Origin of the sequence: Paraburkholderia sp. WS6, from assembly GCF_030464835.1 — a bacterium.
Lineage (GTDB): Bacteria > Pseudomonadota > Gammaproteobacteria > Burkholderiales > Burkholderiaceae > Paraburkholderia > Paraburkholderia madseniana.
This window is the reverse complement of sequence record NZ_JALQCK010000006.1, coordinates 1-230,686: the sequence shown is the minus strand read 5'-3', so window position 1 is coordinate 230,686 and position 230,686 is coordinate 1. Positions and strand designations below refer to the sequence as shown.

At 62.5% G+C, this 230,686-nt stretch carries 199 protein-coding genes, 2 tRNA genes and 1 pseudogene (1 of these 202 cut by a window edge); 91 read left to right on the top strand and 111 right to left on the bottom strand.

What is annotated here, in order from left to right:
• The 9 genes from M0D64_RS10185 to M0D64_RS10145 all read right to left on the bottom strand — a co-directional run.
• Window positions 1-1,880, bottom strand: partial view of a DUF4118 domain-containing protein gene (locus M0D64_RS10185; RefSeq protein WP_266257518.1) — the 5' portion only. It extends 955 nt beyond the left edge of the window; only the first 1,880 of its 2,835 coding nucleotides appear in the window; the start codon lies at window positions 1,878-1,880; its stop codon lies off the left edge, out of view.
• Between the two features lie 137 nt (window positions 1,881-2,017).
• Window positions 2,018-2,596 (bottom strand): potassium-transporting ATPase subunit KdpC, encoded by a 579-nt coding sequence (gene kdpC, locus M0D64_RS10180; RefSeq protein WP_266257516.1) that lies wholly within the window; start codon window positions 2,594-2,596, stop codon window positions 2,018-2,020.
• Between the two features lie 30 nt (window positions 2,597-2,626).
• Complete coding sequence (gene kdpB / locus M0D64_RS10175; protein ID WP_266257515.1) at window positions 2,627-4,711, bottom strand: potassium-transporting ATPase subunit KdpB; 2,085 nt, start codon at window positions 4,709-4,711, stop codon at window positions 2,627-2,629.
• A 68-nt stretch (window positions 4,712-4,779) separates the two neighbouring features.
• Entirely contained in the window at window positions 4,780-6,585 is a 1,806-nt protein-coding gene (kdpA, locus tag M0D64_RS10170) for a potassium-transporting ATPase subunit KdpA (RefSeq protein WP_266257513.1), read from the bottom strand.
• Window positions 6,582-6,674, bottom strand: coding sequence for a K(+)-transporting ATPase subunit F (gene kdpF / locus M0D64_RS10165; RefSeq protein ID WP_154562243.1), 93 nt, complete (start codon window positions 6,672-6,674; stop codon window positions 6,582-6,584). The genes kdpA and kdpF overlap by 4 nt, the downstream gene beginning before the upstream one ends.
• A complete protein-coding gene (locus M0D64_RS10160) occupies window positions 6,671-6,784 on the bottom strand; it encodes a hypothetical protein (RefSeq protein WP_054035137.1) in 114 nt (37 codons plus the stop codon). Before M0D64_RS10160 ends, kdpF begins: the two co-directional genes overlap by 4 nt.
• 171 nt (window positions 6,785-6,955) lie before the next feature.
• Complete coding sequence (locus tag M0D64_RS10155; RefSeq protein ID WP_266257575.1) at window positions 6,956-7,930, bottom strand: quinone oxidoreductase; 975 nt, start codon at window positions 7,928-7,930, stop codon at window positions 6,956-6,958.
• A 53-nt stretch (window positions 7,931-7,983) separates the two neighbouring features.
• Entirely contained in the window at window positions 7,984-8,373 is a 390-nt protein-coding gene (locus M0D64_RS10150) for a methylglyoxal synthase (RefSeq protein WP_154562241.1), read from the bottom strand.
• A 76-nt stretch (window positions 8,374-8,449) separates the two neighbouring features.
• Window positions 8,450-9,232, bottom strand: a complete 783-nt coding sequence (locus tag M0D64_RS10145) for an SDR family oxidoreductase (protein ID WP_266257511.1) — start codon at window positions 9,230-9,232, stop codon at window positions 8,450-8,452.
• Window positions 9,233-9,468: 236 nt separating this feature from the next.
• On the opposite strand from M0D64_RS10145, the gene upp reads away from it, so the two are divergent.
• Complete coding sequence (gene upp, locus M0D64_RS10140) at window positions 9,469-10,119, top strand: uracil phosphoribosyltransferase (RefSeq protein WP_266257510.1); 651 nt, start codon at window positions 9,469-9,471, stop codon at window positions 10,117-10,119.
• Window positions 10,120-10,182: 63 nt separating this feature from the next.
• On the opposite strand, the gene M0D64_RS10135 is transcribed toward upp, so the two are convergent.
• Both M0D64_RS10135 and M0D64_RS10130 read right to left on the bottom strand, forming a co-directional pair.
• Window positions 10,183-10,605 carry a type II toxin-antitoxin system HicB family antitoxin gene (locus tag M0D64_RS10135; RefSeq protein ID WP_154562237.1) on the bottom strand — a complete coding sequence of 141 codons (423 nt, stop codon included), beginning with the start codon at window positions 10,603-10,605 and terminating at the stop codon, window positions 10,183-10,185.
• Window positions 10,606-10,674: 69 nt separating this feature from the next.
• On the bottom strand, window positions 10,675-10,851 hold the full coding sequence (locus M0D64_RS10130) for a type II toxin-antitoxin system HicA family toxin (RefSeq protein WP_168435775.1): 177 nt from the start codon (window positions 10,849-10,851) through the stop codon (window positions 10,675-10,677).
• A 502-nt stretch (window positions 10,852-11,353) separates the two neighbouring features.
• On the opposite strand from M0D64_RS10130, the gene M0D64_RS10125 reads away from it, so the two are divergent.
• The 8 genes from M0D64_RS10125 to rng all read left to right on the top strand — a co-directional run bounded on the left by M0D64_RS10125 (window position 11,354) and on the right by rng (window position 18,930).
• Window positions 11,354-12,082 carry a YebC/PmpR family DNA-binding transcriptional regulator gene (locus tag M0D64_RS10125; RefSeq protein WP_054035139.1) on the top strand — a complete coding sequence of 243 codons (729 nt, stop codon included), beginning with the start codon at window positions 11,354-11,356 and terminating at the stop codon, window positions 12,080-12,082.
• Window positions 12,083-12,358: 276 nt separating this feature from the next.
• Window positions 12,359-13,657, top strand: coding sequence for a phosphoribosylamine--glycine ligase (purD, locus tag M0D64_RS10120; protein ID WP_093639543.1), 1,299 nt, complete (start codon window positions 12,359-12,361; stop codon window positions 13,655-13,657).
• 229 nt (window positions 13,658-13,886) lie between these two features.
• On the top strand, window positions 13,887-14,810 hold the full coding sequence (gene hemF, locus M0D64_RS10115; protein ID WP_266257509.1) for an oxygen-dependent coproporphyrinogen oxidase: 924 nt from the start codon (window positions 13,887-13,889) through the stop codon (window positions 14,808-14,810).
• Between the two features lie 26 nt (window positions 14,811-14,836).
• Window positions 14,837-15,589 (top strand): nicotinate-nucleotide adenylyltransferase, encoded by a 753-nt coding sequence (locus tag M0D64_RS10110; RefSeq protein ID WP_266257508.1) that lies wholly within the window; start codon window positions 14,837-14,839, stop codon window positions 15,587-15,589.
• A gap of 4 nt (window positions 15,590-15,593) precedes the next feature.
• Complete coding sequence (gene rsfS / locus M0D64_RS10105) at window positions 15,594-16,049, top strand: ribosome silencing factor (RefSeq protein ID WP_154562229.1); 456 nt, start codon at window positions 15,594-15,596, stop codon at window positions 16,047-16,049.
• 90 nt (window positions 16,050-16,139) lie between these two features.
• Window positions 16,140-16,610, top strand: coding sequence for a 23S rRNA (pseudouridine(1915)-N(3))-methyltransferase RlmH (gene rlmH / locus M0D64_RS10100; RefSeq protein ID WP_093639533.1), 471 nt, complete (start codon window positions 16,140-16,142; stop codon window positions 16,608-16,610).
• A 211-nt stretch (window positions 16,611-16,821) separates the two neighbouring features.
• Window positions 16,822-17,451 (top strand): nucleoside triphosphate pyrophosphatase, encoded by a 630-nt coding sequence (locus M0D64_RS10095; protein ID WP_266257506.1) that lies wholly within the window; start codon window positions 16,822-16,824, stop codon window positions 17,449-17,451.
• 9 nt (window positions 17,452-17,460) lie between these two features.
• Window positions 17,461-18,930, top strand: a complete 1,470-nt coding sequence (rng, locus tag M0D64_RS10090; RefSeq protein WP_093639528.1) for a ribonuclease G — start codon at window positions 17,461-17,463, stop codon at window positions 18,928-18,930.
• Window positions 18,931-19,526: 596 nt separating this feature from the next.
• Here rng and M0D64_RS10085 read toward each other — a convergent pair.
• A complete protein-coding gene (locus tag M0D64_RS10085) occupies window positions 19,527-19,673 on the bottom strand; it encodes a hypothetical protein (RefSeq protein ID WP_154562223.1) in 147 nt (48 codons plus the stop codon).
• Window positions 19,674-20,062: 389 nt separating this feature from the next.
• Between M0D64_RS10085 and M0D64_RS10080 the strand changes: the two genes are divergently transcribed.
• The 3 genes from M0D64_RS10080 (at window position 20,063) to M0D64_RS10070 (ending at window position 22,393) form a co-directional block, all read left to right on the top strand.
• Window positions 20,063-20,488, top strand: a complete 426-nt coding sequence (locus tag M0D64_RS10080; RefSeq protein ID WP_266257505.1) for a CopG family transcriptional regulator — start codon at window positions 20,063-20,065, stop codon at window positions 20,486-20,488.
• A 106-nt stretch (window positions 20,489-20,594) separates the two neighbouring features.
• On the top strand, window positions 20,595-21,704 hold the full coding sequence (locus M0D64_RS10075; RefSeq protein ID WP_266257503.1) for a PHB depolymerase family esterase: 1,110 nt from the start codon (window positions 20,595-20,597) through the stop codon (window positions 21,702-21,704).
• 179 nt (window positions 21,705-21,883) lie between these two features.
• Window positions 21,884-22,393: a phasin family protein gene (locus M0D64_RS10070; protein WP_266257502.1), complete on the top strand. Its 510-nt coding sequence runs from the start codon at window positions 21,884-21,886 to the stop codon at window positions 22,391-22,393.
• A gap of 163 nt (window positions 22,394-22,556) precedes the next feature.
• Here M0D64_RS10070 and M0D64_RS10065 read toward each other — a convergent pair whose 3' ends face one another.
• Window positions 22,557-24,266 (bottom strand): bifunctional diguanylate cyclase/phosphodiesterase, encoded by a 1,710-nt coding sequence (locus M0D64_RS10065; protein WP_266239407.1) that lies wholly within the window; start codon window positions 24,264-24,266, stop codon window positions 22,557-22,559.
• A 432-nt stretch (window positions 24,267-24,698) separates the two neighbouring features.
• Here M0D64_RS10065 and M0D64_RS10060 point away from each other — a divergent pair, with 432 nt between their 5' ends.
• Window positions 24,699-25,619 carry a LysR family transcriptional regulator gene (locus M0D64_RS10060; RefSeq protein WP_266257501.1) on the top strand — a complete coding sequence of 307 codons (921 nt, stop codon included), beginning with the start codon at window positions 24,699-24,701 and terminating at the stop codon, window positions 25,617-25,619.
• A gap of 159 nt (window positions 25,620-25,778) precedes the next feature.
• Here M0D64_RS10060 and M0D64_RS10055 read toward each other — a convergent pair whose 3' ends face one another.
• From M0D64_RS10055 to M0D64_RS10035, 5 genes are all read right to left on the bottom strand, one after another.
• Entirely contained in the window at window positions 25,779-26,969 is a 1,191-nt protein-coding gene (locus M0D64_RS10055) for an NAD(P)/FAD-dependent oxidoreductase (RefSeq protein ID WP_266257499.1), read from the bottom strand.
• Window positions 26,966-27,133, bottom strand: coding sequence for a rubredoxin (locus tag M0D64_RS10050; RefSeq protein WP_093639504.1), 168 nt, complete (start codon window positions 27,131-27,133; stop codon window positions 26,966-26,968). The genes M0D64_RS10055 and M0D64_RS10050 overlap by 4 nt, the downstream gene beginning before the upstream one ends.
• 49 nt (window positions 27,134-27,182) lie before the next feature.
• Window positions 27,183-28,259: an aromatic ring-hydroxylating dioxygenase subunit alpha gene (locus M0D64_RS10045; RefSeq protein WP_266257498.1), complete on the bottom strand. Its 1,077-nt coding sequence runs from the start codon at window positions 28,257-28,259 to the stop codon at window positions 27,183-27,185.
• 172 nt (window positions 28,260-28,431) lie between these two features.
• Window positions 28,432-28,932 (bottom strand): GAF domain-containing protein, encoded by a 501-nt coding sequence (locus tag M0D64_RS10040; protein WP_266257497.1) that lies wholly within the window; start codon window positions 28,930-28,932, stop codon window positions 28,432-28,434.
• A 177-nt stretch (window positions 28,933-29,109) separates the two neighbouring features.
• Entirely contained in the window at window positions 29,110-29,532 is a 423-nt protein-coding gene (locus M0D64_RS10035) for a molybdopterin-binding protein (RefSeq protein WP_266257496.1), read from the bottom strand.
• A gap of 249 nt (window positions 29,533-29,781) precedes the next feature.
• Here M0D64_RS10035 and M0D64_RS10030 point away from each other — a divergent pair, with 249 nt between their 5' ends.
• From M0D64_RS10030 to M0D64_RS10020, 3 genes are all read left to right on the top strand, one after another.
• Window positions 29,782-31,443: an SH3 domain-containing C40 family peptidase gene (locus M0D64_RS10030; RefSeq protein WP_266257495.1), complete on the top strand. Its 1,662-nt coding sequence runs from the start codon at window positions 29,782-29,784 to the stop codon at window positions 31,441-31,443.
• Between the two features lie 149 nt (window positions 31,444-31,592).
• Window positions 31,593-32,069, top strand: a complete 477-nt coding sequence (locus tag M0D64_RS10025) for a VOC family protein (protein WP_266257493.1) — start codon at window positions 31,593-31,595, stop codon at window positions 32,067-32,069.
• Window positions 32,070-32,130: 61 nt separating this feature from the next.
• Window positions 32,131-33,339 (top strand): MFS transporter, encoded by a 1,209-nt coding sequence (locus M0D64_RS10020; RefSeq protein ID WP_266257492.1) that lies wholly within the window; start codon window positions 32,131-32,133, stop codon window positions 33,337-33,339.
• An 86-nt stretch (window positions 33,340-33,425) separates the two neighbouring features.
• Here M0D64_RS10020 and M0D64_RS10015 read toward each other — a convergent pair whose 3' ends face one another.
• Both M0D64_RS10015 and M0D64_RS10010 read right to left on the bottom strand, forming a co-directional pair.
• On the bottom strand, window positions 33,426-34,229 hold the full coding sequence (locus M0D64_RS10015) for a transglutaminase family protein (RefSeq protein WP_154562199.1): 804 nt from the start codon (window positions 34,227-34,229) through the stop codon (window positions 33,426-33,428).
• 114 nt (window positions 34,230-34,343) lie between these two features.
• On the bottom strand, window positions 34,344-35,252 hold the full coding sequence (locus M0D64_RS10010) for a transglutaminase family protein (RefSeq protein ID WP_266257490.1): 909 nt from the start codon (window positions 35,250-35,252) through the stop codon (window positions 34,344-34,346).
• A 486-nt stretch (window positions 35,253-35,738) separates the two neighbouring features.
• On the opposite strand from M0D64_RS10010, the gene M0D64_RS10005 reads away from it, so the two are divergent.
• A complete protein-coding gene (locus M0D64_RS10005; RefSeq protein ID WP_266257489.1) occupies window positions 35,739-36,458 on the top strand; it encodes a glycosyltransferase in 720 nt (239 codons plus the stop codon).
• 184 nt (window positions 36,459-36,642) lie between these two features.
• Here the strand turns inward: M0D64_RS10005 and M0D64_RS10000 are convergent, their stop codons facing one another.
• The 7 genes from M0D64_RS10000 to M0D64_RS09970 all read right to left on the bottom strand — a co-directional run bounded on the left by M0D64_RS10000 (window position 36,643) and on the right by M0D64_RS09970 (window position 44,350).
• Window positions 36,643-36,915 carry a hypothetical protein gene (locus M0D64_RS10000; protein ID WP_266257488.1) on the bottom strand — a complete coding sequence of 91 codons (273 nt, stop codon included), beginning with the start codon at window positions 36,913-36,915 and terminating at the stop codon, window positions 36,643-36,645.
• 266 nt (window positions 36,916-37,181) lie between these two features.
• On the bottom strand, window positions 37,182-37,457 hold the full coding sequence (locus M0D64_RS09995) for a hypothetical protein (RefSeq protein WP_266257487.1): 276 nt from the start codon (window positions 37,455-37,457) through the stop codon (window positions 37,182-37,184).
• 477 nt (window positions 37,458-37,934) lie between these two features.
• The gene (locus tag M0D64_RS09990) at window positions 37,935-38,210 is read right to left on the bottom strand and encodes a hypothetical protein (RefSeq protein ID WP_266257485.1); all 276 of its coding nucleotides are present in this window, start codon (window positions 38,208-38,210) and stop codon (window positions 37,935-37,937) included.
• Window positions 38,210-40,603 carry a DUF6531 domain-containing protein gene (locus tag M0D64_RS09985; RefSeq protein WP_266257484.1) on the bottom strand — a complete coding sequence of 798 codons (2,394 nt, stop codon included), beginning with the start codon at window positions 40,601-40,603 and terminating at the stop codon, window positions 38,210-38,212. Before M0D64_RS09985 ends, M0D64_RS09990 begins: the two co-directional genes overlap by 1 nt.
• 427 nt (window positions 40,604-41,030) lie before the next feature.
• Complete coding sequence (locus tag M0D64_RS09980) at window positions 41,031-42,665, bottom strand: HdeD family acid-resistance protein (protein ID WP_266257483.1); 1,635 nt, start codon at window positions 42,663-42,665, stop codon at window positions 41,031-41,033.
• Window positions 42,666-42,834: 169 nt separating this feature from the next.
• Window positions 42,835-43,188: a hypothetical protein gene (locus M0D64_RS09975; RefSeq protein ID WP_266257481.1), complete on the bottom strand. Its 354-nt coding sequence runs from the start codon at window positions 43,186-43,188 to the stop codon at window positions 42,835-42,837.
• A 238-nt stretch (window positions 43,189-43,426) separates the two neighbouring features.
• Entirely contained in the window at window positions 43,427-44,350 is a 924-nt protein-coding gene (locus M0D64_RS09970; RefSeq protein ID WP_266257479.1) for a recombination-associated protein RdgC, read from the bottom strand.
• 216 nt (window positions 44,351-44,566) lie between these two features.
• On the opposite strand from M0D64_RS09970, the gene M0D64_RS09965 reads away from it, so the two are divergent.
• Together M0D64_RS09965 and M0D64_RS09960 are read left to right on the top strand one after the other, a co-directional pair.
• Window positions 44,567-45,115 carry an ester cyclase gene (locus M0D64_RS09965; protein WP_266257478.1) on the top strand — a complete coding sequence of 183 codons (549 nt, stop codon included), beginning with the start codon at window positions 44,567-44,569 and terminating at the stop codon, window positions 45,113-45,115.
• 87 nt (window positions 45,116-45,202) lie between these two features.
• A complete protein-coding gene (locus M0D64_RS09960; protein WP_266257477.1) occupies window positions 45,203-45,523 on the top strand; it encodes a hypothetical protein in 321 nt (106 codons plus the stop codon).
• Between the two features lie 14 nt (window positions 45,524-45,537).
• On the opposite strand, the gene M0D64_RS09955 is transcribed toward M0D64_RS09960, so the two are convergent.
• From M0D64_RS09955 to msbA, 5 genes are all read right to left on the bottom strand, one after another.
• Window positions 45,538-46,788: a glycosyltransferase gene (locus tag M0D64_RS09955; protein WP_266257476.1), complete on the bottom strand. Its 1,251-nt coding sequence runs from the start codon at window positions 46,786-46,788 to the stop codon at window positions 45,538-45,540.
• Window positions 46,789-46,793: 5 nt separating this feature from the next.
• Window positions 46,794-48,140 carry an O-antigen ligase gene (locus M0D64_RS09950; protein WP_266257475.1) on the bottom strand — a complete coding sequence of 449 codons (1,347 nt, stop codon included), beginning with the start codon at window positions 48,138-48,140 and terminating at the stop codon, window positions 46,794-46,796.
• Window positions 48,140-49,267, bottom strand: coding sequence for a glycosyltransferase family 9 protein (locus tag M0D64_RS09945; protein ID WP_266257473.1), 1,128 nt, complete (start codon window positions 49,265-49,267; stop codon window positions 48,140-48,142). Before M0D64_RS09945 ends, M0D64_RS09950 begins: the two co-directional genes overlap by 1 nt.
• Before the next feature lie 349 nt (window positions 49,268-49,616).
• A complete protein-coding gene (locus tag M0D64_RS09940; protein ID WP_266257472.1) occupies window positions 49,617-50,693 on the bottom strand; it encodes a glycosyltransferase family 4 protein in 1,077 nt (358 codons plus the stop codon).
• Between the two features lie 118 nt (window positions 50,694-50,811).
• Window positions 50,812-52,605, bottom strand: a complete 1,794-nt coding sequence (gene msbA / locus M0D64_RS09935; RefSeq protein WP_266257470.1) for a lipid A export permease/ATP-binding protein MsbA — start codon at window positions 52,603-52,605, stop codon at window positions 50,812-50,814.
• A 240-nt stretch (window positions 52,606-52,845) separates the two neighbouring features.
• On the opposite strand from msbA, the gene M0D64_RS09930 reads away from it, so the two are divergent.
• The gene (locus M0D64_RS09930; protein ID WP_266257469.1) at window positions 52,846-53,607 is read left to right on the top strand and encodes a glycosyltransferase family 2 protein; all 762 of its coding nucleotides are present in this window, start codon (window positions 52,846-52,848) and stop codon (window positions 53,605-53,607) included.
• A 59-nt stretch (window positions 53,608-53,666) separates the two neighbouring features.
• Here M0D64_RS09930 and dnaE read toward each other — a convergent pair whose 3' ends face one another.
• The gene (gene dnaE, locus M0D64_RS09925) at window positions 53,667-57,248 is read right to left on the bottom strand and encodes a DNA polymerase III subunit alpha (protein ID WP_266257468.1); all 3,582 of its coding nucleotides are present in this window, start codon (window positions 57,246-57,248) and stop codon (window positions 53,667-53,669) included.
• Window positions 57,249-57,520: 272 nt separating this feature from the next.
• Here dnaE and M0D64_RS09920 point away from each other — a divergent pair, with 272 nt between their 5' ends.
• Both M0D64_RS09920 and gluQRS read left to right on the top strand, forming a co-directional pair.
• The gene (locus M0D64_RS09920; RefSeq protein WP_266257467.1) at window positions 57,521-58,384 is read left to right on the top strand and encodes a sulfurtransferase; all 864 of its coding nucleotides are present in this window, start codon (window positions 57,521-57,523) and stop codon (window positions 58,382-58,384) included.
• 127 nt (window positions 58,385-58,511) lie between these two features.
• Window positions 58,512-59,396, top strand: coding sequence for a tRNA glutamyl-Q(34) synthetase GluQRS (gene gluQRS / locus M0D64_RS09915; protein WP_266257465.1), 885 nt, complete (start codon window positions 58,512-58,514; stop codon window positions 59,394-59,396).
• A gap of 116 nt (window positions 59,397-59,512) precedes the next feature.
• On the opposite strand, the gene M0D64_RS09910 is transcribed toward gluQRS, so the two are convergent.
• From M0D64_RS09910 to purT, 6 genes are all read right to left on the bottom strand, one after another.
• On the bottom strand, window positions 59,513-61,000 hold the full coding sequence (locus M0D64_RS09910; RefSeq protein WP_097393560.1) for a DEAD/DEAH box helicase: 1,488 nt from the start codon (window positions 60,998-61,000) through the stop codon (window positions 59,513-59,515).
• A gap of 490 nt (window positions 61,001-61,490) precedes the next feature.
• Entirely contained in the window at window positions 61,491-62,927 is a 1,437-nt protein-coding gene (locus M0D64_RS09905) for an aldehyde dehydrogenase family protein (protein WP_266257464.1), read from the bottom strand.
• A gap of 84 nt (window positions 62,928-63,011) precedes the next feature.
• Entirely contained in the window at window positions 63,012-64,664 is a 1,653-nt protein-coding gene (locus M0D64_RS09900) for an acetolactate synthase large subunit (protein ID WP_054035013.1), read from the bottom strand.
• Between the two features lie 283 nt (window positions 64,665-64,947).
• Complete coding sequence (locus M0D64_RS09895; RefSeq protein ID WP_154562163.1) at window positions 64,948-65,316, bottom strand: MliC family protein; 369 nt, start codon at window positions 65,314-65,316, stop codon at window positions 64,948-64,950.
• Window positions 65,317-65,427: 111 nt separating this feature from the next.
• The gene (locus M0D64_RS09890) at window positions 65,428-65,640 is read right to left on the bottom strand and encodes a DUF6726 family protein (protein ID WP_266257463.1); all 213 of its coding nucleotides are present in this window, start codon (window positions 65,638-65,640) and stop codon (window positions 65,428-65,430) included.
• Window positions 65,641-65,771: 131 nt separating this feature from the next.
• Window positions 65,772-66,986, bottom strand: a complete 1,215-nt coding sequence (gene purT, locus M0D64_RS09885; RefSeq protein ID WP_266257462.1) for a formate-dependent phosphoribosylglycinamide formyltransferase — start codon at window positions 66,984-66,986, stop codon at window positions 65,772-65,774.
• Window positions 66,987-67,218: 232 nt separating this feature from the next.
• On the opposite strand from purT, the gene M0D64_RS09880 reads away from it, so the two are divergent.
• Both M0D64_RS09880 and M0D64_RS09875 read left to right on the top strand, forming a co-directional pair.
• Window positions 67,219-67,758 carry an META domain-containing protein gene (locus tag M0D64_RS09880; RefSeq protein ID WP_266257461.1) on the top strand — a complete coding sequence of 180 codons (540 nt, stop codon included), beginning with the start codon at window positions 67,219-67,221 and terminating at the stop codon, window positions 67,756-67,758.
• Between the two features lie 122 nt (window positions 67,759-67,880).
• A complete protein-coding gene (locus M0D64_RS09875) occupies window positions 67,881-71,609 on the top strand; it encodes a DNA translocase FtsK (RefSeq protein ID WP_266257460.1) in 3,729 nt (1,242 codons plus the stop codon).
• Between the two features lie 106 nt (window positions 71,610-71,715).
• Here the strand turns inward: M0D64_RS09875 and M0D64_RS09870 are convergent, their stop codons facing one another.
• Complete coding sequence (locus M0D64_RS09870; protein WP_266257459.1) at window positions 71,716-73,011, bottom strand: lactonase family protein; 1,296 nt, start codon at window positions 73,009-73,011, stop codon at window positions 71,716-71,718.
• A gap of 243 nt (window positions 73,012-73,254) precedes the next feature.
• Here M0D64_RS09870 and M0D64_RS09865 point away from each other — a divergent pair, with 243 nt between their 5' ends.
• The gene (locus M0D64_RS09865) at window positions 73,255-73,407 is read left to right on the top strand and encodes a DUF3096 domain-containing protein (protein ID WP_154559008.1); all 153 of its coding nucleotides are present in this window, start codon (window positions 73,255-73,257) and stop codon (window positions 73,405-73,407) included.
• A 265-nt stretch (window positions 73,408-73,672) separates the two neighbouring features.
• Here the strand turns inward: M0D64_RS09865 and M0D64_RS09860 are convergent, their stop codons facing one another.
• Window positions 73,673-73,918 carry a hypothetical protein gene (locus M0D64_RS09860; protein WP_054035019.1) on the bottom strand — a complete coding sequence of 82 codons (246 nt, stop codon included), beginning with the start codon at window positions 73,916-73,918 and terminating at the stop codon, window positions 73,673-73,675.
• Between the two features lie 229 nt (window positions 73,919-74,147).
• Between M0D64_RS09860 and M0D64_RS09855 the strand changes: the two genes are divergently transcribed.
• A complete protein-coding gene (locus M0D64_RS09855; RefSeq protein WP_266257458.1) occupies window positions 74,148-76,028 on the top strand; it encodes a glycoside hydrolase family 15 protein in 1,881 nt (626 codons plus the stop codon).
• A 179-nt stretch (window positions 76,029-76,207) separates the two neighbouring features.
• Window positions 76,208-77,485: a polyhydroxyalkanoate depolymerase gene (locus M0D64_RS09850; RefSeq protein ID WP_154559006.1), complete on the top strand. Its 1,278-nt coding sequence runs from the start codon at window positions 76,208-76,210 to the stop codon at window positions 77,483-77,485.
• A gap of 96 nt (window positions 77,486-77,581) precedes the next feature.
• On the opposite strand, the gene M0D64_RS09845 is transcribed toward M0D64_RS09850, so the two are convergent.
• On the bottom strand, window positions 77,582-78,214 hold the full coding sequence (locus tag M0D64_RS09845; protein ID WP_154559005.1) for a TetR/AcrR family transcriptional regulator: 633 nt from the start codon (window positions 78,212-78,214) through the stop codon (window positions 77,582-77,584).
• Between the two features lie 385 nt (window positions 78,215-78,599).
• On the opposite strand from M0D64_RS09845, the gene rsxB reads away from it, so the two are divergent.
• The 3 genes from rsxB to M0D64_RS09830 all read left to right on the top strand — a co-directional run bounded on the left by rsxB (window position 78,600) and on the right by M0D64_RS09830 (window position 80,724).
• Window positions 78,600-79,424, top strand: coding sequence for an electron transport complex subunit RsxB (gene rsxB / locus M0D64_RS09840; RefSeq protein ID WP_266257457.1), 825 nt, complete (start codon window positions 78,600-78,602; stop codon window positions 79,422-79,424).
• A 20-nt stretch (window positions 79,425-79,444) separates the two neighbouring features.
• Complete coding sequence (gene nth / locus M0D64_RS09835) at window positions 79,445-80,089, top strand: endonuclease III (RefSeq protein WP_074285000.1); 645 nt, start codon at window positions 79,445-79,447, stop codon at window positions 80,087-80,089.
• Window positions 80,090-80,289: 200 nt separating this feature from the next.
• Complete coding sequence (locus tag M0D64_RS09830) at window positions 80,290-80,724, top strand: DUF1841 family protein (protein ID WP_154559003.1); 435 nt, start codon at window positions 80,290-80,292, stop codon at window positions 80,722-80,724.
• Window positions 80,725-80,871: 147 nt separating this feature from the next.
• Here the strand turns inward: M0D64_RS09830 and M0D64_RS09825 are convergent, their stop codons facing one another.
• Complete coding sequence (locus tag M0D64_RS09825; RefSeq protein ID WP_154559002.1) at window positions 80,872-81,255, bottom strand: c-type cytochrome; 384 nt, start codon at window positions 81,253-81,255, stop codon at window positions 80,872-80,874.
• 59 nt (window positions 81,256-81,314) lie between these two features.
• On the bottom strand, window positions 81,315-81,683 hold the full coding sequence (locus M0D64_RS09820) for a c-type cytochrome (RefSeq protein WP_154559001.1): 369 nt from the start codon (window positions 81,681-81,683) through the stop codon (window positions 81,315-81,317).
• Between the two features lie 425 nt (window positions 81,684-82,108).
• Here M0D64_RS09820 and M0D64_RS09815 point away from each other — a divergent pair, with 425 nt between their 5' ends.
• The 5 genes from M0D64_RS09815 to M0D64_RS09795 all read left to right on the top strand — a co-directional run bounded on the left by M0D64_RS09815 (window position 82,109) and on the right by M0D64_RS09795 (window position 87,300).
• The gene (locus M0D64_RS09815; protein ID WP_093639389.1) at window positions 82,109-82,951 is read left to right on the top strand and encodes a MoxR family ATPase; all 843 of its coding nucleotides are present in this window, start codon (window positions 82,109-82,111) and stop codon (window positions 82,949-82,951) included.
• A gap of 75 nt (window positions 82,952-83,026) precedes the next feature.
• Window positions 83,027-84,202, top strand: coding sequence for a VWA domain-containing protein (locus M0D64_RS09810; protein WP_266257455.1), 1,176 nt, complete (start codon window positions 83,027-83,029; stop codon window positions 84,200-84,202).
• 44 nt (window positions 84,203-84,246) lie between these two features.
• Entirely contained in the window at window positions 84,247-85,467 is a 1,221-nt protein-coding gene (locus M0D64_RS09805) for a benzoate/H(+) symporter BenE family transporter (RefSeq protein WP_266257454.1), read from the top strand.
• A 172-nt stretch (window positions 85,468-85,639) separates the two neighbouring features.
• On the top strand, window positions 85,640-86,593 hold the full coding sequence (gene tal, locus M0D64_RS09800) for a transaldolase (protein WP_154558998.1): 954 nt from the start codon (window positions 85,640-85,642) through the stop codon (window positions 86,591-86,593).
• A gap of 287 nt (window positions 86,594-86,880) precedes the next feature.
• On the top strand, window positions 86,881-87,300 hold the full coding sequence (locus M0D64_RS09795; protein WP_266239390.1) for a VOC family protein: 420 nt from the start codon (window positions 86,881-86,883) through the stop codon (window positions 87,298-87,300).
• A 135-nt stretch (window positions 87,301-87,435) separates the two neighbouring features.
• Here M0D64_RS09795 and M0D64_RS09790 read toward each other — a convergent pair whose 3' ends face one another.
• From M0D64_RS09790 to M0D64_RS09765, 6 genes are all read right to left on the bottom strand, one after another.
• On the bottom strand, window positions 87,436-88,560 hold the full coding sequence (locus M0D64_RS09790; protein WP_266257453.1) for an FUSC family protein: 1,125 nt from the start codon (window positions 88,558-88,560) through the stop codon (window positions 87,436-87,438).
• A 124-nt stretch (window positions 88,561-88,684) separates the two neighbouring features.
• Window positions 88,685-90,235 (bottom strand): monocarboxylate uptake permease MctP, encoded by a 1,551-nt coding sequence (gene mctP, locus M0D64_RS09785; RefSeq protein ID WP_266257452.1) that lies wholly within the window; start codon window positions 90,233-90,235, stop codon window positions 88,685-88,687.
• Window positions 90,235-90,474: a DUF3311 domain-containing protein gene (locus M0D64_RS09780; RefSeq protein ID WP_175052778.1), complete on the bottom strand. Its 240-nt coding sequence runs from the start codon at window positions 90,472-90,474 to the stop codon at window positions 90,235-90,237. Before M0D64_RS09780 ends, mctP begins: the two co-directional genes overlap by 1 nt.
• Window positions 90,475-90,859: 385 nt before the next feature.
• Window positions 90,860-91,783, bottom strand: a complete 924-nt coding sequence (locus tag M0D64_RS09775; protein WP_266257451.1) for a spermidine synthase — start codon at window positions 91,781-91,783, stop codon at window positions 90,860-90,862.
• The gene (locus tag M0D64_RS09770) at window positions 91,780-92,253 is read right to left on the bottom strand and encodes a DNA-deoxyinosine glycosylase (protein WP_266239387.1); all 474 of its coding nucleotides are present in this window, start codon (window positions 92,251-92,253) and stop codon (window positions 91,780-91,782) included. The genes M0D64_RS09775 and M0D64_RS09770 overlap by 4 nt, the downstream gene beginning before the upstream one ends.
• On the bottom strand, window positions 92,253-93,011 hold the full coding sequence (locus M0D64_RS09765) for a chorismate lyase (RefSeq protein WP_266257450.1): 759 nt from the start codon (window positions 93,009-93,011) through the stop codon (window positions 92,253-92,255). Before M0D64_RS09765 ends, M0D64_RS09770 begins: the two co-directional genes overlap by 1 nt.
• Before the next feature lie 242 nt (window positions 93,012-93,253).
• Between M0D64_RS09765 and M0D64_RS09760 the strand changes: the two genes are divergently transcribed.
• Window positions 93,254-93,760: an OmpA family protein gene (locus M0D64_RS09760; protein ID WP_154558991.1), complete on the top strand. Its 507-nt coding sequence runs from the start codon at window positions 93,254-93,256 to the stop codon at window positions 93,758-93,760.
• Window positions 93,761-93,879: 119 nt separating this feature from the next.
• Here M0D64_RS09760 and M0D64_RS09755 read toward each other — a convergent pair whose 3' ends face one another.
• The 3 genes from M0D64_RS09755 to M0D64_RS09745 all read right to left on the bottom strand — a co-directional run bounded on the left by M0D64_RS09755 (window position 93,880) and on the right by M0D64_RS09745 (window position 99,485).
• Window positions 93,880-95,688 (bottom strand): hypothetical protein, encoded by a 1,809-nt coding sequence (locus M0D64_RS09755; RefSeq protein ID WP_266257448.1) that lies wholly within the window; start codon window positions 95,686-95,688, stop codon window positions 93,880-93,882.
• A 286-nt stretch (window positions 95,689-95,974) separates the two neighbouring features.
• Window positions 95,975-97,873 (bottom strand): molecular chaperone HtpG, encoded by a 1,899-nt coding sequence (htpG, locus tag M0D64_RS09750; RefSeq protein ID WP_266257446.1) that lies wholly within the window; start codon window positions 97,871-97,873, stop codon window positions 95,975-95,977.
• A gap of 157 nt (window positions 97,874-98,030) precedes the next feature.
• Entirely contained in the window at window positions 98,031-99,485 is a 1,455-nt protein-coding gene (locus M0D64_RS09745) for a PLP-dependent aminotransferase family protein (protein ID WP_266257445.1), read from the bottom strand.
• A gap of 279 nt (window positions 99,486-99,764) precedes the next feature.
• Between M0D64_RS09745 and M0D64_RS09740 the strand changes: the two genes are divergently transcribed.
• The 6 genes and pseudogenes from M0D64_RS09740 (at window position 99,765) to M0D64_RS09715 (ending at window position 106,920) form a co-directional block, all read left to right on the top strand.
• A complete protein-coding gene (locus tag M0D64_RS09740; RefSeq protein ID WP_154558987.1) occupies window positions 99,765-100,454 on the top strand; it encodes a VOC family protein in 690 nt (229 codons plus the stop codon).
• 75 nt (window positions 100,455-100,529) lie between these two features.
• Window positions 100,530-101,726 carry a PLP-dependent aminotransferase family protein gene (locus tag M0D64_RS09735; RefSeq protein ID WP_169486647.1) on the top strand — a complete coding sequence of 399 codons (1,197 nt, stop codon included), beginning with the start codon at window positions 100,530-100,532 and terminating at the stop codon, window positions 101,724-101,726.
• A gap of 53 nt (window positions 101,727-101,779) precedes the next feature.
• Window positions 101,780-102,244 carry a RidA family protein gene (locus M0D64_RS09730; protein WP_154558985.1) on the top strand — a complete coding sequence of 155 codons (465 nt, stop codon included), beginning with the start codon at window positions 101,780-101,782 and terminating at the stop codon, window positions 102,242-102,244.
• 262 nt (window positions 102,245-102,506) lie between these two features.
• Window positions 102,507-102,653 (top strand): annotated as a pseudogene (locus tag M0D64_RS09725) (PhzF family phenazine biosynthesis protein); the annotation flags it as partial.
• 469 nt (window positions 102,654-103,122) lie between these two features.
• Window positions 103,123-105,489, top strand: a complete 2,367-nt coding sequence (locus M0D64_RS09720) for an EAL domain-containing protein (RefSeq protein WP_266257444.1) — start codon at window positions 103,123-103,125, stop codon at window positions 105,487-105,489.
• Window positions 105,490-105,711: 222 nt separating this feature from the next.
• Window positions 105,712-106,920, top strand: coding sequence for a chromate transporter (locus M0D64_RS09715; RefSeq protein WP_266257443.1), 1,209 nt, complete (start codon window positions 105,712-105,714; stop codon window positions 106,918-106,920).
• Window positions 106,921-106,932: 12 nt separating this feature from the next.
• Here M0D64_RS09715 and M0D64_RS09710 read toward each other — a convergent pair whose 3' ends face one another.
• The 5 genes from M0D64_RS09710 to M0D64_RS09690 form a co-directional block, all read right to left on the bottom strand.
• A complete protein-coding gene (locus M0D64_RS09710) occupies window positions 106,933-107,391 on the bottom strand; it encodes a CopD family protein (protein ID WP_028196844.1) in 459 nt (152 codons plus the stop codon).
• Window positions 107,392-107,690: 299 nt separating this feature from the next.
• Complete coding sequence (parC, locus tag M0D64_RS09705; protein WP_266257442.1) at window positions 107,691-110,015, bottom strand: DNA topoisomerase IV subunit A; 2,325 nt, start codon at window positions 110,013-110,015, stop codon at window positions 107,691-107,693.
• Between the two features lie 67 nt (window positions 110,016-110,082).
• Window positions 110,083-112,068: a DNA topoisomerase IV subunit B gene (locus M0D64_RS09700; RefSeq protein WP_154558981.1), complete on the bottom strand. Its 1,986-nt coding sequence runs from the start codon at window positions 112,066-112,068 to the stop codon at window positions 110,083-110,085.
• Window positions 112,069-112,517: 449 nt separating this feature from the next.
• Window positions 112,518-114,449 carry an ATP-binding cassette domain-containing protein gene (locus tag M0D64_RS09695; protein WP_266257441.1) on the bottom strand — a complete coding sequence of 644 codons (1,932 nt, stop codon included), beginning with the start codon at window positions 114,447-114,449 and terminating at the stop codon, window positions 112,518-112,520.
• A gap of 238 nt (window positions 114,450-114,687) precedes the next feature.
• The gene (locus M0D64_RS09690) at window positions 114,688-115,089 is read right to left on the bottom strand and encodes a DUF4399 domain-containing protein (protein WP_266257440.1); all 402 of its coding nucleotides are present in this window, start codon (window positions 115,087-115,089) and stop codon (window positions 114,688-114,690) included.
• 325 nt (window positions 115,090-115,414) lie between these two features.
• On the opposite strand from M0D64_RS09690, the gene M0D64_RS09685 reads away from it, so the two are divergent.
• Complete coding sequence (locus M0D64_RS09685) at window positions 115,415-115,606, top strand: rubredoxin (protein WP_097391768.1); 192 nt, start codon at window positions 115,415-115,417, stop codon at window positions 115,604-115,606.
• Window positions 115,607-116,549: 943 nt separating this feature from the next.
• A complete protein-coding gene (locus tag M0D64_RS09680) occupies window positions 116,550-116,750 on the top strand; it encodes a hypothetical protein (RefSeq protein WP_266257439.1) in 201 nt (66 codons plus the stop codon).
• Window positions 116,751-116,796: 46 nt separating this feature from the next.
• On the opposite strand, the gene M0D64_RS09675 is transcribed toward M0D64_RS09680, so the two are convergent.
• The 3 genes from M0D64_RS09675 to M0D64_RS09665 are packed head-to-tail and all read right to left on the bottom strand — an operon-like array spanning window position 116,797 to window position 119,481.
• The gene (locus M0D64_RS09675) at window positions 116,797-118,179 is read right to left on the bottom strand and encodes an MATE family efflux transporter (RefSeq protein WP_266257438.1); all 1,383 of its coding nucleotides are present in this window, start codon (window positions 118,177-118,179) and stop codon (window positions 116,797-116,799) included.
• Window positions 118,180-118,193: 14 nt separating this feature from the next.
• On the bottom strand, window positions 118,194-118,550 hold the full coding sequence (locus M0D64_RS09670; protein WP_266257437.1) for a YciI family protein: 357 nt from the start codon (window positions 118,548-118,550) through the stop codon (window positions 118,194-118,196).
• A 25-nt stretch (window positions 118,551-118,575) separates the two neighbouring features.
• Window positions 118,576-119,481, bottom strand: a complete 906-nt coding sequence (locus M0D64_RS09665) for an NAD(P)H-binding protein (RefSeq protein ID WP_266257436.1) — start codon at window positions 119,479-119,481, stop codon at window positions 118,576-118,578.
• On the opposite strand from M0D64_RS09665, the gene M0D64_RS09660 reads away from it, so the two are divergent.
• Complete coding sequence (locus M0D64_RS09660) at window positions 119,395-120,156, top strand: PadR family transcriptional regulator (RefSeq protein WP_266257435.1); 762 nt, start codon at window positions 119,395-119,397, stop codon at window positions 120,154-120,156. The genes M0D64_RS09665 and M0D64_RS09660 overlap by 87 nt on opposite strands.
• A gap of 469 nt (window positions 120,157-120,625) precedes the next feature.
• On the opposite strand, the gene M0D64_RS09655 is transcribed toward M0D64_RS09660, so the two are convergent.
• Both M0D64_RS09655 and M0D64_RS44880 read right to left on the bottom strand, forming a co-directional pair.
• Window positions 120,626-120,799, bottom strand: a complete 174-nt coding sequence (locus M0D64_RS09655; RefSeq protein WP_171925007.1) for a hypothetical protein — start codon at window positions 120,797-120,799, stop codon at window positions 120,626-120,628.
• 92 nt (window positions 120,800-120,891) lie between these two features.
• A complete protein-coding gene (locus tag M0D64_RS44880) occupies window positions 120,892-121,176 on the bottom strand; it encodes a hypothetical protein (RefSeq protein ID WP_308102072.1) in 285 nt (94 codons plus the stop codon).
• 425 nt (window positions 121,177-121,601) lie between these two features.
• Here M0D64_RS44880 and M0D64_RS09645 point away from each other — a divergent pair.
• Window positions 121,602-121,676 (top strand) — tRNA-Arg (locus M0D64_RS09645).
• Between the two features lie 292 nt (window positions 121,677-121,968).
• Here the strand turns inward: M0D64_RS09645 and M0D64_RS09640 are convergent.
• Window positions 121,969-122,838, bottom strand: a complete 870-nt coding sequence (locus M0D64_RS09640; protein ID WP_266257434.1) for a LysR family transcriptional regulator — start codon at window positions 122,836-122,838, stop codon at window positions 121,969-121,971.
• Between the two features lie 93 nt (window positions 122,839-122,931).
• Here M0D64_RS09640 and M0D64_RS09635 point away from each other — a divergent pair, with 93 nt between their 5' ends.
• The 3 genes from M0D64_RS09635 to M0D64_RS09625 all read left to right on the top strand — a co-directional run bounded on the left by M0D64_RS09635 (window position 122,932) and on the right by M0D64_RS09625 (window position 124,757).
• Window positions 122,932-123,717 carry an SDR family NAD(P)-dependent oxidoreductase gene (locus tag M0D64_RS09635; RefSeq protein WP_266257433.1) on the top strand — a complete coding sequence of 262 codons (786 nt, stop codon included), beginning with the start codon at window positions 122,932-122,934 and terminating at the stop codon, window positions 123,715-123,717.
• A 196-nt stretch (window positions 123,718-123,913) separates the two neighbouring features.
• Entirely contained in the window at window positions 123,914-124,297 is a 384-nt protein-coding gene (locus M0D64_RS09630; protein WP_266257432.1) for a VOC family protein, read from the top strand.
• Window positions 124,298-124,547: 250 nt separating this feature from the next.
• Window positions 124,548-124,757 (top strand): hypothetical protein, encoded by a 210-nt coding sequence (locus M0D64_RS09625; RefSeq protein WP_154558969.1) that lies wholly within the window; start codon window positions 124,548-124,550, stop codon window positions 124,755-124,757.
• A gap of 49 nt (window positions 124,758-124,806) precedes the next feature.
• Here M0D64_RS09625 and M0D64_RS09620 read toward each other — a convergent pair whose 3' ends face one another.
• The 3 genes from M0D64_RS09620 to M0D64_RS09610 all read right to left on the bottom strand — a co-directional run bounded on the left by M0D64_RS09620 (window position 124,807) and on the right by M0D64_RS09610 (window position 126,384).
• Window positions 124,807-125,514 (bottom strand): glutathione binding-like protein, encoded by a 708-nt coding sequence (locus tag M0D64_RS09620; protein ID WP_266239372.1) that lies wholly within the window; start codon window positions 125,512-125,514, stop codon window positions 124,807-124,809.
• Window positions 125,515-125,744: 230 nt separating this feature from the next.
• Window positions 125,745-125,966 carry a hypothetical protein gene (locus tag M0D64_RS09615; RefSeq protein WP_266239371.1) on the bottom strand — a complete coding sequence of 74 codons (222 nt, stop codon included), beginning with the start codon at window positions 125,964-125,966 and terminating at the stop codon, window positions 125,745-125,747.
• Between the two features lie 226 nt (window positions 125,967-126,192).
• Entirely contained in the window at window positions 126,193-126,384 is a 192-nt protein-coding gene (locus tag M0D64_RS09610) for a CsbD family protein (RefSeq protein ID WP_154558966.1), read from the bottom strand.
• A 177-nt stretch (window positions 126,385-126,561) separates the two neighbouring features.
• Between M0D64_RS09610 and M0D64_RS09605 the strand changes: the two genes are divergently transcribed.
• The 5 genes from M0D64_RS09605 to M0D64_RS09585 all read left to right on the top strand — a co-directional run bounded on the left by M0D64_RS09605 (window position 126,562) and on the right by M0D64_RS09585 (window position 131,201).
• A complete protein-coding gene (locus M0D64_RS09605; RefSeq protein ID WP_266257431.1) occupies window positions 126,562-126,885 on the top strand; it encodes a hypothetical protein in 324 nt (107 codons plus the stop codon).
• 276 nt (window positions 126,886-127,161) lie between these two features.
• Window positions 127,162-128,445, top strand: coding sequence for a DNA (cytosine-5-)-methyltransferase (dcm, locus tag M0D64_RS09600; RefSeq protein ID WP_266257430.1), 1,284 nt, complete (start codon window positions 127,162-127,164; stop codon window positions 128,443-128,445).
• A 30-nt stretch (window positions 128,446-128,475) separates the two neighbouring features.
• Window positions 128,476-128,922, top strand: coding sequence for a very short patch repair endonuclease (locus M0D64_RS09595; protein ID WP_171925005.1), 447 nt, complete (start codon window positions 128,476-128,478; stop codon window positions 128,920-128,922).
• 194 nt (window positions 128,923-129,116) lie between these two features.
• On the top strand, window positions 129,117-129,620 hold the full coding sequence (locus tag M0D64_RS09590) for a YbhB/YbcL family Raf kinase inhibitor-like protein (protein WP_266257428.1): 504 nt from the start codon (window positions 129,117-129,119) through the stop codon (window positions 129,618-129,620).
• 138 nt (window positions 129,621-129,758) lie between these two features.
• Window positions 129,759-131,201, top strand: a complete 1,443-nt coding sequence (locus M0D64_RS09585; protein WP_154558963.1) for an MFS transporter — start codon at window positions 129,759-129,761, stop codon at window positions 131,199-131,201.
• 46 nt (window positions 131,202-131,247) lie between these two features.
• On the opposite strand, the gene otsA is transcribed toward M0D64_RS09585, so the two are convergent.
• The 5 genes from otsA to M0D64_RS09560 form a co-directional block, all read right to left on the bottom strand.
• A complete protein-coding gene (otsA, locus tag M0D64_RS09580) occupies window positions 131,248-132,678 on the bottom strand; it encodes an alpha,alpha-trehalose-phosphate synthase (UDP-forming) (RefSeq protein ID WP_154558962.1) in 1,431 nt (476 codons plus the stop codon).
• A 211-nt stretch (window positions 132,679-132,889) separates the two neighbouring features.
• Complete coding sequence (locus M0D64_RS09575) at window positions 132,890-133,099, bottom strand: hypothetical protein (RefSeq protein WP_154558961.1); 210 nt, start codon at window positions 133,097-133,099, stop codon at window positions 132,890-132,892.
• Window positions 133,100-133,252: 153 nt separating this feature from the next.
• Window positions 133,253-133,477, bottom strand: a complete 225-nt coding sequence (locus M0D64_RS09570) for a hypothetical protein (protein ID WP_166618154.1) — start codon at window positions 133,475-133,477, stop codon at window positions 133,253-133,255.
• A gap of 374 nt (window positions 133,478-133,851) precedes the next feature.
• Window positions 133,852-135,252: a sigma-54 dependent transcriptional regulator gene (locus M0D64_RS09565; RefSeq protein WP_154558960.1), complete on the bottom strand. Its 1,401-nt coding sequence runs from the start codon at window positions 135,250-135,252 to the stop codon at window positions 133,852-133,854.
• A gap of 314 nt (window positions 135,253-135,566) precedes the next feature.
• The gene (locus tag M0D64_RS09560) at window positions 135,567-135,845 is read right to left on the bottom strand and encodes a hypothetical protein (RefSeq protein WP_266241312.1); all 279 of its coding nucleotides are present in this window, start codon (window positions 135,843-135,845) and stop codon (window positions 135,567-135,569) included.
• A 468-nt stretch (window positions 135,846-136,313) separates the two neighbouring features.
• Between M0D64_RS09560 and M0D64_RS09555 the strand changes: the two genes are divergently transcribed.
• The 3 genes from M0D64_RS09555 to M0D64_RS09545 all read left to right on the top strand — a co-directional run bounded on the left by M0D64_RS09555 (window position 136,314) and on the right by M0D64_RS09545 (window position 138,980).
• The gene (locus M0D64_RS09555; RefSeq protein WP_266257427.1) at window positions 136,314-137,375 is read left to right on the top strand and encodes a sigma-54-dependent Fis family transcriptional regulator; all 1,062 of its coding nucleotides are present in this window, start codon (window positions 136,314-136,316) and stop codon (window positions 137,373-137,375) included.
• 391 nt (window positions 137,376-137,766) lie between these two features.
• Window positions 137,767-138,363, top strand: coding sequence for a hypothetical protein (locus M0D64_RS09550; protein ID WP_171925004.1), 597 nt, complete (start codon window positions 137,767-137,769; stop codon window positions 138,361-138,363).
• Between the two features lie 8 nt (window positions 138,364-138,371).
• Window positions 138,372-138,980 (top strand): hypothetical protein, encoded by a 609-nt coding sequence (locus M0D64_RS09545; protein WP_233464762.1) that lies wholly within the window; start codon window positions 138,372-138,374, stop codon window positions 138,978-138,980.
• 61 nt (window positions 138,981-139,041) lie between these two features.
• Here M0D64_RS09545 and M0D64_RS09540 read toward each other — a convergent pair whose 3' ends face one another.
• Window positions 139,042-140,388 (bottom strand): AAA-associated domain-containing protein, encoded by a 1,347-nt coding sequence (locus M0D64_RS09540; RefSeq protein WP_093643836.1) that lies wholly within the window; start codon window positions 140,386-140,388, stop codon window positions 139,042-139,044.
• A gap of 19 nt (window positions 140,389-140,407) precedes the next feature.
• Window positions 140,408-142,159, bottom strand: coding sequence for an ABC transporter permease subunit (locus M0D64_RS09535; RefSeq protein ID WP_154558957.1), 1,752 nt, complete (start codon window positions 142,157-142,159; stop codon window positions 140,408-140,410).
• A gap of 724 nt (window positions 142,160-142,883) precedes the next feature.
• On the opposite strand from M0D64_RS09535, the gene M0D64_RS09530 reads away from it, so the two are divergent.
• Both M0D64_RS09530 and M0D64_RS09525 read left to right on the top strand, forming a co-directional pair.
• Window positions 142,884-144,575, top strand: a complete 1,692-nt coding sequence (locus tag M0D64_RS09530) for a sensor domain-containing diguanylate cyclase (RefSeq protein WP_266257425.1) — start codon at window positions 142,884-142,886, stop codon at window positions 144,573-144,575.
• Between the two features lie 185 nt (window positions 144,576-144,760).
• Window positions 144,761-145,027 carry a hypothetical protein gene (locus M0D64_RS09525; RefSeq protein ID WP_054035057.1) on the top strand — a complete coding sequence of 89 codons (267 nt, stop codon included), beginning with the start codon at window positions 144,761-144,763 and terminating at the stop codon, window positions 145,025-145,027.
• Window positions 145,028-145,163: 136 nt separating this feature from the next.
• Here M0D64_RS09525 and M0D64_RS09520 read toward each other — a convergent pair whose 3' ends face one another.
• Together M0D64_RS09520 and M0D64_RS09515 are read right to left on the bottom strand one after the other, a co-directional pair.
• On the bottom strand, window positions 145,164-146,483 hold the full coding sequence (locus M0D64_RS09520; RefSeq protein WP_266257424.1) for an ATP-binding protein: 1,320 nt from the start codon (window positions 146,481-146,483) through the stop codon (window positions 145,164-145,166).
• Window positions 146,467-147,192, bottom strand: a complete 726-nt coding sequence (locus tag M0D64_RS09515) for a response regulator (RefSeq protein WP_054035058.1) — start codon at window positions 147,190-147,192, stop codon at window positions 146,467-146,469. The genes M0D64_RS09520 and M0D64_RS09515 overlap by 17 nt, the downstream gene beginning before the upstream one ends.
• A 219-nt stretch (window positions 147,193-147,411) precedes the next feature.
• Between M0D64_RS09515 and M0D64_RS09510 the strand changes: the two genes are divergently transcribed.
• Complete coding sequence (locus M0D64_RS09510) at window positions 147,412-147,939, top strand: periplasmic heavy metal sensor (RefSeq protein WP_266257423.1); 528 nt, start codon at window positions 147,412-147,414, stop codon at window positions 147,937-147,939.
• Window positions 147,940-148,151: 212 nt separating this feature from the next.
• Here M0D64_RS09510 and M0D64_RS09505 read toward each other — a convergent pair whose 3' ends face one another.
• Window positions 148,152-148,862, bottom strand: a complete 711-nt coding sequence (locus M0D64_RS09505; protein WP_266257422.1) for a pirin family protein — start codon at window positions 148,860-148,862, stop codon at window positions 148,152-148,154.
• Window positions 148,863-149,230: 368 nt separating this feature from the next.
• Between M0D64_RS09505 and M0D64_RS09500 the strand changes: the two genes are divergently transcribed.
• The 5 genes from M0D64_RS09500 (at window position 149,231) to M0D64_RS09480 (ending at window position 154,260) form a co-directional block, all read left to right on the top strand.
• Complete coding sequence (locus M0D64_RS09500; protein WP_266257421.1) at window positions 149,231-150,007, top strand: ABC transporter substrate-binding protein; 777 nt, start codon at window positions 149,231-149,233, stop codon at window positions 150,005-150,007.
• 280 nt (window positions 150,008-150,287) lie between these two features.
• A complete protein-coding gene (locus M0D64_RS09495) occupies window positions 150,288-150,977 on the top strand; it encodes an ABC transporter permease (RefSeq protein WP_154558951.1) in 690 nt (229 codons plus the stop codon).
• Complete coding sequence (locus tag M0D64_RS09490) at window positions 150,974-151,687, top strand: ABC transporter permease (protein ID WP_097391735.1); 714 nt, start codon at window positions 150,974-150,976, stop codon at window positions 151,685-151,687. The genes M0D64_RS09495 and M0D64_RS09490 overlap by 4 nt, the downstream gene beginning before the upstream one ends.
• A gap of 49 nt (window positions 151,688-151,736) precedes the next feature.
• Window positions 151,737-152,516, top strand: coding sequence for an ABC transporter ATP-binding protein (locus M0D64_RS09485; RefSeq protein ID WP_266257420.1), 780 nt, complete (start codon window positions 151,737-151,739; stop codon window positions 152,514-152,516).
• A gap of 592 nt (window positions 152,517-153,108) precedes the next feature.
• On the top strand, window positions 153,109-154,260 hold the full coding sequence (locus tag M0D64_RS09480; RefSeq protein WP_266257419.1) for a porin: 1,152 nt from the start codon (window positions 153,109-153,111) through the stop codon (window positions 154,258-154,260).
• A 239-nt stretch (window positions 154,261-154,499) separates the two neighbouring features.
• Here M0D64_RS09480 and glnK read toward each other — a convergent pair whose 3' ends face one another.
• Both glnK and M0D64_RS09470 read right to left on the bottom strand, forming a co-directional pair.
• Window positions 154,500-154,838 (bottom strand): P-II family nitrogen regulator, encoded by a 339-nt coding sequence (glnK, locus tag M0D64_RS09475; protein ID WP_006048444.1) that lies wholly within the window; start codon window positions 154,836-154,838, stop codon window positions 154,500-154,502.
• Between the two features lie 138 nt (window positions 154,839-154,976).
• Window positions 154,977-156,677 carry an NAD+ synthase gene (locus M0D64_RS09470; RefSeq protein WP_266257418.1) on the bottom strand — a complete coding sequence of 567 codons (1,701 nt, stop codon included), beginning with the start codon at window positions 156,675-156,677 and terminating at the stop codon, window positions 154,977-154,979.
• Between the two features lie 133 nt (window positions 156,678-156,810).
• Here M0D64_RS09470 and M0D64_RS09465 point away from each other — a divergent pair, with 133 nt between their 5' ends.
• Both M0D64_RS09465 and M0D64_RS09460 read left to right on the top strand, forming a co-directional pair.
• Window positions 156,811-157,980, top strand: coding sequence for a GNAT family N-acetyltransferase (locus M0D64_RS09465; protein ID WP_266257417.1), 1,170 nt, complete (start codon window positions 156,811-156,813; stop codon window positions 157,978-157,980).
• Window positions 157,981-157,989: 9 nt separating this feature from the next.
• Window positions 157,990-158,316: a GIY-YIG nuclease family protein gene (locus M0D64_RS09460; protein WP_266257416.1), complete on the top strand. Its 327-nt coding sequence runs from the start codon at window positions 157,990-157,992 to the stop codon at window positions 158,314-158,316.
• An 84-nt stretch (window positions 158,317-158,400) separates the two neighbouring features.
• On the opposite strand, the gene M0D64_RS09455 is transcribed toward M0D64_RS09460, so the two are convergent.
• Together M0D64_RS09455 and ppa are read right to left on the bottom strand one after the other, a co-directional pair.
• A complete protein-coding gene (locus M0D64_RS09455) occupies window positions 158,401-160,506 on the bottom strand; it encodes an FUSC family protein (protein ID WP_266257415.1) in 2,106 nt (701 codons plus the stop codon).
• 299 nt (window positions 160,507-160,805) lie between these two features.
• Window positions 160,806-161,333 (bottom strand): inorganic diphosphatase, encoded by a 528-nt coding sequence (gene ppa / locus M0D64_RS09450; protein ID WP_154558944.1) that lies wholly within the window; start codon window positions 161,331-161,333, stop codon window positions 160,806-160,808.
• Window positions 161,334-161,606: 273 nt separating this feature from the next.
• Here ppa and M0D64_RS09445 point away from each other — a divergent pair, with 273 nt between their 5' ends.
• The 3 genes from M0D64_RS09445 (at window position 161,607) to M0D64_RS09435 (ending at window position 165,288) form a co-directional block, all read left to right on the top strand.
• Window positions 161,607-163,046, top strand: coding sequence for an aldehyde dehydrogenase family protein (locus tag M0D64_RS09445; RefSeq protein ID WP_266257414.1), 1,440 nt, complete (start codon window positions 161,607-161,609; stop codon window positions 163,044-163,046).
• 79 nt (window positions 163,047-163,125) lie between these two features.
• Complete coding sequence (locus M0D64_RS09440) at window positions 163,126-163,884, top strand: SDR family oxidoreductase (protein ID WP_154558942.1); 759 nt, start codon at window positions 163,126-163,128, stop codon at window positions 163,882-163,884.
• Window positions 163,885-163,968: 84 nt separating this feature from the next.
• Window positions 163,969-165,288 carry an MFS transporter gene (locus tag M0D64_RS09435; protein WP_154558941.1) on the top strand — a complete coding sequence of 440 codons (1,320 nt, stop codon included), beginning with the start codon at window positions 163,969-163,971 and terminating at the stop codon, window positions 165,286-165,288.
• Window positions 165,289-165,475: 187 nt separating this feature from the next.
• Here M0D64_RS09435 and M0D64_RS09430 read toward each other — a convergent pair whose 3' ends face one another.
• Genes M0D64_RS09430 through hemC form a run of 3 tightly spaced genes read right to left on the bottom strand, consistent with a single transcriptional unit; the run spans window position 165,476 to window position 169,694 of the window.
• Entirely contained in the window at window positions 165,476-166,666 is a 1,191-nt protein-coding gene (locus tag M0D64_RS09430; RefSeq protein WP_266257413.1) for a heme biosynthesis protein HemY, read from the bottom strand.
• A 2-nt stretch (window positions 166,667-166,668) separates the two neighbouring features.
• Window positions 166,669-168,690 carry a fused uroporphyrinogen-III synthase HemD/membrane protein HemX gene (hemDX, locus tag M0D64_RS09425; RefSeq protein ID WP_266257412.1) on the bottom strand — a complete coding sequence of 674 codons (2,022 nt, stop codon included), beginning with the start codon at window positions 168,688-168,690 and terminating at the stop codon, window positions 166,669-166,671.
• Window positions 168,690-169,694 carry a hydroxymethylbilane synthase gene (gene hemC / locus M0D64_RS09420; protein WP_266257411.1) on the bottom strand — a complete coding sequence of 335 codons (1,005 nt, stop codon included), beginning with the start codon at window positions 169,692-169,694 and terminating at the stop codon, window positions 168,690-168,692. The genes hemDX and hemC overlap by 1 nt, the downstream gene beginning before the upstream one ends.
• A gap of 408 nt (window positions 169,695-170,102) precedes the next feature.
• On the opposite strand from hemC, the gene ppc reads away from it, so the two are divergent.
• Entirely contained in the window at window positions 170,103-173,297 is a 3,195-nt protein-coding gene (gene ppc / locus M0D64_RS09415; protein ID WP_266257410.1) for a phosphoenolpyruvate carboxylase, read from the top strand.
• Between the two features lie 59 nt (window positions 173,298-173,356).
• Here the strand turns inward: ppc and M0D64_RS09410 are convergent, their stop codons facing one another.
• Window positions 173,357-173,686, bottom strand: a complete 330-nt coding sequence (locus tag M0D64_RS09410) for a hypothetical protein (RefSeq protein ID WP_266257409.1) — start codon at window positions 173,684-173,686, stop codon at window positions 173,357-173,359.
• A gap of 129 nt (window positions 173,687-173,815) precedes the next feature.
• Window positions 173,816-174,568 carry a class I SAM-dependent methyltransferase gene (locus M0D64_RS09405; protein ID WP_266257408.1) on the bottom strand — a complete coding sequence of 251 codons (753 nt, stop codon included), beginning with the start codon at window positions 174,566-174,568 and terminating at the stop codon, window positions 173,816-173,818.
• A 169-nt stretch (window positions 174,569-174,737) separates the two neighbouring features.
• Here M0D64_RS09405 and M0D64_RS09400 point away from each other — a divergent pair, with 169 nt between their 5' ends.
• Together M0D64_RS09400 and argH are read left to right on the top strand one after the other, a co-directional pair.
• Window positions 174,738-175,550, top strand: a complete 813-nt coding sequence (locus M0D64_RS09400) for a helix-turn-helix transcriptional regulator (protein WP_266257407.1) — start codon at window positions 174,738-174,740, stop codon at window positions 175,548-175,550.
• 99 nt (window positions 175,551-175,649) lie between these two features.
• On the top strand, window positions 175,650-177,056 hold the full coding sequence (argH, locus tag M0D64_RS09395) for an argininosuccinate lyase (RefSeq protein WP_175052721.1): 1,407 nt from the start codon (window positions 175,650-175,652) through the stop codon (window positions 177,054-177,056).
• A gap of 216 nt (window positions 177,057-177,272) precedes the next feature.
• Here argH and M0D64_RS09390 read toward each other — a convergent pair whose 3' ends face one another.
• Window positions 177,273-184,706: a non-ribosomal peptide synthetase gene (locus M0D64_RS09390; RefSeq protein WP_266257406.1), complete on the bottom strand. Its 7,434-nt coding sequence runs from the start codon at window positions 184,704-184,706 to the stop codon at window positions 177,273-177,275.
• 391 nt (window positions 184,707-185,097) lie between these two features.
• Between M0D64_RS09390 and M0D64_RS09385 the strand changes: the two genes are divergently transcribed.
• From M0D64_RS09385 to M0D64_RS09375, 3 genes are all read left to right on the top strand, one after another.
• Complete coding sequence (locus tag M0D64_RS09385) at window positions 185,098-185,652, top strand: energy transducer TonB (RefSeq protein WP_154558931.1); 555 nt, start codon at window positions 185,098-185,100, stop codon at window positions 185,650-185,652.
• Between the two features lie 245 nt (window positions 185,653-185,897).
• Window positions 185,898-187,205 (top strand): MFS transporter, encoded by a 1,308-nt coding sequence (locus tag M0D64_RS09380; protein WP_266257405.1) that lies wholly within the window; start codon window positions 185,898-185,900, stop codon window positions 187,203-187,205.
• 98 nt (window positions 187,206-187,303) lie between these two features.
• Window positions 187,304-187,483: a hypothetical protein gene (locus M0D64_RS09375; RefSeq protein WP_093643889.1), complete on the top strand. Its 180-nt coding sequence runs from the start codon at window positions 187,304-187,306 to the stop codon at window positions 187,481-187,483.
• A gap of 154 nt (window positions 187,484-187,637) precedes the next feature.
• Here M0D64_RS09375 and M0D64_RS09370 read toward each other — a convergent pair whose 3' ends face one another.
• Both M0D64_RS09370 and waaC read right to left on the bottom strand, forming a co-directional pair.
• Window positions 187,638-187,769 carry a hypothetical protein gene (locus tag M0D64_RS09370; protein ID WP_266241240.1) on the bottom strand — a complete coding sequence of 44 codons (132 nt, stop codon included), beginning with the start codon at window positions 187,767-187,769 and terminating at the stop codon, window positions 187,638-187,640.
• 720 nt (window positions 187,770-188,489) lie between these two features.
• Window positions 188,490-189,497: a lipopolysaccharide heptosyltransferase I gene (gene waaC / locus M0D64_RS09365; RefSeq protein ID WP_266257404.1), complete on the bottom strand. Its 1,008-nt coding sequence runs from the start codon at window positions 189,495-189,497 to the stop codon at window positions 188,490-188,492.
• A 212-nt stretch (window positions 189,498-189,709) separates the two neighbouring features.
• Between waaC and M0D64_RS09360 the strand changes: the two genes are divergently transcribed.
• Window positions 189,710-191,125: a chloride channel protein gene (locus tag M0D64_RS09360; protein WP_266257403.1), complete on the top strand. Its 1,416-nt coding sequence runs from the start codon at window positions 189,710-189,712 to the stop codon at window positions 191,123-191,125.
• Between the two features lie 233 nt (window positions 191,126-191,358).
• On the opposite strand, the gene M0D64_RS09355 is transcribed toward M0D64_RS09360, so the two are convergent.
• The 11 genes from M0D64_RS09355 to M0D64_RS09305 form a co-directional block, all read right to left on the bottom strand.
• Window positions 191,359-191,670 (bottom strand): YXWGXW repeat-containing protein, encoded by a 312-nt coding sequence (locus M0D64_RS09355; protein WP_154558928.1) that lies wholly within the window; start codon window positions 191,668-191,670, stop codon window positions 191,359-191,361.
• Between the two features lie 307 nt (window positions 191,671-191,977).
• On the bottom strand, window positions 191,978-192,241 hold the full coding sequence (gene minE / locus M0D64_RS09350) for a cell division topological specificity factor MinE (RefSeq protein WP_028196771.1): 264 nt from the start codon (window positions 192,239-192,241) through the stop codon (window positions 191,978-191,980).
• A gap of 14 nt (window positions 192,242-192,255) precedes the next feature.
• Window positions 192,256-193,071, bottom strand: a complete 816-nt coding sequence (minD, locus tag M0D64_RS09345; protein ID WP_054035077.1) for a septum site-determining protein MinD — start codon at window positions 193,069-193,071, stop codon at window positions 192,256-192,258.
• A gap of 104 nt (window positions 193,072-193,175) precedes the next feature.
• Window positions 193,176-194,009 (bottom strand): septum site-determining protein MinC, encoded by an 834-nt coding sequence (gene minC, locus M0D64_RS09340; protein WP_266257402.1) that lies wholly within the window; start codon window positions 194,007-194,009, stop codon window positions 193,176-193,178.
• A 208-nt stretch (window positions 194,010-194,217) separates the two neighbouring features.
• Window positions 194,218-194,751: a GNAT family N-acetyltransferase gene (locus M0D64_RS09335; RefSeq protein WP_154558926.1), complete on the bottom strand. Its 534-nt coding sequence runs from the start codon at window positions 194,749-194,751 to the stop codon at window positions 194,218-194,220.
• 185 nt (window positions 194,752-194,936) lie between these two features.
• Window positions 194,937-195,722 carry a type I methionyl aminopeptidase gene (map, locus tag M0D64_RS09330; protein ID WP_266257401.1) on the bottom strand — a complete coding sequence of 262 codons (786 nt, stop codon included), beginning with the start codon at window positions 195,720-195,722 and terminating at the stop codon, window positions 194,937-194,939.
• A 111-nt stretch (window positions 195,723-195,833) separates the two neighbouring features.
• The gene (locus M0D64_RS09325; protein WP_266257400.1) at window positions 195,834-197,045 is read right to left on the bottom strand and encodes a cyclopropane-fatty-acyl-phospholipid synthase family protein; all 1,212 of its coding nucleotides are present in this window, start codon (window positions 197,043-197,045) and stop codon (window positions 195,834-195,836) included.
• 12 nt (window positions 197,046-197,057) lie between these two features.
• Window positions 197,058-197,909, bottom strand: coding sequence for a DUF1365 domain-containing protein (locus M0D64_RS09320; RefSeq protein WP_266257399.1), 852 nt, complete (start codon window positions 197,907-197,909; stop codon window positions 197,058-197,060).
• Complete coding sequence (locus M0D64_RS09315) at window positions 197,906-199,210, bottom strand: NAD(P)/FAD-dependent oxidoreductase (RefSeq protein ID WP_266257398.1); 1,305 nt, start codon at window positions 199,208-199,210, stop codon at window positions 197,906-197,908. Before M0D64_RS09315 ends, M0D64_RS09320 begins: the two co-directional genes overlap by 4 nt.
• A gap of 244 nt (window positions 199,211-199,454) precedes the next feature.
• Entirely contained in the window at window positions 199,455-200,624 is a 1,170-nt protein-coding gene (locus M0D64_RS09310; RefSeq protein ID WP_266257397.1) for a transporter substrate-binding domain-containing protein, read from the bottom strand.
• Window positions 200,625-200,666: 42 nt separating this feature from the next.
• Entirely contained in the window at window positions 200,667-201,425 is a 759-nt protein-coding gene (locus M0D64_RS09305; protein WP_154558920.1) for a hypothetical protein, read from the bottom strand.
• A gap of 757 nt (window positions 201,426-202,182) precedes the next feature.
• Here M0D64_RS09305 and M0D64_RS09300 point away from each other — a divergent pair.
• The 4 genes from M0D64_RS09300 (at window position 202,183) to M0D64_RS09285 (ending at window position 204,307) form a co-directional block, all read left to right on the top strand.
• The gene (locus tag M0D64_RS09300; protein WP_266257396.1) at window positions 202,183-202,701 is read left to right on the top strand and encodes a hypothetical protein; all 519 of its coding nucleotides are present in this window, start codon (window positions 202,183-202,185) and stop codon (window positions 202,699-202,701) included.
• Between the two features lie 348 nt (window positions 202,702-203,049).
• The gene (locus M0D64_RS09295) at window positions 203,050-203,400 is read left to right on the top strand and encodes a hypothetical protein (RefSeq protein ID WP_266257395.1); all 351 of its coding nucleotides are present in this window, start codon (window positions 203,050-203,052) and stop codon (window positions 203,398-203,400) included.
• 101 nt (window positions 203,401-203,501) lie between these two features.
• Window positions 203,502-203,894: a hypothetical protein gene (locus tag M0D64_RS09290; protein ID WP_266257394.1), complete on the top strand. Its 393-nt coding sequence runs from the start codon at window positions 203,502-203,504 to the stop codon at window positions 203,892-203,894.
• On the top strand, window positions 203,852-204,307 hold the full coding sequence (locus M0D64_RS09285) for a hypothetical protein (protein WP_266257393.1): 456 nt from the start codon (window positions 203,852-203,854) through the stop codon (window positions 204,305-204,307). Before M0D64_RS09290 ends, M0D64_RS09285 begins: the two co-directional genes overlap by 43 nt.
• Window positions 204,308-204,465: 158 nt before the next feature.
• On the opposite strand, the gene M0D64_RS09280 is transcribed toward M0D64_RS09285, so the two are convergent.
• From M0D64_RS09280 to M0D64_RS09270, 3 genes are all read right to left on the bottom strand, one after another.
• A tRNA-Ser gene (locus tag M0D64_RS09280) sits at window positions 204,466-204,555 on the bottom strand.
• Between the two features lie 157 nt (window positions 204,556-204,712).
• Window positions 204,713-206,008, bottom strand: coding sequence for a serine--tRNA ligase (gene serS / locus M0D64_RS09275; protein WP_266257392.1), 1,296 nt, complete (start codon window positions 206,006-206,008; stop codon window positions 204,713-204,715).
• 136 nt (window positions 206,009-206,144) lie between these two features.
• Window positions 206,145-207,458: a replication-associated recombination protein A gene (locus tag M0D64_RS09270; protein WP_054035088.1), complete on the bottom strand. Its 1,314-nt coding sequence runs from the start codon at window positions 207,456-207,458 to the stop codon at window positions 206,145-206,147.
• Window positions 207,459-207,872: 414 nt separating this feature from the next.
• Here M0D64_RS09270 and cytX point away from each other — a divergent pair, with 414 nt between their 5' ends.
• Entirely contained in the window at window positions 207,873-209,189 is a 1,317-nt protein-coding gene (gene cytX, locus M0D64_RS09265) for a putative hydroxymethylpyrimidine transporter CytX (RefSeq protein WP_266257391.1), read from the top strand.
• 81 nt (window positions 209,190-209,270) lie between these two features.
• On the opposite strand, the gene speB is transcribed toward cytX, so the two are convergent.
• Window positions 209,271-210,260, bottom strand: a complete 990-nt coding sequence (gene speB, locus M0D64_RS09260) for an agmatinase (protein WP_054035089.1) — start codon at window positions 210,258-210,260, stop codon at window positions 209,271-209,273.
• 171 nt (window positions 210,261-210,431) lie between these two features.
• Between speB and M0D64_RS09255 the strand changes: the two genes are divergently transcribed.
• The gene (locus M0D64_RS09255; protein WP_266257390.1) at window positions 210,432-211,352 is read left to right on the top strand and encodes a LysR family transcriptional regulator; all 921 of its coding nucleotides are present in this window, start codon (window positions 210,432-210,434) and stop codon (window positions 211,350-211,352) included.
• Window positions 211,353-211,436: 84 nt separating this feature from the next.
• On the opposite strand, the gene lolA is transcribed toward M0D64_RS09255, so the two are convergent.
• Window positions 211,437-212,174: an outer membrane lipoprotein chaperone LolA gene (lolA, locus tag M0D64_RS09250; RefSeq protein WP_266257389.1), complete on the bottom strand. Its 738-nt coding sequence runs from the start codon at window positions 212,172-212,174 to the stop codon at window positions 211,437-211,439.
• Window positions 212,175-212,390: 216 nt separating this feature from the next.
• Window positions 212,391-214,706, bottom strand: coding sequence for a DNA translocase FtsK (locus M0D64_RS09245; RefSeq protein ID WP_266257388.1), 2,316 nt, complete (start codon window positions 214,704-214,706; stop codon window positions 212,391-212,393).
• Between the two features lie 336 nt (window positions 214,707-215,042).
• Here M0D64_RS09245 and trxB point away from each other — a divergent pair, with 336 nt between their 5' ends.
• The 3 genes from trxB to M0D64_RS09230 all read left to right on the top strand — a co-directional run bounded on the left by trxB (window position 215,043) and on the right by M0D64_RS09230 (window position 217,586).
• Window positions 215,043-216,041, top strand: coding sequence for a thioredoxin-disulfide reductase (trxB, locus tag M0D64_RS09240; RefSeq protein WP_154562052.1), 999 nt, complete (start codon window positions 215,043-215,045; stop codon window positions 216,039-216,041).
• A 152-nt stretch (window positions 216,042-216,193) separates the two neighbouring features.
• A complete protein-coding gene (locus M0D64_RS09235; protein WP_266257387.1) occupies window positions 216,194-216,952 on the top strand; it encodes a Smr/MutS family protein in 759 nt (252 codons plus the stop codon).
• Window positions 216,953-216,965: 13 nt separating this feature from the next.
• Entirely contained in the window at window positions 216,966-217,586 is a 621-nt protein-coding gene (locus M0D64_RS09230) for a trimeric intracellular cation channel family protein (RefSeq protein WP_168435769.1), read from the top strand.
• Between the two features lie 72 nt (window positions 217,587-217,658).
• Here M0D64_RS09230 and fliD read toward each other — a convergent pair whose 3' ends face one another.
• Window positions 217,659-219,170: a flagellar filament capping protein FliD gene (gene fliD, locus M0D64_RS09225; protein WP_266257386.1), complete on the bottom strand. Its 1,512-nt coding sequence runs from the start codon at window positions 219,168-219,170 to the stop codon at window positions 217,659-217,661.
• Window positions 219,171-219,526: 356 nt separating this feature from the next.
• On the opposite strand from fliD, the gene M0D64_RS09220 reads away from it, so the two are divergent.
• Together M0D64_RS09220 and M0D64_RS09215 are read left to right on the top strand one after the other, a co-directional pair.
• Complete coding sequence (locus tag M0D64_RS09220) at window positions 219,527-220,186, top strand: glutathione S-transferase family protein (protein ID WP_266257385.1); 660 nt, start codon at window positions 219,527-219,529, stop codon at window positions 220,184-220,186.
• A gap of 112 nt (window positions 220,187-220,298) precedes the next feature.
• A complete protein-coding gene (locus M0D64_RS09215) occupies window positions 220,299-221,216 on the top strand; it encodes a LysR family transcriptional regulator (RefSeq protein ID WP_266257384.1) in 918 nt (305 codons plus the stop codon).
• Window positions 221,217-221,354: 138 nt separating this feature from the next.
• Here M0D64_RS09215 and M0D64_RS09210 read toward each other — a convergent pair whose 3' ends face one another.
• From M0D64_RS09210 to M0D64_RS09195, 4 genes are all read right to left on the bottom strand, one after another.
• Window positions 221,355-222,470 (bottom strand): ABC transporter ATP-binding protein, encoded by a 1,116-nt coding sequence (locus M0D64_RS09210; protein WP_154562062.1) that lies wholly within the window; start codon window positions 222,468-222,470, stop codon window positions 221,355-221,357.
• A gap of 93 nt (window positions 222,471-222,563) precedes the next feature.
• Complete coding sequence (locus tag M0D64_RS09205; protein ID WP_093643967.1) at window positions 222,564-223,421, bottom strand: carbohydrate ABC transporter permease; 858 nt, start codon at window positions 223,419-223,421, stop codon at window positions 222,564-222,566.
• Window positions 223,411-224,349, bottom strand: a complete 939-nt coding sequence (locus M0D64_RS09200; RefSeq protein ID WP_097391669.1) for a carbohydrate ABC transporter permease — start codon at window positions 224,347-224,349, stop codon at window positions 223,411-223,413. Before M0D64_RS09200 ends, M0D64_RS09205 begins: the two co-directional genes overlap by 11 nt.
• A 197-nt stretch (window positions 224,350-224,546) precedes the next feature.
• Window positions 224,547-225,794 carry an ABC transporter substrate-binding protein gene (locus M0D64_RS09195; protein WP_171924994.1) on the bottom strand — a complete coding sequence of 416 codons (1,248 nt, stop codon included), beginning with the start codon at window positions 225,792-225,794 and terminating at the stop codon, window positions 224,547-224,549.
• 534 nt (window positions 225,795-226,328) lie between these two features.
• Here M0D64_RS09195 and zwf point away from each other — a divergent pair.
• From zwf to M0D64_RS09180, 3 genes are all read left to right on the top strand, one after another.
• Window positions 226,329-227,792, top strand: coding sequence for a glucose-6-phosphate dehydrogenase (gene zwf / locus M0D64_RS09190; protein WP_154562066.1), 1,464 nt, complete (start codon window positions 226,329-226,331; stop codon window positions 227,790-227,792).
• A gap of 196 nt (window positions 227,793-227,988) precedes the next feature.
• The gene (gene pgl / locus M0D64_RS09185; RefSeq protein ID WP_266257574.1) at window positions 227,989-228,696 is read left to right on the top strand and encodes a 6-phosphogluconolactonase; all 708 of its coding nucleotides are present in this window, start codon (window positions 227,989-227,991) and stop codon (window positions 228,694-228,696) included.
• Window positions 228,674-230,590, top strand: a complete 1,917-nt coding sequence (locus M0D64_RS09180; RefSeq protein WP_266257383.1) for a bifunctional transcriptional regulator/glucokinase — start codon at window positions 228,674-228,676, stop codon at window positions 230,588-230,590. The genes pgl and M0D64_RS09180 overlap by 23 nt, the downstream gene beginning before the upstream one ends.
• Window positions 230,591-230,686: the final 96 nt, after the last annotated feature.

The window sequence follows — 230,686 nt, the reverse complement described above, 5'->3', positions numbered from 1 at the left end:
CCCCGTGTGCGCATCGGCGCCTTCAGCGGCAGATACAGCGCGGCGGCGGCCGGCAGCGTATCGGTGCCTTGCCCGGCAGGCTTCTGCTGGTCGTAGACCCATTGGCCGACGTCGATATCGAGCATCTCGCCTTCGAGCGTGATCGTCGCGTCGGGGTCCTCGATCTTCTGTTTCACCTGATCGGCGCTGTCCGGCAACAGAATCGCGACGCGCGCGCCGAACACTTCGCTCACATGCCGGCTGCCGATGCCCACGATCTGCTCCATGGTGAGCGCCGCCGCCAGCTCACGCGCCATCGCATACATTGCGCCGGTGCGTTGCTCCCGACGCCGCGCAACACTCGCCTCGCGGCGCAAGCTCGACGTGAGATGGCTGATGACGAGCGACGTCAGCAGCATGCCGAAGAAGGTCAGCAGGTACTGCGTATCGGACACCGACAGCGACATGCGCGGCGGCACGAAGAAGAAATCGAATGCCGCCACGCTCATGAACGACAGCACGACGCCCGGCCCGCGTCCCAGCTTCACGGCGGTGAAGATCACGCCGAGCAGGTACAGCATGACGAGGTTGGTCAGATCGATATGATCGATCAACTGGCTCGACAGCAGCGTAATGGCCGCGCAAATCGCCAGCGCGAAACCATAAGCGCGCGGCGGCGAACGGCGTTCGCGCGCCGTGCTCAGCGCCTCGCGCCACGCGTTGGCGGTGGTGTTCAGTAAGTGGCGATGTTCAGCGCCATCACGTTCCGACGACGCGCGAATCAGCGTGAGATCGAGATCGCCCGCGCGTTCGGCGATGCGCTCACCGAGCGGCCGGCGCAGCCAGCGCTTGAGACCGGTGCGCGCCGATGCGCCGGCCACCAGCTTCGAGACGTTGCGAGCCTGTGCGTAGCCGATCAGTGCGGCGACCGCATCGGTGCCGGCGAGCGTCGCGGTTTCAGCGCCGAGTTCGGCGGCGAGCTTCAAGGCGTTCAACGTGCGTTCGCGACGCGCGTCAGGCAAGCGCTGCAGCGCGGGCGTTTCCACATAAACGGCGATCCAGTCGGCTTTCAGGCTGGCGGCGAGGCGCGCCGCCGCGCGCACCAGCATCGGTGCTTCCGGGCCGGGGCCGACGCACACCAGCAAGCGCTCGCGCGCCTGCCAGATCCGCTGGATCGAACGATCGGCGCGATATTCCCGCATCTGCGCATCGACGCGATCGGCGGTACGGCGCAATGCCAGCTCGCGCAACGCGATCAGGTTGCCCTTGCGAAAGAAGTTGCGCACCGCGCGCTCGGCCTGCTGCGGCAAATACACCTTGCCGTCGCGCATCCGGTCGAGCAGTTCCTCGGCGGGCAGGTCGACCAGCGTGACTTCGTCAGCGCGATCGAACACACGGTCGGGCACCGTCTCCCAGACGCGGATGCCGGTGATCTGGCCGACCACGTCGTTCAGGCTTTCGAGGTGCTGGACGTTGACCGTGGTGTAGACGTCGATGCCCGCATCGAGCAGTTCGTAGACGTCCTGCCAGCGCTTCAGATGCCGCGCGCCCTGCACATTCGAATGCGCGAGTTCGTCGACGAGAATCAGTTGCGGCTTGCGGGCGAGCGCGGCGTCGAGATCGAACTCGCCGAGCTTGCGGCCGCGATACTCGATATGCGCAAGCGGCAGCACGTCGAGGCCTTCGAGCAGCGCAGCGGTTTCGCTGCGGCCATGCGTTTCGGCAATGCCGACCACCACATCCGCGCCTTCATCGGCACGGCGCCGCGCGGCCTGCAACATCGCATAGGTCTTGCCGACGCCGGCCGACGCGCCGAAGAAAATCTTCAGTCTGCCCCGCTGACGCTTTTCTTCGTCGCGTTGCAGTTTGTCGAGCAGTTCGTCAGGATCGGGGCGGTTCATGCTCAATGGTTTTCATAGTAAGGCGAGCGATAGTGCATGCATGGTGGCACGGCAGCGGCCGCGCCGCAAATGGCGAAGGCGGGCCCGCATGGACGCCGCCTCTTCGAACCATAGCCATCAACAGCGCTTGCTAGCGCTCAACCTTGTTTCATCTCATCGAGCGCCAGATTCAGTTGCAGCACGTTCACGCGCGGTTCACCGAAAATGCCGAACTGGCGGCCGCTCGTATAACGATCGACCAGTGCCTGCACATCGTTGGCGGCGAGCTTACGCGCTTTGGCGACGCGTTCGATCTGATACGCGGCGGCCGCCGGGCTGATCTCAGGATCGAGACCACTGCCCGAGGACGTCACCAGGTCGACCGGCACCGGCTGCGACATATCCGTGCCGGCAGCCTTCAACGCGTCGATGCGCCCTTTGACTTCATCGAGCAACGCCGGGTTGGTCGGGCCGAGGTTCGAACCGCCCGAAGCCTGCGGGTTGTACGGCATCGGGCTGGTGGCCGACAGACGGCCCCAGAAGTACTGCGGTGCATCGAACTGCTGGCCGATCAGCTTCGAGCCGACCACCTTGCCGTTCTGCTCGAGCATGCTGCCGTTGGCCTGATTGCTGAAAGCCGCCTGACCGACCGCGGTCATCACGGCGGGATAAGCGAGGCCGGTGACGGCGGTCAGCACCGCGAAGATCACGATTAACGGACGGAACAGATTTTTCATGATGAGTAATTCCTCTTAAACAGCCGCTGCTCAGACCCAGCCGAACGCGGCCAGCACCATATCGATCAGCTTGATGCCGATGAACGGCACGATGATCCCGCCCAAACCATAGATCAGCAGATTGCGGCGCAACAGGATCGCCGCGCCCAGCGCGCGATAACGCACGCCTTTGAGCGCCAGCGGAATCAGCAGCACAATGATCAACGCATTGAAGATCACCGCCGACATGATCGCCGAGGCCGGCGTGGCCAGATGCATCACGTTCAGCGCGTTCAGTGCCGGATACGTGGTCGCGAACGCAGCCGGGATGATCGCGAAGTACTTCGCCACGTCGTTCGCAATCGAGAACGTGGTGAGCGAGCCGCGCGTCATCAGCATCTGCTTGCCGATCTCGACGATCTCGATCAGCTTGGTCGGATTCGAATCGAGGTCGACCATGTTGCCGGCTTCCTTCGCTGCCTGCGTGCCGGTGTTCATCGCCACCGCGACGTCAGCCTGTGCGAGTGCCGGGGCGTCGTTGGTACCGTCGCCGGTCATCGCCACCAGACGGCCTTCGGCCTGGTGCGAGCGGATCGTGGCGAGCTTGGCTTCCGGCGTGGCTTCGGCGAGGAAATCGTCGACGCCTGCTTCTGCAGCGATCGCTGCTGCCGTCAGCCGGTTGTCGCCGGTCACCATGATGGTCTTGATACCCATCTTGCGCAGTTCGGCGAAGCGCTCCTTGATGCCGCCCTTCACCACGTCCTTCAGCTCGATCACGCCAAGCACGCGTGCGCCCTGCTCGCCTTTCTCGGCGACCACCAGCGGCGTGCTGCCGCGACGTGCGACTTCGGCGACTGCCGTGCTGACTTCGTTCGGGAAACGGCCGCCATTTGCTTCGACGTAGTTCTTCACTGCGTCGGCCGCGCCCTTGCGGATTTCACGGCCCGGCAGATCGACACCGCTCATCCGCGTTTGCGCGGTGAAGGCGAGGAATTCAGCGTGAAGCGAGGCCATATCGCGCTGACGGATATTGAAGCGTTGCTTGGCCAGCACGACGATGCTGCGGCCTTCCGGCGTTTCGTCGGCGAGCGACGAAAGCTGGGCAGCATCTGCCAGCGCTTCTTCGGTCAAGCCCGGCGCCGGCACGAACTGCGATGCCTGACGGTTACCGAGCGTGATCGTGCCGGTCTTGTCGAGCAGCAACACGTCGACGTCACCTGCGGCTTCAACAGCACGGCCCGAGGTCGCGATCACGTTTGCCTGCATCATCCGGCTCATACCCGCCACACCGATCGCCGACAACAGCCCGCCGATGGTGGTCGGAATCAGACACACCAGCAGCGCGACCAGCGCGGTAATCGTGACCACGTGACCCGCTTTCGCGGCTTCGACGGAGAACATCGAGAACGGCAGCAGCGTGGCGGTCGCCAGCAACATCACGATGGTCAGCGCGACCAACAGAATCGTCAGCGCGATTTCGTTCGGCGTTTTCTGACGCTTGGCGCCTTCGACCATCGCGATCATGCGGTCGAGGAAGGCTTCGCCCGGATTCGCCGTGACCCGCACGACGATCCAGTCCGACAGCACGCGCGTGCCGCCCGTCACCGACGAAAAGTCGCCGCCCGACTCGCGGATCACCGGTGCGGATTCACCCGTGATCGCCGATTCGTCAACCGACGCAACACCGTCGATCACTTCGCCGTCAGCCGGAATCACGTCGCCGGTTTCGACCAGCACGACGTCGCCTTTACGCAGATCGGACGCCGTCAGAATGCGGATCGGCGACTTCGGATGCGGCTCGTTGAGCTTCTTGGCCATCACGTCTTTCTTCGCGCTGCGCAGCGACGCTGCCTGGGCCTTGGAACGGCCTTCGGCGAGTGCTTCCGCGAAGTTCGCGAACAGCACCGTGAACCACAGCCACAAGGTGACCGCGAGAATGAAGCCCACGGGCGCCTCGGCCTGACCGCCGAGCGCGGCGATCCACAAAATGGTCGTCAGAATACTGCCGACGTACACGCAGAACATCACCGGGTTACGGAACTGCGTGCGCGGCGTGAGCTTCTTGAAGGAGTCCACGATCGCCGGGCGCAGCAGCGCCGGGTCGAACATGGACCTGGTTGCATTATGTTCAGTCATTGAATCCTCGAATTTCCCGTTTGCGCCTGTTCACTCGTTGGTCGCTGGTGTCATGTCAACGGGCCGCCTCAATGGGCGCCCATCATCATCAGATGTTCGACACCAGGTCCGAGCGCAAGCGCAGGCACATAAGTCAGCGCACCGACCAGCAGCACCGTGCCCAGCAGCAGCACGACGAACAGCGGGCCATGAGTCGGCAGCGTGCCGCCGGTCACACCGATGCGCTTCTTCGAAGCCAGCGAACCGGCAATCGCCAGCACCGGAATGATCGTGCCGAAGCGGCCGAACCACATCGCGATGGCCGTGAGCCAGTTGTAGAACGGCGTGCTCACCGTCAGGCCTGCGAAGGCGCTACCGTTGTTATTCGCGGCCGAGCTGAACGCGTAGAGGATTTCGGAAAAGCCGTGCGCACCGGGGTTAGCGATGCCCGCTTTACCCGCATCAGTCAGTACCGCGATCGACGTGCCCACCAGCACCAGCAGCGGCGTGAGCAGCACCACGATCGACACCATCTTCATCTCGTACGCTTCGATCTTCTTGCCGACGTATTCAGGCGTACGACCGATCATCAGGCCTGCCACGAACACGGCCAGCAGTGCGAACACGAGCATGCCGTACATACCGGAACCCACGCCGCCGAAGATCACTTCGCCGAGTTGCATCAGCAGCATCGGGTAGAGGCCGCCGATCGGCGTCAGCGAGTCGTGCGTGTTGGCTACAGCGCCGCACGAAGCCGCCGTGGTCGCCACCGTGAAGATGCCCGACTGCGCGATACCGAAGCGCGTTTCCTTGCCTTCCGCGTTACCGCCCGACTGCATCGCATTCGCCGATTGATCGACGTGCAACGCAGTCAACGCCGGATTACCCGATTGCTCGGCGCCGATTTCACCGAACACGCATACGCCGAAAGCGATCGTCATCGCCGCGAGCACGGCCACGCCCTGCTTGCGGTCCATGATCATCCGGCCAAATACGAGTGCCAATGCCGCAGGAATGATCAGGATCGCGAAGATCTGCAGGAAGTTCGAGAACGGCGTCGGGTTTTCGTACGGATGCGCCGAGTTGCCGTTAAAGAAGCCGCCACCGTTGGTGCCGAGCATCTTGATCGCTTCCTGTGATGCGACCGGGCCCATCGCGATGGTCTGCGTCTTCACCGGCGTGTCGACCGTCACCGGATTGCCCTTGGCGTCCTTCACCGGATTGCCTTGTGCATCGAGCTTCGGGGCGGCGTACGTTGTGGTTTGCAACGTCGGCACGTCCTGATACGACTTGAAGTTCTGGATCACACCCTGGCTCATCAGCAACGCAGCGATGATCGCCGACATCGGCAGCAACACGTAAAGCGTCACACGCGTCAGGTCGACCCAGAAGTTGCCGATGGTTTGCGCGGTGTGACGCGCGAAGCCGCGAATCAGCGCGATCACCACCACAATGCCGGTGGCGGCCGAGAAGAAGTTCTGGACGGTGAAGCCGAGCATCTGCGCCAGATAGCCAACGGTCTGCTCAGGCGTGTAATCCTGCCAGTTCGTGTTGGTCACGAAGCTGACCGCTGTATTGAACGCGCCGTCGACCGTCATCGGGCCGAACTGCTGCGGGTTGCCCGGCAACCAGCCTTGTACGCGCAGCAACACGTAAAGAAACAGCGTGCCGAGCGCGTTGAACGCGATCGTGGCGATGGCGTAATGCTTCCAGCCCATTTCCGCCGACGGATCGACGCCCGCGATGCGATACAGCAGGCGTTCGATAGGACCGCCGAAACGGACCACGCGCGAGCTGCCGTCCATCACATTGCTCAGATAACGGGACATCGGCACTGCGGCAGCCAGCAGCACGACGATGAAGAGGCCCGCTTGCAGGACATTGTTCGAGTTCATTCAATGTCCTCCGCGCGCAACAGCGCATAGACCAGGTACATAAACAGCAGCGCGGTAGCCGCACCGGACAGCCAGAGAATCCAGGTCATGAGCGAGCTCCCTGGCCACGCCGGAACTGCATTAACTTCTCGCAGCCGGCAATCAACGCAAAGGTCAGCGCGAAAAACAGCACCATCCCCCCGACATACAGCACATCCATTTTTATTCCCCATTCACGGACTTTGGATAGGTGCAACGTTATGCCGATCCGCGTAAAGGGCTGGTCAAAGATCTGAGATGGGATGTAAAAATTGCGTAAACGGAAAAGGCCGTTCCATCGTGGGATGGAACGGCCTTGACCCGCTGGGTATGGGTTTGCGGTCTTTCGCGTTTAGGGCAACAGAACTGTCGAACCCGTGGTGCGGCGCCCTTCAAGATCCGCATGCGCCTTCCCGACATCAGCCAGCTCGAAGCGCTGATTGATGCTCGCCTTCACCTTGCCCGACACCAGTACGTCGAACAGCTCCGAGGACATCGCCTCGTAGTCACTGCGTTTGGCGATATAGGTGAAGAGTGTGGGGCGCGTAAAGAACAGCGAACCGCGTCCTGCAAATTCCGACGAATCGATCGGCGGCAACGGTCCCGAGGCATTGCCGAAGCTCACGAACAGGCCAAGCGGCGCGAGGCAGTCGAGCGAGCCCGTAAACGTGTCTTTACCGATCGAGTCGTACACCACCGGCACACCCGCACCGTTGGTGATCTCGCGCACACGCTTGGTGAAGTTTTCGCGCGTGTAGACGATGGGGTGGTCGCAGCCGTGCGCTTTGGCGATCTCGGCTTTCTCGTCGGAGCCGACCGTGCCGATCACCGTTGCGCCGAGCGCCTTCGCCCACTGGCAAACCAGCAGACCGACGCCGCCGGCCGCGGCCTGGATCAGGATTGTGTCACCGGCCTTCACCGGATACGTGCGGCGCAGCAGATATTGCGCGGTCAGCCCTTGCAGCATGACGGAGGCCGCCTGCTCGTCGCTCAACGCGTCCGGCACCTTGACGACTTGGGCCGCCGGCAGCACGCGCGCCTGGGTATAGGCGCCAGGCGGACGCGCCACGTACGCCACGCGATCGCCCGCTTTGAGACCGGTCACACCGGCGCCGACCGCCGTCACTTCACCGGCCGCTTCCATGCCGAGGCCACCGGGCAACGGCAACGGATACAAACCCGTGCGGAAATACACGTCGATATAGTTCAGGCCGACCGCAGTCTGCTCGATGCGAATCTCGCCCGCACCCGGCTCGCCCACTTCGACGTCGACCCATTTCATTACCTCGGGGCCGCCGGTTTTGTCGAATCGGATTGCTTTGACCATCATGTCTCCCTGGTTTGTGGTTTCGTTTGATCTTGAAACACCACCGCGTTCGCCTAGACCCGCTGCGTGAAGCGCAACGTCAGCACGTCGAGAATCATTCGCGCGGTCGAAATATTGGTGGCGCATGGAATGTTGTGAACGTCGCAGGCACGCACCAGCGCGTTGATATCCGGTTCGTGCGGCTGCGGCGTCATCGGGTCGCGCAGGAAGATCACCATGTCCACCCGCCCTTCCGCAAGCTGCGCGCCGATCTGCAGGTCGCCGCCGTGCGGACCGGACAACATGCGCTCGACCGTGAGGCCATGCGCGTCGCCGATGCGCGTGCCGGTCGTGCCGGTCGCGACGATCTCGCAGCGCCTGAGCGTATCGACGTATTCGCCCGCCAGTTTGACAATGTCGTCTTTCTTATGATCGTGCGCGATCAGCGCAATGCGGGTGCTCATGACGTAAGACTCCTGAAACCGTTGTGATTGTCGTTGTTGTAGTGAAGGTGATGCTGGTGCGTCAGAACGTACACGCTCAGAACGTACCGGGGTAAGCGCCGCCGTCGATCAGCCAGTTCTGCCCGGTGATGTAGCCGGCATGCACGCTGCACAGGAACGCACAGGCGCGGCCAAACTCATCGCGCGTGCCGAAACGGCCGGCGGGGATCGTTTTCATGCGCTGCTTGCGCGCATCGTCGACGGAAATGTGTTGCGCGTTGGCTTGCGCCGTGAAGGTGGTGGCAATGCGGTCGGTGTCGAACAGGCCCGGCAGCAGGCTGTTGATCGTCACGCCCGAGGCGGCTACCTTGCTGCGCGCCAGTCCCGCAATGAAACCGGTCAGCCCGGAGCGAGCGCCGTTGGACAGGCCGAGCACGTCGATCGGCGCCTTGACCGCCGAACTCGTGATGTTGACGATGCGCCCAAAGCCGCGCTCGCTCATCCCGTCGATGGTCGCTCGGATCAGCTCGATCGGCGTGAGCATGTTGCTCTCCAGCGCGCGAATCCAGTCTTCGTGCGTGAAGTTGCGGAAGTCGCCCGGCGGCGGGCCGCCCGCGTTGTTGACCAGAATGTCCGGCTGCGGACAGGCGGCGAGCGCCGCGGCGCGCCCTTCGGGCGTGGTGATGTCGCACGCCACCGTTTTCACGTCCACGCCGCTCTGCTTGCGAATCTCGGCGGCGGTCGCCTCCAGCGTCTCAGCCGTGCGCGCGACGATCGTCAGGTTGACGCCTTCGGCTGCCAGCGCTTCCGCGCAGCCGCGCCCGAGACCCTTGCTGGCCGCGCAAACCAGCGCGGTGCGTCCTGCGATTCCCATGTCCATGTGTCTATCCTCATGACGTAGTCGTGGCGCGGGGATGGTCCCGCGGGTGCCCGATCGTGGCAAAGTTTCCCCCGATTCTAGAAGAATCGGTGCCGGACTGCGCCGGGCCACTGCAATCTCCGGTATCTTCCGGCGCCACTCTTTCGGTAAACTTGCGCCGTGGCGCGCCCGCCTGCCGGTTTCAGGCCGTGCGGAGCGCCAAACCGATCCCTCTAGCCGCCGCTTGCGCCCCCGCCATGACCCAGGACAGCCGTTTTCCCAATCTTTTCATCCTCGATCACCCGCTGATCCAGCACAAGCTGTCGCATATGCGCGACCGGGAGACCTCGACCCGCACATTCCGCGAACTGCTGCGCGAGATCACGCTGCTGATGGGCTACGAAATCACCCGCAACCTGCCGATGACCACGCGCCGCCTCACCACGCCGCTGGTCGAGATCGACGCGCCGGTGATCGCCGGCAAGAAACTGGCGATCGTGCCGGTGCTGCGTGCGGGCATCGGCATGTCGGACGGCCTGCTGGAGCTGGTGCCGTCGGCGCGCGTGGGGCACATCGGCGTGTATCGCGCCGAAGACCATCGCCCGGTCGAGTATCTGGTGCGCCTGCCGGATCTGGAAGACCGCGTGTTCATTCTGTGCGATCCGATGGTCGCGACCGGTTATTCGGCCGTGCACGCGGTGGACGTGCTCAAGCGCCGCAACGTGGCCGGCGAGAACATCCTGTTCCTCGCGCTGGTGGCCGCGCCGGAAGGCGTGCAGGTGTTCCAGGACGCGCATCCGGACGTCAAGCTGTACGTGGCGTCGCTCGATTCGCACCTGAACGAACACGCGTACATCGTGCCGGGTCTCGGCGACGCAGGCGACCGCCTGTTCGGCACGAAAAACTGACAGCGGGCTGAAGAAAGCAGCGGGGCGGCGCGCGTAACACGCCGCCACCACTCGATTTGCACGCTACGCCGGCACAATCGACAGTTCGAGACGCTTGCCAAGCGCGGCCAGCGCCGACGCGATGGTGTCGATCTTCGTGACGTGCCCAAGGTCAATGACGCGCTGGATATCCTGTGCACGCGTATGAAGACGCCTCGCCAATTCGGAAGGCGACACCTTTTGCGCGAGCATTTCGTTGAGCAGCAGCACTTTCGCGGCCAGGCTCGCTGGCAGCTCGACCAGTTCTTCGCCCCGCCGCGCTTTTGACGGCAACGGAACTTGCCGCTTGTCTTCGAAGTAAAAGTCCATCGCCGTCGCCAGCGCGTCGGCCGCCATTTCGCGTGCCTCTTCGAGCGTTGCGCCCGAGGTCAACGCCTCCGGAATATCGCGGAAGGAAACGGTAAAGCCAGCTTCGTCTGCTTCGATGCGGGCGGGATAGCGAAACATAGGTAACTCTCCGTGGTCCCTTGACGGGAAAAGCCTGGGCGGTGATGAAGCCCCTTGCGGGGCTTGCCTCTATTTGCATTTCAGTTGCTTAAGAATTGCTTTGCGAAGCGGCTCCGAAATCTCGTGAGCGGGATGCCTCGGCAGTGTGGTCTGCCGACCGTTCAGATACACCTTCAAATGTTTGCTGCCCTGTTCGAAAGTCGCCCCTTGGTCAGCGAGCCAACGTCTGAACTCGCTTTGCTTCACCGGCCCTCCTGTGTTCGTGAACACAGGGCAAAATATAAACAAAAATGTTTATATTCGCAACCACAACGACGACTGCAAAAGATGCGCGACCTACCTGGCGCGACTGAAAGAGGCGCCTGACGCCTACTTTCGCCTCGCCCCCTCTCTGCCGCACCCCTGCGCCGTGATAAAATTCGAATCCGCTCAAAGAGCGGCTCGACTTGCACTGCCACGCGGTGCATCACGCCTTAACGCCGGGTCTGCCGGGACCGGCGCACCTGGGGCGCCGCTGAGCCGCCCGCTGACCGTCCTGCCCCGCCCCAACCGCGCTGCCGACCTTCGGTCCCGCTCGCCGGGTCCGGCCGGGCGCGATCAAGCTGAGGAAAGCCTGACACCGGGCGGTCCGGCGCCGAGCGGTTTGACATCGAGGCGCAAGGCCGCAATCAGCAGCGCCGCGCGCCCGACATCGCAACGACAATTGCACTATGCGTGCGCCCCACTGGCGCGCGCGACGGAGAAAAGTATGGCGGGTCATTCGAAATGGGCCAACATCAAGCATAAAAAAGCAGCGGCAGACGCCAAGCGCGGCAAGGTCTGGACGCGGCTCATCAAGGAAATTCAGGTGGCGGCCCGCATGGGTGGCGGCGACATCGACTCGAATCCGCGTCTGCGGCTCGCCGTCGAAAAGGCGTACGACGCCAACATGCCGAAAGATAACGTCAACCGTGCTATCCAACGCGGTGTGGGCGGTGTCGATGGCGCAAACTACGAAGAAATCCGCTACGAAGGCTACGGCATCGGCGGCGCGGCGGTGATCGTGGACACCATGACCGACAACCGCACCCGTACGGTAGCGGACGTACGTCACGCGTTCTCGAAGAACGGCGGCAACATGGGCACGGACGGCTCGGTGTCGTTCATGTTCGATCACGTCGGCCAGTTCCTGTTCGCGCCCGGCACGCCGGAAGACAAGCTGATGGAAGCCGCGCTCGAAGCCGGCGCTGAAGACGTCGTCACGAACGAAGACGGCAGTATCGAAGTGCTGTGCCCGCCGAACGATTTCCCGAAGGTGAAGACCGCGCTTGAAGCCGCGGGCTTCAAGGCCGAATTGGCCGAGGTGACGATGAAACCTCAGACGGAAGTCGAATTCACGGGCGACGACGCGGTGAAAATGCAGAAGCTGCTCGACGCGCTGGAGAGTCTGGACGACGTGCAGGAAGTCTATACAAACGCCGCGATCGCCGACGAATGAGCGTGCCCCGGCGGCGCCTCGCGCGTGGATCGGCATCGAGCCACACGCCCACGCCGCCGGTTGGCCCTTGTGGTTGGTCCTGCGTTTGGTCATTGCGTTGCTGCTGAACGGGCGTTGTTCGGGCGTCGATTTGATCCCGTCCACACCGCCACCACCCGGGTTCGCTATGTGCCCTGCGCCGCTACCTGGCTGCGGGCCCATTGCAAACCTCGCTGTTATTCCACGGCTGAGCGTGATGCTTCAGCCGTTTATGGTTTTTAAGTCTCGGGGATTCACATGAAGTTACTCGTCGTCGGTTCCGGCGGTCGCGAACATGCGCTGGCATGGAAGCTCGCGCAATCGCCGCGGGTTCAGCTCGTCTACGTTGCGCCCGGCAATGGCGGCACCGCCCAGGACGAGCGTCTGCGCAACATCGACATCACCGATCCGGCCGAACTCGCCGATTTCGTCGAGAAAGAACAGATCGCGTTCACGCTGGTCGGACCGGAAGGGCCGCTCGCCGCGGGCATCGTCAATCTGTTCCGCTCGCGCGGTCTGAAGATTTTCGGGCCGAGCAAGGAAGCCGCGCAGCTCGAAAGCTCGAAAGATTTTGCCAAGGCGTTCATGAAGCGTCACGCGATCCCGACCGCCGAGTACGAAACCTTCGCCGACGTCGCGGCCGCGCACGCGTATCTGGACGCCAAGGGCGCGCCGATCGTGATCAAGGCAGACGGCCTCGCCGCCGGCAAGGGCGTCGTGGTTGCGCAAACGCTGGAAGAAGCGCACGCCGCAGTCGACATGATGCTGTCGGACAACAAGCTGGGCGATGCCGGCGCGCGGGTCGTGATCGAGGAATTCCTCGCCGGCGAAGAAGCCAGCTTCATCGTGATGGTGGACGGCAAGCATGTGCTGGCGCTCGCTTCGAGCCAGGATCACAAGCGCCTGCTCGACGCCGACCAGGGTCCGAACACCGGCGGCATGGGCGCGTATTCGCCCGCGCCGATCGTCACGCCGCAACTGCATGCGCGCGTGATGCGCGAAATCATCCAGCCGACCGTGCGCGGCATGGAGAAAGAAGGCATCCGTTTCACGGGCTTCCTGTACGCCGGCCTGATGATCGACGCGCAAGGCAACCCGAAGACGCTCGAATTCAACTGCCGGATGGGCGACCCGGAAACGCAGCCGATCATGGCGCGCCTGAAAGGCGACTTTTCGAAGGTGGTCGAACAGGCCATCGCCGGCACGCTCGATACGATCGAACTCGAATGGGACCGCCGTACCGCGCTCGGCGTGGTACTCGCCGCGTACAACTATCCGGACACGCCGCGCAAGGGTGACCGGATCAGCGATATCCCGGCGGAAACCGGCGATTCGGTCACTTTCCACGCCGGCACCACGCTGGCGGACGGCAAGCTGACCACTTCGGGCGGCCGCGTGCTGTGTGTGGTCGGCCTGGCGGATTCGGTGCGCAGCGCGCAATCGGTCGCGTACGAGACGATCAACCAGATTTCGTTCGACGGCATGCAATATCGCCGCGACATCGGCTACCGCGCATTGAACCGCAAGCACGACGCCAAGACCGAAGGCAAGCACTAAGCCCGCCCCACTCGCCCGCGTGCGGCGCCAACGGCGCTACACTGCGGGTTTTCGCGGCCATCGCGGCGCCCACCGCTCCATGTGGGCTCACCCCGGTTGATCGGCATTTCACCCGGCGCGAACGACCGTAGCACCGCGCCTTCGCGGGAATGTCCTGACGAAGGCCGGCGCCCGCCCTTCACGAAGAACCCGCGGCACGACAGGTGTGCCGCCCTCAGCATCTGCATTCATGACCGATTCGAGCTATGACGCACAGGCCGTGCGCAGCTGGCTGCAAGGCCTGCAAACGCATATCGCGGACACGCTCAGCGCGTTCGACGGTAAGCCGTTCGCGACCGACGCATGGCAACGCGCCCCCGGCGAAAAGCTGCGCGGCGGCGGCTACACACGGATTCTGGAAGGCGGCAACTTCTTCGAGAGGGCCGGCATTGGCTTTTCGGACGTAGCAGGCGACGCGTTGCCCGCTTCGGCGAGCGCCGCGCGTCCGCAACTGGCCGGCCGTGGTTTCGAAGCCATGGGCGTTTCGCTCGTGCTGCACCCGCACAATCCGCACTGCCCGACCGTGCATATGAACGTGCGTCTGCTGATCGCGACCAAGGCCGGCGAAGAGCCGGTGTTCTGGTTCGGCGGCGGCATGGATCTGACGCCGTACTACGGCTACGAGGAAGACGCGCAGCATTTCCACCGGGTGTGCCGCGACGCGCTGCAGCCTTATGGCGCCGACCTCTACCCGAGTTTCAAGCGCTGGTGCGACGAGTACTTCTTCCTCAAGCACCGCAATGAACCGCGTGGCATCGGCGGGATTTTTTTCGACGATTTCTCGGCGCCGGGCTTCGATCAATCGTTCGCGATGCTGAAAAGCGTCGGAGAGGGATTCCTCAAAGCGTACATGCCGATCATCGAAAAGCGCCGCAACATTCCGTACGGTGAAGCCGAGCGGGACTTCCAGGCATACCGGCGCGGCCGCTACGTCGAGTTCAATCTGGTCTTCGACCGTGGCACACTGTTTGGGCTGCAGAGCGGCGGACGCACCGAATCGATACTGATGTCGATGCCGCCTGTGGCGAACTGGCGCTACAACTGGCAGCCCGAACCGGGCACGCCGGAAGCGCGCCTTTACAGCGATTTTCTCGTGCCGCGCGAGTGGGTGTGAGGCTTTAAGCCCGCACCGCACACCACGTGACCACGACAAAGGATCTTCACCTGAAGCCGAACGCTCATCCTGTCGCCCTGCCTCGCCGGATTGGACTGCTCGGCGGCACTTTCGATCCGATCCACGACGGCCACCTCGCGCTCGCGCGGCGTTTCGCCGACGTGCTGAAGCTGACCGAGCTGGTGTTGCTGCCGGCCGGCCAGCCGTGGCAGAAAACGGACGTGTCAGCGGCTGTTCACAGGCTGGCCATGACCCGTGCCGCCGCCACTGCGTTGGTGCTGCCGGGCGTGACCGTGCGGGTGGCGACCGACGAGATCGAACACGATGGTCCGACATACACGATCAACACGCTGCAGTTATGGCGTGAACGCGAAGGTCCGGATGCGTCGATTGCGCTTCTGATCGGCGCGGATCAACTGGTGCATCTCGACACATGGCGCGACTGGCGGCGCCTGTTCGAGTTTGCTCACATCTGCGCGGCCACGCGCCCCGGTTTCGACCTCGCATCGATTCCGCCCGTGGTCGCTAAAGAAATCGACGCGCGCCGTGCCCGCGCCGACGTTCTGCAAGCCACCCCCTGCGGCCACTTGCTGATCGATACGACGCTTGCGTTCAACGTCTCGGCCACCGACATTCGCGCGCATCTGCGCGAGCAGGTGACCCAGCGGCTTGCCCTCGCGGGCGGCGAACCGCAAGACAGGAGCCAGGCCCGGGCCGCAAGCCATGTCCCCACTGCGGTGTGGGACTATATTCTTCAACATCATCTGTACCACCGGTAACCCCATGGATATTCGCAAACTGCAACGCGTGATCGTCGACGCTCTCGAAGACGTCAAAGCGCAAGACATCAAGGTGTTCAACACCAGCCACCTGACCGCGCTGTTCGATCGCGTGATCGTCGCCTCCGGCACCTCGAACCGCCAGACCAAGGCGCTCGCTTCGAGCGTGCGCGAGAGCGTCAAGGAAAACGGCGGCGACGTCATCAGCACCGAAGGTGACGACGTCGGCGAATGGGTGCTGGTCGATTGCGGCGACGCGATCGTGCACATCCTGCAACCGGCGCTGCGCCAGTACTACAACCTCGAAGAAATTTGGGGCGACAAGCCGGTGCGCATCAAGCTGTCCACGCCGGATCCGTTCGGCGGCGCGCGCTCGAGCGAACCCGACGACGAGGACGAAGAAGACGAAGCGCCGGCTGTCAAAAAGCCTGCACGCAAGGCGGCGGTACGCCGCAAGTAAGTACGTGGCTGGCAAACCGCTGAAGTCCGCGACGCAAAGTCAGAGCATGCGTGCGCGATTGCAGCGATTGCGTCCTCGATTCCACCCGTCATGAAACTGCACATTCTCGCCGTCGGCCACAAGATGCCGGACTGGATCGCCACCGGCTTCGACGAATACGCGAAGCGCATGCCGCCCGAGCTGCGCATCGAGCTGCGCGAAATCAAGCCCGAGCAGCGTTCGTCAGGGCGTCCGGCCGAAAGCGTGATGGCGGCCGAGCGGCAGAAAATTGAAGCCGCGTTGCCGAAGAACGCGCGCATCGTCGCGCTCGATGAACGCGGCAAGGATTGGACCACGATGCAACTCGCCGGCGCCCTGCCCGGCTGGCAGCAGGACGGCCGCGACGTGGCGTTTCTGATCGGCGGCGCCGATGGGCTCGATCCCGATCTGAAAGCACGCGCCGATATGCTGCTGCGTGTCTCCAGCCTGACGCTGCCGCACGCCATGGTCCGCGTGCTGCTCGCCGAACAGCTTTACCGCGCGTGGACCATCACGCAAAATCACCCCTATCACCGCGTGTGAGCGAACGAGGCGGCTGACGGATCGCGCGTTTGCTGGTCCTGTTGGCTGCGCTGATTGACGCGCCTTGTGGACGCATTTGCAGGCGCGTTTATCGATACGATGATCGACGTGCTTTTCATCGTGTCCTTCGGCTCGTTCATCGTCGCTTGACTGACAAGCTCATCGCGCGCGCTTCGCGCATTGACGCAATCCGCCTCATCGAGACCTGTTCATGCCAATGTCCGCCGCTTCGCTGCATCCGTTCGTTTACCTCGCTTCCCAAAGTCCACGCCGTCAGGAGTTGTTGCAACAACTCGGCGTGCGTTTCGAATTGCTCCTGCCACGTCCCGATGAAGATGCCGAAGCGCTCGAAGTCGAGCTACCCGGCGAGCGGGCGCGCGACTACGTGCAGCGCGTGTGCATCGCGAAAGCGCACGCAGCGCGCGCGCGTCTCGTGGCAGGCGGCCATGCGGCACGGCCGATCCTGGTTGCCGACACAACCGTCACGATCGACGACGCGATCCTAGGCAAGCCCGTCGACGCCGACGATGCCGTCGCGATGCTCACGCGTCTCGCGGGCCGCGATCACGAAGTGCTGACGGCCATCGCGGTGGTCGACGCGGAAGGCACGTTGCTGCCTGCCGCACTATCGGTATCGAAGGTGCGTTTTGCTGCACTGCAAGCGGACGCCGTGCGCCGCTATGCCGCAAGCGGCGAGCCGCTCGGCAAGGCAGGCGCGTATGGCGTACAGGGACGCGCCGCGGAGTTTATCGAGCATATCGACGGGTCCTATTCAGGTATCATGGGTTTGCCGCTTTTTGAAACCGCTGCCCTCCTGCGTGCAGCGCGCATCGACTTCTAAAATAACACCATGAATGAAGAAATCCTGATCAATGTCACGCCGCAGGAAACGCGCGTCGCGCTCGTCCAGCAAGGCGCCGTCCAGGAACTTCACGTCGAACGAACGCTGTCGCGAGGACGCGTCGGCAATGTCTATCTCGGCAAAGTCGTCCGCGTGTTGCCGGGCATGCAATCCGCCTTCATCGACATCGGCCTGGAACGCGCCGCGTTTCTCCACGTAGCGGATATCTGGCATCCGCGCATTGCGGGCGAACCGCAGCATCAAACGCCGCATCAGCCCATCGAGAAAATCGTCTTCGAAGGTCAAACGTTGATGGTGCAGGTCGTGAAGGATCCGATCGGCACCAAGGGCGCGAGGCTGTCCACGCAAGTGAGTATCGCCGGGCGCACGCTCGTCTATCTGCCGCAGGAACCGCACATCGGCATCTCGCAGAAGATCGAGAGCGAAGCCGAACGCGAGGCCGTGCGCGCGCGTCTGACCGCCGTGCTGCCTGCCGATGAAAAAGGCGGCTACATCGTCCGCACCATCGCCGAAGATGCAACCAGCGAAGAATTGGCCGGCGACGTCGCGTATCTGCGCAAGACGTGGGCGACCATCATCTCGCAAGGTCAGCGCATGCCGCCGACCAGCCTGCTGTATCAGGATCTGAATCTCGCACAACGTGTGCTGCGCGATTTCGTCAACGACGAGACCTCGCGCATTCAGGTCGACTCACGCGAGACCTATCAGATGCTCGCCGACTTCGCGGCGGAGTTCACGCCGGCGGTGTCGTCGAAGCTGCATCACTACACCGGCGAGCGGCCGCTCTTCGATCTGTACAACATCGAGGCGGAAATCCAGCGCGCATTGTCACGCCGGGTCGATCTGAAGTCGGGGGGCTATCTGGTGATCGACCAGACCGAAGCGATGACCACCATCGACGTGAACACCGGCGGCTACGTCGGCGCGCGCAACTTCGACGATACGATCTTCAAGACCAACCTCGAAGCCGCACACACCATCGCGCGGCAATTGCGGCTGCGTAATCTGGGCGGCGTGATCATCATCGACTTCATCGATATGGAGAACATCGAGCATCGCGATCAGGTGCTTGGTGAGTTGAAGAAGGCGCTCTCGCGCGATCGCACGCGCGTGACCGTGAATGGTTTCTCGCAGCTCGGACTCGTGGAGATGACGCGCAAGCGCACGCGTGAATCGTTGGCGCATGTGCTGTGCGAGCCCTGCCCGGTTTGTCAGGGCAAGGGACAGGTCAAGACGTCGCGCACGGTGTGCTACGACGTGCTGCGCGAGATTCTGCGCGAGTCGCGGCAGTTCAATCCGCGCGAGTTTCGCGTGGTGGCGTCGCAGCAGGTGATCGATCTTTTCCTTGAGGAAGAATCGCAGCATCTGGCGATGCTGATCGATTTCATCGGCAAGCCGGTGTCGTTGCAGGTGGAGTCGAATTTGAGCCAGGAGCAGTACGATATAGTCTTGATGTAAATCATCAAATTCTCTGCATCAGTGACCGGTTGACCGAGTTCGAAACCCTGAAATTTGCGATATAGCGGCGCAAGAGGCGCGGCACGCCAAGGCGCACGCTTGACGGCGCCGTGCGCCAAATCGATCGCTTTGAGATTTGAGCCCCGCTCCGGCGGGGTTTTGCCGTTCTGCCGTCGCTGCATCAATGCTTATGGTGAATCAAGTCACTAAGATGATGCTCTTTGAACCACTGGGTTAGCCGCTCCTGGTTGCTGGATGCGGCCCATATCCCGGCGCCACATATAGCAGCGATAATCCCAATCAAAATAGCCAACGTTAAATCAGACATGGCGGCCTCCCTATCAGGTTGCGACCATGCTTATATGTTAGGCGATGATCCCTCAATTCTCCTACATTGCAGGAACAGCCAACAGCGGAGACGGTCCGATTGTCACGAACAGCCGCGGCGGCCAGACATGACTCCGAGACTTCTGCCGTGACTTCTACCAACTATTGAATTCCCCGGTATCAATGCCGGTCACTCGCGTAAATGGCGAGTGCACCGTCAAGGCAAACGTTGCTGCAGTGGCAGTGTCGAGCCATTCGACGAATCCGGTTCACCCCTGTCCGTCACCGTCCTTGAACGCGAATGACGCAGCAATCAGAATGAGCCCACTCCAAAGAAACACCTGGCCGAATATTCCGCTTGTTCCAAAACCGCCGCCGACCATCGCGGCGCTCACGTAGTAAAAGAGCGTGCTCATCTTGATTCCCTGGGGGAACCCCCGACACGTTTCGTTTCACCCACTATACCGCGCGGCGGCCAGATCAATGCCTCCAATCCGCCTCCAGGCGCTAGGCTCGTCGTCGTATAGCCCATCATGTGCGTCCATGACCGGCCTCGCGCCTCAGTGTCGAACCGGCTCAAGGCGCAGCTTCTTAGGCCAACGCAATCGATAGAACGCAGTTGCGCAAACGGTAATCGTCGCCGGGAGAGCCATAGGCATTGTCGTCAGCAATGTCATCGCTCCGCGAGCGTCTCCCGGCCCTCAATTTCCTCATTGACGCCGTTCGGACCAGGCGCGTATAACCATCCCATTGGATGTTATTTGGATGGCATATGGATGCCGAGCGAACGCCGAACGGAATAGAAATGGCCAACCTCAAACTCATCGACACCTCCCGCCCCAAAGGCGGCGAGACCGAAAAGATCACCATCAATCTCGGCCCAATCGACCTGGGCCAGATCGACCTGCTCGTCGAAGAAGGCTTTTACTCGAACCGCACCGACCTGATCCGTACGGCGATTCGCAACCAGCTAGGCGTACACGCGCAGGTCGTCACGGAAACGGTGACCCGGCGCGCGCTGGTGCTCGGCCTGCAACACTTCTCGAAGCAGGACCTCGAAGCCGCTCAAGCCGCAAACGAGCGACTGGACATTCACGTGCTAGGCCTCGCCAGCATCGCAGCCGATGTGCCGCCGGAACTTGCGGCGGCCACGATCGCATCGGTGGTGGTGCTCGGCGCATTTCACGCGTCGCCAGCGGTCAAGGCGGCGCTCGCCGGACGCATCAGGTAGGCGCGCCCGGCATGGCTGATTTTTGTTTGAAGCCATGCTGAAGGCCGTGAAACTCATCGCCTGACCCCGTCACGCGCAATGCAAGTCAACGCAGTAACTCACACTCATGAAAATGAACGAAGATTTCCTGAAGTCGATGAAAGAAGCCTTCGACCTGCTACGCACCAAGGGGCCGAAGGAAGCGACCGCTGCAGTCCAGCGCGCACTCGCAGGCAGCAAGGCCAAAGCAGGCAATGCGCAAACGCCGCCCATGCCGCAGAGTGCCAACGAATGGGCACAAGCGTGGACACAGGCGCAATCTCACGCCAACACCACGCCGCACGCCCCTGCCGAGCGCACTTTCGACGCTGACACCCCCGGCACCTTCAGCACCCACACCTTCAGCAATAGCGCGGGCCAACGCCAATACAAGCTCTACGTACCCGCCGTCTACAAGAGCAAACCGTTGCCGCTAATCGTGATGCTGCACGGCTGCACGCAAAACGCCGACGACTTCGCGGCCGGCACGCGCATGAACGAAATGGCCGAGCGTCATGGCTTCATCGTCGTGTATCCGAATCAATCGCAAGCAGCCAATCCTTCGACTTGCTGGAACTGGTTCAAGCCTGCCGACCAGCAGCGCGATCAGGGCGAACCATCGTTGATCGCCGGTATCACGCGTGAGGTGATGGCGCGTTATCGCGTCGATCCGGCGCGGGTGTATGTGGCGGGTCTGTCGGCAGGTGGCGCCATGGCGGACGTCATGCTGAAAACCTCGCCCGACCTGTACGCCGCGGCCTGCGTGCATTCCGGCCTCGCCTACGGAAGCGCGAAAGGTCTGCCTTCGGCGCTCGCCGCGATGAAAGGCGGCAAAGCGCATCGCAGCCACTCGCACGTCGAACCGCAACGTCCGCTCATCGTGTTTCATGGCGATGCGGACACGACGGTGCATCCTTCGAACGCTACTGCGCTCGTAGCGCGCTTCGACGCCGGCGTCACGACACTCAGCCCGCTGTCGCACACCGCAGGCACAGCGAGCGGTCAGCGCGGCTGCACGGTGCAACGACTCGTCGCGGCAAATGGTGTCGAAGCGGAGTACTGGTCGATCCGAGGCGCGGGCCACGCATGGGCAGGCGGCAGTCAGCGCGGCACGTACACGGACCCATCCGGCCCCGATGCGACGGCCGAAATGCTGCGCTTCTTCCTCGCCCATCCGCGCGCGTCAGGCGCGCACTGAGCGCCTTTCGACTGACGAATCATTTTGACGAAAACGCTGTACATCCTGCCGCAAAGGTATAAAGTGGCTCATGTTGCAGCGCAGCAAAACCACTGTGCCGCGTCGACCTGCCGTCTCGCGTGAGACCTGGCCTCCGAAATCCTTTGGGCGCCTGCCCCGGGTCACTTTGGAGATCACTTATGCACAGCCCCGCGATCGAACATAGCGCCGCCTTCGGCCAACGCACTTTCAACATCTTCACCGACCTGCAGCTCGATGGGCTGGCGTGTCTGCAAAAGCTCGGCGAGCTCAATCTCGCGGCACTGAAGGCAACCGTCACCGAAAGCAAGAGCGCATTGTCGGCCGGCCAGTTCAACACCGCGCCGTTCGCCGGCGTGTCCGATTTGCAGCAGCAACTGGTTCAACGCACCTTGTCGTACGCGCAGCACGTCAAGGAAATTGACGCGCAATTCACCGCGGCGTTGACCAAGGCAGGTGAATCACTGCGCGAAGAGTTCGGCGCCAACGTGGCGCAACTCGGTTCGGGCTTCGGCCAAACCACGCCGTTCAGCTCGGATAGCGCATTCGGGGCAATGCAATCCGTGATGGCTTCGATGATTCATTCGAGCAATGTGGTGCAGGACAGCATCAAGCGTGCGTCCGGTATGGCCGGCACAGCGATCACCACCGCAGACGAAGCAGCAAAATAAGTCTCGCGTCGTAACGCGAGCAGACGAAAAGGGGCCAATCGGCCCCTTTCTCTTGTCCGGGTAGCTTTGGCGACACGCGTCTTGCGCGAAGTACGACGCGCTGCGGCGCCTGCAGGATGGCGACTTCAAGTTGGCAGCGGGATTGCCGACGTCAACCGGATCGTCAACCGGTGCCCAACGGCTTCAGCAAATTGCCCAACGCCGCGATGGTGATGGGTCGCGAGAACCAGAATCCTTGTGCCTCGTCACAGCCGAGCGCTTCCAGTTGCGCGGCCTGTTCGGCCGTCTCCACACCTTCGGCCGTCACCCGCAGCTTCAACGCATGGGCCATGGCGATAATGGCGCCGACGAGCGCCGCGCACTGCGGATCGGTACTCATGCGCATCACAAACGAGCGATCGATTTTCAGGCGATTCAGCGGAAAGCGCGTGAGATAAGCGAGACTCGAATAGCCGGTGCCGAAGTCATCCACCGCGACTTCTACGCCCAATTCGCGCAACGCATGCAGCGTCTGCAATGCCTGTTCGGTGTCGCCCAGCAGCACGCCCTCGGTGATTTCCAATTCAAGGTACGAAGGGTCGAGCGCGGCATCTTCGAGCGCCTCGCGGATCGTCTCGAACAGATTGTGCCGCTGGAACTGCTGAGGGGACACGTTCACCGCAACCCGTGGCAAGGTGCCGGTGAGCCGCAGCAATTTGCCGGCGTCGCGGCACGCGGTACGGATCACCCACTCGCCGATCTGCTCGATCAGGCCCGACTCTTCAGCGATCGGCACGAACTCGACCGGACTGATCAACCCACGCTGCGGATGATTCCAGCGCAGCAGCGTCTCCACTTGCGCGATGCGGCCATTGGAAAGCGTCACCTGTGGCTGATACACGAGATGCAGTTGCTGACGCTCGAGCGCTTCGCGCAGCATCGTCTCCAGTTCGAAGCGGCGCGCCGCCTGGCCTTCGAGCGCGGTGGAAAAACGCCGCACCGCATTGCCGTTGACAGCCGATGCCGCCGACAACGCCACGCCCGCGCGACGCATCAGTGTCGGTGCATCGGCGCCGTCCGCAGGATAGGCGACGACGCCGATACTCGCCGTGATGTTCAGCGCGGTGCCCGCGTAGTCGATCGATTCGGCGATGCGGCCCAGTGCCTCAGCCGCGAAAGCATCGGCCGCCGCACCGGTTTCATTGATCAGCAGCGCGAATTGCGTGCCACCGATCGAGGCGATCGTACCGTCGTGGGGGAACAGACCGCGCAGCCGTTCGCCGACGATCTGCAACACCAGTTCGGCCGCATGCAAACCGAGCGCATCGCGCAGCTTGCGCAAATGATCGAGTTCGGCGATCAACACGGTAAAGCCACTGCCGCTGCGCTGACAGCGCGCGATCGTCAACTCGAGGCGTTCGGTGAAAAGCGTCTGATTAGGCAGGCGGGTCACGCCGTCGTGATGCGAGACGTACCACAGGCGTGCCTCGGACTGCGCGTAGCGCGTCATGTCGATGGCAATGCCGACATAGCGGGCGGGCCCCGTGGTTACACCGCCAGGATGTGCCGGCTCGGCGGCGAGCGGCGCCAGCGCGAACACCACGCGAATTGGGGTGCCGTTGCGCCGCACGTAGGTCCATTCACCTTCATAGCGCGAGCCTAGCGCCGACAGCGGCGGCAATTCGGCGCGCCGCCTCGCGAGTTCGGCCGGGTCGTGCAAGGACTCAAAGGTGCGCCGGCCGATCAATTCTTCGGCGGTAAAGCCGGTCAGCTTCTCGAGAGCTGCGTTGACGGAGTCGAACGTGCCGTCGGCCGTGCAGATGAACATGCCGTAGGGCGCCGCCGCAAGCGCGGCGTCGCGTGTGCGCGCTTCGGCGTAGGGGTGAGCTTGCATCGCGCCGGCCTTTGATTTTCCTGGGTATTAAAAGCGAATGAGGAAAGCGGGTGAGCGTTCTTCCTGACGCGCACGGCGCAACCGGCAAGCCCGGCAGTTTCGGTCCGATCCGCCGGGTAACGTTCGTATGATAGCGGCTTTCCTGGCCCGGTCCACCGCACCGGCCGCACGTTCCTCGCCGCAATCGTTTCCCTCGGTGTATTCCCCGATTCCGGCAGCGGCATGCCCGTCATCGCGTACATCATAAAGCGCTCGCTATAACCGGGATACCCCGCGTCCCATGACTCAACGTGCACCGGCCTTCGACGCCTTCGCACAGGGCTTCGCCGGATTGACGATCGTTATATCCGTCGATATATTTCGCTCGCGATCCTTAGATAGAAAACCGCTGCCCCACTGCATGGATCCGCACGAAACAGGGTCCCGTTTTTCATGTCCAAGGAAATCATCGATTCGCACCTTCTCAAGGTGCTGCACACGCTTCTGACCGAATCGAGCGTGTCGCGCACGGCAACGTTGCTCGGACAATCGCAGCCGACCGTCAGCGTGGCGCTGCGCAAACTGCGCGACATGACCGGCGATCCGCTGCTGGTGCGCAGCGGCAGTCGGATGGTTCTCACCGCGCACGCGCTCACGCTGATCGAACCCACGGCGCAGGCGCTGAACAATATCGCGGCCATTCTGCATCCCGCCACGTCGTTCAATCCGGCCACCACCAGCCAGACCTTTCGGATCGGCTCGCCGGATTATCTCGATGCGTTCTTCGTCCCCGCCGTGGTCGACGCGTTTCATCGCGAAGCGCCCGGTGCGAAGCTCGAGTTCAGGCATCTGATGATGGTGGACGGCGGCTACGAACACGGCCTGGAAAGCGGCTTTCTCGATCTGGTGATCGGCAACTGGCGCACGCCACCAGAGCATCTGCATTTGCAGCCGCTGTGCAAGGACGAACTGGTGTGCCTGATGCGCAACGGTCACCCCGTCAAGCCGGGGCGGCTTAGCAAGCCCGTCTACGAAGAAGCGGAACATCTGGCCGTGATGACGTACAACACGACGTCGTGGGGCACGGTCGACGTCGAACTCGCGCGCAATGGCCTGTCGCGCACCGTCACTACGACGCTGCCCTACTTCGGCATGGCGCCCTACGTTTTAGCGCGTTCCAATCTGCTGTTCACCACCACGCGTGCGCTCGCCACGCACTACACCAAGATGCTGCCGCTGCGTATCGAGCCGATTCCCGGCGAGCCGCAGGCGCTCACCTACTATCAACTCTGGCACGACCGCACGCATCGCAGCGTCGCCGCGATCTGGCTGCGCAGGCTGATCGCCAACGTCGCGAAAGATCTGGTTTCCTAAGCGTTTGCCGCCGGCACGCACTTCTTTCAAGCAGATAAAAAAACGCCGCAAGCAGAGCTTGCGGCGCGAATGCGATCATCGGATGTGTTGCAGGTGACAGGCCCTTAAAACACCGAGCGATCACAAAGTAAGGTCGGTCAGACGGAAGATTGTTATGGGTTAGCTAGTCGCTACTGGCCCCTCTGTCATGGCCTTGATCAGGGCGGCCTTGCCCTCGATCGCCGCGCCGAGCAAGGCGAAGCCCAACGGACGCTCGCTGGTTGCATGCCGGCACACGGCGCGCGCTGCGTGTTTCGCAGCGTCGCCGGCGGTTTCGATCGACCACGCGCCCTCGCCCTCGGGCGCCACGACGACGGCGGGACTCGCGGGCGTCTTCACGGTAATCGGCATCACCGGGAAGGCGACGCGGGTCGGCTGCCCGGCCAGGGTGCGAGCGAGCGCTCGTGCGGCGTGCATGATCGGCAGGACATACGGCTGCACCTTGCCTTCGATCGCGGCACAGTCGCCGAGTGCGTAGATATCCGGCGCACTGGTGCGGCACCACGCATCGGTTCGAATGCCCTGAGCGATCTCAAGACCCGCAGCAGCAGCCAACGCCGTACGCGGCACGAGGCCGACTGCCGACACGACCAGATCCGCGACGATCGGCTCGCCTTCGGCGAACGTCAGCCGGTAACCGTCCGACAAGCGGTCGATACGATCCACACTGCGGCCAGGATGAAAACGGATGCCGCCATCGTCAAGCGCGCGGGCGAAAATCTCGCCCACGTCTTGCGGGAGCAAGCGCGCCAGCGGCGTCGAAGCCGGATCGATCAGACTGACCGCATAACCGGCGGCTGCCAGATCGTTGGCAAACTCGCAGCCGATCAGACCCGCGCCCAGAATCGCCACCGAGCGGCAACGCGTGAGCGCCAACCTGAAGCGCGCGTAATCGCCGAGGTCGTTGATCGACATCACGTCGGCCGCGCCATCACCCGCCACTTTCAGGCGCCGTGGGTCCGCGCCCGTGGCCAGCACCAGCTTGCTGTAGCCGAGCAACGCATTGTCGACCACCAGCGTGTGCTCGGCCGGCAAAATGCGCTCCACACGCTGATTGACACGAATCCACGCGCCCAACTGCGCCGCCATCGCCATGGCGTCGAAACTCGCCAACGCCTGCGGCTCTTTCTTCATCGCCAGTGCATTCGACAACATCGGCTTCGAATAGAAGCTGCCGTCGTCGCGGCTGATCATCACGATCGGCACCGTGCTATCGAGCTTGCGCAATTCACGCGCAACCGTATAGCCCGCCATGCCCGTGCCGACGATCACCACCGGCTGTCCTTTGTCCTCATGCTGAGCGGCCGTCATGCGATCACCTGCATTTCAAAGTCGTGCTTGCCGGTCGCGCAGTCCGGGCACAACCAGTCGTCCGGTACATCTTCCCAACGCGTGCCCGGCGCAATGCCCGCTTCCGGCAGACCCAGTGCTTCGTCATAGCGAAAGCCGCAGATCACGCATTCCCATACTTTCATGGCTTCTCTCCCGAATCACCAATCACCCATCACGAACCTGCACCGCGAACTAACGCACATAGGCCTGGCCAAGGCCGATCTCGGCCAACGCCCGACGGTAGGCACCCGACGAACGGTCGGCGAGAATCGGCGCTTCCGCTGCGCGGTCGATCGGCAGATCTTCCGGGCGCTGCTGTTCGACGATCGCACGATCTTCTTCGAACACCTGACGGTTGAACGCGTAGACGTCCTCGAGCGGCAAATCCTTATCGAAGTTGCGCACGATCGGCACGAACAGACGCGTCTTGCGCGCGGACACCGGGCTCGCGGCATTCAGGATCGACAGGCGGCCGTTTTCGGGAAAGTGCACGGTCAGGCGCGCAAAGAACGGCACGTCCACGTCGAAGAAGCGGTGCCACAGATAACCCTCAGGCGCGCGATGCTGCATCGATTTCGGGAAGTTGCTGACCGTGCTCACGTACTCCGCGTGCATGCCGCGTTCGCGCCGCTCGACCGAATACTGCGGCACCACCGGGTTGTGCCGGTCGGCAAAACTGTCGTGGTGAATCCACGCGAAATGCGCGACGTCGATGAAGCCTTCGGTCTGACGTCCCGCCGAAGCGTTGATGTCGATCGAGGGCGGCAGGATCTGCTGGAAGTCGGGATCGTCCCAGTTGGGAAATGTAGGCAATGCTTCGGTGCCGCCACCCAGCGAGACCCACACGAGGCCGTAAGCTTCCTGCGTCGCATACGTGACGAGATGCAAGCGCTCGGGAATCGGGCCATCCGTTTGCGACGGAATGTGCTTGCACTTGCCGTCGTTGCCGTACGCGAGGCCGTGATACGGGCACACGATATTGCCGTTATCAACCCACCCCTGGCTGAGCGGCGCGCCGCGATGCGGACAGATATCGCGCGCGCTCACCAGTTGGCCATTCGAGCGGAATACGACCAGAGGCTCGTCGAGCAGCGTCACGCTGATGGGTTTGTCGGTCACGTCGGCGGCGAACGCCACCGGATGCCAGTAGCGGCTGAGAATCTCCCAGTCGTGGCTATCGAAGGTGCAATGGCGGGGTAAAGCGGGGGAACGTTGGAATGTCAGCGGCCTGGTGGTGGCGGCGGTGGCAGTAGCGGTGGCGGAACTCATGCATGTCTCCAAAACCTGGTGGGGGTTCGTCGCGCTCATGTGTTTTCTTGAGCGCGTGGAGAGAACGATAGCGGGATGAGGTCCGCCGACCCATCCCCTGAAATGCATCTAGTCTATGTATGAAAAAGCATAGGGTGCCACCGCACCGCTGGATCAGCTCTGCCTGAAACGCCTAGGCTGCGCGCGGCAGCGCGGCTTCGATAAACACCGCGCACAGTGCTTCCATGCCCTTCGCGTCTTCTTCATCGAAGCGCGCGACGACCGGGCTGTCGACATCCCACACGCCGATCAACGTGCCGTCCGGCGCGACGAGCGGCACGACGATTTCCGATTGCGACGCCGAATCGCAGGCGATATGACCGGGGAATTCATGCACGTCGCGCACCACTTGCGTCTGACGGGTTTGGGCCGCCGTGCCGCACACGCCCTTGCCGAGCGCAATGCGCACGCAAGCGGGCTTGCCCTGGAAGGGCCCGACCACCAGTTCGCGGCCGTCGTAAAAGTAGAAACCGGCCCAGTTCAGATCGCTCAGGGAATGGAACACGAACGCGGAGAAATTCGCCGCATTGGCGATCCAGTCGGTTTCGTCGGCGAGCAGCGCGCGCGCCTGGGCGACCAGTTCTTCGTATTGCGCGGCCTTGGGGAGATGCGAGGCGGAGGAGACTTCGAACATGACGGCGTCCGTAATGAAAGCGGAAAGAGGAACAGCGAGGCGTGCAGTTTAAATCAAGCCGCCGTTTCCTTCACGGCACGCCGCGCTGCGCATGCTGCCCTCTTTCCGTTCGATCTACGTGCGACCTGACAGCGTTGTCCAGACGCCAAGCCTGCGAACAACGCCATGCATCGATCGTTATTCGACGCCGATGATCACGCTCGATGCCTTGAAGATCGCCGTCGCCGCTTTACCGCTCGCGAGGCCGAGGCGGTCGACGCTTTCATTGGTGATGATCGCGGCGATCTGCGCGCCGCCCGCGCTGATGGTCACTTCCGAATTCACCGCGCCCTTGGTGACCGCCGACACCGTACCGGCGATGCAATTGCGTGCCGACACCTGGCTCTTCGCCACGTCGACCATCACGATCACCGACGACGCCTTGACCAGCGCAAAGGCCTTCTTGCCGGCAGCGAGGCCGAGCGACGTCGCGCTGCCGTGCGTGATGATCGCGATGATCTCAAGACCGTCCTGGGTGCGCAACGTGACTTCGTCGTTCACGGCACCGTGTTTGACTTCGGCGACTTCGCCGGCGAATTGATTGCGTGCGCTGGTTTGCATGTTGTTCTCCTGGTTGTGGAGCCTCGTGAAAGACGCTTCGAGGCGATGTGTCGAGTATAAAGAAACGCCCGGCCTGGGCGGCCGCTTGCGCGTGAAGTGCGGTATGGCACAGGCGCTATTGACGATTCGAACCTCAATGAAACCACATAAACGTTGTGTAAATACACTCATGGCGCCGCAAGCGCACAATGCCCCGCCCGTCGCGCGACACCGTATCATCGTGCCCTTGGACCATCACCGTCGAACTCCATGCCTGTCGCCGTCCTGCCCCGCTTTGCCGCACGCTTGGTCACTCGCGTGGCCGCCCAATTGCCGCACGCCCGCCGTGCCGCCACGCTATGCGCCGCGCTCGCAGCCGCCGCTACCTTCACTGCCTGCAGCAATCCGTCGCCGACCCGCGATGCCCATGCGCGCGTCGACACGGTCGCGCTGTTCCCGATCGCCAATTACGACCAGAACGTCGATCACTGGCTAGAACCGGACAGCCCCGGCTACGACCGGCCGTTCCTGAACCCCGCGGATCAGCAGGCGCACTTCAGCGCCCTCTACGCACGCTATTTCGGCACCGGCACGACCGCGCCGTCTCCATGGAATTCCGCTTACGTGGCGATGCGCGTCTATCGCCAGCAAGGCGCGGACATTGTCGCGCTGCAGCAGCGCCGCATCGACAAGTTCGACAACACCGGCAAGAGCGGCGCGGCGCTCGGCTACGGCGAGAATTTCCGTCCGCACGACAAGGCGTGGATCGACGCCATCGCGCAAAACATGGAGGTCGGCCAATTCACGCAGGAGCCCGTCTACAAACCCGAACGCCGCGCGATCGCCACCAGCAACCTGATGGTGCGTGAACTGCCTACCACGGACCCGTCGTTCTACGATCACCACCTCGCCGGCGAAGGCTATCCGTTCGACAACCTGCAGATCTCCGCAGCACGTCCAGGCACGCCGCTATATGTGCTGGGCAGCAGCGTCGACGGCGCGTGGCGCTACGTGCAGACGCCCGACGTGCAAGGCTGGGTGCGCACAGAAGGCGTCGGCCTGACCGACGACACCTTCGTCGACACGTGGCGCGCCGCCACCGCGAAGTCGCTGGGCGCCGTAATAGTCGCTTCGGCGCCGGTGCGCGACAGCCGCGGCGTGTTCCGCTTCGACGCGCCCGCCGGCACGCTGCTGCCGCTCGCCCCGGACCACGCGACGCAGCCCGCACCACATGCAAATCAACCCGCGAGCGAAGCCGCTGACGCCCCGGCCGCCCGCAAGCTCCTCGTCCCGGTCCGCGATGTGGACGGCCACGCGGTCATCCGCACCGCCCAACTAAGCGATGCGCAGATCGCCCCGATGCCACTCGCCGCCACCCCGCGGCATCTGGCGATGCTGATGAAAACGCTGATCGGCCGGCCGTACGGCTGGGGCAATAGCGGCCTGTACAACGACTGTTCATCGGAGCTGCAAAGCATCTTCGCGGCGTTCGGCGTGTGGCTGCCGCGCCATTCGTCGACGCAGATGAGCGCCGGACGCATGATCGATCTGTCCGCGTCGACGCCGGCGCAACGGCTCGACTACCTCGCCCAGCATGGTGAACCGTTACGCACGCTGATCTACATCGGCGGCCATGTGATGCTGTACATCGGCAACACGACCCGCAACGGCAGCGCGGTGCCGGTGGTCTACCAGGACGTGTGGGGCTTGCGGCCGGCCGACAACAGCCGGCGCGCGGTGATCGGCGGCTCGGTGATCCTGCCGCTGTTCGAGCACATCCCGGAAGATGCGACCTTGCAATCGCTTGCGGCGACCCCGACGTTCCAGATCAGCATCCTCGGCGCGCCGGGCGGTGGCGCGGCGACGCCTTCGACCCCTTCCACACCTTCCACGCCCGCCGCGCCGCCGGACGACGACAATCCGGCCGGCTGAGGCACCGTATCGCACCGCACGGGTGTGCTTAAAAAATATTTTTCCCGGAGTGTCGATTCAACGGTGCTGCGCTCGTCGTAACGTTGAAGGCCTGGCTCACGCAGCCGGTCTTTCAACTCACGAACCTGTTACTTCAAGGAGTCGCCGTCATGTCCAGCCCCGCTGTCAAACCGATCCCGGACGGGATGCACTCGCTTACCCCGTATCTGATTTGCGCCAACGCCGCGGAAGCCATCGCGTTCTACACCAAGGCTTTCAACGCCGTCGAGCAATACCGCCTGCCCGGGCCGGGCGGCAAAGTGATGCACGCCAGCCTGAAGATCGGCGACTCCACGCTGATGCTGACCGACGAATGGCCCGACCACAACGCGCTGGGCCCGAACGCGCTGAAAGGCACGCCGGTCACGATTCATTACTACGTGGAAGACGTCGACGCCAGTTTCAAGCAGGCCGTCGAGGCCGGCGCGACCGTCGCCATGCCGCTTGCCGACATGTTCTGGGGCGACCGCTACGGCCAGTTGAAGGACCCGTTCGGCCACAGTTGGTCGCTCGCCACGCACAAGCGCGACCTGACCCCGGAACAGATTCAGGAAGGCATGCAAGGCGCGGGGTGCGGCGCGCAATAAGCCGCGGCCCTTCTATCTTTGATAGGATCGGTCTCGACCCATAAACGGCGGGACATGAACGGTGCGCGTCAACCATCAGGCTTTCTTCTGCTCGCTGTTTGTCGCCCGTCTCGCCGATCAGGTCCTGCTGTTCCTCGTTCCACTCGTCGTGTTTCAGACGACGCACCAGGTCTCGTGGTCAGGTCTCGCGTTTTTTATCGAAACCCTGCCGCGTTACCTGGTCTTTCCCTTCTTCGGCGCCTTGTGCGACCGGATCTCGCCGCTCAAGCTGATGCGCGTGAGCCAGACCGTGCGAGCACTGGTGTGTTTCGGCGGCGTGCTGGCGTATGTGCTGTTTGGCGGCATCGGCTGGTTGATCGCGCTGTCGGCATTGTGCGGTGTACTCACAAGCCAGGGGTTGGTCGCACGCGAAGTGATGCTGCCGCAAATCTTCAGTACGCAGCAATTCCAGCGTGTCCTCGCCTACTCGCAGTTGGCCGACCAACTGGGTTTTGTACTCGGCCCGATGCTAGCCGCAGTGCTGCTCGGCTTGTGGCGCTGGGAGTGGGTGGTCGGCGCAACCGGCGTGCTGTTTCTGCTTGCCGATGCGGCGCTGATGCTGTGGCAACACACCAGCGGTTTCCGCGCCGGCGATCCACCTCCCACTGCGCCGGGTCACTGGACGATGCCCCTGCGCATCGCGCTGCGCCATGTGCTGGTACTGCCCGGCCTGAAAAAAGTCGTGCTGCTCGCCGCAGCCGAAAATCTGGTGATCGGCGTGACGCTCGCGACATCCGCTGCGATGGTGACCGGCTTTCACGCGCAATCGAACCGCTACTATGCCGGCCTGCAAACCGCAGGCGCCGTGGCGACGGTGCTGATTCTCCTGACGATCGCGCGTAACACCTGGCCTGCGCAGACACTCGGCCGGGTCGCGTTCATTTCAATCTGTGCCGGCGGCGTGATCGCCGGCGCGAGTGCGGCGCCCTGGGGCTATGCACTCGGCTTCCTGCTGATTGTCGGCTTCGACAAGATGTTCAATGTCTACATCCGCAGCGCAAGGCAGAAAATCATTCCGCCCGAGGACTACGGCAAGACAACCGGCGCGGTGATCCTGTTGAACAACATGACGCAACCACTCGCCGGTTTGCTGGTCGGGGTGTTTTCGGCGCGCGCACAGACCGGCTTGCTGATCGTGGCGCTTTCAGTGGCGATGGGCTGCATCGGCGTGGCGGTGTCGCTCGGCTCGGCGCTGTTGCGACGCAAGCGCGCGCTCGCGCTTGGTGAATGAAGCCGCGCACGCCTGGTCGGCCGAAATTGCCCGTGCTTTGCGCACGGCGCCATCGGCACAAAACCGCCACGGGAGGCGAATGAATCCTATATTGCCTCACAGACAACATCGAACTTCATTAACTGCGTCGCCCCAAACGCATTGCTGATCGCGACGTCGGCGGCATCTCTCCCGCGCGCCATCAAAACCCGCCCCGTACGCGGCACATTGTTCCGCGGATCGAAGGTCTGCCAGCAGCCTCCCACATACGCTTCGAACCACGCGGCGAAATCCATCGTCGCATACGGCGGCGGCGTGCCGACATCGCTGATATAGCCCGTGCAATACCGTGCGGGGATATTCATCGCCCGACATAGCGTCACGGCCAGATGCGCGAAATCCCGGCACACGCCCTTCCTCTCCTGCCACGCCTGCCACGCGGTCTTGGTCGGCCGCGCGAAATCGTAGCCAAACACAATGTGCTCGTGCACGTAGTTGCAGATCGCATCCACGCGCCCGCGCCCGAGCGGCATCTTGCCAAACGTCTGCCACGCAAATTCGGATAGCAAATCAGTTTCGCAATACCGGCTGCCCAGCAGAAACACCAGCGTATCGTCAGGCAACGCCTCTACCGGATGCTGCTCGGTCAGCGGCGGCCGCCGCTCAGGCTCGGACGACACCTCGAGCACCGCGCTTGTCGAAAACGCAATCAGTCCCTGTGGCGCCACGATCCGGCTGCACAGATTGCCGAAGCCGTCACGATACTGGCTGATCGGCACCGGCGGATTGACCGCCAGCAAATCCGGACTCAGCACGTCCTTCGCGTGCGAATAGTGCGTGTTCAACATCAGCATCATCGGCGTCGGTTGCACGCACTCATAGACCAGCTCGTAGCCAACGCGCAATTTCATCGCGACGCCCTCTTCCAGTTGAAACATTCAGTTGACGCGCCCGGTGAGCAACCTGAGTTGACACTCCCAGCTAACACGTTCGATTTGTGCAAGCCCAGTCATCCGGCTCACCCCTCACTTTCCTTCGGTCACGCTCACATCGACCTGCAAACCGCGAAACGAATGCGGCGCGCCATGCCATGTGCCCCACAACGGCAACGCCTGGTAGTAGTTCCACGCCACCGCCACCCGAATCAGATGGCGATTGCCGACGATGCTATTGGTCGGGTCGAAATCGACCCAGCCGGCGCCCGGCAGATAGATTTGCAGCCATGCATGCGTCGCACCGCCGCCTTGCACCGCATCGTGCTCGGGCACGTCGGGCACGAACAGATAACCGCTCACAAAGCGCGCCGCGAGGCCGAGCGAGCGCACCGCATCCATCATCAGCACGGCGAAATCGCGGCAACTGCCGCTGCGGTTGCGCAAGGTGTCGCCAGGACGGTGCACGCCCTTCTCCGTGCGCCGCACATAGAAAAACGTGCTTTTTATGTCGAGTGTCATCGCACGCAGCAACGCCATCGTGCCGCCGGTGCCGCTCTTGCCGCTCGCGCCGCCGCTGCCCGGCACGGGAACGAAGCGCCGAGCCCATTCGTCGACATCGCGGTCCGGATACTGGCGGCTGCGCGCGTTCACGAGATCGGACGCTTCCTCGTTGGTGTACGCGAACGGCCAGTTCACCGCGTACGGCTCGAGCGCGTAGTCAGGCATGGGCGTTTCGAAGTGTTCGAGCGTCGCTTCGCTGTCGAAGCGCAATTCGCTCGCCTTGCCCGTGAAACTCGCCACCGCCACGGAGTTGTCGAACACGTCATGCAGCCAGTGCAGCCGCGACGGCGTCGGCGTAATCACCAACCGGTTCGTGACGAGCCGCAGGTCGTGGCTGGCGCGTGGGCGGAACATCATCCGGTGTTCGCCGAACCGCACGGGTTCCGAGTACCGGTAGACGCTGACATGACGCACCGTGAAACGCTGTGGCTCAGTCATCTGACAGGCCGATGGATGCAACTGGATTCGTCCTGAGCATCACGTTCACGCTGGTAAAACCCGCTGCCGCAGCAGGCGCTGGGCGCCCGGCACGGTTTGATTCTGAAAGAGCCACGACCAAGGTTCGGCGTGGTGAGGTGCTGTCATCGACAAGCTTTCGCTTTGAGCATACACCCGCCATATTGGTTGAAATCACTCATTTGGGCGGAGGTGGCGCGCTCGCGGAAGTTATCAACAGAATCTGTTCGCGAATTTGGGCGAAAACCGTCCCCAAATGAGGCGATACCCCTCCGTACAAGGCTTTGCGGGCGACGCGCGGAGGAAATTCCGTCCCCTGCACTCCCGCAACGATCCATTCCCCACACGCTGCGGCGTGAGGAAACCACCGTTCCCTCACAGAAGAACTGACCTACATAATTGAGATAGTTTGGTGCGGGTTGCCGATAGATATAATCCGCCATTCGACCAATCCGACAAACAGCCTTCATGCGAGTCGCCGTCATTAGCGCCTACTATAAAGAGCCACGTCACGTCTTACGACGATGTCATGAAAGCGTTCTTGCGCAAGCAGGTAACGTGACCCACTTTATGGTCGCCGATGGATTCCCTGCCTCCGAGGTTGATAGCTGGAAAGGTGTGGTCCACATCAAGATTCCCAATCACGCCGACTACGGGGATACACCTCGCGGTGTAGGTGCCGCTTGCGCGGCCGCGAATGGATTTGATGCGATCTGTTTTCTTGACGCCGACAACTGGTATGCGCCAAACCATGTCGAAACGATGCGCAGGATTGCCGAGGAAACGGGTGCACAGGTAGTCACGGCGACTCGAACGATTTTCACTGCCGACGGCCGTATGCTCGGCATCTGCAAAGAATCCAACGGCGTCGATTTCAACGACACCAACTGTTATTTCCTTGCGCGCTCCGCCTTTCCTGCATGCGCGGCATGGCTATTCAAGGACGTGCGCGAAAGCATCAGCGGCGACAGGGTATTCTGGAACGCCGTGCAAACCGGTGGCTACACGCGAGTCCACTCAATCGCGCCAACCGTCAACTACGTGAGCACGCTCGCATTTCACTACGAGATGTTCGGCGAAATTCCCCCCGACGACTCAAAGGTCATTGCGAAACTGCCGGGTAGCCAGTATTTTCAGATGTTTAGTTACGCGCAATATAAGGCGATGGGCGAAGCACCCGGCCGGTAGTGACCGTCGTGCTGCTTCAGTTATTCCGGGAAACTGCCAGACATCCGGCAGGCACGGGCTTGGGTGCCGCCGGACGGTTGTGGTAGGGGACGCTTGCACTTCGCCTTCGAGCATCAGCGGCGCCGCTTCCGTTCCCTCGGGGCCATGACCAAACGTCGGTCGGGTGGCACTTATCCTCTGGTTGTTACTCTTCCGACGACTTGTCGATCGGTTCTTCTGTGAACGTCATATATTTCTTGATTTCAGGCTGACCCAGCGCGATCGCATTGAGCATTCCAACTCCAAGCTGCCGCGCAAATTCGTCGTCCAGTTTGAAATCTTGTTCATCAGCCATCACCACGCCCATTCTCCCTGCAACGAGCGGGGCAAGTCTGTTTGGATCAATGGTATGCACAATTAGCTGCTGCAGATCTTCGTTGTAGGTCAGAACCACGGAATACGGCGGATGTTTAGCCATCAGGGCCTCTGCACTCTTAATAGATTTTGAATACCCTCTGCTTAAACAGTGGGGCTTCCCGCTTGCTGCTCGCCCGAAAAGCGATCACATTGCAAATAACGATTTGAGCTTCATACTGCACGAAGCATTCGCATTAGAACTCTCCGGCCGCGCGCAGCCAGACGGTGTGACAAAGAGGCATTCGAACTTCTTCTGGCCTCGGCCCCATTCCGCCTTTCAGGGCAACAACAAAACGTTAGTCGGTAACGCCACTCAACTTGCGCTTGCTACTCATCCGATGACCTGTCGATTGGGTCCGGCGTAACAGTCATGTATTGCTTGATTTCAGGCTGACCCAGCGCGATCGCATTGAGCATTGCGACTCCGAGCCGACGCGCGAATTCGTCGTCAATCCTGAAATCGAATTCGTCCAGCAGGACCGGCACTTCGAGTTCTCCAGCCAGAACTTGGGCCACCCTAGCCCGTGAAACAGATTGCACAATCAACCATTGACGATCTTCGTCGTAAGTTACTACGACAGAACATGGCGGAAACTTAGTCATCAACGACCTCTGCAAGTTTGATAATCAGCAAACGCCGGCTGTTTGCACAGCGCGACGCCACGCTTGCCGCCCATTGGGTGAGCGATCGAAGTGCACAAACGCACGTTGCGCGCGTGCGCCGCAAAGGCATCGGCTCTGCCACGGCTTCGCGCCGAAGAAAACGAGAATCAGTGAAGCACAGCGGCCCCGAGCTCACTGACTGTTTCTGAACGACCGCGACGGCGCGCGAAACGCCACCAAAAGAATGACTGCTGTGTCAAAAGCGCCGAATGCGCGTAGCACGGATTCCAGATACACCGCCGTTTCCTCCACGCCAAGGCACCCGCCTCAAAACTAGCGATGTGAGCACGCTTTCTTTGCGCCTGTTTCGCAAGAGGACTTGTGATAGGGGATAGTCACGAAGCCTCAGCCCCGTTCGATCCCCTTCAATGCAATGGCCAAACGTCAGCCGGTAACGCTGCACAATACTCTGGCCAATTACTCTTCTGACGGCCTGTCGATTGGGTGCTGTGTGAGATTCAGGCATTTTTTGACGTCAGGTCGGCCTGCTGCGATCACATTGAGCATTGCCACTCCAAGCTGTCGTGCCAATTCGTCGTCAAACTCGAATTCTTCTTCGTCCAAAAAAAACGGCACTGCCATTTTTCCGGCGACGAGCGGGGCCAAACTCGCCGAATCCACGGCTTGCATTATCAATTGGCGAGGATCGTCGGTGTAGGTAAGAACCACGGAATACGGCGGATGATTAACCATTAATACCCCCTGCACTGTTGATATCTGTCAAACGCGTTCTCTTTACACAGCGCATAGCTTCGCAGGCCTCTCGGTTTAGCAACCAAGATGCAAAAATCCAAGTCGGCCTCATACGCTGCATGACATTTAGCCTCATGGCCTTCGCGGCCACCACACTTTACCATTCCACCATCACCGCTCGCGGCACCGAAGAGAGCGCTGTAAAGCATTGACCTCTTCGCAGAGCTGGTCAGATCTGGTACGAGAGCAGGATAAGGAACTTGCGACTGATCGCTCAGCATCAGTTCCGTTGTCTCGCCCCAATTCGGCAGTGATTCGCTCAGCTCACTACCATACAACGTTGCCGTCAACTTGGCTTTCCACGCCACATAACACTCAACGCACATGTCTGGAACGAAGGCTCCAGCATCAGACTTGATTCCCGTGAGCATAGGCGGCGGCGCAACCGGGTCATTGCCCAACTCCCAGTTGGTCAGCCACACACCTAGTTCAGCGTCGCTGATCGGCTTCCACCACGCGCCGTTTGTCGAGACCTTCGCTGAACGTGACGACACCGTGCCATTCGCACCATACTGATAGTCGACTGCCAGTACGCGGGCGAGTCCGCCATTTGCCAGACTTGCCGGTTCGTTATACTGAAAAGACTTTACGCGACCGCGCTCATCGTAAGCGATGCTTGCCTGACCGCTATTACCTGCTATCTGTGTTGCGCGATTCGCGGCGTTACGTTCAAGCGTTCGCATCGTCCACCCCGACACGGTGTCCTTTGTCGTCGCTATGTTGCCCTTGACGTCGTAGGTATAAGTCCAGTCCTCAAGCTTCAGGCCGTCCTGGATGACAGTGGCTGACAGAAGGCGGCCCGCATCGTCGTAGCGTGCGCCGACTGTCATCTGACTACCCGTCCCGACCGCTTGCAGCCCCTGTTCGCCCGTCAGGTCAGTAGTTGCGCGCTCCGCATAGCCCGTGACGTTGCCTCGCGAGTCATAGACGAATGCGCGGACTTTGCCCGGTGTAGCGACCAGATGGGGACGCAGTGAGCTGTCATCGTTGTACTCAATCGTCGTTACTGTCTTCTTCCCCGCAACTGTCGCAACGGCCTTCGTTGGCCGGTTGGCGCTGTCCCACGTGTACTGGGTATTCCCATCAGGGGTCTCTCTCTGTTTCAGATTCCCCGCTGCATCCCACGCGCGCGATACCGTGCCGCCTGGTGTAGCAATTGAACGAGGGCGCCGCGTATCCAGAACATCAAAGGTGTACGTGCTCCTGCCAGCCATGTCGCTGAGCGTCGTAAAGCCGGGACCGTAGCTGAGCGACACGTTACGCGTCGTGTCGGGATGACTGACCGAACTTGCACGTCCGTTGGAATCGTAGGTCCACGTTGCAACCCGCGAACCGGATTCGTCCTTTACACCTGTCAATGCGTTTGGAAAGCGGGTGTCCTCGTACAGATACTGACGGACGTGGTCATATGGCGCAGTTACCGAAGCAAGATTGCCCTTTCCGTCGTAAGCATATTCCGTGGGCATTCCCAAAGGATCTACCAGGGTAACGATACGGTCGTTACTGTCGTATTCGACACGGATTGACGTTGCTGTTCCGGCTATTACGTTATCCGCCGGCCACTGGGCGATCACCGACAACCGCTGCCTGCCGTCATACATGACCTTGCGGATCACACCCGTACGGGTCGTTTCGGAATAGAACCTACCGGTGGTATCCGAGTAGGCTTCTGTCGTACCAAGCAGTTCGTCCTTCAGGTAGAAGTATCCGTCGCCAGCTTTCGTCAGCTTGAGCCAGCGATTTCCTGGCACGACCCACGCTCCGCCAATCCATTTGAACATCAGAGCTTGCTGGTCACCCCGATAAGCAACAACATGCGGCACGCTCGCGTTGAGCCCAAGCAGATCGAGCCTACGCTGCCAGTTATTGACCCAGTTGCGGCCCATTACTGTCTGCGTGGTGTCATAGGGCTTCGAAAGATACGTGCGCTTAAAGACGAGTGGAAGCGTGTCGCCGCTCGCAAAGTCAGCCTCGGAAAGCATGACGATGCCCTTTGCCGGCAACACCGGGTCTGCCACCGGGCAGGAATCGTCGGACTGGGGTGGAGCCGGTACGCCGCCGCAATAGTCCGCTATCCAATTCGAGGCATTCGGACAGTTGTAGTAATTCATTCCGTTATATGGATCGTCCGGGCCAGTCGACGTAGGCGAAGTTCCCGCGACCTGGATAGCGCAGAGCGGGGTGCCGGGGATTCCAAGGGATTTCTGATACGTCTGCATGCATTGCATGTAGTCGGCCGCGTTTGCGGCAAACGCAGCCATAAGCAGCATGAATGCGGCAAACAGGCGTGCCGCCATACGTGCCGGATTCTCACTAAGTCTCTTATTTTTCATAGTCATCCTTATTGGTTTACTTGGTTGACGCCCAAGCACCCTATAAGGAGGATTCCACCCCCGCTATCCGACAATTCCTAAAATCAGGCCTCTCTTATGCCCGTACAAACATCGCCTTCAAACCTCCTACGCAATTCGTAGGGAGTTACGCAAGAGCCCGTCAGTCATCAACGGGCCGCAGAGAAAAAACCAGAACGTCAGACGCGGAATATCCGTACGTGAAAGTGAAGTGATTAGTCGCTGCCACCTAAACGCGGGGCGACCGGAAGTGAAGAGACAGGGCGCGTAGCACGCGCCCGAAAGGGAGATAGGTAGCGCAAGAAAACGCGAGGCGACTAATCGCAGTACAAACTGCGATTTAAAGATTCAGACCCATGAAGAATGGGCTAAACCTCACTGGCGAACCACCCGAACGGCGACCTCAAAGTTATCCCCAGTTTCCGTTCATAAATCTGTGCATAACTATCCGGCAAAATCGGCAAGCTCTTGATACGTCTGCTGTTTTTACCGCTACGTTCGAAGTTGGGCAGGCCAGGCATCTGGCCGTGTCGTGCGATGGTTGTGGCGGAGTTGCGGCTCCATCGCGGCTGAGACCGCGTGATTGATGTGCTTGACGCGCTTGACGCCGGCGTGCGGCGCGGCAGATTCGACGGCGAGGTGCACCATGCCCGCGTCCGGCTTCCTGTGAGGCCGGCGCGCCGCGCTCTTCGTCGCGCCACTCCTGCCGCGAACGCACCATTCTGCGCACGGCGAGGCGCGCCATCTTCACCCAGCCCGACGGACGCGGGTCGGCGAGCATGCTGAGCGCGCGGGCATAGTCGAGCGTGAGGCCCGGTGTCCACGCCATCGTCGCGGCGCGTTTGCGCAGTTGCGCAGCCACCCACAACTCCGGCGTCGTCATCACGCGCAGAAACGGCCGCCATCCGCCGAGGTTGCCCCATACCCGCGCCGACGCGCCTTCGATCGCCGCTTCCAGCGCGCGCGATACGCTGCTCGAGCAATTGCGGTGTGTCAGGTTGTAGGTCGTGTCCTGACGATAGGTGTCCCAGAAACGGCGCAGGCGCGCGGGATCGTAGTTGCGTATGCGCACCTGAACCGTGGACGGACACCACGCTTTCGATTCGGTCGGGTAATCGGGCTGAAATACACCGGGCACGTCGTTCTCGCGGGTCGCGCGCAGGAGCCGCGCGAAATCGTCGGGCGAGCGATCGATCTCGACGCCCGGATACAAGCTGATGTAGATGCCTTCAGGTGATTCGAGCGCGGCATGCCCGGTCGATATCACGCCGTTACGATCCACCGCCGCAATATAACGATCGACGATCAACTGCCGCCGCGCCTCGCCCTTGGCCGAGCCCACCGGCGTCCACACGTGCACGGTCAACGCGTCTTCATCGGCGCTGGGCGGGCCGTCCCATTCCACCGCGCTCAACCGGCCGGAAACGGCCGCACTCGCGGCAGAATTGGCTGCATCCGCGCTTGCATCATCCGACGCCACCGCGGGATTCGACGCGAGACGCCGTACACGCGTACTCAGCAAAATCATGTTCCAGCCGCCGAATATCAGACCGAGGCCGAGACAGTACGGCACGGTGCCCACATAGTGCGTCGGATAAGGCTGGTAGAAAAAAACCGCCAGCGCGATTTCAACGCCCCCACCGATCATTGCGAGCCGCCAGGTGCGATAACGAACGACCTTCGCGGAGACGATCTGCAGCAGACCGTCGGCAAGAAAAAGCGTGCCGAAGATCATCGACAGAATGAAGTTGCCGTGATGATGGCCGGCGAGGATCAGCGCCGCCGCGAAGCAGAATGCGATGCCCTTCACATAGCGCAGCGTGCGTTGCCCGCCCATGCCAGTCCACGCGACGGTCAGCGTAGCGAGCCCTTCGAGCAACAGCAACAGCGCAAACGGCGTAATCGGGAAATAGAGCGCGCTATCGAGCGCGTCGATGAACACCACCACACCGAGCACGAGGCTCACCCAGCCGATCAACTGCAACGAGCGCCAGCGCGCGCGTAGGTAATCGACACCCAGCAGGATCATAACCAGTCGAACCATTGCAAGCCCTCCGTGATCGATGCGCCTTTCTGAACGCAATCTTAACCATATTCACGGCGCTGGCGCGAACGGGTTCGGTGTAGCGGTGGTCTGCGCGTGATGACGCTTTCACGCAGCGCCGCTTCGCGAATGCATCGCGCATCGACACCGCACGATCGCAGCAAGATCCTCAGACGTACTTGTGGCGCTCATGCCGATGCGCCTTCGACGGACGGGCGCCGCGCTTGCTCGCACTCGCGGCCGCATGCGGTTCATCATCGTGCGGCGAGATGCGCGGGGTGGCATAAGGACCGTTCGGCAACACGGCGGGGCTTTGCGGGGTTGCCGCGCTTTGTGGCGCAGTCGATGAAGTCTGTGCAGCGGGCAACGGCCCCGTTGCGGCGTCGATCACCTTCTGCAATTCGTCCTGCGCGTACGCGGGCAGCGGCGCGGGTGGATACGTCGCGTTGGCAGCCGTGGCAGTGGATGTGGCGGAGACGGCACAGGCAAGGCCGAGGGCGATCATCAAGTGGGCGATTTTCATGGCGAGTCCTGGTCAGGATGACGCGACCCGCATGATGGAAAACGTGGCGCGCGTCAATGGATCGGAAGGTTCCTGACGGCTTGCACCGTCAGCACAAACAGTGTGACGGTCGGGACATGAAGGGTAAATTTCATTAAGCCAGATTCAGATAGCCATAATCTGGCTTAATAAGCGCCGGCGCGAAGCATTCTCGACGCGCCGGCCTGCAACGGATAAACGCAGCTCAGGCGAATGTCACTCAGGCAGCCGCAGCTTGTGGCATTTCCACGCCCTGCTCCCCACCCAATGCGTCGTGCAGCTCGCACAGCATGCGATCGAGTTCGGCGGTCATCAGCGTGACGTCGGAATCGAAGCGCTCGTCGTCGTTCTGCGCGGTGGGGTCGCTCGCTTCCTTGAGGACGTCGAGCGGCGCGATGCGCTTGATTATCAACGAAGGCGTCAGCACGAACGACACGCGATCGTTCCACGTCATCGCGAGACGCATGCATTGCTTGCCGGCTTCGATATGACGGCGCATATCTTCGGCATCCAAAGTATGTCCGACGTAGCGCACCGTCGCGTTGCCTTCCGTCGGCGAGCGCAATTCGGTGTCCTGGTCGAGCGTGAAGCCCGCCGGACCCTCGCCGGAAAGCAGCCATCCGGTCATCGCCGCCACCGGAGATTGCGTGACGCGCACGGTGCCGAGCGGCAGTTGATCGATCGACTTCACCAGCAGGCCGCGCACTTCGTCGGCGACCGCTTGCGAGCCCGCGTCGATCACGAGCCAGCCGTTCCTGGTATCGATCCACACGCGCGTATCGCGACGGATGCTGAAGGCGCGCGGCAGCAGTTCGTCGGTCACCTGCTCCTTGAGTTCGCGCATCTGCTTGCGGCCAGGTTTGAAGCCCTGCTGCTCTTCGAGTTCGAGCGCACGCGCCTTGGTCACTTGCGTGACGACCGAAGCCGGCAGCAGTTTCTTTTCGGCGCGAAACACCAGCAGCATCTGGCCATTGAGCGAATACACCAGCGAGTCGTTGTCGCGCGGCGACGCCCAGCCGTGGCTTTGCATCTCGACGCTGTTGCCGGGCGCGAACGCGTGCGGCGCGAGCCATTTCTCCATTTGTTCAGGGGTGACGGACCACGGAGCGGGAAGACGGTGCAACTGAAGGTTTTTGAACCACATTGGCGGGGTCTTGTATGGGCAAAGCGCGTCATTCTATATGACTCGGAGAAGATGACGTGGTCGGGCGCGTGCCCGCACGCTCGGTGCCGACGCGACGCCACCGCAACGATGATTTTCAAATAAAACCCGAAAATCATTTAAGCAACAGACCGATTATCAAACATAGCCGTTAGCCAGAGAATGCGTTTCATCAAATCAACTTCTCCGGAGCGTGTCATGTCCCCAACCTTCATTTACAGATTTGCCAGTCACGCGCTGCTCGCAGCGGGCCTCGCCGGCGCCGTGAGCGCACACGCAGCGAGCGCTGACACCTTGCCAGTGCCCCATCACATTGCCGTCGACTCCGCTTCGGCGAAGAGCGCCGCGATCGTGCGGACCGCGCGTCGCTACGCCGCGTTCTGGAATACTGGCGACGAGGTCTACGCGAAACTCGCACTGTCACCGGCGTTCGTCGACCACACCTTGCCGGACGGCCGGCAGCAAGGTCCGAGCGGTCCGTTGCAGGCATCGAAGGGATTTCGCGCGGCGGTGCCTGACCTGCACGCCGAAATCGACGACCTCGTGGTGGCGGGCGATCGCGCATCGGTTCATCTGCATTTCTATGGGCACTTCACCGGGCAGTTCCAGAACCTCAAAGGCAATGGCCAGACCGTCGACTTCCAGGCTTTCGATCTTTATCGCGTGGAGGGCGGCCGCATCGTCGAAAACTGGCACCTCGAAGACAATCTGACCCTGCTCAAACAGCTCGGGGCGATCAAACCATAGTGGTTTAGCCCCATCAGTCTTGAGGCGCGCTTTACGTTCAAATCACCTAGACTTTTTGAGAAGCGCACGACAAAGACGGAGGCGGCCATGGCCGATGAAACCGCACCTTGGCAGATGGTGGAGTACGAGGGTTTCGAAATTCACGTGGCGCCCTTCCCGAAAAATCCGCCCGACGAAACGAAGCCGTCGGCCGCGCCTGATAACCGCTACACGTATGTCGGTTACGTGTGCCATCCGGGCGCCGATCCGGCCATCCCAGGGCATGCAGTGCCGTTCCATCCGGATGGCGAAGAGAGCTTCGCCGGCATGGAAGAGGCGCTCTACGAAGGGGTGCATGTGGGTCGCAGCATCGTCGACGGCACGCACCCGGATTTAACGGTGCTGCCGCTGGTGACGGGCGGGGTGTGAACCTCGCTTGCGGTTCAGCGAGGCGTTTGCACGCTCGGCGCGTCCTGCTTCGTCAAAAGGCGTAGCGCGAGGTCCAGCATCCGCTGGTTGGCGCTTGCGGGCGTGAACGTCTCGACTTTTCGCAGTGCCGCCTGCACGAGACTCTGGCGTAGCTCGGTGTCCTTGAGTAGCCGCTCGATTGCGCGCGCCATCGCGTCCACGTCGCCTGGCGGCACTAGCAGGCCGGCCTTGCCGCCCTCCAGCAAATCCCGCGGACCGGTTGGGCAATCCGCCGAAAGCACCGGTGTGCCGAGCGCCATGGCCTCGCCGAGCACCATGCCGAAACCCTCGTAGCGGCTACTCAATACGAGCAACTTCGCCTGACGGATATAGGGCGGCGGATTGGCACAGAAACCCAGAAAATGCACCGAAGCGCCGATGCCCAATTCGTCGGCGAGTTGCTCGAGTTCGCGCCGGTCCCGCCCCTCGCCGATCAGGACGAGCACCGCTTCGCAGCGGCCGCCCTTGCGTACCTGAGCGTAGGCTCGCAGCAGCGTCTTGTGGTCCTTCTGACCTTCGTCCAGACGCGCCACCGAAACGATGAACGACTCCGCCGGACGTTCGATCTCCGCGCGCGCCGCGCGCCGCAGTGCGTCGACGTCGATCACATTCGGCAATTCGACAATGTAGAGGCCGGTTGCCGAAAAGAGTTCTTGCGCCTCGTTCAGCATGGCGGGGGTCAGCACGGCGATCGCCGAGTAACGCGAATAATGCCTCACGCGACGGGCGACGTAACGCTCGCTCTTGCTGCCGAGCCGCGCCGCGAGGCTGAAATGGCTCACGCCGAACCAGGGCACGTCGCAACTGCCCGCCAGATGGCGCAGCGAAAAATCGAAATCGCAGATCAGATCGTGCTGCTTTGCGAGACGCCGCATACGAAACGCCGCCAGCGGCCGGATGGCGCCGTAGGTCAACAGCTTGTGCAATAACTTCACGCCGACACCGAGTCTGCGCCGACGAGCCGCCTGATGAAGCACGTACATCCATTTCGACGAGGCAAGGACGTGCACAGGCACATCGGCGGGTATCGACTGCGCGCGCCAGAACGACAGGTCGTCGGTCGGATAGGCCACCGACAGGCTCGGCGCGAACAGCCGCCGGTCGAGCGTCTTCAGCCAGGACAGCAGCGCGGTCTCGGTGCCGCCTTTTCCGAAATCGTTGATATGAAACAGGATGCGCAGCGGCGGGCGGTCAGCTTCAGTAGCGTGAGGGTTCGCGTTCGTCATCCTGGTTATTCGCCCAACTCTGCCGTCGGTGCTTCGCGCCGCTGTTCGCTGCCTATCACCGTGGATTTCCTCCGTGCGGTTTCGGGCGCCATCCCGCCCGAAGCGTCGACTTGCTCCGCGCAACCCAGCAGCAGCCCCGCAAAAGCCCAGAACGCGAGCATAGTGGTCTGCCACATGAAATCATCGGTGGTATTTTTCGCGATCATGCCGGCCACGAGTGCCACGCCCGCAGCACACAACCAGGGTTCAACCCGCCGCAGCCGCCAGAAACGCGCGATGAGGCACAGCAACAGCGCGGTCTGGAGCACGACTCCAATGACTCCCGTCTGCAACCACGTGTTGATGAACAGGTTGTGCGCGTGCGTCAGCGCTTGCGGTTCGACCGTCAGCAAACTGGCTGGCACCTCGCTGCGATAGACGATACCTGGCAGCGGCTTGCCGAAGCCAACCCCGACCCACGCATGACGCTCGGCTTCACCGATATAAAACGCCCACAGCTTCGGGCGCGTGTCGGCCGATACCGTGTCGCCGATCGCGGACAGCGAGCCCGGCACGTAGACCTGATGACCGTCGATCACGACATCGCGCGCCTGCGTGACAGCGGGCACGGCGCCGGCCGTCCGCAGACGGGCGCTGAACTCGAGCGTGCCGACGCTGACCGCGCCCACCACGGCAATGACCAGCACCGACAGCAGCAGACGGCGCCGGTATAGCGGGAACAGCGCGATCAGAAGCGTGACGGCGGCGGCCGGCCAGAAGAACCGGTTGAGCGTTGCCAGTCCGATGAAAAGGCACAGCACAATACCGCTTGCGCCGATCACACGCCAACGCAGCCGCATCATGAAGCCCGCGAAGAGCGGCATGGCAAATACCGCGAGTGTGCTCGTGTGACCGACACGATTGTAGAAATGCAGCGGGAAGGTGTTGGCGGTGGGCGGTTGCAGATGCCCCCAGTTGAACGCGCTGATGGCGCCGAGCGCCACGCAGGCGACCCAGTTGACGAGCACCACGGGCGCCGGCCGCCTCAGTTGAGTGCCGAACAGCCAGAAGCCCCAGAACGACACCAGCGGATAAAGCACCTCGTCGCACCACGCGTGCAGACTGACCATTGGATACATGGACCACGCGACCGACGCCAGACTCCAGCCGGCCCAACCCGCAATGGGCAGCACCAGCGGCCAGTGCAACACCGACGGCCGGTTCGGCGAGCAGGCCGCCGCCAGGACGCCGAGCGCCATCAGAGCGAGCGCATTGAAGACGATCGCCGTCATGTGGCCGAACATCACCACAAACAGAATGACTGGACACGCAACCCAGAACACGCGCTCCACTCGCGCAGCAGCGTGAGTCATTACACTTTCACCAGAACAGTTTGCAAAGCGTTGTATACCGACTCGACCGACAGCCGGCCCATACAGTCGGCATGGTCGCCGCGCCACGCGACGCAGGTCGTCTCGTTGCGATCACAGCGCCGCACCCATGCTACCTCGCGGCGAAAAATAAAAGGCTGATCGCGGCACGGCATATCGGCGATCGTAATCGGCACGAACGGCACCTCGCACCAAAAGCGGCCCGCACCGTGAATCAACGCGTTGCCCGGCCCGAACAGCGCGAGCGTCGGCACCCCAATCAGACGCCCCAGATGCGCCACGCCGGTATCGGGACAAACCACGGCTTGCGCACCGGCAAACAGATGCCACAACTCGCCGAGACCGAGCCGCGCCGCCAGGTTCGGATGGCTTGGGTCCGGGTCGATCGCGCGAATCAGTTCCGCTTCGCCGGGCCCGCCGGTCCATACCGGCAGATAGCCGAGAGCTTCCACGCGTTGCGCAAGCTCACGCCAGCGCGCGTTGGGCCAGCGTTTGACGCTGCTGCTCGCGCCCGGATGGAGCACGACGTAAGGCTTCGCCAGTTGCGCCGGCTCGGGTAGCGCTACGTGTTGCGGCGCGCTCCAGTCGGTAGGCCGGTAGGCGCGCGGTGGCGGCCCGTCGATCAGTTCTGTGGCGAGGTCGGCCCAGGCCGCCGGCGCGGCGGGATACGGCACGCTCCGGTTGAGCGGCCAGTTCTTCCAGGCTGGATCATCGCCCGCGTGTCCGATGATCCAGCGGCAACCCGCGCCCAACGCGAGCCAGCTATGACGATTGTCGCCGAGCACCATGCCGAGGTCGTAAGGTCCGGAAAGCAAAACGTCCCGCACCGACTTCGAATCACGCGGATCGAACGGCAAGGCTGTGACGCCGAAAGGCCGCCCCGCATACAGCGGCAAGATCGCCTTCGGACAGTTGAGAACGATCTGCGCTTGCGGATATTGCGCCCGCAGCTTGGCGAGCAGTGGAGTGAGCAGCAGCGTGTCGCCTAGCAATAGATGGTGCGCAATCAGGATACGGCGCACGTGCCGCGGCTCGCGGCGCAAAGGCTTGATCAGGAGTCGCGGGATGGCCCGCGCAAAGATACGAAGACGCCCGGCAAGCCGACTCATGGGCTCATCGGCGCGTTGGTTCCCGCCGCGATCTTGCTGTACGCCGATACCCGGCGCGAGGTCGCGTTCGCCATACACAATCTCCAACGGTATTCTTCAAGAAGGCCTCCAGTGCGGCGGCTACGGCCCCGTCACAGCGGGCTGGCGCGGTTCGGGACGGCGCCTCTAGCCCGCCGCCTGTCCAGGCCGGCATGGAAAGCTCGATGAAATATAGGGGTGTTCGGCTCGAATTGAGTTTGAGTTCGAGCCTCGATATCTGAAAATTATAACATGTGCCCCTGCCGCGGAACGATGCGAAGCCGCGCCAGGAGGCCCGCCCGCCTCTTCTGCGGCAACGCTGCGGCGGCCCTTAACACGCGGCGTCGATCTGCCTCGCCAGCGTCAACAGCGCGCCAGCGTGAGCGGCAACGCCCGGGTCGTAAAGCACCGCGTCGCGGGCGAGTTCCGGCGGCGCGCGACGCGTGCCGTCGCGATACTCCCGCACCGCTCGCTCGAGTGTCACGCGCAGGTCGGTGAGGTCGGCCGGTGCGAAAACGAATTTCGCATGCGGGGCGATCGCATCGCAGCAACCGATACTCGACGGGAAAATAACCGGCGTGCCGCACATCACCGATTCGATGCCCACTAAGCCGAACGGCTCATAGGTCGATGCGAGGATCGTGAAGTCCGCGGCTTGATAACACTCCGCGAGCTCTTTCACGTAGCCGATATAGCGTAGCCGTTCGGACGCGCGCGCGGGAGGCCGCCCGGCCACGGCCACCACCACGGGCAGCGCCGTGTCGCGCAGCGCGGCTTCGATGAGCGGCAAACCCTTGCGCTCGTGGCTGCTCGACGGAAACAGCAGGACGATCTCGTCATCGGCGAAACCGTATTTCTGACGCAAGGCGGCGCGCGTCGCGGCATCGGTCGGCGAGAAGCGCGTGCCGTCCACGGGTGGAAACAACACGCGGATCTTCGCCTCGTCGACACCGTACAGTTCGCGCAACTCGTCGTGCATCAGTTTCGAATGCGCCACCACGACCTTCGAGCGCTCGTATTGGCGGCGCTCGAGCGCAATTTGCCAGCGGTCCGAACGCTTCTGCGCGCGTCCCGTCGCCCGCAAGAAACCGAGATGCGTACCGCCGCAGATCGCTACGTCAGACGAGTCGACACGGTTACAGCCGATCAGCACGTCGACGTGCGCCGCGCGGCGCGCGGCGCGCAGCCGCCACGAAAACCAGTGGTCGCGCAGCTTACCCGGCAGGAACGAGACGTTGATGCGGTGGGGCTCGACCAACTTGCATTCCGGCAGCGACGTGTCGAAACGACGCGCGAAAAAGGCCGGTTCGACGCCGAGCGCGGCAAGGCCGCGCACGAGATCCATTGCGTAGCGCTCGAAACCGCCGCTGTGCTGTAAGGCGTTACTGGAGAGTCCAAGTTTCTTCATTCAGACAGCGCGCGCCAGCGCCTCGTCAATTGTTACGGGGGTAAGTCATGCGCGGTCCGGGCTAGCGGACCGCATGAATGGAGATCCGCATGGCCGATGACGTGTCGTATCGTGCGCTTTACGCTGCGTCCTGCTGGAACTGGATGCGATGCAAATGCGCGTACAGACCATTTTGCGCGAGCAGTTCGCGATGACTGCCGCTCTCGACGATCCGCCCCGTTTCCATCACCAGAATCCGGTTGGCGCGCTCAATGGTCGACAGGCGGTGCGCGATGACCAGCGTGGTTCGGCCCTTCATCAAGGTTTCCAGCGCCGCCTGCACGTGGCGCTCGGATTCCGAATCCAGCGCCGAGGTGGCTTCGTCGAGAATCAGGATCGGCGCGTCCTTGTAGATCGCGCGCGCAATCGCCAGACGCTGACGTTGACCGCCCGAGAGCATCATGCCGTTGTCGCCGACCAGCGTATCGATGCCATTGGGCATCGCCTCGACGGTGTCCCACAGGTTCGCCGCGCGCAGCGCCGCCCTGACCTTGTCCGGATCGGCCGGCTGGCCATAAGCGACATTGTTCGCCACCGTATCGTTGAACAGCACCACGTCCTGGCTCACCATCGCGATCTGGCTGCGCAGCGCATGCAGCCCGTATTCAGGCAGCGCGACGCCGTCGACCAGAATCTCGCCACCGGTCGGATCGAAAAAGCGCGGCAGCAGATTCACCAGCGTGGTCTTGCCGCTGCCCGACGGCCCCGCGAGCGCCACCATTTCGCCCGGCGCCACCTTGAACGACACCTGGTCGAGCGTGTGGCGGCCATGCGTGGCGTTGCTGCCGTAGGTGAACGACACGTCGCGGAATTCCACTTCGCCGTGGGCCCGCTCGAGCGGCTTGCCGCCGCCTTCCGGTTCGGAGGGTTCGTCGATCAGACCGAAAATCAGCTCGCACGCCGTCATGCCGCGCTGCAGCGGCTGGTTCACGTCCATCAGGTGCTTCAGCGGCGAAATGATCAGCAGCATCGACGTGACGAACGCCACAAAGCCCCCGACAGTGGTTTGATCCGACGACGACTGCACCACGGCAATCGTAATCACCACGGCGAGCGCAATCGACGCGAGGAACTGCGTCAACGGTTGCGCGAGGCCGCCGGACACGGTCATGCGCATGGCGTAGCCGCGCAGACGCTTGCTCATCGCCGTGAAGCGGTCCGTCTCGTACTGCTCGCCGTTGTGCACCTTGACGACCTTGTAGCCGCCCACCGTCTCTTCGACGATGTACGACAGTTCGTTGGTCAGCAGTTGATGCTCGCGGTTCAGGCGCCGCAAGCGGCGGTTGATCTTGCCCACCAGCCAGCCGATCCCGGGCAGCAGCACCGCGACGATCAGCGTCAGGCGCCAGTTCAGATAAAACAGGTAGCCGAGCAGGAAGAGGACTGTCAGCGAATCGCGCACCAGTGTGACCAACACGCTCAACAGCACGTTGAGAATCTGGTTCACCTCGAAGACGATCGCGTTGATCACGGTGCTCGCGGTTTCGCGCTGGAAGAACGCCACGCTCGTGTGGATCATGCGGTCGAACATCTTCAGGCGCAGATCGAGCAGGATCTTGTTCGATACGTAGGCGAGCAGATAACCCGAAGCGTATTGCGACACGCCGCGAATCAGCGCGAGGCCGATCACCGCGGCCGGTACGAACCACTTGGCGTTGTCGTTGGCATGCGCGCCGAAACCTTTGTCCAGCAGCGGTTTGAGCAAGGCGGGAATCGCCGCGTCGGTGCCGGCGCTCGCCGCCATTGCGACGATCGCGCCGATCACCACCCACAACAGCGGCTTGATATATGGCCACAAGCGCCGGAAGACGACGGCAGGCGACGATGCCTCACCTGAACCGATGGGTTTGCTTAACGTAGGCTTCGCGCTCAAGGAATCCTCTGGGAATGCGGGACAGCATCCGTGCTGCGGGCGGAATGCCCGCAGCACGTAAAATTAAATACGGCATTGTAAACGGTTGCGGATTGCCCGGCCGGTAGTGATGAATTGGCCAGATTCGGCCGGATTCACAGGCCGATAGCGGTCGGCGGACGTGTCCGGCCACGGCCACCGCGCGCTGTGTATACTTGCGCGACTCATTCCGTCACCCTGCGCCCTCCACGCAATTCAGGTATGCAAGAAACCACCCTCGGCGTCGCCATCATCACCAAAAACGCGGCGGCGCGACTGGCCGAATGCCTGCAGGCCGTGGCCTTCGCCGATCAGATCGTCGTGATCGACGGCGGCAGCACCGACGGTACCGCCGACATCGCCCGGGCACACGGCGCGCGCGTGCTCGAGCAAACCGACTGGCCGGGCTTCGGACCGCAAAAAAACCGCGCCGTGGAGGCGCTGACCACCAGTTGGATTCTCTCGCTCGACGCCGACGAAATCGTCACGCCGGAACTGGCTGCGGCGATCCGTGCGGCGCTGGCCGCCCCTACCGCCGATGTCTACGCGGTGGACAGGTTGTCGAGCTTTTGCGGCCACTGGATTCATCACAGTGGCTGGTATCCGGACTGGATTCCGCGCCTGTTCAAACGTGGCGCCGCGCGTTTCTCCGACGACCTCGTGCACGAGCGCCTGGTGTTCGACACGCCGTCGCAGCGACTGACCGGCAAGCTGATGCACTACTCCTATGAGGACTTCGAAGGCGTATTGCGCAAGCTCGATGCGTATTCGACGGCGGGTGCGCAGCAACGTCACGCAGCGGGCAAGTGCGGCAGTTTTGGCAAGGCGCTCGGGCGCGGCGCGTGGGCGTTCGTGCGGACCTATGTGCTTCGACGTGGATTTCTCGACGGCCGCGCGGGTTTTATGATCGCGGTGTTCAATGCCGAAACGGTGTACTACCGGTTTCTGAAGCTGGCGCGGATGGGGGAGCAGACGCGGCGCTAGTGGCCACGGCTAACCAACGGTTGGCCCACACCCACGCAACCGCGCGGGCCAACCAGACATCAATAAACGATTTCGATCGAGCTTCCGGCAAACTCACCGCGTAATGCCGCGAGCAGTTCGTCAGTCGGCTTCACGCGCCACGCATCGCCCAGACGCATTTCGCCTTGCGCGTTTTCGCTGCGATAGACCACCTGCACCGCGAGGCCGCTCGGAATCTGCACAGCCTGGCGCTGGCCACCGCCGCCATAACCGCCGCCGTTGCGGCCACCACCGCCTCCGCCGCCATTGCCACCACGCGATGACGCCGCCGGCGTCGGCGTAGCTTGCGGCTCGTCCTTACCCGCGCTATGCGCTTCGAGCACTCGCCGCAACGCCAACGCGTCTGCATTGCCGTTCATCTGCACCTTCACGGCTTCCGCATAACGGCAACGCGCGCGGCCGAGATCCATCACCGTGTCGACCGTGAAACGGATGCCGCCGGTGAATGCGTCGTTACGCGCCTGGCCCTGCACCACCAGTAATTCGTCTTCCTTGAATAGCTGTTTGTGCGCTTCAAAGGTCTCATTGAAGACGGTCACTTCGCATTGACCGGTGCCGTCGTCGAGCAGCGCGATCAGCATCTTGCCGCGCTGGGTCATCTGCGTACGCAGCGACGCGATCACACCCGCGACCAGCTTGTCGCGCCCTTCTTTCAATTCGCCGATCTTCTGGCGCACGAAACGGCGCACTTCATTCTTGTAGGCATCGAACAGATGGCCCGACAGGTAGAAACCGAGCGCGGCCTTCTCTTCCTGCAGCTTCTTCTTTTCCGGCCATTCCGGCTCGTCGACCAGTTCGTGACCTTGCGAGGGCGCGTCGCCCATATCGAACAGGCCCGCCTGCATCGCATTGGCGCTTGCCTGCTCGGCGGCTTCCATGGCCAGCGAGACGGAGGCGATCAACTGTGCGCGATTCGCATGCAGCGTGTCGAACGCACCGGCGCGGATCAATGCTTCCACCGTCCGGCGATTGACGATCCGGCGGTCGACCCGGTTGCAGAAGTCGAAGATGTCGATGAACGGACCTTCTTCGCGTGCACGCAGGATTTCTTCGATCGCGTTCTGGCCGCTGCCCTTGATCGCGCCGAGACCGTAGCGGATCGTTTTCGAGCGCTTGCCGTCCGCTTCCGCGACCGGCTCAAACCGGTACGCCGACAGATTGACGTCCGGCGGCAGCACGGCCATCTTGTTCGTGAGGCAGTCCTCGAACAGGATCTTGACCTTGTCCGTGTCGTCCATGGCGAGCGACATATTCGCCGCCATGAATTCGGCCGGATGATGCGCCTTCAGCCATGCGGTGTAGTACGCAAGCAGCGCATACGCCGCCGCGTGCGACTTGTTGAAGCCGTAGCCCGCGAACTTCTCCATCAAGTCGAAAATTTCGTCGGCCTTCTCGCCGGCCAGCCCGTTCTTCGCGGCGCCCTGGCGGAACAGCTCGCGATGCTCGGCCATTTCCTCGGCCTTCTTCTTACCCATCGCGCGACGCAGCAAGTCGGCGCCGCCCAGCGAGTAGCCGCCGATGATCTGCGCCATCTGCATCACCTGCTCCTGGTAGACCATGATGCCGTAGGTCTCTTTCAGAACAGATTCAACACGCGGATCCGGATACTCCACCACTTCGCGGCCGTGCTTACGCGCACAGAAGCTCGGAATCAGGTCCATCGGGCCCGGACGGTACAACGCGACCAGCGCGATGATGTCCTCGAAGCGGTCAGGCTGCGCGTCTTTCAGCATGCCTTGCATGCCGCGGCTTTCCAGCTGGAACACGGCAACCGTGTTCGCTTTCTTAAGGATCGAGAACGACGCCGCGTCGTCGAGCGGCACCTGCGCGAGCGACCAGTCTTTCTTCGACGGATCGAGACGGCGGATATAGCGCTCGGCCCAATCCAGAATGGTCAGCGTGGTGAGGCCCAAAAAGTCGAACTTCACGAGGCCGACGGCTTCGACGTCGTCCTTGTCGTACTGGCTCACGACGCCGCTTTCGTCGCCCTGCGTATAGAGCGGGCAGAAATCGGTCAGCTTGCCGGGCGCGATCAACACGCCGCCGGCGTGCATACCGACGTTACGCGTGAGGCCTTCCACGCGCTGCGCGAGTTCAAGCAACTGATGCACTTCGTCTTCGTTATCGAAGCGCTCCTGCAGCAGCGGCTCTTCCTTCATCGCGTCGGCGATGGTGACGTGCTTGCCCGGCTTGAACGGAATCAGCTTGGCGATGCCGTCCGTAAACATATAGCCGAGATCGAGCACGCGGCCGATGTCGCGCACGGCCGCTTTCGCCGCCATCGTGCCGAAGGTGGCGATCTGCGACACGGCGTCCGCGCCGTACTTGTCCTTCACGTACTGAATCACACGGTCGCGGCCGTGCTGGCAGAAGTCGATGTCGAAGTCGGGCATCGAGACCCGTTCCGGATTCAGGAACCGTTCGAACAGCAGGTTGTAGCGCAGCGGATCGAGGTCGGTCACGCCGAGCGCATACGCGACCAGCGAACCTGCACCCGAGCCCCGGCCCGGACCGACCGGCACGCCGTTGTTCTTGGCCCAGTTGATAAAGTCCGCCACGATCAGGAAGTAGCCCGGAAAGCCCATCTTGATGATCGTGCCGCACTCGAATTCGAGGCGCTGGTAGTACGTCTCGCGCTGCGCCTCGCGCTCGGCCGCATCCGGGTACAACTGTTCGAGACGCTTTTCGAGGCCCTCTTTTGACAATTGCACGAGGTAGTCGTCGAGCGACATGCCGTCGGGTGTCGGAAAGAGCGGCAGCTTCGGCTTGCCGAGTTCGAGCGTCAGGTTGCAGCGCTTGGCGATTTCGACACTATTGGCAAGCGCCGACGGAAGGTCCGCGAACAGCCCCGCCATTTCTTCCTGCGTACGGAAATACTGCTCGGACGTAAAGCGTTTCGAGCGGCGCGGATTCGCCAGGATGTCGCCTTCGGAAATACACACACGCGCTTCGTGCGCGGTGAAATCGTCCGGCGTCATGAACTGCATGGGGTGAGTGGCCACCACCGGCAATTTCAGCGACGCCGCGAGCGCAACCGCTTGCTGCACGTACTGCTCGCCGCCCGGCTGACCACACCGTTGCAGTTCGATATAGAAGCCGCCAGGAAACACCTTCGCCCAATGCAATGCATTGCGTTTGGCCGCTTCTTCGTTGCCGGCGGCGAGCGCGAGGGCGATGTCGCCCTGTTGCGCGCCCGACAACGCGAGCAGGCCTTCACCCAGACCGGATTCGAGCCAGCCGGCTTCGATTTCCGCACGGCCGCGATACTGGTTGGTGAGCGATGCCTTGCTGAGCAGTTCGCACAGATTCAGATAGCCGCGCCGGTTCTTGACCAGCAGCAGCAAACGGGAAGGCTTCTCGCGGTCGTCGGGATTGGTAATCCAGACGTCGCAGCCGGCAATGGGTTTGACCCCTTTGCCGCGGGCTTCCTTGTAGAAACGAACGAGGCCGAACGCGTTGCCGAGGTCGGTGAGGGCGAGCGCACCCTGACCGTCTTTGGCAGCGGCCTTGACGATGTCGTCAAGACGCACGATGCCATCGGCAATCGAGAATTCGGAGTGGACGCGAAGATGAACGAAGCGGGGATCTGACATGGGCGACATTGTAACTCCACCCTTCCGGAGTTTTCAGGGCAAAACCGCGCGTTAGCCGTTCGGCTTAGGACAGAAACGCGAGCGCGCCGCACACCGGTGTTGTGCAGGCGATTTGCGCTGCCGCAAAGGGTTGGCCATTCGGCCGAGTCGGCCAAAGCGCCGGCTTGAGGGATAATAGCGGTTTCGCCCTTTTCGACGTGGCCGCGCAGCATGGAGTTTGAATGCGGGCGTTTTCAATGCGCCCCGTTTTCCGCGCGGCCACTTCTTACCGCTGGACACACATGAGTATCGTCAATCTCGCCGCGTATCATTTCGCGACCATCGAAGACACCGCCGCATGGCGCCCGTTCGTTACGGAGCGCTGTAATGCGCTCGGCTTGCGCGGCACCATCCTGCTGGCGCCGGAAGGCATCAACCTGTTCGTCGCCGGCACGCGCGAAGCCACAAACGCGTTCATCAACTACATCCGTCACGACGCGCTGTTCGAAGGCAAGTTCGTCAATCTGCAGTTCAAGGAAAGCCTGTCGGACAAACAGCCGTTCACCCGCATGCTGGTCAAGCTCAAGCGCGAGATCATCACGATGAAAAAGCCGGCGATCCGGCCGGAGCTTGGCCGCGCGCCGTTCGTCGACGCCCCCACGCTGAAAACCTGGCTCGACCGCGGCCATGACGACGAAGGCCGCCCCGTCGTCATGCTGGACACACGCAATGCGTTCGAAGTGGACGTCGGCACGTTCGATGACGCGCTCGACTACCGCATTACGAAATTCAGCGAATTTCCCGAAGTCATCGAACAAAACCGCGCCGATCTCGAAGGCAAGACGGTGGTGTCGTTCTGCACAGGCGGGATTCGTTGCGAGAAGGCGGCGATCCACATGAAGGAAGTCGGCATCGAGAACGTGTACCAGCTCGAAGGCGGCATCCTGAAGTATTTCGAGGAAGTCGGCGGCGCGCACTATCACGGCGACTGCTTCGTATTCGACTACCGCACCGCGCTGAATCCGCAACTGGAGCCGACCGCGACCGTGCAATGCTTCGGCTGCCGCGCGGTGGTGCCGCCGGAAGCGCAGCAATCGCCAATGTACGTGGCGGGCAAGACGTGTCCGGAATGCCATCCGGACAGCAAGGCAACGCGCGCCGCGTGATGCGGGCAGTTGCGGCGGGCGGGCGCCTTCACGTTGCGGCCCGCCGCCCCCATACGGATTCTTGGCTGAGCGGCATGGGTCCCTCAGTTGTTCATCGTATTTGCGCATCAACACACCGATCGAACCCATGACCTATCGTGGACGCTTCGCGCCGTCGCCTACCGGGCCCTTGCATTTCGGCTCACTGGTGAGCGCGCTCGCAAGCTGGCTGGACGCGCGCGCGCATCGCGGCGCGTGGCTGGTGCGCGTCGAAGACATCGACGGGCCTCGCACCGTCCCAGGCGCAGCCGAGGAGATTTTATCGACCCTCGAACATTTCGGCATGCATGCCGACGAGCCGCCGGTCTGGCAAAGCGATCGTATTGCGCGCTATCAGGAAGCGCTGGAGCAATTGAAGACCGCCGGCCTGGTCTATCCATGCGGCTGCACGCGCAAGGAGATTGCCGACTCGCTGCTGCATGCGCACGCGCGCAACACCACGCTCGCCTACCCCGGCACCTGCCGCAACGGCCTGCATGGCAAACCGGCGCGCGCATGGCGCCTGCGCGTACCCGACGGCGATGCCGCGGTGATCACATTCGAGGACCGCTGGCAGGGCAAACAGACGCAGAACCTGGCCACCGAGGTCGGCGACTTCGTCCTGAGACGCGCTGACGATCAGTGGGCATACCAACTGGCGGTGGTGGTCGACGATGCGGACGCGGGGATTACGCACATCGTGCGCGGCGCGGACTTGATGGATTCAACAGCGCGGCAGATCTACCTGCAGCGTTGCCTGGGCGTGCCGACGCCGGAGTATTTGCACGTACCGGTGGTCACGAACGATGAGGGCGAAAAGCTCAGCAAGCAAAACGGCGCAACTGCGCTGGACAATGACAAACCGTTTGAAGCGCTGAGCGCAGCCGCTCGTCATCTGGGGCTTGGATTAGACGGGACTGCGCATACTACGCTAGAGGGCTTTTATGCAGCCGCGACGGCAGCATGGGCGCAGCGCACGGGCGTGCGAGTGTGATGGCAGCGAGGCGTAGCGGCCGCCCCGAACAGAGGCAGCGCCAGTGAACCGCGCAGAAAAGAAGCGCTCAGAAAAGAAACACTAAAAACAACAAAACCCAGGCAAAAAGCCAGCAATCAGGTCGACGACGGCGACTTCCTCGGCATCCCAAACCCACCCAGCAACGCCGCCAACGGCTGCTTGGAAGTCGACTTCTGCGGAGCAGCAGCAGACGATGCAGCCGCCTCCTCAACCTTCCTCACAGAAGCCGCCGAAGGCTCATAAGGCTTGAGGAAGAAATCATCCACAGGCTGCGCACGATGATGATGCGGCCGATCGAACGATCCCGAGGACGAAGCCCCCGAACGCCGGCGACCGCCCCGCTCGTCGCGGCCCTCTGCACGGCCATCCACGCGCTCGCGCCGCGGCGGGCGCTCTTCATGGTGATGCCGCACCGGCGTATCGACAGTCAGGTGTTGCACTTCTAAAGGCCGCTTGATCAGCTTCTCGATATCAGCCAGCTGCTTCCGCTCATTCGGGCTGCACAGCGACAAAGCATCACCGGAAGCCCCAGCACGCCCGGTACGGCCAATCCGGTGCACATAATCTTCCGCATTGAACGGCAGATCGAAATTGATCACGGCCGGCAGCTCGGCAATATCCAAACCGCGCGCAGCGACGTCAGTCGCCACCAAAGCCTCGATCTCGCCACGCTTGAACGCATCCAGAGCCTGCATCCGTTCATTCTGGGTGCGGTCGCCGTGAATCGCGGTGGCGATCACACCGTCGCGCTCCAGACTCCGCGCCAGCCGGCTTGCGCCGATCTTGCTGTTACAGAACACGATCACCTGCTTGAGGCCGCGGTCGCGAATCAGCTTAACGACCGCGCCCGTCTTGTCGCCCTCGGCCACTTCATAGACGATCTGCGTCACATTGGTCGCAGTCGAATTGCTGCGTGCGACTTCGATCGTCTGCGGGTCGCGCAGATAGGTAGCGGCCAGTTTCTTGATTTCGCCCGAGAACGTGGCCGAAAACAGCAGCGTCTGACGTTCCTTCGGCAGCAGGTTCAGGATGCGCTGCAAATCCGGCAGGAAGCCCATGTCGAGCATCCGGTCGGCTTCGTCGAGCACGAGGATCTGCACCTGGCCGAGATTGGCGGTTTTCTGTTGCACGTGATCGAGCAGACGGCCTGGCGTCGCGATCAGAATTTCGACGCCGCGGCGCAGTTGCTCGGACTGCGGATTCATATCGACACCGCCGAACACCACGGCGCTGCGCAGCGCCGTGTGCTTCGCGTACGACTGCACGTTCGCCGCCACCTGGTCGGCCAGTTCGCGGGTCGGCGTGAGGATCAGCGCGCGCACCGGATGGCGGGCGGGCGATGCGCTCGTGCTGGCCTGCGGCAGCAAGCGCTGGATGATCGGCAGCGAGAAGCTGGCGGTCTTGCCGGTGCCGGTTTGCGCGGCACCCATCATGTCCCGGCCCGCCAGCACGACGGGAATCGCCTGCTCCTGGATCGGCGTAGGGATGGTGTAGCCCGATTCTTTGACGGCTTTCAGGATGTCGGGCGCGAGACCGAATTGATCAAAAGTCGCAGTACTGGGCGTGACGGCTGTGTCGGACATGGTGGCTTTCGCTAAAAATGCGCTTGGCGCGGTGCGCGCGGCAGCGGTCGGAACCGCAGAGGGCATCAGGATGAAGGCGGAGCCACGGCGTTCCGCACGGGACCCGTCAGTATTACGGGAAAAATGCGGCCGGCTCCGGCCGGCGGAAACACCCGCCGGAAAGGCCGGTATTGTAGCACTTCAGCAAAAACACTCATGGCGCATCTGCCGGCTTTCTGCTTACGACGGCGAAAGCCGGACGGCGAGCCGCTCACCAGACCGTCGGTGCCGGCTCCGAAAGGCGGCCTGCGAGGGTCGGACCGCCTCGCTGGCAGCGTAGTGCGCGCGTGCGACAGATGCATGACAGTCCGGCTCAACCCGACCCTGCCACAGGATGCCCGAACGAGGGGGCACGGACCACCGCACACCACGACGGGGCCCGAATCCCTGTAGAAGAAGCACAGCCCCGGCAGGCGCCCGCATCATCGTCATGCGCCGCCGCACCACCCCGTCACCACGTCTCGCGCATCACCATCAAACGCATCTCGGTCATATCCTCGATCGCGTAGCGCACGCCTTCGCGCCCGAGCCCGGAATCTTTCACGCCACCATAGGGCATGTTGTCGACCCGGAACGACGGCACGTCGTTGATCACCACGCCGCCCACGTCGAGCAGATCCCAGGCGCGGTGCGCATGGGCGAGCGAATCGGTGAACACGCCGGCTTGCAGGCCGAAGTCGCTGTCGTTGACGGTGGCGAGCGCAGCGTCGAAATCGTCGAAACGCTCCAGAATCGCCACCGGGCCGAAGGCTTCCTTGCGATAAAGGTCGGTGTCGCGCTTCACGCCTTCGAGCAGTGTGGCCTCGAACATCGCGCCCTCCACCTTGCCACCGGCGACGATCTTCGCGCCCGCCTGCACCGCGCTTTCCATCCAGCCGGCGAGACGATTGGACTCCGATTCGGAGATCATCGGCCCGACAAAGGTCTTCTCGTCCTTCGGATCGCCCATGATCAGCGACTTCGTCTTCGCGATCAGCTTCTCGCGCAGGGCATCGTAAATCTTCGCGTGCACCAGAATCCGCTGCACGCCGATGCAACTCTGCCCCGACTGATAGAACGCGCCAAACGCCAGCCGATCGACCACATAGTCGAGCTTGCCACCCTGATCGCCGTCGACGATCGCCGCCGCGTTGCCGCCCAGCTCCAGAATCACTTTCTTCTTGCCGGCCTTTTTCTTCAGTTCCCAGCCCACCGCGGGCGAGCCGGTGAAGGAAAGCAGCTTGAAACGCTCATCGGTAGTGAACAGATCGGCACCGTCGCGATGCGCGGGAAGAATCGAGAATGCGCCTTTCGGCAGGTCGGTTTCCGCCAGAATCTCGCCCATGATGAGCGCGCCGACCGGGGTGCGGCTCGCCGGTTTCAACACGAACGGCACGCCTGCCGCGATCGCCGGCGCGACCTTGTGCGCGGTCAGATTCAGCGGAAAATTGAACGGCGAGATAAACGAACACGGACCGATCGGCACACGCTTCACGTAGCCGTGGTAGCCCTTCGCCCGCGGCGAAATCTCCAGATTGATGATCTCGCCGTCGATGCGCACCGACTCTTCAGCCGCCACCTTGAACGTGTCGATCAGACGCGTGACCTCGCCTTTCGAGTCGTTGATCGGCTTGCCCGCTTCGATACACAGCGCGAGCGCCAATTCGTCGTAACGCTCGCGAAACCGCTTCACGCAATGTTCGAGCACGGCCTGGCGCTTGAACGGCGGGAACGCGCGCATTGCCGGCATCGCTTCGACGGCATAGCCGATCGCTTTGTCGATCGCCGCCGCGTCCGCCATCGCCACGCGGGTCGCCACTTCGCCGCTGAATTTATCCGTGACTTCGAGATCCGTGTTGGCCGCCACCGCAATGTTGGCGAGGTAGTACGGGTAAGTCTTGTTCAACATGACGCGTTCTCCTTGATCCAATGCCTGACATCAGCCATGCAGCCGGCAAGTGCTATGTCTCGTTGCCGCACATGGCCGCACCATTCATAGTTGGGCGCTCAGCCGCTTGATCTCGCGATTCAGCACACGCTCGTTGTCCGAGTAGTCGATCGGCAGATCGATCACATGCACACCGGGCGTCGCGAAACATTCGCGCAGCAGCGGCGCGAATTCCGCGGCCGATTCAATGCGATGCCCCTTCGCGCCGTAACTCTCTGCATACGCGACGAAATCCGGGTTGCGCAGCGTCATGCCGTAGTCCGGGAAGTTCATGTTTTCCTGCTTCCAGCGGATCATGCCGAACGCGTCGTCGCGCAAAATCAGGACCACCAGATCGAGCTTCAGACGCACTGCCGTTTCCAGCTCCTGCGAATTCATCATGAAGCCGCCGTCACCGCACACCGCCATGACCTTGCGGTCGGGGTGCACGATCTTGGTCGCGATCGCCGACGGCAAGCCGGCGCCCATCGACGCCAACGCGTTATCGAGCAGCAGCGAATTCGGTTCATGCGCGCGGTAGTAGCGCGCGAACCAGATCTTGTACATGCCGTTGTCCAGACACACGATGCCGTCCACCGGCGTGGTCTCGTAGACGTCGTTGACGATCCGCACCGGGTACATCGGGAAACGGTCGTCGTGCTGACCTTTGACCAGATGCTCCTCGAAGTGCTGCTTGATCTCCTTGAAACGCGTGAAATCCCAGTGTTCCTGACGCTCCTTGAGGCTTTCCTTGAGCTGCCACACCGCGTTGGCGATATCGCCGACCACCTCGATCTGCGGGAAATACACCGTATCGACTTCCGCGCCGAGAAAGTTGACGTGAATCACCGTCTTCTCGCCGGCGTCGCCGCTGCGCATGAAAAACGGCGGCTTCTCGATCACGTCGTGGCCGACATTGATGATGCAATCCGCGTGGTCGATTGCGCGGTGCACGAAGTCACCGTCGGACAAGGTGGCGTTGCCGAGCCACATCGGGTGCGATTCGTCGATCACGCCCTTGCCCATTTGGGTCGTAAAGAACGGAATGCCGATCTGGTCGACGAATTCGCGCAACATTTTGGTGGTGGTCTTGCGATTGCCGCCGGCGCCGATCATCAGCAAGGGATGCTTCGCTTTCGTGATCGCCTCGACCGCGCGCGCCACGGCCTTTTCCTCGGCAACGGGGCGGCGGCTGAAGCTCTTCGGAATCGGATGGCCGTCGCCCTCTTCGTGCGCAACGTCTTCAGGCAATTCGAGGTGCGTGGCGCCCGGCCGTTCTTCCTCCGCCTGACGGACCGCTTCGCGCACCGCGGCCGGAATGTTGGCGATCGACACGATCTGCCGCGTGTACTTGGTGAGCGGCTCCATCATCCGCACCACGTCGACGATCTGAAAATGCCCCTGCTTGCTCGATTTGATCGGTTTTTGTCCGGTCACCATCAGCATCGGCATGCCGCCCAACTGCGCGTACGCGGCAGCGGTCACGAAGTTGGTCGCGCCCGGTCCGAGGGTGGCCAGACACACGCCGGTGCGACCGGTGAGGCGTCCATACGTGGCGGCCATGAACCCGGCCGCCTGCTCGTGACGCGTGAGAATCAGACGAATTTTCGAGCGGCGCAGCGATTCGAGGAGATCGAGATTTTCTTCACCCGGGATGCCGAACACGTACTCGACACCTTCGGCTTCCAGCGATTTGACGAACAGGTCCGATGCTTTCATGGAGGGTCTCGCTTGATGAAACGGACGCGGGCCATGAGCCCGCCCGTTGAAGTCCAATATCGGACGATCGAAGACGACGACAACCGCGCGAGCCTTGCGCGGCCTGACATAACGGTGATAGCGACGACACTGGCGACAGCAATGGCAGCGGACACAGCGGATGCCATGCCGGACAGCTTACTACTCGAACGGAAAGGATGCGCGCCGGCGGGCAGCGCCACAAGGCAGAGACAAACGTAAGGCGAGGCAGGCGGCGTGTCTGAAGAAAGCCGCCGCATCATGCTCAGCGATTGATGGTGACGCAGTCGGAGAGCATCGGCGGGGCGTTTTCGCCGTCCGTCGCGTCGTAGAGATCGGCGCGCGGACCCTTGGTCCACCAGGTGTAGCTGCCGGCCTGATACTTCGCGCCGGAAGCCGAGATCGTGTTGACGAACAGCAGTTGCTGGCCCTTGACAGGCACGAGCGCGAAGCTCTGGCCGTTCGCCGTGTTCCAGTAGGTCACTTGCAGAATCTTGCCGGTCGCGCAGGTGTATTTATGCGTCTGGCGATTCTTCGCCTGAATATCGGCGAGGTTCGATGGCGCGGCCCATGCATTGCCGTACAGCGCCGCAAGACCCGCTGCCGCGGTGACTGCAACAAGCCATTTCTTCATTCGATGCCTCGATTGTTGTTGCACATCAAGCGTGGGCGGCGCGCCTTGCGTTGCGGCTGTGTTGCACGCCCGGACCGCTCATGACCCCATCGCGAACCGGTCGTGGATTGCTTATGGATCGATCACCTCGGCGCAAGCGTCGGTCGGCGCGGCGGCGACGTGCCCGACCAGCGGCACGATCTTCAGCCCAGCCGACGCCACCCGGCACGGCGCAGCGGCGAGGCCGCACCCTGTCATCGCCGCACACAGCGCGAGTATCACACCCAGTGCGCCGAGACGGCCGAAGCTTCCAGACCGCATGTTCTTGCGGGATTCCAGGGGCATACGTACCTCTACTTCAACAAACTTCAATGAGTCGGGTTTCGCGCGCGGCGGGTTTGCGCGGCGCGCGGGTACTTCACACTTCACGGCACATCGACACGCTGCAGCGCCGCAAGGCAGCGCTTTGACGCGCCTTACTTCGTGGAAACCGGCCGCACCGCCGCCGCGGCCTGCTTCGCGCGCGAGCGTGCTTCTTCGGTCGTCTCGCCAGTGGCCAGCGCCACGCCCATGCGGCGCTTGACGAAGCTCTCCGGCTTGCCGAAAAGCCGCAGATCCGCATTCGGCACGGCCAACGCCGCCGCGACACCTTCGAAAGCGATCGCCGTTTCGTCCAGGCCGCCGTAAATCACCGCCGACGCGCCCGGCGCCCGCAGCGACGTATCCACCGGCAAACCGAGAATCGCGCGCGCATGCAGTTCGAACTCCGAGAAGCGTTGCGAGCACAGCGTGACCAGACCGGTATCGTGCGGACGCGGACTCACTTCCGAGAACCATACGTCATCGCCACGCACGAAAAGTTCCACACCGAACAGGCCCCTGCCGCCCAATGCCGCAGTGACTTTGTGCGCCACTTCGCGCGAACGTTCCAGCGCGAGCGGGCTCATCGGCTGCGGCTGCCACGATTCGACGTAGTCGCCCGCCACCTGCACGTGCCCGATCGGGTCGCAGAAATACGTGCTGACTTCACCGCTCGCCGGATCGATCGCGCGCACGGTGAGTTGCGTGATTTCGTATTCGAAGTCGATAAAACCTTCGACGATCACCCGGCCGTGATTCACGCGGCCACCCGCCATCGCATATTGCCAGGCGGGTTCGACGTCCGCGTCGCTCTTCAGCACCGACTGCCCCTTGCCCGACGACGACATCACCGGCTTCACGACGCACGGATAGCCGACTTTGGCGATGCCCGCGCGCAGTTCCTCGAGCGAATCGGCGAACGCGTACGGCGAGGTCGGCAGGCCGAGTTCTTCAGCGGCCAGACGGCGGATGCCTTCGCGGTTCATCGTGAGTTGCGTGGCGCGCGCGGTGGGGATCACTTCGGCGAGGCCGTCGGTTTCGATGGCGGCGAGTGCATCGGTCGCGATGGCTTCGATCTCGGGGACGATCAGGTGCGGACGCTCCTGTTCGACCAGCGCGCGCAAGGCGGCGCGGTCGGTCATGTCGATCACGTGCGAGCGATGCGCGACCTGATGACCCGGCGCATTCGGATAACGGTCGACGGCGATCACTTCGACGCCCAGCCGTTGCAGCGCGATGATCACTTCCTTGCCGAGCTCGCCGGCGCCGAGCAGCATGACGCGCGTGGGGGATTCAGAAAGGGGCGTGCCGATCCGTTGGCCGATCTGCATGGGGTCTCCAGATAAAAGTCGGATGAGGGTGGGATTAGGTGGAACACGATGTTAACATGCGCACCCCGCACCGCGCCTTGCTCGCCGAGTCCGCGTTGCTATCTGCGCATTAGGCGCTGCGGCGCGCGCCGCGACGCACGTGTTTAAGTCCGTTCTCACGCCGTTGCGCTCGCGTGCGGCGTGCCGAGTGCGTTACCCTTACGCCTTCGCCAGTTTGAAGAGGAACGACGCCATGCTCCAAAGCTCCTCCGCGCGAGGTGTTGCGCGCTTCATCCCTTTTGCGCGCACGGCCATCGCCGCGTTGAGCGTCGCCGCGCTATGCAGCGCGTGCGCCATCCCGAAGCACCCCGACTCGGAGGCCGCACCGCCCGATCCGTTCAACCCGGCCGCCACCCAGTTGCTCGACGACACCAGTTGGGTACTCACCGGCTGGAAACAGGCCGACGGCACGGCCCGCGCGATTCCGTCCGCGGATCAGGGCGCGCCGATCACGCTCGTGCTCTCCACCGACAAAGGCCAGCGCCACGCCAGCGGCTTTTCCGGCTGCAACCGCTACATGGGCTCGTATGCGCTGAAAGACGGCAAGCTGAGCTTCGGCACCCTGGGCGGCACGCGCATGGCGTGTGCGACGCCGGGCGGGCAGATCGAAGGTTCGTATCTCGACGCGCTGAACCACATCGACCGCACCGGCGTGCAGATGCGCGCGCCGCAGCAGATGCAACTGGTGCTCGACAACGGCGACACGCTCACATTCGACCGCAGCGCCAAGTGATCGGTACGCGGTTCGTTCCATTTGGCGCAGGCATACTTGCGTCTGCCTTCGAAGCATCGGGCTTCGCCGGTTAAACTCGACGGATTGCGTTCTTGCGCGTCCGTCATTCGTTGATGTCTAGTATGCACACGGTAGTTTTCGGCTGGTTCGGCGGGTCGGCCGTCTGGTTCATTCCTCTTTTCTGGCGCCTCGTGAAGTCGGTGCTGCCGGGCGGCGCAGGTTTGCGCGGCCCCGGCACGATCCGCCTTTGGCTCGGCTTCGTCTGCGTCCTGGTGGCAAGCTGCGCGCTGGAGGCGTCGTTGATCGGCGTGGCCGGCGTGAATGGCTTCGGCCATGCGCTGGCGGCGGGCTTCGGTCATCTGCTCGGACACATCGGCACGCCGCTCGCGGCGCTTGCCCTGCTCCTGATCAGCCTGCCCTGGCTGATCGACTTCCGCTGGCGCGACGTCGCCGTGTGGGCCGACGGTGCATTCGGCCTCGGCTTGTCCCGCGGCCTCGCGAAACGCGACGAGGAAGCGCGCCGCCATCGCAGTGTCGATGACGGTTTGCCGTCGCATATGTCGCCGTCCAGCAACACCATGGCGCCCAAAAGCAATGGACGTTATGCGCGCCCGACCGTCTGGCGGCCGACGGCGAACGGCCGCAACGCGGCTGCGGCTGCCGGTGCGGCAGGTGCCGCCGCGGCCAGGGACGCAGCGGCGCGTGGCGCTGGGGCGAACTGGCGCGCCGGCGCAGTGAAGACGCGCAGCCAGTCCGCCCAGGCGGAGCCGGTGCTGCGTACGTCCGCCGCGACACCACCGCGCCAGGCGCCACGGCAAGTGCCGACGCAGACGACGACGCCGACACACTTGCAGAACGCGGACAGGACCGCATGGATGCCGGCCGAACCAGTCGCGCCGGCCGGATGGTTGCGTGATTCGGCAACGGCGCCGCGTGCGCCCGCATCTGCAGCCGGTTCGCCAGCGGGATCAGGAACGACAGCGACTCCGGCTCGCGATGGCGCATCGCAGGTTGGTCGGCGCTCTGCTGGCGAGCAACGTCCGGTGGGATCGTCGGGCTCGGGCGTGGCGGGTTTCGGGGGCGCAGTCGCTGCGCCGGCTGCTGCAGCGCAAGCGGCGCACGCCTTCGCGGCAACGCGGATGGTGTCAGGCTCGGTAGCCGGTTCGGCGGCGAACGCCTCGGCTGACGCAGGCCGTCCGTCGACGGCGCCGGGTTCAGCCGCCAGTGCAGGATCTTCTGGAAGTCGCTCTACGGCTGCCCAGCAGCCGTTCTCGCCCGCTCCGCGCGCGGACACCAACACCGCGCCGGCGCAGACAACGCGGCGTCCGGCTCCGTTCAGCACGCCGGCTCCGAGTTATACCCGGCCGATGGCGACCGAGCAAAAGGTCACGCCGCCCGCCAGCGTCCAGGAGACGCTTCGCAGCATCGCGGAAAACGCCGCGCGCTGGACCGACATTGCCGGCGTCAGCCTCGCGCGCAGCAGCGGCGCGGAAAACGCGATCGTCACGACGACTCTGGACGCTCTGACGGGTACCGAGCCACCGGTCGAGGCTGGGCAATCGGACGTAGCTTCGTCTTCACATGCGAACGAAGTCGAAATGGCCGCAGTGCCGGATGTAAGCGCGCCTTTGCAGGACGTAGTCGAGGCTGCGCCGGACCACCATGCAGCGACGCAATCGCCCGTCGAAACGCCGCGAATCGAAGGCGCCTCTGAAGCGCCGGTCGAGGACGATACCGAGCCTGTCGTGCAATGGCCGATTGAACCGCCGGTTATCCAGGCGCCGTTGGTTGCGACACACACGCCAGCCACGCAGTATGCAGCGCCGGTGCCAACGCCAACGCCATTTCAAATCTTCGCAGCCCAACTGGAAGCCAGTGACGCGCAAACGGACGTGCCGCCGTTCGTCGAAGACGAACCGACGCAAGCGCACAGAGCGACGTCCGTGCCGGTTGCCGAAGTCGTCATCGAAAAACCGCTCGCGCCCTGGGAAACCAGCATCGATGCTGTCGCGCCAGTCGACGCGGCAATGACGAACGCCCCTGCCCTATCGGATGTATCGGACGTATTGGAAACAGTGGACGTAGCCGACGATTTGAACTCGTCGGCCGCCTCGGACGCTTCGGCCATCGTTGCCGCAGTAGAACCGCAAAGCGACGTATCGCACGCGTCGAACGTGGTTCGTTTCCCTGGCTTCGCAGTTCAGGCAGCACCAGCGACCTCGGCCACCATCGTCGACGAACCCTCGACCGAGCGCACCGACCCTGCGGAGCCCGCTGAGCCTGTAGAACCCACCGAACCCACAATCCAGCGCACGCCGCTGCGCGGCCACGCCCCCGCCAACGGCTTCGAATTCCGCGCGCCCGCGGCATCGATGGTCGAGTTGCCGACGCTCGATCTGCTCGCGCGCGCCGACACCGACGTCGAACCCGTGTCAGAAGAAAAGCTCATCGAAACCGGCCTGCTGATCGAGCAGCGTCTGCAGGAATTCAAGGTGCCGGTCACCGTGGTCGGCCATTCGGCCGGCCCGGTCATCACGCGCTTCGAAGTCGAGCCGGCGCTCGGCGTGCGCGGCAGTCAGATCGTCGGCCTGATGAAGGACTTGTCGCGCGGCCTCGGTCTCACGTCGATTCGCGTGGTCGAGACAATTCCCGGCAAGACCTGCATGGGCCTCGAGTTGCCGAATGCCAAGCGGCAGACGATTCGCCTGTCCGAAATCCTCGAAGCCAGCGTCTACCAGAACTCGCATTCGCAGTTGACGCTGGCGATGGGCAAGGACATCACCGGCCATCCGGTGGTCGCCGATCTGGCGAAGGCGCCGCACATGCTGGTTGCGGGCACAACGGGTTCGGGCAAATCGGTGGCGATTAACGCGATGATCTGCTCGCTGCTTTACAAGGCGACGCCCGAAGAAGTGCGGCTCATCATGATCGATCCGAAGATGCTGGAACTGTCGGTGTACGAAGGCATTCCGCATCTGCTCGCGCCGGTCGTCACCGACATGAAGCTGGCCGCCAACGCGCTGAACTGGTGTGTCGGCGAAATGGAAAAGCGCTACCGTCTGATGTCCGCGGTCGGCGTGCGCAACCTGGCCGGCTTCAATCAGAAGATCCGCGATACGGAAGCCAAGGGCAAGAAGCTCGGCAACCCGTTCTCGCTGACCCCGGACGCACCCGAGCCGCTCGCGCCGCTGCCGCTGATCGTCGTGGTGATCGACGAGTTGGCCGACCTGATGATGGTCGCCGGCAAGAAGATCGAAGAACTGATCGCGCGCCTCGCGCAGAAGGCGCGCGCCGCCGGCATCCACCTGATTCTGGCGACGCAGCGTCCGTCGGTGGACGTGATCACCGGCCTCATCAAGGCCAACATTCCGACGCGTGTGGCGTTCCAGGTGTCGTCGAAGATCGACTCGCGCACGATTCTCGATCAGATGGGCGCCGAATCGCTGCTCGGCCAGGGCGACATGCTGTTCCTGCCGCCGGGCACGGGCTACCCGCAGCGCGTGCACGGCGCGTTCGTCGCCGACGAGGAAGTGCACCGGATCGTTGAGTATCTGAAGCAGTTCGGCGAACCGCAATACGAGGAAGGCATTCTCGACGGCCCGGCCACTGAAGGTGCGTCGCCCGATCTGTTCGGCGACACGCCGGATGCCGAAGCCGATCCGCTTTACGACGAAGCCGTCGCCTTCGTGGTGCGCACGCGGCGCGCGTCGATCTCGTCGGTGCAGCGGCAATTGCGCATCGGTTATAACCGCGCGGCGCGTCTTGTCGAGCAGATGGAAACGGCGGGCCTGGTGTCTGCGATGGGCATCAACGGCAGCCGTGAAGTGCTTGCACCGGGACCGGCGGAATAAACGGGACGGTCCGGTCGCCACCAACCAAAGCCAGACAAAAAAACGGGTCGCTCGAAGCGACCCGTTTTTTATTCAACGCGCGGATTCAGATCGTCAGCAACCCACCTCACGACGGCGACACCAGCTTGAAGTCCACCGGCGAATCGATCTCGATACGTTTCGGATTCGCTTCGAGCAACCCACTCTGTTGATCGCGCTTGAACACATACACGGTGCCGCTGTTCTGATTGCCGACGATCAACCAGTTGCCGGTCGGGTCGATCGCGAATTCGCGCGGCGACTTGCCGAGGCTCGACTGGTGCCCGATCTTCTTCAGATGGCCGTTGGCCGGATCAACCGAGAAGATCACGATCTCGTTCGCATCGCCGCGATTGGTGGCGTAAAGGAAGCGTCCGTCCGGCGACAGATGAATGGCCGCGGCGCCTACTGCGCCCTTGAAGCCGGGCTCGATCAGCGAACTCGTTTGCACCTGCGTGAGCTTGCCGTCGGCGTAATTGAAGGTGCTGACCGTAGCAGCCAGTTCGCTAGTCAGATAGGCATGCTTGCCGTCCGCGCCGAACACCAGGTGACGCGGGCCCGTGCCTGCTTTCTCCTGGGTGTAGCGCCAATCGGTCGGGCCGAGCAGGCCGCGGCTGCCGTCCGGCGTGTAGCGGTACGAATACAGCTTGTCGGCGCCAAGGTCCTGCGCGAACAGGTAGTGACCGTCCGGCGAGAACACGGTTGAGTGAACGTGCGAGTTGTCTTGACGTCCCTTCACAGGACCGCCGCCTTCATGATGCACCGTGAGCACCGACGCGCCCACCTGGCCGTCCGCCTGCAATGGGAACACCGCGAAGCTGCCGCCCGGGTCGGCCGCCACCGAGTAGTTCGCGGTCAGCAGATATTTGCCGTCCGGCGACAGGCTCAGATAGCACGGGTCATTGCCGTCCGACGAGACCTTGTTGAGAAAGCTCAGTTGGCCGCTCGCGGCATCGAAGCGAAACGCGCTGATGCCGCCGCGCTGCGTGGCCGGGCCGTTGTCGCCGGGCAATTCGTTGACCGCATAGACGAAGCGCCGGTCACGGCTCACCACCAGATACGACGGATTGACCGTCTGCGCGACCGACACGCGGGTCGCTTCGCCCGTCTTCGTGTCGAAGCGATAGACGTACAGCCCTTCGCTCTTGCCAGCCGTGTAAGTACCGACCAGCATGTCATAGACGCCATCGGCGGGAGCCGGGCCGGAATCTTGCGCAAACGCATGCGAAGCAACAATCGAGACCATGAGCACGAAACCTTTTATTATCGAGCGGGCGGAGCGCAGAGGAGCTGGCCGCCCGCCGCGCCATGAGGTGGATTGAGCAGCAGAAGGCAAAGGAGAGCTTGAGACAGCACGCATTGCAGCACGGTGACTACGAAGCATACGACCTCCTCTTCATCGGTTATTCGGTTGTAATGGTGTCTCTGGTCTGCCGCGCAATCGGTCGAATTGTTTTGTCGAGGCAAGTATAAAAGCGTTGCGTCGGATCATGCAGCGAATCCGGCGGGCCGCGTAGGCCGGGCCGCGTTCGGCTGGCCGGCCTGCCGGTTCATGCTTAGCAATTGTCCCGCCTGACGGGGCGTTTTTTTCAACCGCGTCTCACCCATCTCACACTACGGAGTTTTCATGAACGTCACACTCAGCCTGGGCCCGCTGGTTTCGTTGATCGCCGGCATTCTGATTCTCGTCATGCCGCGCCTGTTGAACTACATCGTCGCGCTCTATCTGATCATCATCGGCATCATTGGGATCTTCGGCATGGGGTCGTCGCACTTCTAGGCGGCGGCAGTCAGCCATGGAAGCTGCAAGAAGGGACACACGACCGGGCGCAGTGCCGGCCCGGAAATGTCTCGCACGAACGGGGGGCCGGTGCGGGATATGGCGCGCGTACTGATAGCGGCTGTGGCAATGCAACACGTGGCACAGCGAAGCGGTACGGGCGCGACAGAGTCGCATCGGACGCAATGCGCCAGATGCGAGACAACTGCGGACAGCCGCATGGCGCGAGCCCGCGCAATGGAGAAAGGCAGAAACGGAGAAACGGTCAGCCGTTCGAAAGCTGATCCAGCCGCAAACGCCCCTGCAACGACAATCCGCCGACGGCATAATGGCCGTCACCTTCCTGATGACGGCGGAAGCAGGCCCGTTCGATCAGAAAGGCCGCCGCAGCCAGCATTCCGTTGCGGCTCAGGCCCAGCCGGCCATGTTCGAGCGGCAACATCGAATCGTCAGCCAGTTCGCTGGCGGCGGAGAGAATTGTGATGCAATCGGATTTCGACGGGTTCAGCATTGCTTGGGTCCTCGAAAACGGCTTTTGCATGCGCCATGGGCAAGGCCGACGCATGATCCGGCGAACTCCGAGCATCGGCATGAAAATTGATTGTAGGCAGTGATTTGACAATTACCAACCCGCGTTTTGCCGCATTGCGCGCTGAACCAAAACGCATCGCGCGGGTCCGGTAACACAATGACCCCCAGCGCGGCGGCCTTCGCCTCGCATAAAACAGACACGCTCCCCCATGCCCGCACTCATCGAAGACTATGCGCTCATCGGCGACGGCCACACGGCCGCGCTCGTCTCCCGCGAGGGTTCGGTCGACTGGCTCTGCTGGCCGCGCTTCGACTCCGGCGCGTGTTTCGCCGCCCTGCTCGGCACGCCCGACAACGGCCGCTGGCTGATTTCGCCAGTCCCCGATACGCCGCCCACGATCACGCGCCGTTATCGCGGCGAGACGCTGGTTCTGGAAACCGATTTCGAAACGCCCGAAGGCGCGGTCACGCTGATCGACTTCATGCCGCCGGGCAACGGCTGGTCGGAGATGGTGCGGATCGTGGTTGGCAAACGCGGCACGGTGCGCATGCAGATGGAACTGGTGCTGCGCTTCGACTACGGTTTTTCGATTCCGTGGGTGGATCGCCTGAAGCACGACAGCGGCATCAAGGCGATCGTCGGCCCTGACACGGCGGTGCTGCGCACGCCGGTCGAACTGCGCGGCGAAAACATGAAAACCATCGCGACGTTCACGGTGAGCGAAGGCGAGCGCGTGCCGTTTTCGCTGGCCTATGCGGCTTCGCATCTGCGCATTCCGCCAGGACGCGATCCGCACACGTCGCTTGCCCGCACCGAGAACCATTGGCTCGAATGGTCGGCGCGCAGCACGGTCGAGGGCAAATGGGCCGCGCAGATCCGCCGCTCGCTGATTACGCTGAAGGCGCTGGCGTACGAGCCGACCGGCGGCATCGTCGCCGCGCCCACCACGTCGCTGCCGGAACAGTTGGGCGGCACGCGCAACTGGGACTACCGCTATTGCTGGCTGCGCGACGCCACCATCACGCTGCTCGCGATGATGCGCGGCGGCTATTACGACGAAGCGCGCGCATGGCGCAGCTGGCTGGGCCGCGTGATGGCCGGCGCGCCGGATCAATTGCAGATCATGTACGGGATCGCCGGCGAGCGGCGCCTGCCCGAATTCGAAATCGACTGGCTGCCGGGTTATCAGGACGCCAAACCCGTGCGGATCGGCAACAACGCGGTCGGGCAGCGCCAGCTCGACGTCTACGGCGAAGTGATGAACGCGCTGCATCTCGCGCGCGTCGGCGGCCTGCAGGCGGACGACACCGCATGGAACGTGCAGCGCGCGTTGCTCAGCCATCTCGACACGATCTGGCAAGAGCCGGACGAAGGCATCTGGGAAACCCGTGGCGGCCGCCAGCACTTCACCTTCTCCAAGGTGATGGCGTGGGTCGCCTACGACCGCGCCATCCGGTCCGCCGAAATGTTCAAGCTGGAAGGCCCACTCGATGAATGGCGCGCAACCCGCGCGACAATCCACGCGGAAGTCTGCGCGAAGGCGTGGAATCCGGCGCTTAATGCGTTCTCCCAGTCCTACGGCAGCGATCAGCTCGATGCGAGCGTACTGCTGATGCCGTTGGTCGGCTTCCTCCCGCCGACGGATCCGCGCGTCAAGGGCACGGTGGCGGCGATCGAAAAGGACTTGATGCACGACGGCTTCGTGATGCGCTACCGCACCACTGAATACGACGACGGTCTGCCGCCTGGCGAAGGCACCTTCCTCGCGTGCTCGTTCTGGATGGTGGACAACCTGGCGCTGCAAGGCCGCATCGATGAAGCCGTCGCGATGTACGAACGGCTGCTCGGCCTCTGCAACGACGTCGGTCTGCTGGCGGAAGAGTACGATCCGACCGCGAAACGCCTGGTCGGTAATTTCCCGCAAGCGTTTTCGCATGTGGCGCTGGTGCACACCGGCCTGAACCTGATGAAGCACGAACAGGCGATGGCCCAGGCGACCGGGCAGCCACCGCATAACGGCACCATGACAGAGGAACTTGAGGCTGCGGCAACCCCGGATAGCGGCGCGGCGGCATCGTCAGTACCATGATTTAATGTCAGTTTGCGCGCAGCCCGCACGCAAATTGCTGCATTGCACAAGTACGCTTTGTTCAGTATGATCGAGCAGACTGTTGGCCGAAAATCAATGTGCCTACAACCAATACGGCCTGCCGCAACGCCACACGCGTGTTTGCCAAGCCCCATGCGAACCGCTTAAACGGAGCACCCATGCTCTACCAACTGCACGAATTCCAACGGGCGATGTTGAGCCCCCTTACCGCCTGGGCCCAGGCTGCGTCGAAATCGTTCGCGAATCCCGCCAGCCCGTTAGCCTATGTGCCCGGTGCCACACGCCTCTCAGCCGGTTACGAACTGCTCTACCGGCTTGGCAAAGATTACGAAAAGCCTGAGTTCAACCTTCATCAAATTGTCAAAGACGGTCACAACATTCCGATCATCGAACAAACGATCATCGAAAAACCGTTTTGCCGCCTGATGCGCTTCAAGCGTTTCGCGGACGACAGCGACGCTGTTACCCAATTGAAAGATGAGCCGGTCGTGCTGGTGTGCGCACCGTTGTCAGGGCACCACGCCACGCTCCTGCGCGATACCGTGCGCACGTTGCTGCAAGACCACAAGGTCTACCTGACCGACTGGATCGATGCACGCATGGTGCCGCTCGAAGAAGGCGAGTTTCACCTCGACGATTACATCGCTTACATCCAGGAATTCATCCGCCACATCGGCGCGAAGAATCTGCATGTGATCTCGGTATGCCAGCCCACCGTCCCGGTGCTCGCCGCCATTTCGCTGATGGCGAGCCGCGGCGAAGACACGCCGCGCACCATGACCATGATGGGCGGCCCGATCGACGCGCGTAAGAGCCCGACCTCGGTCAACTCGCTCGCCACGCAGCACTCGTACGAATGGTTCGAAAACAACGTGATCTTCACGGTGCCGCCGAGCTACCCGGGCGTGGGCCGCAAGGTTTACCCGGGCTTCCTGCAGCACACCGGCTTCGTCGCGATGAATCCTGAGCGCCACGCAGCTTCGCACTGGGACTTCTACCAGAGCCTGCTGCGCGGCGACGAAGACGACGCGGAAGCGCATCGCCGCTTCTACGACGAGTACAACGCCGTACTCGACATGGACGCGGACTATTACCTCGACACGATCCGCGTGGTGTTCCAGGACTTCAGCCTGGCCGAGGGCACGTGGGACGTCGCGGGCGAACGGGTGCGTCCGCAGGACATCACGAAGACCGCGCTCTTCACGATCGAAGGCGAGCTGGACGATATCTCCGGCGACGGTCAGACGTTCGCCGCGCAAGAGTTGTGCAGCGGCATTCCGGAGAAGAACAAGCGTCACTTCACCGCGGAAAAATGCGGCCACTACGGCATTTTCTCGGGCCGCCGCTGGCGCACCATCATCTATCCGCAGTTGCGCGACTTCATCCTCGAGCACAACAAGGCGCCGAAGGTAGCGAAGGAAAAAGTCGAAGCCTGAGCACCCCGCGCGCAGAGATAAACAACGGCCTCTTCTTCAGAGGCCGTTGTCGTTTCTGACGCTTCTTATGCCGTCGATGCGCGGTCGCGCTGCAGCTTACTTCCGCAACAGATACGCAAGCAGCAACTCGGTGTTCATCTGAATGAGTTCGCTGCGTTCGCCCGCACTGCTGAAATCGCGGCCGAGTGTCGCCTCGAGCGTGAAGCGGTTCGACACGATGTAGTAGCCCATGCCGGACAGCGTCACGTAAAAGCGCAGCGGATCGACGTTGGTGCGAAACAGCCCCGCGCGTTGACCCCGCTCAAGAATGCCGCCGAGCGTGGCGACAATCGGCGAAATCATTTCGCGGATGCGCGTGGACTTCTGCATGTAGCGTGCCTCATGCAGGTTCTCGTTATTGACGAGACGCAGTAACTCGGGATGATCGCGGTAGTAATCCCAAACAAAATGCGCGAGACGTGTCACCGCCTCGACCGGTGCGACACCGTTCAGTTCGAGCGTTCGTTCCGCTTCATTGAGCGCGCTGAATGCGTGCTCGAGTACAGCAGTGAAAAGCTGCTCCTTGCTACCGAAGTAGTAATAGAGCATGCGTTCATTAGTTTCCGCGCGGCGGGCAATCTGATCGACGCGTGCGCCGAACAACCCTCCATTTGCAAACTCTTCGGCCGCCGCAAGCAGAATGCGGCGCCGCGTGCCTTCAGGATCTCTTTTGATTTTCGGCTGATTCATGGTGGCATCGTCTTCGTGAGCCGCGTTATCCGGATCGCGCCGCCGGCCTCTCCTCGGGCCTTGCACCGACAGCACTGAACGGGCTGGTTGGGGGAACACCCTTATGCGGTCTTTCGAAAAAGCGCTTCGATTATGGCACATGGATTGCGGATGGCAATTGGGGAAATCGGCGATAATGTGCTATTTAGTTCAAGCCCAGCGCTTGCGCTTAGTTGCAGCCTCAGTTGCACAAATTCGCGCCTCTATTCGTGTCTGTATTTGCCTATATTGGCGCGTGTTTGCGCGCTTTCGCAGCGCTTTTGTGTTGCCCCGGCCTGCCGCGTGTTTTCCCTAATCCGCGCACGGCATGCCGTGCGGCCACGAGGCAAGCCCCAACGTCGTGACCGTGACCGATTCCAGAACACTCGCAGACCGCATCGAAGATCTGCTGCCCCAAACGCAATGCACGAAGTGCGGCTATCCCGCATGCCGCCCGTATGCCGAAGCCGTCGCACATGGCGAAGCCGACTACAACCAGTGCCCGCCGGGTGGTGCCGAAGGCATCGCGCGCCTTGCCGCACTGCTCGGCAAGCCGGTGATCCCGCTCAATTCCGCCAACGGCGTCGAACGGCCGCGCCCGTTGGCGGTTATCGACGAACAAGTTTGCATCGGCTGCACGCTGTGCATGCAGGCCTGTCCGGTCGATGCAATAGTTGGTGCACCGAAACAGATGCACACCGTGATCGCCGAGCTCTGTACCGGTTGTGACCTGTGCGTGCCCCCCTGCCCGGTCGACTGCATTGCGATGCCGCCGGTCACGGGTGAAGCAACCGGCTGGGACGCATGGAGCCAGAGCCAGGCCGACGCCGCGCGCGAGCGCCACAACCGGCGTGAAGCCCGTCTCGCCCGCGAACGCGAAGCTGCGGAGGCGCGTGCTGCAGCGCGGCGAGCGGTCAGCAGCGCGCCCGCTCAGGTGATGGAAACCGGTGCCGCAGCAACACCCGCCGCGCCTGCAGCGGACTCCGCCGAAGCGAAGAAACGCGCGATCATCCAGGCCGCGCTCGAACGTGCACGCCAGAAGAAAGAAGAGTTGGCCGCCAAGGGCCAAGGTCCGCAGAACACCGAGCGCGTCAGCGCCGACGTGCAGGCGCAGATCGATGCCGCCGAAGCACGCCGCCGCCGTCTCGGACTCGCTGCGGACAACACCGACACTCCGCCAAAGAAGCGCTAACCCTTAACTCTACGCTGCGCATGAACGCGAACAAACGCCGCGCCATCTACGAGACGCTTCAGAGTCTCAACCCGCATCCCACGACCGAGCTCGAGTACACCACACCGTTCGAACTGCTGATTGCCGTGCTGCTGTCCGCGCAGGCCACCGACGTGTCGGTGAACAAGGCGATGCGCAAGATGTTCCCGGTCGCGAACACACCGCAGAAGGTCTTCGACCTTGGCGAGGAAGGGGTTGCCGGCTACATCAAAACGATTGGCCTCTATCGGACCAAGGCGAAGAATGTGATCGCAACCTGCCGCATTCTGCTCGACCAGTACGGCGGCGAAGTACCGGAGGATCGTGAGGCGCTCGAAAGCTTGCCGGGGGTCGGGCGTAAAACGGCGAACGTGATCCTGAATACGGCATTCGGTCATCCGACCATCGCTGTCGATACGCATATCTTTCGGGTTGCGAATCGAACCGGGCTCGCACCTGGCAAAGACGTGCGCGCGGTCGAAGCGGCGCTGGAGAAATTCACGCCCGCCGAGTTCAAGCAGGATGCCCACCATTGGCTAATTCTGCATGGCCGCTATGTATGCAAAGCGCGCCGTCCGGAATGCTGGCACTGCGTGATCGAGCCGCTATGCGAATTCCGGCCCAAGACGCCGCCGCCGGATCTTTGAGGGCGGTACCGTTCGGCGAGCGCACGAGCAGACGCCGCATCGCCGTGGCGCGTTGGTCCGGCGCGTACGCGGCACGCACTCAGTGCGTCCGCGGCCTCCGCCGCGCTTCGGTCCGTTGACGCGCCGCCAGCAAGCCGCCCTGCGTCGGCGTAAAATCACCCCCTTCCAACCCGCCTCACACCCAACGCACCGTTCCCACGATGTTCAATCCCAGCCGCGACGAAGTCCGCCAATTTTTCACCGACACCTGGCGCAAGCAGCGTCAAGGCGAGATTCTGACGCCGCTCGAAGCGATCGCTGCCGACTGGATCGTCGAGCATCCGGAATATCACGCCGATCTCACCAGCACGGAAACCGCCCAGGCGCAGGACTACTCGCCCGAACGCGGCCAGACCAACCCGTTCCTGCATCTGTCGATGCATCTGGCGATCACCGAACAGTTGTCGATCGACCAGCCGCCGGGCATTCGCGCGGCGCACGAGCGGCTTGCTGCCCGGCTCGGCTCGACCCATGAGGCACAGCACGCGATCATGGATTGCCTCGGCGAAACCATCTGGGAGGCGCAACGCACCGGCACCCCGCCGGACACGGACGCGTATTTGCAGCGCATCGAGCGGCGCGCCACGCGGGACTGAGGCAACTAGGGCGACTATGGCGGCCAGAGGTTGTCAGCACGCCCGCGGAACTTGCCCCCGCACCAAATCCCAGCCCCAAAAGCACAACACCCCGCCGAAGCGGGGTGTCGTTCAATCTGAAAATCGTGCAAAAACAGCGCAGCGCGATTACTTCTTCTGCACCAGCGCGCCGTCCAGCGATTCGATGTAGGCGGCGATGTCTTTCATGTCGCTTTGCGACAGGCTTTGTACCTGCGCCTGCATGATCGCGTTGTTGCGACCGAGGTGCGGGTTGCCGTTGCCCATCTGATACTGGCGCAGCGCCCAGTAGACATAGTCTGAGTGCTGACCGGCGAGCTTCGGATATTCCGGACTCACCGGCTTGTTCAGGTTGACGCCGTGGCAAGCCGCGCAGTTGTGGCTGTCTGCCAGCACCTTGCCGTTGCCGGCGTCTGCGGCGTGCGCGACGTTCGCTGCAACCAGACCGATGACTGCCGCCGACGCGCATGCAGCCTTGAACACCGTGTGGAGTGCCTGTTGGGGCTTATTCATGAATTCTCCTATCCCGCGAATATAAATAGCCGAGTGACCGGTTGGATGACCGCAGCCGATCACTTGTCGGGATTGCTCTTCGAAGAGGAATTTTGCGCTGCGTAGTAGGCAGCGATGTCGGCGATGTCCTGATCCGACAGCGACGCGGTGATTGCGCGCATCGTTTCGAAGTGGCGGTCGCCCTTCTTGTAGCCGTGCATGGCGTTCTCGAGGTATGCCTGATTCTGGCCGCCGAGCATGGGCACGCGGTAGACCTCAGGGTATGCCGTGCGGTATTCAGGGATGCCGTGGCAGCCAATACACATCGCGACCTTGCCTTGGCCCGCCTTCGCGTTGCCGACGACATCCGCTGCCTGCGCACTGGCCGCATAGCCCGCGAGCACCGACAGCGCTGCGATCACGACGTGTTTGCCGACGAATTTATTCATAGCATGTAACCTGGCTTGAGGGGAAACGGGCGCCCGAAAAGGCAACGGCCCGCGCCGTTATTCTTATAGGGTAGCCACGCAGGCCAAAAAAATCGGGCTAATTGTACCGCGACGCCGCGCCGAACGTCCACCGCGCGGGGCGAGAGGCGTATCCGGCCGCCGCAAAACCACGGCTAGCGCCATTTTGCTCCGCCACGCCGGTTCCGCATGGCTTCGTGCCGCCCGCTGCGAACCGCCCGCCCGGCCCACGACGCCCGGCGCGCCCGCCCACCGGGCACGCCGGGCGAGCACGGACTGCTCGCGAACGCCGCATAGGCACGTGAACCGGCGTCCAGCACCGCGGGTGACACCTTACGCCAGGCTGATTCAGCCCAACAGGCCTTCTGACTTATACTGGGTTTTTTCCCAAAAAAGAGCATCTCGCCATGCGTTTTGAAGGCTCATCGCAGTACGTCGCCACTGACGACCTCAAGCTCGCGGTCAACGCCGCGATGACGCTGAAGCGCCCGTTGCTGATCAAGGGCGAACCCGGCACCGGCAAAACCATGCTCGCCGAAGAGGTCGCCGCCGCGCTCGGCATGCCGCTGTTGCAATGGCATATCAAGTCCACCACCAAGGCCCAGCAAGGCCTGTACGAGTACGACGCGGTGTCGCGCCTGCGCGATTCGCAACTCGGCGACGAGCGTGTCAAGGACATCCGCAACTACATCGTCAAGGGTGTGTTGTGGCAGGCGTTCGAGTCGGAGGAGCAGACGGTGCTCCTGATCGACGAGATCGACAAGGCCGACATCGAATTCCCGAACGACCTGCTGCGCGAACTCGACCGCATGGAGTTCTACGTGTACGAGACCCACGAGCTGATCCGCGCGAAACAGCGCCCGCTCGTGATCATCACGTCCAACAACGAGAAGGAACTGCCGGACGCGTTTCTGCGCCGCTGCTTTTTCCACTACATCAAATTCCCCGACCCGGTGACCATGCAGCAGATCGTCGAGGTGCACTACCCAGGCATCAAGAAGGAACTGCTTGCCGCGGCGATGCAGAGCTTCTTCGAGTTGCGCAACGTCGCCGGTCTGAAGAAGAAACCGTCCACGTCGGAACTGCTCGACTGGCTGAAGCTGCTGCTCGCCGAGGACATTCCGCCCGAAGCGCTGCGCTCGTCCGACCAGAAGCAGATCATCCCGCCGCTGCACGGCGCGCTCCTGAAGAACGAGCAGGACGTGAGCCTGTTCGAGCGGCTGATCTTCATGAACCGCAACAACCGTTGATGAACCGTTGATTGATCGCGAATACCCGTTGATGAGCGCGGCGCACCGCCCACTCGCCGCCGCCGAGGACACAGCATGCTGATCGACTTCTTCTACTCGCTGCGCGCGGCCAAACTGCCGGTGTCGGTGAAGGAATACCTGACGCTGCTCGAAGCGCTCAAAGCCAATGTGATCGCGCCGTCGCTCGACGAGTTCTACTATCTCGCACGCATCACGCTGGTCAAGGACGAGCAGTATTTCGACAAGTTCGACCAGGCGTTCGGCGCGTATTTCAACGGCGTCGCGCAAGCCTCGGAGCTCGCCTTCGACGTCCCGCTCGACTGGCTCAAGAAGAAGCTGCAACGCGATCTGTCGCCCGAAGAAAAAGCGCAGATCGAAGCGATGGGCGGCCTCGACAAGCTGATGGAGCGCCTGAAGGAACTGTTCGACGAACAGAAAGAGCGCCACGAAGGCGGCAACAAATGGATCGGCACGGGCGGCACCTCGCCGTTCGGCAACGGCGGCTACAACCCGGAAGGCGTGCGCATCGGCGGCGACGCGGCGGGTCAACGCACGGCGGTGAAGGTGTGGGAAGCGCGCGCCTACCGCGATTACGACGACCAGGTCGAAATCGGCACGCGCAACATCAAGATCGCCCTGCGCCGCCTGCGCCGTTTCGCACGCGAGGGCGCGGCCGAAGAGCTCGATCTGCCCGACACGATCCGCAGCACCGCGGCGAACGCCGGCTGGCTCGACCTGAAGATGGTGCCGGAGCGGCACAACAAGGTGAAAGTGCTGATGCTGCTCGACGTAGGCGGCTCGATGGACGATCACATCAAGCGCACCGAAGAACTCTTTTCCGCCGCCAAGGCCGAATTCAAGCATCTCGAGTTCTATTACTTCCACAACTGTGTGTACGACTTCCTGTGGAAGAACAATCGCCGCCGTCACGCCGAACGCATGCCGACGTGGGACCTGCTGCACAAGTTCACGCCCGACTACAAGCTTATCTTCGTCGGCGACGCGACCATGAGCCCCTATGAAGTGCTGCAACCGGGCGGCTCGGTCGAGTACAACAACGCCGAAGCCGGCGCCGTGTGGCTGCGCCGCCTCGCCGATCATTTCCCGCATTACGCGTGGCTCAATCCGGAGCCGGAAGGTTTGTGGGCGTACCGGCAGTCAGTCAGCGCGATCCGGGAAGTGCTCGGTCATCGCATGTATCCGCTCACCCTCGCCGGACTCGAAACGGCGATGCGCATGCTGAGCAAGTAATCAGGTCAGTTCACGTTTTTCTCCAACTATAAGAAAGCTTCTGCATGAGTCAGTCTTCATCGCCCGTTTTGTCCCCTGCCGACGTACACCCCGGGCCGCTCAGACCGTTTGCCGATACGTCCTTGTCCACCCTCGTCGCCGGCTTCGTCGCGATGATGACGGGCTACACCAGTTCGCTCGTGCTGATGTTCCAGGCCGGCCAGGCCGCCCATCTCACCGATGCGCAGATTTCGTCGTGGATCTGGGCATTGTCGATCGGCATGGCCGTCTGCACGATCGGCCTTTCACTGCGCTTTCGCGCACCGATCGTGATTGCCTGGTCGACGCCCGGCGCGGCGCTGCTGGTGTCGTCGCTGCCGCATGTGACCTACCCTGAGGCGATCGGTGCGTTTATCGTGTGCGCGCTGTTGCTGACTCTGGTCGGCCTGACCGGCTGGTTCGACACGCTGATGAAGAAAATCCCGGCAGGCATCGCTTCCGCTTTGCTGGCGGGCATTCTGTTCGAGATCGGCATCGAGATTTTCCGCGCGGCGCAGTTTCAGACCGCGCTCGTGCTGGCGATGTTCTTCACCTATCTGATCGTCAAACGCCTCGCGTCGCGCTATGCGATCGTGACGACGCTGGTCGTCGGCACGGCGCTCGCCGGTGGGCTCGGGCTGCTCGACTTCAGCCGCTTTCACGTCGCGCTCGCCCACCCGGTGTTCACGATGCCGGCGTTTTCGGTCGCGGCGAGCATCAGCATCGGCATTCCGCTTTTCGTCGTCGCGATGGCGTCGCAAAACGTGCCGGGGATCGCCGTGCTGCGCGCAGACGGCTACACCGCGCCTTCCGCGCCGCTGATTTCGACGACCGGCATCGCCTCGCTGCTGCTCGCGCCGTTCGGCTCGCACGGCATCAATCTTGCGGCGATCACAGCGGCGATCTGTACCGGCCCCGAAGCGCACGAAAACCGCGACAAGCGTTACACCGCAGCAGTCTGGTGCGGTATTTTCTATCTGATTGCCGGGATTTTCGGCGCGACCATCGCCGCACTGTTCGCCGCCTTGCCGAAGGCGCTGGTGGTCTCCGTTGCGGCGCTGGCGCTGTTCGGCTCGATCATGAGCGGCCTCGCCAACGCCATGCAGGACCTGAAGCAACGCGAGGCGGCGCTGGTGACGTTTATGGTGACGGCTTCCGGCCTCACCCTGCTGTCGATCGGCTCGGCGTTCTGGGGGCTGGTGGCGGGCGTGCTGACGCAACTGGTGCTGAACGCCCGGCGCGCCTGAATCCGCCATAGAATAGAAGCATCCGGCAGCGCTTTCCGTCAAAATTCCCCGGCAACATGACGGGCAAACGCTGCAGCGTGACCCGCGGCCACCGGAACGGTTTGTCTTTTCCATCCGGTGGCGATCTCATTTCTCCTGAACCACGGCGCACGCGCGCCATGAAGGCTCGAACATGACAACCGCACTCGACCAACTCAAGCAATACACCACCGTCGTGGCCGATACCGGCGACTTCCAGCAGCTTGCCCAGTACAAGCCGCAGGACGCGACCACCAATCCGTCGCTGATTCTGAAAGCCGTCCAGAAAGACGACTACAAGCCGCTGCTCGAAAAGACTGTGAAGGCGCATGCGTCGAAGCCGGTCGGCGCAATCATCGACCAGTTGCTGATCGCATTCGGCACCGAAATTCTCAAGATCATCCCGGGTCGTGTGTCGACCGAAGTGGATGCACGCCTGTCGTTCGACACCGAAGCGTCGATCGCCAAGGGCCGCGAGCTGATCGCCCTGTACAAAGAACACGGCATCGGCCGCGAACGCGTGTTGATCAAGCTGGCCTCCACGTGGGAAGGCATCCGCGCCGCCGAAGTGCTGCAAAAGGAAGGCATCCACTGCAACATGACGCTGTTGTTCTCGCTCGCGCAGGCCGCCGCCTGTGCCGAAGCGGGTGCGCAACTGATCTCGCCGTTTGTCGGCCGTATCTACGACTGGTACAAGAAGAACGCCGGCAGCGCGTGGGACGAAGCGAAAGACGGCGGCGCCAACGATCCGGGCGTCAAATCGGTGCGCCGCATTTACGCGTACTACAAGAAGTTCGGCTACAAGACCGAGGTGATGGGCGCGAGCTTCCGCACCCCGGGCCAGATTCTGGAACTGGCCGGCTGCGATCTGCTGACCATCAGCCCGGATCTGCTGCAAAAGCTGCAGGAGAGCACCGAGCCGGTCGAGCGCAAGCTGTCGCCTGAAATGGGCAAAGGCGTGGACATCGAACGCGTGCCGGTCGACGAATCGTCGTTCCGTTTCCTCGTCAACGACGAAGCGATGGCCACCGAAAAGCTCGCTGAAGGCATCCGCGCGTTCGCGGCAGACGCCGTCAAGCTGGAAAAAATGATCGAAGCGCTGCGTTAGGCTTCGGCTTAGCCTTCGCCGCTTAAGTACGCGGTTGCACATGCGGTCGTGCACTTAGAAGCGAGCTGGGTCGCGCACCTGGTTGAATACGCGGCCCTGAGCCATCCGGTTCAGGGCCGCGTGCCGTTTACAACCGCACATCCGATACCTGTCCGCGCCACTGCTTCTTACGAAATAAAGTCACAATTGCTGCCCCAACGGACGACTACAATCGTCTGCACGCCCGCCCCTCGATACCATTTGCCGAAGGAGCGCGGCGCCGCTGATCCATATCCCGGGAGACGATCATGTACGTTCAGCCTTACGTATTTTTCAACGGACGCTGTGAAGAAGCGCTCAAGTACTACACAGAGAAGCTCGGCGCCGAGGTATTGCTACTGATGCGCTACAAGGACGCGCCGCCCAGCGCCGACCCGGAGAACCAGCCGCGCCCCGGTCTGGAAGAAAAGATCATGCACGCCACGATCAAGCTCGGCTCGACCAACTGGATGGCCTCCGACGGCCACTGCGACCCGCAGGCCACGTTCAGCGGCTTCAGCCTCTCGCTGACGGCTGACGACGCCGCCTCGGGCGAAAAATATTTCAACGCGCTGGCCGACGGCGGTTCGGTGACGATGCCGTGGCAAGCCACCTTCTGGAGCAAGGGCTTCGGGATGGTGGTGGACCGCTTCGGTCTCGCGTGGATGGTGACGCTGCCGGATGCCTGAGCGCGTCATGCAAGGCTGCATGGTTGCGGCTGCGGCGGTGTGCCGACGCGATCGCCGTAACCATGCAGCCGCCGTGCTGTATGTAGCCGCAGCCTGTCAGGCCGCCACACCGGCTCACCCGGACAACGTGAAAAGCTAAGCCTTCTGCAAAACGTGCGAACGCCGCTCGATGTCCCAGTTCGGCTCGGTCTCCAGCAACAAGGCGCGCAACCGCTCCACCTGTTCGGCTAAGCGCTGCCCGAGCCAATACGGCCCCTGCAAGTCGGGCGGCAATTCTAGCGCCGCGTCGCCGTGCGCCTGAGCAAGCGGCGACGCGGCCGGAATGCCGAAGTGCGTCGCGCGGCCAAAGCGCAGGCCGCGCGCCATTGCCAGCAGAATGCCGCGCACGGCAAGCACCTCAACGCCGCACGCCCGCACATACGCAGCGCGCGCCGCGGCATCGGCGCGCATCAGCGGGCCGATCGCCAGCAATTCCAGCGAACTGAGCACCGAACGGTGCAGCCGCTGGATCTCCTCGAGCCGGGCCTGCGGCACATCGATCTCCTTCGCCACCGAAGGCATCAGCGAGCGCAGCTGAACCAACCGCTTGTTGATCGCGAGGAAGCGTTTGACCTGTTCGTCCTCGTTGATCGTCTCCCCTTCCAGCAGACGGGTGTAAATCTGCGCGCAGGCCCGCAGATTGTCGGCGATCCCGTAACGCCACGAATAAGTCGCGTGCAGCGGCAACACGAACGAAAACACCAGCGCGATTACAATGCCGATCAGCACGTTCAGCGTGCGCCATAGACCGACGTCGATCAGATTGTCGCCATGGCCCGCGACGATGCACATCGTAATCGCCGCCAAGAGACCGATATACCCCGACGAACCGATCGCGAACCATGCGCAGATCCCCGCGACGATCGACATCAGCACATAGGTGAGCGGCAGCGAGCCAAGCAGATTCTGCTGCAGGATCAAGAGCAGCCCGATCGACGCGCCGAGCAGCGTCCCCGCGGCCCGGTCGGCAGCCTTCTTGCGGATATTGCCGTGATGCTGCAAGCCGCCGATCACCACCAGCAGGGTCACCGACGACCAGATGCCGTGAGGAATGTTGATACCGGTGGTCGCGAGAATCGACACCAGCATCGCGACGCCGACGCGCAGGCTATGCAGCACCTTCGCGTGGCGATAGCGGTAGTACGGCGACGTGATCGTTCGCACAATGCGGCTAATGGCCGAGCGGCGGACAACGACACGGGGGGAATCGGCAGAAGCCATGGCTCGCGCGAAGGACGCTTTGAAGGACGGTTCCGCTATCGTGCCCTGGAGTGCCCCGGAAAGACAAACGCCCGCAAACTTTTGTCTGCGGGCGTTGCTTTTCCGGCGAGATGGAACGGCTGACTTAGCCTTCGACCACGTCCAGATAATCTTCCGGACGGGTACGGTCCTCGGCGCGCTGCATGCCGAACATGCGCACCAGCAGGCTCACCACGACCGACACCACCAGGTTGACGATCAGCGACCACACCGCCGCGTAGCCCGGAATCGCCATGCCGAACAGGTGAATCGTGAAGATCGAACTCGCCAGCTTCAGCGAAATCGCCATCCACGTGCCGGTTGCGATGCCGACCGCCCAGCCGATCAGGAGGCCGCGGTAGTCGAGCACACGCGTGTAGAGACCCAGCACGATCGCCGGCAGTGTCTGGATGATCCAGATGCCGCCCAGCAGTTGCAGCTGAATCGCGTACGTGAGCGGCAGACCGAGAATGAACGCGACGGCGCCGACCTTGACGATCAGCGACACCAGCTTCGCGACGTTGGTCTCCTGCTCATGCGACATATTGCGGTTCACGAACTCCTTGTGGATGTTGCGCGTGTACAGGTTCGCTGCCGCAATCGACATGATTGCCGCCGGCACCAGCGCGCCGATACCGATCGCCGCGAACGCCACGCCGACGAACCACGACGGGAAGAAGTGCAGGAACAGCGCCGGTACCGCGAAGTTCGGGCCGAACGCCTTGAAGTACGGAGCGAATTCCGGCATGTCCTTCACACCTGCCGCCAACGCCATGAAGCCCAGCAGCGCGAGCAGACCGAGCACCAGCGAGTAGGCCGGCAGCATCGCCATGTTGCGGCGGATCGTGTTACCCGACTTCGACGACAGCACCGCGGTGATCGAGTGCGGATACAGGAACAGCGCGAGCGCCGAACCCACCGCAAGCGTCGCGTACGCGCTGTAGCCGTTCAGGCTCGACACGTCCGGCGCTTTCAGCAGCAGCTTGGCCGGCGGCACCACGCTGAAGATATGGCCGAAGCCGCCCAGTTGCGGCGGAATCACGATGACCGCGGCAAAGATCACGACATAGATCAGCACGTCCTTGACGACCGCGATCATGGCCGGCGCGCGCAGGCCCGACGTGTACGTGTAAGCCGCCAGAATCGCGAACGCGATGATCAGCGGCAGATCGCCGACGAAGCCCTTGGTGTCGAAACCCAGCGCGCCGATCACCACTTCGATACCGACCAGTTGCAGCGCGATGTACGGCATCGTCGCGACAATGCCGGTCACGGCGATCGCCAGCGCCAGCATGCGGCTGCCATAGCGAGCCGAGACGAAGTCGGCCGATGTCACGTAACCCTGACGTTTGGCGATGCTCCACAGTTTCGGGAACACGACGAACGCGAACGGATAGATCAGGATCGTGTACGGCAGCGCGAAGAAACCCGTTGCGCCCGCACCGAACACCAGTGCCGGCACGGCGATGAAGGTGTAAGCGGTGTACAGGTCGCCGCCCAGCAGGAACCACGTGACGATGGTGCCGAAGCGCCGGCCGCCGAGGCCCCACTCTTCCAGATGGGCCAGGTCGCCCTTGCGCCAGTGGGCCGCGACGAAGCCGAGAATGGTGACGCCAATAAAAAACAGGACGAAGACGAAAGTTGCGGTGGCGTTCATTATTGTGCGCCCCCTTGCGAGCTGCCCGTCGAGCGGGTCTTGGTCTTGAAGTACACGAGCGCCGTGATGATCGCGCTGATCAACACCCACAGCAGTTGGTACCAGTAGAAGAACGGAAAATCGAACAGTTGCGGTTCGACCTTGTTATATGACGGCACCCAGATCATCGCGATCCAGGGCAACAGCAGCAACCAGAGCCAGTGCTTGCTGGCCTTGTTCGCGTCGGCGTCGTGAGCCATGACGTCTCCTCTTCCCTATTATTGAAATGTTGGCCCGTGTGTGGACGGGTGGTGGATGTCCCGTCGCAGGTAGGCCACGGGTACCCCGAAAGCTTCGAAAGAGTATAGGAGCCGAGAACGTCCGGTCAAGCAGGGACGACCCGAGGCGCAAATGTGCCGCTGGAACGCGCCGGGCGGCGGTTTAGCAGAGATGAGGGGTGGGCGCGAGGCGGCTGGACGCGGGGGCTGGGTCGCCGATCGTCGACATGCGTGCTGGGTATCCACGGAATCGAACCGGCCGTGCAATGTACTGGAGAAGCGGTTGGGAAACCGTCGTACCAGCGCAACGGGAAGCCTGGGTCGAACCAGCCTCAAGCGGCCTCAAGCGGCCCGACCCATTCTCACATCAGATCGAGAACGAACTGCCATTCTGTCCGGTCGATTCCTGCAGACCCTTGATCCACTTGCGCGCCGGCAAGCCAAGTTCCGCTTCGATCAGCTTCGCACGCGCTTGCAGCGTCGTGAACGGCACGTCGAGCGCCGGGCCCGAGAACGCGATGGCGATGCGGTTGCCGTCATGCACTTCCGGCAGCGCGACCACGCGGCCGTCGAAGGCTTCGTTCAGACGCTTCATGTTGCGCACAAAGCTCGGATGATCGCCGAACAGGTTCACCGTCACCACGCCCGCGTCGGTCAGGCACGCGCGCACCGCGCGGTAGAAGCCGACGCTGTCGAGCACCGGGCCACGCGCGGTGGCATCGTAGACGTCGATCTGCAACGCGCCGATCGTGCCGTGGTTGGCGCGGTCGTTGACGAAGTCCCATGCGTCGATTTCGTGCACGGTCAGACGGGCGTCGTCGTGCGGCAGTTCGAACATCGTGCGTGCGGCTACGACCACGGCCGGGTTCACTTCGACCGCTTCGACTTTGGCGCGCTTGAGGAAGCGGTGGGCAAATTTGGTCAGTGCGGCGGCGCCGAGACCGAGCTGGACGATTCGCTTGGGCGTTTCGATGAACAGCAACCAAGCCATCATCTGCTGCGCGTATTCGAGTTCGATGTGATCCGGCTTACGCAGACGCATTGCGCCTTGCACCCATTCCGTGCCGAAGTGCAGGAAGCGCACGCCGCCCTCTTCCGAGAACGTAACCGGTGCGAAACGCGGCTTGCGCGGCGCTTCGATTTGCGGCGCGTCGTGCAGATCGTCGTCGTGCAGCGCGCGCTTTTTATTGCGCACTGCTTTCTGTTTGTTCAGCGCGGTGTCGTGGGCGTCAGCGTCTTTGTTGCGGAAAGCACGGGCTTCAGCCGAGGCGCGCTTGATCAGTTTCGTCATGTAAGGATGTCGCGCCAGAGACGCAATTTTTGGTCGAACGAGAGCATAGCATTCGCCGGACTCGACGAAGGCAATACGAGGGTGGCATAGCCCGCTTCGCCGATCACCGGTGCAAAGCGGCCCGCCGTTTTGCCGTTGAAGCAGACTTTCTTCAACAACGGCGCGTGGGCGCGGAGCGTTGCAAAATCGTTGGGGTTGGCATTGCGGATCGCGGCGTCGAGACTGCCTTCGCGCTCGCAGGCGGCGAGCACGTCCCACACGCCGATGCCGTGCGATAGCAAACGCGGTAGCCGTTCTTCATAGGCGAGTTCGGGAAGCGGTTCGTCGAGCACCGTGCCGAGCAAACGCCAGAACTGGTTGCGCGGATGCGCGTAATACTGTGTAGCGGCCAGCGACGCTTCGCCAGGAAAGCTGCCGAGAATCAGCGTGTGTGTATCCGCCGCGACGACGGGAGGAAAGCCGCGGAGCATCAGCGCTTTTCCTTACGGTCCGATGTCGGCGCGTGCCCGGATTCACGCGCACCCCGTTCGGAAAGGTGTTCTTGCTCCGCACGCGGTGCACCATGAGCGCGCGACGCCGTATGCTCGAGCGGCCGGCCATGTTCACGCACATGAGTACGCTGCGGCGCGTGAACGTGGGGGGAGGCTGAATACGCAGACGGTGTGCTGGCCGAAGACGCCAGACGCGCCCATAGCGCCGGCAACATGCACTCGGTGACCATCAAGGGCGCGCCGTGGCGCTCGAACACCGAGCGACGCGCAACCAGCGTATGCGGCCTCACGCCACCGATCTCAATCGCGGCCAACCGGTACAACGGATGACGCGCCGTCAGCCTGCGGCTCACCAGCGACGATCGCGCGACACTGCTATCGCTGTACAGCAACTCGGCGAGCGGCCGCGTGCGCAACCTTCGCGTGGCCTGCCATACGCCGACGCTCGCGGCCAGCGGCGCGACGCTATGCGCCGCGACAAACGGCACGCCGTCGACCGACAACACCACCTCCCGAACCCACACCGGCGCACGCGGCGCGAGGCCGAGCGCGGCGTGCTCGTCGGCCCACGGCAGCGCGACGGCTTCGCGCGTCACGCGCACCGCAACCGCGCCGAGCGTGCGCAGATGCGCGGTCAGCGATCCACCGCGGGTCAACCAGTCTTTCTGGGCGGCGCTAAAGCCGGGTAAGGGCGCGACACGCCAGTGGGCGTCGGCGGCATCGAAACGGATAGACATGGTGTCGGATTATAACGGCGCAGTTGTCAGAGGATCTTGAGTCCCTCACCTGCCGTCCGGTCGGGAATGTCAGTCGATCACCATGCCCGGCAGAACCGCCTCAATCAGCGTATCGATTTCAGACAGTTCCGATTCTCCTCGTCCAGCGGCTCGCGATACAACCTTCGTGCTTTAACAAGTCGACGGTCCGCCCGCGATCGAAGGGCGTGCCATGTGATCGGATATTGAAGGAGATAAGAAACATGAAAACGTTCCTGGGCGCTTCTGCATGCGCAATGTCTGTCGTGCTGATGGCGGGTTGCGCCGCGCCGCTGAACCGCGACAAGGAAACATCGTTGAATAAGGCTGTCGGCATCGAGGTGACGCCGGTTGCCAATGGTGTCTCAGTCAAGCTGCCCGAAGCCGCGCTGTTCGAGTTCGGTAAATCCGAAGTGCGTGGTGATGCAGCGGCCGTCATCAATCGTTCAGCCGTTCTGCTCAAGCGCAGCAAGAAGCCGGTGCTGGTTGAAGGTTACACCGACAATGTCGGCACGCTCGACTATAACCAGCAGCTTTCCGAATCGCGCGCCACGGCGGTAGGTTATGCGCTCGTGGCGCGCGGCGTGGCGTTGGACCGTATCAGGACGAAGGGCTACGCGTACAACAACCCCGTCGCCAGCAACGATACAGCCGAAGGGCGCGCGCTGAACCGGCGCACCGAGATCGTGGTACGCGGCGAAACGATGGATACGCTGATGGGGCAGAAGTAGGCGTTCGCCATCTGATGTGAGGTTCGAAAAAAACGCCCGCGTCATGCGGGCGTTTCTACGTGTGCGCTCTTGTTCTTTCGGACGCGATTTTCCAGGTTCCGCGCGATTCGCGCGAACAACTACTGCGCGCTTAACATTGCCCGCAATTGGGCCGCCACGCGCTCGACCACCGGCTCCCACGCGCCCGGCCGCGGCTGCCGGAACAGATCAACCGAGTCGTACCACGGTTGTGTCTCCTCATTGCCCCACGCCCAATGCGACACGCGATCGAGCATCGCCAGCACCGGGCGCCCCAGCGCGCCACCCAGATGCAGAGGTGCACTGTCGATGGTGAGCACCGCATCGAGCGCGCTCACGTGCGCGGCCACGTCGTCGAAACCGGCCTGATAGTGCGCAGTCAGATCGCAAACGCGATAGCCCTCTCCGCTCAGCGTCGCCACATCGGCGTCACGGCCCGGCGTCAGCGGATGGAACACAATATTGGGTAGCGCGAGCACCGGCGCCAGCGCCGAAAGCGGAATCGACCGTTTCGCGTCGCGACGATGCGTCGGGCTGCCCGACCAGACGAGGCCGACATGCAATCGCGCCGACTCTCCACCCCATGCGCTGATCCGCTCGCGCCATGCGGCCACGCGGCTTGCATCGGCAGCTAGATAGGCACCGCCGCGCACCTGGTCAGGCTGCAAGCCAAGCACCGACGGCACGCTCATGATCGGCAGCCCAAAGTGGGGCTTGCCGAGCGGTCCGTCCTCGATGGACACGCAATCCGCGTAAAAACGCGCAAACAGCGGCTGTAACGCCCGGCGCACTGCCAGCACCAGCCGACCGCCTTCGTCGCGTACGCGCGCTGCCAGTTCGTGCACGAAGCGCACCATCTGGATATCGTCGCCGTTGCCCTGTTCGCTGTGCACGATCAAGGTCTTGCCGCCCAGCGATTGACCCTGCCAGCGCGGACACAGCCGTTCCATCACAGTCACGACGTTGTTCGACTCTCGATCGTCGCGTGTCAGACGCGCCGCGAAGTGTGGCCATGCGCTCGACCAGTCGCCGCGCCGCAACTTCAGATCAGCCAGATCGACGGCCGCCTGCGATGCCGACGGGTCGAGCGTGAGCGCTGCATGCAGCGCCGCTTCGCTTTCTGCAAAACGCGCCTGTTCGGCCAGATACATGCCGATCGCGCCCAGTACGTGGGCATTGCCGGGCGCGGCGACATCGACAGCGCGCATGGTTGCCTCGGCCGCGGCGGCGTCGTTGCACTGCCATTGCGCATGGCTCAGTTGCCAGGCGATTTCTGCATCGGCGGGATGGCGTGTCAGCACCTCACGACAAACGCGTTCCACCGTGGGCCAATCGCGGATCTCGCGGAAAGCCAGCACGAGCTGCAACGGCAACGCGGGGTGGATCGCCGGATCGAGCACATAGGCCCGCAACAGCGCCACGCGACGCTCGGCTCGCGCGCTCGCATCCGGCGACGTCGCAAGCGCAATCGCCAACCACCAGGGGGCGCGGGCATCCTGTGGTTCGTGTTGCTCGTACGCGCGCAACATGTGTGCCGCCGCCGAATGCGCGCCACAGCGATCGATCAACCAGACGATCCATTCGAGCGTCGCTGCCGACGGCTGGGCGCTTACCGCCAACTCGCTGTTGCGCTGCGCGGCGTCAGCGCGGCCGAGTGCGTCGGCGAACAGGGCTAACCGGGCGTAACGCGCGCCGTTCGTTGCCGACTGCATCTGCGCTTGCGATGCACTGTGGTACGCCGCTTCAAAACGCCCTGCGCTCGCGCACAGGTCCGCGTGCAATTGCGGCGTGACACCCTCTGCAATGAGTTCGAGGGCCCGTCGCTCAGCAGCGTCGAAACCTTGCTCGCGCAAGATCGACCACAGGAGATGCACGGGATCGGCGGGGGTTGGCAGTGCGGAATCGGACATGGGAATACAGAGAGCTATCGCGGCGCGTCAATGCGCAATTGCAGAAATGAAATCGGATGCGTGAATGACCGGGAGACTGCAAATAGTCTCTTGAGCATCCGAATTTCGATCGCGCAGCATAAGACAGAACCGCGTTTTCACATCTCACAAATCAATCTCGATTTAGCGCGTTGAATGGATTTGATTGGTTAAAGGAGGGCAAAAAAAATGCGCTGCCAAGGCAGCGCATTTTTCAATCACAAGCGTCAAAACGACGCCGGTCCAGGCTCAATTCAAACTTGAAAACTCAACCTGCACGCGCCAGCAACAACGCGTTGGTACGCTTCACAAAGCTGGCCGGATCTTCCAGCGCACCGCCTTCAGCAAGCAAAGCCTGATCGAACAACAGATGACACCAGTCGTCGAAATTCGCGCTGTCCGCATGCAAGCCCTTCACCAGCGCATGTTCCGGATTCACTTCGAGAATCGGGTGGAACGACGGCGCTTCCTGACCCGCCGCCTTCAGCATACGTTGCAGATAGCCGCTCATTTCGCCATCGTCGGCCACGAGGCAGGACGGCGAATCGGTCAGGCGGAACGTCAAGCGCACGTCTTTGGCCTTGTCCTTCAACGCTTCTTTCATCTTGTCGACGAGCGGCTTGAACTCTTCGCCGACCTTCTCCTGCGCCTGCTTTTCTTCGTCATTCAGCGCGCCCAGATCGAGATCTCCACGCGCGACGCTTTGCAGCGGCTTGCCGTCGAATTCGTTCAGGAACGACAGCATCCATTCATCGACGCGATCGGTCAGCAGCAGCACTTCCACGCCCTTCTTGCGGAACACTTCGAGATGCGGGCTGTGGGTCGCGGCCTGCCAGGTGTCGGCCGTTACGTAATAGATCTTCGTTTGCTCGGGCTTCATCCGCGCAACGTAATCGGCGAGCGAGACGTTTTGCTCCGGCGATTCCGTATGCGTCGCCGCGAAACGCACCAGCTTCGCAATACGCTCGCGATTGGCGAAATCTTCGCCGATGCCTTCCTTCAGCACCTGACCGAATTCCTTCCAGAAGCCGGCGTACTTTTCCTTATCGGCGTCGTTTTCGGCGTTCGCCAATTCTTCGAGCATCGACAGCGAACGCTTGGTCACGCCTTCGCGGATCGCCTTCACGTCGCGACTTTCCTGCAGGATTTCGCGCGACACGTTCAACGGCAGATCAGCCGAATCGACCACGCCCTTCACGAAACGCAGATAGCCCGGCAGCAGTTGTTCGGCGTCGTCCATGATGAATACACGTTTCACGTACAGCTTCAGACCGGCGCGATGATCGCGGTTGAACATGTCGAACGGTGCATGCGTCGGCACGTACAGCAGTTGCGTGTATTCGCTGCGGCCTTCAACGCGGTTATGCGTCCACGTCAGCGGATCCTGATGATCGTGCGAGAGGTGCTGGTAGAACTGCTTGTACTGTTCTTCCGTGATGTCGTTCTTCGAACGGGTCCACAGCGCGCTCGCCTGGTTGACGGTCTCGTCTTCGTCCTTCGTGACCATCTCGCTCTTTTCAGCGTCCCACTCTTCCTTCGCCATCACGATGGGCAGCGCGACGTGGTCCGAGTACTTCTGGATGATCGACTTCAGACGATGCAACGACAGCAGCTCGTCTTCATCGGCGCGCAGATGCAGCGTGATGGTCGTGCCGCGCGCGGCGCGTTCGATTCTCTCCACCGCGAAATCGCCCTCGCCCGCGCTTACCCAGCGCACGCCTTCCGAGGCCGGCAAACCGGCGCGGCGCGTTTCGACCGTGATCTTGTCCGCGACGATAAAGCCCGAGTAAAAGCCCACGCCGAACTGGCCGATCAGCGCCGCATCTTTCTGCTGGTCGCCGGAGAGCTTGCCGAAGAATTCCTTGGTGCCCGAACGAGCGATCGTGCCGAGATGCGAGATCGTCTCGTCACGGCTCATCCCGATGCCGTTGTCGTCGATGGTGACGGTGCGCGCGGCCTTGTCGTACGAGACGCGAATCCGCAGATTCGGATCGTTTTCGTACAGTCCGCTATTTTCGATCGCTTCAAAGCGCAGCTTGTCGGCCGCGTCGGACGCGTTCGAAATCAGCTCGCGCAGAAAGATTTCCTTGTTGCTGTACAGCGAATGGATCATCAGGTGCAGAAGTTGTTTAACTTCTGCCTGAAAGCTCATGGTTTCTTGTGCCATGGTCGGACTTCCTCTCTGTTACGAATGGGGTTCTAGTCAGGCGTGGCGCACGGCCGCGAGCCGTTTGGGCCACTTGGGCCGCCGAGGCCGCCGGGGCCGTGCCGCCGGATGGCCGGATTGCCGTGTCGCCGCTAAGTTGGGGCAGCCCGGCGCGGTTTCAAGAGGCGCGCCGCGCGACGCTGTCGAGATAGCGGCACAGGAACGTCGACAGCTCGGGATCGCCGCAGTTGGCGATGTTGAAGCGCATCCACGTGGTGGGCGATTGCAGCGGAGAAAACAGGCTGCCAGGCGTCAGCAGAAAGCCTTCTTCGTGGCCGGCGGCCGCGAGCGCGCTCGCATCGACGCCCGTGTCGGCCCACAGGAACATGCCCGCCGCGGGCGTCAGAAACAGCTTCATACCGGTCTTCTCGAGCATCCGCACGGATTTTTCGCGCACGCCGTCGAGCCGCGCGCGCAGCCGCTCGACGTGCCGGCGGTAATGGCCCTCAGTGAGAATCTTGTAGAGCACGCGCTCGTTCAGTTCGGGGCTCGTCATGCCGACCAGCATTTTCTGATCGCTGACGGCCGTGGCCACTTCGGGCGCGCAGGCGATAAAACCCACGCGCAGATTGGGCGCGAGCGTCTTCGAAAAGCTGCCCAGGTAGATCACGCGCTTTAGCTGGTCGAGGCTCGCGAGACGCGTGCCCGGATAGCTCGGCGGGCACAGATCGCCGTAAATATCGTCTTCGACGACGATGAAATCGTAGGCCTCGGCGAGACGCAAAATGCGGAATGCCTGCGCGGCCGTGAGCGAGGTGCCGGTGGGGTTCTGCAGCACCGAATTGATCACCAGCATTTTCGGCCGCCAGGTCTCGACCAGCGACTCGAGCGCGTCGAGGTCCGGCCCGTCCGGCGTGTACGGCATGCCGACCAGCCGCGCGCCCTGCGACGCGAAGCGCCCGAACATCTGAAACCAGGCCGGATCGCCGACGATCACCGCATCGCCCGGCTTCACGTAAATCCGCGAAATCAGGTCGATCGCCTGGGTGATGCCGGAGACCATCACGATCTGATCCGGCGAAGCACCGATTTCCAGCTCCTCCAGCCGCGTCTGCAACTGCTGGCGGAGCGGCAAAAAGCCCTGTGGCGTACCGATGCCGAGCATCTGCGCGCCGCTTTGCCGGCCTAGCGTGCGCAGCGCGTTGGTAATCAGATCGCCGTCGAGCCAGCGGCCCGGCAAGTAGCCGAGGCCCGGACTGCGCTCGGGGCGCGCGCCCGTATGCAACATGTTGCGCAGCAGCCAGACGACATCGATCGTGGCCGGCGCGGGCGCCGCTGCGGCGATCGTGCGGATCTCAGCCGTCGGCGCGCAGCCCAATCGTTCGCGCACGTAGAAACCAGAGCCGCGCCGCGACTCCAGGTAGCCCTGCGCCACCAGCCGCTCATACGCCTCGACCACGGTGAAGCGCGATACGCCCTTGTCCAGCGCAAGCTTGCGGATCGACGGCATGCGCATGCCGGGACGAAACACGCGCTCCTCGATGCGGCGGCGCGCCCACTGGACGAGCTGCTCGACCAGCGTCAGCGACGTCGTATCGTGAGGCGTGGGAATCTGGGTAAGCGGGACGGACATGACGGGCTCCAACTGTACCGAACGGTATCGAGTCGATTGTACCGTTACTGTGCCGGTCGCCGCCGCTACATTCAAGGCTACATTTAAGATAAGCAACGGATGATGAGGCGGCCCGGGTTGCATTCCGCCGCTCACGAGCGAGTTCGGGCAAGACCCGCCCAAACGCCATCCGCCTGGCCCGCCGACCCGGCAAACGGTTATGCTTACGACCCCGGCAACGCTGCTGCCGCACCCGGCGCGCGTTCCGGCTTACCGCAGAAACCGTTTTCCTGATCCGCCATGACTGCCCATTCGCTCCGTCTCGATCACCTCGTGATTTCCGCCCGTACCCTCGACGAGGGCACGCAGTACGTTGCCGACACGCTCGGCGTCGCACCGGCCGGCGGTGGCGCGCATCCGCTGATGCGCACGCACAATCGTCTGCTGAATCTGTGGGGCGGCGTGTATCTGGAAGTGATTGCGGTCGACCCGCAGGCGGCAGAACCAGCGGATGGCGCCGCGCCTCGTGCCCGCCTGTTCGCCCTCGACGACCCGGCGACGCAAGCGCGGCTCGAAAAGGGCCCGTACCTGTCGCACTGGGTTGCCCGAGTCGACCGGCCGAAGCAGCTCGCGGCATGGCAAACGCAGTATCCCCAGCGCATTGCACCGATCGTGCCGATGACGCGCGGCGATTTCACCTGGGGTCTGTCGGTGCCTGACGATGGCGCCTTCCCCGCGTGGCAAGGCGCCGGCGACGGGGTATTGCCGTCGCTGATCCAGTGGGACACGCCGCGGCACCCGTCGGCGGTCCTGCCGGAAACGGACATCGCGCTGAAAGCTTTGAAAGCAGCCCATCCACAGGCCGACACGATCGCTGCGCAATTGCACTGGCTGGGCGCGGCGCACCTGATCGCACTCGAGCCCACGGAAGGCGCGCCGGCACTTGTCGCCGAGTTTGAAACACCCGAGGGTCTACGGACCCTTAAATAAGCAGCGCGCGCGGGTCGTCAACTCGCGCGATAATCGAAGTTTTGACCGGTTCCAGAAATACCAGCAGAGGAGACCATGGACCAAAGCGACTTGAAAGCCCCCACGTGGCAACTGTCCGAACGCGCACGCAAGCTCACGAGCTCGGCGATCCGCGAGATCCTGAAGGTCACGGAACGGCCCGAAGTCATTTCGTTCGCGGGCGGCCTGCCCTCGCCGGCGACCTTCCCGGCCGAGCGCATGCGCGAAGCATCCGACCGCATTCTGCGCGACGCGCCCGCGGCGGCGTTGCAGTACAGCGCGACCGAAGGCTATCTGCCGCTGCGTGAATGGATCGCGCAGCGCTATTCGGTGAACGGCGCGCAGATTCGTCCTTCGCAGGTACTGATCACGACCGGCTCGCAGCAAGCGCTCGACCTGCTCGGCAAAGTGCTGGTGTGCCCGGACAGCCCCGTGCTGGTCGAAACGCCGACTTACCTCGGCGCGCTGCAATCGTTCTCGATGTACGAGCCGCGCTACGTGCAGGTGCCGACCGACGAGCAAGGCCTGATTCCCGAAGCGCTCACGCCTGAGCTGACGGCCGGCGCACGCCTCCTGTACGCGCAACCGAATTTCCAGAATCCGACGGGCCGCCGCCTGCCGGTCGAACGCCGCCGTGCGTTGGCCGCGTTCGCGAAGACCGCGCCGTTCCCGGTAATCGAAGACGATCCCTACGGCGCGCTCGACTACGCGGGTGAACCGTTGCCCACCATGCTGTCGATGGCGCCGGATCACATCGTCCATCTCGGCTCGTTCTCGAAAGTGCTGGCGCCGGGCCTGCGGGTCGGCTACATCATTGCGCCCGAAGAGTTGATCTTCAAGCTCGTGCAGGCCAAGCAAGCCACCGATCTGCACACGCCGAGCTTCACGCAACGCATCGTGTACGAAGTGATCAAGGACGGCTTCCTCGACACGCACGTACCGACCATTCGCGAACTTTATCGCGATCAATGCGCGGCGATGCTCGCCTCGCTCGAACGCTACATGCCGGAAGGCGTAAGCTGGAACCGTCCGGAAGGCGGCATGTTCGTGTGGGTGAATCTGCCCGCGCAGATCGACAGCATGAAGCTGCTCGAAGAAGCCGTCGCGCAGAATGTCGCGTTCGTGCCGGGCGGTCCGTTCTTTGCGAGCGAAGCGCAGCACAATACGCTGCGCCTGTCGTTCGTCACGGTGCCGCCGGCCAAGATCGACGAAGGCGTGTCGCGTCTTGCGGCGCTGATCCGCGCGAAGGTCTAAGCCGTCTCGACCAACCCGCGCCACCGAACTCAACTACTGACCAAGGACACACCATGGCTCAATCAAATGTGTACGACAAGCTTAAGGAACTGGGCATCGAACTGCCGAGCGCAGGCGCTCCGGCAGCCGCCTATGTGATGAGCGCGCAAAGCGGCAACACGGTGTACCTGTCGGGTCACATCGCGAAGAAAGACGGCAAGGTGTGGGCCGGCAAGCTCGGTGCCACCCTCACCACCGAAGAAGGCAAGGCCGCCGCGCGGTCTATCGCGATCGACCTGCTCGCCACGCTGCATACGCATGTGGGCGACCTGAACCGCGTCACGCGCATCGTCAAGTTGATGAGCCTCGTCAACTCGACGCTCGAGTTCACCGAGCAGCATCTGGTGACCAACGGCGCCTCCGAACTGATCGCGGACGTGTTCGGCGAGCGCGGTAAACATGCGCGTTCGGCGTTCGGCGTGGCGCAGATTCCGCTCGGCGCATGCGTCGAGATCGAGATGATCGCCGAAGTCGAATAATAATCGCCAACAGGTTCGGCCGCCGGTTCGCCCGGCCGGTCGTTCCGAGCGTACTGAACGCGTCGCGAGGTGTCTGTCACCTGCGGCGCGTTTTGCATTTGTGGTGAGGTAGATCGTTCCTTTGCCACCAGGTAGAATCCGCGAAGCCCATCAATCTGCTGGATTCGCCGGACTGCACCCGATGACCGCTCACACCGTTCGTTTCAAACAAGTCGACGTGTTCACGTCGGTGCCGTTCAAAGGCAATCCGCTTGCAGAGTTGCAGCCCGGCTCGCACTACACGGCCCGCCAGGGCACCGTGCTGGGACATGCCGGCAACGTTTCGGTGCACTACGACGATGCAGCCGGCAAAACGTGGATCGGCGGGCCTTCGGTGACGATCGTCGACGGCACGTTCCGGTTGCCATGAACGGCGCAGCGCTCGATTGCAGGTTGACGCGCGCCGGCCTGCCGCTGAACGCCGGCCGTGTTTCGCCGCTTCAGGCCACGCTTAACAACAGAATGCCGCACCGTTTGCGCGATTAATGCGCCATGCATGACGAGAGGCTTGGCACACCTGAATTCCATATCCCGATGAAATATTCGAAAACAAGTGCCAGGCCGCAGCCCCAAGGCTGGCTGCGCCGGCTGCGAATTCAGCCGGCCAGGACGGCCTGTTGCGCCCGCGTATACCCGATGCGCGGACCCTTCCTTAATCCAGTGGCATTAAGTAATATCGAAACGTACCCGATGACCTGCGGATGGTCAGGCACGACGCCACGCTCCCTTCCCCTGCGCAGCAGTCCCGGCACCTTGGTCACCATGCAGCCACCCATGAAATTAGCGCAGTCAATGCTCGCGCAGTTGCAACTGGCCGGCACCAGGGAACGGGCCGCCCGATGAGCCAGTTCCGCTTCTCCGACCAGCGCGAAGCCAAACCCCGCCGCGACCCTGCTGTGTCGCGCCGCCGTGCCTTGCTCGCCATTCCGGCGCTCGGCGTGCTGGTGCTGATCCTGCTTTGGGCCGTGATCTTCGCGCGCCTGTCGGTTGAGAAAGAAGCCACGAATCGCGAGGCGATGGCCTCTGCCGCGATTCTCTCCGCGGCGCTGGAGCAGCACACGGTCAAGGCGATTCACCAGGTCGACCAGATCACCCGCTTCGTCAAATACGAGTTCGAAAAAACGCCGAATCATTTTGATCTCGCCAGCACGGTGGAAAAAGGCGTGGTGCAAAGCGAGACGCTGGTGCAGGTGTCGCTGATCGACGAGCACGGCACGCTGATCGCCAACACGGCCGAACCCAATCCCAAACGCATCGATCTGTCGGACCGCGAACACTTCAAGGTCCACGAACACGAAAACGACGACCAGTTGTATATCAGCAAGCCGGTGCTCGGCCGCGTATCCCGCCACTGGACCTTGCAGATGACGCGGCGTCTGAATCATCCCGACGGCTCGTTCGCGGGCGTCGTGGTGGTCTCCGAAGATCCGAGCTATTTCACCAGCGACTTCTACAACAACGCGGCCATTGGCCGCGAAGGCGTGATCGCGGTGATCTCGGACAACGGCACGGTGTTGGCGCGCCGCACCGGTAGCGTCGACACCGCCAGCGGCTCATTCTCGGCGAGCGGCTCGTACCCGACCTCGGAGCATGTGTCAGGCACCTACGTCGATTCCATCGACAACATCACGCGTATCGTCTCGTACCGGCATATCGACGGCTATCCGCTCGGCGTGCTGGTGGGCCTGTCGCAAGCCGAGGAATTCACCGATTACAACCACACGCGCAACGTCTACCTCCTGATGGCGGGCTTCATCTCGCTCGCGATGCTGAGCTTCTTCGCAGTGGCCACCGGTTTGATCGGCAAGCTGCTCGGGCGCGAGCGCGAGATGACGCATCTGGTCGAGTACGATCTGCTGACCGGTTTGCGCAATCGCTATGCGACGCTGCAAACATTGCGGCACGACGTGGCGCAGCATTCCAATCTCGGGCGCCTCGCGATTCTCTTCATCGACCTGGACAACTTCAAGACCGTCAACGACACGCTAGGCCACAACGCCGGCGACATCGTGCTGCAAATGACGGCCTCGCGCCTCGCCACCGCGGTCGGCGACGGCGGCGCCTTGAGCCGCATCGGCGGTGACGAGTTCGTCGTGGTGATCAAGGGCGACGACGTCGAGAAGCGCGCCGTCACACTCGCCGAAGCGGCAGCCGAAGCGTTCGCCAAACCTTTCGAAGTGCGCGGCAGTTCGTTCGTGCTGCACGCGAGCATCGGCATCGCGCTCTACTCGGTCGCCAACGAGAGCGAGATCGACCTGCTGAAAAAAGCCGACCTCGCGATGTACAGCGCGAAGGACGCGGGCAAGAACTGCTACCAGTTCTATTCGCCGCAGTTGTCGCACCGCGCGGACCATTTGATGAAGTGGGAACAGCAGTTGCGCGTCGCGCTCACCGAAGGCCAGTTGTTCCTCGCCTATCAGCCGAAGATCGATCTGACGCGCCGCTGTATCACCGGTTTCGAAGCGCTGGTGCGCTGGAACCATCCGCAACACGGTTTGATTCCGGCCAACGAATTCATTCCGGTCGCCGAATCGACCGGGTTGATCGTGCCCATCGGCGACTTCGTGATCGAGACCGCGTGCCGTCAACTGGCGTTGTGGCAGCAACAGGGCTACGACACGCTCTCGCTCGCGGTGAACATCTCCGCGGTGCAGTTCTGGCGCGGCGATCTGTACGAAACCATCTCGCACGCGATCGAGGAAAGCGGCATCTCCGCGCGCCGCCTCGAACTCGAAATCACCGAGACGGCGATGATGGAATATCCCGAACTCGTGTCGGAGAAAATCTTCGCGTTGAAGCGCCTCGGCGTGCGCATCGCGCTCGACGACTTCGGCACAGGCTATTCGTCGCTGTCCTACCTGAACCGCTTCTCGGTCGACACGCTGAAGGTGGACCGTTCGTTCGTCCAGGCGATTCCCGGTGACCGTAGTGTCTGCGTGATGGTCACCGCGATCGTCAATCTGGCGCGTTCGCTCGGACTCACGGTGGTGGTCGAAGGCACGGAGACCGAAGAGCAGATTGCGTGGCTCGCCGCGCTCGGCCATATCGAGGCGCAGGGTTTCCTGTTCTCGCGTCCGGTGCCGGTCGAAGCGATTCCGGCGCTGCTCGAACGCTTCGGCGTATGCGGCATGAAGGGTCACCGCACTGTGCATGATGTCGACAGTACCCGCAGCGTGTCCAGCACCAGCACGAGCACCAATAGCTGAATGCGGCCCGGCGGTGGCGGGCCTGTCACGCACAAGCGCACCGCATGCAGCCTATAAGCGTAGGTGCGGCACCTCCCGCGCTTATCCAACCGCTGCATCGCAAAACCGGCTACATTCACGCTGTACTGCGTCACAGCGCGATGCTGTCTGCTGGCCGCGCCAATACACACAAAACGATGATCTCAGAGGGCGGGCCGCCCACGTGCGGGGGCCTGCGTCGCCATGCAGTCGATCACGAGCCAGAATGCCGCCAGGCGAGGAAAACGGGAACCGCTATGGACGCTGTTCCGGGTCGTATTCGGCCTGTCGGCGCTGTCGTGGGGCGGTCTCGCGCTGATGGCGCAACTCGAAAACCATTACGTGGAACGCGAGGGTCGGCTCTCGCGCGTGGCCTTTTCCGATCTGATCGCGCTCGCCTGGATGGTGCCTGGGCCGGTGGGCTGCAATGTCGCCGTGCAACTGGGGCATGCGCTGCGGGGACGCGCCGGCGCCTGGGTGGCGGGCGTTGCAAGCGTGCTGCCCTTTTTCGTGCTGATGACGCTATTCGCGATCTTCTATCGCACGCCGCTCGTGCACGCCGCCGCTTCCCAAACCTTGCTCAATCACTTCAGCGTGGTGCTGGCCACGCTGATCGCGATCACCTGGTACAAACAGACGCGCGCGCTGATACGCGGCAAGCTCGAGTGGATCGCGGCGGGGATCGGTTGCGTGGCGCTCTTCTATGCACGCAGTCCCGCGGCCTATGTGGTGATGCTCGGCGCAGCCTTCGGCACCGGTTGGTTGGTCAGCCCGGTTCGCAATTCTCGCATCGTGGTGTCGATCGGTCGCGGCGACTGGCACATGCTGGCCGCATTGGGCGTGTTGCTGGTGTTGTTCGCCCTGCCGTTACCGCATCGCTATGAACTGGCGCTGCTATGGCCGCGGCTGGCCGGTGCGGGCATGACCTTGTTCGGTGGCGGCTTCTCGGCGTTGCCGGTACTTAAGACATTGTTCGTCACGCCGGCGATCGGCGTGTCGGATAACGACTTCACCTTGGCGTTTTCGCTCTCCCCGTTGTCACCCGGACCGCTGTTGAATGTGGTGCCGTTCTTCGGATATCTGGTGGATGGCTGGGTGGGCGCGCTGATTGCTACGCTCGCGCTTTTTGTGCCATCGGGCTGCCTCGTCGTGCTGGCGCAACGGCATCTGCATCAGTTGAAGGCCAATCCGCGTTTCGAACACGGCATGCGGATCTTGCGCGCGGTCACCACCGCGTTTCTGGCGGTGGCCGTGCTGCGCATCGCGGTGCATGTGCCGTTTAAACCCGTGTATCTGGTGACGGCGCTGTTCTCCGGCATGTGCTTCGCAAAGCTCAAGGTGCCGGTGTATGTGGTGTACGGGACCGTGGCGGTCGTGTGTGGATTGTGGCTTGCCTGCGGCGCCATGCAGTAGGCAAGCCGGGCGTCAGAACCCGCGCGACAGCACAGCGACGCCGATCGTCACCACGCCCAGCACGATATTCACCAGCACCAGACGCCGGATCGTACCGACCGCCTGCGCGCCATCCGGCCACTTCTGCGCCTGCACCGCACGGCGAATGCGCGGGAACACGGCGAAACGAATGTGCCCGAAGATCAGCATCATCACGATGCCGAGGCCGGCCATGGCATGCAACGGCCACGTGGCGTGACCACCGCCGAATTGCATCAGCAGGAAGCCGCCAGTGAGGAGAATCACCAGCACGGCTGCGGCGACCCAGTTGAAGAAGCGGCCGAACACCGATTCCCACAATGGCAAGCGCAGTTGCGGCGAAAGATCGGCAATGGCCGGGCGCAGACAGAAATGCGCGAACACCATCCCACCCACCCACACGGCGACTGCGAGCAGATGCAAAAAGAGTGCGAGTTCGACAGCTTTGTTCATTTTGTTTTCCTCTCCCGATGACGCCACGCCGCTTATGACGAGTGATATTTGTAGCGGCTATTGAGCGCATTCGACCGCGCGCTATGCGTGCAGTTCCATGTACTGGCAGCGTCTTAACATTCTTTGTAGTTGTTATCGCAGCGCGTCCGATACCGCGACGGTGCTGCACCCCGGATTTTTGCTGCGTGCGGCGTGTGCTTCAAGGTGCGCGTTGTTGCTGTTTGCGCTTTAAAGCACACGCCTCGTTCATGCCTTGCTCTACCTACTTCTATCTACCACCTGCTAACTACTAGCTACGATTACGCAGCGAGTACCGGACGCATACCGTCGAGCTTCATCTTGCTCTCCGGCGCGCGCCCCTTGCGCGCCCGCTTGCCGATATGCGGCGTGAGCGTGGCGCCGCTCAGCTTCTCTTCGTCGACACGGCCACCGCGACGCGTGCCGATCAGCACCACGCCCGCCTTGTTGATGGACAGCGCCTGCACCAGCGTTTCGTTGTCGTCGAGCGCCATCAGCGTAACACCGCGTCCGCCACCCGAGAGCGTCTTCATTTCGTCGAGGCCGAACACCAGCAGGCGTCCACCCGAAGACAGACACGCGATGTGCGTCGCATCCGGCAGCATCGGCATCGGCGCGAGCGGCGCAGCGCCAGCGTCGATCGTCATGAACGACTTGCCCGCCTTCACGCGGCTCACCATGTCGCCGACCTTGGCGACAAAGCCGAAGCCGTTGCTCGACGCAAGCAGCAATGCCTGATCCGCGGACGCCGCGTAGTAATGCATCAGGTGGCTGCCCGATTCGAGTTCGATCAGCGACGTGACCGGCACGCCATCGCCCCGCCCGCCCGGCAGCATCGCAACCGCCACCGAATAGACGCGGCCATTGCTGCCCCACGCAACCAGCGTATCCGGTGTGCGGCACTGGAACGCCGCGTAGAGCCCGTCGCCGGCCTTGAACGTAAAGCCGGCCACATCCAGGCCGTGGCCCTTCAGCGCGCGGACCCAGCCCTTCTGCGACACCACCACGGTCACCGGCTCGTCGACCACGCGCGCTTCGAACGTCGCGCGCTTTTCCTGCTGGATCAGCGTGCGGCGCTCGTCGCCGTATTGCTTCGCGTCGCCTTCGATTTCCTTGATGAGCAGACGCTTCATCGCGGATTCGCTGCCGAGCAGTTCTTCGAGCTTGGCCTTCTCGTCGCGCAGTTCGGCCAGTTCCTTCTCGATCTTGATCTTCTCGAGGCGCGCCAACTGACGCAAGCGGATTTCGAGAATGTCTTCGGTCTGCCGGTCCGACAAGCCGAATGCGGCCATCAGCGCGACCTTCGGCTCGTCCGATTCGCGGATGATGCGGATGACTTCGTCGATATTCAAAAAGACGATCATCCGGCCTTCGAGAATATGAATCCGGTCGTCGACCTTGCTCAAACGATGACGCGTGCGGCGCGTGACCGTCGCGAAACGGAACGCGATCCACTCGTGGATGATTTCACTCAAGCCCTTCTGACGCGGCCGGCCATCGCCGCCCACCATCACCATATTGAGCGACGCGTTCGATTCGAGGCTCGTATGCGCGAGCAGCGAATTGACGAACTCGGTTTGATCAATGCGGCTCGACTTCGGCTCGAACACGAGACGCACCGGCGAGTCCCGGCCCGACTCGTCGCGCACGGCGTCGAGCAGCGCGAGCATGGTCTGCTTGGTTTGCAACTGTTCAGGCGTGAGCGCCTTCTTGCCGAGCTTGATCTTCGGGTTGGTCTGCTCTTCGATTTCTTCGAGCACCTTCTGCGCGGCCGTGTTCGGCGGCAATTCGGTGATCACGAGTTGCCACTGGCCGCGCGCGAGCTCCTCGATCTTCCAGCGGGCGCGCACCTTCAGGCTGCCGCGGCCACTTTCGTAGGCCGCGGAAATCTCGGCGTCGCTCGAAATGATCTGGCCGCCGCCCGGGAAGTCCGGCCCGGCGATGTGTTGCATCAACTCGGCGTGCTCGATCTTCGGATTACGGATCATCGCCACCGCCGCCGCTGCGACTTCGCGCAGATTGTGCGACGGGATTTCCGTGGCGAGACCCACCGCAATGCCGGATGCCCCGTTCAGCAACACGAACGGCAAGCGCGCGGGCAACAGCCTCGGCTCTTCGAATTCGCCGTCGTAGTTCTTCATGAAGTCGACCGTGCCCTGGTCGATCTCGTCGAGCAGCAGCTTCGCGATCGGCGTCAGGCGCGCTTCGGTGTAGCGCATGGCCGCTGCGCCGTCGCCGTCGCGCGAACCGAAGTTGCCCTGGCCGTCGATCAGCGGGTAGCGCATCGAAAAGTCTTGCGCGAGACGCACCAGTGCGTCGTACGCCGACTGGTCGCCGTGCGGGTGGTACTTACCCAGCACGTCGCCGACCACGCGCGCCGACTTGACGGGCTTCGCGTTGTCGCCGAGGCCCATGTCGTTCATGGCGAACAGGATGCGGCGCTGCACCGGCTTCTGGCCGTCGCATACGTCAGGCAGCGCGCGCCCCTTGACCACGCTCACCGCGTAGTCGAGGTACTGGCGTTCCGCGTAGTTGCCGAGCGTCAGGAAGTCGCCTTCCGGGGGCGGCGGCTCGGTGAAAAGGTCGAGAGTGTTATCGTCGTCCATCTAGATTCCGTATCCGTGTTTGGCGTGAAGTTTTGTGCGAAGGCAGAGCGTTGTTAAGAACGCTCGCTCAGATATCCGCTTCTACTTCGTTGCCCTTTTCTTCCAGCCAACTGCGCCGCGACGCCGCTTCGCCCTTGCCCATCAGCATCGTCATACGCGCCACCGTGGCGTCATAGTCGAGCTCGCCGAGTGCCACCGGCGTCAGGCGCCGCGTGTCGGGGTTCATCGTGGTATCCCACAACTGCTCCGCGCTCATTTCGCCCAAGCCTTTGAAGCGGCTGATGGACCATTGCGTGTCGCGTACGCCGTCTTTGCGCAACTTGTCGAGGATCGCTTCGAGCTCGCCTTCGTCGAGTGCATAGAGCTTCTGCGCCGGCTTCTTGCCGCGCGCGGGGGCATCGACCCGGAACAGCGGCGGACGCGCCACGCACACATGCCCGCGTTCGATCAGTTGCGGGAAATGCTTGAAGAACAGCGTGAGCAGCAACACCTGGATGTGCGAACCGTCAACGTCAGCGTCCGACAAGATGCAGATCTTGCCGTAACGCAGATTCGACAGATCGACCTTGTCGTCCGGGCTATGCGGATCGACGCCGATCGCCACCGAAATGTCGTGCACTTCGTTGTTGGCGAACAGGCGGTCGCGCTCCGTTTCCCACGTGTTCAGCACCTTGCCGCGCAGCGGCAGGATCGCCTGATATTCCTTGTCGCGGCCCATCTTTGCCGAGCCACCCGCCGAGTCACCCTCCACGAGGAACAGTTCGTTGCGGCCGATTTCCGTCGATTCGCAATCGGTCAGCTTGCCCGGCAGCACTGCCACGCCCGAGCTCTTGCGTTTCTCGACCTTCTGGCCGGCACGCGTACGCGCCTGGGCCTGTTTGATGACGAGGTCCGCGAGCTTCTTGCCGAGCTCGACGTGCTGGTTCAGCCACAGCTCCAAAGCCGGCCGCGAGAACGACGACACCAGCTTCACCGCATCACGGCTATTCAGGCGCTCCTTGATCTGCCCTTGGAATTGCGGATCGAGCACCTTTGCCGACAGCACGAACGACACGCGCGCAAACACGTCTTCCGCCAGCAGCTTCACGCCCTTCGGCTGCAGGTTATGCAACTCGACAAAGCTCTTCACCGCCTGGAACAGACCGTCACGCAAACCGGATTCGTGCGTGCCGCCCGCAGGCGTCGGAATCAGATTGACGTACGATTCGCGCATCAGCGTGCCTTCTTCGCTCCACGCGACGACCCACGCCGCGCCCTCACCTTCGGCAAACGTCTCTTCGCTCGCACGCGAGTTTTCGACATAGCGCTCGCCTTCGAACAGCGGGATCAGCAGATCGCTGCCGTTCATGCCTTCGAGCAGATAGCCGCGCAAACCGTCTTCGTATTTCCAGGTTTGCGTTTCGCCGGTCTTCTCGTTGATGAGCGTAACTTCGACGCCCGGCAACAGCACCGCTTTCGAGCGCAGTAGACGCTGCAATTCGCCGAGCGGCAGGTTCGGCGAATCGAAGTACTTCGGATTGGCCCATGCGGTAACGCGCGTGCCGGACTTCTTGTCTGCCTTTGTTGCAGGTCGCACTTCGAGTTGCTTCGCAACGTCGCCATTGGCAAAGCCCAATTCGGCGATTTTGCCGTCGCGCCACACGGTGACGTCGAGGCGGGTGGACAGCGCGTTGGTGACCGACACGCCGACGCCGTGCAGGCCGCCCGAGAACGTGTAGGCGCCGCCGGCGGCTTTATCGAACTTGCCGCCCGCGTGCAGGCGCGTGAAAACGATTTCGACGACCGGCACGCCTTCTTCCGGATGCAGGCCGAACGGAATGCCACGGCCGTCGTCTTCGACCGAGACCGAATGGTCCGTATGCAGCGTGACCGTGATTTGCCGGCCGTGGCCGCCAAGGGCCTCGTCCGACGCGTTGTCGATAACTTCCTGAATGATGTGCAGCGGATTTTCGGTGCGGGTGTACATCCCGGGCCGTTGCTTGACCGGCTCCAGGCCCTTCAACACCTTGATCGACGCTTCGCTATACGCGGCGTTTGGCTTTTTCGTAGACATGGTTGACTCGGGTGCGTCGGTTCATCGTTGTCCACAGGTCCTGTGGACAGGTCCGTGGACAATGCGTTGAGTTTTCAAAAAAAGCGAAACGAAACAACGGGGTTAGCTGGGGTGCCCGCAGTGCGGGCAACGTGTTTTATCGCCTGGCTTCCCATGGGCGCGCTCGACGGCGGCTCGATGCGGGCTCCACAGCCCGGCAACGGCCAGCCGGTGCGAACGCCGGGGGAAGCCTGTTCGCGGGGTATTTTACTGATTTCGATACGGGCGGCAATTCACGCGGTGCGGGATTGGCCGTTTGGATAAGGGGCGGCGCACGGCTTCGGCCAATTATGCGACCGCGATGAGACCACTACGGGACCGTGAAAATTACGATGGGCCCGTTGCGCAGCCACGCCCCCCCGTCCTCTGCGTGAATTCGGCGCAACCTCGGATCACGCCGTCTCCGCACATCACTTCCGCTTGTTTTCCAGCTCGTCCCAGCGTTCCAGCGCGATCAGCAGTTCCTCGTCGATCGCGGCGTAGCGCTCGGTCAGACGCGTGCCTTCCTGGGCGTCTTTCGCGAAGACCGAACCGTCTTCGAGTTGGGCGCCAATGGTTTTCTGCTCCGCTTCGAGCGCGGCAATTTTCGCCGGCAACGCCTCGAGTTCGCGCTGATCCTTGAACGACAGCTTGGCCGCGCGCTGCGTATTGCGGCCTGCGCCGCTTACGCCGCTGTCTTTAGACGTCACTTGTTTAGCCGCCTCTTTCTGCGCTTCCTGCGCCATCTGCTGCGAGCGGTCGCGCTGAATCTGCCAGTCCGTAAAGCCACCGACGTACTCGCGCCACTTGCCGCCGCCTTCCGACGCGATCACCGAGGTCGCGACGTTATCGAGAAACGCGCGATCGTGGCTGACCAGCAGCACGGTGCCGTCGTATTCGGTGAGCAGTTCTTCGAGCAGTTCGAGCGTCGGGATGTCGAGGTCGTTGGTCGGTTCGTCGAGCACCAGCACGTTGGCCGGCCGCGCGAACAGACGCGCCAGCAGCAGGCGATTGCGCTCGCCGCCCGACAGCGACTTGACCGGCGACCGCGCGCGTTCCGGCGCGAACAGGAAGTCGCCGAGATAGCTCATCACGTGCTTCTTCTGGCCGTTGACTTCGACCCACTCGCTACCCGGGCTGATCGTATCGGCCAGGCTCTTGTCCAGATCGAGTTGCGCGCGCATCTGGTCGAAGTACGCGACCTGCAGATTGGTGCCGATGCGCACCGTGCCTTCGTCCGGCGGCAACTCGCCGAGGATCATCTTCAGCAACGTGGTCTTGCCCGCACCGTTCGGACCGACGAAGCCGATCTTGTCGCCGCGCATGACCGTGGCCGTGAAGGTATCGACCACCGTACGCGAACCGTAGCGTTTGGTGACGTCGGTCAGTTCGGCAACGATCTTGCCGGACTTCTCACCTTGGCCCACGTCGAGCTTGACGTTGCCCTGCACGTTGCGGCGCTCGGCGCGTTCATTGCGCATCTGCACAAGCCGCGCGATCCGGCCGACGCTGCGCGTACGGCGCGCTTCCACGCCCTTGCGAATCCACACCTCTTCCTGGGCAAGCAGCTTGTCGAACTTGGCCGCTTCCACTTGCTCGACTTCAAGCTGCTGCGCCTTCCTGGTCTGATAGGCGCTGAAATTGCCCGGATACGACAGCAGACGCCCGCGATCCAGTTCGACGATGCGCGTGGCGACACGATCGAGAAACGCGCGATCGTGAGTAATGAAGAGCAGGCCCGCGCGCAACGAGACCAGCAGTTCCTCGAGCCAGCGGATGCCGTCAAAGTCGAGGTGGTTGGTCGGCTCATCGAGCAGCAACACGTCCGGCTGCACAACCAGCGCGCGCGCCAGCGCGACGCGCTTTTGCATCCCGCCCGACAGCGAACCGACTCGCGCCTCGCTATTCAGACCGATCTGCTGCAGCGTGGTGGCAACGCGCGTGCTCCAGTTCCAGGCGTCCGAATGGTCAAGCGCCGATTGCAGCGTGTTCATGCGCGACATCAGCGCGTCGTGCTCCGGGCCTTCCGGCTCGTCGGCGAGCTGATTGGCGACTGCGTCGTATTGATCCAGCAGATCGCGGGCGTGGGTCAGGCCCGCGGCGACCGCTTCGAACACCGTGTCGTCCGTATCGAACTCCGGCTCTTGCGGCACGTAGACCGAAGTCAGACCCTGTTGGCGCGTGACGAGGCCGTCGTCCGGCTTGGTCAGATCGGCGACGATTTTCAGCAGCGACGACTTGCCCGCGCCGTTACGGCCGATCAGCCCAACGCGCTCGCCCGCTTCGAGAGAGAAATCCGCGTGATCGAGCAACGCGACGTGACCGAACGCCAGTTGGGCCCCGGTAATGGTGTAAAGCGACATGGAGAATTGGAGAAGACAGCGATGAGTCGGAACTGCTCATTGTACCGGGCGCGCGGGCAGGTGCCTGTATGCCGGAAGAGATAGGCCGAATGACCGGCTTGCAAAATGGGGAGGAACCGTACGCAAGCCCGATGCAGACCGGATCCGACTGCGTTCAAGCCCTGCGCAAGCCAGGAGATAAAACAGAAAAATACGGCCGGACGGCGCTCGCGCTCGTCCAACCGCCTCACCTGTCACGTTACTTCACGTGCACCGTGATGGTTTTGCTCATCTCCGGCCCATACGAACGATGCGCGCCGTCGCCGAATTGCAGCGTCAGCGTATGGTCGCCCGGCGGCAGCGTCAGATCGGTTTCGGTCTGGCCTTTGCCGAAGTGAAGCGATTTGTCGGTGGCGGGAATCACTTCGCCCTTGGGAAGCGGCTTGCCGTCGATCAGCAGATGATGATGGCCCGTGCCTTCCGTCATCGTGCCGGCTGGCGCGATCTTCATGCCGTCGACACCGAACACCACGTGCACCGGATTGGTGACGGTCGCGCCATCCGCCGGTTGCACGAAAGACACGCCTGCGGCCTGCGCCGCGCCCGATATCGCGAGCAACCCGGCCAGTACAGTTCCGGCCAACCATTTGTTTTTGAACATCGTTTTTCTCCTTTTTGGGAAACAAGAGTCATGCGCGGGCCACGCAGGCGTCGATCGTGGCGCGAGTCGCCTGAGGCCGATCGTCGCAATGCATGCCAGGCGCCCGGCGCGCCTGTCCAAACGACTAGCTGCGGATCAAAGCATACACGCTGTGTATGACGGGTCCGTCACGCGGGCCCGGACACGTCTCAAGCGCTTTGCGGCGATGCCGCATGGGTAAATATCTGTCCAATTGACAAATTCCGGTAATATTGCGAGTCGCCGCCATGCCCAAAAAAGGGGCAGACTGGGCGGATCAATGCACCGAACCAAAGAAGAGTACGTCGTGAGCGAAGTAATTGAACTGATTGAATATAAGAGCTGGGTCTGCCTGATTTGCGGCTGGATCTACAACGAAGAAGAAGGCCTTCCTGAAGAAGGTATCGCCCCGGGCACGCGCTTCGCCGCGATTCCGGACGACTGGCGCTGCCCGCTGTGCGATGTAGGCAAGGCGGAGTTTGCGGTGGTGGAATTCTGAGCGAGCTCGATTGAGCCGGGGGCGCGCTGCTTGATGTAGTGCGCCGGGCGGTTCGCGCGGCCCAGTGGGTGATGCCCGCTGGGCCGTTTGCTTTGTGGGACGGGCTTTGCAGCCCTCCTCGTGGATAGGCGTGTTTGATATCCTCCGCGCTCGCTGGCGAATTTGGACTCGCCTGGTCCCTGCCCGGATTGTTCGTCGGCGGGATTGCAGCGATTATTTTGGTTCGGCCCTCTCCCCGTAGTTCAGGGGTGGAATGACAGGCGCAACGCCCGTCAGATAGGGATTGCTACCATTGCTGTAGCAAAATCTGTGGCACGCGAAACTTCCCCTCCTAGCCCATTGCGCTGACTATCGCGCAGTCCCGGCTCGCGCGTTCATCCGACGACAATCGGCCACACGTCGCCATTCGCCCGTACCGCCCGCCGGACGTTCAGAGGTCTGCTCCACTCTGCAAGCAGTCGTCGGACTTCAGAAGGTGAGGGTTGCGCGATCTCCGCTAACGATCGGTGCCGCCGGGGTCGCGACCTCAACATCGTCGGCTTCCCGCAAGCACTTGGGCTGTGCGGCGGATTGCCCAGGTCGCCGCCTGCACGTGAGGATTAGCTGGCACAAGGCGCGCATTCTTTTCTTGCCGCACCGTGCCGGGCTTCAATGGCCTTGATACTGTCTGCAAAGACTTTTTCCAGAACGTGCCTGACGATGGTTCCGAGCACGAACCTGAGCACCCGTCCCTTGATGTTCTTGCCTTCGCGAACAACGACCGCGTCCAGCGCAGTCGTCCCGTAGGGCAGACGCGTAAATGTGTAGGTATGGCCCGACCTCCCCACACGTTGGAGTCGGTTGTCTTCATTACGACACAGTCGGGGTCGGACCAGTCGTAGTGCAGGCGTTCCCAGATACCGCCCGAGCCCTCTGTGACGTCGGCCTCAAAGGGGTCACGCCGATGAACCTTGGGGTATTCATCGGCGCTATTGCCAAAGAGCTTCGAGCGATCAGGCCCGAAGTCCGTGAGGCCGGCGACAAACTGCTCGGGCTTCAAAACGGTCTTGTAGCAGAAGTGGATCGTCGACGTGATGAGTTTCTTCGTTTGAATAAGCAGACAGCAAGCCGATATGTTCGGCTTACCTACCGGGTATATTTGTAGAAGCCACGCGCGTGAGAGTTGAGGCGTCGCAGACTCCAACTGATGCCTAACGATCCCAGCGGGTCCGCAGGAATCCAAGCAGGCTAATGGTCGCCGCCACGACGATGCTGACTGCCACTATCACGAAAGCTGTGTGCAGGCTCGCGTAACCCTGCAGGACCAGCACCATCGCGGCCAGCGCAAATACGAAACGCACCACGCTTGCGGTCATCGGCCAGAAAATGCGGCGTGCCCCCTGACCTGCGAAGTAGAGTTCGAAAATCACGCCGATCACCGCATAGAAAGGCGCGACCACATGCAGATACTGTGCGCCGACCGCCATAGCGGCGCTATCGCTGGTAAAGAGGCCCATCCAGGGCAGCGGAAAGAGCGAGACAACGAGTCCGACCAGGCCAACCACGCCGGCAACGAACAGTACGTTCACGATCGCCGCGCGTCGCGCACGCGCCACGTTGCCTGCGCCCAGGTTCGTGCCCACCAGCGTGATCGCGGCAGTGCCGAATCCGAACATCACCGGTATCAGCAGCATGTCGAGGCGGGATGCAATGCCGTAACCGGCGATGGCGGCAACGCTCACGGCACCGGCCGCAGCGGTCAGCGCGGTGACTGACATGGCCGACATGACGGCATTGATCGCCGACAGCAAGCCGACGCCGAGAATCGCACTGAAATGCTTGCGCTGCAGTCGATAGCGGCGCAGGCGCAACGTCGACGAGGGCGAACGCATGTAGACGACCACCACGCCCAGCGCGGCAATATTGCACAGGACCTGGGCGACGCCGGCGCCTGCCACACCCATGCGCGGCGCACCCAGCCAGCCGTTGATCAGCATCGGTGACAGTATCAGGCCGGCGACCGCGCCGCCCAGTATGATCATCGCCGGCACCTTGACGTTGCCGGCGCCGCGCAGCGATGCCTGCAGCAGCAACAATATCCAGAACGGGATCGCGCCTCCGAACAGGATGTTCGAGTAGAGCACGGCCTGGTTCAACGATGGCCCGCTGCCGCCAAGGCTGCGGTACAGCACCGGGCCGGCCAGCAGCAACACAAGGGCGAACAGTCCGCCTGCCACGACGGCGATGACCACCGCATGCCAGGCCAGGCTTTCCGCCTCGTCCTGGCGGCGGGCGCCGGTGGCTCGGGCGATAGCCGACGACACGCCGCCGCCGATGCCGGCACTCGCTACCGTGGTCATCATTATCATGACGGAAACCACCAGCGATGTTGCGGCGATCGCTTTCAGGCCCAGTGAGCTGACAAAATAGGTCTCGGCAACACCTAGCAAGGTCGTCATGAACAGCACGGCGACTGTCGGCAAGGCAAGGCGGATCAAGTTTGACAACAGCGGACCATGGAGCAGTTCGTTGGCCGGCAGGTTGGCAGGCTGAGAAGAAATCTTCTCAGCCTGATTGGCAAGAGTAGCGGGCATGATCTTATCGGCACCTAGGCGCGGGTGATCGGCAGGACCGGGATCACTTCCGTGAATCCGGCCGATGAACTGGGGCTAAGTTCGGCCCAATTCAAAGCCTCTGCCAGCGTCTCGACATTGATCACCACAAAGCCGCCAAACAGTGCGTACGCGTCCGGGGATGGGCCATCCTGGACCTGGCGCTGGCCGTCCCGCATCCGCACCGTGCTGGCGTTACGCGGATCGAGTTGCGTGCCGGCCCGCATGACGCCGGCGGCCGCGAGGGCGCCCATGTACTGTTTCCACGCGAGCGAGACTTGCTGCGCTTTAAGCAGATCGGCGTAGGTTTCATAGACGTTTGGCGGCTGTTGAAAAGCGAGAACGAATTCCATCGTTGTTTCCCGTTAGAAAGGAGGATCAGTCGGCGGTGAACGCGGCCGCGTGGCGGCGAGCGAATTCGGCGGCGGAAATCGGCGCGCGGCCGACCAACTGCTGGAAGTTGTCGGTCATGCGGTCGTAGCGGTTGTTGCGATGCAGCTGGGCCATGATGACCAGGTGTGCGACCAGATGCGCCGGCTGTTGGAGCTCCCGCAGCTTCGCTTCCCAGATCTGCGGCGGCACATTGACGTATTGGATTGTGCGGCCCAGAGCGCTGCTGAATTCCTGTGCGAGCTCAGTCATCGTCAGCGACTGGGGGCCGGTCAATTCGTAGACCTTGCCGATATGCGGCTGTGGGTTGGCCAGCACAGCAGCGGCGGCAACCCCCACGTCGGCGGCGGCGATCGGCGAGGTCCTGCCATCAGCGAACGGCAGGCGGATGGCGTTGTCGTCGCGGATGCCCTTGGCCGCCGGCAGGAACAAGCCTTCGAAGAAAGCAGTTGGACGCAGGTAGATCACCGGCAGGCCGGACCAACGCAGCATCTGCTCTGCGAGCCAGTGCTGCTTCTGTTGCGGGCTGCCGGTGGTCTCTGTCTCGCTCATCTGCGACAGCGTCATCTGCGACAGATTGACGAAGGCCTTCACACCCAGGCTTTTGGCTGTGACCGCGACGGTGGCGGCTGCTTCCAGGTATTCGGGCGAAACCGACATCGTGAAATACACCACTGAGCAGCCTTGCATGGCTGCGCGCACGGCGACGATGTCGAGCATGTCGGCGACCACGACTTCGGCGCCCAGGTCACGCAGCCTGTCGGCGCGGGCGTCCAGTTTGCGCACCATCGCGCGTACGCGATGGCCTTGTTCCAGCAGGTTGGCGATGGCCGCGCGCGCGGTCGAACCGACGCTGCCGGCGGCGCCGGTGACGAGAATAGTTTCTTGGGACATGGCCTTCCTGATAACATCGAGTATGTAGGAAAATACATAGTGACACGTCGTTTTGACTATGTCAAAAAAAACATAGTCATTCCGTGTGCGCGTTGGCGCAATCTAGGAGCAATGCGAGTGAGTGATCTGAAGGAAACCGCGGCAGGCAAGGAAAAGCCGCTGAAATACGTTCTTCTTGCCGGTATCTATAACGAGCCGCGTTCCGGCTATGAACTGACCAAATGGCTGCAGATGGTGGGCCAGCATTGCTGGTCGGTTGAGCACAGCTCGGTTTACCCCGCTTTGCGCGAACTGGAAAAGGATGAACTCATCCAGTCGGAGCGCCTGCCGGGAACGCGCGGGCCGGACCGCTCGATCTACAGCATGACCGCTGCTGGGCTCGATAAGCTGAGGGCGTGGGTGGCTAACGGTTCGCCGCGCCCCGCCATCAAGGACGAACAGATACTGCGGGTGTTGTGCTTCGATTTGCTGCCGCGCGATACAGCGTTGCAGCAAATCCGCGAGGTGCGTGCGGACCACCAGGTCCAACTTGAATTCTTTCTCGCAAGACAGGCCATGCTGACCGAGCGTCAGCTTGGACCGCTGCTGGTGGCGCGCCGCGGGGTGCTGGCGGAACAGGCCTATATCGCGTGGTGTGACGAGGTGGCGGACATGATTGCTCGCAGGCCAGCCTGATGTACGGCCAAATTCGGGCCGGGCGCGCGGCTTGAATTTACCCAATAGAGGTACCGCGCGAGGTACCGAGCGGAGTAGGCACCGCAATCACCAACGCCGAGATGACCGCTGGGTAACCGGTCTGCAACTTCAAAGCGCCTCCGGCGTACCTATCTTCGGTTAGATACGCCCGCAACCCGGACGCGGTCAAGTTCAAGGCCGATGCGCGGCGCCGACGCGGGCAGCGGGAGTAGATTGCACCCACACGGACTGATCCACGGACGTTTCGGCCTATCGGTTTCTGATGGGCTTTTTTTTTGTTGATCCATTCCGCCAATACTTTGTCCTGCGCCGCAACCTGTTTCCTGCAGACTTTCTATAGCCCTATATTCACGTCACCTCGGACTATTTGAGGGCGAGTTTGTGGCGAACTCACATTCCCTTAAAAAGTCTTTCAGCCTGCCGGCTGGTCCGCTGGCGGGCTTCTTTTTCACTTCTTCAAACCCACGCACGCGACCACCAGCGCCTCAAGCTGACCCTCCCATTGCTTGCGCTGCAGATGATCCCGCCAGAGCCGGTCGACGGCCAAACCGTTTGGCGCGGCCAGCAATTCCGCATCGGACAGGAACACAGGCGTCGGCGGAACGGAATCGATGCACGGCACAGGCACCTGCACCTTCGCCTCAACGGTCTCCGTGTGGACGACAGCGGCACTTCACAAGCTGGTCCGAGACAAGATTGTCTCGTCGACGCTCGCTATTGACGAGATTCGCACGCACGGTGGCGATCAGGCGCTTGAGCGGCTTCAGAGCCCTTGGCATCACAGGTCCGCTTGAAGTACTTGCTCGCGGAGCCCTTGTCGAACCGGAAAATGTATTTGTTCTTGTGCGGCGGCGCCTTCGGATCTGCCTTGCGCTTTTCGGTGTATTCCGGCGGCACCGGGTAACGCGGTTGCCGCATGATGACTTCGAACGCGTCGCCGATCAGCGGAATCCACTCGTTGTTGCCGATTTTCTGCCGGGGATGCTTGCGATCGCGCATCAGCGCGAGGTGATGCGCGGGCTGTGCGGTATTTCCTGACGAGCTCGCCGACCTTGACTGTGGCGGCGTCGACCGCATTCTGGCCGTTCTCGATCTCTACTTCTTTCTCCCGCGCCCGGGCTTCGGCGGCACCTTTCGTTTTGAACGTTTTTGCTATACTCTGCCCTCGCTTGCGCACCTGGGCACGCCAGCGACTGCCGACTGGCAGGATTGAAGCCATGTTTTACCCTGCTCGGAAACTGTAGCAGTGCCAGATCTCTTTTCAGCGCTACAGGGTCAATTTGTAGCAGAGGCTGCTATAAACTGGGGTTCACAGGCTGTCACGGCGCTTCATTTAGGAAGAAGCAGAAATGCCGGAAACGCCCACGGGATACGGCCAAAGCCAATATCAGCAAAGCTCCCGTCGTCCCATTGCAAATATCCATCTCCCCGTAGTTCAATGGATAGAACAAGTGCCTCCTAAGCGCTAGATACAGGTTCGATTCCTGTCGGGGGGACCAATCAGCAACATCCAGACACCTCAAAAAGCCCCGCCCGGCATTGCCTGGCGGGGCTTTTTTTAGCCACCTTCATTTCCCACGTCCGCTGAATACAGAACGGCTGAAGCCAAATCTCCGTCTGCCTTTCGCACCGACCGGACCACCTGATCGTATCCGCGAAATTCTCCTCCGAGACGCGTTAGGGTGCTCGCCGGAATTGCAAGGATAGGACCTTCGTCGCAAGGACAAGCGCCTCTGTTGAAGCGGTAATTGCATAGGTCCAAAGATAAAAATTGACCGTGCAACTACTGAGCTACCAGTTCCGTGCTGCATCGAGAAGAAGTTGACGACTCACATCGACCCGGTCGACTCCGGCGCTCCCTTTACCGCGAGCTATGTAGAGGGATATCCGAGCCTTGGTTCTGGCATTTCGACCGATCAACTGACCCGTTTGCAGCATGTCGCTGCACAAGCACTCGGGAACGACTGACAGTCCGGTTCCTGCAGCGGCAGCGTCGAGCGCTGCCTGATAGTCCGGGACGGTGACCGAGGGGAGGTCCGGGTTCCGCCCGAATGCCACGCGCCAGTAGTTGGCCAGCGCAGGTAGCGGACCTTGGACTTCGATCAGCGGCACCCCACCTGGCGCACCTGTCCGGAGCAATCGCTCGCGCCAGCGTGGCGCACAAACCAGTATTAAGGAGCCTTCGTACAGGAGATCGTATTCGACTGCCTTGTGAGGAATTCGTGCCGGTGTCACGGCAAGATCCAGTTCCCCGTCGACCAGAGCCTTCATCAGGACAGGGGGCGGTGCCGCGCGCAAGTCGAGACGGATTCCATACTGCGGCAGGGTCGCGAGGCCAGAGAAGATCAGCTTTGCGAAGCCGCTGGTTGATCCTGCATGGATGATGCCCTCCAGCGATGCATTTTTACTGCCTGCTGAATCTACGACTCTTTGCAACGCGTCCAGGTGGGGTCCCACCTGGCGCTCCAGTTCGGTGGCAGCCGGTGTCGACGCCAGGCCGCGCGGCAGGCGCTCGAACAGCTTGCACTGCAGATGATTTTCCAGAACCTTGATGTGTCGAGACACAGCGGGTTGAGTCAGATGGAGTGCGTCGGCAGCTTTCGAAATCGAGTTGTGCCGGTAGACGCTGAGAAAGCTTCGAAGGTAAAGCAGTTGAGACATAAAAATATTTATGTATAGACCGAAAACACATTATTTGTTTTTAGTCTACATCCGCTTTAGAGTCCGATCAACGCTACCAGGAGGCATGCCACCATGGCCACACCACCGTCAGTCATCCCCACGTTTCCCGATCTTCAGGGAAAGGTTGCTGTCGTCACCGGCGGCTCACGTGGAATCGGAGCCGCAACGTGCCTGGCACTTGCGAAGAACGGCGTGAAAGTTGCCGTCAACGGTCGCGACGAAACGGCGATTCTGTCGACCGTGCACGCCGTGCGCGCCGCGGGAGGGAAAGCGATTGCTGCGCCCGCGAACTGTGCCCAACTGTCTTCGGTTGAGGAGATGCGGGTACGCGTCGGCGCTGAACTTGGCGCACCTGATTTCGTCGTGGCATTCGCCGGCGGCGGCACCGGTCGGCCGGTGCCGTTTGAGCAGATCACAGAGCAAGACTGGCGCTCAAGTATTGACAACAATCTGACATCTACATTTTTCACTTTGAAATGCTTCTTGCCCGCAATGATTGCGCGCGGTTCCGGATGCATTGTCAACATGGCGTCTGCAGGTGGCAGGATTGCCGCCGGCGCACCCGCCGGCTATGGCGCCGCCAAGGCCGGGGTCATCATGCTCACACGTCATCTGGCGCATGAGGTGGGCCGGCACGGCATCCGGGTCAACTGCGTTTCGCCATCGGCGGTCCTCACGGAGCGAACCCGGCAGGCCATCACGGACGAACACGAGCGACAGATGATCCCCGCTTTCCCGCTGGGTCGGCTGGGTGATCCAGAAGATGTCGTCGCTGCGACTCTTTTCCTGCTGTCCATGGCCTCATCCTGGATCACCGGCGTGACCCTGGATGTAGCAGGCGGGCGCGTCATGTCGTGAATGATCACGCGGAGGACGGCCGGCGGCCTGGCGTCCACTCCGGAAGTTCGTCGAGGTACAGGTCCGGCCGTCACGCCGGTCGTAGCTGGATTTCACTTGAATGCTATCGGGCTTCGGCTATGTTGCATCCATAGCGAGACAAGAGTCCTTTCCTGGCCAGAACGGACATTCGGTCGCAACCAGTGAGGGTCGCAAAATGAGCGTACAGCTAAACCATACTATCGTCTGGTGCCGCGACAAGCGGCAATCGACACGGTTCCTCATGGACATCCTGCAGGTGCCGAGCCCTATCGAGTTTGGGCAGATGCTGGTCGTTCAACTCGCAAATGGCGTCTCGCTCGACTTCTTCGAAAGCGACAGCGCGATTTCCAGTCAGCATTATGCATTTCTGATCAGTGAAGAAGAATTCGACGAGGTCTTCTCTCGTATTCGTGACCGAGGTCTTCAGTACTGGGCAGACCCCGGCAAACGACGTGTCGGCAAAACCTATCAGCACAACGGTGGCCGGGGAGTGTATTTCGACGATCTTGACGGTCATTTGCTTGAAGTCATGACCCGCCCTTATCAAATTGGTGCCTAGCAGATCGGCGTTCGACTGGATGGCACCCACACTTCGTGGCAGGTGTCGGCACTGGTGGGCCGAGCGCGCTCCACGTTGAATGGCTGATTTCTGGCCGCTCCGGGCAATATCGATGGTCCCTTGTGGGTCGACTTCAGCCGGTCGGTGACAACCGGACTCGCCTGATCGTACCCACGGAATCGATGCAACATATAAAAAAGCATCGAACTCCAACACCTAAAGTATTCCCAGCGGACGCCGAAAATCAGGCATGGAAAACGACGACCGCCTCCGCCCTGGCCACCCTCTATATGAAGAAGCGATGGCCCTCGAATTGACCGTGCGCACACTGCGCCACGCACAGGGCAAGAAGAATCCCGAAGACGTCCTCTATGCCTCACCCGAGTGGGACGTTGTCAGCGAGGAGTTCGTGCGCGACCTGTACCGAGCGATGGGTGGCAACCCGGCCGAGCTGCCTTGATCGACCTTGGGTCAGTGTAGTCATCGCAGCACAAACCGCTCTCACCCCATCACGCAGGCCGCTTCGGAATATCCAATCCCCTTGCCACCGCCGGACGCGCAACGAACGCCGCCAGCACCCGCTTCACATTCGAAAAGTCGTCAATCCCGACCAGATCCCCGGCTTCGTAGAACCCGATCAGATTACGCACCCACGGGAAAGTCGCGATATCGGCGATTGAGTACTTATCGCCCAGGATCCAGTCGCGCCCTTCGAGCTGCTGATCCAGCACCGCTAGCAGCCGCTTCGACTCGGCGATATAACGATCGCGCGGGCGTTTGTCTTCGTATTCCTTGCCGGCGAACTTGTGGAAGAAACCCACCTGGCCAAACATCGGGCCGATGCCGCCCATCTGGAACATCACCCACTGGATCGCTTCATAACGGCCAGTGGCATCCTGTGGAATCAATTTGCCTGCCTTGTCCGCCAGGTAGATCAGAATCGCGCCGGATTCGAACAGCGGCAGCGGCTTGCCGTCGGGGCCGTTCGGATCGATGATCGCCGGAATCTTGTTGTTCGGATTCAACGACAGAAACGCCGCCGACATCTGGTCGTTCGTATCGAAGCGCACGAGGTGCGGTTCATAGGCCAGACCAGTCTCTTCGAGCATGATCGACACCTTCACGCCATTGGGCGTCGGCAGCGAATATAGCTGAATCCGGTCCGGATGCTCGGCAGGCCATTTCTTCGTGATCGGGAAGGTGGAGAGATCGGTCATGGTGATGGTGTAACCCTTGTGCGAGAGCTGCGGCTGAAAATGGGGCCCGGGATTCAGCGATCGACCAGAAGACCGAAAGGAGAGACCCGAACACGCGACCGCCAAATATAAACCGACTCGGCACAACGCGTGCGTGAGCGCCTCAATGCATGTCGCCTCGAATCACTCCAACGCGAACATTGCCACGCGACGCTTTTCCCCACCGCCCAACCGCACGAAGGCACTCAGACTCACCACAAATCCTTGGTGGCCGTACCGGCGCGCAGGTCATACCCTTCGCGCCACAAGGCCGCGCCGACCGTCAGCAACAGCGTCTTCTGCTCGCCATCATGTTGGTCCCACGTCGCTGCCAGCCAGGTGGCGAAACTCGCACAGGTGGTTTCGAGGTCGACGGGTGCTTTGCCCTCCAGGTACTGCCGCTCGAACATCGCAAGCACTTTTTCGGGTGTCATAAGCGCCTCCTCCGTGTTGGATGCGCCAAGTCTAAAGGCGGCGCACAGCGCGCGGAGCGTCCGCGGCGCCGAACCCGGGTACTCCCAGGCGAAAACGGCGTCGCGCCTCGCGCCCGGCGGCCAAGCCCTGGCGTCCGACAACCACAGCCCGGCACCCACCCACGCCTCATCAAAACAAAAAAGGCGCCGAAGCGCCTTTTCCCGTCAAACGACACCGCAAGCCGAATTACGGCGCGTTGCGCTTTGCATTGTCCTTGGCGTCTTCCTTAGCGTCGCCATAGGCCTTTTGCACCTTGCCGGCGCCTTGTTGAAGGTCGCCTTTAAGCTCCTTACCCGGGTTGTTGGTGGCCTTGCCGACGACTTCGTTAACCTTGCCCTTGATCTGCTCACCTACACCCTTTACCTGGTCCTTGTTCATGTTTGGCTCCGATATCTGGAATGCCGGCGCGTCATTACGCCAGTATCCCGATTCAGCAACGGGTGTGCCCGCGCCCGCCGCCAGCCCGTTTTGGTCGATGGAGCCAGCCGTGAAAAATATTTCAAAAAAGCCCTAAAGTCCGGCTGGGGCCGGCCGTAAAGGTGCCATGGAGGGGATATGGAACGCACACTCACTACGCTGACGGGGTCATCCCACGCGGCGCTGGTCGACCAGGATGTCGCGCATATTGGGCGCGTGATGCGGCCGTCTTTACAAGGCGATCTGGGTGGACCGATTCTGCCGGTTACCTACTGGCGCAAGCGTCTGTACCATTTGCTCGACACCGGCAATCTGTCCCACGCGCAACTGTGCGCGGTCGATAGCCTCCTGCTGCAATTGGACCAGTTCGAAACCGAACCCCCGCCAGTATGGATTGCGCCGGCCGCGGCAACCGCCGCCCCGTTCCAGCCGCTACAAGTCGCCGCCGGCCGTCGTATCTGATCTGACGCGCTACAAGTCTTGATGGCCGGTCTTCCGCGCCGGCCAGCCCTACTCTTCCCCGTTAAAAAAAGGCCGCGAACCCTGTCGCGGCCTGAACACGTCGCAACGCGGGGATTTCGCGTCACGCTGTAAGCCTACACGTCCAACCGTGACATTCGCATTTAGGCAAAAAAGGTCTTTGCACTACCGGAAATTTTCTGCTCACACTTAGTGAAAATAGGAAAAAGGGACGACCTTAGGTCATAATGTCCGCAAAAATTCCCAGCAAGGACCTCCGTGACCCTCGCCGCACCGCTCGACCTGCTCAAACAGGCGCGCGCCCGCTTCACTCAACGCGAAATCGCCGCGCACGTCGGTAAGGACATCAAGACGGTACGTCGCTGGGAAAAAGGCGAAACACCGTGCCCGTCGATGCTCGAACCGGCCTTGCGCGATCTGCTGCACAGTAGCGGCCGGACAAAGGCCGGCGCGGGCACCGGCGACGCCCAATTCCGCTTCATCGATCTGTTTGCCGGCATCGGCGGCATTCGCATGGGTTTCGAGGCGCACGGCGGCGACTGTGTCTTCACGAGCGAGTGGAACGATTTCTCCACCAAGACCTATCGCGAGAACTACCCTGCCGGCGGCGACCACGCGCTGATCGGCGACATCGTCTCCTTTCCCGCCGAAGAAGTGCCGAGCCATGACGTGCTGCTCGGCGGCTTTCCGTGCCAGCCGTTCTCGATTGCCGGCGTCAGCAAGAAAAACGCGCTGGGCCGCCCGCACGGCTTCGAATGTACGACGCAAGGCACACTGTTTTTCGACGTCGCGCGGATCATCGCGGCAAAGCGCCCCGCCGCATTCCTGCTGGAGAACGTGAAGAATCTGCTCTCGCACGACAAAGGCCGCACCTTCGACGTGATCCTGCAGACCCTGCGCGACGAGCTCGGTTACGAAGTGCACTACCGCGTGGTGGACGGTCAGCATTTCACGCCGCAGCATCGGGAGCGCATCATCATCGTCGGCTTTCGCGGCAAGACGTCGTTTTCCTGGGACGATCTGCGTTTGCCGGAAAGCGGGCCGCGCCTCGGCTCGATCCTGCATCGCACGGACGGCAGCGAACCCGTGCTGCCGTGGGACCACGATCGTTTCTTCGACCACGCGAGCAAACGCGTGCAACCGAAGTACACGCTCACCCCGAATCTCTGGACCTATCTGCAAAACTACGCGGCGAAGCATCGCGCGGCGGGCAATGGCTTCGGCTTCGGCATGGCTTATCCCGACAGTGTTACGCGCACACTCTCCGCGCGTTATCACAAGGACGGGTCGGAGATTCTGGTCTATCAAGGCGAGCAGTTGCGACCGCGGCGCCTCACGCCGCGTGAATGTGCACGGCTGATGGGCTTTCCCGATACCTTCAGGATTCCGGTCAGCGACACGCAGGCTTACCGGCAATTCGGCAACAGTGTCGTCATGCCGGTGATGCGGGAAGTGGCGCGCATCATGCTGCCGCATGTGCAAACCCTGCTCGCCGAGGAGATGCACAATGGTTCGAAGCAAGCCCTTTCGCTCTATTCCTGAGCGCCCCGATCCGCTACCCGGACGCTAACGATGGTCGATATCGTCGACAGCGCAACGCGTAGCCGGATGATGTCCGGCATTCGCGGCCGCAATACGAAGCCGGAAATCCTGATCCGCAGCCTGCTGCATGGCCGGGGCTTTCGTTTTCGTTTAGACGCGCGCGATCTGCCGGGCCGGCCGGATATCGTGCTGCCGCGCTATCGCGCCGTCGTGCTGGTGCACGGTTGTTTCTGGCACGGTCACGATTGCCATCTGTTCAAATGGCCGCAAACCCGGCCCGAGTTCTGGCGCGACAAGATCGGCCGCAATCGCAGCAATGACGACAAGGTTCGCGCGGCGCTGCTTGCAAGCGGCTGGCGCGTCGGGGTGGTATGGGAATGCGCTTTGCGTGGCGCGAATCGCGATATCGAGGGCGTGTTGCAGCGGCTCGTCGAGTGGTTGAAGAGCGACGCGCCGAGCTTTGAGGAACGTAGCTGAAAGCTGCTTGTAGCCTGCCCTGTTGGAGGGAACTCAAGAGCCGCTGGTGATACACTCGATTGGCTAGCTCGGGGCATTTTTGCGTGCCGATGCTCCAGAAATCAGGCAGCAACTGGCCGGCAGCTCAATGGCAAGCCGGTAGCAAAAACAGCACGCTCCGACCATCCCAGAACCACCAAGAAGGGAGGCACACGATGGCTGATTTCCGTCTCTGGTCCGACGATTTCCCCACCAACGGCTTTATGCCGAAAGCCCACGAGTACCACGACAAGGCCTTCGGCGTAGACGGCGAGAATATTTCGCCCGCGTTGCAGTGGGATGCGCCGCCGGGCGATACCCAAAGCTTCGCACTCACCGTTCACGATCCGGACGCGCCTACCGGCAGCGGCTTCTGGCACTGGGTCGTCGTCAACATTCCGGCTGAGGCCCGATCGCTGCCGCGCAACGCCGGTAAAACCGATGGCTCGCTGCTGCCGCAAGGCGCGCTGCAATTGCGCAACGACTACGGCACGGTCGGCTTCGGTGGCGCGGCGCCGCCGCGTGGCGACAAGACGCATCGCTACATCTTCCGCCTGCATGCGCTGAAGGTGCCGCATCTGCCGATCAACGCGGAGACCACCAACGCGGTCGCGCGCTTCATGACACATCTGAACGAACTCGACTCGACCACCCACACCGGTCTGTACGAACTCAAATAACGCGTGAGACGCGATGCCGGGACGCTATCGCAGCGCCGGCATCGTCACTGCGTGCCGTCCTGCCTTTCCAGGGCGGAACGCAGTGCGCGTGGCTCATCGTAGGATCGATGCGCCGCTCCCTTCGAAATCAAAAGAACGATGCACGCACAACCATCGCGCAAGGACGGTTCGATGCCGGCCGATGCCGCCTCCGCCGCTCCACTCGCCGCAGGCACACCGCTCGCGGACAGCACCGAACAAGGCTTGCCGATTCCGCAACGCTATTGGGCGATGCTGGTTATCGCCCTCGCCCTGACCCTGGCAGTGCTCGACAGCGCGATCGCCAACGTGGCGCTGCCGACCATCGCGCGCAATCTGCATGCAAGCGCGGCCGGCTCGATCTGGGTCGTCAACGCTTACCAGCTCGCCATCACCATTTCACTGCTGCCGCTTGCGTCGCTCGGCGATCGCATCGGCTACCGGCGCATCTATCTGGCCGGGCTGATCCTGTTCACGGTGGCGTCGTTCGGTTGCGCGTTGTCCACTTCGCTGCCGACGCTCGCGCTCGCCCGCGTGGTCCAAGGCTTCGGCGCAGCGGGCGTCATGAGTGTGAACACGGCGCTCGTGCGCATGATCTATCCGCCCACGCAGCTTGGACGCGGCGTTGCGATCAACGCGATGGTCGTTGCGATATCGTCCGCGGTCGGGCCGACGGTCGCCTCCGGCGTGCTCGCCATCGCCTCGTGGCCGTGGCTGTTCGCGATCAATGTGCCGATCGGGATCGCTGCGATTGTCGGCGGCTTCAAGGCGCTGCCGATGAATCCCGGCCACGAGTCTCCATACGACTATCTGAGCGCGGTGATGAACGCGTTCGTGTTCGGTCTGCTGATCTTTGCAATCGACGGTCTCGGTCACGGCGAGCACATCGGCTGGGTCGTCGCTGAGGCGCTCGTTGCGGTTGTGATCGGCTACTTCTTCGTGCGCCGTCAATTGACTCAACCCGCGCCCCTGCTGCCGATCGATTTGCTGAGAATTCCGGTGTTCGCCCTGTCGATCGGCACCTCGGTGTGTTCGTTCTGCGCCCAGATGCTGGCCTTCGTGTCGTTGCCCTTTCTGTTGCAGGACACGCTGGGTTTGTCGCAGGTAGAAACCGGTTTGCTGATGACGCCGTGGCCGGCGGTGATCATCATCGCCGCGCCGATTGCGGGTGTGCTGTCGGACAAGGTGTCGTCCGGCTGGCTGGGCGGCGTCGGACTCGTTGCGATGACAGTGGGCCTGCTGCTGCTCGCCACCCTCGGCGCACATCCCGAGCCCATGCAGATCGCGTGGCGCATGGCGCTGTGCGGTGCGGGCTTCGGGATCTTCCAGTCGCCGAACAATCGGACCATGTTGTCCGCCGCGCCGCGCGAGCGCAGCGGTGGCGCAAGCGGGATGCTCGGCACCGCACGCCTGACCGGACAGACGCTCGGCGCAGCACTGGTCGCGCTGATCTTCGGTATCGCGCCGCAAAATGGGCCGACTATCGTGCTGTATGTGGCGGCCTGCTTTTCAGCGGTCGCCGCCGTGGTCAGCATGATGCGCGTGGTAAAGAGTTCGACGTGACCGGCACGCGCGGTCCCTGAAGGCGCCCGCGCCGCCGTTGATACGACTACGACGACGATGCCGTCACGTCAGCGAGCTTTACCGCTTTGGCCGTCACCGAAGAGGCGGTCGCAACGTTGCGCAGATCGCCCAGGAACGTATCGCGCCACACCGACAGATTGTTCTCGCGCATCGGCGCCATCATGTCCGCGTGACGCGCCTGACGCTCGGCGAGCGGCATCGACAGCGCACGCTCCAGCGCCTCGGCCATCTGCGACAGATCGAATGGATTGACGACCAGCGCCCCCGGCAGTTGCTCAGCCGCACCGGCAAATTGCGACAACACGAGTACGCCCGGATCGGCCGGATCCTGCGATGCGACGTACTCCTTCGCGACCAGGTTCATCCCGTCACGCAGCGGCGTCACATAGCCAACCTGCGATTGACGGAACAGCGCCATCAGCAGATTGCGCTCGTACTTGCGGTTCAGGTATTGAATCGGCGTCCAGTCGAGTTGCGCGAAACGGCCATTGATGCGGCCGGCTTCGCCCTCCAGCGTCTGACGAATGCGCTGGTAGGTTGTCACGTCCGCGCGCGTCGGCGGCGCGATCTGCACCAGCGAAACGCGTCCGTGCCACCCCGGAGCATTCAGCAGCAGCCGTTCGAATGCCTGGAAGCGCTCCACCAGACCCTTCGAATAATCGAGCCGGTCGACGCTCATGATCAGCTTGCGCCCGCGCATGCCGTCACGCAGGCTGCGCACCGGCTTGCGGTCGGTGAACTGCTCGGCGGCCTTGGCGATCGCGTCCGGATAGATGCCGATCGGGTACGCGGCCACTTTCAGGAAGCGGTTGTAGGCGTGCACCATGCCGTCTTCGCTTGAGGTGCCGTGCTGGCCGCGCTCGATAAAATCGACGAACGACTGGCGGTCCGCTTCGGTCTGGAAACCGACCACGTCGTAGCTGCACATCGCCTTGACCAATTCCTCGTGCGGCGGAATGGTACGGAGTACTTCCGGCACCGGAAACGGAATATGCAGGAAGAAGCCGATGGGATTCTTCACGCCGAGCTCACGCAGGCAGCGCGCGAACGGCAGCAGGTGATAGTCGTGCACCCAGATGATGTCGTCGGGTTTGAGCAGCTCCTTGAGCTGCTTGGCGAGCGTCGCGTTGACCCGCTGATAGCCCGCGTATTCCTGCCGGTCGTAGCGCGACAGGTCGTTGCGATAGTGGAACGTCGGCCACAGTGTCGTGTTGGAAAAGCCGCGATAGTACTGGTCATAGTCGCGCTTGGTGAGGCCCACCGTCGCGTACGTCACATTGCCCTGCTTTTCGATCACCGGCGCGGACGGCTCGCTTACCGTTTCACCACTCCAGCCGAACCAGACTCCGCCGGTTTCCTTCAACGCGTCCAGCACGCCGATCGCGAGGCCACCTGCTGCGGGGCGGCCTTCCTGGGTCGGCGCCACACGATTCGATACCACGATCAGTCTGCTCATTGGTGCTCCACCTAGTCAGTTGCTTCGTTGCATGCGGATATGTGCCAAAAAGGTGCATGCAAGTCGCGTGCCGTTTTATGAGATGCCGGAAATAAAAATGTATGTAAATGTGACAAACGAGCAGAAACGCGCGGCATCAGAGCACCGCGAGGAAATTTTTTCTGCTTTGCGTGACGAAACCGGAACCCTTCTTACCGGCCGTCAGCCGGGCTCATGCGTCCTGTTCCGAACCGAGATCGCGCTGGTACTCCAGCCCTTCCCGACGCACGCCGCCCTGGTTGTGCTCGCCGTCTGGCGGCGCATCGGGCGCGACGCGGTTCTGCGCGGCCGGGTCCGGCGACTCCGGCGGGGCGCTCTTGCTGCCTGGCCGGGAGTCGCGCTTCGAGTGGCGCGCGGAACGTCGCAGTGCTGGGTGTCTCATGATTGATGCCTCCGGGGGAAGCCCGCCGCCATCGTGAGCGGCGTCAATTCAGTGTAGGGTTCACGACGGTAAATTGCCGGTAAAAGATGCGCCGGCTTTGTAACAAGTACATAAATTCGCTGCGTTGGACTGTGGTGCAGCGCACGGAACATGTCAGAGTTGCATGCTGGAGGCTAGCAACGGCGGACACCGACTGGCTTGTGGCGTTTGCGTGGGCTGCGATGGCGGATCACCGATCGGCGGCGCAACCGGTTCGATGGGGTCCGGAGTCGGACTTGGAACGGTGTCGGGCTCACCAGGATTCGGCGGCTCGTTGGGTTCAGGACGATGAGCGTGCATCGGGAGGGGAAGCGGAGAAGCGGCGGCGTATTCCGGCATGTCAGTTACCTCGTTTTGCGTTCCATCGAACCGCAGCAAGGCCCATGCCGAATAAAAGGAAGGAAAAAAACCGACGAATGGTTCGAAGACCTACGCTTCGGCGCGCGCAGCGCCGCCGGAAGAATGACACCCTTGTCACAAGCGCACGCCGGTGCACGAACCCAGATTCCAGATGCACCACTACCCGCAGCAGACCACGGTGCCCACTTAGCAGGAGTGGTTTGAGCCGCTTTCTTTTGCCTACTTTTCTTTGCGGCATGCAAAGAAAAGTAGGTGCCGCCCCGCACAGGGGCAACACTAATAGACCACTACCAATTCAAGGAAAGGCCAACCCCCTAAGAACACTGACAATAAGCGCCGAACAGGCAAAAACCTCAAGCGCCAGCGCCCCCGACAACTCGCGATTCATCCGCAACCTCCCCCTCATCCCGCGCATCATTCCCATACTCAACAAGCCGGTTATAAAGCGTCTTCAAACTAATCCCAAGAATCTCAGCAGCCCGCGTCTTGACGCCACCGCATTGCTCAAGCGTAGCCAGAATCAACTGCCGATCCGCCTCAGCAAGCGAAGTCCCAAACGGAATCGTGATCGCCGTACCAGCCGCAGGCTTCGACAAGGTAATCTGCAACGGCACGGTAGCCGTACTATCCGAATCAGTCCCCGACATAATGTGCGCCCGCTGCACATAGTTCTTCAACTCGCGCACATTGCCCGGCCACGGATACGACATCAACATGTCCTTCACAGCAGCCGGAAAATGCTTCTTCGTGCTATGCCGCTCGTTGAGTTCATCAAGAAACGCCTGCGCAAGCAAATCAACATCCTTACCCCGATCGCGCAGCGGCGGCAGACTGATCGGAAACACGTTCAGACGGTGGTACAAATCGAGCCGCAACTTGCCTTCCAGCACCGCCTGCTCAGGATCCCGATTAGTCGCCGCAATCAGCCGCACATCCGTTTCAATTTCCTTGGTCGTACCAACCCGCATGAACATGCCGGTTTCCAGCACGCGCAGCAGCTTCACCTGCAACTCGATCGGCATTTCGGTGATTTCGTCGAGGAACAGCGTGCCGCCGTTCGCACGTTCGAAATAGCCCTTGTGCTGGCGATCCGCACCGGTGAACGAACCGCGCTCGTGCCCGAACATTTCCGATTCGATCAGGTTCGGCGAGATCGCACCGCAGTTCACTGCGAGGAACGCATGCTTACGGCGCAAGCTGAGCTGGTGCAGCGTCTGGGCGGCGACTTCCTTGCCGGTGCCTGACTCGCCCATCAGCATGACGGAGGCCGCCGTCGGTGCGACGCGGCCGATCTGGTCGTAAACCTCCTGCATAGCCGGCGAATTGCCGAGCATCAAACCGAAGCGGCCCATGCGGCGCAACTCGCCGCGCAACGTGCCGATTTCCGCCTTCAGGTCGCCGGCGCGCGGCAAACGCGACAGGATCGCCTTCACGCGCTGCATATTGATCGGCTTCACCAGGTAGTCGGTGGCGCCCATCTTCAACGCGTTGACCGCTGACTCCACCGTGGCGTGGCCGGTAATCACGATCACCTCCACACCGGAGCGCGGATCGAGATCTTCAAACAGATCGACTCCACTGCCGTCGGGCAGCTTCAGGTCGGTAAAGACGACGTCCGGCATCTGGCGGACCAGTTGAATGCGCGCTTCGCGCAAATCGCCCGCAGTAGCGGTAGTCAAACCGTCTTCCCCGATGATGGCGGAAAGCGCCTCGCGGGTACCGGCATCGTCATCGACAATCAGTACGTGTGGCATCGCGTCTCGAAAGCCCGAAAGCGTGAATGGGGGAACATGCTAAACCGCATAGTGGGAAGCCGTTCAGCAGCTTGCCGGTGCGCCGCGTGCGCGTTCTGATGTGAGCACACGCTAACGTTCCGCGACAGTGCCGAACCCCTGACTTGATTCAATATCGCAACAATCAGCGGCAAAATCCCCCGTCATTGCGCGACATTGTTGTCTATTTATCTATTATACGGCTTTATCGAGACAAATTTGAAACGCGTGCCAGGTGCCGCTTGTCGAAGCGGCACGCAGGCGCAGCGGCGCACGCAAGGTCAACATCGTGGCCCTCAGCCACGCGGAAACGGCCATGCGTCGCCCTGGCGGTTCGGATGTGCCGAGCCATTTGCGCCATGCGCGGTGTCAGGCGTAGACGGACCAGTCCTCGCCGCGCTCACGCTGCCGGACGGCGCAGCCGACGTCGCCACCGTGCCGCCCTCGCCTTCCCAGCGGCTCAGTTCACGCGCCGCCTGAGCCTGCGCGGCACGGTTCCGCTGCATATGTCGCACAGCCAGAAACCCACCGAGGGCCACCAGCGCGCCGAAGATGCCAATTTTAGGTCGTGCCATCGTGAACTCTCCTTGCTATCGTCAAGCGGATCGGCGTCGCGCACCGCGCGTTAGTGAGCGCTGGAAACGCCAAGCCGGAAGCCGGCGCCCGCGGCATACCGATCGAGTGCCACGGTTGCGCCGCACGTAGCGCTTCGCGTCCTGTTTCCGGCACGAGCGACCGATCGGAGAACCGCGTCCGCCGCTAGCGCGCTTTGAACAGAGCCGCCCAAAAGCACACGTATGTCTAGTCCATGCCGCAAACGTCGTGCCCGGTAAATTCACCGCTCTTATTCTATGCCGGTAGGGGCTCAGGCACTTCTGACCAGGCGTGCGCCGGCCTATTTCGCCGACCGTCACATGGATTGCCGGAAGCCGCGTCAAAGTGGTTAAATCGAATTTCTGTGAGATAGTGGCCGCACGGGTCCGTCTTGCCCCAAGGCCTGCGCGCCGCAACACCGAACCCCATTTGCACAGGACTCCCCGTTTATGGCGTCAATCGAGCTGGACTCGCCCGCCGTCTCCGCCGGCGGCAAAGCTTCGGCACAGGCGAAGCAGCGCGTCGCGGACGGCATCGCGGGACTGAAATCGTACGGGCTGCTATATGGCTCGTCGCCGGTGATGCTCGATCTGTACGAACAGATCGAACGCGTCGCCAGCACCGACGCGACCGCGCTGATCATCGGCGAATCCGGCACGGGCAAGGAACTGATCGCCCGCACGATTCACGATCAAAGCAGCCGCAAGGACGCACCGTTCGTCGCCGTGAACTGCGGCGCGATTCCGGACGAACTCATCGAAGCCGAATTGTTCGGCCACGAAAAAGGCAGCTTCACCGGCGCGGTCCAGGCCCGCGTCGGCTACTTCGAACATGCGAACGGCGGCACGCTGTTTCTCGACGAAATCACTGAAATGGCGCCGGTGCGCCAGGTCAAGCTCTTGCGCGCGCTCGAGACCGGCACGTTTTTTCGGGTCGGCGGCAACGAATTGATTAGTGGTGACGTACGCGTGATCGCAGCGACGAATCGCGACCCCGCGGTAGCGGTGAAGGAAAACGGTCTGCGTGAAGACCTGATGTACCGGCTCGCGGTTTTCCCGTTGCGCGCGCCGCCCTTGCGCGAGCGTGAAAACGATCGCGAACTGCTCGCGCAACACTTCCTCGCCTTGCTGAATCAGCAGGAAAGCACGAGCAAGAGTTTTAGCAAACGGTCGATCGAAACACTGCGAACCTGGTCGTGGCCGGGCAACGTGCGCGAGTTGAAGAACGCGGTGTATCGCGCGTTCATTCTCGCGGAGAAGACGGTCGAGCTGCCACATCCGCATCTCGCATCGCGCGTGAAAAAGCCCGTGACGCAGGGCGATGCAATGAGCGTGTGGATCGGCACGCCGCTCGCCGATGCGCAAAAGCAGATCATTCTCGGCACGCTCAAGTATTGCGGCGGCGACAAACGGCGGGCTGCCAAAGCACTCGGCGTGAGTCTGAAAACGCTCTACAACCGCCTGAGCGCATACGGCGGTGACGAAGGCTCGGACGAAGAAACCGAGCAATAAGCCGTGCCAGGCGCTCACGCGGTTCGTTCGCGTGAGCAGGTGTTTTCTGTGTGCTCGCCGTCTGTTTTTTGCGCATTCCCTGTGCGCGTGCTGTCCAGGCCCCTCTCTGCTGCAACGGCACTTTTTGCGCACCTCTCATCTCATAATTAATCCCTTCGCACCACCAATCAAATCGGCTTCTTCCCAGCAGAAACCAATTTGACTCGCACCATCTTTTGCAATTGCTTGCACTTTCCCACTGCCAATTACAAATGGCATCCTGCAAAATGCGGCAGCGCACGGCGCAACGATAAGGAAGACGTGCCTTTCGCTCACGCACCGTCGACACACGCGAAACACATGTGTGAACGGTGCGTGTGCGAAAGGCACTTGCAGGAGCAGAGACAGGGAAATGCAAAAAAGTATGGTGTGGGTCGAATGGGCAAAGCGAACAGCCAACGCGTCCAAGGCGGCAACATGTGGACGTCCGAATACAACGGCGCTCGTCGCATTAGCCGTGGCGATCACGTCGGCGTTGAGCGGCTGTAGTTCGCTCTACTCGGAAGGCGCCACCGCCGGCGCCGGTATCGCGGGCGCCGCGCTCGCGGCCAAGGTCACCAGCAATGCGGCAGTCGCTACCGGCATCGGTCTCGGCGCGCTGGCCGCGGCCCGCGCCGGCGTGCAGTACTCGGAACGCGTGGTCCACAAGAATACGCAGGACGGCATCGCCAAAATCGCCGGGCCGCTCGACGTCGGCGCAATCGCACCGTGGAGCGTGACTCACTCCGTGCCGATCGAAGACGACGAACACGGCCGTGTCACCGTGAGCCGCACGATCAGCGCCGGCGCACTCGACTGCAAGGAAATCGTCTTCTCGGTCGATCAGACCGCCACCAAGAATGTGCCGGCGAGCAGCGCGTTCTACGTCGCGTCGATCTGCCGCGACGGCGACAACTGGAAATGGGCGTCGGCCGAACCCGCTACCGAACGCTGGGGCGCGCTGCAATGAAGGCGCTGATGCTTCCACGCCCCTGGAATGAACACGCACTGTCTGAGCCAGCGCTCGTCGATGACGCGCGTACCGCTCTGGTTCCGCGCACGCCTGCGGCGGCGCTCTCCGGCAACCGGCTGCGGCTCGTGCTGGCCGGTGCGATCTGCGTCGGCGCAAGTCTGCTGACGAGCGGCTGCTCGTCCGTCGGCGCGGCGAGCGGTGCCGCGGCCGGTGTCGCGTCAGGCCTCGTGACCTCCAACCCGGCAGTCGGCATCGGCGTCGGCATCGCCGTGCAGGCCGCGACCGACGAAGCTGTCGGCCGCTACATGCGCACCATGCACACCGATCAGCAGAATTTGATCGCCGCGCTGGCGGGTGCCATGCCGGTCGGCGAGACGCGGCCTTGGGCGGTCAAGCACACGTTGCCGATCGAGAACGGCCACGGCCAGGTGCGCGTGACGCGCGCGTTCAGCTCAGCGCTCGCGCTGTGCAAGGATTTCGTGTTCTCGGTTCAGGACGGCGACGGCCCGAACGCGCACGAAGACTGGTACACGGCGAGCGCGTGCCGGCAGGACAAGGGCTGGAAGTGGGCGTCGGCGGAACCGGCAGTCGAGCGCTGGGGCGCTCTGCAATAAAAAACGGCAGGGTCTCCCCTGCCGCTTTTTGCCTGAAGCGTCTTAATCGACTCAACCGGGTTTAAGACTCCACGTCTTCCAGACTGAAAATTTCCGTCTGGTCGTTGTACGAGAAGATCTCGCCATAACGGCCCCAGTTGATCACTGCGTCGAGCGTCTCTTCCGCGGCGCTGTCCGACAGAAAATCCTCCAGCTCCTGCTCGAAACGCACGCGCGGTGCACGATGCCCCGGCCGTTCGTTCAACACCTTCTTGATTCGCGCGGCGAGCGGCACGTGGCGCAGCAGATGTTCCGCGAACATCATCTTCCGCTCCTGGGTGCCGAATTCGGAGAACACGCGCGCCGGCGGCGTCAGGAAAATATCCCCTTCGCGGATGTCGGCAAAGCCCAGGTGCTGCAGCACTTCGGCGACCGGGAACAGATCGTCCACCTCCAGATGCAGCGAACGGGCGATTTCCGGCATGTCGGCACGGCCGTGGTACGGTGCGGCGGCCAGCGTTTCGATCAGACCGGCCATCAGGTTGGTCGACACGTGCGGCAGCCAGCTATGCAGCTCGAGGCCCTTCTTGGTCTTTTCGTCAGTCTGGCGCGCGGTCATCTTCGCGTAAATGTCGTCGACCAGCCGGCGAAACGCCGGGTCCAGACGGTTACGCGGATGCTTGAACGGCACCTTGATCTCGGCGATCACACGGCCCGGATTCGACGACAGCACCAGAATCCGGTCGCACATGAACACCGCTTCCTCGATGTTGTGCGTGACGATCAGCACGGCCTTGATCGGCATGCGGCCTTGCGTCCACAGGTCGAGCAGGTCGGTACGCAGCGTTTCGGCGGTCAGCACGTCGAGCGCGGAGAACGGCTCGTCCATCAGCAGCAACGTGGGGTCGACCACCAGCGCGCGCGCAAAGCCGACGCGCTGACGCATGCCGCCCGACAACTCGCGCGGATACGCGTTTTCGAAACCGTCGAGACCGATCAGGTCGATCGCCGCCAGCGCGCGCGTACGGCGATCACTCGCGCCGACGCCTTGTGCTTCGAGTCCCGCTTCCACGTTTTGCAGCACGGTCAGCCACGGGAACAGCGCGAAGGTCTGGAACACCATCGCCACACCCTTGGCCGGGCCGTCGAGCGGCTTGCCCATATACGTGACTTCGCCGTCGGTCGGCTCGATCAGACCAGCGATGATGCGCAACAGCGTCGATTTGCCCGAGCCCGATCGGCCCAGCAACCCGACGATCTCCCCTTCGCGCAACGACAGATTCGCGTCGTCGAGGACGAGCAGCTCTCCCTGCGACTTGTTGAACCCGCGGCACACGTCCTTGACGCGCAGAATCTCCTCACCGAGGCGCGGCGGCATCGGCGGGGTCTGGATCGGCGCGGCGGTCATAGCAGCTTTAGGATTTTGCATCGCGTTTAGCCTTTAATTCTCAATCTAGCCGGAGCTTCGCTTCGGCGTAGGCGAACATCGGACGCCACAGCAGGCGGTTGAACAGGGTTACGAACAGGGACATCACGGCGATGCCCACAATGATCTTCGGATAGTCGCCTGCTGCGGTGGTCTGCGCGATGTAAGCGCCCAAGCCATGCGCGGCAACCTTGGTGTCGCCCCACTGAACGAATTCCGCGACGATGCTGGCGTTCCACGCGCCGCCCGACGCGGTGATCGCGCCAGTCACGTAATAAGGGAAAATGCCCGGCAGCATCGCCTGACGCCACCATTGCCAGCCGCGAATATGGAAGTTCTTGGCCGCTTCCCGGTAGTCGTTCGGATACGAACTCGCACCGGCAATCACGTTGAACAGGATATACCACTGTGTGCCGAGCACGATCAGCGGCGACAGCCAGATGTCCGGGTTCAGATGAAAGCGCACGATGGCGATGACGAACACCGGGAACAGCAGGTTCGCCGGGAACGCGGCGAGGAACTGCGCAATCGGCTGCACCTTCTCGGCCAGCGCCGGCCGCAGGCCGATCAGCACGCCGATCGGCACCCAGATCACCGAAGCGATCGCGATCAGCACCACCACCCGCAGCAGCGTGATCAGCCCCAGTACGAGCACGTGCCAGACTTCGTCGAGCGACACGCCGGTTCGCACGTACGCGATCACGCGGTACACAACATAGACCGTGGCGAGCAACACCACGGCCGCCCAGACAATGTCGCCGATGCGCGAAGTCTTCTCGCGCTGCGGAATCTGGAAACGCGGGCCGCCAAACGCAGGCAACGTGAAGTTGACGCGCGCGGCCTTGGCGAACATCCAGCCGAGCGGCACCAGCAGACGGTGAATCAGATGGGTGCGGCGGATCAGGTCGAGCAGCCACGATTCCGGCGCATTGCCTGAGCTGGTGGTTTCCATGCGGAATTTATCGGCCCACGCAACCAACGGGCGGAACATGAACTGGTCGTACGCAAGAATCACGACCGTCATGGCAAGGATCACCCAGCCGATTGCGTGCAGATTCTTGTCGGAAATCGCCTGCGCGAGATAAGCGCCGATCCCCGGCAGGGTGATCGTATTGTTGCCGACTGTGATGGCTTCGGACGCGACCACGAAAAACCAGCCGCCCGACATCGACATCATCATGTTCCAGATGAGGCCCGGCATCGAGAACGGCACTTCGAGTTTCCAGAAGCGCTGCCATGAAGTCAGATGAAAGCCGCGCGACACTTCGTCCAGATCGCGCGGCACCGTGCGCAGCGACTGGTAGAAGCTGAACGTCATATTCCACGCCTGGCTCGTGAAGATCGCGAAGATCGCCGCCAGCTCGGCGCCGAGCACGCGGCCCGGGAACAGCGCGAGGAAGAACGTGACCGTAAACGAAATGTAGCCAAGCACCGGCACCGACTGCAGGATGTCGAGAATCGGCACCAGCACCATGCCCGCGCGGCGGCTCTTGGCAGCCAGCGTGCCGTACACCAGCGTGAAGGTCAGCGAGGCGACCATCGCCGCCAGCATGCGCAGCGTGGTGCGCATGGCGTACTCGGGCAGATTCGACGCGTCAAGCGAGATCGCCTGAGTCTTGAGCGTCGACATCGGCGCCAGCGTCTCGTGAAAGCCGATCGCCGCCATCGCAATGATGCAGATGATCAGCGGAAAGGCGACGAAGTCCCAGCGATTGGGTAACACCCGCCATGCCGAGGCATTGGCGGTGCGCTTCAGGTTGAAGCTGAAATCCATCAGACGCTCTCCCTATTCATACAGGTATTCAAACGCACGCAGGGGGCCGCGGCTTCGGCGCGGCAGTCTGTAGATCGGTCCAGACAGCGGAAATCAGGCATGGCAAAACGCATGTGCGCGGTGAATCGTTAGCGTTGGAGACACGTGGACCGGTGACGGACAGGTCCGTGGGCAAGCCCGCCCGGGACCGCAACCGTCAAGCCGGGCTCCTGTCGCCGCAGGCGCCGCCCGAAGGCTGGCGGGCTTTCCTTGTTTTGGACGGCACGACACTACACCATCCTATGTTTCAGGCACAACCTTTCACGGCAAATAGCAATAAATAGCGTCGAATGCCCCGGCGACCGCCTCCGGCCAGGGACGGTGAGGCGTGTGCAGCGAGCCATCTACTGCCGTGCGCCAGCCACTTTCCCCGCAATCGCTAGCGCGGCGCGGATCGGGTTTCAAACACCTGTTAAACCCGCGCAGCCATTCAGAAAGCTGATGCGCTGCCGTTAAGAACCTGATGGGCAAAGCGGACGTACTTCGCATTCCCGCAATAACGGTGGCGTCAGGCCCCATGACGGTTAAAATCAAGAAACGGCACGTCTCTTTGCGGTTTTGCCGGCCCACAACGCGGCCCACACCGAGGGCGTATCGCCAGCCGCTTCCACAGGGGCGAAACAGCGCCGGGGCGCTGCCACGAATGAGCCAGTTGCATGTCACAGCCAGACGAATCAGAGGGTCGATGAACAGGACAACCTTGCGCCAGGCAACCGGACCGATCAGCTTCGTGCTGATCGTGCTCGTTTGCTGGTTCGTGGCCGGCATGGTCGCGGACCGGATGGTACAGCAAGAGCTGGACGCGGCTTTGCGCACGCAACGCCAGATGTCCACGTCGATCGTCGACAACATGGCGGAGGTGATCGCCAGCGACCTCGCCATGTCTCGGGCCATCCCCGCAACCATGGCCGAAATGGACGTGGTCCAGCACGCGCTGGTGCAATCGCAGAATTATGCCGCGAACGGCGCAGCGGCGGAACCCGCTCTGCGCGCCGCGTTGCTAAAAGACCAGCAGATGCTGGCCGTGAGCAATTTCCTGCACGACGCGCAAGGTTTCTCCGGGCTCGACCAGGTCTGGCTCGTCAACGCCAACGGCATCTGCGTCGCATCCAGCAACTCCGTCAATCGACCGCTTGCCGCGGAGCACTCCTTCGTCGGCGCCGATATGCGCACGCGCGGCTACCTGACGAATGCCCTGCTCGGCGCGTTTTCGGAAGCCTATGGCGTCGGCCGCCAGAGCGGCGAGCCGGGCATCTTCATCGCGGCGCCGGTGTACGCCGACGGTCTGCTGGTCGGGGTGGTGGTGGCCAAGGTGGGGATCGCGCGGCTGCGCCACTGGGTCGCGCATGCCGGTACCTTCGTCGCCGATGAAAACGGCGTCATCATCATGGCGCACAACAGCGCACTCGAAGGCCACGCGCTACCGAACTCGCACGTCACGCAGATGGGCGCCGCCGAGCGCCTGACCATCTATCGCCGCGAAATCCTCCCCGACATCCAGATTCAGGTCGACACGCGGGTGCGCGAACAAGCGCCCTGGGTGCCCGCAGGTGTCGCCGAACAGCTGTTCGGCATGAGCGAGCAGCCGGCGCCATCGCTGTACCAGGCACGCAGCGGCCTGAACTCGGGGCTGTCGGCGCATCTGGTCGATCCGCTCGCGGCCTGGCCCGAACTGCTGCGCAATCACAAGCGCGACCATCTGCTGGTGTTTCTGACGCTGGCCGGCACCGTCGCGCTCGCGTGGGTCATCACCGTGTCGTACGTACGCGAGCGGCGCCACCATCGCGCCACGCGCGACCTTGCAGAACAATTGCAATCGGCCAACACACTGCTCTCGGCTGAGGCGCGCCACGATGCGCTGACCGGCGCGCTGTCGCGGCGCTACTTCCTCGACCTGCTGCGCCACGAGATCGAACGCGCGCATGCGGGCAATGAGCCGCTGTGCATGGCGATCGCCGACCTCGACCACTTCAAGCAGATCAACGACCGCTTCGGCCACGCCGCCGGCGACCGCGCGCTCGAACATTTCGTCGACACCTGCCGGGCCGAACTGCGCGGCACCGATGCAATCGGCCGGCTGGGCGGTGAAGAATTCGGCTTGCTGCTGCCGGCCACGAATCTGGCCGGCGGCCGCGAAGTCGTCGAACGCTTGCGCCTGCGTCTGAAGGCAATTCCTTCGCCGAAGTTGCCGGCCTCGGTGGGTTTGAGCGTGAGCATCGGCATCACCGAACTCTCGTCCGACGATCTGCCCGAGCGCATCATGAGCCGCGCCGACACGGCGCTTTATGCGGCAAAGACGGGCGGCCGCGACCGCACCGAAGCCCTTCCGCCCGACGACACCGCGCCGCCCGCGCGGACGGTGGTCAACGCCTGGTGACGCCTGCTGACGCCAGGTAATGCGACGGTCGTCTCCGAATTAAATTCGCGCCGTCGCACCGTCGGCGCTCCGATGCGTGCGGCTGCTGATGCAAAGCAAGTCCCGGCCTCGGGCGTCCCGTAACGAAGCAGGTATCATCAACCCTGACATTGAGGTTGCCGCTACCGCTCTAACGGGAGATTCGCATGAAGGGAAATTTGGTCATCGTCTGTCGCGATCAGGATGCTGACGCATTCGACCATCTGCTGGCCGAATATGGCGCGTTCCAGACGCGCTTGTCGTCGACCGCGTGGTATCTGAAGCTGGAGGTCGCGCCGGAACTGATTCAGGAAGAGATACTCACGCGTCTCGGCAAGTACACCACGCACTACATCTTCGAAGCCGAAACGGTAACGTGGAATACGGTGGATGGTGACGCGGCCAATGCGTTGAACACGCTGTTTTCAGACTAGCGCAAAGTTTGCCGGACTCGCATTGCAGACAGCGCATCCGGCATTGCGACCCAGACGCCGCATTCCGAACCTCGCGTTCGGACATCACATTGCGACATATATATAGTGGGGCAGGCGCTTGCCGCCCTTGCCCCGCTCAACCCCAGGCGTTTTCCGACGCCGCCACGACACGCGGCACCACATCGAAGGGAAAGCTCATTGAGACCCGCAAGCCACGGCCGTCGTGATTGCCGATTTCCCACTCCCCACCCGCACGCCGCACCAGACGTTCGACGATCGCAAGCCCCAGCCCGCTATGCCCATTGCCGCCGCGTGCCGGGTCGAGCCGAACGAACGGCCGGCTGGCATTGATCAGGTCCTGCGCGGCGATACCACTGCCGTTGTCGCTCACTGAAAGCGTGAAGCCTTGCGCCGTGCGCGCCGTGGCGACGACGATCGGCGGCGCGCCGTAGGCATGTGCGTTGTCCAACAGGTTCGACAGGATTCGGTCGAGCGTCGCCGCCGGCAGCAGAAAACCCGGCCCTGCATTGAGTTCGGTCTGCACCGTGGGCGCACCGGCAGCGACCGCACGATAACTGCGGACCACGCGCTCGCACTGCCCGTCCACTTCGACCGCTTCGCTGCGATCGGCGCCGTCGTGTGCGAACACCAAAAACTGTTCGACGATATGCGTCATCGAATCGACGTCGCGCACGACGCCGTCACGCATCTTCACTTCTTCCATCATTTCGGCGCGCAGCCGCATGCGCGCCAGCGGCGTTTTCAGATCGTGCGCGACGCCGGCCAGCATGACGGCCCGGTCGTGTTCGGTGCGCGCCACTTCCTGAACCATCTGGTTGAAGCCGTGCGTCAACTGCCGCAACTCGCGCGGACCGCGTTCAGGCACCGGCGGCACCGGCAGGCCGCGGCCAAAGCGCGCCACCGCCTGAGCAAGCGAGCGCAATGGCTGCTGCAGCGCCCACGCCGCAAAAAGCGCCGCCATCACCGCGAACGAAAAGATAATCGCGAGCCATAGCACCGTGCGATCGAGCGAGCGAGGCGTGCGCAGTGGCTGCACCGGCACCACGATCCAACTGCGATCCGTGGTGGCGCGCACCCACAGCGTGGGCGGACGACCAGGCTGGCCGATCCGCACCAGCGTGCCGGTAGGCATGCGATCACGCACGTCCTCGATGAACCGTTCAAGCGGCGCCGGCAGCGCGGTGTTATCCGGCGGTACGTCGGGGCTCGCCGGATCGACCAGCCTGACGCGCGACGGCAAGGGCTGGTCCGGCGTACGGGCGACGTGCTGGCGCACCGCGTCGACGAGAAAGGTGGCTTCCTCGACTGCGTAGCGCGTTTGCAGTTGGCTGCGCTCGAGCCGCATAAGCGCATACCACGCGAAATGCGACAGCAGGAGCACCGCAATAACTAGCAGCGCCAGCCGCCCGAACAGCGAATCAATGGGCCGGCGCATGCTGTTCGCCGTCCGGCACGAACACGTAGCCGCGTCCGCGCACCGTTTGAATGAAGCGCGGCGTGGACGGGTCGGTTTCGAGAATGCGACGCAAACGCCACACCTGTACGTCGATGCCGCGATCGGTGCCGTCGTATTCCGGACCATGCAGCAGTTCGAGCAGGCGCTCACGTGTGAGCGTGCGCATGGGGTGATTGACGAAAATCTTCAGAAGCGCGAATTCGCTGCCTGACAGCGTGAGCGGCTTGTCTTCGAGATGCAGCGTGCGCGACTGGAAATCCAGCGTGAAACGGCCGAAGTTGAACGGCTCGCGCTGCTCCGGCGCCGCCGCCGACGGCAGCGTGCGGCGGCGCCGCAGCACCGCCTGCACGCGCGCCAACAGCTCGCGCGGGTTGAACGGCTTGCCGAGATAGTCGTCCGCGCCGAGCTCCAGCCCGACGATGCGGTCCACGTCGTCAGCACGTGCGGTCAGCATGATCACAGGGATGTCGTCGCCCGACGCGCGCAGCTTGCGCAACGCGGTGAGCCCGTCCACGCCCGGCATCATCAGATCGAGCACGATCAGATCAGGACGCTCGCGTTCGAGCCTGCGCTCGAGCGTGCCCGCGTCGTGCAGCACCGAAACTTCGATGCCCTGACGGGCCAGATAGTCGCGTAGCAGATCGCGCAATTCGACGTCGTCGTCGACAACCAGTATTTGAGTAGCCATGGGATGAAGTTTAACGCGCAGCAGGAAGGGTTTTCGATTTCAGACGGCCCGCAAGGGTTACCGGGTGTTACGGTGAAAGGCGTACGTAATGACCCGTAACAGCCGCATCAAGCCACGTAACACAGCGCCGGGCCCAGTTCTCTACGCTGTGACTTACCGAATGCAGGCCGTCCACATTACCGGTTGCATCGTCGGCTATTCCATTACAGGGAGTCTTACATGTCCACCAAAAAAATGTCGCGCGTTCTCGCCGTTGCCGCCACTGCCCTCGCGATTGGCGTGGGCGCTGCCTATGCCGCCCAACCCGCCGATCACGGCGGCCCCGGCGGCTGGCATGGCCACTTCATGAAGGAACTGACGCAACTGCATGACCAGTTGAAGCTGAACGCGGATCAGGAAAAGCAATGGCAAGCCGCGCTCGACACCATGAAACAGAACCATGAGGCCATGCGCGCCAACCATGAACAGATCAAGAACCAGATGAAGGCCGCGCAGCAACAGCCGATTCTGGATCTGAACGCCATGGCTGCCGCGCACCAGCAGGTCGAGCAGAAAGACGCGCAACTGCGTCAGCAAACCACGGACGCGTGGCTCAAGTTCTATAACGGCTTGAACGACCAGCAGAAGACCACCGTCAGCACGGCGCTGAAGCAGCGTTTTGCGAAGATGGAAGCGCGTCACGAGAAGATGCGCGACCGCTGGGAACACAATAAGGGCGCAGCGCCGGCGCCGGCTGCGAATCAGTAAGCGGGTCGACGTAGGCGGAAGGCGGCTGGTGCGGCCGTCGTCCGAACGCAAAAACGCCACGGAAAAACTTCCGTGGCGTTTTTGCGTTGCGTGCGGCTCATGCTTCAAGCCGGGGGACTCGTTGCGCTCGCAACCAGCAACCCTCAACCATCGGGCGATGAATGAACGTCCGGTGATCGGCGCTTACCACACCTATTCGCGCCTATCCGCACTTACCCGTTGAGCGGACCCAGATCGAACAGCAGCACTTCGGCGTTGTCGCCCTTTTCCAGCGTCACAGTATCGGTTTCGCTGAGCTTGGCGGCGTCGCCGGCATGGAGCGCTTCGCCATTCACGGTCAGCGCGCCCCGCGCCACGTGCACATACGCCAGCCGGCCTTTCGGCAACGCAAACGTGGCCTGTTCCGCGCCATCGATCAGCCCCGCGTAAATCGATGCATCCGCGTGAATCGTCACCGAGCCGTCGCGGCCGTCGGGTGAGGCGACCACGCGCAGACGCCCGCGCTTGTCGGCGTCGTCGAAGCGCTTTTCCTCGTAGCCGGGCTGGTCGCCCGCGCGTTGCGGGATCACCCAGATCTGCAAGAGGTGCGCCGGCTCGTCCTGCGATGCATTGAACTCGCTGTGCTGCACGCCCGTGCCGGCGCTCATGCGCTGCACGTCGCCGGGACGGATGGTCGAGCCGTTGCCCATGCTGTCGCGGTGCGCGAGCGCGCCTTCGAGCACATACGTGACGATTTCCATGTCCCGATGGCCGTGCGTGCCGAAGCCCTGGCCGCCGGCGATACGGTCTTCGTTGATCACCCGCAGCGGTCCGAAATGCACGTGTTGCGGGTCGCGGTAGTCGGCAAACGAGAAGCTGTGATACGAGTCGAGCCAGCCGTGATTGGCGTGGCCACGTTCGTCGGAACGGCGAATCTCGATCATGGGGGATCTCCCGGTAAGTAAATAGCGATGCCCAGAATGTATGGGCGCGAAGCGCACTAAACAATCGGCATCGACGCACTGGATCGTTCCATAAATCCGTGCAATCGCCCGCCGGGACCGTCGCGCATGCACAACGCATGCGCCCGCCCACCGGCAGCCGGCGCCGTCCCGCACTGGCGCGCTGCCCCTGATCGGGTAAAATACCGCCCTTTTCAAGACGCGTGGGCGCCGAAGGCGCGCCGGCGGGCCCGAAGCGGCACTTGCACGCGGCGCGACAATTTTGACCGCCTAGAATAGCGACGGCCGGCCACGAGCCGGCGGTCGTCGAGATCGGCACACCACGACGATCAGTTTGATCCAGGAGAAACATGAAGAAGGCCGCACTGTGCGTGGCGCTTGCCGTCATGGCCACCGGCGCCATGGCGAAAGAATGGAAAACCGTGCGCATCGGGGTGGACGCCAGCTACCCGCCGTTCGAATCGAAGGCGGCCAGCGGCCAGGTCGTCGGCTTCGACGTCGATTTGACGAAAGCGCTGTGCGCAAAAATGAACGTCAAGTGCGTGTGGGTCGAGCAGGACCTGGACGGGATCATCCCGGCGTTGAAGGGCAAGAAGTTCGACGCGATCGTGTCATCGCTGACCGTCACGGACAAGCGCCGCGAACAGATCGATTTCTCCGACACGCTGTTCGACGCGCCGGCCCGCATGATCGCCAAAGCCGGATCGCCCCTGCTGCCTACGGCTGAATCGCTGAAGGGCAAGCATGTCGGCGTCGAGCAGGGCTCGACTCAGGAAGCCTACGCCAAGGCGTACTGGGAGCCCAAAGGGGTGACCGTGGTGTCCTACCAGAATCAGGATCAGGTGTACGCCGACGTCGCATCGGGGCGTCTTGACGCCGCGTTGCAGGACGAATTGCAAGCCGACGCCGGGTTCCTGAAGACGCCTCGCGGCAAAGGATTCGCCTGGGCCGGCCCGGAAGTGAAGGACCCCAGGACGATCGGTGAAGGCACGGCCATCGGCCTGCGCAAGGATGACGTCGCGCTGAAAGCGATGTTCAACCAGGCGTTGGCGCAAGTACACCAGGACGGTACGTTCAGGAAGCTGGAAAAGCAGTACTTCGACGTCGATATCTATCCTGGTCGTTGAGTGGGTCATCAACTCGGGGCTCGCCCGCATGGGCTTTCCCGAGGCTTCGTAATACAGTCGCTGATAGCCTCAACAAGCAGTTTCAGAAGCAGCTTCAACCCCGATTCACAACAAGAATCGAAAAGCGCGCTGCAAGACCGGCAACGGCCATGCAGTCATGATTTGCACAGCGGTGCGCTGTGCGCCGCAGGAAACGGCGAGCCCAGGCTCGCGGCAAACGCGGCGCAGAGCTGGCCGCGTCTTTCGCGCTGCGTCACAAACGCATCGTCAAGGACCCCATATGTTCCTTCAAGGCTACGGCCCGCTGCTTCTCAACGGCACCTGGCAAACCGTCAAACTGGCGGTGTTGTCGCTGGCGTTCGCTTTCGTGCTGGGCCTGCTCGGCGCGGCGGCGAAACTGTCGAAAAACCGCTTCTCCCATGGTGCCGGCACCGTCTACACGACACTCGTGCGCGGCGTGCCCGACCTGGTGCTCATGCTGCTGCTGTTCTACAGCATCCAGATCTGGCTGAATAACCTGACCGACCTGCTCGGCTGGGACCAGATCGACATCGACCCATTCGTGGCCGGCGTCGCGGTGCTGGGCTTCATCTACGGCGCGTACTTCACCGAGACCTTCCGCGGCGCGTTCCTCGCGGTGCCGCGCGGCCAGCTCGAAGCGGGCTCGGCCTACGGCATGACCGGCTGGCAGGTGTTCACGCGGATCATGTTCCCGCAGATGATGCGCTTCGCGCTGCCCGGCATCGGCAACAACTGGCAGGTGATGGTGAAAGCCACGGCGCTGGTGTCGATCATCGGTCTCGCGGATGTAGTCAAGGCCTCGCAGGATGCGGGCAAGGGCACGCTGCGGTTCTTCTTCTTCACCCTGTTCGCAGGGGCGATCTATCTCGTCATCACCACAGTGTCCAACTTCGTGCTGATGTACCTCGAAAAGCGTTACTCGACCGGCGTGCGAAAGGCGGATCTATGATCGAGATCATTCAGGAATACTGGCGCAACTATCTGTATACCGACGGCTACCGCCTCACCGGCGTCGTCATCACGCTGTGGTTGCTGGTGGTGTCGATCGGACTCGGCTTTTGCCTGTCGATTCCGCTCTCGGTCGCGCGCGTGTCGAAGAAGAAATGGCTCGCCGGTCTGGTATGGCTGTATACGTATATCTTCCGCGGCACGCCGCTCTACGTGCAACTGCTGCTCTGCTACACCGGCTTGTACAGCCTCGAAATCATCCGCAACCACGAGCTGACCAACGCGTTCTTCCGCGACGGCATGCATTGCACGCTGCTCGCGTTCACGCTGAACACCTGCGCATACACCACCGAGATTTTCGCGGGCGCGATCAAGGCCACGCCGTATGGCGAGATCGAAGCGGCGCGCGCGTATGGCATGTCGTCGTTCACGCTGTACCGGCGGGTGATTCTGCCGTCGGCGCTGCGCCGCGCGTTGCCGTACTACAGCAACGAAGTGATCCTGATGCTGCACGCCACCACCGTCGCGTTCACCGCGACCGTGCCGGACATTCTCAAGATCGCCCGTGACGTGAACTCGGCCACGTACCAGTCGTTCAATGCGTTCGGCCTCGCCGCCCTGCTCTATCTGTTGATTTCTTTTGCGCTCGTATGGCTGTTCCGCCGCGCCGAGCGCCGCTGGCTCGCTTACCTGCGGCCGCAAGGCAAGTAAACAAGATGGGCGCTACGCCCCCAAGCAAGTAAGCCCGCCAAGGACCCCGATGAACACCAAGAAGCAAAAGCTCTTCGTCGACGAGCTTCACAAACAGTACGGCGACAACGAAGTCCTCAAGGGCGTGTCGCTGAAGGCCAACGCCGGCGACGTGATCAGCGTGATCGGCTCATCCGGTTCGGGCAAGAGCACGATGCTTCGCTGCATCAACTTCCTCGAGCAGCCGAACTCCGGACGCATCTTCGTCGACGGAGAAGAAGTCCGCACGCAGCTCGCCAAGAACGGCGCTTTGCGCGTGTCCGATCCGAAGCAGTTGCAGCGCGTGCGCACCAGACTGTCGATGGTGTTCCAGCACTTCAATCTGTGGGCGCATATGAACGTGCTCGAGAACATCATCGAGGCACCGGTCAACGTGCTGGGTCTGAAGCGCAAGGAAGCCGAAGAGCGCGCGCGCGAGTATCTGGAGAAAGTGGGCCTCGCGCCTCGTCTTGAGAAGCAGTACCCGTCGCACTTGTCGGGCGGTCAGCAGCAACGCGTCGCGATCGCGCGCGCGCTGGCCATGCATCCGGACGTGATGCTGTTCGACGAACCGACTTCGGCGCTCGATCCCGAGTTGGTCGGCGAAGTGCTCAAGGTCATGCAGACGCTCGCCGAAGAAGGCCGCACGATGATCGTCGTCACTCACGAAATGCCGTTCGCGCGCAACGTGTCGAATCACGTGATGTTCCTGCATCAAGGCCGGGTCGAAGAAGAAGGCCATCCGGACGAAGTCTTCAGGAACACGAAGAGCGAACGGCTCAAGCAGTTCCTCTCTGGCAGCCTCAAATAAGACTGTCGTACAGCCTGGTATTTGGGCTGTAGTCAAAGTAGCATTACAAGGCGCTTACGAGCGCCTTTTTTACTTCGCTCACCTCTGCATTCCGGCCATTCTGGCCTCGAAAATGGGCACGAAGCTGCCCCGAACCACCCTCTTTCCGTCCTACTCTGCCGCATTTGAAGCGTCAATAGTGGCAATCCTTGACGTTGCTCGTCCCAATCCGTGATTCCCTTACGGCATAAGGGTTTCCCGCCTTTTTGGGGATATCGCGACGATTCCTTGCACACATTCGTATTGCAATTTGGAGACACCGGCCCAAGCCGGTACTAATTTCTTCTCCCACCCCAGGGTATTTTTGATAAATTAGTAACCAAAGTAGCAAAACAAAGTTCATTAAAAGTAGTTTCACTTCAAAGCAACAGAGGAGAACCGGTCGGCGAGGGATCGGCATGACGCGAGGAATAGCCCGCTGAGGCTATCCGTCACGGCAGGAGACCCAATCCACCCGCTAATCTCCCTGGTACCGATTTCTGTTCGGCGCGCTTGCGTCCGAACACCATTCGCAGTACTAGGTTTCACTTTTTGACAGGGTATGGAGGAGAAGATGAAGAAAGCTTTGCTCGCCGCTGCGTTGATGACAGCCGGTGTAGTTGCGCACGCCCAAAGCAGCGTGACGCTGTACGGCCGCCTTGACGCTGGCCTGGAGTACATGACGGGTGTCCCGCAAGGCACGGGTGCAAACGGCCAGGCAACTGGCAGCACGAACCGTTGGCGCGCGGAAAGCGGCGACTGGGGTACCAGCCTGTGGGGCATGAAGGGGGTTGAGGACATCGGTGGCGGCAACAAGGTCCTGTTCCAATTGGAAGGCTCCTTCAACACCATGACGGGTGCAGGCCCTGGCGGCGGCGGTCTCTTCAATCGTTGGGCAACTGTCGGCGTGTCGAACGACCAGTACGGTACGTTCACGATGGGCCGCATGCTCTATATCTCGAACGGCGTGTGGGACTTCGACCCGTTCGGTCAATCGAACTGGTCGTCGGCATCGCTGGTGCGTGGCCGCAACTGGCCGCAATCGAGCAACAACTTCGCATACCAGTCGCCGAAGATCGCAGGCTTTGACTTCTACGGTCAATACGCCCTGTCGAACGCAACGAGCTGGAACGGTAACGGCACGACCGCTCAAGGTCGCGAAGCCGGCGCACAGGTCACCTACACGACCTCGCTGTTCCAGATTCGCGGCCTGTACGACGAAATCCGCAACCCGGCTAACGGCACCCTGTACGGCCCGACCGGCACTGCCGTCAACACGGCCAACATCGGAACTGGCGTGTTCGCGGCATCGCGTGAATACTCGGCTCTCGTGAACGTGTTCCTCGGCCAGTTCAAGATTCAGGCTGCTTACCAGGCTATCCGCTCTGCGGGCGCGACGAACGTTCTGCCTGGCCAACCGACCACGCTCAATCACGAATGGGGCGGTGTGACGTGGCAAGCAACGCCGGCTGCAGCACTGATCGCAGCGGTCTATCACGTCAACGGCAACAATGGCGCAGGCAATGCGACGATCTACACGGTCGGCGGCTCGTACAACCTGTCCAAGCGCACGCTGCTGGATCTTCAAGTCGCAACAACGCAAAACAGCAAGACGGCTAACTACGGCCTGAATGCGAATAACTCGGGCACGGCTGTCAGCACAGACAACCCGCTGCCGGGTCATAGCCAGACCGGCGTGTATGCAGGTATTCAGCACTCGTTCTAATCGAACAGTGTGCCCCGGGGGGACTTCCTTCGGGGCGTAGTAACAAGTTCTCCAAGAGAATCTTTTTCACGCTGCTGCGAGAGGCGCGTATCGGTGCGATGTCCGAAAGGGTATCGCACCGTTTTTTATTTGCGCGCACGGTTTTGCCACTGCCCCGGCGCACCTGATCGGTGCGTGCGTGCCGCGGATGTCAATACCGACGCTTTAACTCTGCGTTTCAACAGTGCGAGTCGAACCGCTCAAACTGCCGCTTCGTTCTCCTCACCCGTGCGAATCCGGATCACACGCTCCACGTCCGCGACGAAAATCTTGCCGTCGCCAATCTTGCCGGTGCGCGCCGCGCCGATGATCGCGTCGATCACCTGATCGCACTGGTTGTCCGCGACGACCACTTCGATCTTCACTTTCGGCAGAAAGTCGACCACATACTCTGCACCACGATAGAGCTCGGTGTGGCCTTTTTGCCGACCGAAGCCTTTGACTTCCGTCACGGTCAACCCCGTGAGGCCGACTTCAGCAAGCGCCTCGCGCACTTCGTCGAGTTTGAACGGTTTGATGACTGCAGTGATGCGCTTCATGGCGGACCTCGTCTCGTGATGGGAAGGTTGAAAGGAGAATGGATGATTTTTATTCTACGCCGCGCCGGATGCGTTGCGGCAATCCGGCGCGTGCTTCTGGTCTGCTATGGGGTAAGTCCGCAGCCGTTCGCCTGAGGCTCACTCCACCGGCTCGGTGTACCGCGACGTAATCGGATAACGCCAGTCGCGGCCGAACGCGCGATGCGTGACGCGAATGCCGATCGGCGCCTGACGGCGCTTGTACTCGTTGATCTTGATGAGGCGCGTGACGCGTTTCACGTCGTCGACCGCGTAGCCCGCCGCGATGATTTCGGCAAGCGAGCGGTCCTCTTCCATGTACATGCGCATGATCGCGTCGAGCACTTCGTACGGCGGCAAGCTGTCCTGATCGGTCTGGTTGTCGCGCAGTTCGGCCGACGGCGCGCGCGTCAGAATCCGCTCGGGGATCACGTTCTGCTTGCCGAAAGTCGTGGCCTGATTGCGGTAATGGCACAGCTTGTAGACCAGCGTCTTGGCGATGTCCTTGATCACCGCGAAGCCGCCGGCCATGTCGCCGTAGAGCGTGCAGTAACCCACCGCCATCTCGCTCTTGTTGCCGGTGGTCAGCACGATCGAACCGAACTTGTTCGACAGCGCCATCAGCAAGGTGCCGCGGATGCGGGCCTGAATGTTTTCTTCGGTGGCGTCTTCGGCGCGGCCGGCGAATTCCTCGGCGAGCGAGCCGCGGAACGCGTCGAACATCGGCGCGATCGCGATTTCGTCGTAACGCACGCCGACGCGGCGCGCCATGTCGGCTGCGTCGGTGGTGGAAATGTCGGCGGTGTAGCGCGACGGCATCATCACCGCCCGCACGCGGTCAGCGCCCAGCGCGTCGCACGCGACGGCCAGCACCAGCGCCGAATCCACACCGCCCGACAGGCCGATCAGCGCGCCGGGGAAGCCGTTCTTGTTGATGTAGTCGCGCACGCCCATCACGAGCGCGGCATACACCTGCGCTTCGAGCGAGAGTTCCGGCGCAATCACCGTGGGCACCGGCTTGCCGCCGTCGAACTCGACAATCGCGTTGCCTTCCTCGAACTGCGCCATCTTCGCGACCAGCTCGCCCTTTTCATCGAGTACGAATGAGCCGCCGTCGAACACCAGTTCGTCCTGCGCGCCGACCATGTTCACGTAGACCATGGGCAAGCCGGTCTCGCGAATCCGCGCGCGCAGAATGTCGAAGCGCACCGCTTCCTTGTTCAGGTGATACGGCGAGCCGTTCGGAATCAGCAGCACTTGCGCGCCCGCCGCCTTCGCCATTTGCGCGGCCGACGCATGCCACGCGTCCTCGCAAATCACCACGCCGTACTTCACGCCGTCCAGTTCGAACACGAACGGCTGCGGGTCGGAAGCGAAGTAGCGCTTCTCGTCGAACACCTCGGTATTGGGCAAATCCTGCTTGCGATAGGTGCCGGCCACTTCCCCGTCGACGATCAGCGAGGCCGCGTTGAAGGTATCGACCGGCGGCACGCCGCGCTCGATCGGCGCGTTTGCATTACCATGGCCGTTTGCCGCGCTGTGCGTCAAGTCACGCAGCGGGTGGCCGACGATCACATGCAAGCCGGCGAAGGGCTTCAGTTGCGTGGCCAGATCCGCGAGCGCCGCCGCACTCGCGGTGTAGAACGCGGGACGCAGCAACAGATCTTCGGGTGGATAGCCGGATAGCGCGAGTTCAGGCGCAATCAGCAGCTTCGCACCATCGTTGTGCGCGGCGCGCGCGGCAGCGACAATCTTCGCGACATTGCCGGCGAAGTCGCCGACGGTGACATTGATTTGGGCAAGAGCGATTCGGGTCTTCATGGCAGGATCGACAGGCAAGCCAGGCGGCTTGCGAGTACCGTGGCTGGTTAGCTCGACGGCAACGGACAAATCGGATAAACGAACGACGCATCGCTAAACGCTTGGCGCCGCTCATTGGGAACAGTCACACAGATTGAACCAGGAACGCTTTGATTATCGCACGGGCATTCTGGCGTCGCCCTCCGAGGTAGACGCCGCGGAATGGAATGCCCTCCTTGCGCAGCAAGCGCAGCCCACGCCGTTTCTGCGGCACGAGTTCTTGAGCGCACTGCACGCGACCCGTTGCGCGGTCGCCGATACCGGCTGGGCGCCGCAATTCGTCACGCTCACCGACCCGCGCACGGACAAGCTCGCGGCCGCCGCGCCCGTATATCTGAAGGGGCACTCGTACGGCGAGTATGTCTTCGATTGGGCGTGGGCCGACGCGTACAAACGCAACGGCCTGCCGTATTACCCGAAGCTGCTGTGCGCGGTGCCGTTCACACCGGTGCAGGGCAACCGGCTGTTATCGGCGGATATGCATGCGCTCAGGCATCTGGCCGCGACGCTGATGGCGTTCGCCGAGCAGGCCGACGTGTCGTCGCTGCATGTGCTATTTCCGACCGAAGCAGAGGCAAGCGCGCTGACCGACATGGGCATGATGCAGCGCGAAGGCGTGCAGTTCCACTGGCTGAACGACGGCTATCGCGACTTCGACGATTTCCTCTCCACGCTCGAACAGAAGAAGCGCAAGAACATCCGCGCGGAGCGTCGCAAGGTTCAGGAAGCCGGCGTGACGATGCGGCGGATTCGCGGCGAAGACATCCAGGACGCCGACTGGCGATTCTTCAGCAAGTGTTATCGGCAAACCTACCGCGAGCACTTTTCGAGTCCGTATCTGAACCTCGATTTCTTCCGCATGATCGGTGCGTCGATGCCGGAAAATCTGCTGCTGGTGATCGCCGAATACGAAGGCAAGCCGATCGCCAGTTCGCTCGTCATCTATCAGCGCGACGGGAAAACCGGCGGCACGCTCTATGGCCGTTACTGGGGCGCGTTGGAACACGTGCCCTGCCTGCACTTCGAAACCGCCTACTATCAGCCGCTCGAATTCTGCATCGAAGAAAAGCTCGGTGCGTTCGAAGGCGGCGCCCAGGGCGAACACAAGATGGCGCGCGGTTTTCTGCCGACTGTGACGCGCTCGGCGCATTGGCTCGCGCATCCGGGCTTCGCCGATGCGGTCGGCCACTTCCTCGACAACGAAAAGAACAGCATCCACGCGTATGTGGACGAGCTGCGCGAACACAATCCGTTCAAAGGTTGAAGCGTACCCATGGCGTGGTTTCTGTATCTGCTCGAATGCTCGGACGGCAGCGTCTATACCGGCATTGCCACCGATGTGCAGGCTCGCTTCGACAAACATGTGAGCGGTGAAGGCGCGCGCTATACGCGCTCGCGCAAACCGGTGCAGGTGCTGGTGTCGTTTGAGTTGGCCGACCGATCAAGCGCTTCGCGCGCCGAGTATTGGGTCAAGCGTTTGCCGCCGGCCGAAAAGCGGGCGCTAGGAGCGGGACTGCGCACGCTCGAATCGGTGTTGCCCGTGCCCGAACCCGAGCCGGTTGCCACGGAGGAAGTGGAAAAAGAAACCGGCACGTCTTAACAGCAACTTCGCTTCGTCACGCGCGCTCTGGCTGCAAAGCGATAGTCAGCGGACCATGCCAAGGCGGATGCTTCTGCTCACCGCCTACCCCCTCGCCTCTCGCATCCGCTCAGTCAGCAGCCGATGCATCAGCGCGATTTCGCCCACCGCGTCCGCCTCCAGCGACGTCAACCGCTCCCGCGGGGGAAGGTCGTGCCGGATCGGCCGCAACGTCCTGTTCAAAGCCGCGTCGATGTCCGTGCTCGTGGCCGCAATCCACGCGTCGAGTTCATCGTGCATGCTGCGCCGGTTCGTACTCAGGCGCAGTTGGGTTGCGGTTCCCGCCATTTTTCGCAATACGCTCAGCACCGTCAGCGTCACCGTGTCGACCATCGAGTCCTCGAGCTTTTCAAGTCGAATGCGGCCGATAGCCTCCTCGGCGTTATTGCTGCCCAGGCCAGCAGCTCGGCGCAGGCGTTCCATGTCCTTCTCGCTTCGGTCCGGCGACTCCAGTGCCGCCCTCAGATACGCGAGATTGGCTCGCACCGCGTCGCTCAGATAGGCGCGATAGTCGACTTTTTCCCGCGTCGGCCACAGATAGAACGTTGCCAGCAGCGCCAATACACAGCCAAGCACATTGTTGCCGAGCCGTGTGAGCGCGAAGGCGAATTCGCTGGCGCCGGGCGTCGCGAAGTCGGCCACGAGCACAAAGGTCGGGGTCAGGAAAAGTACGAACAGGCTGTAGCTGACGGGACGCAGCGCCATGGTGGCCACCACCAGCGGAAACACCGCCAATGAAATGCCGAGAGGCGAATGGATCGCATAGCCGATGCCGGCCGCCAGCACGCCCCCGACGATGCTCCCTGCAGCGCGCTCGATACTCCGTGGCCAGGTCGCGGCAATGGACGGTTGCAGGATCAGCAGCGTCGCCATGGTTGCCCAGTAGCCGAAGGGAAGCCCGAGCGCCCGGATGACCAGAAAGCCCGCCGTGGTCGTGACGCCTACGCGAGCAGCGTGGCGCAAGCCGACCGACTGAACGGAAAAGTTTGCCTTGAGGGTCGACCACGCCCGCGTCAGCAGTCTGACGGCACTGTCCGACCACCCGAGCGGCTGGGCAGTCGTCGGTGCGAAATCGACCAGTTCGAAGTCGAACTTCAATGTCACAGGTTCCATCAGCGCGGATTCGAGTCGCCACGCCAGGCGTCGCAAACGGAGTTGCAGGTCAGCGAGACGGTTCCATTGCGCTTCGTTGGTGGCCGCGCCGATTCTTCGCAGAACCTCGCCCAGCCCGGTCAGCAGCCGGGCCGCACGTCTGGCGCGACGTGCGTCTTCGGGGATTTTTTCGCAGGCGCCGGTGACCGCAATCAGGTAGGCAAAAAGCGCTTCACTCTCGGTCAGCAGGGCGAGCAGATTGTCGTAGGCTTCCCGGCCGGCCGTTCTCGAGCCAGGCACGTTCGCCAGTGCCTTGCGTGAGCGCTCCAGCGCAGCGCGTGCATCAGCGCGAAATTTCGCGGCATGCGTGGCCCACTCGCCAGGCGCTGCACGCTCTTCGAGCAGTCGCGCGCTGTCGAAGGCGATGTCCGCCAGACGCAGATACACCGCGCGCAGCGCAGCGCGGCTCGTGCCGAACGGATGAATGCGCCAGACGGTCAAGCTCAGCACGACGGCGAACAGGCATCCGGCCAGATAGATGCCGAGAAACGCCGCACCTTCGCGAAGGTGGTGCATCGGCCGGTCGACCATCACCACGCAGGCGGTCGCCGCGAGAATCGTCACCTGCGATGTCGCGGCGCCCCAGATCCTGCCGAACGCGCCGAGCGCCGTGAATACCAGAATGGCGAGCGCCGCGAACACCGCCCCCTCGCCTGACGCGAAGGCGGTCACGCCACCGCACACGGTGGACAGAAGCGCAAAGCCCATCATCGAGGCGAAGCGCGCGCGATTCGAGCCGGCCGCGTCGGCGAGACAGGTCCAGAAAGCGCCGATCGCGGCCCATGCAAAAACCGGGTCGTGCAGCAGATTGCCGAGCACCAGCATGGCGGTGGACGCGCAGGCGGCTCTCAGCCCTTCCGACAGATTGGCCTCGCTCGTCGAAAACGACACCATCCATACCGGCCGTCTGCGGTAGATCGCGGTGACGAGCGCGTACAGGCTCGCGTAAAGGCGGCTCGGCCAGCGCAGCGACGAAGGGTTGGACTTGCGATTCAGCATCCGGACGGTGGGCTTCCAAAAAACGCACGTTGGCGCTACCTCAGCGCATTAATACGCCGACGGCGGAAAACCTGCCGTGGCCGCCGAATGATAAGGGTTAACACTCATATATAAAAATGCCTTCGGTTCATCCATTCGATGCGTTGTGTCTATGCGCTGCAACGCCCGGCCAGGCAGGCGCACTGACCGCAAGACACGTTGGGCGGGGAGCGGAATTCCTGAAAACGCCGCCCATGAAAAAACCGCGTGGCCCTTGCAGGCTCACGCGGTTTTTTCATCAAGCACCGATGTAACGCAGCTTACTTCTTGTAGTTCGCCACGCCTTCGGTGATTTCCTTGTGAGCGGCTTCGATGCCGGCCCAGCCGTCGACCTTTACCCACTTGCCCTTTTCCAGCGCCTTGTATTGCTCGAAGAAGTGCTTGATCTGGTCCTTCAGGTATGCCGGAACGTCGTCGATCGACTTGAGATCAGCGGTCATCGGGCAGACCTTGTCATGCGCGACGGCGACCAGCTTGGCGTCGACGCCCGATTCGTCAGTCATTTGCAGCATGCCGAGCGCGCGGGCGCGGACCACCGAGCCGGCCAGCAGCGGGAACGGCGTGATCACCAGCACGTCGACCGGATCGCCGTCGCCCGACAGCGTTTGCGGAATGTAGCCGTAATTCGCCGGATAGCGCATGCCCGTGCCGATGAAACGGTCGACGTGGAGCAGGCCCGTTTCCTTGTCAGCTTCGTACTTCACCGGATCGCTTTGCGCCGGGATTTCGATGATGACGTTGAAATCTTGCGGAAGGTCTTTGCCTGCGGGGACGTGATTGAAGCTCATGAGCGCTCTCTGATCAGATGGAATTCGGAACACGGCGTGCGACGCGCGGGCTCGAGCGGCGTGAATCGTGAAACTCGCCAGCATGAGGCGCTACGGCCGGACAGTGCGGAATACGCCATTATAGCCAATCGGCCGATGGCACCTCTGGTTGGATCGGCGCGATAATCGTCTGGCGTCGCTCGATTGTGCCTCTCGTTTGTGAACATCGCGTATCTGAACCTCGGCCTGAACCTCGGCTTGAATCACGGCTGGGTGACACCTCAAGGAGCATGCATGGAAGAAGCCCGGCATTTCATCGGCGGCGAATGGTCCGCTGCATCAGGCGGCGAAACGATCGCCGTACTCGATCCCTCGGACGGCCAGCCGTTCACCCGGCTGGCTCGCGGCACCGCGGCCGATATCGACGCCGCCGTCCATGCCGCCCGCCGCGCCTTCGAAGGCGCATGGGGCGAAGCGAGCGCCGCCGAACGCGGCCGCGTGCTGTACCGGCTGTCGATGCTGGTGGCCGCCCATCAGGAAGAACTCGCCCAACTCGAAGCCCGCGACACCGGCAAGCCGCTCAAACAGGCGCGCGCCGATTCGGCTGCGCTCACGCGCTATTTCGAGTTTTACGCCGGCGCGGCGGACAAGCTGCACGGCGAAACGCTGCCCTATCAGGCCGGCTACACGGTGCTGACGATCCGCGAGCCGCACGGCGTGACCGGCCACATCGTGCCGTGGAACTACCCGATGCAGATTTTCGGCCGTAGCGTCGGCGCGGCGCTCGCCACCGGCAATGCGTGTGTCGTCAAACCGGCGGAAGACGCGTGCCTCTCGGTATTGCGCGTCGCCGAACTGGCTGCCGAGGCGGGCTTGCCGGCGGGCGCGCTGAATATCGTCACCGGTTACGGGCATGAAGCGGGCGCGGCGCTCGCGCGCCATCCCGGCATCGATCACATCTCCTTCACCGGCTCGCCCGAAACCGGCAAGCTCGTCACGCAAATGGCCGCGGAGAACCACGTGCCGGTCACGCTGGAACTGGGCGGCAAATCGCCTCAAATCGTGTTCGCCGACGCGGATCTCGAGGCGGCGCTGCCCGTGCTGGTATCGGCGATCGTGCAGAACGCCGGGCAAACCTGCTCGGCGGGCAGCCGCGTGTTGATCGACCGGGCGATTTACGAACCGTTGCTCGACCGGCTGAGCAGCGCGTTCCACGCGCTGCGGGTCGGACCGTCGCATGCCGATCTCGATTGCGGTCCGCTGATCAATGCGAAGCAGCAACAGCGCGTGTGGGACTTCCTCTCCGACGCCCAACACGACGGCATCCCGATGGCGGCGCACGGCGAAGTCATCCCCGAAGCGCCCGAAAGCGGCTTCTATCAGGCGCCCACCTTGCTGCGCGACGTGCCCGCAAGCCACCGTCTCGCGCGCGACGAAGTGTTCGGCCCCGTCCTCGCCGCGATGTCGTTCGCCGACGAAGACGAAGCGCTCTCGCTCGCCAACGGCACGCAGTACGGTCTGGTCGCGGGTATCTGGACGCGCGACGGTGCCCGGCAGATGCGCCTTGCGCGGCGTCTGCGCTCCGGCCAGGTGTTCATCAACAACTATGGCGCGGGCGGCGGCGTCGAATTACCGTTCGGCGGCGTGAAGCATTCAGGCCATGGACGCGAAAAAGGTTTCGAAGCGCTGTATGGCTTCACGGTGTTGAAAACCATCGCCATTCGTCACGGCTAGGCAGGCTGAGTTAGTGCGGTTGAATTCGCAGCGAAGTTAGTGAAAGCATCACCATCCACAACAAAACAACGGAGACATCATGCGGTTGACAGGTAAAACAGCCATCGTCACGGGTGGCGGCTCGGGTTTCGGCGAAGGCATCGCGAAGACCTACGCGCGCGAAGGCGCGAACGTGGTGGTCAACGATCTGAACGGCGCCGCGGCCGAACGTGTGGCGAGCGAAATCGCCATCGCCGGCGGCAAGGCGATCGCGGTGGCCGGCAACGTCACGCAACGCGAGGATTGGCAAAAACTGCGCGAGGCCGCGCTCGAAGACTTCGGCAGCGTGCAGATCGTCGTCAACAATGCCGGCACCACGCATCGCAACAAACCGGTGCTCGACGTGACGGAAGCCGAATTCGACCGCGTCTATGCGGTGAACGTCAAAAGCATCTACTGGAGCGTGCAGGAATTCGTGCCGTATTTCCGCCAGCAAGGCGGTGGCGTTTTCATCAATATTGCGTCGACGGCCGGCGTGCGGCCACGGCCAGGCCTCATCTGGTACAACGGCAGCAAGGGCGCGGTGATCATCGCCAGCAAGTCGCTCGCCGTCGAACTGGGCCCGGACCGCATTCGGGTGAACTGTGTGAACCCCGTGATGGGCGAGACGGCGCTGCTGACCGAATTCATGGGTGTCGAAGATACGCCTGAAAACCGCAAGCGCTTTCTCGCCGGCATTCCGCTCGGGCGGTTTTCGACGCCGCAGGATATCGCCAACGCGGCGCTCTATCTCGCCTCGGACGAGGCCGAGTTCGTCACCGGCGTGTGCCTCGAAGTGGACGGTGGGCGCTGCGTGTAAACGCCATGCTAACCAAACCATCCAGCACGGCTAGAATCGCGATCGACGGCGGTACTTCATTTCCACAAGAAAAGAGGAGACACCATGGCTAGTCCCGCAAATCCGCTTCACCATCCTGGCGCGGGGGCGCCACCTTCCAGCTTCGAAGAGGCGACCTACCGCAAGGTCAGTTGGCGGCTCGCGCCGTTCCTGATGCTCTGCTACGTGGTCGCGTATCTCGATCGCGTCAACGTCGGCTTCGCCAAGCTGCAGATGACCACCGATCTGGGCCTAAGCGACGCGGTCTACGGCTTCGGTGCGGGTATTTTCTTCCTCGGCTATTTCATCTTCGAGATTCCGAGCAACGTCATCCTGCACAAGGTGGGCGCGCGGGTGTGGATCGCACGGATCATGGTCTCGTGGGGCGTGATCTCGATGCTGACCATGTTCGTCACCACGCCGACCATGTTCTATGTGATGCGCTTCCTGCTCGGGCTCGCCGAAGCGGGCTTCTTCCCCGGCATCATCCTGTATCTCACCTACTGGTATCCGTCGCACCGGCGTGGCCGCATGACCACCTGGTTCATGACGGCAATCGCGTTGTCAGGCGTCATCGGCGGCCCGGTCTCGGGCTATATCCTGAAGAGCTTCAACGGCATGAACGGCTGGCATGGCTGGCAGTGGCTGTTTCTGCTCGAAGGGATTCCTTCGGTGATCGTCGGGATCATGGTGTTTTTGATGCTGGATGACCGCATCTCGAAGGCCAAGTGGCTCACCAAGGAAGAGAAGGAACTGCTCGAACGTCAGGTGTCAGCCGAAGAAGCCACCAAGCACGACATGCCGATTCGCCAGGTGCTCACGAGCGGGCGCGTGCTGATGCTGAGCCTCACGTACTTCTCGTTCGTGATGGGCCTCTATGGCGTGAGCTTCTGGCTGCCGACCATCATCAAGGCGACCGGTGTGACAGACGCGTTCATGATCGGCATCCTGTCGGCGATTCCGTTCGCGGCGGCGGTGGTCGCGATGGTGTTCGTGTCGCGCAGCGCGGACCGCAAGCGCGAGCGGCGCTGGCATATCGCGTTGCCGGCCTTCGCCGGAGCGATCGGCCTCGTGCTCTCCGTGGTGTGGGCGCACAACACGGTGCTGGCGATGGCCTCGCTCACGCTCGCGACCATGGGCATCCTCACCACCTTGCCGCTGTTCTGGAGTTTGCCGACGGCGATTCTCGCCGGCACGGGCGCGGCGGCCGGCATCGCGATGATCAATTCGATCGGCAATCTCGCGGGCTTTCTCAGCCCGTACGCGGTCGGCTGGCTGAAGCAGGCAACTGCCGCGAACGACTCCGGCATGTATATGCTGGCGGCGTTCATGATCCTCGGCGGTCTGCTGGCGATCAGTGTGCCGGCGAAGATGGTCAATAAGTAAGCGCGGCTGACCGACGATCTCGCGGACGACGTAACGCAGCAACCACCGCCAAAAGTCCTGAGTTACGCGCAACGCTCCACGTTCCAAAGAAAAAGCCCCGGCATCTTCCAACGCCGGGGCTTTTTCATATGCGTCTATTGCGGTCTACAGCGGCGCGTCTCAACCGCTCGCCGCAGCACTCAACGCATCAAACGATATTCATCGCCAACGCACTCTCGCGATAATGCTCGCTCGCCTTGGCGGAATCGCCGATCTGTTCATGCAAACGCGCCAACGCGCGATGCGAACGAATTTTCAGCGTCTCGTTGTCGGCCAGTTTCAGTGCACGTTCGAGGAACGATTGCGCCTTGCCCCACAACTGTTGATGCAGGCATAAGCGGCCCAACGCGAACATCAGGTCCGCGTCTTCCGGGCGATCCTTCTGCCAGCCTTCGGCCTTCTGGATCAGCGGCAACGCGTCGCCCCCAGTCGTGTCCGGATAGCGGCGCAGCAGACGCGCGTCCCAGTTCTGCGCCAACGCTTCTTCGACGATTTTGCGGGCTTCCTGCGGACGATTCAGCGACACCAGCAGTTCGGCGGCGAGATCAGCGAGACGCGGCGAATGACGTTCCGTAGCCGACAGCGAATTCCACAACTCCAGCAGCGCATCGGCGTTATGACGCCGGTCGCGCAGCAGGTTTTCCGCCGCGAGCTGACGCAAACGCACCGCCACCGCCGGATGGATCGCTTCGCGTTTTTCCAGCGTCTTGACGAGCTTGAGCACTTCGCCCCAGTTCTTCAATTGCTGTTGCGCGCGCAACGTGATCTGCTGCGCGTGAATCCGCCGTGCGCCCTGCGACTGCATTTCAGTCAGCGCGGCGAGTGCACCGTCCGCGTCGCGGCCATCGGCACGCATGTCGGCGGTGGCCATCAGGCGGGCGTCCTGCCAGTCGGCCCCGTCGATCTGGGCGAGCCACTCGTCGCGCCGCGCATATTCATGCATGCGATGCGCCGCGGTGGCCGCGATCAAACCGGCCGCGCCCTTGTTGTCGCCATTCGTGAGCGAATCTTTCGCGGCTTTTTCAGCGCGCGAGAAACGCCCGGCGTACAGATTGCCGATCGCGTCACGCAAAGCGGCGTGCGCCTTCGCGACACGCGAGCGAGCACGGTAGGCCGCCACGCGCTGCGGCATGCGCCAGATGTTGCGCACGATGCGCAGCAGCGCGTACAGCAGGATGAACAGCACCACCAACCCGACCACGAACAGATTCAACGAGATGTCGACGCGGTACGGCGGATAGACCAGCAGCACCTGCCCCATGTCGAAGCGTCCGACCACCGCCAGCACCACCGCGATGGCGAACAGCAACGCGAGCCATAGAAGTCCCCGGATTGCCATGATTAACCTCGGCTCCGGTATTGATTGACGGCCTGCAGGCTGGTGTTCAGATTCGGCAGTTCAACTGCGGCCGAGCCCGCATCCACCTGCTTGACCAGATCGACCACGGTCTGCGTTTTCTTCGAGGTGTTGTCGAAGTAGCGAGTGAGCGCGGCCTGCGACGCCTGCAGGTCGGACTTCAGCGTGGTCTGGTTGCGCGAGAGCAGCGCAAGCCGCGCCGACAGCAAGCGCAGTTTCAGATTCTCGCGCACGAAGTAGCCTTGATCGGGCGTGACGAGCATGGCGTCGGCGTTGTCGATGCGGCGCACCTGCACGAGGCTGGTGAGCTGCTGGCCAATGCCGGTCGTGACTTCACGCCACCACACTTTCCAGCGCGGCTCGCCGGTGGCCTCGGCCACCTTCGCCGTATCGGCCCAGGTGGCGGCCTTCGGCGTGGCGTGGGCAATCGGTGCTTCGCCGGAGAGCGGTAGGTTGTCGACCTGGTCGATCGCGTTGTCGAGCTTGATCGCCATACCCGTCAGATCAGTGGACGGCGCAGACTTCAGCTTGTCGATGTCTTGCGCGATCGCCTTACGCACGGTCACGGCCTGCGGGCTATCCGACGCGGCGAGACGCGTGTCCGCGCTTTGCAGCGCGAACAGCGCGAGCTGCGTGTTGCCGGTGAGCTGCAATTGCTGGCTCGCGGCCGACAGCATCTGACCGACCTCGGCCATCGTCCAGTCGTCGCGATTGCGGGCGAGATCGGAGTATTGCTGTTGCAGCGCCTGCTGCGCGGTCTGCGCATCCGCGAGCTTGCCTTCGAGTTGCGCGACCTGCGCATCGGATTGATGCACCGTGGCCAGCGCCTGATCGGTCTTGACGCGCAATTCGTTGGTCTGCGCGTCGTTGGCCTGCTGGCGTTGCGCGATCTGCTGCTGGGTGCGCTCCACCTTGCGATTGAGCGCATAGCCGCCCACACCCGCCGCACAAGCGATGATCACGACGACAAACCACAGCAGCGGTCCGCTCGCGCTGCGGCGCTTTTGCTGCGCTTCGTAGGGCGTGAAGGGTGGATTCGGCGGCAACGCAGTGGTTGCGGCCGGCTGGGGTGAAGCGTTCGTGGATGCGTTCGTTTCAGTCATGCGTGATTTAGCCGGTGAATGAGCCGGGTTGGACGGTACCGGTTGAACAACGGTCGGGACGGCGGCAAGCAAGGCGCGGGCAATACGCTCATCGCCCGCACCGGACACCGTAATGCTATCAAAACCCAATGCCCGCGCGGTCTGCGCGATACGGGGATGCGGCGTGACCAGATTGGCGTGCTTCAGTTGCGTGATTTCGTCGGCGGTCAGATGCTCCAGCGCGAGTTCATGCAGGTTGCGCACCCCTTCCGAACTGGTGAGCAGCCAGGCATGCGGTGCACCCGCCAGAAGCGCGTGCACGCGCGCCCAGCCGCCGATCGACGGTTCCGGCACGAGGCGGCGATAGGCCGCGACCGTTTCGACTTCGGCACCCGCCTCGCGCAAGCGGTCAGCAAGCCATTCGCGGCCGCCGTCGCCGCGCACGATCAGGACGCGCTTGCCTTCGAGGCTCGTCGCGCCAAGCGCGGTATCGATCGCCGCGAACAGGCCTTCGGAATCGAAGCGCGCCGTATCGTCGTCGGGTACGGACGGTGGGCTGATGATGTTGTACGCCGGCGCCGCGACGCCGTGGCGCGCCAGCGCCTGCACGCTGCCCGGCCCGACTACGCCGATCGGCAGCGCGTGCGGCCAGATCGCATCGCTCCTGGCAAACGCGTGATCAACCGCGTTGGGCGAGACGAACACCACCAGTGCATAGCGTTCCAGAGAGGCCAGCGCCGCGCGCAACGGCGCCTCGTCAGTGACAGGCGCGATGTCGATCAGCGGAAAGTCGAGCACGGCAATGCCCGCGGCCTCGAGTTGCGCGATCAATTCGTTCGACTGACCGGCCGGTCGCGTAATCACGACAGTGAACGCCGCCTTGCCGACGGATGAGGATGCGTTGCCCGGGATATCGGCCGCCATCACTCGCCGGTCGCCGCGCTGTCCGCCGGCCCGGCCGCGGGGCCGCTGGCCGTGCTCAACGCGCGGACGATTTCCATCGCACCTTGCTGTTCGAGCGCGTCCGCCACTTCCTTGCCGAGTGCCACAGCACGTTCGACGGTGGGCGCCGGCGCCGATGCCTGCGCGCTCAACACACGCTGACCGTCGGGCGTAGCGACGATGCCGCGCAGATGCAGCGCGCCGTCGTGCCAGTGTGCATAGGCCGCGAGCGGCACTTCGCAACTGCCGCCGAGGGCACGCGAGACCATCCGCTCCGCTTCGACGGCCGCTGCCGTATGTTCGTGATGCAACGGTGCGAGCCATGCCGCGAGGTCCGCGCGATCGGCGCGAATCTCGATGCCGAGCGCGCCCTGACCGGCTGCTGGCAAGCTGTCTTCGGGATCGAGCAGCGCACGGATGCGCTCGCCGAGACCCAAACGCTTCAAACCGGCCGCCGCCAGAATGATCGCCGCATAGTCGCCGCGATCGAGTTTCGACAAACGGGTATCCAGATTGCCGCGCAACGGCCGCACCACGAGGTGCGGATAACGCATGCGCAGCATGGCCTCGCGGCGCAGGCTGGAGGTGCCGACCACGGCGCCGGCCGGCAGCGCGGCAAGCGAGTCGTACTCGTTGGACACCAGCGCGTCGCGCGGATCTTCGCGTTCCATGATGGTGGAGAGCGCAAAGCCCGCCGGCAATGTCATGGGCACGTCTTTGAGCGAGTGCACGGCCAGGTCGGCGCGGCCGTCGGCCAGCGCCGCTTCCAGTTCCTTGACGAAGAGGCCCTTACCACCAACCTTCGACAAAGTGCGATCGAGAATTTGATCGCCACGTGTCGTCATTCCGAGGATTTTTACGTCACAAGATGGATATAATTTGTGCAGCGCACATCGCACATGCTCCGCCTGCCACATGGCAAGGCGGCTTTCTCGCGACGCAATCACAAGCGTGTGGGGTGGCGCAGAAAACGTCTCGGTGTTCATTAGCTTGCTGATCGAATGACGGGATGTAATAACAATCAATGTTAGCACGCGCCCTTGTGTCTCAAGGCACAGCGGAGCGCCGTGCCGGCGCGGTATCGATGGAGGAGACGGGCCTCGCACAGCGCGCGCCTGCCTCATCCCAGCCTGTTCAAGCACGGTCGTTCGCGCACCGGGGCGTGGCATGCGGGATGATGCAATGCGGCGCACCGTGGCTGTCGTGCATGCAATGCACGTCACACACCTCGTGCGCTTCATGCAAATGCGCACGCGGCCACCCTCTCCAGCGTATTGCCATCGGCGCATACCGGTTTGTCCAGGTTTCGCGCAGTTCCCGTTGCAACTCTTAGTGCAGTTCCGCAGTAGCAGTTCATCACTCAACAGACCCTGGCTTCCCTGAGGAAACCCATCGTGACGTCTTCCGGATCGGCGCGCCCTGCCCGCCGCAACACTGCATCGCCCAACGCTCAAGCGGCTGACGCCGCAACGGCTGCCCAGTCCACACCGGCCAAACGCGCCGGCAAAGCTGCCAAGGCAAGCCAGGCCGCTAACGTCGCCAAAGCCTCCAAATCCGCCAAAGCCTCCACGCCCGCCAAGGCGGACAAGGCAGTGAAGGCCGTCAGGACAGGTAAGGCGACGCAAGCCACGAACGCCGCCCAGACGCTGAAACCGGCCAAAGCGAAGTCCCCGAAGACCAAGGTCGTCGCAAGCGTTGCCGCGCCGGAAGCCACTCAGGCGCCCAAGCTGCAAGCTGTTTCGCCGGATACGGTTGCACCCGCGTCGAAAAGCAGCGGCCGCACGCGTGAGGACAAGGACCATCCGCTGTTCCAGGACATCCGCTATCTGGGGCGCCTGCTCGGCGACGTGCTGCGCGAACAGGAAGGCGACGCGGTGTTCGACGTCGTGGAGACGATCCGCCAGACCGCCGTGCGTTTTCGCCGCGAGGACGATAGCGCCGCCGCGCAAACGCTCGACAAGAAACTGCGTTCGCTGAGCCCGGAGCAAACGGTCAGCGTGGTGCGTGCGTTCAGCTACTTCTCGCATCTTGCGAATATCGCTGAAGACCGCCACCGCAATCGCCGTCACCGGATTCACGCGCTGGCCGGCTCGACCTCGCAACCGGGCACCATGTCGCACGCACTCGAACGGCTCGTCGAGGCGGGCGCCGCCGCGACGCCGGTCCTGCAGCAGTTTTTCAACGACGCGTTGATCGTGCCGGTCCTGACCGCACACCCTACCGAGGTGCAGCGCAAGAGCATTCTCGACGCGCAGCATGACGTCGCGCGCCTCCTCGCCGAACGCGATCAGCAACTGACCAACCGCGAACGCGCGCATAACGAAGCGATGCTGCGTGCGAGCGTCACGTCGCTCTGGCAAACGCGGATGCTGCGCGATTCGCGTCTGACGGTAGCCGATGAAATCGAAAACGCGCTGTCGTATTACCGCGCCACCTTCCTCGAAGAAATTCCGGCGCTCTACGCCGACATCGAGGAAGCGCTCGCCGAGCACGGTCTCGAGGCGCGCCTGCCGCCGTTCCTCCAGATGGGTAGCTGGATCGGCGGCGATCGTGACGGCAATCCGAACGTCACGGCCGAAACGCTCGAACACGCAATCACCCGCCAGGCGGCCGTGATCTTCGAACACTATATGGAGCAGGTGCACAAGTTGGGCGCCGAGTTGTCGGTGTCGAACCTGCTCGCGGGCGCAAGCGACGCGTTGAAAGAGCTCGCGGCCATCTCGCCCGACCAGTCGCCGCACCGCACCGACGAACCGTATCGCCGTGCGTTGATCGGCATGTACACGCGACTCGCGGCAAGTGCGCGCGTACGTCTCGGTGAAGGCAGCGTGCCGGTACGCAGCGCGGGCCGCGGCGCGGCGCCGATACGCGCCAAGCCGTACGACGACTCCGCCGAATTCGTGCGCGATTTGCATGTGCTGATCGATTCGCTCGCCGAGCATCATGGCGCGCCGCTCGCGGCACCCCGCCTGTCACCGCTCGCGCGCGCCGCCGAAGTATTCGGCTTCCATCTGGCGAGCATCGACTTGCGTCAGAGCTCCGACATCCATGAAGCGGTGATCGCCGAGCTGCTGAAACGCGCGGGCGTGGAGGACGACTACGCGTCGCTCTCGGAAGAAGACAAGCTCAAGGTGCTGCTCGCCGAACTTTCGCAGCCGCGAGCGTTGCGCCTGCCCTACGCCGAGTATTCCGATCTCGTGAAGAGCGAGCTCGGCGTACTCGAAGAGGCCCGCGTCACGCGCGAGAAGTTCGGCGCGCGCGCGGTGCGCAACTACATCATTTCGCACACGGAAACCGTCAGCGATCTGGTCGAAGTGATGTTGCTGCAGAAGGAAACCGGCCTGCTGCACGGCCGCCTCGGCGACGCGCACGATCCCGCGCAAGCAGGGCTGATGGTGATCCCGCTGTTCGAGACGATCCCCGACTTGCGCAACGCGCCACATATCATGCGCGATCTGATCGCGCTGCCGGGCGTGGGTGCACTGATCGAACATCAGGGTAACGAGCAGGAAGTGATGCTCGGCTATTCGGACAGCAACAAGGACGGCGGCTTCCTGACGTCGAACTGGGAGCTGTACCGCGCCGAACTGGCGCTGGTGTCGCTATTCAATGAACGCGGCGTGACCCTGCGCCTGTTCCATGGACGCGGAGGCACGGTAGGCCGTGGCGGTGGTCCGACGTATCAGGCGATTCTGTCGCAGCCGCCGGGCACCGTCGACGGCCAGATCCGTTTGACCGAGCAAGGCGAAGTGATCGCCAGCAAGTTCGGTAATCCGGAAATCGGCCGGCGCAATCTGGAAACGGTGGTGGCCGCGACGCTCGAAGCGTCGTTGTTGCCGCACGGCATTGCGCCTGCGCAATTGCCCGCCTTCGAAGAGACGATGCAGCAATTGTCCGACGCGGCGATGGCGTCGTATCGCGCGCTGGTCTACGAAACGCCGGGCTTCAAGGAGTATTTCTTCGAGTCGACGCCGATCTCGGAGATCGCCGAGTTGAATATCGGCAGCCGTCCAGCCTCGCGCAAATTGCAGGACCCGAAGCAACGCAAGATCGAAGATCTGCGTGCGATTCCCTGGGGCTTCTCATGGGGCCAATGCCGTCTGCTGCTGACCGGCTGGTACGGTTTCGGCAGCGCGGTGGCCGCGCATCTGGACAGCGCGCCGAGCGACGCCGAGCGCACCCGCCGTCTTGCGCTGCTCAAGAAAATGCACAAGACGTGGCCGTTCTTCGCGAACCTGCTCTCCAACATGGACATGGTGCTGGCGAAGACCGACCTCGCGGTGGCCTCGCGCTACGCACAGCTCGTGTCGGACAAGAAGCTGCGCAAACATGTGTTCGAGCGCATCGTCGCGGAATGGGAGCGGACGTCGAAGGTGTTGTCGGAGATCACCGGCAAGAGCGAACGGCTTGCGGAAAATCCGTTGCTTGCGCGTTCGATCAAGAACCGCTTTCCGTATCTCGATCCTTTGAACCACTTGCAGGTCGAGTTGCTCAAGCGTCACCGCGCGGGCGATACCAACGCGCGCGTGCGGCGCGGGATTCATTTGAGTATCAACGGGATTGCGGCGGGGTTGCGTAATACGGGCTGATCGAGGACGGTTTGAATGGCGGCTGATTCAGCCACCGCTCCGCCAAAGCCGAACACGGATTATTTCGCCATGTTCGGCTTTGGCATTTCTGAGGCTGGAATGTTGAATTTGAGCGGAGGCTCGCGCCACACCTGCTTGTGATTTTCACGCTCGGCAAGCTCGGACTGCAGGCGTGTGTCAAGGTCGCGGCGTGCTTGAGGCGACATATTCACATTGGAACCGGGCGCCGTGATGCTGTTCGTCGAACTGGATGACTGCGGCGTGACCGGACTGGACGACAGTGCGCGCGGCAAGGTGGTGCCCTGTTCGCGATAGTAGTCCCGATCCGATTGGGCCGACGCGCTGGCAGACAGCACGGCGGCCGCCACAAAAAGTAACCAACGTTGCATCCGGACACCTCGGAATTAATAAGTGATCCGGAGGTTATCACGGCGCACATCTCGTTATTAGGTCCGTCGCTGCGTTAAGCCGTGCGCGTCGCCGGGCCGCGGCGGCGGCCGTTCCGCTTCCATGTCAGCCTACTGCGCCTCGATCATCAGCGCGTCGAGCTTGAATGAACCGTCGTCCTGTACATCGAAATACTGACGCACCTCATCGGGCGAGTTGCTCCACAGCGAGCGAATCGCCGACACGCGCGGCTCCGGCGTGCGCATGCGCGCCACCCACGAACTGAACTCAATCTCAATGCGCCAACACTCGCGAATCGATGCATTGAAACCGGCCGCTTCGAACAATGCAATCCATTCGTCCGCGCGGTAGTTGCGGATATGCGAGCCGTCGCGCAGCAATTCCACCGCCTGAATATGCGTATCGAGCAGCGGATGCTCGGCGCCGGCGATGTCGATGAACAGCACCTTGCCGCCCGGCTTCAACACGCGCCGCACCTCGGCCAATGCAAGCGGCACGTCGTGCCAGTGATGCGCGCTCATCCGGCTGATGACCCAGTCGAACGAATCGGCTTCGAACGGCAGCGCTTCGGCCGCACCCTGTTGCGTGCGGATGTTGGTCAGGCCGCGATCTTTGGCCGCGCCGTCGACGGTCGCCAGCATTTGCGGCGCGATGTCGTACGCGACCACTTCTTTTGCGTGCGGCGCCACCGCGAAACTCGCGTGACCTGCGCCGCAGCCCATGTCGAGCACCTTCGCATCCGGCGTCGCGGCGATCGATTCGGCCAGCGTCTGCCGATCGGCGCCGGTGGCATGCGTCTGACTCGTCAAATACGCGGCAGCGGTCGAGCCGAAGGCGTCGGCGACCTGATCGTGATGCTTCATGGAAGGCTCCGGTTATTTACGTGGGGTCGCGCCGGGCTGAGGCCCGGGTTGGTCTGGACGGCACTGCGTCGTTCCAGTCGTTACAATAGAGGCCGCCGTGTACCAGTACAAGTTAAGCAATTATTCTGGTATCAATAACACCACCCCCACCAAGCGCCGCCCGACCAGAATGACCACGCCGTCCTCCGCCGACAATCCGCCGCCGCTCGAAGCCACGCCCGCCCGCGCACTTGGCGACTTTATCCGTGCGCATCGCGAACGGCTCTCGCCGCAAGCGCTCGGCCTGCCGCCCGGTCCGCGCCGCCGGACGCCCGGCTTGCGGCGTGAGGAAGTCGCGCAGTTGTGCGGCGTGAGCCCGACCTGGTACACGTGGATCGAACAGGGCCGCCCCGTCTCCGCCTCCGCCGATGCGCTGGCGCGGATCGCCGTCGCGCTGCAACTGTCGCGCGCCGAGCGGGCCTATCTGTTCGAACTGGCCGCTCAGCGCGACCCGGCCGAGCCTGATCCGGCCGCCGCCGACGCGCCCGCCACCCTGCTGGAAACGGTGCAACTCGTGAACGCACCTGCCTACGTGCTCGACCGGCAGTGGAATGCGCTCGCCTGGAACGAACGCGCCACCGATCTGTTCGTCGGCTGGCTGGACGGCGCGCACGACCGCAATCTGTTGCGCTACACCTTCACCGAACCGGCCGCACGCGAGCTGATCGTCGACTGGGAAACGCGCGCGCGGCGCCTCGCCGCCGAATTCCGCGCCGACTCGATCCGCCATCTGAACGACGCGCCCACCCGCGGGCTGATCGACTCCCTCACCGCCGCCAGCGACGCGTTCGCCCGCTTCTGGGCATCGCAGGATGTCGGCGGCCGCGAAGGCGGCCGGCGCGAATTCAACCATCCGCGCGACGGCCGCCTCGTCTACGACCAGATTACCTTCAAGCCTGCGCATCGCGAGGATCTGAAGCTGGTGGTGCTGGTGCGGGAATAGCCCAGTGTTAAAATCCCAGTCTTTCGCCCGTTTCGATGGCGCCTGTACCGTACGCAAACGCCGTCTGCCTCTTCACCGCTCGCTCAACTGCCCAACACCATGACGTCCCAACTGCACAAAAAAGGCGAAGCCTGGTCGGCTCGCTTCTCGGAGCCGATGTCGGAGCTTGTCAAACGCTACACGTCGTCGGTTTTCTTCGACAAGCGTCTGGCGCTCGTCGATATCGAAGGGTCGCTCGCGCACGCCTCGATGCTGGCCGCGCAGAAGATCATCGCCGCCGACGACCTCGCCGCAATCCAACGCGGCATGGCGCAGATCAAGGGTGAAATCGAGCGAGGCGAGTTCGAGTGGCAACTCGATCTGGAAGACGTCCACCTGAACATCGAAGCGCGCCTGACCGCGCTGATCGGCGACGCCGGCAAGCGCCTGCACACGGGCCGCTCGCGCAACGACCAGGTGGCAACGGATATCCGTTTGTGGCTGCGCGGCGAAATCGACCGCATCGGCGGCCTGCTGACGGAATTGCGCACGGCCCTGCTCGACATGGCGGAGAAAAACGCGTCGACCATCATGCCGGGCTTCACGCACCTGCAAGTCGCGCAGCCGGTCACGTTCGGCCATCACCTGCTCGCCTACGTCGAAATGTTTTCGCGCGACGCCGAACGCATGGTCGATTGCCGCAAGCGCGTGAATCGTCTGCCGCTGGGTGCAGCCGCTCTGGCCGGCACCAGCTATCCGATCGACCGTCATGCCGTGGCGAAGACGCTCGGCTTCGACGGCATCTGCGCGAACTCGCTGGACGCGGTGTCCGATCGTGACTTCGCGATCGAATTCACGGCAGCGTCGGCACTGATCATGACGCACGTGTCGCGCTTCTCCGAAGAACTCGTGCTGTGGATGAGCCCGCGCGTCGGCTTCATCGATCTGGCCGACCGTTTCTGCACCGGTTCGTCGATCATGCCGCAGAAGAAGAATCCGGACGTGCCCGAACTCGCGCGTGGCAAGACGGGCCGCGTGAACGGCCATCTGATCGCGCTGCTGACCTTGATGAAAGGCCAGCCGCTCGCGTACAACAAGGATAATCAGGAAGACAAGGAGCCGCTGTTCGACACCGTCGATACGGTCGCGGACACGCTGCGCATTTTCGCTGAAATGGTCGCGGGCATCTCGGTGAAGCCGCAAGCCATGCGCGACGCCGCGTTGCAAGGTTTCTCCACGGCAACCGACCTCGCCGACTACCTGGTCAAGCGCGGCCTGCCGTTCCGCGACGCGCACGAAGCGGTGGCGCTGGCGGTTCGCGTGTGTGCCGATCGCGGCTGCGACCTGGCCGACCTGACGCTGGAAGAAATGCGTAAGGAACTGCCGAACGTCGCGCATCTGATCGGCGAAGACGTGTTCTCGTATCTGACGCTCGAAGGTTCGGTAGCGAGCCGCAACCATCCGGGCGGCACGGCGCCCGAGCAGGTGCTCGCGGCGGTCAAGGCGGCACGGGAAGCGTTGAAGTAAGGTAAGGCCCGGCGCGCACAAAAGAAAGCCCGCGCGAAGCGGGCCAAATGAAAGACTTCCACCGATGCCTCTCGAAAGAGGCCATCGAAGTGTAGGCGTGTTTTGGCCGCAGGCAAATCCGGTCATATTTCGGCCTATTACAAAGCGCGCAATGGTTCGGTGCGCAAGCTGAACCGGCGCTGCACCGCCGCTCGCTTGCGCCCCCCCCAGAGCGCTTTAGGGCACTACCGTCTGCGGCAACGGGTCAAGAAAACCCGCCTCGCGCAGATACCCGACGTAGAGCCGGATCAGCGCACCGTAGTCGACCGTTAGATCCACGCCGTGCCGCGCCAGCTCCGTCAACGTTCCGATCTGTTCGACCGGCAAGGGCGCGGCGGACAGATCGCCCGTATAAAAGTCGCGAATCAGCGCCAGACCATTCGACGCGTCGAGATCCGCCAGCCGCCGTTGCCAGTCAGCCGCCGGCTGCGGCTCGGCACGCAAACCGCAACCGGCCAGCGCCGCGAACCACTGCCGCTGGCTGAGCACGAGCGGATTGTTCAGGTTCGCCACCCGCAAGCCGGCACGCGGATGCAGTGCCACCGCCGTCACCGCGCCGGCCAGCAGATCGACCGGCATCATCTCCACTTCCTGGGCCGTTTCCGGATAAGCGCCCAACTGCAGGCAGCCCTTGTTGAACAGCCAGAAATGGTTGTGCGCGAAGTTGCTGAAGCCGGTACGGCTGTGGCCGGTGATATTGCCCGGCCGCGCGATCACCGCCGGCAAACCGAAGCGGCGCGCACACTCCGCGACCCGCTGCTCGCCCACCCACTTTGTCAACAGATAGCCGTTGTCCAGCATGGGACGAGCGTCATTCACGCGCTCGTCGATGCGCCGGGCGCCCGCCAGCATCTCGCCGACCGACAGTGTCGAGACGAAGCAGAACGGTTTTTGCCGCTGCGTCAGCGCGAGCCGCAGCAATGCCTCGGTGCCGCTGACATTCGCCCCCTTCATCGCCTCATAGCTATGCAGGTGATGCACGAACGCGCCGCAATGCAGGATCGCGTCGACCTCCGCGGCGAGTTGCCGCCAGCGTGGTGTGTCGAGCCCAAGCTGCGGCACGGCAAGATCGGCGGGGATCACGTCGACGCGGCTGAAGTCGATTGCCAGACCCGCCTCGCGCGCCTTGTCCTGCAAGACGGCGCGCCCTGCGGCAGCGCTCGCACAGCGTTGCAGGCAGATCACCTTGTCGAGCCTCCCGCATAACGCATGCAGCAGGTAAATGCCGAGAAAGCCGCTCGCGCCGGTCAGAAGCATTATGCGAATCGGCGCAGCTTCGACGGCGTCAGAAAAAGCGGGCGCGGCCTGCTCGACAACGAACGGCTGCGATGCGTCGGCAATGGCGCGTTCGATCATGTCCTCGTGACCGCCGTCCGCGAGCGTCGCGATGGTCGGCGAACGGTAAAACGCCGCCATCTGAAACTGGATGCCGAGCGCATCGCGCAATTGCGCTTGCATCCGCACGGCCAGAATCGAATTGCCGCCGAACCGGAAGAAACTATCGTCGCGGCCGATGCCGGAGACGCGCAGCAGCGTCTGCCAGATTTCGGCGATGCGTTGCTCGACGCCTTGGCGCGGCGGCGTACCGCCGGCGCGTGACGGCGCCGGCAGGGCCTTGCGATCGTGTTTGCCGTTCGGCGATGCCGGCAGGGCGTCCAGCCGGATAAAACACGCTGGCACCATGTAGTCGGGCAGCGCCAGCGCCACATGACGGCGCAGCGTGTCTTCATCGAGCGCGCCGCCTCCTTCGCCCGGCGCGGCCACGTAGTACGCAGCCAGATAGCGCGCCTCGCCCTCGCCCCACACCCGGCAGGCAGCATGCGCGACACCCGGCGCGGCCGCGATGCAATTCTCGATCTCGCCGAGTTCAATGCGAAAACCGCGCAGCTTGATCTGCGCGTCGTTGCGGCCGAAGTATTCGATCGTGCCGTCGGCAAGAAAGCGGCCGAGGTCGCCGGTGCGATACATCAGCGCGTACGGTGCATCGCGAAACGGATCGACCACGAAGCGCTCCATCGTCATGGCCGACTGATTGATGTAGCCCCGCGCGAGATTCTCGCCGCCGATGTAGATTTCCCCGACCGTGCCGGGCGGCGTCAATTGCCGCTGGGCATTCAGCAGATAGAGCCGGTAACCCGGCAGCGGCTTGCCGATGATGCGGCTCGGCCCGCCCGGCAGCACTCGCCCGCACGAGGCCATCACCGTGATTTCGGTCGGGCCGTACAGGCTGAACAGTTGCGTGAGTTCGCTCCACCAGGCGGCGCTCGGTTCGTCCAGCGTATCGCCGCCAAAGCCGAGCAGTTGCAGATCGGGCAGCGGCTCGCGCGGCAAGCTCTGCACCACGACCGGTGCAAGCGATGCGTGCGTGACGCGCTCCGACTTCAACACACTGTGCAGCAGCAGCGGATCGCGGCGCGCCTCCTCCGGCAACACGATGAGCGTGCCGCCGTGCAGCAGCGCGAGGAACAGATCGAGCACGCTCGCGTCGAAATTGGTGGACGCCGCCAGGGTGCTGACGCTGCCCGGCGCGTAGCCGAGCGCGCGGCTCGCGCCGGCCACCATTCGAACCACGCTGTGGTGTTCGACCAGCACCCCCTTCGGCTTGCCGGTCGAGCCCGACGTGTGGATCACATAAGCAAGCGCCTCGGGGGCGACAGCGTGCGGCCGGTGCATGTGCGCTGACTGCTCTTCAGCCTGCTTCTCCGCCCGCTTCTCCCCCTGCTTTTTGGCCTGCTTCCCGGCCACCTTCTGCGCGTCAGTCTCCGCCTGAACCTCCGTTTCCGTCACGGTGCCCGCCGTCCCCTCTGCCAGCATCGCCGGGTCAAGCTTGCGCAATTCACCGAGACCTGCGGCCTCCAGCGCGCAGCGGCTCGGCTCATCGGCCAGCACCGTATCGACCGAACAGTTTTCGACGAAATAGCGCAAGCGCTCGGCGGGATAAGCTGGGTCGAGCGGCACGTACGCGCACCCCGCTTTAAGCACGCCCAGCACCGTCGCCACCAGCAGGACGCTCTTCTGCATACTCAAACCGATGCGCGCGCCGGGCGGCACGCAGGCTGACAAGCCACGGGCAATGGCATCGCTGAGCGCGTCGAGTTCGCGATAGCTGAGCTGCTGCTCGCCGCAGCGCACGGCAACGCGCGACGCGTGCACCGCTGCCACCTCGGCGAAACGCGCAGGGATCGATTGCGGTGCATCCGGTAGCGGCTCGCCGCAAGCGAAGCTCAGACATTGCGCATGGTGCGCGTCGCTCAGCCAGGCGAGCTCGCCGACCGGCGCATCCGGCTGGTGAGCCGCGGCGTCGCACAGCGTCATGAACACCTCGGCCATACGCTCGACCGAGGCCGCGTGCAGCACCGAGCTGTCGTATTCGAAGCGCCCGTCCAGACCGCCATCGGGCCGCAAATAGAAAATCGCCGACAGGTCCGCTTTCGACGTCAACGGAGGACATTCCTCAGCGTGATACGCCGCCTCGCCGATGCGGCCGTTCAGCTCAATGCCGTTCTGCAAACTGAAAATCGTGTTCAGTGCGCCGAGCTGGCCGTTATCGGTGTCGTAAGGCGTGGCGAGCAGATGATCGCGGTCTTCGAGCATCTGGCGTTGCACCGCGCGCGCCAGTTCGCCGAAGCCTTGCCGCGTGTCGATGCGCTGCACCAGCACCGCCATCGAGACGAACATCCCATAGATTCCCTCACTGCCCGGGACATCGCGGCCCGCATACGGATAGGCGCAGGCCAGTTGCTGCTGGCCGCTCACGCGCCACAGCCATACGAGGTACAGCGCGAACAGCACGGGCGGCAAAGTCATGTCGTGCGCCTCGGCAATCTGCTTCAGGCGCCGCATCTGGGCGGACCGCACATGCAAGGCCAAAGAGCGGTTCGCGTTGGGCTCGCGCTGCACTGCGTCGAACGACAGTTCGGTGCGCAAGGCCACGGCGTCGAGCTTGCGCATCCAGTAGTCGCGCGCGGCGGCAAAGCGCGGCGACGACGCCAGTTGCGGCGCCCAATGGCCGTAGTCGAACCACGAAAGCCGCTCGCCGGAAACCGGCTTGCCTTCGTAGTGCGACGTCAGTTCATCCAGCAACAGCTTGAACGACCAACCGTCGAAAATCGCGTGATGAATGCAGAACAGCAAGGTGGTGCGGTGCTCTTGCGGCGACAACAGCAGTTGCGCGTGCCACAACGGCGCACAGTCGAGCGGCAAACGCAGCGCGCGCAGGGCTTCGGCACGCGCGTCGATAGCATCGGCATCGCAGCTTTCTAGCGGAATACGCAAATCCGTCGGCAGGGTGGCGGTGCCCGGCAATATCAGCAATTGTCCGCCGCGTTCCGCGAAGCTCGCGTTGAAGATCGGGTTGTGCGCGAGCACGGCAACAAGCGCCTCGTGCAATCGCAACGGATTCGCGGCCCCGCCGAAGTCCACCCGCATCACAATGTTGTACGCGTTATCGTCAGGCTTGCCGAGCGCGCGGCTATGCATCATCCGCACGAGCCGGCTTGCCACTGGCGCGGGCATAGGTGCGCCTGATTGCGCGACGAGCGGCGGCAGCGCGGCGCCTGGCTCGGCGCTCTGCCGCGCCCTTGCGCAAAACGCGTCGAACTGCGGATGCTCGAACAGCGTCTTCAGCTTGACCGGCGCGGACAAGCTCGCGTTGATGCGATTGCACACGAGCGTGGCGAGTAGCGAGTGGCCACCCAACTGGAAGAAGTGGCTGTGTTCGCCGACGCTCTCGAGCGGCACGCCCAGCACCTCCGACCAGATCGCTTGCACCGCCAGCTCGAAGGTGTCGAAAGCGCGGCTTGCAGGGTCAGCCGAACCGGCTTGCGGCGCCGGCAATTTGCTGCGGTCGATCTTGCCGTTCAGCGTCAGGGGCAGCGCTTCGATCGGCAGCAGGAACGCCGGCACCATGTAATGCGCGAGACGTTGCGCGAGACGCGCCCGCAGCACCGCCGGCTCAAGCGCGGCACCCACGTACCAGGCCACCAGCGCCGTGCCGCCCTGCCGCTCGCACGTGCCGACATGGGCGCTGCGCACCTCCGGCTGCTCGACGATGCTGGCCTCGATCTCACCGAGCTCGATCCGGTAGCCGCGAATCTTCACCTGAAAATCGCTGCGGCCGAGAAACTCGATCGCGCCATCCGGCTGGAAACGGCCGAGGTCGCCGGAACGGTAGAGACGGCCCGGGCCGAACGGATTCGCCCGGAACTTCTGCCCGGTCAGTTCGGGCCGCAGCAGATAGCCGCGCGAAACGGCCGCACCGCCGATGCAGATCTCGCCGATCCCCCCGAGCGGCACCGCTGCGCCTTCCTCATCGAGTAGATGAATCTGATAGCCGGGAAGCGGATGCCCGAGTTGATTGGCCGGCTTGTCGCCGTCGAAGGTGTTTTCGGTCGCCATCACGGTGGTCTCAGTCGGCCCGTAGATGTTCGACAGGCGCAGCACGCTGGACCAGAAGCGGATCGTCTCGTCGTCGCTCGCTTCGCCGCCGCATAACACCGTGTCCAGATGCGGCAGCGCGCGCCGCGGCAGCAGCTTGAGAATCGCCGGCGGCAGGAACGCATGCGTGATGCGTTCGGCGCTGAGGAAGGCGGACAACGCATCGGCGTCGGTGCGCACCGCTTCGGGCGCGACAATCAGGTGGCCGCCGTGCGTCAGCGGATTGAAGATCTCCAGCACGCTGGCGTCGAAATTGACGGACGCGAACTGGAGCCAGCGCGTGCCTGCATCACGCCGATACCTGCCCGTCAGCGAAGCGATCAGGTGCGCCAGCATGCCGCGCTCGATGACGACACCCTTGGGTTTGCCCGTTGTGCCTGAGGTGTAGATCACGTAGGCGGTGCGCTGCGGATCGGCTGGCGCACAGTGCGCAGGGGGCGCCCCGGCCGCCGGGCATTCCAGTAGATCCTCGATCCGGTACAGCGCGCAATCGGCCAGCCCGCTCAAGCGCTCGTGCGTCGCCGCGTCGACAATCACGGCTCGCAGTTGCGCATCCTTGACGATGTAGCGCAAGCGCTCGTCTGGCATCTGCGGATCGAGGGGCAAATAGCCCGCGCCACTGGCGAGCACGCCGAGCATCGCCGGAACGATGCGTGCACCGCGCGAGACGCAAATGCCGATCAACGCGTCCCGCCCATCCGATGCGTCCGGCCCGAGCGAGGCAAGGGCTGCGCCCACACGCTGTGCGGCAAGCGCCAGTTGCGCGTACGTGAAAGCGGCGTCCGGGCCGCTGACCGCCGGATGCTCGGCGTGCTCGAGCGCTGTCTGCGCAAACAGATCGAGCACGTCGCGCGCGGGGGCCGCGAGCGGGCCGCCATCGGACCACGCCGCGCACTGCTGCCGCAACGCCGGCGTATAAAGATCGAGCGCATCGAGTTTCTGCTCGAGACTTTCGCCGAGGCGCCCGAGCAGCGCCGTCAAATGCTCGAACGCGAGACGCAGGCCGTCGAGTTCCTGGGGATGGCGGCTATGCACGTGCAACGCGATCTCCTCGCGCACATCAAGATAGATGCCGACGTCCTCGTGCGAGAAACGGCGCGAGTACGGTGCGAGCAACGCCACCGGCAGCGTGCCGAGCGTGAGCGCGTCGTAGGGCAGGCTGTCGGTCTCGCACACCACGTTGGATGCGCGCACAAAACCTGGCTCGCGCCGCTCGATGTCGTGCAGCACTTCGAAAGCCGGGAGTTCAGCGTGAAAATCGGCCATCCCGGCGCGCGCCGCCGCGTGCCGTAGAAACTGCCGCAGTGTCATCGTGTTGTCAAAGTCGGTTTTCAGGAAGCGCCGCCGTTCATCGAAACCGATCGTCTCGTCGTGCTGGCAGCGGCCGCGCTGGTGATGCACGGTGAGCACCGCGCGGCTGCCGGTCATGCGGCGCAGCAGCACGTGAACACACAGTTTGATCAGTAGATCGGGCGCGACGCCGAGCGTTTTTTCTTCATTGCGCAATGCAGCGCCTGTTTGCGCGTCGAGGCGCACCGTAAAGCTGCTGTCGGCGAGCGCGTTCTGCCGGCGCGGCGCATGCCATTCGAACGAGGCGTCACCCACCTGGCCGATCCAGAAATCGAGGTCGGTCTGCAAACGGTCGCTCGCAAGGAGTTCGCGCTCGGCGTCGAGCAGGCCTTGCTGATCGATGCCGAGCGGCGCGCCCGGCGCCTCGCCGCGATAGGCCCGGGAAAGCGCGTTGAACAACGGCGTCAGCGAAAAACGGTCGAGCAAGGCGGGATGGCAGGCGAACACAAGATAGCTGTGCGCGCCGGCGCGTAACAGCGTGAACGCCCACGGCAGTCCGGCGTCCATGCGGAAGGCACGCGCGCATAGGCCGTCGATCAACGACAGCACGGCGGCTTCCTCGCGCGCGTCGCGCCTGTCGAGATCGATGACGTTCAGTTCCGCGCGCACATCGCGGCGGATGACCCAGCGCATGCCCTGTTCGGCTTCGACGAGCCGGTAGGCAAGCGGCCGGCAATGGGCCACCAGTTGCGCCACGGCCGAGGACAGACGCTCGACGTCCGGACGGCCGTCGATCCGGTAAACGGCGCAGAGATTGGGACCGGCGGCGGCGTGCGCCAACGTGCGGGATTGCGTGCGCGTCAACGCAAAGGAAGAGTGTTCCAAACGATACCTCGTTGTCGGGATGGACAGGACCGATCGGCTCGCGCAGCGCCGGTCGCGCGCGGCTCATGACCGCGCTGCGGCGCTTCGCCCGATGGTCCGGCCCACGCTATTGACGTGAGGCTGTCGACACCATAGGAAAACTCTTAGAAGTCCTGTTGTATGCGAATCGGCGTGGCGAACTTTGTCTAAACACGGTTCGTGTCAGGCAGATCGCATCAGACTGAATGCGCTCATGCATGCAGCAGAAAGGCAATGGAAAGGACGCCATGCGCGGCGTGCAAGCAAGTCGAATCACATGGCTCGGGATCGGCATACAGGGTGAACGACCATTGCATCCTGGCATTTTTTGACTACCATCAAGTTAGATCCTGTCACAGTGCTTTCCTCGACGATGTCCACCCGCACACGTCACCTTCGCCGCCTGACTGGACGCTTCGCTTCACGCGTTAGCGCTTCCCTGTCGCATGCGCATAGCGCAACTTCGGCGCTCACGGCGGCTTCGGTTTTGGCCGCGCTCGCAGCCTCGGCAGGCTGCACGATCACGCCACCTGGTCGCCCGCTTGTCATCACGCCGGTGGCGGCCGTCAATAGTGCGACGCTCGACCAGTACCGCAGCGCGGTCGCGCAACGCATCGTCGAACGCAGCCCTTCCTACGTGTTGCACGGCACGCCGCAAGCGATGCTGCGCTCGTTGGTCGTGGTGTCGTTCACGGTGGATCGCGATGGTCAGGTGCTGGCGTCGTCGGTGTATCGCACCAATGGCGACGACGAAGCCGAAAGCACCGCGCTCGCCTCCTTGCGGCGCGCCTCGCCGCTGCCGCAACCGCCCGGTAAATTGCTGAACGGCCGTGGCCAGCTCGAACTGTTCGAAGACTGGCTGTTCAACGACAACGGCAAATTCCAGTTGCGCGAGTTCGCCTCGCCGCAAGCGCAGGCCATCGACTGAACGCTCGCCTCACGAACCCCGCCTGGTTGCTCCCCTAGTATGTCCGCTTTCGCGCGCGAGCGCTGACGGCTGACGGCTGACGGCTGACGTCCGCCGTTGTAAGCTGTCGCTTCATCGCCGGCGTTGAAGAAGGCTTCAATCGCCAGCGAGACGCGCCGAACTTAAACAAAGATGCCGACCGACCACGCGCCGCCCGCCCATCGAAACACGGCGTCCAACAGCATCACGACATAAGGAGACCCTGCATGTCCACTTCGCCGATTTCCGCGGCCCAGCCCAATGCGTCCGGGCAGACCAGCAGCGCGCGGATCATCTTCGCGAGCTTCATCGGCACCGCGATCGAGTTCTACGATTTCTACGTCTACGCGACCGCCGCGGCGCTCGTCATCGGACCGGTGTTTTTCCCGCACGGCTCGGCGACCGCCCAGGCTTTGTCGGCTTTCGTCACGTTCGGTATCGCCTTCGTCGCACGGCCGATCGGCTCGTTCCTGTTCGGCCACTTCGGCGACCGGATCGGCCGTAAATCGACGCTCGTCGCTTCGCTGCTGGTGATGGGGGTGTCGACCACGCTGATCGGTTTCGTGCCGGGCTACGACTCGATCGGCAGCCTCGCGCCGATCCTGCTGTGCGTGCTGCGCTTCGGCCAGGGTATCGGCCTTGGCGGCGAATGGGGCGGTGCGGCGCTCCTCGCCACCGAGAACGCGCCGGCCGGCAAACGCGGCTGGTTCGGAATGTTTCCGCAACTCGGGCCATCGATCGGCTTTCTGGCATCCAACGGTCTGTTCTTCGCCTTGGCGTTGTCTTTGAGCGACGAGCAATTCCGCAGTTGGGGCTGGCGCGTGCCGTTCCTCGTCAGCGCGGTGCTGGTCGTGCTCGGCTTGTATGTGCGCCTGAAGATCGCCGAGACGCCGGCCTTCCAGGCGGCCATCGAACGCAAGGAACGCGTGAAGGTGCCGATCGCCACGCTGTTCTCGCAGCACGGGCTGCCGACCCTGCTCGGCGCACTGGCGATGGTGGTCTGCTACACGCTGTTCTATAACGCCACGACGTTCTCGCTGTCGTACGGCGTGTCGGTCCTGCATATTCCCCGGCCGACGTTCCTCGGCATGCTGTGCATCGCGGTCGTATTCATGGCGCTCGCCACGCCGCTGTCGGCCTGGGCAAGCGATCGTTATGGCCGCAAGCCGGTGCTGATCGTCGGCATCATCGCAGCGATCCTGTCGGGCTTCACGATGGCGCCATTGCTCGGCAGCGGCCAGATGCCGCTGGTGCTGCTGTTCCTCGTGATCGAACTGTTCCTGATGGGTGTGACCTTCGCGCCGATGGGCGCGCTGCTGCCGGAACTGTTCCCGACCAACGTGCGCTATACCGGTGCAGGCGTGTCGTATAACCTCGGCGGGATTCTCGGTGCGTCAGTCGCGCCGTATATCGCGCAGGTGCTGGCCGCGCACGGCGGGCTCCCTTGGGTGGGCGCTTATGTGTCGATTGCGGCGGCCGTCAGCTTGATCGGCGTGCTGTGCATGCGCGAAACCCGCGATGCCCAACTGATGTGATCAGGGTAAAGGCGCGCTGGTAAATCCCCTGCCTTGCGCGTCTTTTTGACTTGCCTATACTCGATTCCAATAACCCTAAGGCAAGCAGGGAGGCTCTGATGAGTATTCATCTTCACAACGCGGACATCGTGATGATCATCGCGCTGGCATTGCTATGTTCACTGCTGCTGGCTTTGCGCTTTCGTCCCGCGACGTGGAAAGGCATTGTCGTGGAAGCACTGGCCGCGAACGCGGCTGCCATTACTGCGGTAATCGCTTTCGAAATGCTGCTGGCCTGAACGGGCGAGCGCCGCGATACCTGGTTCGGCGCGGCGGATGGAAGCGGTCTGACTTGATCCGAAGAAGCGGTTGAGCGGCTGCCCCGTGCCTATGCAGGCAAGAGGCAGCCGCCAGCGTGGCGCTGCATGCAGGCCTCGCGCGCGCCGCAAGCCGTTACCGGTAGTACCCGCCATGATGGTAATAACCGCCGCCGTAGTAATAGCCAGGCGCCGGTGCAACGATGCAGCCTCCGAGCGCCGTTGCGAGTAGCGTGCCGGCGATCAGGGTCAGGATTAAGCGTTTCATATTGTTCTCCTTCGTGTCAGATTCATTCGAGCCGAAACCCCGAATGACTCGATTGAACACGACCCTGCCTCGCGCGAGCGTTGCGATTTGTAAGGGAAAATCTCTGAGGTGTTACACCTTCGAACCCCGAAATCCGCGGCGTCGGAAGCATGGCGACGACAGACTCACATCAGACAAAAACACCGCCTATACTGCTTTGAACATGCGTGCGCCGCGCAAGCCCTGCCCGTGGCGGGTGCGCGAATCGCGGCGCTGATTATGGGTATCGAGTGCGCGTTTCCATGCGCCGTGGCTGAGCCAGTAACCACGCGAAAGCGCGCGCAAGTAGCCAATTAGGCACTCAACGAAAAGCGACAGATTTAACAGGCGTGTAATGCGCGGCGCTGATCCAAACGCTGGGAGCGGCCACGAGTAGCCGCCCGCGGGACGCCGATAAGCGGCACGCGACTCTGCCGGCACGCGCGCGGCATGTCTTGATGAATGCGCCGTTGAACTCGACCGTCGGCCGGCGGTCACTGTAGAACTGAGTCGGCTACGCGACGTGGCCGCTCAGTGCGTGAGTCAGTTTGTTCATTGCAGCGATTCCTCTCCGCCCGTAGTTCCCCGACGCGGGCGCTTTTCGGAGGCGTTCCGTGGCAGCGCTCGTTTGATTGGGCGCCTGCGCGTCGCGCCTCTTTTCTTTTAGCCAAACGATTGCGCGAAAGCGCTGCGAAGCTGCGCTCAGGCTGCGGCCGATCCGTGCTGGATGGCGACCGCGCGTGGCTCGCTGTGCACGTAATCGATCGCCTTCAGTACCTCGGCGATCGGCGGCACTGAGTGGCCGTCGCCGATCGAAATCGAGCGGAACGGCGCTTCGATGCCGAAATGCGATGGCGGCGTCGCCACAAAAATCATGACCGTGCGCTTCTGCAATCCATGCGCCAGATGAACGAAACCCGTATCGGTCCCGACCACCAGCGCGCACGCGTCGATCATCTGCGCGATTTCGGTCACGTTCAGCTTCGGCAGGACGGTCGAACCCGGCACCTGCGACGCAATCTGCTCCGCCTCGGCACGCTCGCCTTCCGAGCCCCACGGCAGCACCACATGGAAACCGCGCTGCGCCAACTCGCGACCGACCGCCACCCAATGAGGCAGCGGCCACTTCTTGTCGTCTTTGGAAGTGGCGTGAAACAGTGCCGCGACCGGCGCGCTGTCAGCCGCGAACGGCGCGGTGGCCGGCTCGGGCAGGCGCAGATTGTAGACGGCCGGGCCTTCGACCTCGTAACCCAGCGCCTCGCTCGCGCTGATGCGCATGCCATGCCACGCATCGCAGCGCTGCGGACGCGGGCCAAAACGCCCCGTATAGGCAAATGCGGCGCCCCGCTCGCCCAGATCCTGGGACTGGTAGCCAATACGCTTCGACGAACGCGCCAGAAAGGCGATGATCGCGCTCTTGTACACGCCGTGAATATCGATGATGTAGTCGTAGCGATAGGCACGCAATTCGGCGATCGACGCCGCGATCGCCTTGAAATCGCCCCAGCGGCGCGCCTTCTTGAAACGGCGCAGCGGCGCGCAAAGCACCCGGTCGACGCTCGTGCTCCAATGCACCAGTTCGGCGAAGGCCTCGTCGGCCGCCCAGTCCACTTCAACACCGGGAAACGCGCGTTTGATGTCAGCGGCGACTGGCAACGCCTGCACGATATCGCCGAGCGAAGTGACCTTGACGATAAGGACTCGCTTCATTGAGGACCTATTAATTGTTCGAACATCAAAACATTTTAGCCGACGATTGGGATAATCTTCGCCGAACGCTCCAGTGCGCCGTACGGTCATTAATACAGAGCGTTACACTGCGCGCCTTACGAATAGCCTTTTTACTATATTTCAAAATACTTTCATACAGTTGAAACGATAGAGCACGCTTTATAATTCAGCCTTTGCGCCAGCACATCCCCATGTCCCGGGCACTTCCTCCCCTCTCTTCCGGCATCGTGCGTCGCGCCAGACGCTTGTGGCGTCAATACGGCATCTTCTGGCTCGGCGCGATCGCGGTCGGCCTGGTGGCGGTGCTGTATGCCAGGCTGATCGATTGGGGCTACGGCGAATTCCGCACCATGCAGCAGCGGCACGTGTGGGCGCCGTTGATCGTCACGCCCGCGGTCGCGGCGCTCGCCGTCTGGCTCACGCGCAAGTTCTTCCGCGGCGCCGAAGGCAGCGGCATTCCGCAAGTCATCGCCACCCTGCATGCCAAGCCCGGCGAATACGGCGCGCGACTGCTGTCGTTCCGGATTCTGTTCGGCAAGATCGCCGTGTCGTTTCTGGCGATTCTCGGTGGCTTCACGATCGGCCGCGAAGGGCCGACCGTGCAGGTCGGCGCGGCGCTGATGTTCAATCTGCGGCGGCTGTATCCACGCTCGAACGCGCAGATCGAACGGCAACTGGTGCTTGCAGGCGCGGCAGCGGGTTTGTCCGCGGCGTTCAATACGCCGCTGGCGGGGATCGTGTTCGCGATCGAGGAACTCACGCGCAGCTTCGAGGCCCGCGCCAGCGGCGTGCTGATTACGGCGATCATCATCGCCGGTGTGATCGCGCTCGGACTGAACGGCAACTACACCTATTTCGGCACCATCCAGATCGGCGCGCACTTCCCCGATCTGCTCGCGCTGGCCGTTCTGCTCACGGCGATCGTCACCGGTATTGCGGGCGGCGTGTTCGGCTGGCTGCTGCTGAACACCGCGCGCTGGATTCCGGCGCCGCTGCGTCACTTGCACGGCGAGCGGCCGGTCGCGTTCGCCGCGCTGTGCGGTTTCGTGATCGCGGTGGTCGGCCTCATCTCCGGCGGCACGACCTTCGGCAGCGGCTATGCGGAAGCTCGCGGACTGCTCGACGGACACGAGCACCTGTCCGTGTTCTATCCGTTTCTGAAGATGATCTCGATGGTCGGCTCGTACCTGCCGGGCATTCCGGGCGGCATCTTCGCACCGTCGCTGTCGATCGGCGCGGGCTTCGGCAATCTGCTGCACATGGTGTTCGATTCGATGCAATTGCCGATGCTGATCGCCCTTGCGATGGTCGGCTATCTGGCTGCCGTCACGCAGTCGCCGATTACGTCGTTCGTGATCGTGATGGAGATGATCGATGGTCATGCACTGGTGATTTCGCTGATGGCCACCGCGTTGATTGCGAGCCGCGTGGCGCGTTTCTTCGCACCGCCGTTGTATGAGTCGCTGGCACAGCGCTATATGGCGCCGCTGCCGCAGCCGGCACCCGCACCGGTGCCGGAAGTGCCCGAAGTCGACGTGCCCGAACCGGCGGCCGTCGATGAGATCACGGGCGATGCGCCTGCTGAAGACGGCGCCCCGCGTCAGTAAACGACAACCGCCGGCGCGCGCATATAAACCGGCCGTGCCGGCACCACCACGCAACCGGCCAGCATGACCGCCAGTACGGCGATCAGAAGCAGATTCTTTTTCATCACGTGTTCCTCTGAAACACAGGCAAGCGCTACGCCGGACGTACGAGCCGCGCCTGTGTCGTCAAACTGGAGGGAGCGGCACGAGCGGTGTCGATTCCGCCGTGCCGCACACTGTTGAAGCCGGTGGACTTACGCCCAGTGGCCTTCGACCCAGCGGTAGTTCGGACCGTGTTCGACCCAGTGGCCCGGCACCCAGTGGTAGCCGACGCGTTCGGCCTGCCAGTGGCCCGCGTCCCACACATAGCGGCCGTGGTCCCAACGCCAATGACCGTGATCCCACACATAGCCGACACGCGGCGCCGGCACGGCTTCGTAACGCACGGCCGGCGGTGCGGACGGCGCGATCACGACGACTTCCTCGGCCGAAGCGGAGGCCACAGCGGATGCACCGGCAGCGATCAGAACAGCGTTGGCGATCAGCAAGCGAAAGGTCTTGTTCATGTTTTCCCTCTTTGGATGGACACCGGATGCGGCGTTATCCGTTTAATGCACGAGGGGACGAAGGCGCTGACTGTGGGCGTGTAACGGCGCACGCTGAAGTGCAACGGATTATTTCGCCGCGCGAAATGCAGGCGTGCGAAGGCCTGTGCGGGTGAACATGAATGCAGAAGTAGCGGGGACGACGGCGAGGGAAACGGCGGGAGGACACAACGAGACAAAGAACGCATCACACCAACAACAACAACAGCGCTTACGCGCCCCACCTCGTCACGTCACATCGACGGAACGAAACAGAGCGCGCAGCACGTTACGCGGAACCCGCCTGCGGTATTTCGATCTTGACCTCGAGCACTTCGAGATCGTCCTGGCGTTCCAGGCTCACACGAATATCGTCATTGGAGATTTTCACGTACTTTGAAATCACGGCCACCAGTTCGCGTTGCAACGCAGGCAGGTAATCGGCAGGCGCATGGCCGCCGGCGCGCTCATGCGCGATGATCAACTGCAGGCGTTCCTTCGCTACCGACGCGGACTTCTTCTTCTCGCCCAGCAAAAACGAAAGAATCGACATGACGTGCGCTCCCCTTACTTGGTGCCGAAGAGGCGCTGCAGCAGCCCTGGCTTCTGGTAATCGGTAAAGCGAAGCGATTTCTGCTCGCCGAGGAAACGCGACACGACATCTTTATAGGCTTCGGCGACGTCGGTACCGTCGAGGTGCACAGCCGGCAGCCCCTGGTTCGACGCATGCAGCACCGCTTCCGATTCCGGAATCACGCCGATCAGATCGATGCGCAGAATTTCCTGGATGTCGGTCAGCGACAGCATTTCACCTTCGCTCACGCGCTTCGGGTTGTAGCGGGTGATCAGCAGGTGTTCCTTGATCGGCTCCTTGCTTTCGATTGCGCGCTTGGTCTTCGACGACAGGATGCCGAGGATACGGTCCGAGTCGCGCACCGAGGAGACTTCCGGATTGGTCACGATCAGCGCTTCGTCGGCGAAGTGCATGGCGAGCAGCGCGCCCGATTCGATACCCGCCGGCGAATCGCAGACGATGTATTCGAAGTCCATCGCGATCAGGTCGTTGATGATCTTCTCGACGCCTTCCAGCGTCAGCGCGTCTTTGTCACGCGTTTGCGAGGCCGGGAGGATAAAGAGGTTCTCGCACTTCTTGTCCTTGATCAGCGCCTGGTTCAGGTTGGCTTCGCCCTGGATCACGTTGATCAGGTCGTACACCACACGGCGCTCGCAGCCCATGATGAGGTCGAGGTTACGCAGGCCGACGTCGAAGTCGATCACGGCGGTTTTGCTGCCACGCAATGCGAGGGCCGATGCAAAACTCGCGCTCGTGGTCGTCTTGCCCACGCCACCCTTGCCCGAAGTCACCACAATGATTTTTGCCATTACCCTTACCTTGTGTTCGTCAAATTCGTCAATTATGTGCGGCCATATTTGCCGTGGAACGCCGCGTGCCGTGTACGTGCTGGGCAACGCGCGCGTCACGTCGATCAGGTGAGCCGCAACGGTTCGATCATCAGCTTTTCTTCTTCGAGCCAGATCTGCACCGGCTTGCCGAGCACGTCGGCCGGCAGCGGGTTCTCGGTCGTCCGATAGATGCCCGCGATCGAGATGAGTTCCGGCTCGAGACACGTGCAGAAAATGCGCGCGTCGTGATTGCCCTGCACGCCGGCCAACGCCCGGCCGCGCAGCGGCGCGTAAATATGGATGTTGCCTTCCGCGATCACTTCCGCGCCGTAGCTCACCAGACCGAGCACGACCAGATCGCCCTTTGCGTAGATGCGCTGGCCCGAGCGCAACGGCTTGTCGACCACCATGGTCTGCGACGAGGTGGCGAGACGCACGGGCTCGGCGGCCGGCGCAGGTTCGACCGCGGCGGCCGTGGCCGGCGTGCCGTCTGCTGCCGAAAACAGATCGGCCGGCGGCGTCGCCGTCGCTGCGGTGGTAGCCGGCGCCGTAGCGGCAGCATTGGCGGCTTCCTCGTCAGCGGATTTAGCAGATGCGCCGCGGCGGTCGCGCGCTTCGAGCAAGGGCAGCGCGGATTCCGCCGCCCACGCCTGCTGCGCATTGGCCACCACGCCGACCGGGCGCATGCGCACGCTGTCGAGCAGTTGCGCGATGTCGGCGAGCGGCACGCGTTCGTTCTCGGCGAGCCGGCGCACGTCGATCGCGACGACGTCGTTAGCGAAAAATTCGGGGGTCGCCTCGAAGCGCCGCGTCAGTTCGGCACGCATCGCGTCGAGGTCGGTTGTCTTGACCACAAACAGGAGCGTGTCGACAGAGCCGCTGCGGAGTTCGAAAAAGGGCGATTTCTTGGGCGACATAGCGTTCGGCAAAAAATTTTGCGTATTTTACAGGCGTCCAGGCGGGGAGCGAGTTTTTTTGCCGACAGAACGCACCACGGCGGCCTGAATACCCATGACGTGGCCACGCCTCGGCCATTCAGGCCGCGTTCTGGCCGGTCATTCGGCCATGAACGCTGTAGCGACGCGGATGGGATGTGAGCGGCAGGCTGACGCGCCGCTCGCGGGATCACTGCTGAAATACCTGCGACGTGGTCGGCACGTGCCGCACCAGCAGGCTTTCGGCCTGCTCGGGCGCACGCACGACGCGCCGATGCTCGCCGGTGGGACCGAAGCCGAGCGCCTCGTAAAAGCGCATCGCATTGCGATTGGCGTCGGCGACCCACGCGTAGATTTCCATGGCGCCTTCGCCCGCGAGCCAGGCGCTGGCGGTGTCGACCAGCAACTCGCCGCCTCGCAGATGACGCACGGCCGGCGCCACCCACAACTCGCAGACGAACGCGCGGCGCGCCGCGGTGTCGTCGAAATAGGCTTCGACTAGTCCTGCCGGATGGCCCTCGGTATAGAGGATGAAACTGGTGAAGATGAACGAAACAGCGTGTTCGGCAGCGGTGGCGTCGAAGGTGGCGGCATCCGCCGACAACGCGTCCTCTAGCGTCTCGCCGAAGGCATAGGGCGCCTCCCGCAGCGACGCAGTACGGAGTTCGCGGAAAACAGCGCCCTGATCAGCGGCGATACGGCGAACGGTCAATGACGGACTCATGCAGACGAAAACCCCTTGAAACCCTAAGGCATAGCTTTAACCGAACCGGCGCGAGAGTCAAATCCTTATTTGCTGGATCGGACTGCAGCGGCGGTTCTTGGTGCAGGCGCCGCGCGCTCGCTGCGCAGCAATTCGCACGCCCACCGTCTTGATAGCCGGTTCGTCAGGCGCGCTGACCACTGCGTTCAAGGCGCTTCGTAATTGCCGGTGCCATCCGGCCACGGCGTCAGCAGCTCGTAGCCTTCTTCGGTCACGGCGATCATGTGCTCCCATTGCGCCGACAGCGAACGGTCTTTGGTGACGACCGTCCAGCCGTCACGCTGCACCGAAGTGCCGGCGCGGCCCGCGTTGATCATCGGTTCGATCGTGAAGACCATGCCCGGCTTCAGACGCACGCCCTGCCCCGGCTGACCGTAGTGCAACACTTGCGGGTCTTCGTGATAAACCTTGCCGATGCCATGCCCACAATAGTCGCGCACGATCGAGAAACCGTCGCGCTGCGCGATCTTCTGGATCGCGTAGCCGACGTCGCCGAGCGTGGCGCCTGGCTTGACCTCGCGAATGCCAGCCAGCATTGCTTCATAGGTCGTGTCGATCAGTTGGCGCGCCACCGTGCTCGGCTGCCCGACGCAATACATGCGGCTGGTGTCGCCGAAATAGCCGTCTTTGATGATCGCGACGTCGATATTGATGATGTCGCCGTCTTTCAGGATTTCGCTGCGGTTGGGAATGCCGTGGCACACCACCTGGTTGACGGACGTGCAAACCGTCTTCGGAAAACCCAGATAGCCAACATTTGCCGGAATCGACTTTTGCGTATTGACAATGTAGTCGTTGCACAGTGCGTCGAGCTCGTCGGTGGAGACACCGGCCTTGACGTGCTCGCCGATCATCGCCAGTACGTCGGCCGCGAGGCGGCCGGAAATGCGCAGCTTGGCGATGTCGTCAGGAGTCTTGTAGGTAATGGCCATGAATTCGGTGGGGGTGAAACGATGTTGACGATCGGCCAATTGTACAGAGGATCGCCGGAGGGCCTCCGCGAGCCGGGTCCGCTCGCCGAATTCGCCGCGAGCACACGCATATCAGTCCGCTGAGGTGAGCACGAATTGCATCACGTCCGTGCGTCCTTCGTCGAAGCCGGCTTCGCAGTACGCCAGATACAACCGCCACGTCCGCACGAAAATCTCATCGAAGCCTTGCGTGTGGATCGTATCGAGTTGCGCTTCGAACGCGCTGCGCCAGCGGCGCAGGGTCTCCGCATAATCGCGCCCGAATGCCAACGACGTGCGCGCCGTGAGCTTGCCACGCCGCGCTGCTTCGATGAAACGCTGCGGACTCGGCAACATGCCGCCCGGGAAAATGAATTCGCGGATGAAATCACTGGTTGCGCGATAGGCGGCGAAGTGCGAGTCGTCGATCGTGATGGTTTGTACGAGCGCGCGTGCGCCAGGCAGGAGACGCTCGCGCAAGATGCCGAAGTACGTCGGCCAGAATTTTTCGCCGACGGCTTCGAACATTTCGATCGATACGATGCTGCCGTATTGGCCCGTCAGCGTACGGTAGTCGCGTAGTTCAAGATGCACACGGTCGCTCAGGGCTGCTTCGCTCACACGCTGTTGAGCGAATTCGAGCTGCGCCGGCGAGATCGTTATGCCGTGCACATGGATCCCCTGGCGCGCCGCGTGCATCGCAAAACCGCCCCACCCGCAGCCGATTTCCAGAATGCGCATGCCTTCGCGCAAACCAAGCGCGTCGATGATGCGTTGATACTTCGCGTGCTGTGCGGCTTCGAGCGATTGATAGAAATTGCCGTCGAACACCGCGCTCGAATAGGTGAACGTCGAATCCAGCCACTGCGCGTAGAACGCGTTGCCGATATCGTAGTGCGCGTGAATATTGCGCTGACTGCCCACACGCGTATTTGGCCTCAGCTTATGACGCAGCCCGTACCAGAGTTGCGCGAGCCAGCCGCCGTAGACCGTGCGTTGCAGCGCGCGCTCGTTGCGAATCGCGACGCGCAGCAAGGCGGCCAGATCAGGCGTGTCGACCCAGAACGCGCGCCATGCGTCGGCGAAACCGATATCGCCTTTGCGCAGAATCGCGCCGCACGCACGCCAGTCGCGCAGCTCCAGACGCGCGCCCGGCGCCGCGTGCGGATCGCCGAACACACGCTGCTGGCCGTCGGGCGTGATCAACACCAGATGCCCAACCTGAATCCGTTCGAGCAGAGATAGAAACAGACGGCCCGACGCGGGGATGGTTCGGTGCTCGCTCAGGGTTCTTGAAAGCGCCATGGCTGAATCTCCTCAATCGGACGAAATGGGGCGCGCAGCGGCGGACGGTTGGCCGGCTGCGGCGTGGTCGGTGGATGCGTCAGCGGTGCGGCTCGGCGCGGGATGTTTGCCGTAGAACGGCGCTTTCTTGATGGCGAGGCGCAACGCCTGCCAATGAATTCGTGCGACGACACCGACGGTCAGCAACGGTTGACGGAGCAGCGCGGAGAGTGCTGTCGAGCGCGTTAAGGGCTTTAGTCGACCACCCAGCGCCGTGCGGATCAGCAAACCGTCAACGTCCTCGTAGTCGATAGAGACCGACGCGCTGTTTGGTGTCTCCCTGACGCGAAATTCGTAGCTCCCCTCGACGCGACAAAACGGCGATACGTGCAGCACTTTCCGGCATTTGAGTTGCGTTTCAGCGGTGATTGGCGCGTTGCCCGCAGCGCTCAGCAGATAGCTGTGACGATCGCCAAAGGTGTTGCGCACCTCAGCCAGCAGCGCGCGCAGATGACCGTCGCGATCGTGGCAAAACCAGAAACTGACCGGATTGAACGCATAGCCGAACACACGTGGGAACGCTTGCAGCCAGATCTTGCCGTCCGCAGCTTCAATACCCGCCGCTGATAGTTGTGCGCGCATCCATGTGGCGAGATCGCTGCCGTCGCGCGGACCGTGATCGCGCTGGTACAGGCTGAGCGGGCCCCAGCGATCGACGCCGAACCAGTCGCTATCGAGCGACGCAAGGCGATCCAGATCGCAGCGCACGCAAAACACCGGGTACGTGAAGCGATGATGCTTCGGCCGCAGACGCTCATGCATCACCTGACCCGTCAAAAGCCAGGCAGCCGGATCAACGTTGACTTCGACGCGAACGGGATTCATGCCTTGGCCCACGCCGGCGACGCGTCGAAATCGGCGGCCACGCGCAGTGCCGATTTCAGACCGTCCTCGTGAAAACCATAGCCCGTCCACGCGCCCGCGAACCAGGTGCGGCGCTTGCCTTGCAGCGACGGCAGACGGTGTTGCGCATCGATGGCGGCCAGATCGAACAACGGATGGTCGTAGAGGAAGCGACGCAGCTCGGTACCCGGCGCCGGCTGCGTCACCGGATTGAGCGTGACGACGAGCGGCGTTCGGAACGGCAGCGGCTGCAGTTGATTGACCAGATAACTGACACACACCGGATGCGTGCCGTCGACCGCGCGGTTCCCCAGATAATTCCACGCCGACCACACGCGCTGACGACGCGGCAACAGATTCGTATCCGTATGCAGCACCGCGACGTTCGGCTGGTAGCGCACGGCGCCTAGCACGCTGCGCTCGTCCTGATCGGCGTCGTTGTCCAGCAGACGCAGCGAGGTCGGCGCGTGGGTGGCGAGCACCAGCGCGTCGAAGCGCTCCGTGCCCTTGTCCGTGAAGACATCGACGCCGTCTGCATCGCGTCGCACGCCTTTAACCGCGGTACCGATACGGACGTCGTCGAGCGTGCCGACGATACGCCGCACATATTCCCGCCCTCCTCCGACCACCGTTTTCCACTGCGGCCGGCGGTTCACCTGAAGCAGCGCATGGTTCAGACAGAAGCGCAGGAACGTGGTGGCCGGGAAGGCGAGGACGTCGGCGGTCGCGCTCGACCAGATCGCCGCGGCCATCGGCAGCAGGTAGTGGCGTTGGAACGCGCCGCCATAACCACCGGCCGTCAGCAGTTCGCCCATCGATGTGCGCGTTTCCATCGCGAGCTCGAGATTGCTTTGCGCGCTGCTGTTGAAACGCATGATGTCGCGCAGCATGCCGATGAAGGTCGGCGAGAACAGGTTGCGACGTTGCGCGAACACGGTGTTCAGGCTGGTGCCGGCCCATTCGAGGCGGCCTTCGTCGAGCGAGACCGAGAAGGTCATTTCACTCGGGTGCGACTCGACGCCCAGTTCGGCAAACAGCGCGATCAGGTTCGGATAGGTGCGGTCGTTGAAAACCAGGAAGCCCGTGTCGACGGGATGCGTATGGCCCTCGAGCGTGACGTCCACGGTGTTGGTGTGGCCGCCCACGTAGCCGGCCGACTCAAACAGGGTGACCCGATAGTTGCGCGCCAGCAGATAGGCGCTGGCCAAACCCGAGATACCGGCGCCGATAACCGCGACCCGCGAGCCGCGCGGTGGTGGTGAGGTCGGTGCGGGATGGCTCATGGGCGCGTCTCCTGGTCTCAAGGGCGCGCGGTCGGTTAGTTGGGTATGACGGGGGTTGCGCGTCCTTGAGGGGATTTACGTAGCGGGGGTTGAAACGGATGCAAATCTGGCGGATTTTGGGCGGCGGACGCGGGCACACGACCCGGCGAGACAGAGCTAACCGGCGCACAGCGTGCGCACATTGCGAATCAGGGATTGTTGTTCATGCCGGGCCGCGAGGGCCCGGCATAAAAAATCTACCGCGTCAGCGCACCGGAATGATCAGGTGCTGACCGATAAGGATAAGGTTGGGGTTCGGCAGGTTGTTACGTTTCTGCACTTCAACAAATCGCGCACCGCTTCCCAACTGACTCGCGGCAATGGCATTCAGCGTATCGCCGGAACGGACCACGTAGGTCTTTTCGCCGCCGGTCGCAGCGGTGGTGAGCACCTGGTCGCTGATGAAGTATTTACGCAGCAGATCCAGATAGGCCGGCGACTGCTTGACCTTCGCGATCGCGGAGTTCAGGTAGATCAGGAGCGCGCTGTCTTCCTTGCGTACGCCGATTTTGTACGCGAGGTTGGAGCCGTCCAGCTTCGTGACCGCGAACGTCAGGTCAGTGCCCTTGATCTCCGATACGCCGAACGGATAGTCGTAGACGATGGCGTCGACCTGATGATCGTCCAGGAAGTGCGACATCCACGACCGCTGACCTTCGATGCTCGCATCCGACAACTCGACGATCTTGCTATTCGGGAACGCTTTCTGGACATACGCTTTCACGTCCGGATCGCCCTGCAGCACGCCGACCGTTTTGCCCGCCAGATCGGCTGCGGAGCGGACCGGCGAACCCTTGGCGACGATCAACGAATAGCCGAAGTCCTCGACATAGGGAATCGAATAGACGACGCCGCTCGGGGTGTTGTCGGGGAACGTCAGGCCGTCCATGGCGACGTCGACGACCGCGTTGCCCTGCTTGTCGGTTTTCGTCAGCTGATCGGGGACCGCCGGATACGTGTCCACGCCGTGATGCGTGTCGACAGCGATGGTCGGATGGTCGCCCGAGGTGAACTCTTTCTGTGCGAACAGCAGATTGGCGAAGTCGACGTTGAAGCCTTGCGGCTTGCCGTTGTCTTCCGAGTAAAACGGCCGCGATGGATTTTCGACGCTGACGCGCACGACACCGTTGCTCAAGATCGACTTCAGCGTGTCCTTGTTGGGCACGAAACCGTCCGGATTACTCGGGGCTGGCGTTTTGACGTCGGCACTGCTGGGGTTGCCGGTGTCGACTCCGTTCACCCCGCCGTTCACCGCGACGGTGTCTTTGTCGGCGCTCTGGCCGCTGTTAAGCGGATTTTTCAGGCCGCCTTCGTGGATATACCAACCGGCAGCCAGCAAGATCAGGAAAAGAACCGAACCCAGAATTTTCTTCATTGTTTTTTGATCGAGTTGAGTAGTCGAGCGGTGCGCGCCTGATTATTTGGGCGCTGCGGGCGAGCCGAGTTGCTGGGCGGGCGGACTGATAGCGCCCAGCTCGGTAGCGGCCTTGGCTTGCTGCACTTCCGCGCTTTCCATCAGCGACGTTTCCATTTCGGAAAATGCTTTGTTGACCGAGTTCATCACGGAGTCGAGCGCGGCGTCGGTTTTGATTTGCGCGAAAGTGTCGCTGGTTTGCATGCCGGCGATCTTGTTCATGCGTTGCGCGGATTGCGACATGTCCCACAGCGCTTTGGCCCGGTCGATCGCGTCGGAGAATCGCTTGAGTTCGTCCTGAACCTGCTTATAGCGCCCCTCGCGAAACGCGAGCAGTTTTCTCATCGTCGCGAGTTGGGTCTCGAAACGAGCCGCATCTTCGGGATACTGCTTTTTGAACTGCGCGGTTTTATCTTCGAAGTTTTTCACTTCGGTACGGAAGTCGGTGATGCTCTTCTTGAACCGCTCAGCCCCTTCCTGCTTTTCGGCCAGTTCGTTGTAGAGCGTCTCGATCGGGTTCGACTTCGCTTCGTTCACGAACATCTTGACCTTCTGGTTCGCGAACTTCATAGCCAGAACGGGACCGAAGTTGATCGCCGCAAGCCCGATCACCGCCGCGAGGATCAGGCCGACCAGGCCTTTGACCAGCAGAATGGCGAGCGGCGCGCCGATGGCGATGCACAGCCCGATAATCGACCACTTGATGACTTTGTATTTCGTGCTGCTTTTGGTCGTGTCAACGACCGAATTGCCGACTGACATGTGAATCCCCTTTTGAAGCCTGTTTTACAAACCTGGTCTTGCAAACTGTTCGGGACATCGTTGTGGCGGTGCGTTTGGCGTCTGTGCTTTTAGGCTCGACGCGAAAACGCTGTATGACTTTACAGGCACTCAGGCGACTCGGGAAGTGCCACTTATTTTTCACCGTAATTCGGCGGGTCACGAACTCGAATCGATCTCTAGTGGGCAAGAGCTGCGCGTGCCGAATTCAGGTGGAAATATTTATGACAGGAAAGCATCAAGTTATTTTCTAATTGCTTTCAATTCGTGTGTCCGCTGAGGTTGAATTCGTCCATGCGAGCGGGAAAACGCACGTCGAATATGCGAATGGCATAAATTCGGTGCTGTGCTCGTTTTTTTTGCTTCGTTCGGGATGAAGCGAAGTTGGGTCGTGAAGGAAGCCACGCAGCGCGATCAAACGGGCGATGCGGGGAGCGCAATGATCAAATGATCCCCTGGTCAGCGTCAGCAGGGATAAAGGCCGAGAACATCGATCGATTCAAATTAACGTTTCATATCCAATGTGCTCAAGGTGCCAGCCTGGCTCGCTCGCGCGCCAGGCCGTAACGTGTCCCACATCAATCGCCGGAGCACGGGGGCGCTGCATACATTGCTAGCCAGAAGCGAAGGGCTGACTACAATGTATTGATAAAAGCGAAATTTCAGGGGCGGTCGGCGGTCAATTCAGGCATAGCGGTCAGTAGCGTGACGTTTCAATTCCTTCATTGGAGGCACGGCCATGACCTGCCTGAACGAAAGGATTGTCGGCGCAATATTCCTTGTTCTGAACGGATATGCGTTCGCGGGTGGCCTTGCCTCCGACCTGCCCGAAGCGATGACCGTTGCGAACATCGCGCCTCTGCCCGAGACGGTTGTTCCACCCATTCCGGAACCGCAACGGTATTTGCACCGCTATGAAATGGAATATCAGTCGGACCAGGGAAAGCCGTTTTACGCGCAAGTCGATAATTTCTATAGCACGCAGGCGATCCGCGATTTCCGATTTGGCGCTGGGAGCACCACGCCAACGCCTGAGGCGGCACCGCAGCAGACGTCAAGTTATCTCAATCTGGGTCCGTCGACGGCACCGCAATTCTCAATAGTCCAGTTGCCGAACGCGACTCTAACGCTCGGTGCACAACCGCAGCGAAGGCTGTCGTTGACCGTCGACGACTGGGTCTTTTCTGGAACTGCACGTGTGGCAGTTCTGCATTCGCACGATACGGGTGCGACGCTTTCTGTTTGGCACGGCTTCTGATCTGGGACATGCGGGTTAACGCGATGCCATTCGATGACCAACGTCGGGGCGTGCGAAATGCTGCCTCGTCCGGTCGTGACACACGCCGCCTCACTTGTGTGTCTATTAGCCGCAACGGATTGTCGGCGCTCAGATGCAGGGAGCGCGGTGCTCAAATGATCGTTGAGAGGATTTGCTCAGCGGGCGAGAGGAAATTACTGATTTGCCTGGGTGGTTGGTCTCCAGTTGCATTCGCTGATTTATACTTTTTGGTGCCACCTAGACAAGGGCGGCCGGGTTTGACAGCCCGAATCACCTACCCGCACATGGCCGCGCGATAGCGGCTCAATCATGTAACGGGAGCGTTTTATGACTTCTTCGAATACCCCTTCGTCTTTTTCCAAACCCCGCACGCGCGATGAGTTCATTGAAGGTCTGCTCGATGCAGCGGCTAGCGCGGGGGATTTCTATGTGCAGCAGTTTGGACGGTTGGCGGCGATTGCGCAGTCGATCCGGATCGGCAGTTGGTCGGCGCATGACAACAAACAGTTGATCGTCGCGTTGGAAGGAATTGCTTGTCAGTCGGAGCGGCGAGCAAAGATTGATGTTGATTTGTATCGGGGCATGCTCGCTGGGCATATGGTGGCGCGACGGTTGAGGACACAAGTTACTGAAGTTGCCGATCACGCCCTCGAGCCATCTAATGACACAAAACACTGAGCACGACCATGGCGGCTTGCGCCGCCATTTCGCACGGCCAGCACAGACGTACGGATCGCCCCCAACGAATGACTCATTTCCAGATCACCCGTAGGAAGCCGATGGAACCGACTTTCCCGATGCCAATGGGAATTAAAAACGAGGCGCGCTGGCGAAAGCATTGCCGAAAGATTCACGCCCGAGCAAAGGATTTGCTTAGTGGCCGATTGGGCGTGATCGAAACCGCTCGTGCGATGTCTCCTCTTGCTTCCTCGACGAGGGCCGAAAACGAGCCTGAGTTTCAGTTGTTCCGCGCCATTACGTCGGAAACCAACCATTTGCCCGTTGGCGAAGTTCGAGCCTATTGGGCTCCTTACGCGCTGGCGCGAGAGGAGATCCACATTCAAGCCGCCGAGGATTGCTGGCGGGAGCAGGCTATGGCCGCTGCTGCGCGACTGGTTGAACGCTACAAATGGGCGGTCAAACGAGAAATCTCCCGCGCCCCTCTCCTATGATCCACGCGAAGAACGACTTTCACCGCACCGCCGCCTGGATTGCATTTATCTTGGAGTGTTGCCAATTTCCGAACCGCGGCGCGCTCGCGGCACAGTTCGAAAACGCGGGTATCGTCGATGTGTGTGAATGCGGTTGCAACAGTTTCGGGCTATCAATGGCTACGCCGGAACTCGCACCAGGAATAGTCACAAGTGGGCACGGCTACGGTCTGGTATTCGAAGCCGACTTTCGCAGCCGTGTCGAGGACGGGAAAACCGGCTCGCTCGAAATACTTTTGTTCGCCAATGATTCGGGGCATCTGAGCTACGTCGAAATCGACTATTGCGGAAACGCGTTTCCGGTCCCGGAACAAATGGATCTTGACTCGATGCCTTATCACGTATTCGAAAGCAGCAGGTTGATCCGCACGTAACACCGAACGGTGCCTCGTCAACCGCAGCGGGGCTCGTGCAACCAGTTCACCGAAATCCGAAGCTTTGCCGCCTATCATTAACGACGCATCTAAAGGCCATCGACCAGCCCAAAAGCAAAACCCCCGCTGAACTTTCGTTCAGCGGGGGTTTTTAAATTTGGCGGAAAGGGTGAGATTCGAACTCACGGTACCCCTAAAGGTACACTGGATTTCGAGTCCAGCGCATTCGACCACTCTGCCACCTTTCCGGGTCTTCCAACTCACAGCAACAAGGCTACTTAGTTGCCATCTCGTCAGATCCAAGCGGGTCGTTGCTTGGGAGAGAAAGATTATAGAACAGCTGAATCCGATTTCCAAGCCCCTCGGCCAAAAAATTTCAAAGGGACTTGGTAATCGGTAGCGGCATCAAGCCGCCGGCACTTCCAGCCGTTCCACCCCACCAAGGTAAGGACGAAGCGCCACCGGCACCGTCACCGAACCATCCGCGTTCTGGAAATTCTCCAGCACCGCCACGAGCGTACGACCCACCGCCAGCCCCGAACCATTCAGCGTATGCACCAGCTCCGGCTTGCCCTGCGCATTGCGGAAGCGCGCCTGCATCCGGCGAGCCTGGAACGACTCCGTGTTCGAGCAGCTCGATATCTCGCGATACGTATTTTGCGCAGGCACCCACACTTCCAGGTCATACGTCTTGGCAGCCGAGAAACCCATATCACCCGTGCACAACGTAATCACGCGGTACGGCAGCTCAAGCTTCTGCAGAATCGCCTCAGCGTGGCCGACCATCTGCTCCAGCGCGTCATACGAGGTTTCCGGCGCGACGATCTGCACCATTTCGACCTTGTCGAACTGATGCTGGCGGATCAGCCCACGCGTATCGCGGCCATACGAGCCCGCTTCCGAGCGGAAGCACGGCGAATGCGCGGTCAGCTTGATCGGCAACGTGTCCGCTTCGACGATGCTGTCACGCACCGTGTTCGTCAGCGAAATTTCCGACGTCGAAATCAGATACTGCGTGACCGTGTTCTCGTCACCGCCCTTCTCGACGCGGAACATGTCATCGGCGAATTTCGGCAGTTGGCCGGTGCCGTACAGAATCTCCGGATTCACGATATACGGCGTGTACACCTCGGTATAGCCGTGGTGCTGCGTGTGCGTGTCGATCATGAACTGCGCCAGCGCGCGATGCAGCCGCGCAATCTGCCCGCGCAGCAACGTGAAACGCGCGCCCGACAGTTTCGCGCCGGTCTCGAAGTCGAGGCCGAGCGGCGTGCCGACGTCGACGTGATCCTTCACCTCGAAATCGAACTGGCGCGGTGTGCCCCAGCGGCGCACTTCGACGTTCTCGGTTTCGTCCTTGCCTGCGGGCACGCTTTCGTGCGTCAGGTTCGGCACGCCGAGCAGCAAATCGGACAGACGCTTCTGGATATCGTCGAGCTTGGCCGCCGACGCCTTCATCTCATCGCCGATACCGCCCACTTCGGCCATCAGCGCCGACGTATCCTCGCCCCGCCCTTTCATCCCGCCGATCTGCTTCGACAGGGTGTTGCGGCGCGCCTGCATCTCTTCGGTACGGGTCTGGGTGTCGCGGCGTTCCGCTTCGAGGGCGGAAAAGGCCGCCACGTCGAGGGTATAGCCGCGGTCGGCGAGGCGTTTGGCGACGCCATCGAGGTCTTTGCGCAGCAGCTGGATGTCGAGCATGGGATGGGGCAGGTGTTCGTTGTATGAAGCAGCGATTTTAGCGCACCGGCGCGGGCGGCCGGTGCGTTAGATGGTCAAGGCGTGCGGAATGGCGACACGGCATCTGAAACCGCCGCAGAAGCACGGGCGGAAAGGCTCAGCCCTTTTTCGGCTTGTTCTCGCTGCGCCACTGCGCGTCGAGCTCGGCCAGACGCGCCATCTTGTCGCCGATCTTGCCTTCGAGACCGCGCGGCGTCGGCTCGTACCAATGCGGGTCGCGCATGTTGTCTGGCAGATAGGTCTCGCCGGCAGCGTAGGCATCGGGTTCGTCGTGCGCGTAGCGGTATTCGTGACCGTAGCCGAGTTCCTTCATCAGCTTGGTCGGCGCGTTACGCAGATGCACCGGCACGCCGCGCGACTGGTCCTTGCTGACGAAACGGCGCGCCTCGTTGTACGCGTTGTAACCCGCGTTCGACTTCGGTGCGACTGCCAGATAGATGATCGCCTGCGCCAGCGCTAGCTCACCTTCGGGTGTGCCGAGGCGTTCGTAGGTTTCGGACGCGTCGAGCGCGATACGGGCCGCGCGCGGGTCAGCGAGACCGATGTCTTCCCACGCCATGCGCACGATGCGTCGCGCGAGATAACGCGGGTCCGCGCCCCCGTCGAGCATGCGGCAGAACCAATACAGCGCACCGTCCGGGCTGCTGCCGCGTACCGATTTATGCAACGCGCTGATCTGGTCGTAGAATGCGTCGCCGCCTTTGTCGAAGCGGCGCAGATTCTCGGCGAGCGCGCTGCCAAGCAAAGCGCCGTCGATTTCGGTGCTCTTCTGCTGGGCCGCCGCGCGCGCGACGATTTCCAGGTTGTTCAGCAGCTTGCGGCCGTCGCCGTCGGCGGAACCAATCAGGGCGTCGCGGGCTTCGTCGGTGAACGTGAGGCCGCCGAGTTCTTTCTGTGCGCGGTCGAGCAGCTCGCGTTGTTCTTCGTCGGTGAGACTCTTCAGCACGTAGACGGCGGCTCGTGAGAGCAACGCGCTATTCACCTCGAACGATGGATTCTCGGTCGTCGCGCCGACGAACACGAACAGGCCCGACTCGACGTGTGGCAAGAACGCGTCCTGCTGGCTCTTGTTGAAGCGATGCACTTCGTCGACGAACACGAGCGTCTGATGTCCGTTCGCGCGATGAATTTGCGCGGTCTCGACGGCTTCGCGGATATCCTTCACGCCCGAGAGCACCGCGGACAACGCGATGAACTCGGCATGAAACGCGTCGGCCATAAGCCGCGCGAGCGTGGTTTTGCCGACGCCGGGCGGGCCCCAGAGGATCATCGAATGGGCTTCGCCGGATTCGAATGCGACCCGCAACGGCTTGTTCGGGCCGAGCAGGTGCTTCTGGCCGATCACTTCGTCGATATTGCGGGGCCGCAGGCGTTCGGCGAGCGGAACATTGGCACGGGTTTCTTCAAACATGACGTTTTGGGGATAATCTCGGCTTTTCCGGACGCGGTCCGTGTGAAGGCGGCGTGCTGCCGGTGAGTAAAGCCGGCACGCAGGGATGCGGGCGACGACCTGCATTATGACAGTGACGGCGCTCGGGCGATGGCCGCGCGCTGTGCCAGAGAGATTCGAGCGGCACGGTTCGAGCACGATCATCAGCGATGAACAACGCAAAAAGCACCCGAATTAGCAGGCTAACGAGAGCGATAACTGAGTAGATCACTCAACTGGCAAAATCGCACGCCAATGAGCGCGCCGACTAGCCAGTAATCTCGCCGACAGCCGGACAGGCTAACATCGCGCGCGGATTGGCCGGCAACATGGACATCGCACGCGACATACAAGCAACACCGAACGCACAAGCAACACCAACAGGAACAAGATTAGATGGCACAAGATCCACTCGCCGGCGACGCCGGTTCCACCTACGCACCGCTCACGCCGGTGCCCGACGCACGCCGCGCGTTCCGCACCGGCGACGCTTTCGCGCTCTGGTTCTCGCTCGGCATCGGCCTGCTGGTCGCGCAGGCGGGCGCGCTGCTGGTGCCGGGGCTGTCGCTACCGCATGCGTTGCTGGCGATCGTGATCGGCAGCGTGATCGGCGTCGTATTGCTGGCGCTGGCCGGCGTGATCGGCACGGATACGGGACTCGCGGCGATGTCATCCCTGCGGCCGACGCTCGGCGTGCGCGGCGCCTCGGTGCCTGCTGTGCTGAACGCCGTGCAACTCGTCGGCTGGGGCTCGTTCGAGGTGATCGTGATGCGCGATTCCGCCGATGCGCTTGCCAAACAGGCCTTCGGTTTCTCGATGCCGCTGATCTGGACCGTGATCTTCGGTTTGCTCGCGACGCTGCTGGCGATCAGCGGCCCGCTGTCGTTCGTGCGGCGGTTTTTGCGCACGTGGGGCATCTGGCTGCTGCTGGCGGGCGCCGCGTGGCTCTCGTGGAATCTGCTTGCCAAACACGATCTGGCCGAGTTGATGCGCCGTCCGGGCACCGGCGAGATGTCGTTCGGCGGCGCAATCGATCTGGTGGTCGCGATGCCGCTCTCGTGGCTGCCGCTGATCGCCGACTACACGCGCTTCGGCCGACGCCCCGGCGAGACCTTCCGCGGCACGCTGCTCGGCTATGGCATTGCGAACATCTGGTTTTACGCACTCGGTGCGATCTACGGTCTCGCGGCCGGTGGTGGCGATGCGCTGCTGACCGGCGCGCTGGCGCAAGCAGGCGGCGGCCTCGCCCTGCTGCTGATCCTGATCGACGAAGTGGACAACGCGTTCGCCGACATCCACTCCGCAGCGGTCTCGACCGGCACGTTCTGGACGCGCGGCAGCGTGCCGTTGTTGTCGGCGGCGTTCGGCGCGCTGTGCACGGCGATCGCCTTGCTCGTGCCGATGGCGAAGTATCAGAACTTCCTGCTACTGATCGGCTCGGTGTTCGCGCCGCTGTTCGGCGTGGTGCTGGTGGATCACTTCATCGTGCGCAAGCGTCGCATTGAAGCCGCCGTGCTCGGCGACGTGCGCGGCCGCTATGGCTTCTCGGGCGGCTGGCATTTGAGCGCGTTCGCGTCGTGGGCAATCGGGATCGTGGCGTATCAGGCGATCAATCAATGGCTGCCGAATCTGGGCGCTACCTTGCCCGCGTTGGTGATCGGCGCGGTGTGTTATCTGGCGCTGGTGTCGACTCGGAAAACTGCATACGCTTGAGTCGTGCAAGCATCCTCGCAATACAGAAAAGGCCTGCAAATGCAGGCCTTTTCTCTTCATGCGCCATCAATCGTGGTCAGTTCACCGCTTCGACGCCCGATACTCGACACCCGGCAACACGCACAGCAATTCGAACGCGAGATTCGCGCCGAGCAACGCGGTCGTACCGAACGGATCGTACGGCGGCGCGACCTCAACCAGATCGCAGCCGACGATGTTCAAGCCATGCGAGCCGCGAATGATTTCCAGCGCCTGCGGCACCGTCAAACCGGCGATTTCCGGCGTGCCCGTTCCCGGCGCGAAGGCCGGATCGATACCGTCGATGTCGAACGTGATGTACACCGGACCGTCGCCCATGCGTTCCCGCACGCGTGCCATCAGTGGCGCCAGCGACTGGTTCCAGCACGCTTCTGCCTGCACGACTTCGAAACCCTGATCGCGGCACCAGTCGAAGTCTTCAGCCGCGTAACCCGTGCCACGCAGACCGATCTGCACGACGCGGTCGCAATCCAGCAAGCCCTCTTCCACCGCGCGGCGGAACGGCGTGCCGTGCGCGATCTTCTCGCCCATCATCGTGTCGTTGACGTCAGCATGCGCGTCGACGTGAATCAGGCCGACCTTGCCGTGCTTGCGATGAATCGCGCGCAGGATCGGCAGCGCGATCGTGTGGTCGCCACCCAGTGTGATCGGCTTGCAGTTGTGCTGGAGGATTTCGTCGTAGGCGGTTTCGATGCGCTTGATCGAATCGTGCAGGTTGTACGGATTGATCGCGACGTCGCCGAGGTCGGCCACGCGCAGCGAATCGAACGGCGCGGCGCGGGTGGCCATGTTGTACGGGCGCAGCAGCACCGATTCGCTGCGGATCTGGCGCGGCCCGAAGCGCGCGCCGGTGCGGTTCGAGGTGCCGAGATCGAACGGCACGCCGACGAAGCAGGCATCGAACCCTTCGGCCGAGCCGACGTTCGGCAACCGCATCATCGTCGCAATGCCGCCGCAGCGGGGCATTGCGTTGCCGGACAGCGGCTGCGGCCGTTCACCGGCATCGGGGGAAATGAAGGAGGAAGTATTCATCGTGTCTCGGCAATGAAAAGAGGGGCAGTAAGCAAATACGTGCAACCGGCCGAAGGATCAATAGAAAAAGCGCACCTTGCCGGGCGAATCTCGATTCTTGAGCAGTTTCCTGCAAGTTAAAATACGAACAGAATAAACTTCACATTGATTCGTAGCGATGTATCCTGCCGTATGTTCTCCCAACTCACCGATCTCGACCTGCGGTTGATCCGCGTCTTCCTCGCCATCGTCGACGCCGGCGGCGTCTCGCCGGCCCAGGCCACGCTCAACGTCGGCCAGTCGACCATCAGCACACAACTCGCCACGCTGGAAACACGCCTCGGCTACCGGCTGTGCGAGCGCGGCCGCGGCGGCTTCAGCCTGACCGCGCGCGGCGAGCAATTTATCGACGCAGCCCGCGCTCTACTGTCCGCCGTCGATACTTTCGGCATGCAGGCGCGCAATGTCGGCCGCAAATTGGTCGGCACGCTCGATATTGGCATGATCGGCCACACGCCGGTATCGGCGAGCGCGCGCATCAGCGACGCGATCGGCCGGTTTCGGGCCCGCGATCAGTCGGTGCGGTTTTCGATTCTGGTGCGCTCGCCGGGCGAACTCGAAGAACTGCTGCTGAACGGCCGCATTCAGATCGGCATCGGTTATTTCTGGCATCGCGTGCCGTCGCTCGAATACACCGAGGTGTTCGCCGAAGATCAGTTCGCGTATTGCGCAAAGGGGCATCCGCTGTTCGCTTCTGCCGGCGAAGTGCCACCCGCCGAAGCCGCGGCTCACGAATGGGCGTGGCGCAGTTATCCACTACCCGAAGCTGAAAGTTCGACCACGCCGCAGAACGTCACCGCCCTCGCGGACAACATGGAAGCCGTCGCGATGCTAGTGCTGTCCGGGCATCATCTCGGCTATTTGCCGGGGCATTTCGCGGCGCCGTTCGTGAAACAGGGCTTGTTGGCCGCGTTGAATCCCGCACAGATGAAGTACCGGGTGGCGTTTCATATGGTCACGCGGGCGCGGCAACATCGGACGGATATCGTCGAAGCGTTTATCGACGATATGAAGGCTGCGCATCCGGTACAGGTGCTGGAAGTCGATGAGTAGCGGCTTGGCGTTGCACGCGCCGCCAAAAGAAAAGCCGCGCAATTGATGCGCGGCTTTTCTTTTGCATAGGCAAACTGCGGCAGCTTAACCGTTGATCACATCCGCGCCCTTCGGCACCGTGAACTTGAATGCATCGGCCGGCAGCGGCGGGTTTTTCTGAATGTTCGAGAACGTCAGCAGCGTCACGTTGCCGAACACATCGTGCAGTTCCATCGCTTCAAGATTGCCGTCCTTGAAGCCGATGCCAACGCGCTGAAACTGCGTGTCTTTCGCCTTGGGCGTCAGTTCGAGCCAGTCGATGCCGGCCTTCACGCCTGCGTCACGCAGCGTGAAGTTCTTGTCCAGATCGTTGCTGCCGAACAGGATCGCCGCCGGGCTCGCGCCGAGCGCGCCGCCGAGACTGCGCACCGTCACCTGGTTCAGATCCTTGTCGTACACGTACAGCTTGTCGCCGTCGGCTTGCAGCAGTTGTGCATAAGGCTTCTCGTATTGCCAGATAAACTTGCCGGGGCGCGCGAACGTGAACGTGCCGCTCGACGTGCCGGTCTTGCCAGCCGTGGACAGCACACCGCTCGCGCCGCTTGCACCCTGCGCCTTGCTCGGCGCGCGCACTTCCTGCTGCACAAAGGTACCGCGCGCGGAATGCACTTGCGCGACAAATGCCTTCAGTTGCTCGGTGCCGCTCGCGAATGCCTGCGACGCGACGAGCATCGACGCGCCGATCACCACACTGCCGACGCCACGTGCGATCGTACGAGCGAGTTGGCCAAAACGGCGGGGGCGAGCACTCTGTCGAGCGTGCTGCTGCGCGAATAGCTGCATGGTGTTTTCTCCCTTGATTGAATTTGTTGAGCGGTCACGACGGCGGGCTTTGTGGGCAGCGGCCGGGTGACCGTGGCGGCTGGCTTGAACCGCGCAGCCGAGGGACGAGCCCTCAGCCTTGGGTCAAAGCTTAAGCAAGAAGTCTTAAGCGGGGCTTATACGAGGTTTATGCGCAGTGCCTTGCGGCTGGTTCGGTGGACTAGCCGGTGTAGATGCCTATTCCGCTTCCCGCGCCGGCGCAAGAATCTCGCGATTGCCGTTCGACGACATCGCAGACACCACGCCCGAGTTCTCCATCTGCTCGAGCAGGCGCGCCGCGCGGTTATAGCCGATGCGCAAATGCCGCTGCACCAGCGAGATCGACGCACGGCGGTTCTTCAGCACCACATCGACCGCCTGGTCGTACAACGGGTCGGCCTCGCCGTCGCCGGAGCCGGTTCCACCTGCGCCCGCAGAGCCTTCGTCGCCTTCGCCCGTCACGCCGCCTTCGAGAATGCCCTCGATATAGTTCGGCTCGCCCTGCTCCTTGAGCTTGTCGACGACGCGATGCACTTCTTCGTCCGACACGAACGCGCCGTGCACACGCACCGGCAAACCACTGCCCGGCGGCAGGTACAGCATGTCGCCCATGCCGAGCAGCGATTCCGCGCCCTGCTGGTCGAGAATCGTGCGCGAGTCGATCTTCGACGACACCTGGAAGGCCATGCGCGTTGGCACGTTGGCCTTGATCAGGCCGGTAATCACGTCGACCGACGGACGCTGCGTCGCCAGAATCAAGTGGATGCCTGCCGCGCGCGCCTTCTGCGCAATCCGCGCGATCAGTTCTTCGACCTTCTTGCCGACCACCATCATCAGATCGGCCAGTTCGTCGATCACGACGACGATGTTCGGCAGACGCGACAGCGGCTCCGGATCGTCCGGCGTCAAGCTGAACGGATTCGGCAGCTTCTCGTCGCGCTTGGCGGCTTCGTCGATCTTGTTGTTGTAGCCGGCGAGGTTACGCACGCCGAGCTTGCTCATCAGCTTGTAGCGGCGCTCCATTTCGGCCACCGCCCAATTGAGCGCGTGACCCGCCTGGCGCATGTCCGTGACCACCGGACACAGCAAATGCGGAATGCCTTCGTAGACGCTCATTTCGAGCATCTTCGGATCGATCAGGATCATGCGGACCTGATCGGCGCTCGCCTTGTAGAGCAGCGAGAGGATCATCGCGTTGATACCCACCGATTTGCCCGAGCCGGTCGTACCGGCCACCAGCAAGTGCGGCATTTTCGCGAGGTCTGCGCATACCGGCTTGCCGCCAATGTCCTTGCCGAGGCCCATGGTGAGCGGCGAAGCCGCGTCCGCATAAACCGCCGAGCCGAGAATCTCCGAGAGACTCACGGTCTGACGGCGCTGGTTCGGCAACTCCAGCGCCATGAAATTCTTGCCCGGAATCGTTTCGACCACGCGAATCGACACCAGCGACAGCGAACGCGCCAGGTCCTTCGCCAGACCGACGATCTGGCTGCCCTTCACGCCAGTAGCCGGCTCGATTTCATAACGCGTGACAACCGGGCCCGGATACGCGGCGACCACACTCACTTCGACGCCGAAGTCCTTGAGCTTCTTCTCGATCAGGCGCGAGGTGAATTCGAGCGTATCGGTGGAAATGGTTTCCTGCGCGGCCGGCGCTGCGTCGAGCAGCGAGATCGGCGGCAAGGTGGAGTCGCCCGGCAGGTCCGTGAACAGCGGCACTTGCCGCTCTTTCTCGACGCGTTCCGATTTGGCGGGCGTGACGATGGGCGGCACGATCATGACCGGCTCGTGCTCCTCGATCCGCACGCGGCCCTTTTCGACCTTGCCTTCGCGCTTCACCGCGGCAGCTTCGCCCAATTTACGGTCGCGGCCGGCCTCGCGGCGCAGCTTGGCGAAAGTGACCGCCGAAATGATCGACTCGCCGGCCTTTTCCGACACCGACAGCCACGAAAAACGGAAATACAGCGACAAACCGATGCCGAGCACGATAAGTAGGGCCAGCGTGCCGCCCGTGAAGCCGAGCGCATGCGATATGCCGCGCGCCACCGCCTCGCCGATCACGCCGCCCGGCGCCCGCGGCAACTGCACTTTCAGCGACCACATGCGCAACGCTTCGATACCGTCGCAGGCGAGCAACACCAACATGAACGCGAACGCGTCCGCGAGCCAGCCGGCATCGCGCGGCGCGTCATCCTGCAGTTCCTCGTGGCGAGTGATGCGGCGGTAATTGGCGGAGATATGGCGGCCGAGCAGCACGATCCACCAGTAGGCGGACAGCCCGAACAGCAGCAGCAGGATGTCGGACGTCCACGCGCCGACGCGGCCCGCCCAGTTGGCGATGTGGTCGACCTGCGCGGCATGCGTCCAGCTCGGATCGTGCCGGCTGTAGCTGACGAGCGCCATGAGCAGGAACACGCCGAGCGCGACCTGCAAGATCCAGCGGATTTCGGTGAAAAGGCGCGACATGCGGTGCGGCAATGCCTGCGCGCTCGCGGAATAGGGAGCTTTTGCCATTGATCCTGTTGCTTGTGTGGCCGATTTGCCGCTGGAGTCGCGGCCCGAAGCGGCGCTTAAGGCGGCTCCAGACCCGGTCCCGGCTGCCGGATCCATCGATGCGGCCTATTGTAAACGCAGTGCCTCGCGCGAGGCTGTAAATGACGGTAACTTAGCCGATCGACCACACGAAAGGCCGCCGAAGCCTGCGGCAACGCTATCGCCACGATCGGAAAGCTTCATGGAGCAGGCCGGCGTGCCGCCCTTTATAATGCCGCTCTGATACCCATCTATAGTTTCAGCTCAAGTCGCGCGGCCTCGCATGGGCGAGCCGGGCGCCGTAAAAGGATTTCGATTATGCCCGCTACTTCCACGAAACACGCCAAAGTTCTGATTCTCGGTTCCGGTCCCGCCGGCTACACGGCAGCGGTCTACGCGGCACGCGCCAACCTGTCGCCGGTACTCGTCACGGGTCTCGCCCAGGGCGGCCAACTGATGACCACGACCGACGTCGAAAACTGGCCGGCGGACGGCAACGGCGTGCAAGGCCCGGAGCTGATGCAGCGCTTCCTGGAGCACGCCGAGCGCTTCAACACCGAAATCATTTTCGACCACATCCACACGGCCAAGCTGGATGAGAAGCCGATCCGCCTGATCGGCGATTCGGGCGAATACACCTGCGACTCGCTGATCATCTCGACCGGCGCATCGGCGCAGTATCTCGGCCTGCCGTCTGAAGAATTGTTCATGGGCAAGGGCGTGTCGGCTTGCGCCACCTGCGACGGCTTCTTCTACAAACAACAACATGTGGCCGTGATCGGCGGCGGCAATACCGCAGTCGAGGAAGCCCTCTATCTTTCTGGCATCGCCAAGAAGGTGACGGTGATCCATCGCCGCGACAAGTTCCGCGCCGAACCGATCCTGATCGACCGCTTGCTGGCGAAGGAAAAGGAAGGCCTGGTCGAGATCAAGTGGAACAGCACGCTCGACGAAGTGACCGGCGACCAGTCCGGCGTGACCGGCCTGCGTATCAAGAACACGCAAACCGGCGACACCACGGATATCGCGCTGCAAGGCATCTTCGTCGCGATCGGCCACAAGCCGAACACGGACATTTTCGCAGGCCAGGTGGAGATGAAGAACGGCTACATCATCACCAAGGGCGGTCTGAACGGATTCGCAACGGCGACCAGCGTGCCGGGCGTGTTCGCGGCGGGCGACGTGCAGGACCACGTCTATCGTCAGGCGATCACCAGCGCGGGCACGGGCTGTATGGCCGCGCTCGACGCTCAGCGTTATCTGGAAACCATCGAAGAGATTGGTGAGCACGTGATGAGCGCCGAAGCCGACCGCTGATCTGAAACTCTAGGCGCAACGGTAAAATGGCGGCTGGGCATGGCCCGGCCGCCTGCTTTGAAGAAGGCCGCGGCTGAGAAGCCAGCGGCCTTTTTTGCGTCCTGTTCGCGTCGGATTCGCGCGATCGATCTACTTTTCTGTGTATTACCGATATGCCGAAGAATCAGCCCCATCCTAGCGAACCAAAGCGCGCCCGAGCCGCTGCCCAGCCCGCGCCCGAGGTATCCGCACCCGCCGTCAAACCGAAGATCGAGCCGGCTGCAGGTCTGGCCGGCCTCGGCGCGTTGCGCGATGCGTTGAAGGACGACACGCAACGGCGTGAACGCGAGCGCGCGGCCGCAGCGGCGGCGCAGCGCGAAGCGTCGGCGGACGCCGATCTGTTTCGCCGCGAGATCGGTGCGGTTGCGCCACTGGCGGTCCCGCCGCGCGCCAGCTTGCCGCGCAATCCTCCGTCGCCGCTGCCGGTGCAAACCAAACTCGACGAAGAAGCCGTGCTGCATGAAGCGATCTCCGACGAGTTCGATCCCGAGATCCTGCTCGAAACCGACGAAACGCTCTCCTATTGCCGTCCCGGCGTGAGCCAGGAAGTCGTCCGCAAACTGCGGCGCGGCGATTGGATCGTGCAGGCACAAATCGATCTGCATGGCATGCGTCGCGAGGAAGCGCGCGAGGCGCTGGCCGAGTTCATTCGTGAATCGGTGAAACGTGGCCTGCGGTGTTTGCGTGTGATTCACGGCAAGGGCCTCGGGTCAATTGGAAAAGAACCCGTATTGAAGGGCAAAGTGCGCGCGTGGCTCGTGCAGAAGTCTGAGGTGATCGCTTTCTGTCAGGCGCGTCCGCATGACGGCGGCGCGGGTGCAGTGGTCGTGCTGTTACAGCCGGGCGTATTGCCGGCTTCCCCCAAGTCCTGACGGAGTCCCGGTGATCCATCCGAGGCTGACGCTGGCGCTGACCATCATGGAAGCGCTGGCTATTTTCGCCTACGCGATTTCCGGATTTATCGAAGCGAGGACCCGTCGGCTCGACGCTGTGGGCACCTTCCTCGTGGCCGTCGCGACAGCCTTCGGCGGCGGCACCTTGCGCGACGTGCTGCTGGAGCGGCGGCCCTTTTACTGGGTCGAGCATCAGACCTATCTCATCGCGATCTTCGTGATGTCGTTGTTTGCGCCAACGCTCCTGAAGATGACGTCGCGGCTGCTTTCCGAGCGGGTCCTGCTGGTGGCCGATGCGATCGGGCTGGGTTTGTTCAGCATTTCAGGCACGTCGATCGCGCACGACGCGCAGATGCCGTGGTTCACGTCGGTGATGATGGGTGTGTTGGCCGGCGTATTCGGCGGCGTGATTCGCGACGTGCTGTGCAACGAGGTGCCGCTGATTTTGCGTGATTCGCGGCCGTACGCGACATGCGCTTTTGTGGGGTGCTGGCTGTACGTGCTGCTGGACTATATGGACGTCGATACGGTTTATAGCGTGTTGATCGCTACCGCTTTTATCCTGCTCGCGAGGCTGGCGACGTTCAGGTTCAACGTCCGGCTGCCTCACTAAGCTTGTTTCATCAAACTGCCCTCATCAAAAGCGCGCCGCCCGGAATCAGGCGGTGCGCGCTTTAAAGCAGCCTTACTTATTGGTCGCTAACGCCCCCGCACTCTTCGAGCCGCCAAACAGCGCCGTCAGGTACTGGGAGTTGTTGTTCATCGTCGCCATCAGCGTGTTGAGCGCGGTGAACTGATTCTGGTACTGCTTCGTCAACTGCGCGCTGTAATTGGCGAGCGTGGTCTGCTGCGTGGTGATGCTCTTCAGGTCGGCATTCAACGCCGTGCTGCGGGTGTCGATGATGCCGCCCGTCTTCACGAAGTCGGTAATGCTCTTGTTCAACTTAGCGCCGATGCCGTTGGTCGAGTTGAACAACGTGGCGACTTGCGCCGGGCTGCTGGTGAGCGACGTACTCAGCTTCTTGCTGTCGATGACCAGCGTGCCGTCCGCCGGATCGCCCTTCAGCGTAATGCCAATCGAAGCGAGCCCCACCGCTGACGACCCCGTGCCGACGCCTCCGCCAACGATCGACGCCAACGTATTCTTGATCGCCGTCAGCGTCGAATCGCCGAGCAGCGCGCCGCCGGTCTTCGACGACTTGTCGTACGAGGACAGCGAGTTGATGGTCGTGACGACAGTGTTGTAGAGATTGGCGAAGTTCGTGATGGCCGTGTTCTGCGCGGTCGTATCCGGCGCGATTGTCAGTGTCTGCGTGGTGCCGACCGCGGCGCTCGACAGATTCAGCGTGACGCCGGAAATTGCCGAGGTGACCGCGTTCGTGGAGCTGCTCGCCTCAATCCCGCCGATGGTGAACTGCGCGTCCTGAGCGGCTTCGCTTTGCTGCCAGGCCTTGCTGGTATCCGAAGATACGATCGTGGACGCCGCGCCATTCGCACCCGGCGTGGAGGTTACGCCGAGGCTCGACAGGCCTGTGTCGTTCTGGACGCCGCTGGTGGACACGTTGATCGTGTTGGCCGCGCCGGTGGTGGTCGAGCGCAACACCAGGTGGGCGCCGCCCGTGCCGGTCACGATGGTGGCCGTGACGCCAGGATTGTTGCCCGCCTTGTTGATCGCATTGGCGATGCCGCTCAGCGTGTTGTTCGTGCTGTCGACCGTGACATCCATCGACTTGGCGCCGACCGCGATGGTCAACTTGCCGGTGCCCAACTTGGCGGTGGAATCGAACGCCGCCGACGACAGACTCTGCGACGCAGCGATCTGCTTGACGTCAATCGAATAGCTGCCGGCGACCGCGCCGGGACCCGCCTTGGGGTCCATGCCTTTGCCGCTCGCAGTGGCCCCGAAGGTCGACAGGGTGGTTCCGTCCGAGAGACTCTTGATCGCGGCCTGCAAGGCGTTCAACGCGGAACTCAGGGCGCCGTACGCGGACAAGGTCGTGGTATCACTCGTCTGTTTGGCCTTCAGCGCCGCCGTCTGGCCAGCCGTCTTCGCATTCACGAGGGCCGACACCAGCGACGCCACGTCCATCGTCGAATTGCCGGTGGAGCCATTGATAATCGATTGCGCCGCTTGCTGCACCTGGTTCTGCGCGTTGGCAGTCGCGCTGTTCACAGACGTCGTGGTGATCGTTGACATGCAAAGGCTCCGTGCGTCGAGTTATTCGTTATTTATTGCGTGACGCCCCGGTGGTCTTTCTGATTACGGCGGCAAACCGGCTACGTCGCGGTCACGTCGATTTCTTACAATTTTTTCAAATGTTACACTATGTTTCTTGAAAGTTTGTGACGTTTTGTCGTAACAAATCGCAGCGCACAGGCTTTTTCTAGCGTCCGGTCTTTGCCGGATTCGGACGAACATTCGTCTTCCGCTAAAATTTTCTGGGCTGTCGCAAGGTTGTCGATTCCCACCGCTGCCGTTCGTCGTCAGGTAAACGGCCCCTCCGGCCGTCAGCGCGCCACAGCGCTCCTCGCAAACCGCCCTAGGTGACCACGATGACCCTGAAGCTCTATGCCCACCCCTTCTCCTCCTACTGCCAGAAGGTGCTGACCGCGCTTTACGAAAACGGCACGCCGTTCGAACTGCGCCTGCTCGCGCACGACGACCCGCAGGTCATGGCTGAGTTCGCCGCGCTCTGGCCGATCAAGCGCTTTCCCGTGCTGGTTGACGGCAGCCGGACCGTGGTGGAGGCGAGCATCATCATCGAGTATCTCGGCCTGTATCACCCGGGTCCGGTGCCGCTTTTGCCGGCCGATGCCCGCACCGCGCTGGAAGTGCGCAGCATGGATCGCTTCTTCGACAACTACATCTCCACGCCTCAGCAAAAGATCGTGTACGACAGTCTGCGCGCCGAGCCGGAGCGTGATCCGCGCGCCGTGACCGAAGCCCGCGACATGCTCGACGCCGCCTACGGTTGGCTCGACAAGGTGATGGCCGGGCGCGAATGGGCGGCCGGCGATGCGTTCAGCCTCGCCGACTGCGGCGCCGCGCCGTTCCTCTTCTACGCCGACTGGACGCATCGCATCGGCCCGGCCTTTGAGCACGTGCTCGCCTACCGGAAGCGGCTGCTGGCCCGGCCATCGTTCGCACGCGCAGTCGACGAAGCACGCCCGTATCGCCCGCTGTTCCCACTTGGCGCGCCTGATCGGGATTGATCGTACGAACCCGGCACGGACCCGACATAATCGCGCGAGCGCGCCAACACTATTTCCAAGCGATACACTTCACTTCGAAACCCACTTCCGCCCATCACTCATAAGGCAAAACATGGACCGTTTCGAAGCGATGGAGATATTTACGCGTGTGGTCGAGGCGAACAGCTTCACCAAAGTATCCGAGTCGCTCGACCTGCCCCGCGCCAAAGTCAGCCGGACCATTCAGGCTCTGGAAGAACACGTCGGCGTGCGGCTTCTGAACCGTTCGACGCGGCAGGTCAGCGTCACCGAAGACGGCGCGCTGTTCTACGACCGGTGCGTGCGCATCCTCGCCGAAGTCGCCGATGCCGAATCGTCGCTGTCGAACAAGCGCGAACATCCGAGCGGCACGATTCGCGTCGATACGTCCGGCACGCTCGCCCGTGCGTTGCTGCTGCCCGCGCTCGACGACTTCTACCGGCAATACCCCGAGATCGACGTGCGGCTTGGGCTGGCGGATCGCAACATCGATCTGATTCAGGACGGGGTGGATTGCGTGATCCGCATGGGCACGCCGGAAGAGTCGAGTCTCGTCGCGCGGCGCATCGGCGAGGCGCGGATCGTGACCTGCGCGTCGCCCGCCTACCTGGACGAATACGGCACGCCAACCACGCTCGAGGAGCTCAGCGAGCATCGCGCGGTCAACTACGTTTCCGCGCGCAGCGGCAAAACCTTTCCATTCGAGTACGAGGTGGACGGCGAGATCGTCAAGGTCACGCTGAAGAGCGTGCTTGCGGTGAATGACGGCAGCGTCTACATCAGCGCGAGCGCGCTCGGCCACGGCATCATCCAGCCGTCGCGCTTCATGGTCGCGGATCTGATTGCGCAAGGCGCGCTCAAGGAAATTCTCACGACCTACACGAGCCCCGGTACGCCGCTGTCGATCCTCTATGCGCATCGCCGCAATCTGAGTTCACGGCTGCGCGCCTTCACCGAGTGGGTCACCGAGCTGGCACGGAACAATCCGGATCTGCGTATCAAGGACGTTTGACGTTGTGCCCCAGCGGCGCCATGTTCCGAGCCCGCTGCAACCCGATGCAAACAGCGCCTCGCAAATGAAGAAAAGCCCCATGCGTCTCACAAAGCATGGGGCTTTCTTCAAAGCGGATCGCTCAGCGAATTACCCGCCTCAGGCAATCCGCTCTTCATTAGTCGGATCGAACAACACCGCCTTCGACGCATCGAACAACAGCGTCGTATTCGTCAACGGCTGCGGATTCGAGGCCGGGTGCACACGGCTCACAATGCGCTTGCCGTTGACCTGCGCGAACACCAGCGTGTCCGGTCCGGTCGGCTCGATCACGTCGACCTTCACTTCGATCGGCTGCAGATTCGCGTGGTCGCCATGCGCACCGCGTGCGTCGGTGATCCGCTCCGGGCGCAGGCCCAGAATCACTTCACGCCCCACGTGCGACTTCACCTTGGCTGAGTCGAACGGCAGGTTCAGCACGCCGCGCATGCCGCCCGTATCCAGTTCGATGCCCACGCCCGAACCCTGCTCCACCAGCTTGCCCTGGATGAAGTTCATCGGCGGCGCGCCGATAAAGCCGGCCACGAACAGATTCGCCGGCGAATCGTAGATTTCCTGCGGTGCGCCGAACTGCTGGACGATGCCGTCTTTCATCACCGCGATGCGGTCGCCGAGCGTCATTGCTTCGATCTGATCGTGCGTCACGTAGACGATCGTCGTGCCGAGGCGTTGATGCAGCAGCTTGATTTCCGAGCGCATTTCGATGCGCAGCTTCGCGTCGAGGTTCGACAGCGGTTCGTCGAACAGGAACATCACCGGATCGCGCGCGAGCGCACGGCCCATGGCCACGCGCTGACGCTGACCACCGGAGAGCTGACCCGGCTTGCGGTCCAGCAGGTGTGTGATCTGCAGCGTGTTCGACACGCGGTCGACGATCTGCGCCTGCTCCTGCTTCGGCACCTTGCGGATGCCCAGACCGAACGAGATGTTCTCGCGCACCGTCATGGACGGATACAGCGCGTACGACTGGAACACCATCGCGATGTCGCGATCTTTCGGCGAGAGGTTGTTCACCGTCTTGCCGTCGATCTGGATCTCGCCCTTGGTCACGGTTTCGAGGCCGGCGATCATGTTGAGCAGCGTCGACTTCCCGCAGCCCGAGCCGCCGACGAGAATCAGGAACTGGCCGTCTTCGATGTCGATGTTGACACCCTTCAGAACCGGCACCCCATTCGGGTAAGTTTTGTACACGTCACGGATGGAAAGGCTTGCCATGCTGTGAATCCTCTTGTCTCTGGTACTGCTTGAAAACTCTGGTCGGATGACGGCGGCGTTTCCCGGAAGAAGCGCCACCGCGATGCGTATGGTTTAGCCCTTGACTGCGCCCGCCGTCAGACCGCGCACGAAATAGCGGCCGGCGACGATATAGACGAGCAGCGTCGGCAAAGCGGCGATGATCGCGCCGGCCATATCCACGTTGTATTCCTTCACGCCGGTCGAGGTGTTCACGAGGTTGTTCAGCGCCACCGTGATCGGCATCGAATCGACACCGGAGAACACAATCCCGAACAGGAAGTCATTCCAGATCTGCGTGAATTGCCAGATCAGGCACACCATGAAAATCGGCAGCGACACCGGCATCAGAATCTTCGTGAAGATCGTGAAGAAACCCGCACCGTCGATCCGCGCGGCCTTCACGAGTTCGGCCGGAATGCTCACGTAGAAGTTGCGGAAGAACATCGTGGTGAAGGCGATACCGTAGATCACGTGCACCACCACCAGACCCGTTATCGAATTCGACAGGCCGAGCAAGCCTTCGAAACGCGCCATCGGCAGCAGGATCGCCTGGAACGGAATGAAACAGCCGACCAGGATCATCGTGAAGATCGGATCCGCGCCGCGGAAACGCCAGTGCGTGAGCACATAACCGTTGAACGCGCCGATGATCGACGAGATCAGCACGGCCGGAATCACCATGCGCACGGAGTTCATGAAGAACGGCTGCATGCCGTCGCAGCGCACACCCGTACACGCACCGCTCCATGCCTTGATCCAGGGGTCGATGGTCCAGTGCGTCGGCGGCGTGAGCAAATTACCGGTGCGCAGTTGGTCGACATCCTTGAACGACGTGGACAGCATCACGTACAGCGGGAACAGGAAATACAGGGCAAACAGAATCAAGGCCGCATAAATGACGGCACGGCTGATCGTCATCTTAGGCTGCATTGCGCGTGCTCCTCGATTCCAGATACATCAGCGGCACGAGCACGGCCACAACGGTGGCGAGCATCATCATCGACGATGCCGCGCCGACGCCCAGCTGCCCGCGATTGAACGAAAACGTGTACATGAAAATAGCCGGCAGCGATGAAGACGTACCCGGACCGCCCGCGGTCAACGCGACGACCAGGTCGAAGGTCTTGATCGTGATATGGCAGAGAATCAGCAGCACGGAGAAGAACACCGGGCGCATGCTCGGAATCACGATCTTGCGATAGATGGTGGGCAAGCCGGCGCCGTCCATCTGCGCAGCCTTGAAGATTTCAGCATCTACACCACGCAGGCCCGCGAGGAACAGCGCCATCACGAAGCCGGTGGATTGCCACACCGCCGCGACCACGACGCAGAAAATCGCCTTGTCTGGGTCGCCGAGCCAACTGAACGAGAAGCTCGTCCAGCCCCAGTCGTGGAACACCTTCTCGAGGCCGACGCTCGGCGTCATGATCCATTGCCACGCCGTACCCGTCACGATGAACGAAAGCGCCATCGGGTACAGGAACACGGCGCGCAGCGCGCCTTCATTGCGGATCTGCTGATCGAGCAGGATCGCGAGGAACAGACCGAGGCCGATACAGATACCGATAAACGGAATGCCGAACCAGCCGAGGTTGGCAGCCGATGTCCAGAACACATCGTTATCGAACAGTTCGCGATAACGGTCGAGACCGACAAATTCATAACGTGGCATCAGTCGCGAATTCGACAGCGACAGAAAGCCGGTAATAGCGATGAAGCCATACACGAAGATCAGGCTGATCACGACGCTGGGTGCGAGCACCAGCTTCGGAATCCAGCGATCGGCAAGGGCCGCCATCGGCGACGTGCGGCGGGTCACGGTGGCCGTTTTCCCGTTTCCGCTGATAGAAGCAGTCACTACTCGACTCCTGCTGAAACTGTACCGCCGGGGCGCTCGCTCACGAAAGACGCAAGGCCGGAACGGCATAGGTGTGACTCGATGAAACCAGGGGTGAAGTCTCTCGCCCTAAGCAACGCAACTGCTGCAAGCTGTCTGAAGCGCGCGCCCGGCGCCCACGAGAGGAACGACGAGGCGCGCCACTTCGCTTACGTCACTTACTTGGTCTTCGCAGCCTTCGCGAGCGCGGCAACCGCGGTCTTCGAATCCTGCTGCGAGTTCATGAACTTCGTGACCACGTCCGAGATCGCGCCGGCTGCTGCATCCGGTTGCGCCATGCCGTGTGCCAGCGAAGGCACATAGCCACCCGACTTGATCGCCACTTGTTCATCCGCATACGACTTCTTCGCGCAGTCGTCGAACTTGGCCATCGACACGCCCAGACGAACCGGGATCGAACCCTTGTTCAGGCTGAACTGTTCCTGGAACTCCGGCGACATGATCGTCTTGGCCAGTGCCAATTGGCCCGGCGTTGCGGTCTTCTGGCCCTTCTGCTGGAAGAACACAAACGAGTCGACGTTGAACGTGTAAGCCTTTTCCGTGCCCGGAACCGCAGCGCAGATGTAGTCCGAACCCGCCTTCTTGTCGGCGTTGGCGAACTCGCCCTTCGCCCAGTCGCCCATGAACTGCATGCCGGCCTTGCCGTTGATGACCATGGCCGTTGCCAGGTTCCAGTCACGGCCCGTGCGGCCCGCGTCGAAGTAACCCTGGATCTTGCGGACCGTGTCGAACACGCCGACCATCTGATCCGACGTCAGCGTCTTCTCGTCGAGATCAACCAGCGCCTTCTTGTAGAAGCCTGCGCCTTGCGACAGCACCACGTCTTCCCACAGCGTCAGGTCTTGCCACGGCTGACCGCCCATCGCGATCGGCTGGATGCCCGCGGCCTTCATCTTGTCGGCCACCGCGAAGAACTCAGGCCACGTGGTCGGCACCTTGCCGCCTGCCTTGTCCAGCGCTGCCTTGTTGATGTACAGCCAGTTCACGCGGTGCACCGAGAACGGTGCTCCCACGTAGTGACCGTCCGCGTGCATGATCTTGTCGATTTCCGGCGGCAGGTTCTTCTTCCAGTCGGCTGCGGCCGAGTCGATCGGCACCAGCACGCCTTGCGAAGCCCAGTCCTGGATCAGCGGACCCTTGATCTGCGCAGCGCTCGGCGCGTTGCCCGAGATCACCTGCGTCTTCAGTGCCGTCATGGCAGCCGCACCCGCGCCGCCAGCAACCGCGAAGTCCTTCCACGTGTAACCCTGCTTCGTCATGTCGTCCTTGAGGACGCCGACGGCTTTCGATTCGCCGCCCGAAGTCCACCAGTGCAACACTTCGATCGACTCGGCAGCTTGCACAGCCGAGACGCCACACATCAGACCTGCGGCGCACAAAGCGCCCATGATCGCGCGAAATTTCATTGCTTATCTCCTCCAGACACCTGAACAAAAAACAAATGGCCCCTGATGTCGCCAGGGTGCTGTGGTTGGTTCAAACAGGCAAAACACTGGGCGATCGAGCACGGTCGGGCGCATGCGTTAAGGCATGTGCCGGCGGACCGATATCCGGCCGCTGGAAGCTCAAGAGATGAGTGGTTCGGGATGCAACTGACTGTCTCCTCTTTTGATTTTTGCCTGCCCGCGTCGTGCGCGGCAGACTCGAGGTGCCTTGCACGTTAACCCTGACGCCAGGTTAGCTTTCCGGCCTTCCGTAAGGGCTGCCGGGGGCATGCTGGCACGTGCTCGCACGCAATGTCCGTTAACATGAAGGGGACGCCTGCCGATTCGGGAAAACGCGCATCTAGCCTCACAGCGCACGCTTTTTTCATCGAATTAGCGCTACCTCTTGATTTGGATTGTAGTTAAACTACAATTCAGTGTCAAAAAATATTTTATCGGACTACGGTCGCCCTTTTTCGGTCCCCACGGCGACCCCCAGGATATCGACGGAGACACATGCAAACCGATTCAAGCTTCACCTTCGTTCTCTTCGGCGGAACCGGCGATCTGGCCATGCGAAAGATCCTGCCGGCACTGTTTGAAGCGCACCGTGCAGGCGGCATGCTGGCCGACAGTGGCAAGATCGTCGCGGTAGCACGGCATGTGGCTGATCGTGCTGCCTACATTGACTGGGTCAATGAGCACGTCAAACCGCACGTGTCGAAGAACGGTGTGGATGAAACAGCATGGGCGAGCTTCCTCGACCGTATCGAGTTCGTGAAGATCGATCTCGGCAACCCCGAAGACTTCACGCTGCTGCGCGACGCCTTGAGCGGCCGCCCCGGCATTCGGGTGTTCTATCTGGCCACGGGTCCGTCGCTGTTCGTGCCGATCTGCCGCGCGCTGGCGTCGGTCGGGCTCAACGAAAATTCGCGCATCGTGCTGGAAAAGCCGCTCGGCTACGACCTCAAGTCGTCCAACGCAATTAATGATGCAGTCGGCGAAATCTTCGCTGAAGAACAGATCTACCGGATCGACCACTACCTCGGTAAGGAGCCGGTGCAGAACCTGCTCGCGCTGCGCTTCGGCAATGTGCTGTTCGAACCGCTGTGGCGCCGCGAATGGGTGGAAAGCATTCAGATCACGATTGCGGAAGAACTCGGTGTGGAAGCGCGCGGTGACTTCTACGACAACACCGGCGCGTTGCGCGACATGGTGCAGAACCATTTGCTGCAACTGCTTTCCATCGTCGCGATGGAACCGCCGCATTCAATGGATTCCGACTCGGTCCGTGACGAAAAGCTGCGCGTGCTGCGCGCGTTGAAGCCGATCGATCCGCGCGATATCGGCAAGGTCGCCGTGCGCGGCCAGTATCATGCGGGCGTGATCCGCGGCAGCGCGGTGCCGGCGTATGCCACCGAGCCTGGCGTGAAGACGGACAGCACCACCGAAACCTTCGTTGCGGTGAAGGTGGAAATCGAAAACTGGCGCTGGGCCGGTGTGCCGTTTTTCCTGCGCACGGGCAAGCGTCTCGCGGATCGCGTCGCCGAGATCGTGGTGAATTTTCGTGCGGTGCCGCATTCGGCACTGGGCGCGTCCGCGTTGCGCGGTGGTGCGAACCGTCTCGTGATCCGTTTGCAGCCGAACGAAACCATTCGCCTCTACTGTCTCGCGAAGCAGCCAGGCGAAGGCATGAACCTCGCCAGCGTCCACCTCGACCTCGCATTCGACCGTTTCTTCCGCGAAGGGCAAATGGAGGCGTATCAACGTCTGCTGCTCGATGTCATCAACGGCCGCCTCGCGCTGTTTGTGCGGCGCGACGAGCAGGAGGCGGCATGGCGTTGGGTCGAACCGATCCTCAACGAATGGGCTGCTGCCAACAAGCCGCCCAAGCCGTATGCGGCAGGCACGTGGGGGCCGGCAGCGGCGAGCGCGATGTTGGCGCAGCACGGCACCTGCTGGCTCGAAGAAGAGAATTGAATCAACTGAATTACGGCGTCGTACCATGCGCGATCCCGATCGAAGCACGGCACGGCGCCTGCAAGACCCACCGACGAACTGAACGGAATGGCGCCGGTATCACGAAGGCGCCTGCAAGTCATCCCACTTGCAGGCATCGCGTGAGAGCAGCATGGCACGTTCCGCAGATCTAACAAGAAAGCAGCACGGAGGAGAAGTGATCGAGCTTCACGCTTTCGACGATCAACGCGCCCAATCCGACGCGTTGGCGAAAGCGGTTGGCGACGCGTTACATACGTCGCTCGCCGCACAGACGGCTACGTCAACCAACGACGCGCGCCCGGCAATGCTTGCAGTGTCCGGCGGCAGCAGCCCGCGTCCGTTCCTGCAGACGTTGTCCACGCAATCCTTCGACTGGGCACGCATTGCCGTGACGCTGGTCGACGACCGCTGGGTGCCGGAAACGGACAGCGCGAGCAATTCGCAACTCGTGCACGACACGCTGTTGCAGAACGCCGCAAAAAATGCTGCTTTCTGGCCGCTGGTCGATGCCACGCAAGACCTGAACGCGCACGTTGCCGCGCTGAACGCCGACGCGCGCTTTAGCGCCGTGCCGGACGTCGCGATTCTCGGCATGGGCGAAGACGGCCACACGGCGTCGATTTTCGCGGATGCGCCGGAATGGGACTACGCGATCACCACCCCCGAGCGCTTCGTTGCCGTGCATCCCGGCAACGCACCGCATGCCCGTGTGAGCTGGTCGCTCTCTGCCTTAAAAGAAGTGAAGCATCTGTTTTTGCTGATCGCAGGACCGCGCAAGATGGACGTGCTCAATGCCGCCACCGCTGCGCTACAAAAAAATGCCATCTCGCAGTTGGCAAACGACAAGGGAGTGAGACTCGATGTCTACTGGTGTGCAAACTAAGGCTGTTCCGGGCGCGGGCCAGCACGCCGATGGACCGAGGCTGCTCGCCGACATCGGCGGCACCAATGCGCGTTTCGCGCTCGAATACAGCCCGGGCGAAATCGGCTCAGTGCAGGTCTATCCGTGCGCGGACTATCCGGGCGTTGCCGAAGTTATCAAGAAGTATCTGAAGGACACCAAGATCGGCCGCGTGAATCACGCGGCGATTGCGATTGCGAACCCGGTCGACGGCGATCAGGTCAGCATGACCAATCACGACTGGAGCTTTTCGATCGAAGCCACGCGCCGCGCGCTCGGCTTCGACACGTTGCTGGTGGTGAACGACTTTACCGCGCTGGCCATGGCGCTGCCCGGCCTGACCGACGCGCAGCGCGTGCAGGTAGGCGGCGGCGCGCGCCGTCCGAACAGCGTGATCGGCCTGCTCGGCCCGGGCACCGGCATGGGCGTGTCCGGCCTGATTCCCGCCGACGACCGCTGGATCGCGCTCGGCAGCGAAGGCGGTCACGCCACCTTCGCGCCGGCCGACGAACGTGAAGACATCGTGCTGCAATACGCGCGCAAGAAGTGGTCGCACGTCTCGTTCGAACGCGTGGCCGCGGGCCCCGGCATCGAAGTGATTTACCGTGCGCTGGCGGGCCGCGACAAGAAGCGTGTGGCGGCCAACGTCGACACGGTCGAGATCGTCAAACGCGCGCTGGACGGCGAGCCGCTCGCGGCCGAATCCGTCGACGTGTTCTGTGGAATTCTTGGCACCTTCGCCGGCAATATTGCGGTGACGCTCGGCGCATTGGGCGGCATCTACATTGGCGGCGGCGTCGTGCCGCGGCTCGGCGAGTTCTTCTCGCGTTCGTCGTTTCGCAAACGGTTCGAGGCGAAGGGCCGCTTCGAGGCGTATTTGCAGAACGTGCCGACCTACGTGATTACCGCTGAATACCCGGCGTTTCTGGGTGTTTCGGCGATTCTCGCAGAGCAGTTGTCGAACCGCGCGGGCGGCAGTTCATCGGCCGTGTTCGAGCGGATTCGCCAGATGCGCGACGCGTTGACGCCGGCCGAGCGCCGCGTGGCCGATCTCGCGTTGAATCATCCGCGTTCGATCATCAACGATCCGATCGTGGACATCGCGCGCAAGGCCGACGTGAGCCAGCCGACGGTGATCCGTTTTTGCCGCTCGCTCGGCTGCCAGGGTTTGTCGGATTTCAAGCTGAAGCTGGCGACGGGTTTGACCGGCACGATTCCGGTGAGTCATAGCCAGGTGCATCTGGGCGATACCGCGACGGACTTCGGCGCGAAGGTGCTGGACAACACCGTGTCGGCGATTTTGCAGTTGCGCGAGCATTTGAATTTCGACCAGGTCGAGCGGGCCATTGATCTGTTGAACGGCGCGCGGCGGATCGAGTTTTATGGGCTCGGCAATTCGAATATCGTCGCGCAGGACGCGCATTACAAGTTCTTCCGGTTTGGTATTCCGACGATTGCCTACGGCGATCTGTATATGCAGGCGGCGTCTGCTGCGTTGCTGGCCAAGGGTGATGTGATTGTGGCCGTGTCCAAATCGGGACGTGCGCCTGAGTTATTGCGTGTGCTGGATGTCGCCATGCAGGCGGGGGCGAAGGTGATTGCCATTACGTCCAGCAACACGGCGCTGGCCAAGCGGGCTACTGTTGCTTTGGAGACCGATCACATTGAGATTCGCGAGTCGCAGTTGTCGATGATTTCGCGGATTCTGCATCTCGTCATGATTGATATTCTTGCCGTTGGTGTGGCGATTCGGCGCGCTGTGCCTAGCGCGGATGTGGCTGAGACGGTCGCTAAGGCGCGACAGGGCGCGGATGATGATGCTACTGCTGTGCTCGATTGGTTAAGTCATGGGGCGGCTTCTTCGCCGCGGGATTAAGGGTTGTTTTTTGGCCTTCGCGGCGCTTTTGTCAGTGTTCTTGGGGCGTTGGCCTTTCCTTGATTTGTTAGTGGTCTATTAGCGTTGCCCCTGTGC

Bases quoted from the DNA above. Each gene is read 5' to 3' on its own strand.
- kdpC (WP_266257516.1), bottom strand. From the start codon at position 2,596: ATGAAAAATCTGTTCCGTCCGTTAATCGTGATCTTCGCGGTGCTGACC.
- kdpB (WP_266257515.1), bottom strand. From the start codon at position 4,711: ATGACTGAACATAATGCAACCAGGTCCATGTTCGACCCGGCGCTGCTG.
- kdpA (WP_266257513.1), bottom strand. From the start codon at position 6,585: ATGAACTCGAACAATGTCCTGCAAGCGGGCCTCTTCATCGTCGTGCTG.
- kdpF (WP_154562243.1), bottom strand. From the start codon at position 6,674: ATGACCTGGATTCTCTGGCTGTCCGGTGCGGCTACCGCGCTGCTGTTT.
- M0D64_RS10160 (WP_054035137.1), bottom strand. From the start codon at position 6,784: ATGGATGTGCTGTATGTCGGGGGGATGGTGCTGTTTTTCGCGCTGACC.
- M0D64_RS10155 (WP_266257575.1), bottom strand. From the start codon at position 7,930: ATGGTCAAAGCAATCCGATTCGACAAAACCGGCGGCCCCGAGGTAATG.
- M0D64_RS10150 (WP_154562241.1), bottom strand. From the start codon at position 8,373: ATGAGCACCCGCATTGCGCTGATCGCGCACGATCATAAGAAAGACGAC.
- M0D64_RS10145 (WP_266257511.1), bottom strand. From the start codon at position 9,232: ATGGACATGGGAATCGCAGGACGCACCGCGCTGGTTTGCGCGGCCAGC.
- upp (WP_266257510.1), top strand. From the start codon at position 9,469: ATGACCCAGGACAGCCGTTTTCCCAATCTTTTCATCCTCGATCACCCG.
- M0D64_RS10135 (WP_154562237.1), bottom strand. From the start codon at position 10,605: ATGTTTCGCTATCCCGCCCGCATCGAAGCAGACGAAGCTGGCTTTACC.
- M0D64_RS10125 (WP_054035139.1), top strand. From the start codon at position 11,354: ATGGCGGGTCATTCGAAATGGGCCAACATCAAGCATAAAAAAGCAGCG.
- purD (WP_093639543.1), top strand. From the start codon at position 12,359: ATGAAGTTACTCGTCGTCGGTTCCGGCGGTCGCGAACATGCGCTGGCA.
- hemF (WP_266257509.1), top strand. From the start codon at position 13,887: ATGACCGATTCGAGCTATGACGCACAGGCCGTGCGCAGCTGGCTGCAA.
- rsfS (WP_154562229.1), top strand. From the start codon at position 15,594: ATGGATATTCGCAAACTGCAACGCGTGATCGTCGACGCTCTCGAAGAC.
- rlmH (WP_093639533.1), top strand. From the start codon at position 16,140: ATGAAACTGCACATTCTCGCCGTCGGCCACAAGATGCCGGACTGGATC.
- M0D64_RS10095 (WP_266257506.1), top strand. From the start codon at position 16,822: ATGCCAATGTCCGCCGCTTCGCTGCATCCGTTCGTTTACCTCGCTTCC.
- rng (WP_093639528.1), top strand. From the start codon at position 17,461: ATGAATGAAGAAATCCTGATCAATGTCACGCCGCAGGAAACGCGCGTC.
- M0D64_RS10085 (WP_154562223.1), bottom strand. From the start codon at position 19,673: ATGAGCACGCTCTTTTACTACGTGAGCGCCGCGATGGTCGGCGGCGGT.
- M0D64_RS10080 (WP_266257505.1), top strand. From the start codon at position 20,063: ATGGCCAACCTCAAACTCATCGACACCTCCCGCCCCAAAGGCGGCGAG.
- M0D64_RS10075 (WP_266257503.1), top strand. From the start codon at position 20,595: ATGAAAATGAACGAAGATTTCCTGAAGTCGATGAAAGAAGCCTTCGAC.
- M0D64_RS10070 (WP_266257502.1), top strand. From the start codon at position 21,884: ATGCACAGCCCCGCGATCGAACATAGCGCCGCCTTCGGCCAACGCACT.
- M0D64_RS10065 (WP_266239407.1), bottom strand. From the start codon at position 24,266: ATGCAAGCTCACCCCTACGCCGAAGCGCGCACACGCGACGCCGCGCTT.
- M0D64_RS10060 (WP_266257501.1), top strand. From the start codon at position 24,699: ATGTCCAAGGAAATCATCGATTCGCACCTTCTCAAGGTGCTGCACACG.
- M0D64_RS10055 (WP_266257499.1), bottom strand. From the start codon at position 26,969: ATGACGGCCGCTCAGCATGAGGACAAAGGACAGCCGGTGGTGATCGTC.
- M0D64_RS10050 (WP_093639504.1), bottom strand. From the start codon at position 27,133: ATGAAAGTATGGGAATGCGTGATCTGCGGCTTTCGCTATGACGAAGCA.
- M0D64_RS10045 (WP_266257498.1), bottom strand. From the start codon at position 28,259: ATGAGTTCCGCCACCGCTACTGCCACCGCCGCCACCACCAGGCCGCTG.
- M0D64_RS10040 (WP_266257497.1), bottom strand. From the start codon at position 28,932: ATGTTCGAAGTCTCCTCCGCCTCGCATCTCCCCAAGGCCGCGCAATAC.
- M0D64_RS10035 (WP_266257496.1), bottom strand. From the start codon at position 29,532: ATGCAAACCAGCGCACGCAATCAATTCGCCGGCGAAGTCGCCGAAGTC.
- M0D64_RS10030 (WP_266257495.1), top strand. From the start codon at position 29,782: ATGCCTGTCGCCGTCCTGCCCCGCTTTGCCGCACGCTTGGTCACTCGC.
- M0D64_RS10025 (WP_266257493.1), top strand. From the start codon at position 31,593: ATGTCCAGCCCCGCTGTCAAACCGATCCCGGACGGGATGCACTCGCTT.
- M0D64_RS10015 (WP_154562199.1), bottom strand. From the start codon at position 34,229: ATGAAATTGCGCGTTGGCTACGAGCTGGTCTATGAGTGCGTGCAACCG.
- M0D64_RS10010 (WP_266257490.1), bottom strand. From the start codon at position 35,252: ATGACTGAGCCACAGCGTTTCACGGTGCGTCATGTCAGCGTCTACCGG.
- M0D64_RS10005 (WP_266257489.1), top strand. From the start codon at position 35,739: ATGCGAGTCGCCGTCATTAGCGCCTACTATAAAGAGCCACGTCACGTC.
- M0D64_RS10000 (WP_266257488.1), bottom strand. From the start codon at position 36,915: ATGGCTAAACATCCGCCGTATTCCGTGGTTCTGACCTACAACGAAGAT.
- M0D64_RS09995 (WP_266257487.1), bottom strand. From the start codon at position 37,457: ATGACTAAGTTTCCGCCATGTTCTGTCGTAGTAACTTACGACGAAGAT.
- M0D64_RS09990 (WP_266257485.1), bottom strand. From the start codon at position 38,210: ATGGTTAATCATCCGCCGTATTCCGTGGTTCTTACCTACACCGACGAT.
- M0D64_RS09985 (WP_266257484.1), bottom strand. From the start codon at position 40,603: ATGAAAAATAAGAGACTTAGTGAGAATCCGGCACGTATGGCGGCACGC.
- M0D64_RS09980 (WP_266257483.1), bottom strand. From the start codon at position 42,665: ATGGTTCGACTGGTTATGATCCTGCTGGGTGTCGATTACCTACGCGCG.
- M0D64_RS09975 (WP_266257481.1), bottom strand. From the start codon at position 43,188: ATGAAAATCGCCCACTTGATGATCGCCCTCGGCCTTGCCTGTGCCGTC.
- M0D64_RS09970 (WP_266257479.1), bottom strand. From the start codon at position 44,350: ATGTGGTTCAAAAACCTTCAGTTGCACCGTCTTCCCGCTCCGTGGTCC.
- M0D64_RS09965 (WP_266257478.1), top strand. From the start codon at position 44,567: ATGTCCCCAACCTTCATTTACAGATTTGCCAGTCACGCGCTGCTCGCA.
- M0D64_RS09960 (WP_266257477.1), top strand. From the start codon at position 45,203: ATGGCCGATGAAACCGCACCTTGGCAGATGGTGGAGTACGAGGGTTTC.
- M0D64_RS09955 (WP_266257476.1), bottom strand. From the start codon at position 46,788: ATGACGAACGCGAACCCTCACGCTACTGAAGCTGACCGCCCGCCGCTG.
- M0D64_RS09950 (WP_266257475.1), bottom strand. From the start codon at position 48,140: ATGACTCACGCTGCTGCGCGAGTGGAGCGCGTGTTCTGGGTTGCGTGT.
- M0D64_RS09945 (WP_266257473.1), bottom strand. From the start codon at position 49,267: ATGAGTCGGCTTGCCGGGCGTCTTCGTATCTTTGCGCGGGCCATCCCG.
- M0D64_RS09940 (WP_266257472.1), bottom strand. From the start codon at position 50,693: ATGAAGAAACTTGGACTCTCCAGTAACGCCTTACAGCACAGCGGCGGT.
- M0D64_RS09930 (WP_266257469.1), top strand. From the start codon at position 52,846: ATGCAAGAAACCACCCTCGGCGTCGCCATCATCACCAAAAACGCGGCG.
- dnaE (WP_266257468.1), bottom strand. From the start codon at position 57,248: ATGTCGCCCATGTCAGATCCCCGCTTCGTTCATCTTCGCGTCCACTCC.
- M0D64_RS09920 (WP_266257467.1), top strand. From the start codon at position 57,521: ATGAGTATCGTCAATCTCGCCGCGTATCATTTCGCGACCATCGAAGAC.
- gluQRS (WP_266257465.1), top strand. From the start codon at position 58,512: ATGACCTATCGTGGACGCTTCGCGCCGTCGCCTACCGGGCCCTTGCAT.
- M0D64_RS09910 (WP_097393560.1), bottom strand. From the start codon at position 61,000: ATGTCCGACACAGCCGTCACGCCCAGTACTGCGACTTTTGATCAATTC.
- M0D64_RS09905 (WP_266257464.1), bottom strand. From the start codon at position 62,927: ATGTTGAACAAGACTTACCCGTACTACCTCGCCAACATTGCGGTGGCG.
- M0D64_RS09900 (WP_054035013.1), bottom strand. From the start codon at position 64,664: ATGAAAGCATCGGACCTGTTCGTCAAATCGCTGGAAGCCGAAGGTGTC.
- M0D64_RS09895 (WP_154562163.1), bottom strand. From the start codon at position 65,316: ATGAAGAAATGGCTTGTTGCAGTCACCGCGGCAGCGGGTCTTGCGGCG.
- M0D64_RS09890 (WP_266257463.1), bottom strand. From the start codon at position 65,640: ATGCCCCTGGAATCCCGCAAGAACATGCGGTCTGGAAGCTTCGGCCGT.
- purT (WP_266257462.1), bottom strand. From the start codon at position 66,986: ATGCAGATCGGCCAACGGATCGGCACGCCCCTTTCTGAATCCCCCACG.
- M0D64_RS09880 (WP_266257461.1), top strand. From the start codon at position 67,219: ATGCTCCAAAGCTCCTCCGCGCGAGGTGTTGCGCGCTTCATCCCTTTT.
- M0D64_RS09875 (WP_266257460.1), top strand. From the start codon at position 67,881: ATGCACACGGTAGTTTTCGGCTGGTTCGGCGGGTCGGCCGTCTGGTTC.
- M0D64_RS09870 (WP_266257459.1), bottom strand. From the start codon at position 73,011: ATGCTTCGTAGTCACCGTGCTGCAATGCGTGCTGTCTCAAGCTCTCCT.
- M0D64_RS09865 (WP_154559008.1), top strand. From the start codon at position 73,255: ATGAACGTCACACTCAGCCTGGGCCCGCTGGTTTCGTTGATCGCCGGC.
- M0D64_RS09860 (WP_054035019.1), bottom strand. From the start codon at position 73,918: ATGCTGAACCCGTCGAAATCCGATTGCATCACAATTCTCTCCGCCGCC.
- M0D64_RS09855 (WP_266257458.1), top strand. From the start codon at position 74,148: ATGCCCGCACTCATCGAAGACTATGCGCTCATCGGCGACGGCCACACG.
- M0D64_RS09850 (WP_154559006.1), top strand. From the start codon at position 76,208: ATGCTCTACCAACTGCACGAATTCCAACGGGCGATGTTGAGCCCCCTT.
- M0D64_RS09845 (WP_154559005.1), bottom strand. From the start codon at position 78,214: ATGAATCAGCCGAAAATCAAAAGAGATCCTGAAGGCACGCGGCGCCGC.
- nth (WP_074285000.1), top strand. From the start codon at position 79,445: ATGAACGCGAACAAACGCCGCGCCATCTACGAGACGCTTCAGAGTCTC.
- M0D64_RS09830 (WP_154559003.1), top strand. From the start codon at position 80,290: ATGTTCAATCCCAGCCGCGACGAAGTCCGCCAATTTTTCACCGACACC.
- M0D64_RS09825 (WP_154559002.1), bottom strand. From the start codon at position 81,255: ATGAATAAGCCCCAACAGGCACTCCACACGGTGTTCAAGGCTGCATGC.
- M0D64_RS09820 (WP_154559001.1), bottom strand. From the start codon at position 81,683: ATGAATAAATTCGTCGGCAAACACGTCGTGATCGCAGCGCTGTCGGTG.
- M0D64_RS09815 (WP_093639389.1), top strand. From the start codon at position 82,109: ATGCGTTTTGAAGGCTCATCGCAGTACGTCGCCACTGACGACCTCAAG.
- M0D64_RS09810 (WP_266257455.1), top strand. From the start codon at position 83,027: ATGCTGATCGACTTCTTCTACTCGCTGCGCGCGGCCAAACTGCCGGTG.
- M0D64_RS09805 (WP_266257454.1), top strand. From the start codon at position 84,247: ATGAGTCAGTCTTCATCGCCCGTTTTGTCCCCTGCCGACGTACACCCC.
- tal (WP_154558998.1), top strand. From the start codon at position 85,640: ATGACAACCGCACTCGACCAACTCAAGCAATACACCACCGTCGTGGCC.
- M0D64_RS09795 (WP_266239390.1), top strand. From the start codon at position 86,881: ATGTACGTTCAGCCTTACGTATTTTTCAACGGACGCTGTGAAGAAGCG.
- M0D64_RS09790 (WP_266257453.1), bottom strand. From the start codon at position 88,560: ATGGCTTCTGCCGATTCCCCCCGTGTCGTTGTCCGCCGCTCGGCCATT.
- mctP (WP_266257452.1), bottom strand. From the start codon at position 90,235: ATGAACGCCACCGCAACTTTCGTCTTCGTCCTGTTTTTTATTGGCGTC.
- M0D64_RS09780 (WP_175052778.1), bottom strand. From the start codon at position 90,474: ATGGCTCACGACGCCGACGCGAACAAGGCCAGCAAGCACTGGCTCTGG.
- M0D64_RS09775 (WP_266257451.1), bottom strand. From the start codon at position 91,783: ATGACGAAACTGATCAAGCGCGCCTCGGCTGAAGCCCGTGCTTTCCGC.
- M0D64_RS09770 (WP_266239387.1), bottom strand. From the start codon at position 92,253: ATGCTCCGCGGCTTTCCTCCCGTCGTCGCGGCGGATACACACACGCTG.
- M0D64_RS09765 (WP_266257450.1), bottom strand. From the start codon at position 93,011: ATGTCTATCCGTTTCGATGCCGCCGACGCCCACTGGCGTGTCGCGCCC.
- M0D64_RS09760 (WP_154558991.1), top strand. From the start codon at position 93,254: ATGAAAACGTTCCTGGGCGCTTCTGCATGCGCAATGTCTGTCGTGCTG.
- M0D64_RS09755 (WP_266257448.1), bottom strand. From the start codon at position 95,688: ATGTCCGATTCCGCACTGCCAACCCCCGCCGATCCCGTGCATCTCCTG.
- htpG (WP_266257446.1), bottom strand. From the start codon at position 97,873: ATGGCACAAGAAACCATGAGCTTTCAGGCAGAAGTTAAACAACTTCTG.
- M0D64_RS09745 (WP_266257445.1), bottom strand. From the start codon at position 99,485: ATGTCCGTCCCGCTTACCCAGATTCCCACGCCTCACGATACGACGTCG.
- M0D64_RS09740 (WP_154558987.1), top strand. From the start codon at position 99,765: ATGACTGCCCATTCGCTCCGTCTCGATCACCTCGTGATTTCCGCCCGT.
- M0D64_RS09735 (WP_169486647.1), top strand. From the start codon at position 100,530: ATGGACCAAAGCGACTTGAAAGCCCCCACGTGGCAACTGTCCGAACGC.
- M0D64_RS09730 (WP_154558985.1), top strand. From the start codon at position 101,780: ATGGCTCAATCAAATGTGTACGACAAGCTTAAGGAACTGGGCATCGAA.
- M0D64_RS09720 (WP_266257444.1), top strand. From the start codon at position 103,123: ATGAGCCAGTTCCGCTTCTCCGACCAGCGCGAAGCCAAACCCCGCCGC.
- M0D64_RS09715 (WP_266257443.1), top strand. From the start codon at position 105,712: ATGCAGTCGATCACGAGCCAGAATGCCGCCAGGCGAGGAAAACGGGAA.
- M0D64_RS09710 (WP_028196844.1), bottom strand. From the start codon at position 107,391: ATGAACAAAGCTGTCGAACTCGCACTCTTTTTGCATCTGCTCGCAGTC.
- parC (WP_266257442.1), bottom strand. From the start codon at position 110,015: ATGGACGACGATAACACTCTCGACCTTTTCACCGAGCCGCCGCCCCCG.
- M0D64_RS09700 (WP_154558981.1), bottom strand. From the start codon at position 112,068: ATGTCTACGAAAAAGCCAAACGCCGCGTATAGCGAAGCGTCGATCAAG.
- M0D64_RS09695 (WP_266257441.1), bottom strand. From the start codon at position 114,449: ATGTCGCTTTACACCATTACCGGGGCCCAACTGGCGTTCGGTCACGTC.
- M0D64_RS09690 (WP_266257440.1), bottom strand. From the start codon at position 115,089: ATGTTCAAAAACAAATGGTTGGCCGGAACTGTACTGGCCGGGTTGCTC.
- M0D64_RS09680 (WP_266257439.1), top strand. From the start codon at position 116,550: ATGAACCTTGGGGTATTCATCGGCGCTATTGCCAAAGAGCTTCGAGCG.
- M0D64_RS09675 (WP_266257438.1), bottom strand. From the start codon at position 118,179: ATGCCCGCTACTCTTGCCAATCAGGCTGAGAAGATTTCTTCTCAGCCT.
- M0D64_RS09670 (WP_266257437.1), bottom strand. From the start codon at position 118,550: ATGGAATTCGTTCTCGCTTTTCAACAGCCGCCAAACGTCTATGAAACC.
- M0D64_RS09665 (WP_266257436.1), bottom strand. From the start codon at position 119,481: ATGTCCCAAGAAACTATTCTCGTCACCGGCGCCGCCGGCAGCGTCGGT.
- M0D64_RS44880 (WP_308102072.1), bottom strand. From the start codon at position 121,176: ATGCGCGATCGCAAGCATCCCCGGCAGAAAATCGGCAACAACGAGTGG.
- M0D64_RS09640 (WP_266257434.1), bottom strand. From the start codon at position 122,838: ATGTCTCAACTGCTTTACCTTCGAAGCTTTCTCAGCGTCTACCGGCAC.
- M0D64_RS09635 (WP_266257433.1), top strand. From the start codon at position 122,932: ATGGCCACACCACCGTCAGTCATCCCCACGTTTCCCGATCTTCAGGGA.
- M0D64_RS09630 (WP_266257432.1), top strand. From the start codon at position 123,914: ATGAGCGTACAGCTAAACCATACTATCGTCTGGTGCCGCGACAAGCGG.
- M0D64_RS09625 (WP_154558969.1), top strand. From the start codon at position 124,548: ATGGAAAACGACGACCGCCTCCGCCCTGGCCACCCTCTATATGAAGAA.
- M0D64_RS09620 (WP_266239372.1), bottom strand. From the start codon at position 125,514: ATGACCGATCTCTCCACCTTCCCGATCACGAAGAAATGGCCTGCCGAG.
- M0D64_RS09615 (WP_266239371.1), bottom strand. From the start codon at position 125,966: ATGACACCCGAAAAAGTGCTTGCGATGTTCGAGCGGCAGTACCTGGAG.
- M0D64_RS09610 (WP_154558966.1), bottom strand. From the start codon at position 126,384: ATGAACAAGGACCAGGTAAAGGGTGTAGGTGAGCAGATCAAGGGCAAG.
- M0D64_RS09605 (WP_266257431.1), top strand. From the start codon at position 126,562: ATGGAACGCACACTCACTACGCTGACGGGGTCATCCCACGCGGCGCTG.
- M0D64_RS09595 (WP_171925005.1), top strand. From the start codon at position 128,476: ATGGTCGATATCGTCGACAGCGCAACGCGTAGCCGGATGATGTCCGGC.
- M0D64_RS09590 (WP_266257428.1), top strand. From the start codon at position 129,117: ATGGCTGATTTCCGTCTCTGGTCCGACGATTTCCCCACCAACGGCTTT.
- M0D64_RS09585 (WP_154558963.1), top strand. From the start codon at position 129,759: ATGCACGCACAACCATCGCGCAAGGACGGTTCGATGCCGGCCGATGCC.
- otsA (WP_154558962.1), bottom strand. From the start codon at position 132,678: ATGAGCAGACTGATCGTGGTATCGAATCGTGTGGCGCCGACCCAGGAA.
- M0D64_RS09575 (WP_154558961.1), bottom strand. From the start codon at position 133,099: ATGAGACACCCAGCACTGCGACGTTCCGCGCGCCACTCGAAGCGCGAC.
- M0D64_RS09570 (WP_166618154.1), bottom strand. From the start codon at position 133,477: ATGCCGGAATACGCCGCCGCTTCTCCGCTTCCCCTCCCGATGCACGCT.
- M0D64_RS09565 (WP_154558960.1), bottom strand. From the start codon at position 135,252: ATGCCACACGTACTGATTGTCGATGACGATGCCGGTACCCGCGAGGCG.
- M0D64_RS09560 (WP_266241312.1), bottom strand. From the start codon at position 135,845: ATGGCACGACCTAAAATTGGCATCTTCGGCGCGCTGGTGGCCCTCGGT.
- M0D64_RS09555 (WP_266257427.1), top strand. From the start codon at position 136,314: ATGGCGTCAATCGAGCTGGACTCGCCCGCCGTCTCCGCCGGCGGCAAA.
- M0D64_RS09550 (WP_171925004.1), top strand. From the start codon at position 137,767: ATGCAAAAAAGTATGGTGTGGGTCGAATGGGCAAAGCGAACAGCCAAC.
- M0D64_RS09545 (WP_233464762.1), top strand. From the start codon at position 138,372: ATGCTTCCACGCCCCTGGAATGAACACGCACTGTCTGAGCCAGCGCTC.
- M0D64_RS09540 (WP_093643836.1), bottom strand. From the start codon at position 140,388: ATGCAAAATCCTAAAGCTGCTATGACCGCCGCGCCGATCCAGACCCCG.
- M0D64_RS09535 (WP_154558957.1), bottom strand. From the start codon at position 142,159: ATGGATTTCAGCTTCAACCTGAAGCGCACCGCCAATGCCTCGGCATGG.
- M0D64_RS09530 (WP_266257425.1), top strand. From the start codon at position 142,884: ATGAACAGGACAACCTTGCGCCAGGCAACCGGACCGATCAGCTTCGTG.
- M0D64_RS09525 (WP_054035057.1), top strand. From the start codon at position 144,761: ATGAAGGGAAATTTGGTCATCGTCTGTCGCGATCAGGATGCTGACGCA.
- M0D64_RS09520 (WP_266257424.1), bottom strand. From the start codon at position 146,483: ATGCGCCGGCCCATTGATTCGCTGTTCGGGCGGCTGGCGCTGCTAGTT.
- M0D64_RS09515 (WP_054035058.1), bottom strand. From the start codon at position 147,192: ATGGCTACTCAAATACTGGTTGTCGACGACGACGTCGAATTGCGCGAT.
- M0D64_RS09510 (WP_266257423.1), top strand. From the start codon at position 147,412: ATGTCCACCAAAAAAATGTCGCGCGTTCTCGCCGTTGCCGCCACTGCC.
- M0D64_RS09505 (WP_266257422.1), bottom strand. From the start codon at position 148,862: ATGATCGAGATTCGCCGTTCCGACGAACGTGGCCACGCCAATCACGGC.
- M0D64_RS09500 (WP_266257421.1), top strand. From the start codon at position 149,231: ATGAAGAAGGCCGCACTGTGCGTGGCGCTTGCCGTCATGGCCACCGGC.
- M0D64_RS09495 (WP_154558951.1), top strand. From the start codon at position 150,288: ATGTTCCTTCAAGGCTACGGCCCGCTGCTTCTCAACGGCACCTGGCAA.
- M0D64_RS09490 (WP_097391735.1), top strand. From the start codon at position 150,974: ATGATCGAGATCATTCAGGAATACTGGCGCAACTATCTGTATACCGAC.
- M0D64_RS09485 (WP_266257420.1), top strand. From the start codon at position 151,737: ATGAACACCAAGAAGCAAAAGCTCTTCGTCGACGAGCTTCACAAACAG.
- M0D64_RS09480 (WP_266257419.1), top strand. From the start codon at position 153,109: ATGAAGAAAGCTTTGCTCGCCGCTGCGTTGATGACAGCCGGTGTAGTT.
- glnK (WP_006048444.1), bottom strand. From the start codon at position 154,838: ATGAAGCGCATCACTGCAGTCATCAAACCGTTCAAACTCGACGAAGTG.
- M0D64_RS09470 (WP_266257418.1), bottom strand. From the start codon at position 156,677: ATGAAGACCCGAATCGCTCTTGCCCAAATCAATGTCACCGTCGGCGAC.
- M0D64_RS09460 (WP_266257416.1), top strand. From the start codon at position 157,990: ATGGCGTGGTTTCTGTATCTGCTCGAATGCTCGGACGGCAGCGTCTAT.
- M0D64_RS09455 (WP_266257415.1), bottom strand. From the start codon at position 160,506: ATGCTGAATCGCAAGTCCAACCCTTCGTCGCTGCGCTGGCCGAGCCGC.
- ppa (WP_154558944.1), bottom strand. From the start codon at position 161,333: ATGAGCTTCAATCACGTCCCCGCAGGCAAAGACCTTCCGCAAGATTTC.
- M0D64_RS09445 (WP_266257414.1), top strand. From the start codon at position 161,607: ATGGAAGAAGCCCGGCATTTCATCGGCGGCGAATGGTCCGCTGCATCA.
- M0D64_RS09440 (WP_154558942.1), top strand. From the start codon at position 163,126: ATGCGGTTGACAGGTAAAACAGCCATCGTCACGGGTGGCGGCTCGGGT.
- M0D64_RS09435 (WP_154558941.1), top strand. From the start codon at position 163,969: ATGGCTAGTCCCGCAAATCCGCTTCACCATCCTGGCGCGGGGGCGCCA.
- M0D64_RS09430 (WP_266257413.1), bottom strand. From the start codon at position 166,666: ATGGCAATCCGGGGACTTCTATGGCTCGCGTTGCTGTTCGCCATCGCG.
- hemDX (WP_266257412.1), bottom strand. From the start codon at position 168,690: ATGGCGGCCGATATCCCGGGCAACGCATCCTCATCCGTCGGCAAGGCG.
- hemC (WP_266257411.1), bottom strand. From the start codon at position 169,694: ATGAACACCGAGACGTTTTCTGCGCCACCCCACACGCTTGTGATTGCG.
- M0D64_RS09410 (WP_266257409.1), bottom strand. From the start codon at position 173,686: ATGCAACGTTGGTTACTTTTTGTGGCGGCCGCCGTGCTGTCTGCCAGC.
- M0D64_RS09405 (WP_266257408.1), bottom strand. From the start codon at position 174,568: ATGAAGCATCACGATCAGGTCGCCGACGCCTTCGGCTCGACCGCTGCC.
- M0D64_RS09400 (WP_266257407.1), top strand. From the start codon at position 174,738: ATGACCACGCCGTCCTCCGCCGACAATCCGCCGCCGCTCGAAGCCACG.
- argH (WP_175052721.1), top strand. From the start codon at position 175,650: ATGACGTCCCAACTGCACAAAAAAGGCGAAGCCTGGTCGGCTCGCTTC.
- M0D64_RS09385 (WP_154558931.1), top strand. From the start codon at position 185,098: ATGTCCACCCGCACACGTCACCTTCGCCGCCTGACTGGACGCTTCGCT.
- M0D64_RS09380 (WP_266257405.1), top strand. From the start codon at position 185,898: ATGTCCACTTCGCCGATTTCCGCGGCCCAGCCCAATGCGTCCGGGCAG.
- M0D64_RS09375 (WP_093643889.1), top strand. From the start codon at position 187,304: ATGAGTATTCATCTTCACAACGCGGACATCGTGATGATCATCGCGCTG.
- M0D64_RS09370 (WP_266241240.1), bottom strand. From the start codon at position 187,769: ATGAAACGCTTAATCCTGACCCTGATCGCCGGCACGCTACTCGCAACG.
- waaC (WP_266257404.1), bottom strand. From the start codon at position 189,497: ATGAAGCGAGTCCTTATCGTCAAGGTCACTTCGCTCGGCGATATCGTG.
- M0D64_RS09360 (WP_266257403.1), top strand. From the start codon at position 189,710: ATGTCCCGGGCACTTCCTCCCCTCTCTTCCGGCATCGTGCGTCGCGCC.
- M0D64_RS09355 (WP_154558928.1), bottom strand. From the start codon at position 191,670: ATGAACAAGACCTTTCGCTTGCTGATCGCCAACGCTGTTCTGATCGCT.
- minE (WP_028196771.1), bottom strand. From the start codon at position 192,241: ATGTCGATTCTTTCGTTTTTGCTGGGCGAGAAGAAGAAGTCCGCGTCG.
- minD (WP_054035077.1), bottom strand. From the start codon at position 193,071: ATGGCAAAAATCATTGTGGTGACTTCGGGCAAGGGTGGCGTGGGCAAG.
- minC (WP_266257402.1), bottom strand. From the start codon at position 194,009: ATGTCGCCCAAGAAATCGCCCTTTTTCGAACTCCGCAGCGGCTCTGTC.
- M0D64_RS09335 (WP_154558926.1), bottom strand. From the start codon at position 194,751: ATGAGTCCGTCATTGACCGTTCGCCGTATCGCCGCTGATCAGGGCGCT.
- map (WP_266257401.1), bottom strand. From the start codon at position 195,722: ATGGCCATTACCTACAAGACTCCTGACGACATCGCCAAGCTGCGCATT.
- M0D64_RS09325 (WP_266257400.1), bottom strand. From the start codon at position 197,045: ATGGCGCTTTCAAGAACCCTGAGCGAGCACCGAACCATCCCCGCGTCG.
- M0D64_RS09320 (WP_266257399.1), bottom strand. From the start codon at position 197,909: ATGAATCCCGTTCGCGTCGAAGTCAACGTTGATCCGGCTGCCTGGCTT.
- M0D64_RS09315 (WP_266257398.1), bottom strand. From the start codon at position 199,210: ATGAGCCATCCCGCACCGACCTCACCACCACCGCGCGGCTCGCGGGTC.
- M0D64_RS09310 (WP_266257397.1), bottom strand. From the start codon at position 200,624: ATGAAGAAAATTCTGGGTTCGGTTCTTTTCCTGATCTTGCTGGCTGCC.
- M0D64_RS09305 (WP_154558920.1), bottom strand. From the start codon at position 201,425: ATGTCAGTCGGCAATTCGGTCGTTGACACGACCAAAAGCAGCACGAAA.
- M0D64_RS09300 (WP_266257396.1), top strand. From the start codon at position 202,183: ATGACCTGCCTGAACGAAAGGATTGTCGGCGCAATATTCCTTGTTCTG.
- M0D64_RS09295 (WP_266257395.1), top strand. From the start codon at position 203,050: ATGACTTCTTCGAATACCCCTTCGTCTTTTTCCAAACCCCGCACGCGC.
- M0D64_RS09290 (WP_266257394.1), top strand. From the start codon at position 203,502: ATGGAACCGACTTTCCCGATGCCAATGGGAATTAAAAACGAGGCGCGC.
- M0D64_RS09285 (WP_266257393.1), top strand. From the start codon at position 203,852: ATGGGCGGTCAAACGAGAAATCTCCCGCGCCCCTCTCCTATGATCCAC.
- serS (WP_266257392.1), bottom strand. From the start codon at position 206,008: ATGCTCGACATCCAGCTGCTGCGCAAAGACCTCGATGGCGTCGCCAAA.
- M0D64_RS09270 (WP_054035088.1), bottom strand. From the start codon at position 207,458: ATGTTTGAAGAAACCCGTGCCAATGTTCCGCTCGCCGAACGCCTGCGG.
- cytX (WP_266257391.1), top strand. From the start codon at position 207,873: ATGGCACAAGATCCACTCGCCGGCGACGCCGGTTCCACCTACGCACCG.
- speB (WP_054035089.1), bottom strand. From the start codon at position 210,260: ATGAATACTTCCTCCTTCATTTCCCCCGATGCCGGTGAACGGCCGCAG.
- M0D64_RS09255 (WP_266257390.1), top strand. From the start codon at position 210,432: ATGTTCTCCCAACTCACCGATCTCGACCTGCGGTTGATCCGCGTCTTC.
- lolA (WP_266257389.1), bottom strand. From the start codon at position 212,174: ATGCAGCTATTCGCGCAGCAGCACGCTCGACAGAGTGCTCGCCCCCGC.
- M0D64_RS09245 (WP_266257388.1), bottom strand. From the start codon at position 214,706: ATGGCAAAAGCTCCCTATTCCGCGAGCGCGCAGGCATTGCCGCACCGC.
- trxB (WP_154562052.1), top strand. From the start codon at position 215,043: ATGCCCGCTACTTCCACGAAACACGCCAAAGTTCTGATTCTCGGTTCC.
- M0D64_RS09235 (WP_266257387.1), top strand. From the start codon at position 216,194: ATGCCGAAGAATCAGCCCCATCCTAGCGAACCAAAGCGCGCCCGAGCC.
- fliD (WP_266257386.1), bottom strand. From the start codon at position 219,170: ATGTCAACGATCACCACGACGTCTGTGAACAGCGCGACTGCCAACGCG.
- M0D64_RS09220 (WP_266257385.1), top strand. From the start codon at position 219,527: ATGACCCTGAAGCTCTATGCCCACCCCTTCTCCTCCTACTGCCAGAAG.
- M0D64_RS09215 (WP_266257384.1), top strand. From the start codon at position 220,299: ATGGACCGTTTCGAAGCGATGGAGATATTTACGCGTGTGGTCGAGGCG.
- M0D64_RS09210 (WP_154562062.1), bottom strand. From the start codon at position 222,470: ATGGCAAGCCTTTCCATCCGTGACGTGTACAAAACTTACCCGAATGGG.
- M0D64_RS09205 (WP_093643967.1), bottom strand. From the start codon at position 223,421: ATGCAGCCTAAGATGACGATCAGCCGTGCCGTCATTTATGCGGCCTTG.
- M0D64_RS09195 (WP_171924994.1), bottom strand. From the start codon at position 225,794: ATGAAATTTCGCGCGATCATGGGCGCTTTGTGCGCCGCAGGTCTGATG.
- zwf (WP_154562066.1), top strand. From the start codon at position 226,329: ATGCAAACCGATTCAAGCTTCACCTTCGTTCTCTTCGGCGGAACCGGC.
- M0D64_RS09180 (WP_266257383.1), top strand. From the start codon at position 228,674: ATGTCTACTGGTGTGCAAACTAAGGCTGTTCCGGGCGCGGGCCAGCAC.